The 222039-nt window shown below is 72.9% G+C and carries 206 protein-coding genes and 2 riboswitches (1 of these 208 only partly in view); of the genes, 102 read left to right on the forward strand and 104 right to left on the reverse strand.

The features are described from left to right. Window positions 1-185: 185 nt before the first annotated feature. Complete coding sequence (locus ACIOC1_RS12140; RefSeq protein WP_355340750.1) at window positions 186-542, reverse strand: PRC-barrel domain-containing protein; 357 nt, start codon at window positions 540-542, stop codon at window positions 186-188. 82 nt (window positions 543-624) lie between these two features. Next, the gene (gndA, locus tag ACIOC1_RS12145) at window positions 625-2067 is read right to left on the reverse strand and encodes an NADP-dependent phosphogluconate dehydrogenase (RefSeq protein ID WP_355340753.1); all 1443 of its coding nucleotides are present in this window, start codon (window positions 2065-2067) and stop codon (window positions 625-627) included. 319 nt (window positions 2068-2386) lie between these two features. Between gndA and ACIOC1_RS12150 the strand changes: the two genes are divergently transcribed. Next, entirely contained in the window at window positions 2387-3076 is a 690-nt protein-coding gene (locus ACIOC1_RS12150; protein WP_401854258.1) for a DNA polymerase ligase N-terminal domain-containing protein, read from the forward strand. A gap of 18 nt (window positions 3077-3094) precedes the next feature. Here ACIOC1_RS12150 and ACIOC1_RS12155 read toward each other — a convergent pair whose 3' ends face one another. Together ACIOC1_RS12155 and ACIOC1_RS12160 are read right to left on the reverse strand one after the other, a co-directional pair. Further along, the gene (locus tag ACIOC1_RS12155; protein WP_355340757.1) at window positions 3095-3544 is read right to left on the reverse strand and encodes a MarR family transcriptional regulator; all 450 of its coding nucleotides are present in this window, start codon (window positions 3542-3544) and stop codon (window positions 3095-3097) included. A gap of 69 nt (window positions 3545-3613) precedes the next feature. Continuing rightward, entirely contained in the window at window positions 3614-4408 is a 795-nt protein-coding gene (locus tag ACIOC1_RS12160; RefSeq protein ID WP_401853691.1) for a GNAT family N-acetyltransferase, read from the reverse strand. Window positions 4409-4501: 93 nt separating this feature from the next. On the opposite strand from ACIOC1_RS12160, the gene ACIOC1_RS12165 reads away from it, so the two are divergent. Next, window positions 4502-5008, forward strand: a complete 507-nt coding sequence (locus ACIOC1_RS12165) for a GyrI-like domain-containing protein (RefSeq protein ID WP_401312615.1) — start codon at window positions 4502-4504, stop codon at window positions 5006-5008. Window positions 5009-5019: 11 nt separating this feature from the next. Here the strand turns inward: ACIOC1_RS12165 and ACIOC1_RS12170 are convergent, their stop codons facing one another. From ACIOC1_RS12170 to ACIOC1_RS12180, 3 genes are all read right to left on the reverse strand, one after another. Continuing rightward, entirely contained in the window at window positions 5020-5484 is a 465-nt protein-coding gene (locus ACIOC1_RS12170; RefSeq protein ID WP_391044861.1) for a VOC family protein, read from the reverse strand. A 47-nt stretch (window positions 5485-5531) separates the two neighbouring features. Continuing rightward, the gene (locus ACIOC1_RS12175) at window positions 5532-6419 is read right to left on the reverse strand and encodes a helix-turn-helix domain-containing protein (RefSeq protein ID WP_401853694.1); all 888 of its coding nucleotides are present in this window, start codon (window positions 6417-6419) and stop codon (window positions 5532-5534) included. Between the two features lie 88 nt (window positions 6420-6507). Beyond that, on the reverse strand, window positions 6508-7872 hold the full coding sequence (locus ACIOC1_RS12180) for an NAD(P)/FAD-dependent oxidoreductase (RefSeq protein WP_355340772.1): 1365 nt from the start codon (window positions 7870-7872) through the stop codon (window positions 6508-6510). Between the two features lie 227 nt (window positions 7873-8099). Here ACIOC1_RS12180 and ACIOC1_RS12185 point away from each other — a divergent pair, with 227 nt between their 5' ends. Then, window positions 8100-9959, forward strand: coding sequence for a SpoIIE family protein phosphatase (locus ACIOC1_RS12185; protein WP_355340775.1), 1860 nt, complete (start codon window positions 8100-8102; stop codon window positions 9957-9959). Between the two features lie 8 nt (window positions 9960-9967). Here the strand turns inward: ACIOC1_RS12185 and ACIOC1_RS12190 are convergent, their stop codons facing one another. From ACIOC1_RS12190 to ACIOC1_RS12225, 8 genes are all read right to left on the reverse strand, one after another. Continuing rightward, window positions 9968-11290, reverse strand: a complete 1323-nt coding sequence (locus ACIOC1_RS12190) for an MAB_1171c family putative transporter (protein ID WP_401853697.1) — start codon at window positions 11288-11290, stop codon at window positions 9968-9970. Then, window positions 11283-11840, reverse strand: coding sequence for a ParH-like protein (locus tag ACIOC1_RS12195; protein ID WP_355340781.1), 558 nt, complete (start codon window positions 11838-11840; stop codon window positions 11283-11285). Before ACIOC1_RS12195 ends, ACIOC1_RS12190 begins: the two co-directional genes overlap by 8 nt. Window positions 11841-11927: 87 nt before the next feature. Beyond that, window positions 11928-12368, reverse strand: coding sequence for an XRE family transcriptional regulator (locus ACIOC1_RS12200; RefSeq protein WP_401853700.1), 441 nt, complete (start codon window positions 12366-12368; stop codon window positions 11928-11930). Between the two features lie 202 nt (window positions 12369-12570). After that, a complete protein-coding gene (locus ACIOC1_RS12205; protein ID WP_355340787.1) occupies window positions 12571-12753 on the reverse strand; it encodes a hypothetical protein in 183 nt (60 codons plus the stop codon). A 69-nt stretch (window positions 12754-12822) separates the two neighbouring features. Beyond that, on the reverse strand, window positions 12823-14145 hold the full coding sequence (locus tag ACIOC1_RS12210) for an MFS transporter (RefSeq protein ID WP_355340790.1): 1323 nt from the start codon (window positions 14143-14145) through the stop codon (window positions 12823-12825). Window positions 14146-14154: 9 nt separating this feature from the next. Then, a complete protein-coding gene (locus ACIOC1_RS12215) occupies window positions 14155-16884 on the reverse strand; it encodes a lanthionine synthetase LanC family protein (RefSeq protein WP_401853704.1) in 2730 nt (909 codons plus the stop codon). Between the two features lie 36 nt (window positions 16885-16920). Next, window positions 16921-17109 (reverse strand): hypothetical protein, encoded by a 189-nt coding sequence (locus ACIOC1_RS12220; RefSeq protein WP_355340796.1) that lies wholly within the window; start codon window positions 17107-17109, stop codon window positions 16921-16923. Between the two features lie 112 nt (window positions 17110-17221). Continuing rightward, a complete protein-coding gene (locus tag ACIOC1_RS12225; protein ID WP_188283862.1) occupies window positions 17222-17407 on the reverse strand; it encodes a hypothetical protein in 186 nt (61 codons plus the stop codon). Window positions 17408-17672: 265 nt separating this feature from the next. Here ACIOC1_RS12225 and ACIOC1_RS12230 point away from each other — a divergent pair, with 265 nt between their 5' ends. The 10 genes from ACIOC1_RS12230 (at window position 17673) to ACIOC1_RS12275 (ending at window position 31042) form a co-directional block, all read left to right on the forward strand. Beyond that, complete coding sequence (locus tag ACIOC1_RS12230) at window positions 17673-19541, forward strand: BTAD domain-containing putative transcriptional regulator (protein WP_401853707.1); 1869 nt, start codon at window positions 17673-17675, stop codon at window positions 19539-19541. A 144-nt stretch (window positions 19542-19685) separates the two neighbouring features. After that, window positions 19686-20873: a radical SAM protein gene (locus ACIOC1_RS12235; protein ID WP_401853710.1), complete on the forward strand. Its 1188-nt coding sequence runs from the start codon at window positions 19686-19688 to the stop codon at window positions 20871-20873. Continuing rightward, window positions 20870-21583 (forward strand): iron-containing redox enzyme family protein, encoded by a 714-nt coding sequence (locus ACIOC1_RS12240; RefSeq protein ID WP_391161885.1) that lies wholly within the window; start codon window positions 20870-20872, stop codon window positions 21581-21583. The genes ACIOC1_RS12235 and ACIOC1_RS12240 overlap by 4 nt, the downstream gene beginning before the upstream one ends. Next, window positions 21580-21825 carry an aroma-sacti cluster domain-containing protein gene (locus ACIOC1_RS12245; protein ID WP_355340808.1) on the forward strand — a complete coding sequence of 82 codons (246 nt, stop codon included), beginning with the start codon at window positions 21580-21582 and terminating at the stop codon, window positions 21823-21825. Before ACIOC1_RS12240 ends, ACIOC1_RS12245 begins: the two co-directional genes overlap by 4 nt. A gap of 88 nt (window positions 21826-21913) precedes the next feature. Continuing rightward, complete coding sequence (locus tag ACIOC1_RS12250) at window positions 21914-25288, forward strand: AAA family ATPase (RefSeq protein ID WP_401853712.1); 3375 nt, start codon at window positions 21914-21916, stop codon at window positions 25286-25288. Between the two features lie 121 nt (window positions 25289-25409). Continuing rightward, window positions 25410-26252: a S8 family serine peptidase gene (locus ACIOC1_RS12255; RefSeq protein ID WP_355340814.1), complete on the forward strand. Its 843-nt coding sequence runs from the start codon at window positions 25410-25412 to the stop codon at window positions 26250-26252. Between the two features lie 41 nt (window positions 26253-26293). Continuing rightward, entirely contained in the window at window positions 26294-26815 is a 522-nt protein-coding gene (locus ACIOC1_RS12260) for a GAF domain-containing protein (protein WP_188285584.1), read from the forward strand. 324 nt (window positions 26816-27139) lie between these two features. Then, a complete protein-coding gene (locus ACIOC1_RS12265; protein WP_401854261.1) occupies window positions 27140-28171 on the forward strand; it encodes a PP2C family protein-serine/threonine phosphatase in 1032 nt (343 codons plus the stop codon). A gap of 201 nt (window positions 28172-28372) precedes the next feature. After that, a complete protein-coding gene (locus ACIOC1_RS12270) occupies window positions 28373-29437 on the forward strand; it encodes a helix-turn-helix transcriptional regulator (protein WP_355340817.1) in 1065 nt (354 codons plus the stop codon). A gap of 747 nt (window positions 29438-30184) precedes the next feature. Further along, window positions 30185-31042, forward strand: a complete 858-nt coding sequence (locus ACIOC1_RS12275; protein WP_401853714.1) for a helix-turn-helix domain-containing protein — start codon at window positions 30185-30187, stop codon at window positions 31040-31042. A gap of 216 nt (window positions 31043-31258) precedes the next feature. Here the strand turns inward: ACIOC1_RS12275 and ACIOC1_RS12280 are convergent, their stop codons facing one another. The 4 genes from ACIOC1_RS12280 to ACIOC1_RS12295 form a co-directional block, all read right to left on the reverse strand. Next, window positions 31259-31645: a hypothetical protein gene (locus ACIOC1_RS12280; RefSeq protein ID WP_401853716.1), complete on the reverse strand. Its 387-nt coding sequence runs from the start codon at window positions 31643-31645 to the stop codon at window positions 31259-31261. Window positions 31646-31863: 218 nt separating this feature from the next. Beyond that, a complete protein-coding gene (gene ppk2, locus ACIOC1_RS12285) occupies window positions 31864-32760 on the reverse strand; it encodes a polyphosphate kinase 2 (protein WP_355340826.1) in 897 nt (298 codons plus the stop codon). A gap of 67 nt (window positions 32761-32827) precedes the next feature. Continuing rightward, a complete protein-coding gene (locus ACIOC1_RS12290) occupies window positions 32828-33058 on the reverse strand; it encodes a hypothetical protein (RefSeq protein ID WP_391161891.1) in 231 nt (76 codons plus the stop codon). A 53-nt stretch (window positions 33059-33111) separates the two neighbouring features. After that, on the reverse strand, window positions 33112-34260 hold the full coding sequence (locus tag ACIOC1_RS12295; protein WP_391044897.1) for an inorganic phosphate transporter: 1149 nt from the start codon (window positions 34258-34260) through the stop codon (window positions 33112-33114). Window positions 34261-34452: 192 nt separating this feature from the next. Between ACIOC1_RS12295 and ACIOC1_RS12300 the strand changes: the two genes are divergently transcribed. The 3 genes from ACIOC1_RS12300 (at window position 34453) to ACIOC1_RS12310 (ending at window position 38888) form a co-directional block, all read left to right on the forward strand. Continuing rightward, window positions 34453-36507 carry a protein kinase gene (locus tag ACIOC1_RS12300; protein ID WP_401853719.1) on the forward strand — a complete coding sequence of 685 codons (2055 nt, stop codon included), beginning with the start codon at window positions 34453-34455 and terminating at the stop codon, window positions 36505-36507. A gap of 231 nt (window positions 36508-36738) precedes the next feature. Continuing rightward, window positions 36739-37473 carry an ArsR/SmtB family transcription factor gene (locus ACIOC1_RS12305; protein WP_401853721.1) on the forward strand — a complete coding sequence of 245 codons (735 nt, stop codon included), beginning with the start codon at window positions 36739-36741 and terminating at the stop codon, window positions 37471-37473. 32 nt (window positions 37474-37505) lie between these two features. Beyond that, window positions 37506-38888, forward strand: coding sequence for an MFS transporter (locus tag ACIOC1_RS12310; protein WP_401853724.1), 1383 nt, complete (start codon window positions 37506-37508; stop codon window positions 38886-38888). Window positions 38889-38895: 7 nt separating this feature from the next. Here the strand turns inward: ACIOC1_RS12310 and ACIOC1_RS12315 are convergent, their stop codons facing one another. From ACIOC1_RS12315 to ACIOC1_RS12325, 3 genes are all read right to left on the reverse strand, one after another. Further along, on the reverse strand, window positions 38896-40278 hold the full coding sequence (locus ACIOC1_RS12315) for a discoidin domain-containing protein (protein ID WP_401853726.1): 1383 nt from the start codon (window positions 40276-40278) through the stop codon (window positions 38896-38898). Further along, window positions 40275-41537, reverse strand: coding sequence for a glycosyl hydrolase family 8 (locus tag ACIOC1_RS12320; protein ID WP_391044911.1), 1263 nt, complete (start codon window positions 41535-41537; stop codon window positions 40275-40277). Before ACIOC1_RS12320 ends, ACIOC1_RS12315 begins: the two co-directional genes overlap by 4 nt. Window positions 41538-41765: 228 nt before the next feature. Next, window positions 41766-43178 carry an aminotransferase class I/II-fold pyridoxal phosphate-dependent enzyme gene (locus ACIOC1_RS12325; protein ID WP_391044912.1) on the reverse strand — a complete coding sequence of 471 codons (1413 nt, stop codon included), beginning with the start codon at window positions 43176-43178 and terminating at the stop codon, window positions 41766-41768. Window positions 43179-43226: 48 nt separating this feature from the next. Between ACIOC1_RS12325 and ACIOC1_RS12330 the strand changes: the two genes are divergently transcribed. After that, window positions 43227-44825, forward strand: a complete 1599-nt coding sequence (locus ACIOC1_RS12330; protein WP_401853729.1) for an MFS transporter — start codon at window positions 43227-43229, stop codon at window positions 44823-44825. 36 nt (window positions 44826-44861) lie between these two features. On the opposite strand, the gene ACIOC1_RS12335 is transcribed toward ACIOC1_RS12330, so the two are convergent. Continuing rightward, window positions 44862-45221, reverse strand: a complete 360-nt coding sequence (locus tag ACIOC1_RS12335; RefSeq protein ID WP_355340856.1) for a DUF6204 family protein — start codon at window positions 45219-45221, stop codon at window positions 44862-44864. Window positions 45222-45602: 381 nt separating this feature from the next. Between ACIOC1_RS12335 and paaI the strand changes: the two genes are divergently transcribed. Together paaI and paaK are read left to right on the forward strand one after the other, a co-directional pair. Then, window positions 45603-45992, forward strand: a complete 390-nt coding sequence (gene paaI, locus ACIOC1_RS12340) for a hydroxyphenylacetyl-CoA thioesterase PaaI (protein WP_401312777.1) — start codon at window positions 45603-45605, stop codon at window positions 45990-45992. Window positions 45993-46042: 50 nt separating this feature from the next. Beyond that, window positions 46043-47305 (forward strand): phenylacetate--CoA ligase PaaK, encoded by a 1263-nt coding sequence (gene paaK / locus ACIOC1_RS12345; RefSeq protein WP_355341323.1) that lies wholly within the window; start codon window positions 46043-46045, stop codon window positions 47303-47305. A 234-nt stretch (window positions 47306-47539) separates the two neighbouring features. On the opposite strand, the gene ACIOC1_RS12350 is transcribed toward paaK, so the two are convergent. Both ACIOC1_RS12350 and ACIOC1_RS12355 read right to left on the reverse strand, forming a co-directional pair. Beyond that, window positions 47540-48760 carry a flotillin family protein gene (locus tag ACIOC1_RS12350; protein ID WP_401853732.1) on the reverse strand — a complete coding sequence of 407 codons (1221 nt, stop codon included), beginning with the start codon at window positions 48758-48760 and terminating at the stop codon, window positions 47540-47542. Between the two features lie 26 nt (window positions 48761-48786). Beyond that, a complete protein-coding gene (locus tag ACIOC1_RS12355; protein ID WP_188285579.1) occupies window positions 48787-49020 on the reverse strand; it encodes a hypothetical protein in 234 nt (77 codons plus the stop codon). A gap of 213 nt (window positions 49021-49233) precedes the next feature. On the opposite strand from ACIOC1_RS12355, the gene nhaA reads away from it, so the two are divergent. After that, window positions 49234-51135, forward strand: coding sequence for a Na+/H+ antiporter NhaA (gene nhaA, locus ACIOC1_RS12360; RefSeq protein WP_355340864.1), 1902 nt, complete (start codon window positions 49234-49236; stop codon window positions 51133-51135). A 59-nt stretch (window positions 51136-51194) separates the two neighbouring features. On the opposite strand, the gene ACIOC1_RS12365 is transcribed toward nhaA, so the two are convergent. Beyond that, window positions 51195-51425, reverse strand: coding sequence for a DUF6296 family protein (locus ACIOC1_RS12365; RefSeq protein WP_355340867.1), 231 nt, complete (start codon window positions 51423-51425; stop codon window positions 51195-51197). Between the two features lie 172 nt (window positions 51426-51597). Here ACIOC1_RS12365 and ACIOC1_RS12370 point away from each other — a divergent pair, with 172 nt between their 5' ends. From ACIOC1_RS12370 to ACIOC1_RS12380, 3 genes are all read left to right on the forward strand, one after another. Next, the gene (locus tag ACIOC1_RS12370; RefSeq protein WP_355340870.1) at window positions 51598-51753 is read left to right on the forward strand and encodes a hypothetical protein; all 156 of its coding nucleotides are present in this window, start codon (window positions 51598-51600) and stop codon (window positions 51751-51753) included. Between the two features lie 222 nt (window positions 51754-51975). Further along, window positions 51976-53334, forward strand: a complete 1359-nt coding sequence (locus ACIOC1_RS12375; protein WP_401722135.1) for a bifunctional o-acetylhomoserine/o-acetylserine sulfhydrylase — start codon at window positions 51976-51978, stop codon at window positions 53332-53334. Further along, window positions 53331-54479 (forward strand): homoserine O-acetyltransferase, encoded by a 1149-nt coding sequence (locus tag ACIOC1_RS12380; protein WP_401854263.1) that lies wholly within the window; start codon window positions 53331-53333, stop codon window positions 54477-54479. Before ACIOC1_RS12375 ends, ACIOC1_RS12380 begins: the two co-directional genes overlap by 4 nt. Here the strand turns inward: ACIOC1_RS12380 and ACIOC1_RS12385 are convergent. The 4 genes from ACIOC1_RS12385 to ACIOC1_RS12400 all read right to left on the reverse strand — a co-directional run bounded on the left by ACIOC1_RS12385 (window position 54460) and on the right by ACIOC1_RS12400 (window position 60442). After that, a complete protein-coding gene (locus ACIOC1_RS12385; RefSeq protein WP_401853735.1) occupies window positions 54460-56814 on the reverse strand; it encodes a glycosyl hydrolase in 2355 nt (784 codons plus the stop codon). The genes ACIOC1_RS12380 and ACIOC1_RS12385 overlap by 20 nt on opposite strands. Window positions 56815-57165: 351 nt before the next feature. Beyond that, a complete protein-coding gene (locus ACIOC1_RS12390; protein WP_391118126.1) occupies window positions 57166-58206 on the reverse strand; it encodes a substrate-binding domain-containing protein in 1041 nt (346 codons plus the stop codon). 238 nt (window positions 58207-58444) lie between these two features. Further along, complete coding sequence (locus ACIOC1_RS12395) at window positions 58445-59428, reverse strand: ROK family protein (RefSeq protein WP_391044925.1); 984 nt, start codon at window positions 59426-59428, stop codon at window positions 58445-58447. Window positions 59429-59701: 273 nt separating this feature from the next. Further along, window positions 59702-60442: a DUF2249 domain-containing protein gene (locus ACIOC1_RS12400; RefSeq protein WP_401853738.1), complete on the reverse strand. Its 741-nt coding sequence runs from the start codon at window positions 60440-60442 to the stop codon at window positions 59702-59704. A 52-nt stretch (window positions 60443-60494) separates the two neighbouring features. Between ACIOC1_RS12400 and ACIOC1_RS12405 the strand changes: the two genes are divergently transcribed. Both ACIOC1_RS12405 and ACIOC1_RS12410 read left to right on the forward strand, forming a co-directional pair. Beyond that, the gene (locus ACIOC1_RS12405) at window positions 60495-61226 is read left to right on the forward strand and encodes a helix-turn-helix transcriptional regulator (protein ID WP_401853740.1); all 732 of its coding nucleotides are present in this window, start codon (window positions 60495-60497) and stop codon (window positions 61224-61226) included. 47 nt (window positions 61227-61273) lie between these two features. Further along, window positions 61274-61648, forward strand: coding sequence for a hypothetical protein (locus ACIOC1_RS12410; RefSeq protein WP_401854265.1), 375 nt, complete (start codon window positions 61274-61276; stop codon window positions 61646-61648). A gap of 38 nt (window positions 61649-61686) precedes the next feature. On the opposite strand, the gene ACIOC1_RS12415 is transcribed toward ACIOC1_RS12410, so the two are convergent. Then, window positions 61687-62565 (reverse strand): cyclase family protein, encoded by an 879-nt coding sequence (locus tag ACIOC1_RS12415; protein ID WP_391044932.1) that lies wholly within the window; start codon window positions 62563-62565, stop codon window positions 61687-61689. 426 nt (window positions 62566-62991) lie between these two features. Between ACIOC1_RS12415 and ACIOC1_RS12420 the strand changes: the two genes are divergently transcribed. Further along, window positions 62992-64041: an FUSC family protein gene (locus ACIOC1_RS12420; protein WP_401853743.1), complete on the forward strand. Its 1050-nt coding sequence runs from the start codon at window positions 62992-62994 to the stop codon at window positions 64039-64041. Window positions 64042-64053: 12 nt separating this feature from the next. Here ACIOC1_RS12420 and ACIOC1_RS12425 read toward each other — a convergent pair whose 3' ends face one another. Both ACIOC1_RS12425 and ACIOC1_RS12430 read right to left on the reverse strand, forming a co-directional pair. Beyond that, window positions 64054-65457, reverse strand: a complete 1404-nt coding sequence (locus tag ACIOC1_RS12425) for an MFS transporter (RefSeq protein ID WP_401854268.1) — start codon at window positions 65455-65457, stop codon at window positions 64054-64056. 287 nt (window positions 65458-65744) lie between these two features. Continuing rightward, window positions 65745-66191 (reverse strand): MarR family transcriptional regulator, encoded by a 447-nt coding sequence (locus tag ACIOC1_RS12430; protein WP_355340900.1) that lies wholly within the window; start codon window positions 66189-66191, stop codon window positions 65745-65747. Window positions 66192-66266: 75 nt separating this feature from the next. Between ACIOC1_RS12430 and ACIOC1_RS12435 the strand changes: the two genes are divergently transcribed. From ACIOC1_RS12435 to mgtA, 3 genes are all read left to right on the forward strand, one after another. Continuing rightward, window positions 66267-66827 carry a cysteine hydrolase gene (locus tag ACIOC1_RS12435; protein WP_355340903.1) on the forward strand — a complete coding sequence of 187 codons (561 nt, stop codon included), beginning with the start codon at window positions 66267-66269 and terminating at the stop codon, window positions 66825-66827. 178 nt (window positions 66828-67005) lie between these two features. Continuing rightward, window positions 67006-67365, forward strand: a complete 360-nt coding sequence (locus tag ACIOC1_RS12440; RefSeq protein ID WP_391161906.1) for a metalloregulator ArsR/SmtB family transcription factor — start codon at window positions 67006-67008, stop codon at window positions 67363-67365. After that, window positions 67349-70138, forward strand: a complete 2790-nt coding sequence (gene mgtA, locus ACIOC1_RS12445) for a magnesium-translocating P-type ATPase (protein WP_401853746.1) — start codon at window positions 67349-67351, stop codon at window positions 70136-70138. The genes ACIOC1_RS12440 and mgtA overlap by 17 nt, the downstream gene beginning before the upstream one ends. On the opposite strand, the gene ACIOC1_RS12450 is transcribed toward mgtA, so the two are convergent. Beyond that, window positions 70111-70353: a hypothetical protein gene (locus ACIOC1_RS12450; RefSeq protein ID WP_355340909.1), complete on the reverse strand. Its 243-nt coding sequence runs from the start codon at window positions 70351-70353 to the stop codon at window positions 70111-70113. The genes mgtA and ACIOC1_RS12450 overlap by 28 nt on opposite strands. Before the next feature lie 125 nt (window positions 70354-70478). Beyond that, window positions 70479-71054 (reverse strand): TerD family protein, encoded by a 576-nt coding sequence (locus ACIOC1_RS12455; protein WP_401853749.1) that lies wholly within the window; start codon window positions 71052-71054, stop codon window positions 70479-70481. A gap of 217 nt (window positions 71055-71271) precedes the next feature. On the opposite strand from ACIOC1_RS12455, the gene ACIOC1_RS12460 reads away from it, so the two are divergent. After that, window positions 71272-71946 carry a lytic transglycosylase domain-containing protein gene (locus tag ACIOC1_RS12460; protein WP_401853751.1) on the forward strand — a complete coding sequence of 225 codons (675 nt, stop codon included), beginning with the start codon at window positions 71272-71274 and terminating at the stop codon, window positions 71944-71946. Window positions 71947-72058: 112 nt separating this feature from the next. Here the strand turns inward: ACIOC1_RS12460 and ACIOC1_RS12465 are convergent, their stop codons facing one another. Next, the gene (locus ACIOC1_RS12465) at window positions 72059-73939 is read right to left on the reverse strand and encodes an ABC transporter ATP-binding protein (protein ID WP_401853753.1); all 1881 of its coding nucleotides are present in this window, start codon (window positions 73937-73939) and stop codon (window positions 72059-72061) included. After that, window positions 73936-75645, reverse strand: a complete 1710-nt coding sequence (locus ACIOC1_RS12470) for an ABC transporter transmembrane domain-containing protein (RefSeq protein ID WP_401853755.1) — start codon at window positions 75643-75645, stop codon at window positions 73936-73938. The genes ACIOC1_RS12465 and ACIOC1_RS12470 overlap by 4 nt, the downstream gene beginning before the upstream one ends. Window positions 75646-75795: 150 nt before the next feature. Between ACIOC1_RS12470 and ACIOC1_RS12475 the strand changes: the two genes are divergently transcribed. Continuing rightward, complete coding sequence (locus ACIOC1_RS12475; protein ID WP_355340924.1) at window positions 75796-76578, forward strand: helix-turn-helix transcriptional regulator; 783 nt, start codon at window positions 75796-75798, stop codon at window positions 76576-76578. Window positions 76579-76600: 22 nt separating this feature from the next. Here the strand turns inward: ACIOC1_RS12475 and ACIOC1_RS12480 are convergent, their stop codons facing one another. Then, a complete protein-coding gene (locus ACIOC1_RS12480; RefSeq protein ID WP_401853756.1) occupies window positions 76601-77635 on the reverse strand; it encodes an ABC transporter substrate-binding protein in 1035 nt (344 codons plus the stop codon). Between the two features lie 394 nt (window positions 77636-78029). Between ACIOC1_RS12480 and ACIOC1_RS12485 the strand changes: the two genes are divergently transcribed. From ACIOC1_RS12485 to ACIOC1_RS12495, 3 genes are all read left to right on the forward strand, one after another. Continuing rightward, window positions 78030-79142, forward strand: a complete 1113-nt coding sequence (locus ACIOC1_RS12485; RefSeq protein ID WP_401853757.1) for a FecCD family ABC transporter permease — start codon at window positions 78030-78032, stop codon at window positions 79140-79142. Window positions 79143-79303: 161 nt separating this feature from the next. Then, a complete protein-coding gene (locus tag ACIOC1_RS12490; protein WP_391044957.1) occupies window positions 79304-80341 on the forward strand; it encodes an iron chelate uptake ABC transporter family permease subunit in 1038 nt (345 codons plus the stop codon). A gap of 187 nt (window positions 80342-80528) precedes the next feature. Next, a complete protein-coding gene (locus ACIOC1_RS12495; RefSeq protein WP_401854270.1) occupies window positions 80529-81347 on the forward strand; it encodes an ABC transporter ATP-binding protein in 819 nt (272 codons plus the stop codon). A gap of 48 nt (window positions 81348-81395) precedes the next feature. Here ACIOC1_RS12495 and ACIOC1_RS12500 read toward each other — a convergent pair whose 3' ends face one another. Beyond that, entirely contained in the window at window positions 81396-82067 is a 672-nt protein-coding gene (locus ACIOC1_RS12500) for a TetR/AcrR family transcriptional regulator (protein ID WP_401853760.1), read from the reverse strand. Between the two features lie 132 nt (window positions 82068-82199). On the opposite strand from ACIOC1_RS12500, the gene ACIOC1_RS12505 reads away from it, so the two are divergent. The 5 genes from ACIOC1_RS12505 to ACIOC1_RS12525 all read left to right on the forward strand — a co-directional run bounded on the left by ACIOC1_RS12505 (window position 82200) and on the right by ACIOC1_RS12525 (window position 88280). Beyond that, on the forward strand, window positions 82200-83192 hold the full coding sequence (locus ACIOC1_RS12505) for a zinc-binding dehydrogenase (protein ID WP_401853761.1): 993 nt from the start codon (window positions 82200-82202) through the stop codon (window positions 83190-83192). Between the two features lie 157 nt (window positions 83193-83349). Then, window positions 83350-84114: an MgtC/SapB family protein gene (locus ACIOC1_RS12510; RefSeq protein ID WP_355340942.1), complete on the forward strand. Its 765-nt coding sequence runs from the start codon at window positions 83350-83352 to the stop codon at window positions 84112-84114. A 210-nt stretch (window positions 84115-84324) separates the two neighbouring features. Further along, window positions 84325-85116, forward strand: a complete 792-nt coding sequence (locus tag ACIOC1_RS12515; protein WP_355341338.1) for a metalloregulator ArsR/SmtB family transcription factor — start codon at window positions 84325-84327, stop codon at window positions 85114-85116. A gap of 210 nt (window positions 85117-85326) precedes the next feature. After that, window positions 85327-85683 carry a VOC family protein gene (locus ACIOC1_RS12520; RefSeq protein ID WP_391045635.1) on the forward strand — a complete coding sequence of 119 codons (357 nt, stop codon included), beginning with the start codon at window positions 85327-85329 and terminating at the stop codon, window positions 85681-85683. A 74-nt stretch (window positions 85684-85757) separates the two neighbouring features. Beyond that, window positions 85758-88280, forward strand: a complete 2523-nt coding sequence (locus tag ACIOC1_RS12525; protein ID WP_401853764.1) for an ATP-binding cassette domain-containing protein — start codon at window positions 85758-85760, stop codon at window positions 88278-88280. Between the two features lie 182 nt (window positions 88281-88462). Here the strand turns inward: ACIOC1_RS12525 and mftR are convergent, their stop codons facing one another. Beyond that, complete coding sequence (gene mftR, locus ACIOC1_RS12530; protein WP_355340949.1) at window positions 88463-89041, reverse strand: mycofactocin system transcriptional regulator; 579 nt, start codon at window positions 89039-89041, stop codon at window positions 88463-88465. Window positions 89042-89201: 160 nt separating this feature from the next. Between mftR and mftA the strand changes: the two genes are divergently transcribed. The 10 genes from mftA to mftF all read left to right on the forward strand — a co-directional run bounded on the left by mftA (window position 89202) and on the right by mftF (window position 98496). Beyond that, the gene (gene mftA / locus ACIOC1_RS12535; RefSeq protein WP_188281158.1) at window positions 89202-89333 is read left to right on the forward strand and encodes a mycofactocin precursor MftA; all 132 of its coding nucleotides are present in this window, start codon (window positions 89202-89204) and stop codon (window positions 89331-89333) included. A gap of 11 nt (window positions 89334-89344) precedes the next feature. Then, the gene (gene mftB, locus ACIOC1_RS12540; RefSeq protein ID WP_391044977.1) at window positions 89345-89659 is read left to right on the forward strand and encodes a mycofactocin biosynthesis chaperone MftB; all 315 of its coding nucleotides are present in this window, start codon (window positions 89345-89347) and stop codon (window positions 89657-89659) included. A 5-nt stretch (window positions 89660-89664) separates the two neighbouring features. Continuing rightward, window positions 89665-90915 carry a mycofactocin radical SAM maturase gene (gene mftC, locus ACIOC1_RS12545; protein WP_401312729.1) on the forward strand — a complete coding sequence of 417 codons (1251 nt, stop codon included), beginning with the start codon at window positions 89665-89667 and terminating at the stop codon, window positions 90913-90915. Between the two features lie 125 nt (window positions 90916-91040). After that, window positions 91041-91874 (forward strand): mycofactocin-coupled SDR family oxidoreductase, encoded by an 834-nt coding sequence (locus tag ACIOC1_RS12550; RefSeq protein WP_355340958.1) that lies wholly within the window; start codon window positions 91041-91043, stop codon window positions 91872-91874. Between the two features lie 115 nt (window positions 91875-91989). Then, entirely contained in the window at window positions 91990-92826 is an 837-nt protein-coding gene (locus ACIOC1_RS12555; protein ID WP_391161922.1) for a mycofactocin-coupled SDR family oxidoreductase, read from the forward strand. A 39-nt stretch (window positions 92827-92865) separates the two neighbouring features. Then, a complete protein-coding gene (locus tag ACIOC1_RS12560) occupies window positions 92866-93807 on the forward strand; it encodes an AAA family ATPase (protein ID WP_391044983.1) in 942 nt (313 codons plus the stop codon). A gap of 6 nt (window positions 93808-93813) precedes the next feature. Continuing rightward, the gene (locus ACIOC1_RS12565) at window positions 93814-94794 is read left to right on the forward strand and encodes a VWA domain-containing protein (protein ID WP_401853769.1); all 981 of its coding nucleotides are present in this window, start codon (window positions 93814-93816) and stop codon (window positions 94792-94794) included. Between the two features lie 138 nt (window positions 94795-94932). Beyond that, a complete protein-coding gene (gene mftD / locus ACIOC1_RS12570; protein ID WP_391161924.1) occupies window positions 94933-96177 on the forward strand; it encodes a pre-mycofactocin synthase MftD in 1245 nt (414 codons plus the stop codon). Between the two features lies 1 nt (window position 96178). Then, window positions 96179-96970 (forward strand): mycofactocin biosynthesis peptidyl-dipeptidase MftE, encoded by a 792-nt coding sequence (gene mftE / locus ACIOC1_RS12575; RefSeq protein ID WP_391161925.1) that lies wholly within the window; start codon window positions 96179-96181, stop codon window positions 96968-96970. Further along, window positions 96967-98496 (forward strand): mycofactocin biosynthesis glycosyltransferase MftF, encoded by a 1530-nt coding sequence (gene mftF / locus ACIOC1_RS12580; RefSeq protein WP_401853774.1) that lies wholly within the window; start codon window positions 96967-96969, stop codon window positions 98494-98496. The genes mftE and mftF overlap by 4 nt, the downstream gene beginning before the upstream one ends. A 3-nt stretch (window positions 98497-98499) precedes the next feature. Here the strand turns inward: mftF and mftG are convergent, their stop codons facing one another. Together mftG and ACIOC1_RS12590 are read right to left on the reverse strand one after the other, a co-directional pair. Next, window positions 98500-100059, reverse strand: coding sequence for a mycofactocin system GMC family oxidoreductase MftG (gene mftG, locus ACIOC1_RS12585; RefSeq protein ID WP_401853776.1), 1560 nt, complete (start codon window positions 100057-100059; stop codon window positions 98500-98502). 82 nt (window positions 100060-100141) lie between these two features. After that, window positions 100142-101353, reverse strand: coding sequence for an MFS transporter (locus ACIOC1_RS12590; RefSeq protein ID WP_401722063.1), 1212 nt, complete (start codon window positions 101351-101353; stop codon window positions 100142-100144). A gap of 61 nt (window positions 101354-101414) precedes the next feature. Here ACIOC1_RS12590 and ACIOC1_RS12595 point away from each other — a divergent pair, with 61 nt between their 5' ends. Next, window positions 101415-102386 carry an ArsR/SmtB family transcription factor gene (locus ACIOC1_RS12595; RefSeq protein WP_401853779.1) on the forward strand — a complete coding sequence of 324 codons (972 nt, stop codon included), beginning with the start codon at window positions 101415-101417 and terminating at the stop codon, window positions 102384-102386. A 27-nt stretch (window positions 102387-102413) separates the two neighbouring features. Here ACIOC1_RS12595 and ACIOC1_RS12600 read toward each other — a convergent pair whose 3' ends face one another. Both ACIOC1_RS12600 and ACIOC1_RS12605 read right to left on the reverse strand, forming a co-directional pair. Next, on the reverse strand, window positions 102414-103661 hold the full coding sequence (locus tag ACIOC1_RS12600) for a cation:proton antiporter (RefSeq protein WP_401853782.1): 1248 nt from the start codon (window positions 103659-103661) through the stop codon (window positions 102414-102416). Between the two features lie 6 nt (window positions 103662-103667). Then, window positions 103668-104153 carry a cation:proton antiporter regulatory subunit gene (locus tag ACIOC1_RS12605; RefSeq protein ID WP_188281150.1) on the reverse strand — a complete coding sequence of 162 codons (486 nt, stop codon included), beginning with the start codon at window positions 104151-104153 and terminating at the stop codon, window positions 103668-103670. 286 nt (window positions 104154-104439) lie between these two features. Here ACIOC1_RS12605 and ACIOC1_RS12610 point away from each other — a divergent pair, with 286 nt between their 5' ends. Further along, window positions 104440-105339 (forward strand): phosphotransferase, encoded by a 900-nt coding sequence (locus ACIOC1_RS12610; protein ID WP_391045007.1) that lies wholly within the window; start codon window positions 104440-104442, stop codon window positions 105337-105339. 157 nt (window positions 105340-105496) lie between these two features. Here the strand turns inward: ACIOC1_RS12610 and katG are convergent, their stop codons facing one another. Continuing rightward, complete coding sequence (gene katG / locus ACIOC1_RS12615) at window positions 105497-107725, reverse strand: catalase/peroxidase HPI (protein WP_401853786.1); 2229 nt, start codon at window positions 107723-107725, stop codon at window positions 105497-105499. Between the two features lie 391 nt (window positions 107726-108116). On the opposite strand from katG, the gene ACIOC1_RS12620 reads away from it, so the two are divergent. After that, entirely contained in the window at window positions 108117-108527 is a 411-nt protein-coding gene (locus ACIOC1_RS12620) for a Fur family transcriptional regulator (RefSeq protein ID WP_188281148.1), read from the forward strand. A 32-nt stretch (window positions 108528-108559) separates the two neighbouring features. Here the strand turns inward: ACIOC1_RS12620 and ACIOC1_RS12625 are convergent, their stop codons facing one another. After that, entirely contained in the window at window positions 108560-109213 is a 654-nt protein-coding gene (locus ACIOC1_RS12625) for a TetR/AcrR family transcriptional regulator (RefSeq protein ID WP_401311264.1), read from the reverse strand. A gap of 81 nt (window positions 109214-109294) precedes the next feature. Here ACIOC1_RS12625 and ACIOC1_RS12630 point away from each other — a divergent pair, with 81 nt between their 5' ends. Beyond that, on the forward strand, window positions 109295-110188 hold the full coding sequence (locus ACIOC1_RS12630) for an NAD(P)H-binding protein (protein ID WP_401853789.1): 894 nt from the start codon (window positions 109295-109297) through the stop codon (window positions 110186-110188). A gap of 12 nt (window positions 110189-110200) precedes the next feature. Here ACIOC1_RS12630 and ACIOC1_RS12635 read toward each other — a convergent pair whose 3' ends face one another. Continuing rightward, window positions 110201-111274, reverse strand: coding sequence for an alkene reductase (locus ACIOC1_RS12635; protein ID WP_355341004.1), 1074 nt, complete (start codon window positions 111272-111274; stop codon window positions 110201-110203). 165 nt (window positions 111275-111439) lie between these two features. On the opposite strand from ACIOC1_RS12635, the gene ACIOC1_RS12640 reads away from it, so the two are divergent. After that, entirely contained in the window at window positions 111440-111859 is a 420-nt protein-coding gene (locus ACIOC1_RS12640; protein ID WP_401311258.1) for a MerR family transcriptional regulator, read from the forward strand. Here ACIOC1_RS12640 and ACIOC1_RS12645 read toward each other — a convergent pair. Both ACIOC1_RS12645 and cobF read right to left on the reverse strand, forming a co-directional pair. After that, window positions 111768-112595, reverse strand: a complete 828-nt coding sequence (locus ACIOC1_RS12645; protein ID WP_401853793.1) for a cobalt-precorrin-6A reductase — start codon at window positions 112593-112595, stop codon at window positions 111768-111770. The genes ACIOC1_RS12640 and ACIOC1_RS12645 overlap by 92 nt on opposite strands. Beyond that, entirely contained in the window at window positions 112592-113365 is a 774-nt protein-coding gene (gene cobF, locus ACIOC1_RS12650; protein WP_401311252.1) for a precorrin-6A synthase (deacetylating), read from the reverse strand. The genes ACIOC1_RS12645 and cobF overlap by 4 nt, the downstream gene beginning before the upstream one ends. A 55-nt stretch (window positions 113366-113420) precedes the next feature. After that, a riboswitch (cobalamin riboswitch) is annotated at window positions 113421-113569 on the forward strand. Between the two features lie 36 nt (window positions 113570-113605). Between cobF and ACIOC1_RS12655 the strand changes: the two genes are divergently transcribed. The 4 genes from ACIOC1_RS12655 to ACIOC1_RS12670 all read left to right on the forward strand — a co-directional run bounded on the left by ACIOC1_RS12655 (window position 113606) and on the right by ACIOC1_RS12670 (window position 116793). Next, window positions 113606-113821, forward strand: a complete 216-nt coding sequence (locus tag ACIOC1_RS12655) for a CbtB-domain containing protein (protein WP_391045033.1) — start codon at window positions 113606-113608, stop codon at window positions 113819-113821. A 42-nt stretch (window positions 113822-113863) separates the two neighbouring features. Continuing rightward, entirely contained in the window at window positions 113864-114727 is an 864-nt protein-coding gene (locus tag ACIOC1_RS12660; protein WP_391161940.1) for a CbtA family protein, read from the forward strand. A 4-nt stretch (window positions 114728-114731) separates the two neighbouring features. Next, window positions 114732-115547: a (2Fe-2S)-binding protein gene (locus tag ACIOC1_RS12665; RefSeq protein ID WP_401853797.1), complete on the forward strand. Its 816-nt coding sequence runs from the start codon at window positions 114732-114734 to the stop codon at window positions 115545-115547. Between the two features lie 103 nt (window positions 115548-115650). Further along, entirely contained in the window at window positions 115651-116793 is a 1143-nt protein-coding gene (locus ACIOC1_RS12670; protein WP_391161942.1) for a HoxN/HupN/NixA family nickel/cobalt transporter, read from the forward strand. Between the two features lie 34 nt (window positions 116794-116827). On the opposite strand, the gene ACIOC1_RS12675 is transcribed toward ACIOC1_RS12670, so the two are convergent. Continuing rightward, window positions 116828-117637 carry a putative protein N(5)-glutamine methyltransferase gene (locus tag ACIOC1_RS12675; RefSeq protein WP_401853799.1) on the reverse strand — a complete coding sequence of 270 codons (810 nt, stop codon included), beginning with the start codon at window positions 117635-117637 and terminating at the stop codon, window positions 116828-116830. 363 nt (window positions 117638-118000) lie between these two features. Between ACIOC1_RS12675 and ACIOC1_RS12680 the strand changes: the two genes are divergently transcribed. Genes ACIOC1_RS12680 through ACIOC1_RS12690 form a run of 3 tightly spaced genes read left to right on the forward strand, consistent with a single transcriptional unit; the run spans window position 118001 to window position 121097 of the window. Continuing rightward, window positions 118001-119332 (forward strand): ABC transporter substrate-binding protein, encoded by a 1332-nt coding sequence (locus ACIOC1_RS12680; protein WP_401853802.1) that lies wholly within the window; start codon window positions 118001-118003, stop codon window positions 119330-119332. Next, a complete protein-coding gene (locus ACIOC1_RS12685) occupies window positions 119299-120204 on the forward strand; it encodes a carbohydrate ABC transporter permease (protein ID WP_401853803.1) in 906 nt (301 codons plus the stop codon). The genes ACIOC1_RS12680 and ACIOC1_RS12685 overlap by 34 nt, the downstream gene beginning before the upstream one ends. Then, window positions 120201-121097 (forward strand): ABC transporter permease subunit, encoded by an 897-nt coding sequence (locus ACIOC1_RS12690; protein ID WP_391045051.1) that lies wholly within the window; start codon window positions 120201-120203, stop codon window positions 121095-121097. Before ACIOC1_RS12685 ends, ACIOC1_RS12690 begins: the two co-directional genes overlap by 4 nt. A gap of 37 nt (window positions 121098-121134) precedes the next feature. Here ACIOC1_RS12690 and ACIOC1_RS12695 read toward each other — a convergent pair whose 3' ends face one another. Next, a complete protein-coding gene (locus tag ACIOC1_RS12695) occupies window positions 121135-121464 on the reverse strand; it encodes a substrate-binding domain-containing protein (protein ID WP_401853806.1) in 330 nt (109 codons plus the stop codon). Beyond that, the gene (locus ACIOC1_RS12700; RefSeq protein WP_401853809.1) at window positions 121461-124001 is read right to left on the reverse strand and encodes a glycoside hydrolase family 2 protein; all 2541 of its coding nucleotides are present in this window, start codon (window positions 123999-124001) and stop codon (window positions 121461-121463) included. Before ACIOC1_RS12700 ends, ACIOC1_RS12695 begins: the two co-directional genes overlap by 4 nt. A 327-nt stretch (window positions 124002-124328) precedes the next feature. Here ACIOC1_RS12700 and ACIOC1_RS12705 point away from each other — a divergent pair, with 327 nt between their 5' ends. Continuing rightward, window positions 124329-124706: a DUF1801 domain-containing protein gene (locus ACIOC1_RS12705; RefSeq protein WP_355341037.1), complete on the forward strand. Its 378-nt coding sequence runs from the start codon at window positions 124329-124331 to the stop codon at window positions 124704-124706. Between the two features lie 52 nt (window positions 124707-124758). On the opposite strand, the gene ACIOC1_RS12710 is transcribed toward ACIOC1_RS12705, so the two are convergent. The 6 genes from ACIOC1_RS12710 to ACIOC1_RS12735 all read right to left on the reverse strand — a co-directional run bounded on the left by ACIOC1_RS12710 (window position 124759) and on the right by ACIOC1_RS12735 (window position 130245). Further along, the gene (locus tag ACIOC1_RS12710) at window positions 124759-125448 is read right to left on the reverse strand and encodes a hypothetical protein (RefSeq protein ID WP_401853812.1); all 690 of its coding nucleotides are present in this window, start codon (window positions 125446-125448) and stop codon (window positions 124759-124761) included. Next, entirely contained in the window at window positions 125445-126794 is a 1350-nt protein-coding gene (locus ACIOC1_RS12715) for a DUF58 domain-containing protein (RefSeq protein WP_355341042.1), read from the reverse strand. Before ACIOC1_RS12715 ends, ACIOC1_RS12710 begins: the two co-directional genes overlap by 4 nt. Then, a complete protein-coding gene (locus ACIOC1_RS12720) occupies window positions 126791-127813 on the reverse strand; it encodes a MoxR family ATPase (protein ID WP_355341045.1) in 1023 nt (340 codons plus the stop codon). Before ACIOC1_RS12720 ends, ACIOC1_RS12715 begins: the two co-directional genes overlap by 4 nt. Window positions 127814-127940: 127 nt before the next feature. Further along, window positions 127941-128459 carry a hypothetical protein gene (locus tag ACIOC1_RS12725; RefSeq protein WP_401853814.1) on the reverse strand — a complete coding sequence of 173 codons (519 nt, stop codon included), beginning with the start codon at window positions 128457-128459 and terminating at the stop codon, window positions 127941-127943. Continuing rightward, on the reverse strand, window positions 128456-129463 hold the full coding sequence (locus tag ACIOC1_RS12730; protein ID WP_401853817.1) for a DUF4129 domain-containing protein: 1008 nt from the start codon (window positions 129461-129463) through the stop codon (window positions 128456-128458). Before ACIOC1_RS12730 ends, ACIOC1_RS12725 begins: the two co-directional genes overlap by 4 nt. Window positions 129464-129579: 116 nt before the next feature. Continuing rightward, the gene (locus ACIOC1_RS12735) at window positions 129580-130245 is read right to left on the reverse strand and encodes a hypothetical protein (protein WP_401853818.1); all 666 of its coding nucleotides are present in this window, start codon (window positions 130243-130245) and stop codon (window positions 129580-129582) included. 218 nt (window positions 130246-130463) lie between these two features. Between ACIOC1_RS12735 and glsA the strand changes: the two genes are divergently transcribed. Continuing rightward, window positions 130464-131846 (forward strand): glutaminase A, encoded by a 1383-nt coding sequence (glsA, locus tag ACIOC1_RS12740; RefSeq protein ID WP_401853821.1) that lies wholly within the window; start codon window positions 130464-130466, stop codon window positions 131844-131846. Window positions 131847-131909: 63 nt separating this feature from the next. Further along, entirely contained in the window at window positions 131910-133004 is a 1095-nt protein-coding gene (locus ACIOC1_RS12745) for a chemotaxis protein (protein WP_391045072.1), read from the forward strand. 241 nt (window positions 133005-133245) lie between these two features. On the opposite strand, the gene tpg is transcribed toward ACIOC1_RS12745, so the two are convergent. The 13 genes from tpg to ACIOC1_RS12810 all read right to left on the reverse strand — a co-directional run bounded on the left by tpg (window position 133246) and on the right by ACIOC1_RS12810 (window position 148486). Next, window positions 133246-133803 (reverse strand): telomere-protecting terminal protein Tpg, encoded by a 558-nt coding sequence (gene tpg, locus ACIOC1_RS12750; RefSeq protein WP_355341067.1) that lies wholly within the window; start codon window positions 133801-133803, stop codon window positions 133246-133248. A gap of 9 nt (window positions 133804-133812) precedes the next feature. Further along, complete coding sequence (gene tap, locus ACIOC1_RS12755) at window positions 133813-135978, reverse strand: telomere-associated protein Tap (RefSeq protein ID WP_401853824.1); 2166 nt, start codon at window positions 135976-135978, stop codon at window positions 133813-133815. Window positions 135979-136071: 93 nt separating this feature from the next. Then, window positions 136072-136980, reverse strand: coding sequence for a preprotein translocase subunit SecD (gene secD / locus ACIOC1_RS12760; RefSeq protein ID WP_401853827.1), 909 nt, complete (start codon window positions 136978-136980; stop codon window positions 136072-136074). A 27-nt stretch (window positions 136981-137007) separates the two neighbouring features. Then, complete coding sequence (locus tag ACIOC1_RS12765; protein ID WP_401853829.1) at window positions 137008-137649, reverse strand: DUF6629 family protein; 642 nt, start codon at window positions 137647-137649, stop codon at window positions 137008-137010. Between the two features lie 263 nt (window positions 137650-137912). Next, window positions 137913-138287: an acyl-CoA carboxylase epsilon subunit gene (locus ACIOC1_RS12770; RefSeq protein WP_391045086.1), complete on the reverse strand. Its 375-nt coding sequence runs from the start codon at window positions 138285-138287 to the stop codon at window positions 137913-137915. Between the two features lie 99 nt (window positions 138288-138386). Further along, the gene (locus ACIOC1_RS12775) at window positions 138387-139958 is read right to left on the reverse strand and encodes an acyl-CoA carboxylase subunit beta (protein WP_355341348.1); all 1572 of its coding nucleotides are present in this window, start codon (window positions 139956-139958) and stop codon (window positions 138387-138389) included. A 35-nt stretch (window positions 139959-139993) separates the two neighbouring features. After that, window positions 139994-140839: a 4'-phosphopantetheinyl transferase superfamily protein gene (locus ACIOC1_RS12780; protein ID WP_391161958.1), complete on the reverse strand. Its 846-nt coding sequence runs from the start codon at window positions 140837-140839 to the stop codon at window positions 139994-139996. An 8-nt stretch (window positions 140840-140847) separates the two neighbouring features. Continuing rightward, window positions 140848-141273 (reverse strand): phosphopantetheine-binding protein, encoded by a 426-nt coding sequence (locus tag ACIOC1_RS12785; RefSeq protein ID WP_391161959.1) that lies wholly within the window; start codon window positions 141271-141273, stop codon window positions 140848-140850. A 259-nt stretch (window positions 141274-141532) separates the two neighbouring features. After that, window positions 141533-142858: an MFS transporter gene (locus tag ACIOC1_RS12790; RefSeq protein ID WP_401853834.1), complete on the reverse strand. Its 1326-nt coding sequence runs from the start codon at window positions 142856-142858 to the stop codon at window positions 141533-141535. 107 nt (window positions 142859-142965) lie between these two features. After that, window positions 142966-144468: an FAD-dependent monooxygenase gene (locus tag ACIOC1_RS12795; RefSeq protein WP_401854275.1), complete on the reverse strand. Its 1503-nt coding sequence runs from the start codon at window positions 144466-144468 to the stop codon at window positions 142966-142968. Window positions 144469-144714: 246 nt separating this feature from the next. Further along, window positions 144715-146346, reverse strand: coding sequence for a tryptophan 7-halogenase (locus ACIOC1_RS12800; protein WP_391045094.1), 1632 nt, complete (start codon window positions 146344-146346; stop codon window positions 144715-144717). Window positions 146347-146477: 131 nt separating this feature from the next. Further along, window positions 146478-147632 carry a beta-ketoacyl synthase N-terminal-like domain-containing protein gene (locus tag ACIOC1_RS12805; protein ID WP_401853837.1) on the reverse strand — a complete coding sequence of 385 codons (1155 nt, stop codon included), beginning with the start codon at window positions 147630-147632 and terminating at the stop codon, window positions 146478-146480. 221 nt (window positions 147633-147853) lie between these two features. Next, a complete protein-coding gene (locus ACIOC1_RS12810) occupies window positions 147854-148486 on the reverse strand; it encodes a hemerythrin domain-containing protein (protein ID WP_355341092.1) in 633 nt (210 codons plus the stop codon). A gap of 331 nt (window positions 148487-148817) precedes the next feature. Between ACIOC1_RS12810 and sigJ the strand changes: the two genes are divergently transcribed. After that, a complete protein-coding gene (gene sigJ / locus ACIOC1_RS12815) occupies window positions 148818-149897 on the forward strand; it encodes an RNA polymerase sigma factor SigJ (RefSeq protein WP_401853839.1) in 1080 nt (359 codons plus the stop codon). A gap of 122 nt (window positions 149898-150019) precedes the next feature. Here the strand turns inward: sigJ and ACIOC1_RS12820 are convergent, their stop codons facing one another. From ACIOC1_RS12820 to ACIOC1_RS12835, 4 genes are all read right to left on the reverse strand, one after another. Further along, window positions 150020-150520 carry a cupin domain-containing protein gene (locus ACIOC1_RS12820; protein ID WP_355341098.1) on the reverse strand — a complete coding sequence of 167 codons (501 nt, stop codon included), beginning with the start codon at window positions 150518-150520 and terminating at the stop codon, window positions 150020-150022. Between the two features lie 156 nt (window positions 150521-150676). Then, window positions 150677-151315: a flavin reductase family protein gene (locus ACIOC1_RS12825; RefSeq protein ID WP_355341101.1), complete on the reverse strand. Its 639-nt coding sequence runs from the start codon at window positions 151313-151315 to the stop codon at window positions 150677-150679. A gap of 392 nt (window positions 151316-151707) precedes the next feature. Beyond that, entirely contained in the window at window positions 151708-152856 is a 1149-nt protein-coding gene (locus ACIOC1_RS12830; RefSeq protein ID WP_401853842.1) for a hypothetical protein, read from the reverse strand. Between the two features lie 84 nt (window positions 152857-152940). Beyond that, window positions 152941-153663 (reverse strand): L,D-transpeptidase, encoded by a 723-nt coding sequence (locus ACIOC1_RS12835; protein WP_401311299.1) that lies wholly within the window; start codon window positions 153661-153663, stop codon window positions 152941-152943. Between the two features lie 100 nt (window positions 153664-153763). On the opposite strand from ACIOC1_RS12835, the gene ACIOC1_RS12840 reads away from it, so the two are divergent. Further along, window positions 153764-154066, forward strand: coding sequence for a hypothetical protein (locus ACIOC1_RS12840; RefSeq protein ID WP_355341107.1), 303 nt, complete (start codon window positions 153764-153766; stop codon window positions 154064-154066). Between the two features lie 44 nt (window positions 154067-154110). Here the strand turns inward: ACIOC1_RS12840 and ACIOC1_RS12845 are convergent, their stop codons facing one another. After that, a complete protein-coding gene (locus ACIOC1_RS12845) occupies window positions 154111-154671 on the reverse strand; it encodes a GNAT family N-acetyltransferase (RefSeq protein WP_401853844.1) in 561 nt (186 codons plus the stop codon). 198 nt (window positions 154672-154869) lie between these two features. After that, a complete protein-coding gene (locus ACIOC1_RS12850) occupies window positions 154870-155412 on the reverse strand; it encodes an SRPBCC family protein (protein ID WP_355341113.1) in 543 nt (180 codons plus the stop codon). A 229-nt stretch (window positions 155413-155641) separates the two neighbouring features. Between ACIOC1_RS12850 and ACIOC1_RS12855 the strand changes: the two genes are divergently transcribed. Then, entirely contained in the window at window positions 155642-156106 is a 465-nt protein-coding gene (locus tag ACIOC1_RS12855) for a universal stress protein (protein WP_355341116.1), read from the forward strand. Here ACIOC1_RS12855 and ACIOC1_RS12860 read toward each other — a convergent pair. Further along, window positions 156090-156740: a winged helix-turn-helix domain-containing protein gene (locus tag ACIOC1_RS12860; protein WP_401853848.1), complete on the reverse strand. Its 651-nt coding sequence runs from the start codon at window positions 156738-156740 to the stop codon at window positions 156090-156092. The two genes, ACIOC1_RS12855 and ACIOC1_RS12860, sit on opposite strands and share 17 nt — an antisense overlap. A gap of 94 nt (window positions 156741-156834) precedes the next feature. Next, window positions 156835-156963: a hypothetical protein gene (locus ACIOC1_RS12865; RefSeq protein ID WP_262928374.1), complete on the reverse strand. Its 129-nt coding sequence runs from the start codon at window positions 156961-156963 to the stop codon at window positions 156835-156837. 183 nt (window positions 156964-157146) lie between these two features. Here ACIOC1_RS12865 and ACIOC1_RS12870 point away from each other — a divergent pair, with 183 nt between their 5' ends. Further along, entirely contained in the window at window positions 157147-157314 is a 168-nt protein-coding gene (locus ACIOC1_RS12870; RefSeq protein ID WP_355341375.1) for a hypothetical protein, read from the forward strand. Window positions 157315-157343: 29 nt separating this feature from the next. Here the strand turns inward: ACIOC1_RS12870 and ACIOC1_RS12875 are convergent, their stop codons facing one another. Next, window positions 157344-158168, reverse strand: a complete 825-nt coding sequence (locus ACIOC1_RS12875; protein WP_401853851.1) for a hypothetical protein — start codon at window positions 158166-158168, stop codon at window positions 157344-157346. Window positions 158169-158310: 142 nt separating this feature from the next. Then, window positions 158311-159543, reverse strand: a complete 1233-nt coding sequence (locus ACIOC1_RS12880; RefSeq protein WP_355341126.1) for an acyl-CoA dehydrogenase family protein — start codon at window positions 159541-159543, stop codon at window positions 158311-158313. Window positions 159544-159692: 149 nt separating this feature from the next. Between ACIOC1_RS12880 and ACIOC1_RS12885 the strand changes: the two genes are divergently transcribed. The 7 genes from ACIOC1_RS12885 to ACIOC1_RS12915 all read left to right on the forward strand — a co-directional run bounded on the left by ACIOC1_RS12885 (window position 159693) and on the right by ACIOC1_RS12915 (window position 166386). Next, a complete protein-coding gene (locus tag ACIOC1_RS12885; RefSeq protein ID WP_188282467.1) occupies window positions 159693-160337 on the forward strand; it encodes a TetR family transcriptional regulator in 645 nt (214 codons plus the stop codon). A gap of 253 nt (window positions 160338-160590) precedes the next feature. After that, a complete protein-coding gene (locus ACIOC1_RS12890; RefSeq protein ID WP_401853854.1) occupies window positions 160591-161829 on the forward strand; it encodes a MurT ligase domain-containing protein in 1239 nt (412 codons plus the stop codon). A 60-nt stretch (window positions 161830-161889) separates the two neighbouring features. Beyond that, window positions 161890-162618 (forward strand): type 1 glutamine amidotransferase, encoded by a 729-nt coding sequence (locus ACIOC1_RS12895; protein WP_188282469.1) that lies wholly within the window; start codon window positions 161890-161892, stop codon window positions 162616-162618. 248 nt (window positions 162619-162866) lie between these two features. Further along, the gene (locus tag ACIOC1_RS12900; protein WP_188282470.1) at window positions 162867-163892 is read left to right on the forward strand and encodes a 6-phosphofructokinase; all 1026 of its coding nucleotides are present in this window, start codon (window positions 162867-162869) and stop codon (window positions 163890-163892) included. A gap of 170 nt (window positions 163893-164062) precedes the next feature. Then, on the forward strand, window positions 164063-165019 hold the full coding sequence (locus ACIOC1_RS12905; RefSeq protein WP_391045115.1) for a cytochrome c oxidase assembly protein: 957 nt from the start codon (window positions 164063-164065) through the stop codon (window positions 165017-165019). 16 nt (window positions 165020-165035) lie between these two features. Next, window positions 165036-166088, forward strand: a complete 1053-nt coding sequence (locus tag ACIOC1_RS12910; protein ID WP_401853858.1) for a hypothetical protein — start codon at window positions 165036-165038, stop codon at window positions 166086-166088. Between the two features lie 136 nt (window positions 166089-166224). Then, on the forward strand, window positions 166225-166386 hold the full coding sequence (locus ACIOC1_RS12915) for a hypothetical protein (protein ID WP_355341139.1): 162 nt from the start codon (window positions 166225-166227) through the stop codon (window positions 166384-166386). A gap of 127 nt (window positions 166387-166513) precedes the next feature. On the opposite strand, the gene ACIOC1_RS12920 is transcribed toward ACIOC1_RS12915, so the two are convergent. Further along, window positions 166514-167230 carry a TetR/AcrR family transcriptional regulator C-terminal domain-containing protein gene (locus ACIOC1_RS12920; protein ID WP_391045120.1) on the reverse strand — a complete coding sequence of 239 codons (717 nt, stop codon included), beginning with the start codon at window positions 167228-167230 and terminating at the stop codon, window positions 166514-166516. A 118-nt stretch (window positions 167231-167348) separates the two neighbouring features. Here ACIOC1_RS12920 and ACIOC1_RS12925 point away from each other — a divergent pair, with 118 nt between their 5' ends. The 3 genes from ACIOC1_RS12925 to ACIOC1_RS12935 all read left to right on the forward strand — a co-directional run bounded on the left by ACIOC1_RS12925 (window position 167349) and on the right by ACIOC1_RS12935 (window position 170930). Then, window positions 167349-168836 carry an MFS transporter gene (locus tag ACIOC1_RS12925; protein WP_401853862.1) on the forward strand — a complete coding sequence of 496 codons (1488 nt, stop codon included), beginning with the start codon at window positions 167349-167351 and terminating at the stop codon, window positions 168834-168836. A gap of 159 nt (window positions 168837-168995) precedes the next feature. Beyond that, window positions 168996-169721: a lysophospholipid acyltransferase family protein gene (locus ACIOC1_RS12930; protein WP_355341148.1), complete on the forward strand. Its 726-nt coding sequence runs from the start codon at window positions 168996-168998 to the stop codon at window positions 169719-169721. Window positions 169722-169886: 165 nt separating this feature from the next. Next, a complete protein-coding gene (locus ACIOC1_RS12935) occupies window positions 169887-170930 on the forward strand; it encodes an NAD-dependent epimerase/dehydratase family protein (protein WP_401853864.1) in 1044 nt (347 codons plus the stop codon). Between the two features lie 21 nt (window positions 170931-170951). On the opposite strand, the gene ACIOC1_RS12940 is transcribed toward ACIOC1_RS12935, so the two are convergent. Further along, entirely contained in the window at window positions 170952-171554 is a 603-nt protein-coding gene (locus tag ACIOC1_RS12940) for a DUF1707 domain-containing protein (RefSeq protein ID WP_355341153.1), read from the reverse strand. A 191-nt stretch (window positions 171555-171745) separates the two neighbouring features. Here ACIOC1_RS12940 and ACIOC1_RS12945 point away from each other — a divergent pair, with 191 nt between their 5' ends. Next, on the forward strand, window positions 171746-172600 hold the full coding sequence (locus ACIOC1_RS12945) for a TIGR02452 family protein (protein WP_401853867.1): 855 nt from the start codon (window positions 171746-171748) through the stop codon (window positions 172598-172600). Window positions 172601-172721: 121 nt separating this feature from the next. Here the strand turns inward: ACIOC1_RS12945 and ACIOC1_RS12950 are convergent, their stop codons facing one another. The 8 genes from ACIOC1_RS12950 to ACIOC1_RS12985 form a co-directional block, all read right to left on the reverse strand. Next, window positions 172722-174323: an alpha/beta hydrolase gene (locus ACIOC1_RS12950; RefSeq protein WP_401311165.1), complete on the reverse strand. Its 1602-nt coding sequence runs from the start codon at window positions 174321-174323 to the stop codon at window positions 172722-172724. Window positions 174324-174516: 193 nt separating this feature from the next. Beyond that, window positions 174517-175344: an urease accessory protein UreD gene (locus ACIOC1_RS12955; protein WP_401853869.1), complete on the reverse strand. Its 828-nt coding sequence runs from the start codon at window positions 175342-175344 to the stop codon at window positions 174517-174519. Next, window positions 175341-176042, reverse strand: a complete 702-nt coding sequence (gene ureG, locus ACIOC1_RS12960; protein WP_188282479.1) for an urease accessory protein UreG — start codon at window positions 176040-176042, stop codon at window positions 175341-175343. The genes ACIOC1_RS12955 and ureG overlap by 4 nt, the downstream gene beginning before the upstream one ends. 105 nt (window positions 176043-176147) lie before the next feature. Beyond that, a complete protein-coding gene (locus tag ACIOC1_RS12965) occupies window positions 176148-176861 on the reverse strand; it encodes an urease accessory UreF family protein (RefSeq protein ID WP_355341168.1) in 714 nt (237 codons plus the stop codon). Window positions 176862-176865: 4 nt separating this feature from the next. Further along, window positions 176866-178587 carry an urease subunit alpha gene (locus ACIOC1_RS12970; protein ID WP_391045136.1) on the reverse strand — a complete coding sequence of 574 codons (1722 nt, stop codon included), beginning with the start codon at window positions 178585-178587 and terminating at the stop codon, window positions 176866-176868. Continuing rightward, window positions 178580-178891, reverse strand: a complete 312-nt coding sequence (locus ACIOC1_RS12975; protein WP_355341174.1) for an urease subunit beta — start codon at window positions 178889-178891, stop codon at window positions 178580-178582. The genes ACIOC1_RS12970 and ACIOC1_RS12975 overlap by 8 nt, the downstream gene beginning before the upstream one ends. 14 nt (window positions 178892-178905) lie before the next feature. Further along, window positions 178906-179208, reverse strand: coding sequence for an urease subunit gamma (locus tag ACIOC1_RS12980; RefSeq protein ID WP_355341177.1), 303 nt, complete (start codon window positions 179206-179208; stop codon window positions 178906-178908). A gap of 87 nt (window positions 179209-179295) precedes the next feature. Continuing rightward, window positions 179296-179586 carry a type II toxin-antitoxin system Phd/YefM family antitoxin gene (locus ACIOC1_RS12985; protein ID WP_188285531.1) on the reverse strand — a complete coding sequence of 97 codons (291 nt, stop codon included), beginning with the start codon at window positions 179584-179586 and terminating at the stop codon, window positions 179296-179298. Window positions 179587-179671: 85 nt separating this feature from the next. On the opposite strand from ACIOC1_RS12985, the gene ACIOC1_RS12990 reads away from it, so the two are divergent. From ACIOC1_RS12990 to ACIOC1_RS13000, 3 genes are all read left to right on the forward strand, one after another. Continuing rightward, window positions 179672-180307: an ATP-dependent Clp protease proteolytic subunit gene (locus ACIOC1_RS12990; protein WP_401854277.1), complete on the forward strand. Its 636-nt coding sequence runs from the start codon at window positions 179672-179674 to the stop codon at window positions 180305-180307. A gap of 6 nt (window positions 180308-180313) precedes the next feature. Then, on the forward strand, window positions 180314-180634 hold the full coding sequence (locus ACIOC1_RS12995; RefSeq protein WP_188285530.1) for a hypothetical protein: 321 nt from the start codon (window positions 180314-180316) through the stop codon (window positions 180632-180634). A gap of 493 nt (window positions 180635-181127) precedes the next feature. Further along, window positions 181128-181256, forward strand: a riboswitch (cyclic di-AMP (ydaO/yuaA leader). A 3-nt stretch (window positions 181257-181259) separates the two neighbouring features. After that, entirely contained in the window at window positions 181260-181733 is a 474-nt protein-coding gene (locus ACIOC1_RS13000) for a C40 family peptidase (RefSeq protein WP_355341181.1), read from the forward strand. A gap of 241 nt (window positions 181734-181974) precedes the next feature. On the opposite strand, the gene ACIOC1_RS13005 is transcribed toward ACIOC1_RS13000, so the two are convergent. After that, on the reverse strand, window positions 181975-182700 hold the full coding sequence (locus ACIOC1_RS13005; protein WP_391045140.1) for an ADP-ribosyltransferase: 726 nt from the start codon (window positions 182698-182700) through the stop codon (window positions 181975-181977). Window positions 182701-182797: 97 nt separating this feature from the next. Between ACIOC1_RS13005 and ACIOC1_RS13010 the strand changes: the two genes are divergently transcribed. Then, window positions 182798-183538, forward strand: a complete 741-nt coding sequence (locus tag ACIOC1_RS13010) for a GNAT family N-acetyltransferase (protein ID WP_401853876.1) — start codon at window positions 182798-182800, stop codon at window positions 183536-183538. A 14-nt stretch (window positions 183539-183552) separates the two neighbouring features. Here ACIOC1_RS13010 and ACIOC1_RS13015 read toward each other — a convergent pair whose 3' ends face one another. After that, entirely contained in the window at window positions 183553-183981 is a 429-nt protein-coding gene (locus tag ACIOC1_RS13015) for an ATP-binding protein (protein ID WP_355341190.1), read from the reverse strand. Between the two features lie 253 nt (window positions 183982-184234). Between ACIOC1_RS13015 and ACIOC1_RS13020 the strand changes: the two genes are divergently transcribed. Next, window positions 184235-185104, forward strand: a complete 870-nt coding sequence (locus ACIOC1_RS13020) for a helix-turn-helix transcriptional regulator (protein ID WP_355341193.1) — start codon at window positions 184235-184237, stop codon at window positions 185102-185104. 11 nt (window positions 185105-185115) lie between these two features. Beyond that, the gene (locus ACIOC1_RS13025; RefSeq protein ID WP_355341196.1) at window positions 185116-185349 is read left to right on the forward strand and encodes a DUF397 domain-containing protein; all 234 of its coding nucleotides are present in this window, start codon (window positions 185116-185118) and stop codon (window positions 185347-185349) included. A 46-nt stretch (window positions 185350-185395) separates the two neighbouring features. On the opposite strand, the gene ACIOC1_RS13030 is transcribed toward ACIOC1_RS13025, so the two are convergent. Continuing rightward, complete coding sequence (locus ACIOC1_RS13030; RefSeq protein ID WP_401853880.1) at window positions 185396-186625, reverse strand: 8-amino-7-oxononanoate synthase; 1230 nt, start codon at window positions 186623-186625, stop codon at window positions 185396-185398. Between the two features lie 285 nt (window positions 186626-186910). Here ACIOC1_RS13030 and bioB point away from each other — a divergent pair, with 285 nt between their 5' ends. From bioB to bioD, 3 genes are all read left to right on the forward strand, one after another. Next, entirely contained in the window at window positions 186911-188152 is a 1242-nt protein-coding gene (gene bioB, locus ACIOC1_RS13035; RefSeq protein WP_401853882.1) for a biotin synthase BioB, read from the forward strand. Beyond that, window positions 188145-189470, forward strand: a complete 1326-nt coding sequence (locus ACIOC1_RS13040; protein ID WP_355341202.1) for an adenosylmethionine--8-amino-7-oxononanoate transaminase — start codon at window positions 188145-188147, stop codon at window positions 189468-189470. The genes bioB and ACIOC1_RS13040 overlap by 8 nt, the downstream gene beginning before the upstream one ends. A gap of 220 nt (window positions 189471-189690) precedes the next feature. Continuing rightward, window positions 189691-190422 carry a dethiobiotin synthase gene (gene bioD, locus ACIOC1_RS13045; protein ID WP_355341205.1) on the forward strand — a complete coding sequence of 244 codons (732 nt, stop codon included), beginning with the start codon at window positions 189691-189693 and terminating at the stop codon, window positions 190420-190422. 92 nt (window positions 190423-190514) lie between these two features. On the opposite strand, the gene ACIOC1_RS13050 is transcribed toward bioD, so the two are convergent. Further along, window positions 190515-190919 carry a fic family toxin-antitoxin system, toxin component gene (locus ACIOC1_RS13050; RefSeq protein ID WP_355341208.1) on the reverse strand — a complete coding sequence of 135 codons (405 nt, stop codon included), beginning with the start codon at window positions 190917-190919 and terminating at the stop codon, window positions 190515-190517. Beyond that, window positions 190916-191155: an antitoxin gene (locus ACIOC1_RS13055; protein ID WP_401853885.1), complete on the reverse strand. Its 240-nt coding sequence runs from the start codon at window positions 191153-191155 to the stop codon at window positions 190916-190918. The genes ACIOC1_RS13050 and ACIOC1_RS13055 overlap by 4 nt, the downstream gene beginning before the upstream one ends. Window positions 191156-191336: 181 nt before the next feature. Here ACIOC1_RS13055 and ACIOC1_RS13060 point away from each other — a divergent pair, with 181 nt between their 5' ends. The 4 genes from ACIOC1_RS13060 (at window position 191337) to ACIOC1_RS13075 (ending at window position 195282) form a co-directional block, all read left to right on the forward strand. Then, entirely contained in the window at window positions 191337-191762 is a 426-nt protein-coding gene (locus tag ACIOC1_RS13060; RefSeq protein ID WP_355341214.1) for a GNAT family N-acetyltransferase, read from the forward strand. 91 nt (window positions 191763-191853) lie between these two features. Next, window positions 191854-193287, forward strand: a complete 1434-nt coding sequence (locus tag ACIOC1_RS13065; RefSeq protein WP_401853888.1) for a hemolysin family protein — start codon at window positions 191854-191856, stop codon at window positions 193285-193287. After that, a complete protein-coding gene (locus ACIOC1_RS13070; protein ID WP_355341220.1) occupies window positions 193284-194300 on the forward strand; it encodes a hemolysin family protein in 1017 nt (338 codons plus the stop codon). Before ACIOC1_RS13065 ends, ACIOC1_RS13070 begins: the two co-directional genes overlap by 4 nt. Window positions 194301-194376: 76 nt before the next feature. Beyond that, the gene (locus ACIOC1_RS13075; RefSeq protein ID WP_401853891.1) at window positions 194377-195282 is read left to right on the forward strand and encodes an SGNH/GDSL hydrolase family protein; all 906 of its coding nucleotides are present in this window, start codon (window positions 194377-194379) and stop codon (window positions 195280-195282) included. Window positions 195283-195306: 24 nt separating this feature from the next. On the opposite strand, the gene ACIOC1_RS13080 is transcribed toward ACIOC1_RS13075, so the two are convergent. After that, window positions 195307-197160, reverse strand: coding sequence for a CocE/NonD family hydrolase C-terminal non-catalytic domain-containing protein (locus tag ACIOC1_RS13080; protein WP_401853893.1), 1854 nt, complete (start codon window positions 197158-197160; stop codon window positions 195307-195309). A 328-nt stretch (window positions 197161-197488) separates the two neighbouring features. Between ACIOC1_RS13080 and purB the strand changes: the two genes are divergently transcribed. The 3 genes from purB (at window position 197489) to ACIOC1_RS13095 (ending at window position 200879) form a co-directional block, all read left to right on the forward strand. Then, the gene (gene purB, locus ACIOC1_RS13085) at window positions 197489-198922 is read left to right on the forward strand and encodes an adenylosuccinate lyase (protein ID WP_401853895.1); all 1434 of its coding nucleotides are present in this window, start codon (window positions 197489-197491) and stop codon (window positions 198920-198922) included. 37 nt (window positions 198923-198959) lie between these two features. Then, window positions 198960-199508, forward strand: coding sequence for a G/U mismatch-specific DNA glycosylase (gene mug, locus ACIOC1_RS13090; RefSeq protein ID WP_401311128.1), 549 nt, complete (start codon window positions 198960-198962; stop codon window positions 199506-199508). Window positions 199509-199721: 213 nt separating this feature from the next. Beyond that, window positions 199722-200879, forward strand: a complete 1158-nt coding sequence (locus tag ACIOC1_RS13095) for an ROK family protein (protein WP_355341235.1) — start codon at window positions 199722-199724, stop codon at window positions 200877-200879. Window positions 200880-200987: 108 nt separating this feature from the next. On the opposite strand, the gene ACIOC1_RS13100 is transcribed toward ACIOC1_RS13095, so the two are convergent. Further along, window positions 200988-201749, reverse strand: coding sequence for a GntR family transcriptional regulator (locus ACIOC1_RS13100; RefSeq protein ID WP_401853898.1), 762 nt, complete (start codon window positions 201747-201749; stop codon window positions 200988-200990). 391 nt (window positions 201750-202140) lie between these two features. Between ACIOC1_RS13100 and ACIOC1_RS13105 the strand changes: the two genes are divergently transcribed. Beyond that, on the forward strand, window positions 202141-203601 hold the full coding sequence (locus ACIOC1_RS13105) for an NCS2 family permease (protein ID WP_401853900.1): 1461 nt from the start codon (window positions 202141-202143) through the stop codon (window positions 203599-203601). Between the two features lie 222 nt (window positions 203602-203823). Here ACIOC1_RS13105 and ACIOC1_RS13110 read toward each other — a convergent pair whose 3' ends face one another. Then, window positions 203824-204825 carry a DMT family transporter gene (locus ACIOC1_RS13110; protein ID WP_401853902.1) on the reverse strand — a complete coding sequence of 334 codons (1002 nt, stop codon included), beginning with the start codon at window positions 204823-204825 and terminating at the stop codon, window positions 203824-203826. 46 nt (window positions 204826-204871) lie between these two features. On the opposite strand from ACIOC1_RS13110, the gene ACIOC1_RS13115 reads away from it, so the two are divergent. Next, window positions 204872-206431: a PLP-dependent aminotransferase family protein gene (locus tag ACIOC1_RS13115; RefSeq protein ID WP_401853905.1), complete on the forward strand. Its 1560-nt coding sequence runs from the start codon at window positions 204872-204874 to the stop codon at window positions 206429-206431. A 23-nt stretch (window positions 206432-206454) separates the two neighbouring features. On the opposite strand, the gene ACIOC1_RS13120 is transcribed toward ACIOC1_RS13115, so the two are convergent. Together ACIOC1_RS13120 and ACIOC1_RS13125 are read right to left on the reverse strand one after the other, a co-directional pair. Continuing rightward, entirely contained in the window at window positions 206455-209445 is a 2991-nt protein-coding gene (locus tag ACIOC1_RS13120; RefSeq protein ID WP_401853907.1) for a tetratricopeptide repeat protein, read from the reverse strand. 49 nt (window positions 209446-209494) lie between these two features. Next, the gene (locus tag ACIOC1_RS13125; protein ID WP_401853908.1) at window positions 209495-211318 is read right to left on the reverse strand and encodes an HSP90 family protein; all 1824 of its coding nucleotides are present in this window, start codon (window positions 211316-211318) and stop codon (window positions 209495-209497) included. Window positions 211319-211573: 255 nt separating this feature from the next. Between ACIOC1_RS13125 and ACIOC1_RS13130 the strand changes: the two genes are divergently transcribed. Beyond that, window positions 211574-212980: a GNAT family N-acetyltransferase gene (locus ACIOC1_RS13130; protein ID WP_401853910.1), complete on the forward strand. Its 1407-nt coding sequence runs from the start codon at window positions 211574-211576 to the stop codon at window positions 212978-212980. A 282-nt stretch (window positions 212981-213262) separates the two neighbouring features. Here the strand turns inward: ACIOC1_RS13130 and ACIOC1_RS13135 are convergent, their stop codons facing one another. Continuing rightward, window positions 213263-214456 carry a trans-sulfuration enzyme family protein gene (locus tag ACIOC1_RS13135; RefSeq protein ID WP_401853912.1) on the reverse strand — a complete coding sequence of 398 codons (1194 nt, stop codon included), beginning with the start codon at window positions 214454-214456 and terminating at the stop codon, window positions 213263-213265. A 60-nt stretch (window positions 214457-214516) separates the two neighbouring features. On the opposite strand from ACIOC1_RS13135, the gene ACIOC1_RS13140 reads away from it, so the two are divergent. From ACIOC1_RS13140 to ACIOC1_RS13150, 3 genes are all read left to right on the forward strand, one after another. Then, window positions 214517-214993 (forward strand): Lrp/AsnC family transcriptional regulator, encoded by a 477-nt coding sequence (locus ACIOC1_RS13140; protein ID WP_355341262.1) that lies wholly within the window; start codon window positions 214517-214519, stop codon window positions 214991-214993. A gap of 155 nt (window positions 214994-215148) precedes the next feature. Next, the gene (locus ACIOC1_RS13145) at window positions 215149-216837 is read left to right on the forward strand and encodes a DUF885 domain-containing protein (RefSeq protein WP_401853914.1); all 1689 of its coding nucleotides are present in this window, start codon (window positions 215149-215151) and stop codon (window positions 216835-216837) included. A 306-nt stretch (window positions 216838-217143) separates the two neighbouring features. Further along, window positions 217144-217668, forward strand: coding sequence for a GNAT family protein (locus ACIOC1_RS13150; RefSeq protein WP_355341268.1), 525 nt, complete (start codon window positions 217144-217146; stop codon window positions 217666-217668). A gap of 25 nt (window positions 217669-217693) precedes the next feature. On the opposite strand, the gene ACIOC1_RS13155 is transcribed toward ACIOC1_RS13150, so the two are convergent. After that, the gene (locus tag ACIOC1_RS13155; RefSeq protein WP_401853916.1) at window positions 217694-218212 is read right to left on the reverse strand and encodes a rhodanese-like domain-containing protein; all 519 of its coding nucleotides are present in this window, start codon (window positions 218210-218212) and stop codon (window positions 217694-217696) included. Window positions 218213-218306: 94 nt separating this feature from the next. Here ACIOC1_RS13155 and ACIOC1_RS13160 point away from each other — a divergent pair, with 94 nt between their 5' ends. Continuing rightward, entirely contained in the window at window positions 218307-218753 is a 447-nt protein-coding gene (locus tag ACIOC1_RS13160) for an Lrp/AsnC family transcriptional regulator (protein WP_401853918.1), read from the forward strand. Here ACIOC1_RS13160 and ACIOC1_RS13165 read toward each other — a convergent pair. Then, window positions 218743-222039, reverse strand: the 3' portion of a protein-coding gene (locus ACIOC1_RS13165; RefSeq protein ID WP_401853919.1) for an AAA family ATPase. Its footprint extends 102 nt past the window's final position; only the last 3297 of its 3399 coding nucleotides appear in the window; the start codon falls outside the window, past its right edge; its stop codon occupies window positions 218743-218745. The two genes, ACIOC1_RS13160 and ACIOC1_RS13165, sit on opposite strands and share 11 nt — an antisense overlap.

A 222039-nucleotide genomic window follows, 5' to 3' on the forward strand; every position in this document is an offset into this window, starting at 1 on the left:
CCCGCCCCCCCCGGGGGGCGGCCCCCGCCCCCCCCCCCCCCGCGCCCGGGGGGGGGGGGGGGGGCCCCCGGGGGGGGGGCGGGGGGGGGGCCCGGCCCCCCCCCCCACTCGGTTGTTCTCTCACGGGCGGTGGTGCGGGAACGGGTGTGCCCGTCAGTGCTCGCGCGCTGTCAGCGAACGCGCCGTCAGCGTCGGGCGAGCAGGCGCACGCCGTCGCCGGTCGGCTTGTACGGCAGACCGTAGTGCTGGAAGATCGCCTCCTCGTCCTCGACGGGCAGGACGTCGTCCGTGCCGATCGAGGGGGCCGACTTCACCAATGCCTTGTCGTACGGGACCTTCACCCATCCGGGGCCCACGATCACGTCCGTGACGGGCGTGAAGGTGAGCCGGTGCCTGGTGGGCAGGCCGATCTGGACCGTGACCATCAGCGGCTCGTCCGTGCCGGTGTCCACATACACCGCTTCGAGGGAGCCGATCTTGTGTCCCTCTGCGTCGACCACGTCGTGGTCGCGCCATTCGCGGAGATCAGCGGGCTTGATCATGACGAGTCCTCCTGGTGACGTGCTGTACCCGTTCACTTTCCTTGTGCCCCGGTCCACGCGCCACACGCACGTGGCAGTCGGGTCAATCCGTGCTCACCTCCGAGCGGTCGCCGCCCCACAACGTGTGGAAAGAGCCCTCGCGGTCGGTGCGCCGGTAGGTGTGCGCGCCGAAGAAGTCGCGCTGACCCTGCGTGAGCGCCGCGGGCAGCCGCTCGGCGCGCAGCGCGTCGTAGTACGCCAGCGCCGCGGAGAAACCGGGCGTGGGCACGCCGTGGCCCACCGCGGTCGCCACGACCGACCGCCAGTCGTCCTGCGCCGCGCCGATCTCCTCGGCGAACTGCTTGTCGGACAGCAGGCTCGGCAGGTCGGGGCGGCTGTCGTACGCCTCCTTGATCCGGTCGAGGAAGGCGGCCCTGATGATGCAGCCGCCGCGCCAGATCGACGCGACCGCGCCCAGGTCGATGTCCCAGTCGTAGGTCTGGCTGCCCGCCTGGATCTGGTGGAATCCCTGCGTGTACGACACGATCTTGGACGCGTACAGCGCCTGCTCCACGCGGTCGGCGAAGGCGGCGGCCTCGGCCTCGCCGAGTACCGCACCCGAGGGGCCCGGCAGGTCGCGGGAGGCGGCCCGCAGTTCGCCGTGGCCCGACAGGGAGCGGGCGAAGACCGCCTCGGCGATGCCGGAGACGGGGACGCCCAGGTCGAGGGCGATCTGTACGGTCCAGCGGCCGGTGCCCTTCTGCTCCGCCTGGTCGGCGACGACGTCCACGAAGGGCTTGCCGGTGGCCGCGTCGGTGTGCGCGAGCACCTGCGCGGTGATCTCGATCAGGTACGAGTCCAGGCGCCCGGTGTTCCAGGTCTTGAAGGTCTCGGCGATCTGCTCGGGCGAGTAACCGGCGACCTCGCGCAGCAGGTGGTACGCCTCGGCGATGAGCTGCATGTCGGCGTACTCGATGCCGTTGTGCACCATCTTCACGAAGTGGCCGGCGCCGTCGGGGCCGATGTGCGTCGTGCAGGGCGTGCCGTCCTCGGCCTTGGCGGCGATCCGCTCCAGCAGCGGGCCGAGCGACTCGTAGGACTCGGCGGACCCGCCGGGCATGATCGACGGGCCGTTGAGCGCGCCCTCCTCGCCGCCGGAGATGCCGGTGCCGACGAAGTGGATGCCCTGCTCGCGCAGTTCCTTCTCGCGGCGGCGGGTGTCGGCGAAGTGCGCGTTGCCGCCGTCGATGATCACGTCGCCCGACTCCAGCAGCGGCGCGAATTCCTGGATCACCGCGTCGGTGGCCTCACCGGCCTTGACCATGATGACCAGCCGCCGCGGCCGTTCCAGGGCCGCGACGAACTCCTGCGCGGACTGCGCGGCGATGAAGGTGCCCTCGTCGCCGAACTGCTCCACCAGGGCGTTCGTCTTGGCGGTGGTGCGGTTGTGCAAGGCCACGGTGAAGCCGTGGCGGGCGAAGTTCCGGGCGAGATTGCTGCCCATCACTGCCAGCCCGGTGACGCCGATGTCCGCCGATCCGCTCATGCGATGTCTCCACACTTGTTGGTGTGCGTCTGCGTACGTCTTCCTGCCGTGCAACGGTGGCCGGGGCCGTGCGCTTCCCGTGGCCCCACTGTCGAGCCTGCCTCTTCCGGCGGCCGACAGCCACCCGTGCGGACCGCTCCGGCCGGGCCGGGTCGCTCCGGCTGCCCGATGATGGCAGAAGCGGGCCGTACGGAGAGGAGCCGTCGTGGCGGACGCCGACACCGACGCGAACAGCAACGCGAGGACGGGCACGGGCTCGGGCGACGACGAGGAAGCGGGCCAGGGCGCCGACCGGGGTACGGGCCAGGAGCGGGACCGGCTGGCGAAGTACCGCGGCATGCGGCGCTTCGACCGCACCGACGAGCCCGAGGGCGGTACGGCGGCCCCCGGCGACGACCCGTCCTTCGTCGTGCAGATCCATGACGCGACCCGGATGCACTTCGACTTCCGGCTGGAGGTCGACGGGGTGCTGAAGTCCTGGGCGGTCCCGAGGGGGCCGTCCACCGACCCGCGCGACAAACGGCTCGCGGTGCCCACCGAGGACCACCCGCTGGAGTACCGGGAGTACGAGGGCGTGATCCCCGGCGGCCAGTACGGCGCGGGGCCCGTCATCGTCTGGGACCACGGCACCTACCACCCGCTGACGGACGGCGGCCCCGAGGCGTTCGCGCGGGCCCTGGAGCGCGGCCACGCCTCCTTCGAGCTGCGCGGTACGACACTGCTCGGCGCGTACGCGCTGACCCGGATCCACCAGGCCGCCGACGGCGGTCAGGGGGACGCGGCGGACCCGGCGTGGCTGCTGGTCAAGAAGAAGGACGCGCACAGCACGCCGGGCCGCGGGACCACTCCGGATCCGCGCAGGGCCCGCTCGGTCCTGACCGGCCGCACCCTCGCGGCGGTCGAGCGCGAGGAGCCGCCGGAAGGGCCCGCCGGATCAGGGAATGCCGGATCGGGACCCGACGGAACAGGGCCCGCCGGAACAGGGCCCGCCGGATCAGGACCCGCGTGAGGACGGCCGCCGCGCGGACTACGGCTGGGTGAGGCGTTCCATCAGGGCCAGCGCCTCGATGACCGTCTCGCGCTCCTGCGGCGTGTAGCGGTCCTGGAAGGCGCGGGCCAGCCACTCCTCGCGGGCCACGCGGTTGCCCTGGACCCGCTCGCGGCCCGCGGCGGTGAGCACGATCAACTGCCTGCGGCCGTCGCGGGGATCGGGGTGGCGCTCGATGAACCCGTGCTGTTCGAGCGCCCCGAGCGCGACGGCCATCGACTGCGGGCGGACCCCCTCCGCGGCGGCCAGCGCGCTGGCGGTGGACTCCTCGCCCTTGCCCAGCCTGCTGAGCACCGAGGTCTGGGAGGGGGTCAGGTCCTGTGTGTCGGCGATCTCCCGCAGCCTGCGCAGCAGACGGCTGACCGTCACCCGCAGGTCGTGGGCCGCTTGGACCGCGGTCCGCGAGATGTCCTCGGTGCTCTCTTCCATACCCCTACCGTAAAGAGACCGGTGGCCGGGCGCGGCACGGGAGTCCGTACCGCGGGCGCGTCCCCGCTCTCAGGTCCGGACCGGGGGCGACCAGATGTACGGCGTCGTGGTCGTCACCGCGTGGAAGCCGAGGCGCCGTAGGATCGGCGCGCTGTCGTCCGAGGCGTCGACCTGGAGGTAGCGGATGCCCCGGGCGGCGGCGACACTGGCGCGGGCGGCGACCAGCGCGCGGTAGATGCCGCGGCCGCGCCACGCCTCCAGTGTCGAGCCGCCCCACAGCCCGGCGAAGTCGGTGCCGGTCCTGACCACCAGCCAGGCCGCCGAGACGACCTGGCCGTCGGCCTCCGCGACCAGGACGACGACCTCGGTGGGCGCGGCGGCGATCCGGCCGGCCAGGTCGTCGGCCAGCCACCCCCAGTCCTGGCCCCACACGGCCGACTCCATGGCGGCGATCCGCCGCAGGTCGGCGTCGGCGGTGACCTGGCGCAGGACGACGCCGTCCGGCAGTACGGGGTCGGCCGTCATCTCCTCGGCCCGCCCGATCACGACGGTCTCCCGCTCCTCGGGCACGAAGCCGGCCGCGAGCAGCCGCTCGGGCAGGTCGGCGGGCCGGTCGTGCGCGCGGGTCTTCCACTCCACGGCCTCGCCGCGCGCCGCGAAGAAGTCGCGCTGGCGGGCGATCAGCCGGTCGAGGTCCGCGCCCTCCACCCCGAGGTCGGGCGGTGTGCTCACGAAGCCGCGGTACTGCCCGCTGAGCCGCAGGACCGGTCCGTCCCACTCGCACCTGACCCCGGCGGGGAGGTTCGGCGGAGCGCCGCGCATCTGCTCGTCATAGGCCGCGAGCAGGCCGTCACTGTTCGTCATACGAGCCAACGCTACGAAGGCCCGCAAGTGGTTTTCGCGGACCCCGTACGGCGCCCGCGATGAGTTCGCGGTCCGCGGCCGGTCTACCGGGGCATGACCACTACCGGATACGTACCGCCCCGGATCGTCGACCGCGCCGCTCGCCCGTACGCGGCCGTCCGGGCCCTTGTCACCATGGAATCGGTCGACACCATCGCCCACCGCATCCCCGAAGTCATCGGGCGACTGTCCGCGCTCGGCGTGGAGCCCGCCGGGCCGCCCTTCCTCAAGTACAACGTCATCGACATGGCGAGGCAGCTCGAGGTCGAGGCGGGGGTGCCCGTCGCGGGGGCGGTGGTGCACGACGGCGACCTGTTCTCCGGCGTGCTGCCCGCGGGCCGCTTCGTGACGTACACGCACCTCGGCAGCCCCGCCGGGCTCGTCGGCGCCACGGCGCTGCTGCTCGACTGGGCGTTGGCGGCGGGGCTGCGCTGGGACATGAGGCCGACGGCCGAGGGCGACCGGTGGGGCTGCCGGATGGAGAGCTACCGCACCGATCCGCGCTCGCAGCCCGACACCGCGAAGTGGGAGACGGACCTGGAGTTCCGGCTGGCCGACTGAGCCGCGCGGGCCTATCGCGGCTCGCCCGGATAGGTGCCGAAGTACCAGTGGTTGCCCTCGATGTCGCGGGCCGCGAAGTCGCGGGAGCCGTAGTCCGTCTCGAACAGCTCGGCGGTGATCTCGGCGCCCGCGGCCTTGGCGCGCGCGTGCAGCGCGTCGGGGTCCGCGGTGACGACGTAGGCGCCGAAGGAGCCGGGGGGCCGCTTGGCCCAGGTGCCGTCCGGGTCCTCGCGGACCGAGCCGAGCATGATGCCGCCGCCTTCGGGCCAGGCCAGTTCGGCGTGCGCGACGGTGTCGCCCTCGCCGTAGACCGCGGTTTCCTCGAAGCCGAACGCGTCCACGAGGAAGCGGATCAGCCCGCGGGCGTCGCGGGCGCGCAGGGTGGGCCAGACCTGGGGCGGCGGTGCGGTCTTCGCTCGCGCGGAACCGCCGCCGCTCGCGCCCTGCGCCGGGTTGTCGCCAGTGCTCTCGGTCATGGGGATCGGACCTCCTCAGTGCTGCCGGTGTGCTGTCGCGTCCAGCCTCACTCGGACGGGTGGTGCCCGGATTGGATGTTTCGGCGCTCCTCGGCGAGCCACAGTGTCGGCGGGCAGCCCGCCAGGGCCCGGAATTCGCGGTCCATGTGCGCCTGGTCGAAATAGCCGCGGTCGACGGCGATCCTGGCCAGCCGCCCCTCGGCGGCGCCGTAGGAGGCCAGGCCGCGGCGGGTGCGGTCGAAGCGGATCACCCGTGCGGCGGCCTTCGGACTCAGCCCCACCTCGGCCGCGAAGCGGTCCCGCAGCCGCCGGTCGCTCCAGCCGACCTCGGCCGCCAGCCGCGCCACGCCGATCGTGCCGCCGGTGGCCGCGAGCAGCCGCCACGCGTGCCGTACCTCCGGATGCAGCCGTACGCCCGCGCGCGGGTCGGCGCGTGCCCGGTCCAGCAGCCAGGCGTCGACGACGGCGAAGCGGCCCGCCCAGCCCGGGGCGGCCCGCAGCCGGTCCAGGACGTCGGCGACCGACGGTCCGAGCACGTCCTGCGCGGCGAGATCCGCTCCGGCCAGCGCGCCCGCGGGCAGCCCGAGCAGGACGCGGGCGCCCAGCGGGTCGAGGGCGATCTGCACGCCGGACTGGCGGCCGGGCACGCTGATCAGCGCGGGTGCGGTGTGCAGGCCGCCGACGAGCGCCGAGAAGTCGCCTGGCGGTTCCGCCGGGTCGGGGTGGGCGGCGATGGTGAGCGGTTCGTCGAGCGTGAGGATCAGCGTCAGGTACGGGGACGGCAGCCCCCGGTGCCTGGTCGGTGGCACGCCGCGCTGCCGGTAGCCGGAGTACCAGCCGACCAGGCCGCGCAGGGCGGGCGCGGGCCTGCCGCGTACCGCCTCGTCCACGACACCCGTGCCGGTGACCGGCTCCGTACCCGTACCCGTGCTCACGCTCTCCGTCCTCCCGGCGGACGCGGCGGCCCGCCGTATGCGACGGCCCGATGTGTACGGCGACCGTAACGTCCGGCGACCGCCGCCGTCAGCCGCCCGCGACCATGCCCCTGGTGTGCTCCAGGATCTCCTCGCGCGTCAGATACGTGTCGGTGTACTCGAAGTCGCGCAGGGTGCCGGCGCTGCGGGACTGGAAGTTGGTGCGGACGAAGTCGTCGCCCGCCACCGCGTTGAGCAGCCAGTTGGTCATGACGCGGGTCTTGGCGACGTTGGTGCGCAGCGCCGACCAGTGGTAGCCGCGGGCGACCGCCTGGGCGGGCAGGCCGCGCAGTTCGATGCCGAGCGGCTTGGAGACCGCGTCCTTGCCGCCGAGGTCGACCACCAGGCCGAGGTCCTTGTGCGCGTACGGCGTGAGCGGCCGGTGGCGCAGGGTGGCCAGGATGTTGTCGGCCATCGTGCGGCCCTGCCGCATGGCGTGCTGCGCGGTGGGCGGGCAGATCGCGCCGTCCTCGCCCTTCGTGACGTCGGGCAGCGCGCCCGCGTCGCCCAGCGCGAAGACGCCGTCGAGCCCCGGCACGGTCATCTCGGGGGTGACCGCGAGCCTGCCGCGTACCGTCTCGGCGTCGAGCGTGGCGACCAGCGGGCTCGCGGCGACGCCCGCGGTCCAGATCAGGGTGCGGCAGGGCAGCACCCTGCCGTCGGTGAAGGTGACCTCCTCGGGGCCCGCCTTCGCGATCGACACCCCGAGCGAGACCTCGATGCCGCGCTTGCCGAGGATCTCCAGCGCGCTCCTGCCCAGCTTGTCGCCCAGTTCCGGCATCAGCTTCGGGGCGATGTCGATCAGGTGCCACTTGATCAGCTTCGGGTCGAGGCGCGGGTAGCGCTTGGCCGCGTTGCTGGTCAGCCGCTGGAGGCAGGCGGCGGTCTCGGTGCCCGCGTAGCCGCCGCCGACCACCACGAACTGGAGCCGGGAGGCCCGCTCGGCCTCGTCCTGGCTGGCGTCCGCGAGGTCGAGCTGCGCTATGACGTGGTCGCGGATGTACGCGGCCTCGGCGAGCGTCTTCATGCCGCGCGCGTTGTCCAGCAGTCCGGGGATGTCGAAGGTGCGGGTGACGCTGCCGGGCGCCAGCACGATGTAGTCGTACGGCTCGTTCAAAATCTCGCCCGTTATCTTGCGGATCACGCAGACCTTGGCCTTGGTGTCCACTCCCACGGCCCCGCCGGGGATGATCCGGGTGCGGTGCCTGCTGCTGCGGCGCAGCGACACCGCGATGGACTGCGGGGTCAGCACCCCGGAGGCCACTTGGGGGAGCAACGGCAGGTAGAGCTGGTACGAAAACGGTGTGACCAGTGAGACGTCCGCCTCGTCGGCGGCGAGCGACCGCTCCAGGCGGCGTACGCACGCCACTCCTGCGAAACCGGCGCCCACCACGAGAATCCTGGGTCGTGCCACGACATCCGTCCCTTCTCAGGTCTTCGCGTCCGTCTGCTCCCCTGCCCCGTGAACGCGGTCCGGCACACCTCCTGTCTTAGTACGGCGCGAGCGGGCCCGCCAGCCGGACGGCCGGTCACGGCGTACACCGCGCTGCACGGACGGCCGACTCGACGGAGCATGGTACGGACGACAAGCGGACAAAACGACGAAGCGACGGGACGGCGGATGAGTCGAAGGGGCCGTGGATGAACGATCGTGACGAGGGACCCCCGGCGGACGACCGGACGGCGGGGCGCGCCGCCGAGCAGGCCGCCGAACTGCGTCAGATCGATGCCCTGAACGAGACCGGCCCGCACGAGAGGACCCGCAGGCCCGCGCCGGGCGAGGACGGTGAGCGGGACGGCGCCGCCCGCGCCCCCACCGACGCGGGCAGGCACCGTGATGTGCGGATGCTGGAGGCGGGCCGCGCCCTGGCCGAGGCGACCTCCGTGGACGAGGTCTTCATGGCTCTGGCGTCGCTCACCTCGCCGGAGTTCCCGATGGACGGCACGGCCCTGTTCGGCGTCACCGAGCGGTCGCTGAACCTGATCGGGCGGTACGGGTACCGGACCAGCGGCAGCCGGACCGTCCGTATGACGATCACCACCGACTATCCGGCGGCGGAGGTGCTGCGCACCGGCCGCCCGGTGTATCTGCCCACGGTCGAGGAGTACCGCGACCGCTTTCCGACGACGTGGCGGCTCGCGGCCCGCAAGGGCAGCAGGTCGTGGGCGTTCCTGCCGCTGGTGAGCACGGGCCGGATCACCGGGGTGTGGCTGGTGGCGTTCCTGGACGATGTCGACTTCGACAGCGACACGCGCAGCACGCTGGTCACCCTCGCCCGGCTGATCTCCCGCGCCCTGGAGCGGACGCACACCGGCGAGGCGGAGCTGGCCCTGTCGCGCGGGCTGCGCAGCAGCATGGGGCGGGGCGCGTCGGTGTACCGCGGGATGACCGTGACCTCGCGGTACGTGCCGACCGGCGGCGGGCTGGTGGTGGGCGGCGACTGGTACGACATCATCGACCTGCCCTCGGGCCGTCTGGCACTGGTCATCGGCGACGTGCAGGGCCACGACCTGCACGCGGCGAGCCTGATGGCCCAGCTGCGGACCGCCGTGCACGCGTACGCCGCCGAGGGGCACGGCCCGGACGCGGTGCTGTCGCGGACGTCGCGCTTCCTGACCTCGCTGGACGGGGACAGATTCGCGACCTGCATCTACATCGAGGCGGACCCGGCGGCGGGCACGCTGCACGTGGCGCGGGCCGGGCATCCGCACCCCGTGCTGCGCATGCCGGACGGCACCTGCATGATCAAGCACATCAGGGGCGGGCTGCCGCTCGGCCTGATGCCGGACGAGGACGACTACCCGGTCAACGTACTGGAGCTCCAGGCCGGGGAGATCATGATGCTCTGCACGGACGGGCTCATCGAGACCGGCGGGCACGACATGTACACCGGCTGGAACCGGGTGCGGGACGCGCTGTCGCCCGGCCCGACCTCCGACCTGGAGGGGATGGCCGACCGGCTGATCCAGAGCGTGGTCGGCCCGGTGACCGAGAACGGCGAGGAGCGGCTGAGCCCGCGCAACGAGGACGACATCGCGCTGCTCATGCTGCGCCGCGACACCGGCGTCCAGCGCCCTGTGCGACCCGTTCGGCGCATCCTGACCACGATCGAGCAGGACGAGGCCGAGGGCCTGGCCGAGGCGCGCTCCGAGCTGCGGGCGCTGCTGCACGACTGGGCGCAGCCCGACCAGGTGGACACCGCCGTGCTCCTCGCGTCGGAGCTGCTGGGCAACGTGCTGGTGCACACCGACCAGACGGCGGCCCTGATGGCCTCGATCTCGGGCGAGCCCGGCAACCGCACGCTGCGCGTCGAGGTCTCCGACAGCGGTGACGAACTGCCCCACCAGCGCACCCCGGGCGAGATGGCGTCCTCGGGCCGCGGCCTCGTCCTGCTCGACATCCTGTCCGAGCAGTGGAGCGTACGGCCGGAGTCGGAGGGCAAGACGGTGTGGTTCGAGCTGTCGGAGGACGCCGACGGGGTCGCGGGACAGGACGTCTGAGGGTCGGCTCAGCCGTTGCGGGCTTCGGGCATGCGGGCCTCGGACGCGCGGACCCCGGCCGTATGGGCTGCGGCGGTCGTACGGGTGCGGTGGCGTACGGCGGCGACCGTGGGGGACGAGGTGAAGGCGGCCGTCACCTCCAGCAGCCAGGCCGCCTCGGCCTCCACCGTGCCGGGGACCGTGGGCGGGGTGTGGCCGGGGGGCGCGAACCGCTCAGCGGCGGTGCCCTCGCACAGCCGCCCGGCGCGTTTGTTCTCCAACGCCGCCGCGATCGTGGCCGCTTCGAGCACGGCCCGCCGGTCACGGCCGCGCTCGTCGGCCCAGTCGATCGCGTCGCCGCCGCCGGTCACCTCGCTGCCGTCGTCTCCCCCGCGTCCGTCGGTCCAGGCCGTGACGCCGGACTCGAAGTACGGGCGCAGCGCGAGATGGCCGTCGCGGATCTCGATCACCCTGCGGTAGAGGGCGAATTCGGCCTGCCGCAGGCCCGGTCGGCGGTCGGCGGCCGACGGGTCGAGGGCGATCTCGGGCAGTTCGCTGTGCAGCGCCGACCACAGCGGCTCCAGCGCCCGGTGGCTGCGGTAGGCGCGCAGCCACCGCATGGGGGCGCCGAGCGCGCCGACCCACAGCGTGGTGGTGGCCCCTCCGGTGGCGAGCGCCGCGGTGACCGCGCCGAGCACGGAGGACACCACGTCCTCGGCGACGCCTTGGCTGCCGGTGCGCAGGTCCGCGATGACGTCGTCCAGCGCCCACAGCGTCCACACCGCGCCGACCGCGGCGGCGAGCAGCATCAGCCGCAGTCCCGTACGCAGCAGCCCGGGGGCGGTCCGAGCGGCGTGGTCGGCGAGTTCCCTGGCCAGGACGGCCAGACACCACGAACCGTAGAGGGCGAAGAGCGCGTTGTACGACGCCAGGGCCCACCGGTGGCCGGAGGAGACGGTCAGCGTGTCGCCCGCGATGGCGGGGTCGGCCACCAGGTAGAGCGCGGTGGAGACGGCCAGTACCGCACCGGCCGCCCACATCTGGAGGCGCACCGCACGCGGGGCCGCCGCCGCAGGGGACTTGAGCGCGTAGGCCACCAGGACGAGGAAGGCGAAACCGACCATCTTCACGTCGTGGATGCCCAGGTTGACCAGGTTGTCGAAGGTCGTGTCGGAGGACAACGCCTTCGTGAGGGCGGGGGTGTTGAACAGCATGCCCGAGCCCAGGCACAGCGCGAAGCCGTAGACGTAGCGCTGCGCGGAATCGGACCACGGCCGGCGGGTGATCACCAGTCGGTGGACACCGAAGACCAGGAAGAACGCGGCGGAGACGAACGACAGGAGATCAGCCATCACGGCGGCCCGACGCGCGGTCCTCCGGTATGCCGAACAACCTGTCCAGACGCGTTCGTTGCGGATGCGGCGGCGGCACGGGGACGGTGTTCCCCAACGGGCGGGCGGTACGGGTCAGGATCAGCGAAGCGACCAACTCGGCTTCCTGCTCCTGCGGTTCGGTGTACACACTGCGGCCGAGTACCCGCTGGACCAGGGACGACGATAAGTGCGGTAACAGGACCTGGGCGGCGGCCGACGCCGCGGGCGCGGTCTCGTGGTGGCCGCAGACCAGGTGGGCCGCCTCGTGCAGCAGGATGTGCTGCTGGTGCAGCGCGCTGGTGTCGGCGGCGTAGAGGATGCAGTCACCGTGGTCGGTGGTCACCAGCAGGCCGCACGGTGTGTGGGGCCGGGAGGAGACGGGCACGAGTTCGATCGGACGGCCGCGGGCGACCGCGAGCATCCCGATGAAGACCGTCGCGTCGAACGGATTGGGCAGGTCGAGCCCGTCGACCGTCCGCTGACATCTGTGCCACAGAGCTCGGCTCCGGTCACGTCGCACACGTCTCACACGCTGTCCCCTTGTCCGCCGGGTGGAACCGCGAGATCTCACCGAAGAGTTCGCGCACTTCAAGCGCTGCGTGCACTTCAGGCGCTGTCAGGGTTCGCGGCTGGGAGAGCCACGCTCCCTGCGGGCGAGCACATCGATCATGTCGCTGATCGTGGCCGCGCCCTCAGGGGAGAGGTTGACCGCGCGCAGGGCCATGCTGCGGACGCCCGCGTCGCGCAGCGCGCCGAGCAGCTCAAGCTCCTTGGCGATGGCGGCGCCCTGCTCGTCGTCGAAGAAGTATCCGACCGGCACGTCGAAGAACTGTGCCAGGGCTTCGAGATGACGCTTGGTGGGATTGTCGCGACGGCCCGTGCGCAACTGCCACAGGTAGGTCGCGGAGAAGCTCTCGCCGGTGGCCTCGCGGCAGGCGCGGGCGACCTCTTCATGGCTGTACGGCTCACGGTTGGGCCGTCGCACGACCCGGAACAGGGCGTCGATCTTGTCGGCCAGCGTCGACGCGGAGGGGGCCCGCGAGTCGTTCTCGCCCATCGCCCGCCTCCCCTTCGTCGGTGCAGCCAGTATGGGTTCGTCCCGTGTCCGGCTTCATCCTAGCTGGTACACACAGCCGCCGGAATGGTCCGCTTGCGTGCGCCCATACGGCGGCGGCGGTGTCCGTCGTGCCGGACACCGCCGCCGATTGGCCTACGAGGCAAGGGAGTTGTCGCCCGACCGGTGCGGTCGGGCGGGTCGGTCAGGCCGGGTTCAGCAGGCCGGGGCCCTGCGGCTCCTGCGCGATGCGCAGGGAACTGCCCCAGACGCAGTCCCATCCGCACACCACGCTGAGCGTGCTGCCGGCCACGCTGATCGGCTGGAGATTCGCCTTGCCCTGGTCCTTCTCGCTCCCCAGCGCCTGGAGCCTGAGCACCTCGTTCATGGGTGTTTCCTCGTCTCTCGTCCATGGGACTTCCGGTGGTCCGCCGCCGGACGGCGACGGGGTCTTGGGTCAAACGGAGGCCGGTGACGGCTGCGCCGCGTCGTGGGACCGCCGTGCGGCGCGCAGCGCGGACGGCAGACTCAGGGCCACGCAGCCGAGGGCTGTCAGCCCCATGACCCACAGCGCGCCGCGTACCCCGACCAGGTCACCGAGCAGACCGCATCCCACCGCCCCGATCAGGCCCGCCCCCGCCAGGCACACCTGGAGCGCGGCCATCGCACGGCCGAGGGTGTCCTCCGACATGTCGGCGACGAGCACGGAACTGACGGCCACATTGGCGACGGCGCCGAAGAAGACCGGCAGCCCGATGCCCATCGCGGCGCAGAAGGCGGCGAGGGGCAGCGGTCCCGCCGCCAGCGGCAGCAGCAGGCTGCACACCACCGCGCCGGTGAAGGACATCAGCATCACCCGCCGGGGGTCGCGGCCCGGGGCGAGCAGCCGTGCGGCGACGGCGGAACCGCCCAGGCCCATCAGCCCCGAGAGCGCGAACAGGGAACCGTAGGCGGCGGTCGGCAGATGGATCACCCGCAGCAGGAACGGGCCGGTGAGGGCGGTCACGCCCGCCATCGTCGCGGCGGGCACCACGATGAACAGGCCCAGCGCGCGGTGGAAGGCGTCACCGGTGAAGACCCGCATGCCCGCCATGGCGCCGCGCATCATGGTGAGGACCGACGGTGCGGGCCCGCGGGGCACGATGTCGGGTGAGCGCATCGTCATCAGCGCGGTCGCGCTGAGCAGATAGCTCGCCACGTCGACCGACAGCGCGGCGGCGGCGCCCAGCACCGCGATGGCGGGACCGGCCAGCAGGCGTCCGACGAGCGCGGCGCCGTACTGTCCTGCCTGGAGTCTGGCGCGCGCACCGCCGATGCCTTCGGGGCCGACGAGTTGGCGCAGGTGCAGGAAGTAGACGGCCGCGGACAGGGTGGACGAGGCTCCCATGATCACGCAGAGCAGGCCGAGCCACAGCAGCGAGATGGCGCCGACGGCCAGGCCCAGCGCGACCACGCCGATGGCCGCCGCGCAGATCAGGTCCAGCAGGACGAGCGTGCGGCGAGGATGGGCGATGCGGTCGGCGAGCGCGCCCGCGGGGAAGCCGAGCAGCAGGATCGGCGCGGTCGTGGCGGCGCTGATCAGGCCGATGGCGCCGGGCGAGGCGTGGAGGTGCACGACGGCCACGACGGGCAGCGCGATGGCGGTGAAGGTCGAGCCGAAGGCGGAGGCCGTCTGCCCGCACCAGTAGAGACTGACGTCACGTCCGACGGCGTTGCCCGGGTCCCCCGGGCCGGCGCTCTCGGGCGCCTGCGCCGGCTCGGCGATTTCCTGGTGGCTCATCAGTTCACCTCAACGGGCCGCGACGGAACGGGAGTACGCGCCGGCGAGTGCGTCCACGGTGAACAGCGGGTCGGGCGCGGGGGCGAGGAGTTGCGACAGGAACAGCAGCACCCCGGCCGAACCGCTCCACAGATCGGCGCTGAACCGCATGAGCTGGTCGCCGAGGAAACGGATACCGGTCTCGTGCGGCACCGCGAATTTGAACAGCCCGCACGCCGCACGGATCGCGTCGTCCCGGCCCCGGTCGTCACCGGTCAGCCGCCCGTACTCCGCGAGACCGAGGCCGAGGCCGGACAGTCCCTGCCACAGCCCCGACATCACGGTGTAGGTGGTGCGCGTCGAGGTCAGCAGCCGGGGCAGCGCGTCGGCGAGCCGTTCGTCGTCCACCGACCGCGTGTAGCGGGTGACGGTGTGCGCCATCGAGGCGGAACCGCAGTAGAGGTAGGGCAGGCTGCGGTTGTCGGTGGCCGAGATGGGAAAGGCGAGACCCGGCGAGTCCGGCTCCGTGGCACGGTCCAGCTCGGCGTGCAACAGCCGGACGCCGCGCGCGAGTTCGTCGTCCGCGCCGGTCACGGCGGCGAGCTGCTGGAGCAGCAGCGCGATCCCGGTGCGGCCGTGCACGAGGCCGGTGGCGTCGTTGGCGCCGAGGTACGGGGTGAGGTCGGCGTCGGCCGGCAGCGCCGCCGTCAGCTCCAGGGCCCGGTCGATGTGGTGCTCGTCGCGGGTGTGGCCGTACATCGCCAGGTGGGTGAGCGCGACCCCCGAGGTGCCGCCGTAGAGGGTCGCCGACGCTCCGGAGGCGATGATGGGGTGGCGGTCGGCGGCGGTGAGCAGATCCCTCGCCTCGTCCAGCATCCCCTGGTCGGCGAGCACCCATGCGATGCCCGCGGTGCCCGCGAACAGCCCCGGGGGCAGTTTCCCGACGCCGCCGAGCGCGTCGTGCCGCAGCCGCTCCAGCACGCCGTCCGGCAGCGCGCGGCCCGCCCGGGTCAGGGCGTGCACGACGCCCGCGGTGCCGAAGGCCAGGCACTGGGTGTTGCTCTGGTAGCCCTCGGCGATGGTGGGGAACACCCGGTCGGGGTGGGCCGGGTCGGCCATGGCCACCATGGCGTCGGCGGTACGGTCGCGCAGGTCGGCCAGGTGCCGCAGCGGGTCCGCGGCGACTTCCTCGGGCGTCGGGATGGGGGTGACGCCCTCCGCCGCGGGCCGCGGCCGGTGATACGCGACGGCCCGCTGCCACAGCGGCTCCGGCAGCGGCGCCCGCTCCAGCAGTTCGCGGCGCAGGTGCGCGAGGGTGTCGGGATTGCGCTGCGCCACCTGGTGGAAGGGCCCGATGAGCAGCAGGGCGAGGCCGGCCAGGCCGTACTTGTCGTGGATCAGCGGATCGTCGCCGACGAGTTCGGCGGGCGGGGTGTAGCCGGGCGTGCCCATCACCGGAGTGTCGTCGCTGTCCAGGCGCTGGGCGGCCTCGAAGTCGACCAGTCGGATGCCGTCGTCCTCGGTGACCATCACATTGCCGGGGCTGACGTCGACGAAGAGGTAGCCGGCCGTGTGCAGCCGGTGCAGCGTGCTCTCGATCTCCGCGAACAGCTTCTCGCACCGGCCGTAGTAGTCCCCGGCCGCTTCGGGTCCGCGGTCGACGCCGAGCATGACCTGGTTGGCGACCATCCAGCGCTGGAGCGTCGTGCCCTCGATGAACTCGGTGACGAGGAAGTCGTGCTCCCACTCGCGGAAGTAGGCGAGCGGCTCCGGGGCGAGGCCGGGCGCCGCGTCGTGCAGCGCGGTCAACGTCTGCCATTCGGAGCGGAGTTGGTCGGGTGCGGTGGTGTCGCCCATCGCCACGCCGGTGTGCGCGCGCGCCTCCTTGATGAAGACCTTGCGGCCGGTGGCCGTCTCCCGTCCCAGGTAGGCGCCGCCGGAGTTGGTGAACTGGAGCGCGTCTTCGAAGGCGAATCCGTGGAAGACGATCGGCCCGCCTCCGCCGGCGGCGGGCTCGTCCACGGGATCGGGGGCGGGATCGGCGGCGGCATTGGCGCCCGCCTCCGCCCCGGCCTTCGCGACGGCTTTTTCGGCGGATACGGCAGCGGGCTCGGCCGAGGACTTCGGCGCCGGGCGCGTCTCGACGAAGGGGTCGGTCATGCCCGCCGGGAGGTAGAAGGAGAAGCCCCTGCGGTCCTCCTCCAACTCGCCGTCGGTGCCGCGGACGAGCAGGGTGTGGGTGCCGTCGGCGTTGACGCGCTCGCGCGGGGCGAAGGCCCCGTAGCGGTAGTGGACCGTGCGCGAGTCCCGGTACCGCCTGTCGGTGAGGATGAACGGGCCTTCCTCGTCGGCCAGTTCGGTGCGCAGCCGTTCCATGAGGTCACGGGCCGCGGCGACGCTGGTGGGATACGCGGCGATGAATTTGCCGCTCTGCTGCCTGGCGGCCTGCTTGTGGTGGGTCCACCAGTAGAAGAGCCTGCCGGCGAGGTGCTTGAAGGCGACGTCCTGCTCGAAGCAGACGGCCGCGACGGTGTCGAGGACGTACGGCAGGCGGTCGGGCCGCGCGGACACGTGCACCTTCCAGCCGTCCTCGACACCGCGGAGCTGCTTGCCCCGGTGCCACATGGTCCAGATCCCCGACGGGGTCTCGGTCCACCCGTCCGGTACCGGCCCGGGCCGGTAGATCTCACCGCGGTCACGGGTGGTCTCCAGCGGCGCGTAGAACTCTCTGTCCGCCACGACGAACGGGAAGGGGATCATGGGCCTCTCCGATGTGGGACGCGAGGGGGCGGCGGCTCAGCAGCAGACGACGACGCTGGTCGCGCTCATCGACGCGACGGGGCTGCTGATCACCGACGTCGTGGGGTCCATCTCCTGGAGGCTCAGGGGGGATTCGGCGTGCGCCTCCACCTCGAATTCGCCCTCGCCGGCGTCCGCGCCTTCGGGCGCGTTCTCCTCGGCGGCGGATTCGGCGGAATCACTCATGGTCGTCTCCTGTCGGTTCTCAGGTGTCGGAAGGGCCGCCCCGGAGGACAACGCGAGCGGGAAAGACGTGTGGGTGGCGCGTCCGCGAGGACGCGCCACCCACCCAGCTCGGTCAGGCGCAGGCGGCCAGGCTGACCGTGCTGCCCGGGGCCTGGAGGCCGCCCAGCACACCCTCGCCCTGGTCGGGCTTGCTCACGCCCATCTCCTGGAGGTCCAGGGGGGATTCGGCGTGCGCCTCGACCTCGTTCTCGGGGGTCTCCGCGATGTCCTCGTTGGTGGGCTCGACGGAATCAGCCATGATCGTCTCCTCTTCTGGGCGGGGTACGAGCAGGTGGTGGGAACACCTCAGAAGCTAGGACCGGCCGTTTCGGAACCGGTGAAGCCGCGGTATAAGCGCGGTATCGTCCCAGGTGATTCGGGGTTGGTCCGAACTCTCACCAGCAGTCCCCGCATTGCCGGTTCGCCACAGGCACATCATCTGATATAAGTCGTCTGCCTGATGTCATTCATCTCAGCTCACGATCCCATCTCCGGATCAACGGGCGGGAAAGGTGAAACCGGATATGGCCGAACCAGCGCACGTCAGTCTGCGGCTCTCCGTCCTCGGCCCGCTGTCCGTCGGCACGGCCGAAGGCCCCTTCCCGCTCGGCCCGCTCAAACAGCGGCTGCTCCTGGCCATGCTGCTGTGCCGCCCCAACACCCCGGTCTCGCTGGCCTTGTTGACGGACACCTTGTGGGACGGCAATCCGCCGCGCACCGCGCGCAAGAACATCCAGGTGTACGTCTCCGCACTGCGCAAACTCCTCGACCGCGCGGGAGCGGGCGACCGGCTCGAGCACCACCCGGGCGGCTACCTGCTGCGGGTGCGCGACGACGAGTTGGACTCGCTGCGCTTCCAGGGCCTGGCCAGATCCGCCCGCGAGGCCGCCGGGCAGGGCGCGTTCGGCCCGGCGTCCCGGATGCTGCGCGAGGCGATGGGGCTGCGGCAGGGGCCGCCGCTGCACGACCTGAGATTCTCCCCCACCGTCAGATCCGAGGCGGAGCGGCTCGACAGCCGCTACCTCCAGGTCTACGAGGACTGGGCCGAGGCCGAGTTGCGGCTGGGCCGGGCCACCGAAGTCGCCGACACCGTCGCCGATCTGGTGGAGCGTCACCCCGAGCGCGAACGGCTCAGGGCCGTCCAGATGAACGCGCTGTTCGACCAGGGGCGGCAGACGGAGGCCCTGGCCGCGTACGAGGGGCTGCGCCGGCTGCTCGCCGTCGAGTACGGGCTCCAGCCGAGCCCCGCACTGGAGACGCTGTACCGCTCGATGCTCGACGGCGGCCCGCAGGAGCCCGGCGGCCCCTTCGCTCCGTCCGGCGCGCGGGCCGCGGCGCGGCGCTCCTGCGGAGTCCTCGGCGCCCTGCTCCCCCAGGACCTGGCCGACTTCACCGGCCGCGAACGCCAACTGCGCTTTCTGCTCAAGCTGTTGGGCAGTGACCGGCATCTGGCGGTCGTCACCGGGCCGGTCGGCACCGGTAAGACCGCGCTCGCGGTGCACACCGCGCACCGGCTCGCCGCGGAGTTCCCCGACGGCCGCGTACTGATCCGGATGCGCGACGCGGCCGGGCGTCCGCGCTCGGCCGCCTCGGTGGTCGCCGAGCTGGCCCGGATGGCGGACCTCCCCGGGCAGCGGGCGGCGGCCGTCGACGACGGGTCGGAGGACGCCGAGGAGGCCGCCGCCGCGTGGCGCGACTGGCTCGGGCCGCGCCGGATCCTGCTGGTGCTGGACGACGCGGCCGACGAGGCGTCCGTACGGCCGCTGGTGCCGCACTCCGGCGGCAGCGCCGTCCTGGTGACCTCCCGCGCGCAGTTGGCCGGACTGGTCTCCGCCGACCGGCTGGAACTGGCGCCCTTCGACCTCGGCGAGAGCCTCGAACTGCTCGGCCGGATCGTGGGCCACGAGCGGCTGCGGGCCTGTCCGGAGGCGGCCCGGCGCATCGTCACCGCGACCGGCATGCTGCCGCTCGCGGTCCGGGTCAGCGGTCTGAAGCTCGCGGTACGACGCCATCTGCCGCTCGGCGAGTACGCGGCGCGGCTGGCCGACGGCAGGACCGTACTGGACGAACTGGTCGCGGGCGACACGGATGTACGGCCGCGGCTGGCGAGCGGGTGGCGGGACCTGTCGGCGGCGGACCGGACCACGCTGTGCCTGCTGGGGCACCTGCCGGAGGGGCCCTTCACGCTGCGGCAGGCCGCGGCGGCGCTCACCTGCGGCCAGGACGACGCGCTGCGCCGGCTGGAGTCCCTGCTCGACGCGGGCGCGCTGCTCGCCCCGGACAGCGAGGTCACCGCGCACGCCGCGCGGTACGAACTCCCGCGCCTGACAAGAGTCTACGCGCGTGAACAATCCCTCCTGGGGATGCGGCCACTCCCCCGGGCCACCGCCTGAGGGGCCTTCGGCGCAGGGCACACGTGACGGAACACGCCACCAGGCGCACCGGTGAGCTGCGGATTTACCGTTTCCCAACCGTCCATGACCCCGACCTCGAACCGGCCCCGCCGAGACTTCGGTGGACGAGGAAGGGAGCACGCGATGGAACTCGCCGAACTCATGACGCTGCGCCCCGAACCCGGCGCGGGGCTGCTCCTGACCGTCACCGGCCGCTGCCCCCTGCACTGCGCGCACTGCTCGACCGCCGCCACGATGGCCGCGGACGAGCCGGACGCAGACCGGCTGCGCGCCTTCGTCTCCACCTTCACCCCGGCCGAGCACCCTGCGGTGCTGATGATGACCGGCGGCGAGCCCTTGCTGCGGCCCGAGTTGGTGACCGACCTCGCCGCCACGGCGCGCGCAGCGGGCACCAGGACGGCGTTGCTGACCGGCGCCTTCTTCGTCGGCCGGGCGGACCACGGCGCGGGACACCTCGCCTCCGGCGCCGGCCCGCTGCCCGCTCCCGTGCCCGATTCCGCGCCTGTTCCCGTGCCCGTTCCCGAGCGGATCTGGCGGGCCGCCACCTCCGTCGACCACTTCTCGGTGAGCCTTGACGCCTTCCATGAGCGCGAGGTCGACCGCAGGTCCGTATTCGGCCTGATCCGGCGAGTGTTGGACGCCGGAGTGGCCACCAGTTTCCACCTGGTCGGCACCGGCCCCGACGACCCCTACCTCGCGGACGTCACCGCCGACATCCGCCGTACCTTCGGCGACCGCGTCCCGATGCTCGTCAACTCCCTGCGCCGGGTGGGCCGCGCCGCGTCCTGGGCCGCCGCGAACACGGCGCTGCCCGGTGCCGCGCTGCCCATCGCCGCGGCGCCCGACCCCGAGCGGGCGCTGCCGTGCTCGATGGCCGCGTGGCCGGTGGTGGCCGCCGACGGCACGGTGGTCGCCTGCTGCAATCAGCGGGTCGTCGACCGCAGGCCCGCCCCGCGTCACCTGACGCTCGGTCACATCGCCACCGACGACTGGCAGTCGGTCGCCGTAGGGGCCCGTACCTCTCCGGTCCTGCGGATGATCAGGACGGTCGGCCCGGCCCACCTCCTGCACCGGTACGGCGGCGCGGAGCAGGCGACCGCGCCCCCCGACTACTGCGCGGGCTGCCGGGCACTCGGTGACCACCCGGAGGCGCTGGCCGCGGCGAGTGCGGCGGCCAGCGGGCCCGTGGGGGCGCTGCTCGACCGGTACGCGGCCCGCGGCCAGGTCGAGGCGGGCGCGGCCACGCTGGTGCGGCGGCACGGCTGCGCGCCCTACGCGGACCTGGTCGACCTGCCCGGAGCGCGGCGATGACCACGGTCGGCACGGCGGGCGCGGGCGCCGCGCTGCGGGTCCGGCTGCTGCTGACGGCCCCCGCCGTGCGGGCGACGACCGCGGCCGTGTGGCGACCGCCCGGACTCGCCGCGCGCTACGCCACGTATCTGACGGTGATGCACGGAGTCGTCCGCGCCTCGGTGCCGCTGATGGAACGGGCGGTGGCGCGGCTGGCGGAATTCGGCCCGCGCGACCCGTTGTGCGAGCCGCTCACGGACTATCTGCGGGAGCACATCGAGGAGGAGCGCGGCCACGACGACTGGCTGCTCGGTGACATCACCGCGCTGGGCGGGGAACCAGCGGCGGTCCTCGCCGAGCAGCCCATATCCGCCGTCGCGCGCCTGGCGGGCGCGCAGTACTACTGGATCGAGCACCACCATCCGGTAGCGCTGCTCGGCTACATCGCGGTGCTGGAGAGCAACGCGCCCGCGCCCTGGCTGGCGGACCGGATCGCCGCCGCGGGCGTGCCGGAGGCGGCGCTGCGCACGGTACGCGGCCACGCCGAACTGGACACCGGGCACACCGCCGCGCTCTTCGCGCTGCTCGACGCGCTGCCGTTGGACCAGGCCCAGGTACGCGCGGTCGTGATGAGCGCGCTGCACACCGTGGACGGACTTGTGGAGCTTTTCGCGCGCATCGGCCGGACAGCGGAGCCGGAACACCTCAGGGAAGGGACGTACACCTCATGAGTGACACGGCGGCGCGGGGCGGGGAGAGCGCGGAGCGGGCAGGCGACGGAGCCGACGACGCGCTGGTGGTGCTGGAGTCGCACGGCTTCGGCGTCGGCGAACTCACCGACGAACAGCGCGAGGTGCTGCGCGGGCTGAGCAGCCAGGAGCTGTCGATGATGCTCGACATCAAGGCCCGGCTGGACGAGGTGGGTCCCGAGGTGCAGGCCCACAGCGAGATCGCCGGCGGGGCGCTCTTCTGACATCTCCCCGCGACCGGGGTCCACGCGATCGGGAAGAGACCGGGGTCCACACCATCGGGAAGACACGGGGAAGGGACGGGGAGACGAGATGACCACGCGCTGCGCCTCGTGCGACGGCGACCTGCCGCAGGACGCGCGCTTCTGCCCGTCCTGCGGCACACCGGCCGACTCCCCCGCACCCGTGACGGCGGTCGAGGAGCGCAAGGTCGTCTCCGTCGTCTTCTGCGACCTCGTCGGATCGACGGCGCTGTCCGGTGTGCTCGACCCTGAGACGCTGCGCACGGTGGTGCTGCGCTATTTCGACCTGATGCGCGAGTGCCTGGAGCAGTTCGGCGGCACGGTCGAGAAGTTCATCGGCGACGCGGTGATGGCCGTCTTCGGCGTGCCGGTGACGCACGAGGACGACGCGGCGCGGGCGCTGGCCGCGGGCCTGGCGATGCTCGACGCCATACAGCGGCTCAACGAAACGGAGTTGGAGCCGACGCTCGGCATTCGGATCGGTGTCCGGATCGGCATCAACACCGGCCCGGTGGTGACGGCCTCGGATGTGTCGTCCCGTCAGGCGCTGGTGTCGGGCGAGACGGTGAACGTCGCGGCCCGGCTGGAGCAGAACGCCGGTGAGGGCGAGGTCCTCATCGGTCCCGAGAGCCGCAGGGCCGCGGGGGCGACAGCGGTCACCGAGCGCGTCGGCCCTTTGCGGTTGAAGGGCAAGGAGGACGCGGTCACCGCCTATCGGCTGCTGGACGTGGTCGAGGAGGAGCCGGAGCTGACCCGCCGCTTCGATGTGCCCTTCGTCGGCCGGGACCGTGAACTGGACGCTCTGTGGGCGACGTTCCGCGCCGTCGCGGACCGCGCCGGTCGTGGCCCGAATCTGGTGACGGTCCTCGGTGAGGCCGGGATGGGCAAGACCCGGCTGATCCACGAGTGGCGCAAACGGTCGGGCCGCGCCTTCCGCTACGGCTCGGGCCGCTGCCGCACGTACGGTGAACGCGGCAGCCTGGCGCCGCTGGCCGACGCCGTGAGCCAACTCCTGGACGCCTTCCCGGAGATCGCCCAGGCCCCGGCGCGCGCGGGAGAGCCCTCGCCCGAGCGCCAGGAGATCGACGCGGCGCTGGCCGTACTGTCGGCCGGGCTGCTGGAGGACGGCACACCGAATCCGTCGACCGACGACACCTGCGCGGCGCTGACCGGTCTGCTGGCCGCGCTCGCGCGCAGGCGGCCGGTCGTGCTGGTGCTGGACGACCTCCAGTGGGCGAGCGACCCGCTGCTGACGATGGTCAGCGCGCTCAGCGCCGAACTCACCGCGTCCGCTGTGCTGTTCGTCTGCGCCGCCCGCCCCGATCTGCTCGACCGCGGCGCAGGCTGGGGCGAGGGCGGCCCGCGCTCGCTCTCCTTGACGCTGCCCGGTCTGACGGCGACGGAGGCCGAGGCGGTGGCCGAAGCGCTGACCGAGGTCGGGGCGCACTGGGACGGCGGGGCGCCGTCCCAAGAGGGGGGTACGGGCGTGCCGCCGCAGGTGCTGGAGTCCGCGGGCGGCAATCCGTTCTATCTGGAACAGCTCATCGCCGCTCTCGCGCAGCCCGAGTCCGGCTACCGCCCCGACGGCGGAGGCGATGTGCCGACCACCTTGCAGGCGCTGCTCGGCGCCCGGATCGGGGCGCTCGGCCGGGCGGAGCGCGCGGCGCTGGACATCGCGGCCGTGGTGGGACGGGAGTTCAGCGCCGACGAGGTGGCCGAGCTGGTGGGCGGGGACCGGGAAGGCGCGCCCGGCGGCGCGCTGCACGACGCGGACCCGCCCTCGGCGGAGACCGGCTCCGGCGTCCCGGCGCTGGACGGCGCGGTCGGCGCGGCGCTCGGCATGCTCAGCAGTCACCGCCTGCTGCGGCCCGCGGACCGGCAGGGGCCTTCCCCGTACCGGCTGCGCTTCAGCAGCGGTCTCGTGCACGAGGTCACGTATCAGTCGATGGCCAAGCGGACGAGGGCGGAGCGGCACGAGCGGGCCGCGGCGGCGCTGTCCGCGCGGCTGGCGGGCGGCGGCACGGCGGCGGGGAGCGCGGGGGAAGGCGCCGCCCCGTACGGCGGTGTCCTGTTCGGCGGTGGCGCTCCCGGTACGCGCGGCGCCGAGGATGCCGCCGCCGTGGCGGGCCACCTGGAGCGCGCCTACCGCTACCGCGCCGAGTTGGGCACGCTCGGCCCGCAGACGGACGAACTGCGCCTGCGGGCGGCCGCGTTGCTGATCGAGGGCGGTTCCAGGGCGCTCGCGCGCTCGGATCTCGCGTGGGCGGGCGGGCTGCTGGAGCGGGCGGTGGAGCTGACCGTCGAGGGCGAGCCGGAGTGGGCCGCGGCGGCCCGGCGGTTCGGTGACGTGCTGCTGGCGACCGGGCGGACGGACGAGGGCCGGGCGCTGCTGCTGCGCGTGCTCGCCGCCGCGGACGCCACGCCGGGGGACGCGGTGCGGCCGGTGGAGGCCGCGCACGCCGACCTCGCCCTGGCCGCGGTGTCGGCGGCCCCCGACGGGAGCAGCGCGGGGAGCGTCGCCCAGCGGACGCTGCCGGTCTTCGAGAGCGCGGGCGACGACCTCGGGCAGGCACGGGCGTGCATCCGGCTGGCGCAGGAGCGGCAGTTGCACGGCAGGCACGGCGAGGCCGATGTCCTGCTCTCCCGCGCCCTGGACCACGCGCGCCGCTCGGGCGCCGAGCCCGAACGGGCCCTGGCGCTGGGCGCGATCGGCGTCTCGCTGTGGCGCGGGCCCGAGCCGGTCCCCTCGGCGGTCTCGCGCAGTCGCCGCCTGCTGGCGGAGCACGGCGACCGTCGCCCCACCGTACGGCTGACCCTCAACTGCCCGCTGGCCGTGCTGTTCGCGCTCCAGGAGCGCTGGGACGACGCGCACGCCTGTCTCGCCGGGGCGGAGCGGCTGGCCGGTGAACTCGGTTACGCCGAGGGCCGGGTGGTGCTGCCGCTGTTCGCCGCGGCCGTGGCGACGCTGGCGGGCGACGGGAGCCGGGCGCTCGGTCTGCTGGACGAAGCGGGCGGCGCCGCACGGGAGTTGCAGGCCGAGGCCCTGCGGGACGCGGTGGCCAGGGACGCGGCGCGGCTGCTGGTGGACGCGGGCCGTCACGACGAGGCCGCGGCCAGGCTGGCCACCGCGCCGGACCCCGGACACACGGCACTCGCCGCCTCGGACGCCGCCGACCTCGACGGGCTGCTGGCCAGGATCGCCGCGGCGCGCGGCGCGGCCGAGGAGGCCGCACCGCTGGCGGAGCGGGCGGTGCGGACCGCGTCCGGCACCGACTCGCCCGTCGTCCTGGCGGTGGCCTGGCTCGACCGGGCCGACGTGCTGCGCCTGGCGGGCCGGACCGAGGAGTCCGCGAGCGCCGCCGCGCAGGCCGCCCGGCACTTCGGCGCCAAGGGCCATGTGCCGGGGGCGCGCCGCGCCGTGCGATGGCGGGAGGGTCCGCCGTGAGGCGCCAGGACCAGGGGCACCGGAGCCGCGGGCGCCGACCGGCGCCCGTCCGCTCCCGCCCCGGCCTCTCGGGCCACCACCGCATCGGAAGGCGACAACGCCAGAACGCGAAAGGCTGCTGATGAAAACCGCCGAACACGGCGCCGGCCCCGGACTCACCTGGACGCTGCGCGGCAAGCGCCCCGAGGACGTGCTGATCACCGCCGACGGCGAGCTGCCCGCGCTCGACCGGAGCTGGGACGACGCGCGCGGCGCCGGGGTGCGGGTGTGCGTGGTGGACTCGGGTGTCGAGGACGGCCATCCGCTGATCGGCCCGGTCGACGGCGCGTGGACGGTGCGCAAGGACGAGACGGGCACCAGCGTGGTCGAGACGACGGCGACCGACACCTGCGGGCACGGCACGGCCTGCGCGGGCATCATCCGCAGGACCGCGCCGGATTGCGAGCTGTACAGCGTGCAGGTGCTCGGCAAGGGGTTCGGCGGGACCGGCGACGTCCTGCTCGCGGGACTGCGCTGGGCGATCCGGCAGGGCTTCGACGTGATCAATCTCAGCCTGTCCACGACGAGGCCGCAGTTCGCCGAGGAGTTGCGGGTCCTCGCCGACGAGGCGTACTTCCGGGGGACGGCGATCGTCGCCTCCGCGCACAACACTCCGGTGGAGAGCTACCCGTGGCGCTTCGCCTCGGTGATCTCGGTGGGCAGCCACCAGGAGGACGATCCCGATCTGCACCTGTACAACCCGAGCCCGCCGGTCGAGTTCTTCGCGCCGGGCCAGAACGTCCAGGTGGCCTGGCTCGGCGGGGCGACGATCAGGACGACGGGCAACAGCTTCGCCACGCCGTACATCGCCGGGCTCTGCGCCCGCATTCTGTCCCGGCACCGCCGGATGACGACCTTCCAGCTCAAGAACGCGCTCTACCTTTCCGCGGCCAACGTCCAACTGGGCATCAGGGGTGCTTCGTGACACAGAGCAACACAGCGACGGATCCGCTGTCGCAGGAGTTGATGCAGTCGGTGGTCGACACGGCACGGGCCATCTTCGGCGCCCAGGCCAGTTCGGTGTTCCTGCTGGACGAGTCGAGCCACGAGCTGGTCTTCCAGGCCGTCTCGGGCCAGGGCGAGAGCTTCCTGGTGGGGCGGCGTTTCCCGGCCGAGAGTGGGATCGCGGGATGGGTGGTCTCCTCGGGTGAGCCGATGGTGGTGGACGACCTGTCGCACAGCGCGTCCTTCGACCGGGACTTCGCGGAGTCCACGGAGTACGTGCCCGATTCGCTGATGGCCGCGCCACTGACGCACGGTGACCGGGTGCTGGGGGTGCTGGAAGTCCTCGATCCCGTGCCGCAGTCCAGGTCGAGCCTGGACGAACTGGATCTGCTGGCGCTCTTCGCCCGGCACGCGGCGGCGGCGCTGCGGGTGGTCGTGGACCGCGCGCGGCCCGCCGACAGCGGCTCGCTCGGCGGTGACGGGCGCGCGGCGGCGCTGCGGATGGCCGAGGATTTGCGGCGGCTGCTGGAGACCTCCGCCTGAGCCGGGGAGCCCTCCGCTCAGCCCGTGGGCGCCGCCCCGGACCCGCACCGGACCCGCACCTACCTGCGACGCGCCGGAAGGGAGGGACGGGAGATCTCAGGGTGTTCACAGGTGCGAGTCGTCCCCTGAACAGGTGACAATGAGTAGGGTGTGTTCCTCCGGCCCCGGATCATCTGCCTAGCCTGAGCCGGGGAGAGGGAGGTGGCCGTGACACGACGAATATCCTTCGGCCGCCGCCTCCCGACGCCCCACTCCGACCTCTCGCCGCAGGTGTCGGTCGCCGGGCGGACACCGCCGGTGCTCACCGCGCTGCCGTACGTGTTCATGGCCGTGGTCGCCGTGGTGGACGTGAGCGTCGGTACCAGTATCGGCCTGCTGCCGCTGGTCTCGCTCGGCCCCGCCTTCTCCGGTCTGGTCGGCGGCTGGCGGCGGACCGCCCTGGTCGGGGCCCTGGCCGTCGCGCTCGTGTGCGCCCTGGGCGTCTACGACGGCCTGTTCGAGGAGCGGCGCGGTTTCAGCGCCCTCGCCTCGGTGATCGGCGTGACGGTCGCCGGAGTGATCGCCGCCGTGATGCGCCAGCGCCGCGAGACCGAATTCGCCAACGTACGGTCGATCGCGGAGGTCGCCCAGCGGGTCCTGCTGCGCCCCGTACCGCGCAGCGCGGGCCATCTGCGCACGGCCGTGTCGTACACCTCCGCCGTCGCCGAGGCGCGCATAGGCGGCGATCTGTACGAGGTCGTCGCGTCGCCGGTCGGCGTGCGGGTGATCATCGGCGATGTGCAGGGCAAGGGCCTCGAAGCGGTGGAGACCGCCGCCGTGGTGCTCGGCGCCTTCCGTGAGGCCGCGCACGACGAAAGGGACCTGACGGGCGTCGGCGAGCGGGTGCAGCGGGCCGCCGACCGGGCGCTGAGCGGCGAGAAATTCGTCACCGCGATCATCGCCGAGATCAGCGAGGAGCGCGGCGCGACCCTCCTCAACTTCGGCCATCCCGCGCCGATGGTGCTGCGCCAGGACGGCGGCGCGTGCTTCCCCGAGCCGCCGCAGTACGCGATGCCGCTGGGGCTCGGCGTGCACGGCGGTGACGCTCCCGAGCCGTTCGCCGTCCCCTTCGGACCCGGCGACCAGATGCTGCTCTACACCGACGGTGTCACCGAGGCCCGCGACCACACCGGCGCCTTCTATCCGCTGGGGCAGCGCGCGCACTTCCTCAAGGACCCGGATCCGGAAGCCGCGTTGGAGGCACTGCGGACCGATCTGGTGCAGCACACGGAGGGTCCGCTGCACGACGACGCGGCGATGCTGCTGCTGCGCTTCCGCGACCCCGGCCCGGCGTTCGCCGCCTTCGACGGCACCTGAAGGCCCGGACGGCACCGGCGCGGGTAAAGGGTTCGCAATGTGCGGATGCCTCGCCGTGCGGTCCGTGACGGGTTGTCCGCAATGAGCGACCGGCCCCACCCGAACACCCCTGCGAACACCGGTGTCGCGTCATAGAGTGTCGAGCCGTACACGCGGGCGGAGGCACGCACCGTTTGCCGATCGCGGTTGGAGGAGATCCCGGTGACGCTGCGCGCGTCCAGAGGCGGACCGGTCCCGCCGGACCACCCGGCCGTGTCCGCGGCGCACCTCCAGCGCGACGAGGCGGCGGCGCTCACGCTCTACCGGACCCTGCGCGACATGGGCGAGGGACGGATCGCGGAGGTCGCGGAGGCGGCCGGTCTGGACGCCGCGGAATCCGCGGGCGGCTGGCGGCGGCTGGACGAGCTGGGCCTGATCCGGATCGTGGGCGCGGTCGTCGAACCGGTCGATCCGGACGCGGCCATGGCGCACGCGATGGACACCTACAACGAGAACACCGCCAGGCAACTGCGGGACGCGCACTCGTTGCGCCGGGTCACCGAGTCCCTGATGACCGTCTTCCGCCCGGCCGTGGCCCGTGACTCGGCCGATGTCGCGGTGGAGCGGCTCGGCGACCGCAAGCGCAGGACGCGTACGGTGCGGGACCTCAACGCCGCCGTCCTGGACGCCTGCGACTCGATGCACCCCGGTCCGATGCCCCCGGCCGAGGCGCTGGAGGCGTCGCTCGACGAGGACGCGAAGCTGACCTCGCGCGGCATCCGGGTCCGGGTGATCTACCCCGAGTCGCTGCTGCGCTCCCCCAAGTACACCTGGTATCTGCACCGGTTGCTCGACATCGGCGTCGAGGTACGGCTCCTGGAGCACTCCCCCTTCGACATCCTGCTCTTCGACCGGCACACCGCGTGCGTGCCCGGCGACCCCGAACGGCCGGGCGAGTCCATGCTGTTGATCCGCGGCTCCGCCCTCCTGAAGGGCTACACCGCGCTGTACGAGGACTACTGGCTGCGCGCCTCCCCCGTCGTCCTCGCCGCGCCGCCCGCGCCCGCCGAGGGCCCGGAGGTCAACGACCAGGAGCGCACGGTCATCCGGCTGATGGCGAGCGGGCTGAGCGACGACCAGATCGCCCGGAAGATGGGCGTGCACCGCCGCACGGTCCAGCGCGCGGTCGCCAAACTGATGGACCGCCTCAATGCCTCAAGCCGCTTCGAGGCGGGTCTCAAACTCGCCCGCGACCCGGCCCTGATGAAGGTCTACCCGCTGAACTGACCGGCCGGGGTGACCCGCTGACGGCCGTGACGTACCAGCGGGGGCGCCACCAGGCCCAGGTGGTGCCCCCGCCGACTGCCTTCGGCGGCCTCCACACCAGGTGGAGTGCCGCCTCCGGCAGCCCCGGCCCGCGGACATTCGGGGGATCCACGGGCCGGAAGTCGTGTCGCCGCGGCGGTCCGGCCGTCGCCCGCGGCGGGTGGTGCGCACGCGGGATCTCCGCGTGATGGTGATCGGCCTGCCGACAACTCCCTCGCTACGCCTGCACGTTCACGAGCCCTCCCGGAGCCGACGGCATGCCGTTCCCCCCGAGGCCGCGCACCGGCCGAAGTCACCTTCGGCGCCGTACCCGACCACACCTCGATCTTTGCCCACCCGACAACCGCTGGCTACGAACCCCCGAGTACGTAATGCCCGGTGAACGGCTTCGCGCAGGCCACCTGAGGTGTCCAAAAGGAGACAGCGACCCAACTGGACAACGGTGGCGGCGGCGTAGCGAGCGCGCTTGCCGACTGCCACTGGTCGGTACGTCGTCGCAGGTCAACGGCGTTGCCACGGACGGCGACCGACCACTGACGCAGGGCGGGATTCGACCGCTGAGGACGGGTTTGCGCAGGTGGTGGGGGCCGGTCAAGTCGGTTGACACCCCATGCGTCCAGCGAACACGATCGACTGGTAAGCGCATTCTGCGGCTGGGCACGCCACTGGTCAGTCCGGGCGCGGGCCGAGCATCCGGGGGGAACGGTCATGACGCGCGGCTCGAACGGCACCACCCCGCTCATCCGCGGGTTTCTGCGGCAGGCCCGCAAGGATTACGCGGGGCCGCCGGAGCCGGGCAGCGGGCACACGGGACACCGCCCCGCCGGGCTGAGCCAGCAGGCGGTGGCGCACCGGATGGACATCTCGCCGCGGCTGTACCAGGACTGGGAGGGCGGCGGCCGGCCGGTGCCGGTCCACCGGCTGGACAGCCTCGCGAGCACCCTCGGCCTCGACCCGTACCAGCGCGACGAGTTGTGGTTCATCGTGACCGGCGGCTTCGCGCCGACCGGCCCGGCCCAGCCGGACCTGGAGGCGATGAGCGGCTGGCGGCTGTACCTGCGCGCGCTCCAGGTGCCCGCGCTCGTTCTCGACAGCACGTGGCGGATCCACGAGGACAACGCGGCCTGGCGCGGCCTGTTCGAGCCCGAGGGCCAGCGGCCGCCGGCGAATCTGCTGCGCTTCATCCTCTTCTCGCCCTACGCGCGCCGCCTGTGCGGGGATTGGCAGGCGAGTTGGGCGGTGCCGTACCTGCGGCAGCTCAGGCTGGAGGCGGGGATCAGCGAAGAGCCGGAGCTGCGGCGTATCGTCGCGGAGCTGCAACTCGATCCGGAGCTGGGCGTGTTGTGGCAGACGGTCGGCCGGGGCGGACGGATGGCGCTGCACAACGACGGTCAGGTCCGGCTGCTGATCCCGCCGGGCGGCCGTGCCCCGTACCGCGTACGCACCCTGGTCTCCTCCCCCGCCCACAACCCCCGTGTGCGGATGGTGACCTTGCTGCCGACACCCGTCGAGGCGACCGTGATCGCCCACGAACCGCTGGTGTCGCTGCCGCCGACCGCCGCGTGACATCGGTGACGAGAGCGGCGCGAGCGACGGGAACGGCGGGATCGGTGGCATCGGCGGGAGCACGGCCGCGGGCCCGGAGCGCATCTTCCGTACCCGCGGCCGAACGCCTCGCGACGCCTTACGGCTGTCGCGGTCCTCGCGGCTGACGCGGTGGTCGCGCTGTTGACGCCGTGAGCGCCGTGAGCGGCTTGCGCGCTGTTCGCGCTGTTCGCCGCGTCAGCGGATCGTGACCTTGACGACGTTGGAGATCCCGCCACCGCCGACGATGCGCAGGTTGTTGAGGCCCTTGATGCCCAGCTTGACCCGCAGGTTGTACGTGGCGTCGTGGTTGGTGTTCATCGAGGCGGGCAGCGAGACCCAGCGCTTGCCCTGCATCTGCTGGAGCGTCACCCGCGTGCCGACCTTGATGTTCTTGGTCGCGCCGTAGATCCGGAACTGCTGCCATGCGTTGATCGCGCTGACCGTCGCCTTGGCGGTGATGGCGGGTCGGGCGACGGCGGGCGCCACGGCGACGCTGTCCGCCGCGACGGCCTGGGCCACGGGGGCGGTCAACAGCGTGAGGGCGGTGAGACCGGTGGCACAGGCTCGCGAGAAGCGAAGCATGAAGGCTCCTACGGGGTGAACTCTGACATTTCGTCACATCGTAGGAGCCTGTCGCCACTTCACCGGAGAGTGACGCGCCGGGGCGGGCACGGGATTCCGGTCAGGAACCGCCGGGCTCCGGACCCTCGTCCGCAGCCGTGCCGGTGCCAGTGCCAGTACGTGCGTCCGTGCCCGCCCCCGGACCCGCGCCCGCATCCAGACGGTCTCCTCACCGCGCTTCAGAGCGTGTCCTCACCGCGTTCCAGCAGCGTGGCCGCGGAGCCGACGATGCGCGGGTCGGGCGTACCGACCACCTCGTCGTCCCTGTCCGCGTAGTCGAAGCGGGCGAGGACGCTGCGCATGGCCTCGACGCGCGCCCGCTTCTTGTCGTTGCTCTTGACCACCGTCCACGGCGCGTAGGCGGTGTCCGTCTCACGGAACATCGCCACCTTGGCGGCGGTGTAGTCGTCCCAGCGGTCGAGTGAGGCGAGGTCCATCGGGCTGAGCTTCCACTGCCGCACCGGGTCGACCTGCCGGATGGTGAACCGGGTGCGCTGCTCGTCGCGCGAGACCGAGAACCAGAACTTCACCAGGTGGATGCCGTCGTCCACCAGCATCCGTTCGAAGGCCGGGGCCTGCCGCATGAAGCGGTGGTACTCGTCGTCCGAGCAGAAACCCATGACCCGCTCGACGCCCGCCCGGTTGTACCAGGAGCGGTCGAACATCACGATCTCGCCCGCGGTCGGCAGGTGGGCGACGTACCGCTGGAAGTACCACTGCCCGCTCTCGCGCTCGGTCGGCTTCTCCAGGGCTATCACCCGTGCGCCGCGCGGGTTCAGGTGCTCGATGAACCGTTTGATGGTGCCGCCCTTGCCCGCGGCGTCCCGGCCCTCGAAGACGATGACCAGCCGCTGGCCGGTCTCCTTCACCCAGCTCTGGAGTTTCAGCAGTTCGATCTGCTGGAGCCGCTTGTGCAGTTCGTACTCGGGCCGCTCCATCCGCGTGTCGTACGGGTAGTTCTCCCGCCAGGTGTCGACGACGCTGCCGTCCGCCCTGACCAGGACCGGGTCGTCCTGGTCGGTGTAGTCGACATGCATGCCCGCAAGGAGTGCGGAGCCGTCGGTGCCTGCGCTCATCACTCGCCCGCCCTTCGCCGGTGGAACCGTCAGTGGACCCGGTGGTCCTCAGCCACCGCGGGTGGCCTCAGTGGAACTGCGGAATGATCAGATACAGCCCGTAGAGCACCGCGCACGCGCACGCCAGGAAACACGCCCCGGCGCCCGCGAGCTGTCCCGTGCCGCTGCCGCCCGACGCCCGTACGGTGTCGCGGGCGGAGAGCGCGAGCACCCCGACCGCGAAGACCACGACCACGCCGACGGTGACGCCGAAGCTCACCGCGGCCACCTCGCCCAGCGCGTTCCAGTCCACACTCATACTGCTGTTCCCCTTTTCCCCGATGATGCCGGTGATTCCGGTGGCGTCGCCGCTCAGACGCCCGCGCCGGCGGGCGCGGCGGGACGGACGGACGTGGTGTGGCCGTGGTTCACATTGTCGGCGTGGACCGGGTTGCGGCGCGAGAGGACGACGATGCCGCCCGCCACCGCGACGGCGATCAGCGCGATCACCACGACGCCCGGCGTACCGCCGTGCACGACGACACTCGCGGCCACCGCGCCGACCGCCGCGGCCGAGGGCAGCGTCACCAGCCAGGCGAGCGCCATCCGGCCCGCGGTGCCCCAGCGGACCTCGGCGAGCTTGCGTCCCATGCCCGCGCCGAGGATGCCGCCGGAGCAGACCTGCGTGGTGGACAGGGCGAAGCCCAGATTCGCGGAGGACAGGATGACCGCGGTGGACGCCGACTCCGCGGCGAAGCCCTGCGGCGACTCGATGTCGACCAGGCCCTTGCCCATGGTGCGGATGATCCGCCAGCCGCCCAGGTACGTGCCGAGCGCGATGGCCAGGCCGGCGGCGAGGATCACCCAGACCGGCGGACCGGCGTCGTGGCCGAGCGCTCCGCAGGAGATCAGCGCGAGGGTGATGACGCCCATCGTCTTCTGCGCGTCGTTGGTGCCGTGCGCCAGCGAGACCAGCGAGGCGGAGGCGATCTGGCCGATCCTGAAGCCCTTGGAGACGGTGTCCTTACGGGCCCGGCCGGTGAGCCGGTAGGCGAGGTACGTCGCGGCGAGCGCCGCGAGCCCGGCCACGACAGGCGAGGCCACGGCGGGGATGAGGATCTTCTCGACGACCTTGCCGAAGTGGACGCCGTGCCGGCCCGCACCGACCCACACGGCGCCGATCAGGCCGCCGAAGAGCGCGTGCGAGGAACTGGACGGCAGTCCGAGCAGCCAGGTCATGAGATTCCACAGGATGGCGCCCACCAGGCCCGCGAAGATCATGCCGGGGGTCACCAGCGCGTCGTCGACGATGCCGCCGGAGATCGTCTTCGCGACTTCCGTCGACAGGAAGGCGCCCGCCAGGTTCAGCGCGCCGCTGAGCAGGACGGCGACCTTCGGCCGCAGCGCTCCCGTGGCGATGGACGTGGCCATCGCGTTGGCGGTGTCGTGGAAACCGTTGGTGAAGTCGAAGGCCAGGGCCGTGACGATGACCAGTGCCACAAGGAATGTGATGTGGTCCATGTGCCCAGGGAAGCAGCCCCCGGCGTACGCACGGGGAAGGGCGGGTGAAGGACCGGAGTGAAGGAGTGGGCGGACCCGCGCCGGGCGGTGCTTGACTGGTCTCACGCGGGGAGGTAGGGAGATCCCGTCACCGCGCGGACGGTGCGAATGGGGGGAACCATGAAGCCGCTCGAAGCGGGTGATCCCACTTCCGTGGGCGAAGGCAGATACCGGCTGGCCGGCCGGCTCGGCCAAGGCGGTATGGGTGTGGTGTACTTCGGCCGGTCGCGGTCCGGCCGGGCGGTGGCGGTCAAGGTCGTACGCCCCGAGTTGAGCACCGAGCCGGGATTCCGGCGCCGCTTCGCCGACGAGGTGGCGGCGGCGCGCCGGGTCGGCGGCTTCCACACCGCGCCCGTGGTGGACGCCGATCCGCACGGCGAACCGGCCTGGCTGGTCACGGCGTTCGTGCCGGGTCCCACGCTGGCGGACGTGCTCGCCGATGTCGGCGCGCTGCCGACGGACACCCTCACGGTGCTGGCGGCCGGGCTGGCGGAGGCGCTGGAGGCGATCCACCGGGCGGGGGTGATCCACCGCGACTTCAAACCCGCGAACATCATCGTGGCCGAGGACGGCCCGCGCGTCATCGACTTCGGCATCGCCCGCGCCCTCGACGGCACGGCGCTGACCCAGACCGGGCTCCAGATCGGCACCCCCGGCTTTCTCGCGCCCGAGCAGCTGACCGGCGGTCAGGTCAGCGCGGCGGTCGACATGTTCGCGCTGGGCGTGGTGCTCAGCCAGGCGGCGGGAGGCGCGCCTTTCGGTGACGGTCCGTCAGCGGCCCGGCACTACCGGGTCGTTCACGAGTCGCCGGACCTCAGGGCGGTACCTGACGAACTTCGCGCGCTGGTGGCCGCGTGTCTGTCGAAGGAGGCCGCGGCGCGGCCCACCCCTTCGGAGTTCCTGAGCAGGCTGACGGTACGTCACCCGGATGACGGCGACTGGCTGCCCGCCGAGGCGACGGCGCTGCTGACGCGGGTGGTGCCGCAGGCCGTACCGCCCGCGGTCTCGACGCCCCCGCCCCACGCCGCCGGGCCCGCCGCCGCGTCCGCGCCGACCGCCTCCTACGCGGGGCCCCCGGCGGGGAGTTCGCCGTCGCCGCTCGCGTCCCCGTACGGTCCGGGGCAGGGGTACGGCGGCCCGCCGACGCCCGCGCCCACCCCGACGCCCGGTTTCGGTCCGCCGTCGGGGCCGCCGCGCGACCGGCGCAAGGGGACCGCGGCCGTGGGTCTTGTCGTGGTGGCCGCCGCCGTCGCGGGGGCGCTGGTCTGGCATCCGTGGACGTCCGGCTCCGCGAAGGACGACAACGCGGGCTCTCCTTCGGGCGGGCACACCACGACCGCCTCGTCGGCGCCGCCGACCCCGGCGCCGTTCCCCGATGTGCCGCTGCTGGTCCGGGTGGACACCGCCCCCGGCTGGCCCGCCACCTGCCACTCCTACATCGCGCTGCGCGACAGCACGACCGACCGCCTCAAGCGGCTCGCGTCGGGCAGCCCGTGCGACTTCCTCCCCAAGTGGTCGCCCGACCGCAAGACCGTCGCCTTCACCCGCAGGACCGCCCAGGACACCTCGGTGTGGACGGTCGGCGCCGACGGCACCGGCGCCAAGCGAATCGCCGAGACCTCGGGCGGCCGGGTCTCCTGGTCTCCCGACGGCGGCAAACTGGCCGTGCTGCGCAAGACCGGCGGCGTCCAGCAGCTCTACGTCGTGGACGTCGCGGACGGCTCCGCCCAGCAGATGACCACCGGCAACACGCGTATCGAGGACCCTTCCTGGTCACCGGACGGCACCCGTATCGCGATCTGCGTCGAGAAGGGGACGGGCAACTGGCAGATCAACATGGTCGATCCGACGACGCCGGGCGCCGCCCCGCAGCGGATCACCGACCTGCCCCGGCCCGCCCTCGACCCGGTCTGGTCCCCCGACGGCAAGGTCTTCGCCTACACCTCGGGCGACTACGGCAAGGGCACGCAGGGCGACATCCGCCTCGTCGGCACCGACGGCACCGGCGACCGGCCGCTGGCCGCCACCCCGGCCCACGAGATGGACCCCGACTGGTCTCCCGACGGCGCGTGGGTGGCCTTCGTCCGCGGCCCGCTCGCCACTCCCGAGATCTGGGCGGTCCGCGCCGACGGCACCGGCGAACGGCGGCTCAGCACCGACGCGGCCACGGAAGGGCACCCCGCCTGGGCGGTCAAGGGCGGCGGCTGAGCCCGGGGTCGGGCGACCGGTCCGACCGATACGGCGACGAGCACGGTCGCCACCGCCGTACGCGACGCCCCGGCGGCGCCCTGATTCGACGATTCGGCATCCCCCCTGCCCCGGCATGTCCACCGCGCGGCGGACCTCGCCGCGCGCCGCCACAAGCAGCGCGAAAAGCGTGAGAGTTGACTCTCATACATTGCGAGAGGACACTCTCACGCCATGGAACCGGGTAACCGTTTGGGAGACATCGAGATCACCGACCCCAAGGCGATGCGCGCGCTCGCGCATCCGGTGCGGTTGGCGATCCTGGAGCACCTGCAACGCAACGGGCCCGCGACGGCCACCGTGCTCGCACCCCGCGTCGGGGCGACGCCTTCGGTGACGAGCTGGCATCTGCGGCATCTCGCGGGCTTCGGGCTCGTCCGGGACGCGGACCCCGATCCGGACGCCGGGGGCGACGGGCGACGGGACCGGCGTGAGCGGCGGTGGCAGGCGGTCGCGCGCGGCTTCCGCTTCGAGGTGCCGGAGGACGACGGGGACGAGGAGGGCCGCTCGGCGGCGCGGCTGCTCTCGCGTGAGATGTTCCTGCGCTCCGCCGATCTGCCGGCCCGCTGGGCGGCCACCGTGGAGCCCGGCCTCGATCCCGCGTGGCGGCGGCTCTCGGGGCTCGCCAACACGCGCGTCGTGGTGACGCCCGAGGAGGCCGCCGCCATCGAGGACGGGATCGAGCGCGTGCTCGCGCCCTATGTGACGCGGGACGCGGCGGACCGCCCGGCCGCCGCCCGCTCCGTACGCCTGCTGCGCTACACGCTCCCTGAAGGTGAACCTCAAGGTGAGGGTGAAGTTCCGGCTGAGGTTGAGGCACAGGGCCGCGTACCGGGCACGGACTCGGGCGCGGACTCGTATACGGATACGGATACCGGTACGCGTACGGCCGCGCGTAAGGACGGCGACGGCGGCGGCACCCGGTGACCGCCGCAGCGACGCGACCGCCCCCGATATCCGTGGCACGCGACCGCCGCTTCGTCCGCTTCTGGGCCGGCCAGAGCGTCTCGCAGTTCGGCGACCGGATCAGCGAACTGGCCCTGCCGCTGATCGCGGTGAGCGCGCTGCACGCCTCCGCCAACCAGGTGGCGTGGCTGACCGCGCTGATCTGGACACCGAATCTGCTGGCGATCGTCCTGGGCGCGTGGGTCGACCACCAGGCCCGCAAGCGCGGCCTGATGGTGGCCGCGGATCTGATCCGCGCCGGGGTGCTGCTGTCGCTGCCCGTCGCGTACCTGGCGGGGGCGGTGACGCTCGGTCAGCTCTACGCGGTGGCGCTGCTGATCGGCGCCGCCGAGGTGCTGTTCAACACCTCCTATCCCCCGTTCTTCGCGCACCTCGTGCCGCGCTCGTCGTATGTGGACGCGAACAGCAAGCTCAGCGCGAGCCGGTCCGCGTCGTATGTCGCGGGTCCTGCCGTGGGCGGCGCGCTCGTGCAGGCGCTGACCGCGCCGGTGGCCGTCGTGGTCGACGCGCTGTCCTTCCTCGCCTCGGCCGTGCTGATCGGGCGGATCAGGATCGACGAGCCGCCGGTCGCCGCGGGCGGGCGGGACGCGCCGCTGCTGCGGCGGGCGAAGGAGGGGCTGGCGTTCGTCGTACGGCACCCGGTGCTGCGGGCCGGGCTCGGCACCTCGACCACTGTCAACTTCTTCACCTTCGTCTCCGGCAGCGGTCTGATGGTGCTCTTCGCCACCAGGAACCTCGGTCTGTCGGCGGGCTTCATCGGCCTGGCCTTCGGCATCGGTTCCACGGGCGCGCTGCTCGGCGCGGTCCTGGCGCCGCGGATCTCACGCTGGATCGGGATGGGGCGCAGCATCGCGATCGGCGCGGTGCTCTTCCCCGCGCCGATCGCGCTGGTGGCGGTCGCCGACGGGCCACCGTGGGTCGGCGCCGTGGCGCTGACCGGCACCGAGTTCCTTTCCGGCCTCGGTGTCATGCTCTTCGACGTCAACCTCAACTCCCTTCAGGCGTCCGTGATCCCCGACGGGATGCGCAGCCGGGTCTCCGGCGCGTACGCCACGGTCAACTACGGCATCCGTCCGCTCGGCGCGGTCGTCGGCGGCGTGCTCGCGACCTTCCTCGGGCTGCGTACGACCCTGCTGGTCGCGGCGGTCGGCGGGGCGCTGTCCGTGCTGTGGCTGCTGCCGTCGCCGGTGCCCGGCATCCATTCGATCGACCAGGACGAGCGCCCGGAGGACACCACGAACGCCGAGGACACGGCAGGGACGGCAGACACGGCGGTCGGCGAGGAGGTGGCGGACACGGCAGCGGCCGACGGCGCGGTGGCCGCCGGCCGCCGGCGGGGCCGTCGAGACGAGCAGGATCAGGAGGTGGCGCCGTGACCGGGGGTCAGGGCGTGGCGCCGTACACCTGGACCTCGTAGAGCGAGTAGCCGTACGCCGTACCGCGCGCCGTGCCGTTGACGCGGACGTAGCGGCCGGTGCCGGTGAGGCCGGTCAGGTCCTCGGTGCCGCCCTTGCCCGCGGTGGTGGAGTAGACCGTGGTCCAGGCGGCGCCGTCCGGGGAGGTCTGGACGGTGTAGCTCTTGGCGTAGGCGGCCTCCCAGCTCAGCTTCACCCGGCTGATGTGCGCGCTCGTGCCCAGGTCGACCCGGATCCACTGCGGGTCGGAGCCTTCCTTGCTGGCCCAGCGGGTGGAGGTGAGGTCGCCGTCGACCGCCTTGCTCGCGGGGTAGGCGGTGGATTCGGTGGAGGAGGCGGTGGCGGACCTGCCCTGCGAGAGCAGGGTGTCACCGCCGCCCGGTGGCGGTCCCGTGCCGCCGGAGGGGGTGAAGTTCCACTGGCTCGCGGCCCCGGAGCAGCTTCCGGCGGTGAGCGTCGAGCCGCTCGCCCGGAAGCACTTCTGCCCGGTCTGGATGTCGGAGACGGTGAGATTCGGGTTGACCGACCACTGCTGGTTCGGGCCGCCGTCGCAGGCCCTGAGTGTGATCGACGAGCCGGACAGGGTCGCGCAGAGATTGTTGCTGATCAGGAAGGCGCCGTGGAAGGTGAACGCCTGCGCTGCGGAGCCGGTGCAGGCCGCCGTGTCCAGCTTGGTGCCGCTGGCCGAGCTGTTCCCCGGATTGTCCAGGCACTGCCCGGTGGAGACGTTCTTGTACTGGCCGACGGTGGTGGTCGGCCGGGCTCCGCCGTAACAGGCGCCGGTCTTGGTGTTGAAGACGGGCGTGGCGTCGTACGGCTCGTTGGACGGCGGGTCCACGACGACGGGTTCGAGCACCGGAGTGCTGTCGTCGTTGTAGTGGGTCAGCGCGTCCTCGCAGTCGATGGCGTCGAAGGCGTTGCCGCCCTGGCCGCCGAGCCAGAGGTCGAAGTGGTACAGATTCGGGCCGCCGTTGGGGCCGTGGCCGCTCCAGTCGGCGCCGCACTCCTCGCAGGAGTCCTCCATGACGAAGTACTTGCCGACCCTTGGCACCCAGATCCGCGTGCCCGCCGGTATCTCCTTGGTGGACGAGGCGAAGGTGATCGGGTCGGCGTAGGTCCCGGTGCCGCCGGCCGTGTCGTGCAGGCCGGGGTAGGAGATGTCGCCGCCGGGCGGGGTGTTGTCGTACCAGCCGTAGAAGGTGAGGAACGCCTGCCGGTCGGTGGCGGCCGCCGCCGCGGGGGACTTCGGGGCGGCCGAGGCGTACGGGGTCGCGCCGACGAGCGCGGCCATGACGGCCAGGACGAGGGCGCACAGGACGGCCGCGCCGCGCGGGGTACGGAGGCGGCTCATGCGGCCGGGCTCCAGTAGTCGCCCGCCATCACGATGTACACGAGCATCTTGATGGTCTCGCCGTAGTAGGCGTCCTCGAAGGGGTTGGAGGCGAGCTGCTTCCAGATCGCGTCGGTCCACGCCTGGTCGCCGGAGGCCATGGCGGCGGGACCGGCCGAGTCCCCGGCCTCCTCCGCCTCGGTGTCGCCCGAGACGTTGCCGTTGGCGCAGTTGAGCTTGATGTGCGGCTGGACCTTGGCCGGGTTGCCGCCGGACAGCGACTTCAGGCAGGCGGACTCCTTCTTCGCCGCGCCGTAGGCCACGGCGGCGATCGAGGAGCCGTTGACCAGGGCGTCGGTGCCCAAGTGCCAGGGCACGCGCAGGGAGTTGTAGCCGACGATGTTGTCCGGCTGGTCCTCCTGGTAGTCGGCGGGGGCGGGCTTGGGGCTGGTGGTGTTGGCGTTGACGACGAAGTCGGAGAGCAGTCCGGCGGACGAGGAGTAGCCCGCGGTGAACTCGCTGATCACGGCCTCGGTGCGGGTGACGACCTTGTTCCAGTCGTGCGCGGTGTCGTAGGCGGCGAAGGCGCGCAGGTGGTCGAGCATCATGTCGGACGGCCGGGTGTCCGTGGTGGGGCCGTCGTCCTCGCACTTGAGGTGGCCGTCGGGCGCGACGTCGTGGGCGTAGAAGGAGGCGAGCCACGCCTTGGCGTCCGCTGTGTAGCCGCCCCACTGCTTGTCGGCGAGGATCAGGCCGTAGCCGATGTCGAGGTCGCCGTCGGTGGCCGAGTCCGGGGTGCCGCTGTCGGTGTACTTGCAGGTCTTGCCGTCGAGTTGCCACTGCATGAGGCCGTCGGCGTCCTTGTGGTCCTTGACGAGCTGCCACAGGCCGTCGAACTCGGCCTTGGCGTCGCTGTCGTAACCGGCCATCAGGGGCACGATGTTCATGCCGTAGCCCTGGGCCTCGGAGACCGTGCCGTTGTGCGGGGCGTCGTCGTCGCCCTTGGTCGAGACGTAGTACTCGTTGGAGGCGCAGCCCTTGACCAGGTAGGCGCTCTTCCAGGAGTCGTACGCCTTCTTCACCGCCGCGTCGCGGGTGGTCTGCGTCGCGGAGGGCAGCACGCCCACCTTGTACGTGGTGTGCGCGGGGAACGGGTGCGCCGGGGCGGTGGCGGCGTCGGCCGTTCCGCCGCCCGCGGTCGCCAGCAGGCCGAAGGACGCGCAGGCGGCGACCGTACAGGCCGCCAGCCTCCTCGTCCTCATCTTCACGGGTCGTGGCATCTTCCAACTCCTCGTCGGTTGTGGGGTACGGCGCCGGGCACGGGAGCGCGCACCGGGCAGGAGAGGGTCGTCGCGATAGTTAGGAAAGGTTCCTAACCTGCTTGAGGAGTAAGAGTGTTGCTCCGGACGCGGCGCGTCAAGGGGTCGCGCGCGGACCTTGACCTGACCGGGATTCAGGTACGTGACGCCGTCGCGGACTTCGGCCCGGCCGACCGGCCCGGCACCGGCTCATGCGAGCAGGTCGGCGACCGCGGCGATCCCTTCCGTGACGGCGCGCTCGTTCACATTGCCGAATCCCAGGACGAGTTGGGCCGGGGACTGCGCGCCCGTCGAACGGAACGCGCTCATGCCGTAGAGGCCGACCGCGCGGCCACGGGCGGCGGCGATGACGGAGTGTTCGGTGACGCCGGGCCGCGCGGCGGCGTCGAGGTGCGCCACGGCGTGGAAACCGGCGGCCAGGCCGCTGAGCCGGATGGCGGGCGCGTGCGCGGCGAGCGCCGCCTTGAGTGCTTCGCACCGGGCCCCGTAGACCCCGCGCATCCGCCGCAGATGGCGGTCGAAGCGGCCCGATTCGATCAGCCGGGCCAGGGCCAGTTGGTCGAGGGTGGGTGAACCGCGGTCGCTGAGATGCTTGTCGGCCACGATCGCGTCGATGAGCGCGGGCGGGCAGAGCAGCCAGCCGATCCGCAGCGCGGGCACCAGCGATTTGCTGACGGTGCCGATGGCGACGACCCGGTCGGCGGCCAGGCCCTGGAGCGCGCCGACCGGCTCGCGGTCGTAGCGGAACTCGGCGTCGTAGTCGTCCTCGACGACCACGGCGTCCCTGCGCACCGCCCACTCGATCAGTGCCAGGCGCCGCTCGGGCGCCAGCACCACGCCGGTCGGCCACTGGTGGGCGGGGGTCACGACGACCGCGCGGGCGCCGGTCGCTTCCAGCGCGGTCACGTCGACGCCGTGCTCGTCGACGGGTACGGGGACGGCGGTCAGGCCCGCCGCCGCGGCCGCCGGCCCGATCACGGCGTGGGAGCCGGGGTCCTCGTACGCCACGGTGCGGACGCCGGACCGGGCGAGCGCGCGCAGGGTCAGGGCGAGGCCCTGGGCGTACCCGGAGCAGATCACGGTCCGCTCCGGGTCGGCCGCGGCGGCCCGTACCCGGCGCAGGTATCCGGCCACCACCTCGCGCAGCAGCGCGTGGCCGCGCGGGTCGCCGTAGTCGAGGGCCGAGGCGGGCATGGCGCGGACCGCCTCGCGCATCGCCCACAGCCAGTCGGCGACGGGGAACGCGGCCAGGTCGGGGACGCCCGCCTGGAAGTCGGCGAGCAGGCGCGGTGCGGGCGGCCTCCTCGGCTGCGGCGCGGGCGGCGCGCAGGCCCCGGCGGCGACGCGGGTCGCGGAGCCGACCCGCGTGACCAGATAGCCCTCGGACTGGAGCTGGGCGTAGCAGTCCTGGACGAGGCCGCGCGAGACGCCGAGGGCCGAGGCCAGTTCCCGGGAGGAGGGCAGTCGCTCGCCGACCTGGAGCCGGCCGGATCTGATCGTGTCCCGCACCCCGCGTTCGAGCTGCGACCGCAGCGGTTCCGTACTGTCCCGGTCGATCACAAGCAACAGTTCCGGCGACAAACCGGACCACTCCAGCGGCATGAAAATGGAGCTTACCCGGGTACCGGCCGCACCCCTAGCGTCAATGCCATGACGACCACGACGCGCGCCTCCGACGCCGCCGACCCCGCCGCGCAACCAGATGCCGACGACCCCTCGGAGCCCGCCACCTGCCGTGAGCCGACCCCGGCCCCGGAACCCGCCTCGGCCTCGGACCGAGATCCGCGCCTGGACGCGGGTCCTGCCCAGGGGCCCGGCTCGGGCCGGGATCCGGGCCTGACCTCGGCTCCCGCCGAGAGGCCCGGCTCGGGCGAGGAGACGGCTCTCTCCACGGGCCACGCACCGGAGCCCGGCTCCGGCAAAGAGGCGAATCCGGCTTCGGGCTCCGCCCAGGAGCCCGGCTCGCGCCAGGAGTCGGGGCCGGACTCGGGTCCCGCCCAGGGGGGCGGCTCGGGGCAGGCTCGGGACTGCTCGTCGGCCGCTCGCGGTCCGGCGGCGACCGGCTCGGGGGCAGGGGCCGGGTCGAGCGGCGTGCGGCCGACGCTGGTGACGCGGGAGTTGCTGTTGCGCTGCGCCACGATCGTCGGCGCGTCGGCGAGCTTCTTTCTGCTGTTGTCGGTGGTGCCGCTGTACGCGGAGCGGTCCGGCGCGAGTGGCGGGGCGGGGCTGGCGTCGGGGACGCTGATGCTGGCCACTGTCTGCGGCGAGCTGGCCACGCCTCGGCTCGTCGCCCGGTACGGGTACCGGCGGGCGCTGGCGGCCGGTCTCGTGCTGCTCGGCGCGCCCGCCCTGGTACTGACCGCGTCGGACGGCATGGCGTGGATCGCGGCGGTCTGCTTCGTCCGGGGCGTGGGCTTCGCCCTGACCATCGTCGCGGGCGGCGCGCTGACCGCGACGCTCATCCCCGCCGAGCGGCGGGGCGAGGGCCTCGCGCTCGCGGGCGCCATGGAGGGGGTGCCCTCGTTCATCGCGCTGCCGCTCGGGGTGTGGTTCGCCGCGCACGTCGGATACACCGCCGTCTGCGTGGCCGGTGGGCTGCTGGCGCTCGCCGCCGTCGCGGTCGTTCCCGCGCTGCCGGGACACGCGCCGGCCGGGGACGGGCACAAGGCGGCGGTGGGTGTGCTGGCCGGATTCCGTACCGGCGCGCTGGCCAGGCCCACCGCGGTCTTCGCGACCACCGCGCTCGGCGTGGGGATCATCGTGACCTTCCTGCCGCTCGCCGTGCCCTCCGGCGCGACCGGCCTGGTCGCCGCGGCCCTCTTCGTACAGCCCGCCGCGTCCACCGCGGCCAACTGGTTCGCCGGACGTAGCGGCGACCGGCACGGCTCGCAGCGCCTCGTGCTGCCCGCCCTGCTGCTGTCGGCTTCCGGGCTGCTGCTCACCGCTCTCACCGGCAGCGCGGTCGCGGTCCTCACCGGCGTCGCCCTCTTCGGCGTCGGCTTCGGCATGGCCCAGAACGCGACGCTGGCCCTGATGTACGCGCGCGTCCCGGAGTCCGGCTACGGCACGGTCAGCGCGCTGTGGAACTCCGCGTACGACGCCGGGATGGGTTTCGGCGCCCTCGGATACGGCGCGCTGGCCGCCGCCACGGGCTATCCGCTCGCCTTCACGCTCACCGCGGGCCTGATGCTCGTCGCGCTCGTACCGGCCCTGGGCGACCGGCGCCGCCCGTCCGTCGCCGCGCGGTGAGCCCCCGCAGTCGCGGTGCCGACCCCGCCCGGGCGGTCAGCCCTCGCCGCGGGCCGCGGCCTGGCGGCGGCGCTTGCCGAGGGCGGCCTGCGACAGGTCCTCGGCGTTCGAGGTGAGGTTCTTCCAGCCGTAGCCGCGCTCGGTCAGCCAGCCGCGGGCGGCGGCCTCGGCGCGCTCCGTGGCCTCCAGGATGTCCTCCTCCGCCTCGCCCGAGTCCAGGTAGCGGAAGGTGAAGAAGGGGCGGGCCGCGAGGTCGTAGGTCAGGGTGCCCTCGGCGGTGAAGGCGGCGTGCAGGATGTCGTGCTCCGCCGCCCGCGCGAGGAGTGCGGTCCGCTGGTCCGCGGTGAGCGCGTCGAAGGCGCCGCGGACGGTGATCCGGAAGGTGCGTGTACTCATCCCCGGATCGTAGGCAGCCGGTCGGCGATCGGCGTACCGGTTTTCCCGGCGAACCGTGGCGGCCGTGGTGATCGCGACGACCGCGGCGGCCGGGCAGACCGGGCGCCCGGCCGTCCGGTGCCGCCTCTCCCCCGCGGCCGGCCGCTCGTCCCGCCTTGTGCTTGACAGGCACTCCCGATGCTGATTTTTTAGCTGTCATACGCCCGAACCGAATGGTCGGTCGGTGCATCCACAAGGTGGTGGGCAGCGGTGACTCAGGGCAGCGACGCCAGGCTCGACACGGGACCGGCACCGGGTCCGCCCCCGGACGCGGTGCGAGCGGCCGCGCGAGGGACCACGGACGGGGCCGAAAACGGGGCCGGGATCGCGGCGGCGCAGGCGATGTTCTCGGCCGACCGGGCGTCGAAGGGGCTCGGCATCGAGCTGCTGCACCTCGGTGAGGGCGTCGCCGTCGTGCGGATGGTCGTCACCGCCGCGATGGTCAACGGGCACGGCACCGCCCACGGCGGCTATCTCTTCCTGCTGGCCGACACCGCCTTCGCCTGTGCCTGCAACACCGACGGGGCGGCGACCGTCGCCGCGGCGGCGGACATCGACTTCGTCGCCCCGGCCCATGAGGGCGACGCGCTGCTGGCCACCGCCCGCGAGCGGGCACGATTCGGCCGCAGCGGGATCTACGACGTACAGGTGCGGCGCGGCGACGAGCTGATCGCCGAATTCCGCGGCCGGAGCCGTACGCTGCGCGGCGCCGACGCGAAGGAGACCTCGTGAGCCACCTGGGCGGGACGACCCCGCGGGAGACCCCGGACGCGGCGGAGCGGATGACCCGCGCGGAGCTGACGGACCTTCAGCTAACACGGCTCCAGGCGACGTTGCGCCACGCGTATGCCCATGTGGAGCTGTACCGGCGGAAGTTCGACGAGGCGGGTGTCGTACCCGCCGACTGCCGGACGCTGGAGGATCTGGCGCGCTTCCCCTTCACCACCAAGGCCGATCTGCGCGACACGTACCCCTTCGGGATGTTCGCCGTGCCGATGTCCGAGGTGCGCCGGGTGCACGCGTCGAGCGGCACCACCGGTCGTCCCACGGTGGTCGGTTACACCGAGGGCGATCTGTCGATGTGGGCCGACGTGGTGGCCCGTTCGATCCGCGCGGCGGGCGGCCGTCCCGGCGACAAGGTCCATGTCGCCTACGGATACGGCCTGTTCACCGGGGGCCTGGGCGCGCACTACGGCGCGGAGCGTGCGGGCTGTACGGTCATCCCCGCGTCGGGCGGCATGACGGCCCGTCAGGTGCAGATCATCCAGGACTTCGAGCCCGAGATCATCATGGTCACCCCGTCGTACATGCTCACGCTGCTCGACGAGTTCGAGCGGCAGGGCGTCGACCCGCGCGGCACCTCGCTGCGGGTGGGGATCTTCGGCGCGGAGCCGTGGACGGAGCAGATGCGCCGCGAGATCGAGGAGCGCTTCGCCATCGACGCCGTCGACATCTACGGCCTGTCGGAGGTGATCGGCCCCGGCGTGGCGCAGGAGTGCGTGGAGACCAAGGACGGTCTGCACATCTGGGAGGACCACTTCTATCCGGAGGTGGTCGACCCGCTGACCGACGACGTCATGCCGCAGGGCGAGAGCGGTGAGCTGGTCTTCACCTCGCTCACCAAGGAGGCGCTGCCGGTGATCCGGTACCGCACCCGCGACCTGACGCGGCTGCTGCCCGGTACCGCGCGGCCCGCCTTCCGCCGGATGGAGAAGGTCACCGGCCGCAGCGACGACATGATCATCCTGCGCGGGGTGAATGTCTTCCCGAGCCAGATCGAGGAGATCGTGCTGCGGACGCCCGGTGTCGCGCCGCACTTCAGGATCGAGCTGACCCGGCGCGGCCGGATGGACCACATGACCGTCTACGCCGAGGCCAGGGCGGAGGCCGGTACGGAGCTGCGGGACGCGGGCGCGGCGGCCATCGCGCAGGGCGTCAAGGACGGTGTGGGCGTGAGCGTCGAAGTGCGGGTCGTGGACCCGGAGACGCTGGAGCGCTCGGTCGGCAAGATCCAGCGGGTCAAGGACCTGCGGGCGAAAGAATGAGCGCGAAGGGCCGAGCGCGAAGGCTGCGGACGAAGGACTGTGTACGAAGGGCTGAGGACGAAGGGCTGAGGACGAACGGTTGAGGACGAACGGTTGAGGGTGCGGGCCCCAGCCCCAGCCCCGGCCCGCACCGCACCCGTCAAAGCGGCGGGCGGACCTCCGTACAGGAGGTCCGCCCGTCTGTGCTGTGCGCACACGCCGTACGGCCGCCCCCGCGGAGCGGCCGTACGCGTCCTACTCGATGTCGATCGGGCCGTCGGACGACGTGCCCTTGCCGCCCTTCCCCTTGCCGTTGCGGCCGTCGCCCGGGTGCGTCAGACCGCGCAGCGCGGGCAGGTTGTCCGAGCTGTGCGAGTCCGAACCGGAGCCACCCTCGCCGCCGTTGAGGTTGTTGCGGACCGAGTCGAGGATCGTCAGCCCCTGGCTGACCAGGCCCGCCGCGATCTCGCTGAGCCCGTCGGCGCCGTTGAGTACGTTGACATTGGCTCCGGCCAGACCGCCGGCCGCCTCCTTCACGATCAGCGGGAGCTGGTCGATCAGCATGCGGTCGAGCGCCACCCGGTCGTGCGAGGCCGCCGCGGCGGCCTGGATGCGCATCCGCTCGGCGTCGGCGACGGCGAGCACCCTGATCCGCTCGGCCTCCGCCTCAGCGGGTTTGACGATCTCCGCCACAAGCTGCTGCTGGCGCAACTCGGCAGCGCGCAGCGCCAGTTCGGTCTGCGCGGCGAGCACTTCCTGCTGCGCGTGCGCCTGGGCGAGCGGGCCCGCCTGCGCGGCCTCGGCCTGCGCGCGGTCGACCTGCGCCGAGTACTCGGCCTGAACGACGGCGGTCTGCCGGGCGTACTCCGCCTGGTTCCTGGCGGCGATCTGCTGCGCCTCCACCGACGCCTGCGTGGCCTGGGCCTGCGCGATCTGCGCCTGCCGCTGGATGGCGGCCTTGTGCGGCGCCGACATGGCGTCGATGTAGCCGGTCTCGCCGTCGTCGATGGACTGGATCTGCAACGAGTCGACGCTCAGGCCGATCTTCGCCATCTCCGTCTTGGAGGTCTCCAGCACCTCGGAGGCCAGTTTCTGCCGCTCGGTGACGATCTCCTCGACCGTCATCGAGCCGATGATCGACCGCAGGTGACCGGCGAAGATCCGGCCGGTCAGAATCGACATCTGGTCCTGGTCGGACAGGAAACGCTGTCCGGCGTTGACAATGCTCTCGTGGTCGTTGCCGACCTTGAACGCGATGACGGCCTTCACCGTCAGCGCGATGCCCTGCCGGGTCACACAGGTCTCGGCGACTTCCGCCTCGCACATCGCGAGCGTGATGAACCGGGTCTTGCGGAAGACCGGCAGAACGAACTTTCCGTGGCCGGTGACCACACGGAACGGCGCACCCCCCAGTCCACGCCGACCGCCCGAGATCAACATCGCCTCGTCCGGCGCGGGAACGCGGTAACCGAACATCCTTTGTCTCCTTCATGTGCGCCGGCTCAGTCGGCCAGCGCGTCCAACGGGTCGGCCCACTCGATGACGTCCACCTGGCGTGTGCCACGCGAGTCCACCACCAGCACGGTCGCCCCCTTAGGCAGGGGTTCCTCGGACCAGGCGAGGAAGGTCTCGCTGCCTCCTCTGACCCGCACGTAGACCTCACCGGGTCCGGCGAGGCCGCGCGTGCCGATGAGCAGCTCCCCCGTACAACCGATCACGGCTTCGTCCTGCGCCATTCCCGGCCGCCCCTCACTTCTCGTGTCCGTTCCGGTCCTGGAATCTCCGTCTCATTCATCCTCCCACCAGCGGCCTCTTCCGGTCCGTCACCGGTCCGTACCAAATACGGAACGCCGCACCGTACCGCTCATCCGTGGATGGCGATTGGACGCGCCACCGGGGTCCCGCTCGTGCCAGGGTGTGGGAAGACCGTTCCTCTGCTGGGAGGCTGGATGTTCCGGGGCTTCACCGCGCCCTTGTCAGGCAGGACCGAGCGCGACCGTACGACGGCCGCCTCCGCGTTGGCGTACATCCGTACCGAGACGGGCAGCGCGGCCGTGCTGCTCGCGGCCACCCTGGTGGCGCTGGTCTGGGCGAATGTCGCGCCCGGCGGCTACGAGTCGGCGTGGGCGACGCACCTGTCCTTCCGCTTCGGGGACCACGGGCTCGACCTGGACCTGCGGGAATGGGTGAACAGCGGGCTGATGACGCTGTTCTTCCTGGTCGTCGGCCTGGAGGCGCGGCGCGAGTTCGACATGGGCGAGCTGCGCGACCGGCGCCGTATCCCGCTGCCCATGCTGGCCGGGATCAGCGGCATGGCCGTACCGATCGCGATCTACCTCATGGTGAACGCGGGCCGGTCCTCGGTGCACGGCTGGGGCACCGCGATGTCCACCGACACGGCTTTCGCGCTGGGCATGCTGGCGCTGCTCGGCTCGCGGTTCCCCGAACGGCTGCACACCTTCATCCTGACCGTCGCCGTCGTGGACGACTTCCTGGCGCTCGGCGTGATCGCGGTGGCGTACAGCGACCACATCTCGTGGACGCCGCTGATCGTCGGGATCGGCGTCCTGCTGGTGGTGTACGCGGTCCGCAGCGCCGGTGTGCGGCGCGGCGCGGTCTACGGGGTGCTGGGGGTGATCGCCTGGGTGGCGTTCCTGCATTCCGGGGTGGACCCGCTGGTCGTCGGTCTGATCATGGGCCTGCTGTCCTTCGCCTACCCGGCGTCGCGGGACGCGCTGGAGCGGGCGACGGGGCTGTTCCGGTCCTTCCGCGAGCAGCCGACCGCGGAGCTGGAGCGCGAGGCGCGGCTGGGCCTGGCCTCCGCGGTCTCCCCCAACGACCGGCTCCAGCGGCTGTGGCACCCGTGGAGCAGCTACGTGATCGTGCCGCTGTTCGCGCTGGCCAACGCGGGGATCGAGATCAACGGCTCGCTGCTGGCCGACGCCTTCACCTCGCCGATCACGCTCGGCATCCTGCTGGCGTACGGGCTCGGCAAGCCGATCGGCATCGTGGGCGCGTCCGCGCTGGCCACCAGGCTGAGCCGGGGCCGCATGCGGCCGTCGGTCGGCTGGGCGGCGGTGCTGGGCGGCGGTTCCATCGCGGGTATCGGCTTCACGGTGTCGCTGCTGATCGCGACGCTGGCCTTCGACGGGGACCAGCTCGCGCAGGCGAAGATCGGCGTGCTCAGCGCCGTCGTCTTCGCCATGCTCAGCACGACGGTGGTCGCGCTGGTCGCCGGGCGGCTGCCGGAGACGCGCAGGGCGCGTGCCCTGCTGGGCACCGCGGAGTCCGTCGTGGACCTCGTCGAGCCCGTCGACCCGGCCCGCGACCATGTCCGCGGGCCGGTGGACGCGCCGGTGACGATCGTGGAGTACGGCGACTTCGAGTGCCCCTTCTGCGGCCAGGCGGAGACCGTCGTACGCGAGCTGCTCGCCGACTTCGGCGACAGCGTCCGCTACGTGTGGCGGCACCTGCCGCTCAACGACGTGCACCCGCACGCCCAGCTCGCCGCGGAGGCGTCGGAGGCCGCCGCCGAGCAGGGCCGCTTCTGGGAGATGCGGGACCTGCTCTTCGAGCGGCAGGACGCGCTCAAGGTGCGCGATCTGCTGGACCACGCGCGGGAGATCGGGCTCGACGTGGCGCTGTTCAAGGAGTCGCTGCACAAGCGGCACGGCGCGCGGCGGATCGCGAAGGACGTGGAGTCCGCCGACCTGAGCGGGGTGTCGGGCACCCCGACCTTCTTCATCAACGGCCGCCGCCACCATGGCGCGTACGACATCGACAGCCTGTCCGCGGCGGTGATCTCGGCGCGCGAGCGGGCGCTGGTGGAGCAGGGCGGGGCGGAGGCGTAGGGGACCCCCGGACGGGGCCTACGCCGCCGCCTCCGCGGGGGCTCGCGCGCTCCGGGGTCTCAGGGGTGGAGGGAGCGGACCGCGCGGGGGACGCCGGGGGCCTGGTGACCGCCGCTGGCGATCATCCGCACCTCGCCGTCCGCGCTGATCTCGGCGCGGACGATCCCCGTCTCGTCCTCGTAGACCGGGTAGCCGCCCGCGCCGGATTTCTCGGTCCTGCGTACGACGACGACGTCGTCCTCCACCGCGGGGGCCTGGAACACCAGCTCGTAGATCTCCGGGTAATCCATATAGGACCTCCTGACCCGCCCATCATCTCCCGCGACGCCCCGGCCCGCCTCTGGGGACCCGGCCGGTACGCCGTCGGTCGCGGCGGTGGCGCGGAAGCGGACGGACACGGTCCCGGAGGGGCTCGGGAGGACGGGTCGAAAGGCGGACAGACAGGTGAACGCGGACAGAAAGATGAACAACGTGTCACACCGGCCGGTCGAGGGCGCCGGTCCGCTGACACACCGGCCGCCGCTGTGGTTCCCTGGCGTCATGACCCCGCTGCTCGTGATGCGCCGCCACGTGGACTACGGGCGTGTCACGAACATGGCCTGTCCCGCCGTGCGCTGACGTCGCGCTCTCGACGTCCTGCCGCCCGCAACGGCCGCTGATCAGCCCCTTTCACCACGCAAGGCGCGTTCCCGTGCCGCGCCGTGCCACCGCCGGGTGCCGTCCTCGCCGCCCGCCGTACGGGTCGTCGCGGCGGCGGTCCGCGCGCCGGACACATCCGCACATCCGTACGGCGCGCTCCGCGCGAGCCGAGGGCCGTACGCCATTTCCCAGGGGAGAGCCATGACCCAGCCCATCGACTCCGTGACCGCGGGCACCACCGCGGAGGACACCGCGGCGCGGGACCTGCCGGGGTGGTCGTTCGAGACCCAGCAGGTGCACGCGGGCACCGCGCCCGACCCGACGACCGGCGCGCGGGCGGTGCCGATCTACCAGACGACGTCGTTCGTGTTCCGCGACACGCAGCACGCCGCCGACCTGTTCTCGCTGGCGGAGCCCGGCAACATCTACACGCGCATCCACAATCCGACGCAGGACGCCTTCGAGCAGCGGGTCGCCGCGCTGGAGGGCGGTGTCGCGGCGGTGGCGCTGGCGTCGGGGCAGGCCGCGGAGACGCTGGCGATCCTCACGCTGGCGCGCTCCGGTGACCACATCGTCTCCAGCGCGTCGCTGTACGGCGGCACGTACAACCTCTTCCGTCACACGCTGCCGAAGTTCGGCATCGAGGTGTCCTTCGTGGAGGACCCCGACGACGCGGACGCGTGGCGGGCGGCGATCCGGCCGGAGACGAAGGCGCTGTTCGCCGAGACGCTGGGCAATCCGCGCGGCAATGTGCTGGACGTGCGGGCGGTCGCCGACGTCGCGCACGCGGCGGGTCTGCCGCTGATCGTGGACAACACGGTGCCGACGCCGTTCCTGCTGCGGCCGATCGAGCACGGCGCGGACATCGTGGTGCACTCGGCGACCAAGTTCCTCGGCGGGCACGGCACGACGATCGCGGGCGTGGTCGTGGACGGCGGGACCTTCGACTTCGGGGCGCACGCCGAGCGGTTCCCCGACTTCACCGAGCCCGACCCCAGCTACCACGGTCTCCAGTACTGGCCCGCGCTCGGCCCCGGCGCCTTCGCGGCGAAGCTGCGCGTGCAGCTCCTGCGCGACCTCGGCCCGGCGCTGTCGCCGCACTCGTCCTTCCTGCTGCTCCAGGGCGTCGAGACGCTGTCGCTGCGGCTGGAGCGGCACTCGACCAACGCGCAGGCGCTCGCGGAGTGGCTGGAGGCGCGTGACGAGGTCGCGGTCGTCCACTATCCGGGACTGCCGTCCAGCCGCTGGCACGACGCGGCCCAGCGCTATCTGCCGCGCGGGGCGGGCGCGGTGCTCGCCTTCGAGCTGCGGGACGGCGCGGAGGCCGGAAAGCGGTTCGTGGACGCGGTGTCGCTCTTCAGCCACCTGGCCAACATCGGTGACGTGCGGAGCCTGATCATCCACCCGGCGTCCACCACGCACAGCCAGTTGGACGAGGCGCAGCTCGCCGCCACCGGCACCTCGCCGGGCCTGGTGCGGCTGTCGGTCGGCATCGAGCACATCGACGACCTCAAGGCCGACCTGGAGGCGGGCTTCCGCGCGGCGAAGGGCGCGTCCTGAACACCGCTGCCACCACTGGGGTCCCCCTGCTGCCCGCCACGGGCGCCTGGCAGCCGGGGGACCCGCCGGGGCGCCGGAACTGGCACGCCCTCGACCGGCCGCTGGCCCTGGAGGCGGGCGGCGAACTGCCGGGCGTGCGGCTGGCGTTCGAGACCTGGGGGCGGCTCGCGCCGGACGCGTCCAACGCGGTCCTGGTGTTGCACGCCCTGACCGGGGACAGCCATGCGGCGGGCCCGGCGGGTCCCGGGCATCCGACCGCCGGGTGGTGGGACGCCCTGATCGGACCGGGCCGCGCGTTGGACACCGACCGGTGGTTCGTGGTCGCGCCGAACGTCCTCGGCGGCTGTCAGGGCAGTACGGGTCCGTCCTCGTACGGTCCCGACGGTCGTCGCTGGGGCGGTTCCTTCCCGTTTCTGACGCAGCGTGACCAGGTTTCCGCCGAGGCGGAGTTGGCCGACGCGCTGGGCATCGGGAGCTGGGCGCTGGTGGTCGGCGGGTCGATGGGCGGGATGCGCGCCCTGGAGTGGGCGGTCGGTCGCCCCGAGCGCACCCGCGCCCTGCTGCTGCTCGCCTCCCCCGCCGCGGCGAGCGCCGAGCAGATCGCCTGGGCCGCCGTCCAGTCGCACGCCATCCGCTCGGACCCGCACTGGCGCGGCGGCGACTACCACGACGCGGGTACGGGCCGCGGACCGCACGCGGGGCTCGGCCTCGCGCGGCGGCTGGCCCACGTCACCTACCGCAGCGAGGGCGAGCTGCGGTCCCGCTTCGGCCGCTCCGCGCAGGACGGCGAGGAGCCCTGGCGCGGCGGGCGGTACGCCGTCGAGTCGTATCTCGACCACCACGCCGCCAAGCTGGTGCGGCGGTTCGACGCGGCCAGCTACGTCGTGCTCACCGAGGCGATGAACGCGCACGACATCGGCAGATCGCGCGGCGGCACGGCGGCGGCCCTGCGCCGCGTGACCGCTACGACCCTGGTCGCCGGAGTCGACTCCGACCGCCTCTACCCCCTCCCCCAGCAGGCCGAGTTGGCGGCGGGCATCCCGCACTCCGACCGGCTGCGGATCGTCGAATCGCCGTACGGACACGACGGATTCCTCATCGAGACGGATCAAGTGGCCGCGCTCGTCAGAGAACTGACGGCGTGAGGGGCATGGGGTGCTGACGGAAGAACTGCCACATCAGGGCGTCGGCGCTGATCTCCCGCGTCGTCGTACCGTTGCCCGCGGAGTCCTGTGGTGATCCCGGCCAGGTGTGACCGCCGTCCGACACCGAGTACAGCTCGACGTCCGCGCCGTCGCGGCAGCCTCCGTAGACGGTCCGCTGGACGTGTGCGGTGGTCTGGGTGGTGGCCGGTCCCGTCGTGCAGCCGTTGAGGAAAGCCCAGCGCTGCTGGGCGACGGGCACCGAGTAGTGCCAGGCGGCGCTGTCGCCGCCGCCGTAGTACGGGTTGGTGCTGTCCTGCTGCCCGTGGAAGGCGATCACCGGTACGGCTCTGCCGGGCGCGCAGGACGCGGCGTCGGGCCGGCTGCCGTCGGCGGGGTCGGGGCGCCCGGCGCGGATGCCCGCCACCGGGGCGACCGCGGCGACCTTGTCGGCCAGCGCGCACGCCAGCGCGGAGGTCATCCGGCCGCCGCCGGAGTAGCCGGTCGCGTACACCCGCGCCGGGTCGACGCAGGCGGAGGCCGTGACCGTGTCGATCACCTGGCGCAGGAATCCGACGTCGTCGCGGGTGCCCTGCGGGGTGACGGAGGGAACGTTCCAGATGAAGCCGCCGCCGCTGGGCACCACCCCGGTGGGCGCGGCGACGACGAAGCCGTTCGCGTCGGCGGTCGGCGCCATGTCGCTGTACGCGAGCTGCCCGGCGCCCGTGCCCTGGCTGCCGTGCAGATCCAGCACCAGGGGCAGCAGCGCGCCTTGGGCGCGAGCCGGGATATGGACGAGGACCTGGTAGGTCGCGCCGCCGAACGACACCGGCGTGTTGTACTGCCCGCTGCCGAGCGCGGGCACGCACTGATCCGGCGCCGTCCCTCCCCCGCCGGGGAGGTTCCACTTCTGCCAGGCGTTGGTGTTGGAGTCCCAGATCTGCAACTGCGTGCCGTTGGCCGTGCTGCCGCCCGGATCATCGAGGAAACGGCCCGACTGAGGATTCCTGAGCTGGCCCGACGCCTGGGCCTGCCACTGCTGCGCACCCGAACCGTTGCACGTCCAGAGCTGGACCTTCGTCCCGTTCGCCGTCCCCTGGCCCGTCACGTCCAGGCACTTGCCCAGCGCCCGGACCGTACCGTCCGAACCGACCGTCCACGACTGCGCGTTCGTGCCATTGCAGTCGTAAAGCTGCACAGGAGTGCCGTCCGCGCTGCTCGCCGACGCCACATCCACACACTTGCCGCCGACACCCGTGATGGGTCCCGTACGAGCGGACGGCGAGGTCGGAGGAGAGGTGGGCGGGGTGCCGGTGGGGACGGTGAACTGGCCCTGGCTGAGGACGCGGGAGATGTTGAAGGTGGTCTGGAGACCGGCGGTGGTGTTGGCCGAGGTGAGGTAGTCGGACCAGATCATGAACCAGGTCCACAGCGGCTGGGCCGCCAACTGCGCGGGCGTGGGGACCGTACCGACCTCGGCGAGCGAAACCGGCTTGCCGTGGGCCTGGTTGACGATCGCCTGGTACCACTCGGTGCTGGCCGAGCCGTGCACCCACGGGTCGAGGCTGGCGACGTCCACGTACGCGTCACCCGGGTAGTAGTCGGCCACATGGGCCGCTCCGCCGTCGATGTCCTTGACGTTCCAGACCCAGATGATGTTGTCCAGGCCCTTGGACTCCAGATAGTCGTGGGTGATCTGGAACAGCCGGGCGCTCCCGGCCGCGCCGGTCTTGCCGCCCCACCAGGCCCAGCCCTCGTTCATCTCGTGCAGCGGACGGAACAGCACGGGGATGCCCGCGTCCTTCAACTGCTGCAAGTACGGCACCACTTGGTCGAGCTTGCGCTTGTAGTCGGTGTTCAGCGTCGAGCCGTCCGTGCCGAGCTGGCTCCACTCCGGGTCCGACAGGTGGCTGCCCTTGATGGGGTTGGGGCCGGTGTCGAAGTCGCAGGTCGCCACGTCGGGGCGGCACATGTGCCAGGTCAGGTTGACCAGTGAGCCGTTGGCCCACTCGGTCTTCGCCTGGTCGATCATCGTCTGGCGGTTGGCGATGTCGTCCGGCCGGAAGCCGAACTCCCCGCCCCACAGCCCGGCCCACTTCCCGGTGATCGAGTGGGCCTGGGCCGTGTAGGCCGAGGGCTGACTGAGCGGTTCCTTGTTGTGGACGCCACTAATGACATGGTTCCCGCTGATCTGGTGCAGGTAGCCGATCACCGCGTCGGGCGTCGAGGCACCGGTCGCCGACGCCTGCGGCGGCGAGGTCGCCAGCCACGCCCCGGCCACCAGCGGCAGCGCGGCGACCAAGGCGGCCCGCCTGCGGGTGAAGATCTTCGCTCTCATCGGACCCTCTCATGTATCCCATGGGGGTGGAACGTTGCATGCCGCGCGTCCGTGGCAGCGAGATGTCGCGTCATCGCAGCCACGGGAAAACGGCGGAAAGACCAACGCCTGGAAGCTAGAACTCTGGTCTAGGCCATGTCAATGAGTCCGGCACAGGTTTCCTAAAACGTGCCAGTGACTCATCAGTAACCAAGGAGGGATCGCGGGGCGCGGCCGGGCACGCGAGAGAGCGCGAGTGGGCCACAGCGCGGGAAGACGTACTCGTATGGACGAGGGACGCGGCGCCGACAGCGGTGGGGCGGCGCGCCGTCACCGGCGATCCGACCTCAACAGCCCGACGACAGCGCGGTGTTACGGCCTGGGCGGCGGCGCTGTCGAACCCCTCGGGACGAGGCCGGGGATCTGGGCCGCGTGGGACGCGGGCTTCTGATGCGTCATCACATCGAAGAGCGTCTCGGTGACGTCGGCGCCGAAGGAGAAGATGTCGTGCCGCATCGCCGAGAGCATGGGCCGGGTGAGCTGGCACAACTGCGAGTCGTCCCAGGCGAGCAGGGACAGGTCCTGCGGTACGGACAGGCCGAATTCGGCGGCCACGCCCAGCGCGGTGACGGCCATGATGTCGTTGTCGAAGACGATCGCCGTGGGGCGCTCGGCGGAGAGCAGGAGCGTACGGCAGGCGCGGCTGCCCTGGTCGGCGGAGAAGTCGGCGACGACGGTCTGCGCCGACAGGCCCAACTCGGCCGCCGTCTCGGTGAACGCGCGGGTCCTGATGGCGCTGTGCCCCAGTTCGGCGGGTCCGCTCACCCGGGCCACCCTGCGGTGCCCGAGCGCCGCCAGGTAGCGGACCGCCTCGACGGTCGCGGCGGCGTCGTCGGTCCACACGGAGGTGAACGGACCGGCGAGCGAGGGGTGTCCGACGGCCACGGCGGGCAGGCCGATCGCGGACAGCGCCGGGATGCGCGGGTCGTCCACCCGCAGGTCGACCAGGATGCTGCCGTTGACCCGGTTGCCCTGCCACCACTCGCGGTGGACCTCGATCTCGTCGTCGGCCTCGACCAGCCGCAGCAGGAGCGAGCAGGAGTGGCGGCCGAGCACGCTCTCGATACCGGAGATGAACTCCATGTAGAACGGTTCGAGGCCGAGCATCCGCGCGGGTCTGGCGATGGCGAGTCCCACGGTGTGCAGCGCCCGGCCGGACAGCGACTGCGCCGCCTGGTTCGGGCTCCAGCCCAGGTCACGGGCGGCCTGGAGGATGCGTTCCTTCGTACTGGACGACACGCCCGGCTTGTTGTGCACGGCGATGGTCACAGCGGACGGCGAGACTCCCGCACGCCGGGCGACGTCCTTGATCGTGGCCTTGCGCCCGCCGCCCGCTGCTGCCGTCTGGCTCACCCGGATGTCCGCCTTCGTCTCGTGGTCGGGCCGTGCCGAGACGCGCCGCACCGGGGCCGGAAGTCGCGGGTCGCGGGGAGTCCCGGCCGAGGGGTGGACCGTGCGAGCCGCCTCGTCGGCTCAGCGTACACTCAAACGTTGCATACGCGCCGGTCGGCGACGGTCAGCGGCCCAAGCAGCACCGGAGCCGGTCGACGGGCCCACGCCCCGGCCGTACGCCGCGACGCGGGCCCGTGGCTCAGCGCGCTCCGGCCGTGGCCGCTCCCGCGATGGCCGCCGCACCGACCAGTCCGGCGTCCCCCCGCAGCGCGGCCCGCTCCACGAGCACTCCGGCCGCGAACGGCAGCGCGGCGTACGACTCCAAGTGGCGGCGCAGCGGCGGGAACAGCACGTCGGCGGCCTCGGCGACGCCCCCGCCGATGACGGCCGCCTCGATCTCCACCAGGGTGGCGACCGCCGCGATGCCCGCGGCCAGGGCCCGCGCGGCGGAGTCGAAGGCCGCCAGCGCGACCGGGTGGCCCCGCCGGGCGCCGACGGCCACCGCCGCCGCGTCGGCCGGACCCTCCTCGGGCCGCCAGCCCTGCTCCAGCGCGCGGCGCGTGATGGACGTGCCGCTCGCCAACTGCTCGACGCAGCCCCGCGATCCGCAGACGCACGGCTCGCCGAGCAGGTCGACGGTGATGTGCCCCAGATGCCCGGCGTTGCCGGTCGGCCCGCTGCGGACAGCGTTGTCAAGGATGAGTCCGGCGCCGACGCCGGTCGAGACCACCATGCACAGCGCGTTCCGGTATCCGCGCGCGGCGCCGATCCAGTGCTCCGCCGCCGTCATCGCCACGGCGTCGCCGCACAGCACCACCGGCTTTCCCGCCACGGCGGGGTGCGCCCGTACGCGCTCGACGATCGGGAAGCCGCGCCAGGCGGGGATGTTCACCGGGCTCACCGTGCCCGCCGCGATGTCGACGGGACCCGCGCTGCCGATGCCCAACGCCGTGACCGCGCGCCAGTCCTGATGCTCGGTCAGCTCGGCCAGCACCTCGAGGACGGCGCCGAGAACCGCCGAGTCGGCGCCCGCGGGCGTCGGACGCCGGGCCCGGTGCCGTACGCGGCCCTCGGCGTCCACCAGCGCTCCGGCGATCTTCGTCCCGCCGATGTCCAGGGCGGCCAGCAGTCGCCCTCCGACCTCGGGCAGGAGCAAGGACGGCTGCGCGGCATCAGTGGCCATGGGGTGGATCTCCGTTCACGGCAGAGAGACGGGAGACGGGCCGACCGTGGGAACTGGCCCCATTTAGGCGTGCGTCAGCGCAAAGGAGTCGATCTCGGACCAGCATGCTACTACAGCGTTTTATGGACGACGACACGCCATGCCGTGCCCGCTGCCTTCCTGTCGCGGTCCGGTCCGCGCCCGGTGTCCTCCGCACCGCCCGGTCCGGGCAGACCTCGTCGGCAGCGGGAATCACCGCCGTCGCGCGCCATGCGGCCGCTCACACGCGGTCCCTCAGACGCGGGGGCTCGGCGGCGCGAGGACGAGGGCCTGGCGGCGCTGATGGACGGTCAGGTAGCGCAGCCCGTGCGGACCCGCGGTGAACGCGCGCAGCGAGCGGCGCGGGAGCCACACCAAATCGCCGGGGACGAGGGGGACTTGGTCGAGTTCGGTGGTGAGGCGGCCGTCGCCGTCGAGAATGTGGACGAGCACGTCGAGGTCGGGGCCGAGGTGCGGCGCGATGGCCGCGTGCGGCGGGAGTTGGATGATGTTGGAGTCCAAGTCGCGGTCACGCATGCGCAGTTTCCACACCGCGCCGGAGGCGTCGGGCACGCCCGGCGATGCGACGGCCGGGGCGCCCGGCCCGTCTGCGGAATCCGGGACGGCCGGGGCCGCCGAAATCACCGCGGAGTCCGAGACCACCGGGGAGTCCGAGACCGCCGGGGAGTCCGAGACCGCCGGGGAGTCCGAGACCGCCGGGGAGTCCGGTGGCCGCGCGCCGGTCAGGACGCGGGGCAGCGAGGTCGACGCGAGTTTGCGGATACGGATCCGCCACTCCCCCGGCGACTTGCCCTCGTACTGCCAGTCGTGGCCGCCCGGGTGCTCCGTGTCGAACTCCTCGCGCAGGTGGCGGGGGTCGTGGTCGTTGACCAGGACCAGCGAATCCCCTACTGCGAGGGCGTCGTACGCGGCGAAGACGGCGGGGTGCCTGCCGGGCTTGGGCAGCGGACGTACGTCGAGCTCGGGTCCTGGCACGGGCCGCACCTCCCTCTATTTCTACAAGTGGTGATTGTGTAAACTCTAGCGCATGACGCCTCCCTCCGATCCCATGGACGCCGTGACCGACGCGCCCGCCGGCCGTCGGCGGGACGTCCTCGACCTGCTCCGGCGATCGGCGGCGCCGCTGAGCATCGCCGACATCGCCCGCCGCCTCGAAGTGCACCCGAACACGGCCCGGTTCCACCTCGACACACTGGTGGGGCACGGGCAGGCGGAGCAGGTCACGGCCGCGCGCACCGGGCCCGGAAGGCCGCCGCTGCTGTTCCGCGCCGCCCCTGGCATGGACCGGACGGGACCGCGCAATTACCGGCTGCTCGCGTCGATCCTCGTCGAGGAGCTGTCGCACAGGCCCCGTCCCACGCAGGCGGCGGTCGCGGCCGGGCGCGCCTGGGGCGGGGAGTTGACCGAGGCACCGGACGCAGCGGCCCTGTCGGGCACGGCCGCCGAGGCGCGCACGACGGTCACCGAGGCGCGCGCGGTCGAAGGTCTCATCCGCCTGCTCGACGACCTCGGCTTCGCCCCGGAGCGCCCGCCGCGCGGCGCCGTCGACCGGATCGGCTTGCGGCACTGCCCCTTCCTCGACCTGGCGCAGGAGCGGTCGAAGATCGTCTGCCCGATCCATCTGGGCCTGATCCAGGGCGCGTTGGCCGCGATGGAGGCGCCGCTGACCGCCGAGCGGCTGGAGCCGTTCGTGGAACCCGACCTCTGCGTGGTCCACCTCGGCCGGACGGCAAGCCCCGTGGAAGGGAAGGGGCGTTGAGCGCGTCGGCGGCGGCCTCGGTGGCCCTGGTGTTCACCTGGCTCGGGATGGTCCTCGCCATCTCCTTCCTGGAGGCGCCGCTGAAATTCCGCGCCCCGGACGTCACCGTCCGTATCGGTCTCGGCATCGGCCGCCTGGTGTTCCGCGCGCTCAACTCCGTCGAAGGGGTCTTCGCGGTGGCCCTGCTGACCGTCGCGGCCAGCGGGTCCCTTTCCGCCCGCGCGGCGGTCGCGCTGACCGCCGCCGTGGCTCTGCTCGTCCTCCAACTGGCCGTGGTACGGCCCCGCCTGACCCGCCGTTCGAACGCGGTCCTGGCCGGGCAGGACCCACCACGCTCCCACGCCCACCACGCCTACATCGGCCTGGAAGCCGCCAAGGTCGCGGCCCTGATCACGGCAGGCACCCTGCTGCTGGCCGGTTGACGCCCGCGAGCCGGTCCCCACGGTGCGGAACCGGCCGATCAGAAGAGGGCGATCGGGTTGACCGGGACGCCGGTCATGCCGTGGATACGCGGCGGCGCGACGGAGAGCAGGAAGCTGTAGCGCCCCAACTCCGCGCACAGCGCGGCGAGATCGTCGAGCTGTGAGGCGTCGATCAGGGGCATGGCCATCCGGCCGAGTGCCACGCCGTGCAGCGGCGACGGCCCGTTCGGATCGAGCGGTGGGAAGGCGTCGCCCCGGTCACCGGTGTAGACGGCGACCTGGCGGTGGTGCATCCAGCGCACCGCGTCGAGGCTGATGCCCGGTGTCGGTGTGCCGGGGACGGGCGTGGCGGGCCAGCCGAGCCGGATCGCGAGGGCGTCGCCCGAGCGCACCTCGACGTTCTGCCGCTTCTCGGCCTCCTCCAGGTCGTGGGAGGTCACCGCGTGACCGGGCGCGAGCGGGCCGTCCACGGCCAGGTCGAGCAGCACCCCGCGTGTGACGATGCCCGCGGCGAAGGCCCCCGTCGAAGCGAAGGTCACGCCCGCGGCGGTCACGACCTGGTCCCTCGGGCGTCCGGGGTAGACCTGACCGTCGGTCGACCAGTGCGCCAGCGCGTCGATGTGGGTCGAGCCCGCGTGGTGGTTCTGCGTCAGCGTCAGATCGGCCGCCACGGGAACGCCGGTGTAGGACATCATCTGCTGGACCGGGGAGACGTCCACCGTCGTCGGCGCGAACGGGCTGCTGACGATGGGGGTCGGCGTGATCGGCTGCGCCAACGACACCCACCGGCCGGTCCGCACCTCGGCGGCGGCCTGTGCGCGTACGGCGTCGGTGATCAGATTGAGCGTGCCGAGTTCGTCGTCGGAACCCCAGCGGCCCCAGTTGTCCGGAAGTTCCTGCTCGGTCGGATCGGTCACGTGAGCGCTTCCCCTCTTGCGATGTGCGGGAGCCCGCGATGCGCCGAACTGCCCTTGTTCGCCCCGGCCGACGCACCACCAGCGGCCAACAGCATACGGTCGACACCCTTTTCACACCTGCCACATCCGGGATCGGACGGACGGGGTGGCAGCGGCGGGGATCGTGCGCTCGACGCAGCCGTTCCAGCCGGGACGCCACCCGCCTCCGCACGGCCCGCGCACCCGCCCGACGGCGGGAACGGGCGGCGGGTCCCGTGACATACCGTCACCCCGATGCGTGCCGTGACGTGCGCGGCCCGGCGTTACGGCGAAGGGTGGGAAGTTCAGGGCGCCGCGCCGGGCGGGGGCTCCGTACCGGAGGTTTGCGCACATGCGGTCCCTGCACCCGTCGCCCGCCCGCTCCGTGCCAGCGGACGTACACCGGTCGTGACCGGGGAGGACACCGCGACACCGGCCGTGAGCGAGGAGGACACCGCGACACCGGCCGCCGGGTCGCCGCCGCGGGTCGCCTGGGCGTGGCCCGGCTTCGCGCGCGGTCTGCTGTACGCGCTGCCGGGCGCCGCGGTGGCGCTGCACGATCCGGGCGCGGGCATGGCGCTGGCGGTGGGCGTGCTCCCCGCCGCCGTCATGCGCATGCCCGCCCGGCGGCGGGCCCGGTTCATGACCGTCGTGGTCGGCCTGTGCACCGGCCTGCCGATGGTGCTGGGGTCGCTGCTGGTGCAGGTGCGGTGGGTCGCGGTGCCCGGCGTGTTCCTGCTGGCATACGCGTCCGCCGTCGTCGCCGCACGGCGCCCCGCAGGGATGGTGCTGCTCGCGCTCAGCCTGCCCATGGTGGGCGCAGGGCTGAGCTATGACGACGTGTCCCAGGCGCTCGGCATCACCGGGCTGATCGTCGCGGGCTCCGCGTACGCCTGGCTGGTGTCGCTGCTGTGGCCGTCGACAGCGCCGCCCCCCAGGCCGCCGGGCCCGGCGCACTCCGCCGAGCAGGCCAGGATGTACGGTCTGCGGCTCGGCGCGGCCGGGGCCGCCGCGGCGGGCTGCGGTCTGGCGCTGGCGCCGACGCATCCGGGCTGGCCGGTGGTGGCCGCGCTGATGGTCATGCGTCCGCGACCCCAGATGCAACGGCTGCGGTCCTTCGGCCGGGTGCTGTCGGTGCTGGCCGGTGGCGCGGTCGCGCTCCTGCTGCTCCGTAACGACGCGCCGGACTGGGCGTACGCGGTGACCGCCGCGGCCACGCTCGCGCTCGCCGCGGCGACCCAGGGCAGCCGCTGGTACCTGACCCCCGCGTACTCGACGGTCCTCGTGCTGCTCCTGCTGCTGCACGCGGAGCCCGACCAGGCCCGTGCCCGGGCCGACGAGCGCCTGTGGGCCACGATCGCGGGCGTGGCCCTCGCGTATCTCTTCGGCCTGCTCCTGCCGAGGATTCTGCGGCTGCCGGCGGTGTCGCGCCTGCTGGGGGCGACGGGACGCGGCTGACCACCGTGCCCCTCACCGCGCGGGCGCGGCCTGCTTCGTCTCCTGCGGCGCGGCGATCCGGCCGAGCGAGCGGTCGACGAGGGTGAGGACGAGGAAGACGGCCGCGGCGGCGAGCATGAACAGGGCGAGGCCGTGCAGTCCCGAGGTGGTCGCGCGGCGGCCGAAGAAGGCGCCGGTCGCGGAGGAGGCGACCATGGCGCCCAGATACATGAACGTCCGCAGCAGCCCGGACGACGCGCCCATGCGCGCGGGGTCGGCCTGGAAGTAGAGCGCGTTCTGGTTGGCGAGGCTGACCAGGCCCTGCGGCAGTCCGAGGACGACGGCGACCGCGACCAGCAGCCACACCGCGGCGTGGTCGCCCACGGCCAACAGCATGGCGCAGGCGACGAGTTGGGCCACGGCGCCGACGACCAGCTTGCCGCGCACGACGGCCTTGCGCCCGGTGAGGGTGGACACGACGATGCCGACCGCGAAGGTGGGCAGCAGGAGCAGCCCGGCCGCGGAGGCGCTCAGCCCCCTGCCGTCCTCCAGCCACTGCGTGAAACCGTAGATGAAGGAGTACGAGACGGTGTACGCGACGAAGGTGCGGGCGTAGGTCGCCAGCAGCGGGATGTTGCCCGCGAAGACGCCGACGTCGATGAACGGGTCGGCGGCGCGCCGCTCGCGCAGGGCGAATCCGGTGCCCGCGAGCAGGGTGAGCGCGATGAGCCAGGCCCGGTCGGTGCGGGCGTCCATGAGGAACAGCAGCAGCGACACGAGGGTGGCGGCGAAGAGCAGGACGCCCGCCCAGTCGAGGCGGTTGCGCGGGCGCGGCCCGCCGACGGGGAGCGGGGCGCCGTCGGGGAGCGGGGCGCCGTCGGCGGCGCCCGACGGCGCGATCGCGGTCCTGCCCGGCAGGTGGATCCAACCGAGGACGAGGCAGGCGATCGCGAGCGGGATGTTGATGGCGAAGGTGCTCCGCCAGCCGCCGAGTCCGATGAGCAGGCCGCCGAGGGTCGGGCCGATGACGGCGACGGTCTGGCCGGTCACGGCGAGCGTGGTGAGCACGCCCGCCGGGCTCTTCATCCCGGTGCGTTCGGCCTCGCTGCGGATCAGGTACATGGCGGCCGGATAACCGGCGCAGGTGCCGAAGCCGAGGACGACGCGGGCGGCGACGAGGACGGTGAGGTTCGGGGCGAGGGTGCCGATCACCCCGGCGACGCCGGTCAGCGCGGCCCCGGCGAGGAACAGCCGCTTGGGGCCGTACGTGTCGACCAGCCGTCCGACGAGCGGTTGCCCGATGGAGGTGGCCAGGTAGAGCGCGGAGATGAGCCAGGCCGTCCGGGCGGCGTCGGCGCCGAGGGCGGCGCCGATCGGCGCCAGGGCGACGGCGATGATGGAGGAGTTGATGGGGTTGAGGATCGAGCCGATCATCATCGGCGCGAGCAGCCGCCGGTCGAAGGCGCCCTCGGCCGGTGCGGAGGAGGGTTCCGACCGCTCAGGCCGCTGGGGCCGCTCGGGCCGGCCTGGAGCGGCCGGTCCGGCGTCCTGCGCGGCGGGTTGTACGGCAGGTTGTACGGCGGCTGGCGCACCCGACGCGGCGGTCCGTTCCGGCCGTACGGCGGCCTGCTCCGTTCGTACGGCGGCCACGGCGGACGCCTCGGGCTGCTCAGACGGCCCGGACGGCCCCGACTGCCCGGGCTGTCCCTGCGGTATCGCGGCCATCAGTTCGTCAGCCTGCCCAACAGGCGCATCGCCTCACTGATCGTGTGCCGCTCCGCGTCGTCGTACTGCTCCTCCAAGGCGCGCGCCAGCCACTCCACGCCCGCCTGCCGAGCGCCCTCCGCGCGCTCGCGGCCCGCCGGGGTCAGCTCGACGATCTGGCGGCGGCCGTCGGCGGGGTCGGGGGTGCGGTGGATCAGTCCCAGCCGCTCGAGTGAGGACAGCGTCGCGGCCATGGACTGCTGCCGTACGTGCTCGGCGTCGGCCAGCGCGGCGGCGGTGACGGCGTCGCCCCGGCTGACGCGCATCAGCACGGACGACTGCGACGGGGTCAGATCCTCCCCGTCCGTCACCTGGAGGATGCGGCGGCGCAGTCTGCCCACCACCACGCGGACGTCCAGGGACGCCTGGAGCATGCCGGGAGCGACCGGCTTCGCTTCACTTTGCATATCGTCAGCCTACACTGTTTAATTCTCACTGTTCAGTTAAGACTGTCTACTTTCCGCCGAGAGGACCCGCCCCTCATGTCCGCATCCCGTACCGCCCTGCTGGTCATGGACTTCCAGAACGGCATCGTGCAGCGCATCGCCGACGACTCCGTCGTGGCCGCGGCGGCCCGCGCGGTCGAGGCCGCCCGCGCCGCCGAGATTCCGGTGATCTTCGTACGGGTCGCCTTCCGGCCCGGCTATCCGGAGACCGCCGCCTCGAACCTCTCCTTCAGCGCCCTCAGCCAGGCAGGGGACGCCTTCACCCAGGACAACCCGGCCACCCAGGTGGTCGACGCGCTGGCCCCGCGCGCCGACGAGCCGGTGGCCGTCAAGCGCCGGGTCAGCGCCTTCACCGGCAGCGACCTGGAGGTCCTGCTGCGCGGCGCCGGCGCGGACTCGCTCGTCCTCACCGGCCTGTCCACCAGCGGCGTCGTCCTGTCCACCATCCGCCAGGCGGCCGACCTCGACTACCGCCTGACCGTCCTGTCCGACGCCTGCGCCGACAACGAGCCCGACGTCCACCGCATCCTCATCGAGAAGGTCTTCCCCAAGCAGGCCCAGGTCATGACCACCGACGAGTGGGTCACGTCCCTCTGAGCCGACGGCTGTTGCCCTACCCCGCGGCCCTCACGCGCCGGTGCCCGGCCGCGCCGGAGGGTCGGTGTCCGGCGCCCGTGAAGCGCAGGTCACGGGAGAGGTCCGGCGTTCACGGACACGCTCTAGACTGAGCGCTCGCGCGGTCGGCGCGCAGGCGCGGTCCGGAGGGAGAGCGGTGGTGGCGAGGGGCGGGGGCGACTTCGAGGAGTTGCCCGCTGAGGTGCTGACACAGGCCGCCGCGGCCTTCGGCCTGCTGGCCTCGCCCGCGCGGCTGCACCTGGTGTGGACGCTGATGCAGGGCGAGAGCGATGTGACCGCGCTCGCCGAGCGGGTCGGCGGCGCGCTGCCCGCGGTCAGCCAGCACCTGACGAAGCTCAAGCTCGCCGGCCTGGTGCGGTCGCGCCGTGAGGGACGGCACGTGGTGTACCTGGTGGACGACCCGGACGTGGAGACCATGGTGCGGTGGATGCTGCGGCAGCTCGCGGAACGCGGTGGGTACACGACAACGCCTGGGCGCGTCCGTGACCTGGGCGCCTGACAGCGGACCACGTCCCACCGCCTGGGCGGCGCCCGAGCCGGTCGACGGCCTGGAGCAGGGCGCGCCGCCCGGTCACCTCACCGCCCCCGACACGGCGGATCTGCCCACGCTGGAGTTCCTGCGCGTGGTCGGCAGCGGTCCGCGCGGGCTGCTGGAGTCGCAGGCCGACGACCGGCTCGCCCGGTACGGCGAGAACGTCCTTCCCGCGCTGCGCTCCGTCTCCTGGCCGCGCCGCTTCCTGCGCAGCCTGCGCGATCCCTTCACCACCGTGCTGTTCTGCCTCGCCCTGGTGTCGGCCGCCGTCGCCGCCTGGAACACCGCGTGCGTGATCATGGCGCTGGTCACGGTCAGCTGTGTGCTGCGCTCCAGCGGCGAGTACCGCGCCGACCAGTCGGCGTCGGCGCTGCGGGAACTGGTCGCCGCGACCGCGACCGTACGCCGTCGAGCGGACGCGAACAGCGCGCCGGAGACCCGCGAGATCCCGGTCGACCAACTGGTGCCCGGGGATGTCGTCCTGCTCGGCCCGGGGGATCTGGTCCCGGCCGATCTGCGGCTGCTGCGCGCCACCGGGCTCACCGTGCACCAGGCCGCGCTGACCGGGGAGTCCGCGCCCGTCGCCAAGTATCCGGTGGAGAGTCCCGCCCCGACCGGTGACGCGTCGCCCGCCTCCGACGAGGAGCCGGGGGACGGGGCGTCCGGCGACCGCCGGCACCGGCACGGTTCGTCGTCCGCGCAGGAGGCGCCGCACCTGTGCCTCCAGGGCAGCAGCGTCGCCTCGGGCAGCGCGACGGGGGTCGTGATGGCGACCGGCGAGCACACCCGGTTCGCGCGGGGCTTTCGCGGTATGTCGACGCGGCGGCGGGAGAGCGCCTTCGACCGTTCCGTGCACGGCATCTCCTGGTCGCTCATTCGGTTCATGCTGCTGACGCCGCCGCTGGTGCTCATGGCCGACGCGGGTCTGCGCGGGCGCGGTCTGGAGACGCTGCCGTTCGCGGTCGCGGTGGCGGTCGGCCTGACGCCGGAGATGCTGCCGGTCGTGGTGACCACGACGCTGGCCAGGGGGGCGTCCCTGCTCGCCCGTGGCAGCGACGTGATCGTCAAGCGGCTGCCCGCGCTGCACGACCTGGGCGCGATGGACGTCCTGTGCACGGACAAGACGGGCACCCTGACCCAGGACCGGCCCGTCGTCGCCTGCCATGTCGACGGCGAGGGGCACGACAGTCCCGACGTCCTGCACTGGGCGGCCGTCAACAGTCTGTGGACCCTCCAACTCGCCGAGCTGCCCTCGCCCGACGCGCTCGACGAGGCGCTGCTGGACGCGGCGGACGAGCGCGGCGACGACCTCGACCACGACGCGGTGGCGGCGCTCCCCTTCGATCCCGTACGCCGCCTGGCCACGGTGGTGCTGCGGACACCGGGCAGTCCCGGCACGCACGCGCTGGTCGTGAAGGGCGCGGCGGAGGCGGTGATCGCCCGGTGCGTGCGGCAGCGCGTGGACGGCCGGGACACCGACCTGGACGACGAGGCCCGCGCGCGACTGCTGTCCATGTGCGCGCAGCGGGCCGAGGGAGGTCTGCGGGTGCTCGCCGTGGCCGCGGCGGAGCGGCCCGCGAAGTCCGGCGCCTCGTCCGTCACTGCGTCGGACGAGTACGGGCTGACGTTCCTGGGCGTCGTCGGGCTGCGGGACGCGGCGGCGGACACGGCGGCCGACGCCCTGACGGCGCTCAGCGGGCGCGGTGTCACCGTGAAGGTGCTCACCGGCGACTATCCGGGCACCGCCGCGCGGGCCTGTGACGAGATCGGACTCGACCCCGGCCGGGTGGTCACCGGCGACACGATCGACGGCCTGGACGACGACGCTCTGGCCGAACTCGCCGAGACCACCACGGTCTTCGCCCGCTGCACCCCCGCGCACAAGGCCCGCGTGGTGCGGGCGCTGCGCGCGGGCGGCCACGTCACCGGTTTCCTCGGCGACGGTGTCAACGACCTGCCCGCGCTGCACGCCGCCGACGTGGGGATCAGCCCGCGTGACGCCACCGCCGTGGCGCGCGAGGCGGCCGACGTGGTGCTCGCGGCGAAGGACCTCACCGCGATCTGCCACGCGATCGTCGCCGGGCGCCGCAGCAGCGGCAACATCGCCACCTATCTGCGGATCGCGCTGTCCTCGAATCTGGGCAACGTCATCGCGATGCTCACCGCCGGGCTGCTGCTGCCCTTCCTGCCGATGCTGCCGATGCAGGTCCTCGTGCAGAATCTCTGCTTCGACGGCGCGCAGCTCGCCTTCGCCTACGACCGGCCGCCGGCCGCCGACATGGCGCGGCCCTCGGCCCTCGAACCCCGCGCCATCCTGCGCTTCGTCACAGGTTTCGGCATCCTCAACGCCATCGCCGACGTGGCGACCTTCGGCATCCTCGCCCTGTCCATCAGGGGATTCGGCACCAGCGCCAGCCAAGAGGCTTTCCAGTCGGGCTGGTTCACCGAGAATCTGCTCACGCAGGCCCTGGTGATGCTGCTGCTGCGCACCGGCCGCACCGCCGCGGAGGGCCGCGCGCCCGGCCCGATCCGGCTGACCACCAGCGCGCTGGCGGCCATCGGCATCCTCGTCCCCCTCTCCCCCCTCGCCCCCGCCCTCGGCTTCACCGCGCTCCCGCTCTTCTATTACGCGCTGCTCGCCGCGGTCCTCATGTCGTACGGGACGGCGCTGGTGATGGCGAAGACGCGGTACGAGGCGCGGACCGCCGCCCGTCAGGGACTGGCGGCGTCGAAGCCGTAGCGCAACGGGGTGTCCCCGGCGCGGGACGTGCGTCGATAGATGTGCAGCGCGTCCACCCGTACGCCCGTCGTGCCCGCTTCGTCGTCGAGGGGGCACGGACAGCTCACCTGCACCACTCGCGGCCGTCCGGCCACCCGTATCCGCACGCCGTCCGCCGGACCGCCGTCAAGGACCGCGGCTTCCCAGCCGTCGGCGCCGTTCCCTGCTCTCTCCATGCGCGACACTTTATCGATTACGCAATTGGGGAACTGTCGCGGGTGCGGACGTGGCGGGATTCAGGCGACGGGGGGTGGGACCGCCCCCAGGGGGGGTGGAAGGGGCGGCCCCGGCTCGGTGGACCTCAGACGTTGACGCCGAAGTCGGTGGCGATGCCCGCGAGACCGGAGGCGTACCCCTGGCCGATGGCGCGGAATTTCCACTCCGCGCCGTTGCGGTACAGCTCGCCGAAGACCATCGCCGTCTCGGTGGAGGCGTCCTCGGTCAGGTCGTAGCGGGCGAGCTCGCGCCCGTCGGCCTGATTGACGATACGGATGAACGCGTTGCGGACCTGGCCGAAGCTCTGGCCGCGCTTCTCGGCCTCGTAGATCGACACGGGAAAGACCACCTTGTCGACCTGGAGCGGGACCGTCGCGAGGCTCACCCTGATCTGCTCGTCGTCCCCGTCACCGCCGCCGGTCAGATTGTCGCCGCTGTGCGTGACGGAGCCGTCCGGGCTCTCCAGATTGTTGAAGAACACGAAGTGCCGGTCGCTCAGCACCTTCCCGGCCGCGTTGCACAGCAGCGCGGACGCGTCCAGGTCGTAGTCGGAACCCGTCGTGGTCCGTACGTCCCACCCCAGGCCGACCGTGACGGCCGTCAGTCCGGGGGCTTCCTTACTGAGAGAGACATTGCCGCCCTTGGACAGAGTCACACCCACGAGCCCTCTCCACCTTCCCGCTTGTTTTCGCGTCCTCTACTGAGAAGAACGAGGATCCGCGCGACGCGGTTCCTTGATTGCGCAATCTTTGAAGTGCTCACAGGTCCAGGCCCGGACCTGCGGCGGAGGTCGGTACCCCCTCGCGACGCGGCGGACGCGCGTGTCGCGGGGCGAGTCCGTACGGTGGCACCGTGCGGTGACGGAAGGCGGCGGGACAGTGGCGGTCGACAAGCCCCGGAAGCGGTGGCCCTGGGTCGTCCTGGCGACCCTGGTGGTCGCCGGATGGGCCGCGGGCGGCCGTGGGCACAGCCCCGACGCCGCCGACCGGTCGGCGGCCGGCGGCTCCGCCCGGCCGAGCAGCAGCGCGCCGAGCACGTCCGCCGAACCCTCGGTCTCCGCGAGCGACGGTCTCAGGCGGTACGCGCCGCAGGTCAAGCGGTACGCGGCCCGCGCCGGGGTCGACCCGCAGGTGCTGATGGCGATCCTCTACAACGAGGACTACAAGCCGCACGACCCGGCCTTCCAACGGGCCTGGCAGAAGCTCAAGCCGGACGCCGCCTTCGGCATCGCGAACATGCACAAGGCCACCTTCGACGAGACCAGGCGGGGCCGCGACTTCGCCGGCCGCGACTGGGACGAGCTGCCCGACGACACCGGCTTGGCCATCGAGTCGGCAGCCTGGTATCTGCACGACCTGGCAGCCCAGCTCCCCGCCCACCGCTCCACCTCACTGACGGTGAATCAGCTGATCGCGCTCGGCTACAACACCGGCGCGGGCAACATGCTGGCCTTCGCCCGAGGCGTCACCCCCGGGTCACAAGCCCAGTCCTATCTCGACCAGTTGAGCTCGAACTGGGCCGCCGCGGGACGGGACGTGCGCGGCTCCGGCTGACCGCGCGGCGGACGCCGAGTGCCCGATGCCTCATGCCTGATGGCTGGCGCCTCATGGCTGGTGGCTGGTGGCTGGTGCCTCATGGCTGGTGCCGGACTCCGGGTGTCGCGGCTCAGGACACCGGAGGCGTGGCGGGCGCGGTCGCCCGCGACGACCAGGCCGACCACAGCTCGGCGTACCGGCCGCCCGCGGCGACCAGTTCGTCGTGCGGGCCCTCCTCGACGATGCGGCCGTCGTCCATCACCACGACCCGGTCCGCGGTGGCGGCCTGCGTGAGCCGGTGCGCCACCACCAACGCCGTGCGTCCGGCGAGCACTTCGCGCGCGGCGGCCTCCAGCGTGCGGGCGCCCTCGCTGCCCGCCTCGGCCGCCGACTCGTCCAGCACGGCGATCGGCGGATCGGCCAACGCCAGCCGGGCCAGCGCCAGTTGCTGGGACTGCACGGCGGTGAGCGCCATGCCGCCCGACCCGACCCGCGTCGCCGTCCCCCGGGGCAGCGCGCGGACCCACACCAGGGCGCCCGCCACGTCGAGAGCCGCTGTCAGCGCCGCCTCGTCCGCGTCCGGTTGGGCCAGCAGCAGATTGTCGGCGACCGTACCGGCGAAGACGTGGGTGTCCTGGTCGAGCAACAGCACGGCGGGCCGCCCCGCCCGCCCGGTGGCCCCGACCGACACGTGACCCGACGTCGGCGGATGGACGCCCGCGACGATCCTCGCCAGGGTGCTCTTGCCCGCGCCGGTCGTGCCGACCAGCGTCACCTGCTCGCCGGGGGCCAGCCGCAGCGAGACGCCGTGCAGCACGGGCCGTCCCGGCAGGTAGGCGTGGTGGATGTCCCGCGCGTCGAGGAGATACGCCGGGCCCTGTGCGGCGTCGGCGGCGGGCTCCCGCGGCGCGGGTACGGGCGTCGCGCTGGGCTCGGCGGCGGACTCCCGCGGCGCGGGCACGGGCGTCCAGCCCGGCTCGGCGGCGGGCTCCGGTGCGAGGTCGGCCGCTCCGACCAGCCGGGCGAGTCCCGCCGCCGCCTCCTGCGCGGTCGCCGCGAGCCCCAGCAGCACGTTGACGGGGTCGAAGAGCCGGACGAACAGCAGCGCGGCGGCGGTGGCCTCGCCGACGCCCGCGTGGCCGGCGTGCACCAGCCAGTAGCCGGTGCACAGGATCAGCCCGAGGCCGGTGAACTCGGCCGCGTTGAGGCGGCCGTAGAAGCGCGAGCGCAGGGTGACCGCGCGCAGGGCATAGCCCATCGCGGCGGCCGAGCGGTCCGCGACGCGCTTGGTGTGCCGTTCGGTGAGCCGGAAGGCCCGTACGGTCTCGACGCCCGACACCGATTCGAGGATCTGCCGGGTCCGCTCGCCGCCCGCGACGCGCTGGGCCGCGTAGAGGGGACCCGAGTGGCGCAAGTACCAGCGCATGGTGGCTGTCTGGATCGGCATGGCGCACAGCCCCGCCAGGGCGAACCGCCAGTCGAGGGCGGTCAGTCCGATGACGGTGAAGCCGATGGTCAGCGCGGCGCCCGCGACACTGGGCAGCACGCCGCGCAGCGCGCCCGCCACCAGGGAGGCGTCGTCGCCGATCCGCGCGGCGAGGTCACCCGCGCCGACCTGTTCGACGCGCTGCGCGGGAAGGGCGAAGGCGCTCTCGATGACGCGTTCGCGCAGCCGGGCCAGGGCGGTCTCGCCGACCCGCGCGGTCAGCCGCAGGCCCATCGCGGTCAGTACGGCCTGGGCCAGCACCGCGGCCAGCAGCACACCCGCGGCCACGTAGACCGGTCCCTCGCCGCGCCGCTGCTGCACCACGTCCACGATCCGGCCGAGCGCCAGCGGCCCGACCAGGCCGACCAGTGCCTCGGCGACGAAGACCGCGGCGGTCAGGAGGGCGAACGCCCTTTGCGGGCGGACGAGTTCGAGCACCGCGCGGCCGGTTCTCGCCGGGGTCGCGACGGGCAGCAGGTCGGCGACGGTGGTCGCTTCCCCGGTCCGCTCGGTCTGCGCGCTCATGCGAACACCGCCGCCCGGTAAGCCGGTTCGGCCGCCGTGAGGTCGGCGTGCCGCGCGCTGGCCACCACCGCGCCTTCGGTGATCAGGACGGTACGCGCGCAGGCCGCGAGCAGCGCGGGGGACGTGGTCACGATCAGTGTCGTACGGCCCGCCCGCTCGTCGGTGACCGTGCGGGCGATCCTGGCCTCGGTGACCGAGTCGATCGCGGTGGTCGGGTCGTCGAGCACGAGGATCGGCGGGTCAGCCGCCAACGCCCTGGCGAGCGCGACGCGTTGACGCTGGCCGCCGGAGAGGAAGGCGCCGCGCTCGCCGACGCGGGTGTCCCCCGCGGCGGGCAGCAGGCCGTCGGGGGCAGGCCGGGAAGGGGTTCCCTCGGGCCCGGAGCCGAGATTGTCGAGGATCGTGCCGTCGAAGAGGAACGGGTGGTGCGGTGCGACGAGGACGCGTTCGCGTATCGCGGCCCCGGTGAGGTCGGTGGCCGCCGTGCCGTCCAGCAGGACGGCGCCGCTCTCGGGCTCCGCCTGTCCGCGCAGGCACGCCATCAGGTCGGCGACGGCGGCCGGGTCCGGCACGACCAGCCCCACGTGCTCCCCGGCCGCGACGCTCAGTTCGATTTTGCGCAGCCGCCCGTAGGTGAGGGCGCGCAGTTCGAGCGCGCCTCGCGGGTTCGCCGGGGAGTCGGCCACCGGGGCGTCCTTGGCCGCGGCGGGAGCGCCGGGCGCGCTCGCCGTGTCGAGCACCGCCGTGACGCGTCCGGCGGAGGCGCGGGCGCGGGCGAGGTCGGGGCCGACGGCGATGAGGCCCTGGGTCGGCCCGAGCAGGAACTGGCACAGGCCGGTGCAGGCGATGAGGTCGCCGAGGCTGATCCGGCCCTGGAGGGCGAGCCGCCCGCCGACCAAGGCGACCGCGGTGACCAGGACTCCGCCGAGCAGCACGGCGGCGGCGTCCATCAGCGCCTCGAAGCGGGCGGCGGAGATCGTGGCGCGCAGGCTGGTCCGGTTGGCCTCGACGTAGCGGGTGTACGCGGGGCCCTCCGCGCGCAGGCCCTTGAGGACCCGCAGTCCCGCGACGAAGTCGACCGCGGTGCCCGACGCGCGCGCGGCGGCTGCCTGTTCCGCCGCGCCGCGGCGCTCCAGGGGTCGGCCGAGCAGATGCACCGCGACGAGGACGGCGGGCGTGCCGAGCAGCACCAGCAGGCCGAGCGTGACGGACATGCGCAGCAGCAGGGCCGCGCCGAGGACGAGCGCGAACACGCACGCGATCGCCTGGACGACGGACGTGGTGAATCTGCCGACGTTCTGCGCGTCCGAGACGGCGACCGACATCAGGTCGCCGGGCATCCGGTCCCGTACGGCCGTCCCGTCCGGCGCGAGCATCCGGTCGGTGAGCCGTACGCGGACGGCGTGCGCGGAGCGTTCGGCGGCGGCGACGGTGGAGCGGGAGCCGAAGCGGAAGCACAGCGACAGCGCGAGGAAGTCGGCGGCGAGCACGGCGAGCCAGGCCGCCAGCTGCCGGCCGGAGCCGCCGTCCACCGCCCGGTCGATCACGACGCCGACCACCACCGGCACCAGCGCCTCACCGGCCAGATGTCCGCTGCGCAGCAGCACCGCGGCGGTGAGGCTGCCGCGTACGTGGAGCGCCGCGGCGCGCAGCGGGCCGGGGTCGGCGGTGGGGGTGACGGCGGCGGTGGGCGGTGTCTGGGGCATGGGGAGGTGTGCGCTCTTTCCAGGCCCGCGGGGACCTTGGCCGGTGGGTGGTGCGTCGTGTGTACGGCCGCCGGACGGTGGTACGTGCGGCGGCCACCGCGAGGTTACGGGTCGGTCCGGGCTGTCGTAAATGAGCTACGCTGCTGACTTATGTCGCTGAACAGCCATGCCGTCGCCGAGGGTTCGACGCCGCCCGCCCGCGCCGAGGCGCTGCGCGTCGTGAACTTCGACATGGCGCGCGGCCAGCGCTTCGGCGAGCACGAGCACGATGTGCACCAGCTCGTGTGGGCGCCGACCGGTGTCCTGGCCGTGGACATCGGCGCGCACTCGTGGGTGCTGCCGCCGACCTTGGCGCTGTGGATACCGGCGTGGGTGCCGCACACGACGAGCGCGAGCCGCACCGCCCGGATGCGCAGTGTGTACGTGCATCCCGAGAGCTGCCCGCTGGCGTGGTCGCAGCCGACGGTGGTGGCGGTGGGGCCGCTGCTGCGCGAGCTGATCACGCACCTGGCGGACCCGGATCTGGAGCCGGAGCCGAGGGCGCGGGCGGAGGCGGTGATGTTCGACCTGCTGCGGCCGGTGGGGGTGACGACGATCGACCTCCCGATGCCGGTGGACGGCCGGGCCCGCAAGGTGGCCGAGGCGCTGCTGGCGCTGCCCGCCGACCACCGGCCGCTGGAGGACTGGGGCCGCGAGGTCGGGGCCAGCGCCCGTACGCTCGCGCGGCTGTTCAGCTCCGAGACCGGGATGTCGTTCGGCCGCTGGCGCACCAGGGCGCGGCTGCGCGCCGGGCTGGAGCACATGGCGGGCAACCGGCCGCTGGCGGCGGTGGCGCTCCAGGTCGGGTACTCCACGCCCAGTTCGTTCATCGCGGCCTTCCGCCAGGAGACCGGCCGCACACCGGGCGCGTACTTCTCCGCTTCGCCCCGCTGAGACCGGTCCCGCGGCAGCGCCGTCACAGCGAGGTCAGCGCCTTCTCGAAGTCGTCGAGCACGCCGAGCGCGTCCTCGTAGCCGCCGGGCAGGAAGTAGTCGCTGCCGTAGAGGTGGTGGGCCTTGGCGGCGGCGAGCTGCTTGAAGGACTTCTGGGCGAAGAGCTTGGGACCGAGGTTGGCGGGCTTCCCGTCATTGGTCGTGTAGTAGAAGATCGCGTCCGCGTCGGAGAGCTTGGCGGTGATCAACTCGTAGGAGACGGGCTGCTGTTCGGCCAGCCGCTGGGTGGCGGTGGCGAACTGCGCGCCCGCCTCCTTGAGGATGCCGCCGATCGGCGACCCCACGCCGTACAGCCACCACTGGCCCTCGTCGAAGCCGCCCTGGAGCAGATCCCAGTGGACGCGGCCGAGGACGTCCGCGTGCTTCTGCTTGATCTCGGCGACGCGCTGGGCGTAGCGGCCCTTGAGCTTGTCGAGAGCGGTCGGTACGCCGAGGACCGCCGCCGTCTGGTCGGACATGTCACGCCAGGGTGCCTTGGACTTGGAGAAGGGCAGCAGGACGGTCGGCGCGAGCTCGCTGAGCTGGCTGTACGGCAGGTTGGCCTGGACGTCGATGCCGATGATGAGGTCGGGGCGCAGGGCTGCGACCTTCTCCACCTCGATGGCGCCGCCGACGCCGTTGGAGACCTTGGGGATCTTTCTCCAGCGCTCCAGGTCGCGCTGCGGAACGTACTCCTCCCCCGCGTTGAACAGGCCCGCGGGCGTCAGGCCGAGGTCGAAGATCGCGGACATCGGGAAGTCGTTGATCGCGACGACGCGCTGGGGCTTGTCCGGGATCTCCAGCGGGCCCTTGGCGGAGTCGACGGTACGGGTCGCCTTTCCGCCGCTCTTGCCGCCGCCCTTGGTTCCCGCCGAAGCGCTGTCCGAGGAGCCGGATCCGCCGGATCCGCAGGCGGCGAGGCCGAGGAGCGCGGCGCCCGCCGCGCCCGCGCCGAGCAGGGTGCGGCGGGTCGGACGCGCGAGGCGCGACGAGGAAGGGCCGGGCGGCAGGGACGACATGAGGACCTCCGAGCAGAACTTAGGTTTACCTAACTTTGGTTACCCTAAGCGCGGCTTTCCGGGGTGGATTCTGGCCTCGGCCAGTCGGTGTCGGCAGAAGGTCACCCGCAGCCTCCGGCCGCTCCCGCCGCCGTACGGACGCGGTCTCGCCAACTCCCCTGCGCGGCACGGAATTCCGCACTCCGGTGCGACGACGGAACGGCCGCACGGAGCATCGGCCCGATCGGACAGGGCCGCTCAGGAGTGTCCGTTCGGCGACACAAGATGTCTTCCTACGTCCCGTCCGCCGCCGCCGGGCGGCTCGATTCCCCCCAAGGGGCGGCAGAACGACCGCACGGCTTAAGTTAGCCTGCCCTTACTTTCCGCCCGGGTGAGTCCGCCGAGGAGTTGGCCCATGAACGTCTTGCGAGCCCGCAGCGGGCCCGCCCCGGTACCGGCCGACGGGACTCCTCCCGTCCCGGCCGCGACCGGCTCCCCCGCGAACGCGCACGGTTCACCCCGCCGTGATCGTACGGCCGCGCTCGGCGCCGGGCTGATCGTCGCCGCGGTCGTGCTCGCCCTCGCGGTCGGCGCGAGCCTGGCGATCGGCGCCAAGTCCGTCCCCCTGGGCACGGTCCTGGACACCGTCTTCCACCACGACTCCGGCAACGACGACCAGACCATCGTCACCTCGCTGCGGCTGCCGCGTACGGTCGTCGGTCTGATGGCCGGTGCGGCGCTGGGCCTGGCGGGGACGGTGATGCAGGGTCTGACCCGCAACCCGCTGGCCGATCCCGGCCTGCTGGGCGTCAACGCCGGGGCCTCGCTCGCCGTCGTCACCGCGATCAGCGTCTTCGGGATCACCTCCTTCACCGGCTACGTGTGGTTCGGCTTCGTGGGCGCCGCGGCGGCGGCCCTGCTGGTCTACTCTGTCGGCTCGCTCGGCCGGGAGGGCGCGACACCGGTCAAGCTGGCGCTGTCGGGCGCCGCCGTCAGCGCGGGGCTGACCTCCCTCACCACCGCCGTCCTGCTCACCGACACCGCGACGTTCGACCGGTTCCGGTTCTGGGAGGTCGGCTCGCTGGCCGGGCGCGATCTCCCGGTGGCCTACCAGGCGGGACCGTTCCTCCTGGTCGGCGCGGTGTGCGCGCTGGGATCGGGACGGCTGCTCAACACCCTGAGCCTCGGCGACGACACAGCCCGCGGGCTCGGCGCGAACGTCGCCGCCGCCCGGATCTTCTGCGCGGTGTCCGTGGTGCTGCTGTGCGGCGCCGCGACCGCGCTCGCCGGTCCCATCGGCTTCGTCGGGCTGACCGTTCCGCACGTCGTCCGCTCCTTCACCGGCCCCGACCACCGCTGGATCCTGCCGTACTCGCTGTTCATCGCCCCGGCTCTGCTGCTGGTCTCCGACGTGCTCGGCCGCATCGTGGCCAGGCCCGGCGAGATCCAGGTCGGCATCGTCACCGCGGTGCTCGGTGCGCCGGTGCTCATCGTGCTGGTCCGGCGCGGAAGGCAGGCGGGGCTCTAGTGAGACCGACCTCCGACCCGCAGACGTCCGTGCCGCCCGGACCGCGGACCCCCGAACCGCGGACCGGCCGCGCCGGATCGGACAGCGCAGCTTCGGGCAGCGCCGTTGCGGACGGCGGCGCTTGGGACACCGCCGCTTCGGACCGCACGATCTCGACGACGGTGCCTGCCGACACCCTGCGCGCGATACGGGCCGCGCGGCGCCGGCCGAGGGCGCGTACCAGCGCCGTCGCACTCGTCCTCGTGCTGTGCGCCGTCGCTCTGCTGTGCGCCTCGCTGTGCGTCGGCAGCTACTCCGTCCCGCTGTCCGACGTGCTGCGCTCGCTGGCCGGGCGGGGCGACGCGGCCACCGACTTCATCGTGCTGAAGGTGCGGCTGCCGCGGGCCGTCACCGCGGTCGCGGCGGGCGCCGCGTTCGGCCTGTCGGGCGCGGTGTTCCAGACGCTGATCCGCAATCCGCTGGCCAGCCCCGACGTCATCGGGATCACCTCGGGGGCGAGCGCGGCGGCCGTGGTGGCGATCGTCGTGTTCGGACTCGGCGGCGCGACGGTGTCGGGACTCGCCGTGGCGGGCGCGCTGGCCACCGCGCTGGCGATCTATCTGCTGGCCTGGCGGCGCGGGGTGACCGGCTACCGGCTCGTACTGGTCGGCATCGGTGTGGCCGCGGGGCTCTCCAGCATCGTGTCCTTCCTGCTGACCAGGGCCGACATCTACACCGCGCAGCAGGCACTGCTCTGGCTCACCGGCAGCCTCAACGGCGCGGACTGGCCGCTCGCCCGCGCCCTGTTGCTGTGCCTGCTGCCGCTGCTGCCCGCGGTCTGTCTGGCGGTGCGTTCGCTGCCGGTGCTCGGGCTCGGCGACGACAGCGCGACCGGCCTCGGGGTACGCGTCGAGCGCAGCCGCCTGGTGCTGATCGGCCTCGCGGTCTGTCTGGCCGCGGTCGCCACGGCGGCGACCGGGCCGGTCGCCTTCGTCGCCTTTCTCTCCGGTCCCGTCGCCCGCCGTCTGGTGCACGGCCGGGGTCCCGCGCTGACACTGTCCGCGCTGACCGGCGCGGTCATCATGCTCGGCTGCGACTTCGCCGGGCAGCACCTGCTGGGCCCGACCGAATTCCCGGTCGGTGTGATCACCGGGGTGCTCGGCGCCCCGGGTCTGCTGTGGCTGCTGGCCCGGGCCAACCGGGTCGGGCAGGGAGGATGAGGACACCGCGATGACGGACACGACAGAGCAGGGCGCGCCCGCGCGGCCGGCCGCCGCGACGGACGGCGTATCCGGCGCGGCGGAGGCGTCCGGGAGGAGCGGGGGCGACACGTACGGGAAGCGGGAGGCCGAGACGAACGGGAAGAGGGCGGTCGACACGCGGGCCGAGACGTACGGAAAGGGCTCGGTGGACGCGCCCAGCACGCTCGCCGCCCGTGACCTGCGGCTCGGCTACGACCAGCGGCCCGTGGTCACCGGCATCACCGCCGACATCCCCGCCGGACGGGTGACGATGATCGTCGGCCCCAACGCCTGCGGCAAGTCCACCCTGCTGCGCGGCCTCGCCCGGCTGCTCGCGCCGACCTCGGGCGAGGTCCTGCTCGACGGGCAGGACATCCACCGCCTGCCCACCCGTCAGGTCGCCGCCCGGCTCGGCATCCTTCCGCAGACCCCGGTCGCGCCGGACGGCATCCGCGTCATCGACCTGGTCGGGCGCGGACGCTATCCGCACCAGGGCTGGTTCCGGCGCTGGACGGCCACCGACGACGAGGCCGTCGCCGAGGCCCTGACCGCCACCGACACCCTCGACCTGGCCGAGCGCTCGGTGGACGAACTGTCCGGCGGCCAGCGGCAGCGCGTGTGGATCGCCGTCGCCCTCGCCCAGCGCACGGGCGTCCTGCTCCTCGACGAGCCGACCACGTATCTCGACCTCCCCCACCAGGTCGAGGTCCTCGACCTGGTCACCGACCTCAACCGGCAGCGCGGCGCCACCGTCGTCACGGTCCTCCACGACCTCAACCTCGCCTGCCGGTACGGCGATCACCTCATCGCGATGAAGGACGGCCGGATCGCCGCGGAGGGCCCGCCCTCGGAGGTCGTCACCGAGGACACCGTCCGCGACATCTTCGGCATGGAGTGCCGCATCGTCACCGACGAGGTCTCGCGGACCCCGCTGATCCTCCCGATCGGCCGCCATCGCGTACACCGGCCGACCGCGACCGGCTGACCGCTACCGGCTGACGTACGCGGGCCGGAGCTTCTGGCGGGACAGGCCCTAGCGGCGGGGCGCGGCGGTCGGCGTACGGGCGGGCGCCACGGGGATGACCGGCGGTACGGGTGACAGCCGCGCCGCGGGCGGGAGCGGCGCGTGCTGCGGGGACGCCCGGAACGCCTGGATCGCGAAGGCGGCGAAGCGCCGGGAGGCCGCGACGCGGGCCGCGGGTGACGGCGCGTGGATGCCGCTGTTGGCCATGAGGACGAGGATCAGGTCGTCCAGCACGAAGTCGGGGCGCAGGCGGCCGGTGGACTTGGCGCGGGCGGCCAGTTCCGCGACCGCCTTCAGCGCGTACTCGCGGCCCGCGTCGAAGTCGACGGCGTGCGGGAACGTCGACATGAAGGCCGCGGTGAAGCCGCGGTCGCGGGCGTGCAGCTCGCAGATCCTCTCGATCACCAGGCAGAGGCCGCGCCAGGGATCCGGGTCGGCGAGCCCTTCGTCCACGATGTCGTGGCAGGCCCGCAACTGACCGGTGAACGCCTCGGTGACCAGCGCCTCCTTGGTCGGGAAGCGGCGGTAGAGGGTGGCGGGGCCGACTCCGGCGCGCCGGGCGATCTCCCGCATCGGCACATTCAGCCCCTCGGTCGCGAACACCTCGCGAGCCGCTTCGAGGATGCGCTCGCGGTTGTCGAGGGCGTCGGAGCGCAGGGTGTGAGGCAATTCGTCGGTCACGCTCTCACTTTAGCCAAACGGACGGCGGCGTCCGTTACCGTCCGAAGCACCAGGTCCGCGGGCCGCCGGGTTCCGGACGGGCGCGGACCACGAGGGCCGGGAACGGCCGTGGACCAGCGCAGGGAGCAGACGGTGAAGGCAGTCGCGATCGAGACGTTCGGCGGCCCCGAGGGCATGGCGGTCGTCGACCTCCCCGCCCCGGCGCCCGCCGCCGGGCAGGTGCTCATCGGCGTCGAGGCGAGCGGTGTCGGCGGCGTGGACGCCGTGATCCGCAGGGGCACGCTGGCCTCGTACGGCTTCAAGGAGGGGCACATCCTCGGCAGCGAGGCGGCCGGTACGGTGACCGCGGTCGGCGACGGCGTCGACACGTCGTGGATCGGGCGGCGCGTGTGGGCGTTCACCGGGCTCAGCGGCGGTTACGCCGAGCAGGCGGCCGTCCCGGTAGAGGCGGTCCTCGCGCTGCCCGACGGGCTGTCGGCGGTGGACGCGGTGACGCTCGGCAACTCGGGCGCGGTGGCCCATTTCGCGCTGGCCCACGCCCGCTTCGCCCCCGGCGAGTCGGTGCTGGTGCGCGGCGCGGCGGGCAGCATCGGGATCATGACGGTCCATCTGGCGTCCCGCGCGGGCGCCGCCGCGGTGGCGGTCACGACATCGTCGGCCGAGCGGGGCGAGCGGCTGCGCGCACTCGGCGCGACGCGTGTGCTGGACCGCTCGGGCGACACCATGGGCAGCGGTTCCGGCGCCGACGACACTCCCGACGACGCTCCGGGGGGATACGACGTCATCATCGACATCGTCGCGGGCGCGGACCTGCCGTCCTTCTTCGGCCGGCTCCGGCCGAACGGCCGCATGGTGGCCGTGGGCGTGGTCGGCGGGCCGCCGCCCGCCGACTTCGGCATGACGATGATCGCGGCCTTCCAGAAGTCCCTGTCGTTCGCCACCTTCAGCACCGACACCGTGGCCGCGGCGGATCTGACCGCCGTGCGTACCACGCAGTTCGCCGCCGCGAGCCGCGGCGAGCTGCCTCTCGCGGTGCACGAGGTGCTGCCGCTGGAGCAGGCCGCGCTGGCGCACCGGAAGATGGACGCGGGCGAGGTGTTCGGCCGGATCGTCCTGACGCCGTAACCCGAACCGCCATCCAGAGCTGGGCAGTCGCTCGCGGCGCGGGCTCCCCAGGCCGCCCGTCCCGTTACGCGCTCATCGGTTGATGCGCTGATCCGCCCAACCGGGCGTGGGAGAGCCGGTTCCGCGCCGCCGCCGTGGCCAGTGGCAGGATCTCCTCATGCAGCATATTTCGTTCGCTCTGCCGCTTTTCGATCCCGGTGCGGGCCAAGGGGCCAGGCAGTTCGCCGAGTTGGGCCTCGCCCTGCTGCTGTCCACCCTGATCGGCGCCGAGCGCGCCACGCAGCAGAAGAGCGCGGGACTGCGCACCCACACCCTCGTCGGTGTCGGCAGCGCGCTGTTCATGGAGGTGTCCCAGCACGGGTTCAACGCCGTGCTGGGCATGCAGGCCGTCTCCTTCGACCCGTCGCGGGTGGCCGCCCAGATCGTCTCGGGCATCGGCTTCATCGGCGGCGGCCTGATCTTCGTACGGCGCGACGCCGTCCGCGGCCTCACCACCGCGGCGACGGTCTGGCTCACCTGCGCGGTCGGCATGGCCTGCGGCGGCGGTCTCCCGCTGCTGGCCATAGGAGTCACCCTCGCGCACTTCCTGGTCGTCCAGGGCTACCCGTGGCTCACCCGCCGGGTCCCGGTCCTCGCCACCCCCGAGCGCACCCGCATCCACCTCGCGTACCGGATCGGCACCGGCGTCCTCACCCGCGTCCTCGAATACACCGCCACCCAGGGCTTCCGCGTCGTCCAGGTCCGCGTCGACCGCGCCGCCCAGCACCCCGACGACGAGAACTGGCACCCCACCGAGGGCGGCACCGCCCTGGTCGCGGTCGACGTCGAGGGCACCGGCAGCCCCGAACACCTGGTCGCGGGCCTGTCCGAGTTCGAGGAATTGCTGAGCGTCTCGTCGGTCGCCGACGAATCCGACGACTGACCGGGGACGCGCCCTCGTCCCTGCCCCGACAGCGTGGCGCCCGGCGCCCGTGGACGGTGCCGCCGGGCCGAGTCCCCGAGCTGAGCCATGGGGCCCACCTCACTGGCCCGCGCCACTGACCTCGCCCCTGACCTCGCCCCTGACCTGCGTCGTTGACAATAGGCAGGCAGATACCTGCATAATGGAGAGGTGAGCCCAGAACCGAGCGAGATGGACCCGGTCTTCAAAGCACTGGCCGACCCGACCAGGCGACTCCTGCTGGACCGGCTGCGGGAACAGAACGGTCAGACGCTGCGTGAGCTGTGCGAGCGTCTCGGCATGGCCCGCCAATCGGTGACGCAGCATCTCGACCTGCTCGGGCAGGCCAATCTCGTGACCGTGGTGCGCCGTGGGCGGGAGCGGCTGCATTACCTGAATCCGGCGCCCATCCACGACATTGAGGAACGCTGGATCTCGGGGTTCGACAAGCCCCGGCTGCGGGCCCTGAGCGCCATCAAGAACCTGGCAGAGGAGTACGCCATGACCGACGAATCCGTATCCGTACCGACCTATGTCTACGTCACCTACATCCGGGCGACGCCCGAGCAGGTGTGGCGTGCCCTCACCGACGCCGATCTGACCGCGCGGTACTGGGGACACGCCAACGTCTCGGACTGGCGGCCGGGCTCGGCCTGGGAGCACCGCCGCGCCGACGGCTCGGGCGCCGTGGACGCCGTCGGCCAGGTGCGGGAGGCCGAGCCGCCCACGCGCCTGGTCCTCACCTTCGAGGACTCCGTCGGCAAGGAGCCGCCGCGCGAGCCGTCGGAGGTCACCTTCCTCGTCGAGCCGCACCAGGACATCGTGCGGCTGACCGTGACCCACGAGAAGCTGGCCAATACGGACATGTTCAACGGCATCTCGCGGGGCTGGCCCGCCGTGCTGGCCAACCTCAAGTCGCTGCTCGAAACCGGTGAGGTGCTGCCGCAGGCGCCCTGGGAGATGTCCCCCACCGCCCGCGCCTGAGCACACCGGGCGCGGGGCCCCGGCCACCGGGCCTCGGGCCCCGGCGGGAAAGGGCCGGTCACGAGGGCGGCGCGGGACCGGTCAGGAATGGAGAAGCGAATCCCGGCGCCCGCCCGTAGCGTGAATCGCATGGACGCCGAGCCCCAGAACGTCTGGGGACCTCGGCACGGAAACACCGGGTCCATGCGGCCCGCGACCACAGGAGCGATCATGACCGGCACCACCACCCAGGGCATCAAGACCGTGCTGCACCCCGTGTCCGACCTGCCGAAGGCGAAGGCGGTGTACTCGGCGCTGCTCGGCATCGAGCCGCAGACCGACGAGTCGTACTACGTGGGCTTCGAGACCGGGGACCAGCACATCGGGCTGGTGCCGGGCGGCGGCCCGCAGGGTCTGACGTCCCCGGTGGTGTACTGGGAGGTGTCGGACATCGAGGCGAAGCTGGCCGAGCTGACCGCCGCGGGCGCCACCGTGAAGGACGCGGCGTCGGACGTGGGCGGCGGCCGGCTGGTGGCCACCGTCACCGACCCCGACGGCAATGTCCTCGGTATCCTCCAGGACCGATGACCGCCGACCCGCGCGAGTCCGGCCACGCGCCGGGTGACGACGCCCGCCGGTCGACCTGACGTCATGGAGAGACGATGAGCACGGCGAAGAAGACGGCCAGGCCGACAGCCGCGGCAACCACCAAGACCGCCAGGACCGCCAAAACCGCCAAGCCGGCCAGGATCGCCGCACCCGTCGGCGCGGACGAGACCGCGGAAAGCGCCGGGACGACCCGGGCGTCCGCGGTGCGTCCGGCCGACAGCCACGACCTGATCCGTGTGCACGGCGCACGGGTGAACAATCTGAAAGACGTCAGCATCGAGATCCCCAAGCGCCGTCTGACGGTGTTCACGGGGGTCTCCGGTTCCGGCAAGAGCTCGCTGGTGTTCAGCACGATCGCCGCCGAGTCGCAGCGGCTGATCAATGAGACCTACAGCGCCTTCGTGCAGGGCTTCATGCCGACCACGGCACGCCCCGACGTCGACGTGCTGGACGGGCTGACCACCGTGATCACCGTCGACCAGCAGCGGATGGGCGCCGACCCGCGGTCGACGGTCGGCACCGCCACCGACGCGAACGCGATGCTGCGGATCCTCTTCAGCCGCCTCGGCAAGCCCCACATCGGCCCGCCCGGCGCGTACGCGTTCAACGTCCCCTCGGTCAGCGCGAGCGGCGCGATCACCGTCGAGCGCGGCTCGAAGACGGCGGTGAAGGCGACCTTCCACCGGACCGGCGGCATGTGCACGCGCTGCGAGGGCCGGGGCACGGTCTCCGACATCGACCTCGCACAGCTCTACGACGACACGAAGTCGCTCTCCGAAGGCGCCATCACCATCCCCGGCTACGGCTCGGACGGCTGGAACATGCGGCTGTACAAGGAGTCCGGCTTCGTCGACCCGGACAAGCCGATCCGCAAGTACACCAAGAGGGAGCTGCACGACTTCCTGCACCGCGAGCCGACGCGGATGAAGATCGCGGGCATCAACATGACGTACGAGGGGCTGATCCCCCGGATCCAGAAGTCGATGCTCTCCAAGGACAAGGAGGCGATGCAGCCGCACATCCGGGCGTTCGTGGAGCGGGCGGTCGCCTTCGCCACCTGCCCCGAGTGCGACGGCACCCGGCTCAGCGAGGGCGCCAGGTCCTCGAAGATCAAGCGGATCAGCATCGCCGACGCCTGCGCGATGCAGATCAGTGACCTGGCCGAGTGGGTCCGCGAGCTGAAGGAGCCCTCGGTCGCCCCGCTGCTGACCGCGCTGCTCCAGACCCTCGACTCGTTCGTGGAGATCGGCCTCGGCTATCTCGCGCTCGACCGGCCCGCGGGCACGCTGTCCGGCGGCGAGGCGCAGCGCGTGAAGATGATCCGGCACCTCGGGTCGGCGCTCACCGACATCACGTACGTCTTCGACGAGCCGACCGCCGGTCTGCACCCGCACGACATCCAGCGGATGAACGACCTGCTGCTGCGGCTGCGGGACAAGGGCAACACGGTGCTCGTCGTGGAGCACAAGCCGGAGACGATCGCCATCGCCGACCATGTGGTCGACCTGGGGCCCGGCGCCGGTACGGCGGGCGGCGCGGTCTGCTTCGAGGGCGGCCTCGACGGGCTGCGGACCAGTGGCACCCTCACCGGGCGGCACTTCGACGACCGGTCCTCACTCAAGAAGACGGTCCGCGAACCGGCCGGCGCGCTGGAGATCCGCGGCGCGACCACGAACAATCTGCGCGGTGTCGACGTCGATGTCCCCCTCGGCGTGCTGGTCGTCGTGACCGGTGTCGCGGGCTCCGGCAAGAGCTCGCTCATCCACGGCTCACTGGTCAAGGGCGCCCAGGTCAAGGGCGCCGACGGTACGGCGGTGGTGTCGATCGACCAGGGCGCGATCCGCGGCTCGCGGCGGTCCAACCCGGCCACGTACACCGGGCTGCTCGACCCGATCCGCAAGGCGTTCGCGAAGGCCAACGGGGTGAAGCCCGCGCTGTTCAGCGCCAACTCCGAGGGCGCGTGCCCGACGTGCAACGGCGCGGGCGTCGTCTACACCGACCTGGGGATGATGGCCGGGGTCGCGACCACGTGCGAGGAGTGCGAGGGGAAGCGGTTCGAGGCGTCGGTGCTCGACTACCGCTTCGGCGGGCGCGACATCAGCGAGGTGCTGGCGATGTCGGTGGCCGAGGCCGAGGAGTTCTTCGGCGGCGGCGAGGCGCACACCCCCGCGGCGCACGCCGTCCTGCGGCGCCTGGCCGATGTGGGCCTGGGCTATCTGGGCATCGGCCAGCCGCTCACCACGCTGTCCGGTGGCGAGCGGCAGCGGCTGAAGCTGGCCACGCACATGTCGGACAAGGGCGGTGTGTATGTGCTGGACGAGCCGACCACCGGCCTGCACCTCGCCGATGTGGAGCAACTGCTGGGCCTGCTGGACCGGTTGGTCGATTCCGGCAAGTCCGTCGTCGTCATCGAGCACCATCAGGCGGTGATGGCGCACGCCGACTGGATCATCGACCTGGGCCCCGGCGCGGGTCACCACGGCGGCCGGGTCGTCTTCGAGGGCACCCCCGCCGACCTGGTCGCGGACGCCTCGACCCTCACCGGGGAACACCTCGCGGCGTACGTCGGCGCCTGACGTACCCGTCGCGGACGCCCGACCTTGCGGTGCGCTCACGCCAACGACGGCCAGGCGCACCGCGGTTGGCCGAGGACATGCTCAACACCCGCGATCGAGGCCCGACTCAGCGCCCTTCGCCGGGAGCCGGGCTCGACACCCTGGACCCGAGCCCGGCACAACACCCTTGCCCGCAGCGCGGCTCAGCGCCCTTCGCCGGAGAAGGTCTCGCCGAGGATGTCGAAGGCCGAGCCCAGCAGGGCCGGCAGATCCGCGTCCTCGTCCTTGAGCCACTGCTCGTAGGCCGACAGCGAGGCGGCCAGCGCCGCCCAGGCGATCACCTGCGGCCGCATGTCGTCCTCGTCCACCCCGAGCCTGCGGGCGGCGTACTCGGCGATGGCCTGCCGCCAGGTGGCGTACCGCAGCGTGGAGTGCGCGACCAGCGTCGGCACGTTCAGCAGCAGGGACATCCGCAGCCGGTGGTCCTGGACGACGCTGGCCGGGAAGCGGTTGAACTCCACGATGGCGCCGCGCAGCGCCTCGGCCAGCGCCATGTCCGGCGGGGTGCGCTGGAGGTAGCGGCGCATCCGTTCCACCAGGGCGTCGAAGTCACCCCAGGGCACGTCGTTCTTGGACGGGAAGTAGCGGAAGAACGTCCGGCGGCCGATGCCGCAGGCGGCGGCGATGTCGTCCACCGTCGTCTCGGCGAAGCCGCGCTCGGCGAACAGCTCCAGCGCCACATGGCTCAGCTCGTCCACCGTCGTGGAGGGCTGACGCCCCATGCGAGTGCTGGTCGACGGCGGTTTCGGAGCGTCGGCTGGGGACCTCACGGATTTTCCTTCTTCCATTTGGCACCGGGTGCCATTAGTCTGAACATTATTGAAGGCACGGCGGACGACAACAACCCCGCCTGCGACCATCGCCCGACTGAGGAGCCATGGTATGGAAGAGCTTCAGCTCAAGGAGCCCGGCGAGCCGCGTGCCGCCGACGAGGATGTCACCGCGGATTCCGTGATCGAGGCCGACGACCTGGTCGAAGAGGTCTCGATCGACGGCATGTGCGGCGTCTACTGAGCCGCCCCGCCATGAGCGGCACGGACCGTCCGGTGAACGCCCCGGACCCGGCGCCCGGCATGGATCTCGACCGCCCCTGGGATCTGCACCCGCAGGTCTCGGTCCGGCCGGAACCGTTCGGCGCCCTGCTGTACCACTTCGGAACGCGCAAACTCTCGTTCCTCAAGGACCGGCGACTGCTGTCGGTCGTCCAGTCCCTCAAGGACTCCCCCACGGCACGGGCCGCCTGCTCGGCGGCCGGGGTCACCGAAGCCGACGTGCCGCGGTACGGCCGCGCCCTCGCGACCCTCGCCAGGTCGTCGATGGTGGTGGAAAGGACCCCGTGAGCCCCATGACCACGACGACCACGGACGCCCCCGCCCGCGCTCCCGGCGCCGAACGGCTGGTGGACCTGTTCGAGTACGGACTCGACGCGCCCATCTGTCTGACCTGGGAGCTGACCTACGCCTGCAATCTGTCCTGCACGCACTGCCTGTCCAGCTCCGGCCGCCGCGATCCGCGCGAACTCACCACGGCCGAGGCCGAGGCGGTGATCGACGAGCTGGAACGCATGCAGGTCTTCTACGTCAACATCGGCGGCGGCGAGCCCACGGTCCGCCCCGACTTCTGGGAGTTGGTCGACTACGCCACCGCCCACCACGTGGGCGTGAAGTTCTCCACCAACGGCGTCCGGATCACCCCGGAGGTCGCGGCCCGGCTGGCCGAGAACTCCTACGTCGACGTGCAGATCTCCCTCGACGGCGCGACCGCCGAGGTCAACGACGCGGTCCGCGGCCCCGGTTCGTACGACACCGCGCTGCGCGCCATGGCGAATCTGTCCGCCGCCGGGATGAGGAACTTCAAGCTGTCCGTGGTGTGCACCCGGCACAACATCCCCCAGATGGACGAGTTCAAGGCCATCGCCGACCGGTACGGGGCCCAGCTCCGGCTGACCCGGCTGCGCCCGTCCGGGCGCGGCGCCGACGTCTGGGACGAGCTGCACCCGACGCGTGACCAGCAGCGCGAGCTGTACGACTGGCTGGTGGCGCACGGCGACAGCGTGCTGACCGGTGACTCCTTCTTCCACCTGTCCGCCTACGGGCAGGCGCTGCCCGGCCTGAATCTGTGCGGCGCCGGACGCGTGGTGTGCCTGATCGACCCGGTCGGGGACGTCTACGCCTGCCCGTTCGCGATCCACGAGGAGTTCCTGGCCGGGAACATCCGGCAGCCCGGCGGCTTCACCGAGGTATGGCGCGAGTCCGAGCTGTTCCGCGGCCTGCGCGAGCCCCAGTCGGGCGGCGCCTGCGCCTCCTGCCAGTTCTTCGACACCTGCAAGGGCGGGTGCATGGCGGCCAAGTTCTTCACCGGCCTGCCGCTGGACGGGCCGGACCCGGAGTGCGTGCAGGGCTACGGCGAGGAACTGCTCGCGAACCGTACGCAGCACACACCCGTCCCGAAGTCGTCCGTCGACCACTCACACCGTACTTCCCCCGCACCGCGCCGGGGACCGGTCCCGCTGACCCTCACCCGTCGTGAGGATCTGGACCGGCCGCCCGTGAGCGACTGCGCGGAGGATCCGCTCGCCGGCTTCCGTCCGGTCTGAGCACTCCGGGACCGCCCCACCGGCCCGGCCGCCGGCTCCGGTCACGGAGCCCGGCCACCGTATCGATTCCGCACACCTCGGGGACATCACTCACAGTAATCAACCCGTAACGAAAGGTGCACGCAATGGGGCGTGTAGAAGGAAAGGTCGCATTCATCACCGGAGCCGCGCGCGGTCAGGGCCGCAGCCACGCGGTGCGGCTGGCGCAGGAGGGCGCGGACATCATCGCGGTGGACATCTGCGAGGACGTGCCGAGCGCCGGTTACCCGGGCGCCACCGACGAGGACCTGGCCGAGACCGTACGGCAGGTGGAGAAGCTGGACCGCCGGATCGTGGCCACGAAGGCGGACGTCCGTGACTTCGGGGCGCTGAAGGCCGCCGTGGACGACGGTGTGGCGCAGCTCGGACGGCTCGACATCGTCGCGGCGAACGCCGGGATCGGCGTCATACCCGACACCCTCGACGTACTGGACGCCCAGCGCTGGCGCGATGTCATCGACATCAATCTGACGGGCGTGTGGAAGACCGCGAAGGCGGCGATCCCGCACCTCAAGGCGGGCGGGCGCGGCGGCTCGATCATCCTGACCAGCTCGGAGGCGGGCCTGCGCGCGTATCCGCACGCGGGTCACTACGTGGCCGCCAAGCACGGCGTCGTCGGCCTGATGCGCACGCTCGCGCTGGAGTTGGCCCCGGACAGCATCCGGGTCAACAGCATCCATCCGACCCAGGTCGACACGGCCATGATCCAGAACGAGATGACCTACAAGCTGTTCCGTCCCGACCTGGAGCACCCGACCGCGGAGGACTTCGCCGAGGTCTCGCGGTCGGTCATCGCGCTGCCCATCCCGTGGGTGGAGCCGGTGGACATCTCCAACGCCCTGCTGTGGCTGGCCTCGGACGAGGGCCGGTACGTCACCGGGGTCACGCTGCCCGTCGACGGCGGCAACTTCCTCAAGTAGGGCCGCGAGCCAGGCGGTTCGCGGCAGAACGCGACACGGCTCACGGGGATCAGCGGGGGTTCACGGGGGTTCGCAGAACGACAGCGTCATCGAAAGAGAAAGAGGTGAGCACGCAATGGGGCGTGTAGAGGGAAAGGTCGCACTCGTCACCGGGGCCGCCCGTGGTCAGGGCCGCAGCCACGCGATACGCCTGGCGCAGGAGGGCGCGGACATCATCGCCGTCGACGTCGTGTCGCAGATCGACTCGGTGCCGTACCCGATGGCGACGCCCGACGACCTCGCGGAGACCGTACGCGAGGTGGAGAAGCTGGACCGGCGGATCGTCGCCGCACAGGCGGACGTCCGTGACTTCGAGGCGCTGAAGGCAGCCGTGGACGCCGGGGTCGCGCAGCTCGGACGGCTGGACATCGTCTCGGCGAACGCGGGCATCTTCAGCTTCGGCACCATGTCGGAGCTGGACGAGCAGGTGTTCCAGGACATGATCGACGTCAATCTCACCGGTGTGTGGCACACCGCGAAGGCGGCGATCCCGCACATCAAGGCGGGTGGCAACGGCGGTTCGATCGTGCTGACCAGCTCGACGGCCGGGCTGATGGCGATGGAGAACATCGGGCACTACGTCGCCGCCAAGCACGGTGTCGTCGGCCTGATGCGCACGCTGGCGCTGGAGTTGGCCCCGGACAGCATCCGGGTCAACAGCGTGCACCCCACGTCGGTCGACACCCCGATGATCCAGAATTCGGCGACGTACGAGCTGTTCGCGTCCGACCTGCCGGTGGCCGAGCGGACCAAGGAGAATCTCGGCCCGCGCTTCGGTTCGATGAACGCGCTGCCGATCCCGTGGGTCGAGCCGGTCGACATCTCCAACGCGGTGCTGTGGCTGGCCTCGGACGAGGCGCGGTACGTCACCGGCGTCACCCTGCCGATCGACGCGGGCCAGACGGCCAAGTAGCGGGTCTGTCAGCCACGTCGAGCGTAGGGAGCGCGAACGATGACCACACTGCGGACGGTACGGGACGCCGGGGCCGGCTCCGGCGTCGCGGCGGCCGGGGAGCGGATCGCCTCGCGCATCGTCGGCCGCGAGCGCGAGCTGGAACTCGCGCTCGCGACCGTCGGCGCCGGGCGGGATCTCGTCCTGGAGGGCCCGCCCGGCACCAGCAAGACCACCATGCTCAAGGCGATCACCGAGGAGTGGGGCATCCCGCTGGTGTTCGTGGAGGGCAACGCCGATCTGACCCCGGCCAAGCTGGTCGGGCACCACAATCCCGCGCGGGTGCTGCGGGAGGACTACAGCGCCGACAACTTCGTGGCGGGGCCGCTGGTCCAGGCGATGCGCACCGGCGGGTTCCTCTACATCGAGGAGTTCAACCGCGCCCCCGAGGACACCCTCAACACCCTGCTGTCGGCGATGGCCGACCGCGCGGTCGAGGTGCCCAGGGTCGGCCTGGTCACCGCCGAGCCGTCGTTCCGGGTCATCGCCTCGATGAACCCCAGTGACGACATCGGCACCACCCGGCTCTCGGCGGGCGTCAGCGACCGGCTCAACCGGATCGTGGTCGGGTACCAGGACGCCGCCGCGGAGGAGGACATCGTCAGGCTGCGCGCCGCGCTGTCAGGTCCGCTCGCGGACCGGATCGTGCCCGACGCCGTCGCGGTGACCCGGGCCACCCGCGCGCACCCGGATCTGCGTCAGGGCAGCAGCGTGCGGGGCGCGATCGACTGCGCGCTGGTCGCCGACGGCCTGATGACGATGCGCGGCCTGAGCGGACCGGACGACGACCGCTACCCGGAGAGCTTCTACGACGCGATGACGGTCTCGCTGTCCGGCCGGATCCGGCTGGACGACGCGGCGGAGACCACCGCGGAGCGCGTCCTGCGGGAGATCTGGGAGGACCGCTTCGTGCTGGATCCGGCGCGGGCGGAGCCCGGATGAAGAGCGGTGGAGGCCGACTCGCCCGTACGGCGGCGCGAACGGGCGTCCACGGACCGGTCGCGGCGACCGCTGCGCCGTATCCCCAAGACACTCGACGAGGAGCCGAAGGTGTTCGAAGCGGTGGCGGGCACGGGAGGCACGGTGCTGCGCGCCCGCTCGCGCGGCGCCGGTCCCGCGCGCCCGCGGCCGACCCGCTCGGCGGCCGACTTCACCGAGGAGCGGGGGGAGCTGCTCAGCGGCTCGGACGACACCGAGCCGGTGGACCCCGCGGTGCGGGCGCGGGCCCGCGAGATCGCCGCGCGGCTGTCCCTGCCGAAGCCGAAGCGGGCGCGCGGCGGACGGCCGGCCGCTTCGGGGCGGCTGGCCAGCCTCCCGTACCGGCAGCGGGGCAGCGACATCGACCTGGATCCGACGCTGGAGCGGCTGGCGGAGCGGCCGGTCCCCGACGACGAGGACGTCTTCGTCTTCGAGCGGGTCCGCGCGCCCCGCTCCGTCGTGCTCGCGGTGGACCTGTCGGGGTCGATGAAGGGCGAGCGGGTACGTACCGCGGCGGCGACCGTGGGCGCGCTCGCGGCCGAGCTGGAGTCCGAGGCGCTGGCCGTCGTCGCCTTCTGGTCGGACGCGGCGGTGCTGCTCGAACTGGGCGACCCGGTCAGGCCGATGGAGCTGCTGGACGCGATGCTGCGCATCCCGGCCAGGGGCCTGACCAATGTGGCCTTCCCGCTGGAACTCGCCGCCGCCCGGCTGGCGTCGGTGCCGCGGCGCGGCGCGCGGGTGCTGCTGCTGTCGGACTGCGTCCACAACGCGGGGCCGGACCCGCGCCCGGCGGCGGCCCGGCTGCCGCGGCTGGACGTGCTGCTCGACACGAGCGGTGAGAAGGACGTCGAATTGGGCGCGGAACTGGCCAGGGCCGGGCACGGCACCTTCCACCGCATCCGCACCCACCACGACATCGCACCGGCTCTCAGGGAGGTCTTCCGCACATGAACGGCGCGTGGAGGCACGTTCGCCCGGGGCACGTGAGGAGCGGCTGACCCGCGCCTCAGCGGCGCACGGGCGGCACCTGACGCTCACGGACATGGACCGGCCCCGAAGGACCGGCTCCGAGACGAAGAGGAACACGCAATGAGCAGGAATCCCTGGTTCGAGACCGTCGCCGAGGCGCAGCGCCGGGCAAAGAAGCAACTACCGAGTTCGGTCTACGGAGCCCTGGTCGCGGGCTCGGAGCGCGGCCGGACCATCGACGACAACATCGAGGCGTTCGCCGAACTGGGCTTCGCGCCGCGGGTGGTGGGCCATCACGCCGAGCGCGACCTGTCGACGACGGTGCTGGGGATCCCGACGTCGATGCCCGTGGTGATCTCACCGACCGGTGTGCAGGCCGTGCACCCGGACGGCGAGGTGGCCGTCGCGCGGGCCGCCGCGAACCGGGGCGTGATCATGGGGCTCAGCTCCTTCGCCAGCAAGCCGGTCGAGGAGGTCGCCGAGGCGAACGAGAACACCTTCTTCCAGATGTACTGGACCGGCACCCGCGAGTCGATGGTGCAGCGGATGGACCGGGCCAGGGCCGCCGGGGCCAAGGCGCTGATCTCCACGCTCGACTGGTCCTTCTCCAACGGGCGCGACTGGGGCAGTCCTTCGATCCCGGAGAAGCTGGACTTCAAGACGATGCTGAAGTTCGCGCCGAACGTGGCGCCGCACCCGGCCTGGCTGATGCGGTTCCTCAAATCCCGTCGGCTCCCCGACCTCACCGCGCCCAACCTCCGCCCGCCGGGCGGCGCGGCGCCCACCTTCTTCGGCGCCTACTACGAGTGGATGCAGACGGCGCCGCCCACCTGGGACGACGTGAAGTGGCTGCGCGAGGAGTGGGGCGGCCCGTTCCTGCTCAAGGGCGTGACGCGGGTGGACGACGCCAAGCGCGCGGTCGACGCCGGGGTCAGCGGGATCTCGGTGTCCAACCACGGCGGCAACAACCTGGACACGACACCGGGCACGATACGGATGCTGCCGTCGATCGCCGAGGCGGTGGGCGACCAGATCGAGGTCGTGCTCGACGGCGGCATCCGGCGCGGCGGCGACGTCGCCAAGGCGCTGGCGCTCGGCGCCCGCGCGGTGCTGATCGGCCGCGCCTACCTGTGGGGGCTCGCGGCCAACGGCCAGGCCGGGGTGGAGAACGTCCTGGACATCATGCGCGGCGGCCTGGACTCCGCGGTGCTGGGCCTGGGCCACTCCTCGGTGCACGAGCTGTCCCCCGACGACCTGGTGATCCCCGACGGCTTCACCAGGACACTCGGCGGCGGGCTCGTCGGCCGCGCGGACCGCGCGGGCGCCGCGGAGGCCGCGCCGCGCTCCAAGGACCCGATCCGCTGACATGCCGTCGACACCCGCGAACCGCGCGGGCCCCGGGAGCACGGCAGGACCCGCGGCCCCTTCCGACCTGGCGCACGCCGTCTGGCCGACGGTCCCGTTCGCGCCGCTGGTCCTGGTGCCGCTGGGCTCGACCGAGCAGCACGGGCCGCATCTGCCGCTGGGCACCGACGCCGCCATCGCGCGGGCGGTCGCCGAGCGGGTGGCGGCCGGGGCCCCGCCCGAGTGGCACACCCTGGTCGCGCCGACCATGGCCTACGGTTCGAGCGGCGAGCACGCGGGCTTCGCGGGCACCGTCTCGATCGGCCGCGAGGCCCTGAAGGCGGTCCTCGTGGAGTCCGTGCGGTCGCTGGCGATGTGGGCCGGGCGGATCGTCTTCGTCAACGGGCACGGCGGCAATGTCGCCACGCTCGCCGAGGCGGTCGTCCTGCTGCGCGCCGAGGGCCACCACGTCGCGTGGGTGCCGTGCGTGGCACCCGACGCGGATCCGCACGCCGGACGGTGGGAGACCTCGGTCATGCTCCACCTGGCGCCCGGGGACGTGCGGACCGCGCAGGCCGTCGCCGGGGACACCCGGCCGCTCGCGGACCTCATGCCCGACCTGGTCGCGGGCGGTGTGCTGGCGGTCTCGCCGTCCGGGGTCCTCGGCGACCCGGCGGGGGCGTCCGCCGAAGAAGGAGAGAAGGCGATGACGTACATGGTCACCACGGCCACCCGGCTGATCGCCGAAGGGTCCGCGGACACCCGCGGCCGACTGGTCGACGCCGAACCGGTGGACGGGACGGTGACCGAATGACCGCGGAACCGGCGGGGCGCGCGCCCGAGGGCGACGGCGGTACGGGTGCGCCGGACGGCAAGCGCGGCGCCGGCGCTCCGGACGGCAGGAGCGGTACGGGCGCGCCCGGCGGGACCGCGCGGCTGCCCGGCGGCTTCGTGGTCGCGCTCAACCGCCACACCCGCGTCATCGACGGCGGCCGTGCCCTGCTCGGCGGCTTCCCGACCCGGCTCGTCCGGCTGACCCCCCGCGCGCGCCCGCTGCTGGCCGACGACCGTACGGTGCGCGTCCGGGACGCGGCGAGCGGCGTCCTCGCCGACCGGCTGCTCGACAACGGCATGGCGTACCCGGTCGTCCGCGACCTGCCGCAGAATCCCGACCCGCGGCACACCTTCGTCGTGCCCGTCCACGAGCGGGCCGCGCAACTCGACCGGCTGCTCACCAGCATCGGCCCCGGCCAGCGCGTCGTCGTCGTGGACGACGGATCGCGGCACGCCGACGACATCGAGGACACCGCCGCCAAGCACGGCGCCCAACTGGTCGTGCTGGAGCGGAACATGGGCCCGGCCGCGGCCCGCAACGCGGGGCTGCGGCTGGTCCGCACCCCGTACGTGGTCTTCGTGGACTCCGACATCGTGCTGCCCCCGGAGACCGTCCCCGTCCTGCTCCGGCACTTCACCGACCCCAAGGTCGGCATGGCCGTGCCGCGCATCACCGGGCTGCCGACCGCCGCGGCCACCGGCTGGATCGGCCGGTACGAGGCCGCCAGGTCCTCGCTCGACCTCGGCCGGGACCCGGCGGCCGTCCGCCCGGGGACCCCCGTCTCCTGGGCCTCCACCGCGTGCAGCGTGGCGCGGGTGGACGCGATGGCGGACGGCTTCGACGCGGCCATGCGGGTCGGCGAGGACGTCGACCTGTGCTGGCGGCTGATCGAGGACGGCTGGCGCGTACGGTACGAGCCGTCGGTCCGCGCCGAGCACGAGCACCGCGTGCGGTTCACGGACTGGATGCTGCGCAAGGCCGCGTACGGCACGGGAGCGCATCCGCTGGCCGAGCGCCACCCCGAACTCATCGCCCCCGCCGTCCTCGCCCCTTGGGCGGGCGCGCTGTCCCTCGCGCTGCTGGCCCAGCGCCGCTGGTCGCTGCCGGTGGCGGGCGCCGTCTGCGGGATCACGACCGTACGGATCGCCCGCAAACTCAAGGGCGCCGACCACCCGGTACGGCTGGCCACCCGGCTCACCGCCAACGGCGCGGTCAGCGCCCTGTCCCAGACCGGCGCCCTGCTCACCCGCCACTGGTGGCCGCTGGCCGCCGTCGGCTGCGCGGTCTCCCCCCGGATCCGGCGCGCGGTCGCCGTCGCGTCGGTCGCCGACGTCGCCCTCGAATACCGTCCGGGCGAGGTCGGCCTCGACCCCCTGCGCTACGCCGTCGCCCGCCGCCTGGACGACCTCGCCTACGGCACGGGCGTCTGGCTCTCCGCGCTCAAGGGCCGCTCGACAGCGGCGCTGCGCCCGCGCCTGGGGTCCGGCAAGGGTGCCTCGGGCTGACGCTCACGCGCGGTCGTGGCGGATCGCGTCCGCGACGACCTCGCCGATCAGGACGGCGGTCGCCGCGGGACCGCGCAGGGGAGCGGCCGGAAGGATCGAGGTGTCCGCGACCCGCAGCCCCCGCACTCCGTGGACCCTGCCGTACTGGTCGACCACGGCGTGCCGGTCGTCCGCCGGACCCATGGGCGCGCTCGCGCAGGCGTGCACCGAGGTGCCGATACGGGCCCGGATCCACGCGTCGAGCAGGCCGTCGTCGGCCAGCGTCTCGTGGCGGGGCCCGGCCGTCGAGTCCGGCGCGACGACGGTACGGAAGGCGGGTGCGGCGATCAGTGCCGCTGTCGTCCTGACGGCCTCGCGCAGCCGCCGCCGGTCGTCGGGCGTCCGCAGATAGCCGTAGTCGACGGTCGGCGGCACCGCGGGGTCGGCGGAGACGATCCGCAGGCGTCCGCGCGGTCGCGGGGCCTGCGCGGAGACGAGGAAGGGCAGCGGCGCGCCGGGCAGCGACGTGCGGGCGCGGATCAGGGCCGCCATCGGCGTGAGCGACTGGAGGATCTCCAGGTCGCCCGCCGCGGGGCCGCCGCTCGACGCCAGGTGGAGGGCGCCGCCGAGCCAACCGCCGTCGGCGGCGGGCACGTCGGGTACCGGGGTCCACTCCACGACGATCTGCGGGTGGTCGCTGAACGACCCGCCGACGCCGGGGGCGTCCCGCAGCACGGGGATGCCGAGGCGTTCGAGGTCCGCGCGCGGGCCGATGCCGGACAGCGCCAGCAGGTGCGGTGACCCGAAAGCGCCCGCGCACAGCACGACTTCACCCGCCGTGACGGTCTCCCGTACGCCGTCGCGTTCGGTCTCCACGCCGACCGCGCGGCCGTGCTCCACCAGGACTCGGCGGACGGTGCGGTCGCCGAGGACGGTGAGGTTGGGGCGCGCGAGCGCGTCCTGGAGGTAGCCGACGGCGGTGTTGGCGCGTACGCCGTCGACCGCGTTCGACGGCACCGGGCCGAAGCCGGGCGCGCCCTGGTCGTTCTTGTCCGGCTCGGCCGGGAACCCCGACTCGCGGGCCGCCGCGCCGAACGCCGCGGCGGCGGGGTGGTCGAGCGCGGTCCGCCGCACCCGGACCGGGCCGTCCGCGCCGTGGACGGCGGACGCGCCGTAGTCCAGGTCGGCCTCCATCCGGCGCAGGAACGGCAGCATCCGGTCGAAGGACCAGGCGTCGTTGCCCGCCGCCGCCCACCGGTCGAAGTCGTCCCGCCGGGCCCATACGAAATACCCGCCGTTGACGGTGGTCGAGCCGCCCAGGATCCTGCCGCGGCCGATCGTGTGGGGACGCTCGGGTGTCAGACGCGCCGGATACAGCCACAGCGGCGCCCCCCGCGCCCACGCCCCCGGTACGAGCCGCGCGTCCAGCAACTCCGGCGCGAAGGTTCTCGGCGCGGGCCCCGCCTCGATCAGCGCCACCGTCCGCCCCGCGTCCTCGCTCAGCCGCGCGGCCAACGGCCCCCCGCTCCCGCCTCCCCCGACCACCACGACATCGGCCCGCGCCACCCCGCTCCTCGGACCCACGCCCCGCCCCTTTCCCACCGGTTCACGGCCACCCTAGGCGAGCCCCCCTCCCGTTCCCGGTCGGCGCTCCCGCCGGGCCCGGTCAGGCGGACGGGCTCCGCGCCGGGGTCTCGCCGAGGGCCGGACCTTCAGCGGTGGGGAGCGGGCGCAGGCCGGGGGCCAGGGCGAGGGTGACGGCTACGGAGGCGGTCGCCATCACGGTCATGGCGGTGGCGGGTGAGGTGCGCTGGGCGACAGCTCCCGCCAGGGTGGCGCCGACGCCCTGGAGGGTGAGCGTGCCGGAGGAGTGGAGGCCGAGGGCGTGGCCGCTGAGGGCGTCGGGGGTGAGGGACATGAGCCGTTCCTGGAGGAGGAGGCTCGCGGAGTAGCCGACGGAGGCGAGGACGACGGCGGTCACGGCGAGCGGCAGGGCGGGGTGGAGGGCGAAGGCGAGGTAGGGGGCGGCGAGCAGCAGCCGCAGCGGGGCGCCGAGGCGTTCGCGCCAACGGCGGGGCAGGAAGCGGCCGGTGAGGGTGTCGCCCGCGAGCATCCCGAGGGCCGCGCTGGCGAAGAGGAGCCCGGCGTGCCGGGGCGCGTAGGGGACGTAGAGGGATTCGCAGCCGACGATGAGCCCGTTGGGCACCCACAGGGCGAGGTAGACGTAGCGGCGGGGCACGGACGACCAGAGCAGGCCGTTGGTGCGCCAGGTGTCGGCGACCGACGGGCGTCCCGCGGTACGCGGCGGGCGACCGCTCAGGCCGAGCCGGGCGACGGCCGCGGCGGCCAGGTAGAGCGCGGCGCCGGCCAGCAGGGTGCCGCGCGGGGACAGCACGGTGACCAGGACCCCGCCGACGGCGAAGCCGCAGATCTGCGTGGCGCCGACCGACATGTTGAGCACGGACCTGCCGAGCAGATAGCCGTCGCGCTCAAGGATCTCGTTGAGCAGCCCGTAGCGCACTCCCCCGCCCAGTGAGGCGATCAGCCCCTCGCCGAGGAGTACGGCGAAGGCCGCCCACACGGGCAGTCCCGGCACGGCCTGGGCGGCGGTGCACAGGCCGAAGAGCAGGGCGAGCCCGGCCGTCGCGGCGCGCGGCGGCAGCCGGTCGGCGGCCGACAGCAGTGTGGTCGCGCCGACGACCTGGACCAGCGCCGGGCCGAACATCGCCAGGGCGGACAGCAGCGGCGAGCCGGTCGCCGTGTAGATCAGCGTGCCCAGCGCGAGACCGCTCACCGTGGAGGCGGCCGTCGACAGCGAGCCGGTCGCGAACAGCGGCGTGAACTCCGGGGCGCGGAAGAGTTCTCGGTAGGTGCGCATGGACGGGGAGTCTCCGCAGGCCGGCCGGCCCGGCGTTAGAGTTTCGCGGGGAGGCGAAACGATGGGCTGGTGGCTGGTCAACGCGGACACCCTCGCGGGAGGCCGTTTCGTCGTCTCCCCGCTGGCCGAGACCGTCGCGAGCCTGCTCGACCTGGCGGGCGGCACGGCCGCGCACCCCGGCGAGAGCGCGTGGCTGCGCGCCCACCGGTCCGCGTACCGGCGCCGCCTGGCCGAGGACCCGGTCGCCGCGCTCATCGTCGGGGCCGGATTCCGGCCGACCTGGATCGCGGACTTCCTCATCCCCCCGCCGCGGGCCGAGGGCGAGCCGTCGATCGAGGCGGAGCTGGACCGTATCCGTACGACCCCGGCCGACGTCGCCCGCGCCGACCTGGCGATATCGCTGGGCGGACCGCTGCCCGCCTGGCTGCCCGAGGCCGAAGTGCCCCAGCGGGCCGCGGATGTGATGCGGTGGGTGTGGACGGAGACGGTCCTGCCGTACTGGCCCCGGCGGCGCCGCGTTCTCGAGGCCGACATCGTGGCGCGCACCCGGCAGTTGAGCCAGGGCGGCTGGACGGCGGCGCTGGACGACATGCGGCCGGGGATGCGCTGGCTGGGCGAGGGACGGCTCCAGATCAACGCGTACGACAATCCGCCGCGCGAGATCTCCGGGGCGCGGCTGCTGTTCGTGCCGGTCACCCCGCGCCGCAGCTGGGTCTCCTGGGACCGGCCGCACCGCTACGCCGTGATCTACCCGTGCGCGGGCGTACTGGCCGAGCCGGACCGGCCCTCGGCGCCGGACGCCCTGCGCGCGCTGCTCGGGCCGGGGCGCGCGGCCGTCCTCGTCCTCCTGGACTCCCCCAAGAGCACCACCCAACTGGTCGCGCTCACCGGCCAGGGACTCGGCTCCGTCGGCCGCCATCTGAAGGTGCTCTTCGACGCCGGTCTGATCCGGCGCCGTCGCGCGGGGCGGTCGGTGCTCTACTACCGGACGGACGCCGGGGAGGTGCTGGTGCGCGCCCAGCGGCACGAGTGAGCCGTCGTCGCGGAGCGGGCGGGGCGCTCAGGAACGCGTGGCCGTCGTGTCGATCTGTTCCTCGGCCGGGCCGGGGGACGCGGCGGCGGCCGGGAGCGCGGCGCGGCGGCGCGCGTACGGGCCGATGGCCTCGGTGAGTTTGCGGGCGATCGGCTCGGTCCAGCGGGCGGTGAGCGGGCCGAGGACGACCAGGATCAGCACATACGCGGTGGCCAGCGGCCCGATCCGGGGCTCGACACCGACCGCGAGTCCCGCGATGACGATGGAGAACTCGCCGCGCGCGACCAGCGTGCCGCCCGCCCGCCACCGTCCGGCGGACCGGATTCCGGCCCTGCGCGCCGCGTACCAGCCGGTGGCGACCTTGGTGAGGGTCGTGACGACCGCCAGGATCAGCGCGGGGACCAGGACCGGCGGGATGTCGGACGGGACGGTGCTCAGGCCGAAGAAGACGAAGAAGACCGCCGCGAACAGGTCCCGCAGCGGGGTCAGGAGATTGCGGGCTCCTTCGGCGACCTCACCGGAGAGCGCGATGCCGACCAGGAACGCGCCGACGGCGGCGGAGACCTGGAGCTGCTGCGCGACACCGGCCACCAGCAGCGTCAGCCCGAGCACGACCAGCAGCAGCATCTCGGGATTGTCGGAGGAGACGGCGCGGCTGATCAGCCGCCCGTGGCGCAGCGCCACGTACAGGACGATCCCGACCGTGCCGAGCGAGATCAGCAGAGTGAGGGTGCCGCCCGCGAGACTCACACCCGCCAGCAGGGCGCTGAGAATCGGCAGATAGACCGCCATCGAGAGGTCTTCGAGGACCAGCACACCCAGAATGAGCGGGGTCTCACGGTTGCCGAGACGGCCGAGGTCCCCGAGGACCTTCGCGATCACACCCGACGAGGAGATCCACGTCACGCCCGCCAGCGCGACGGCCGCGACCGGACCCCAGCCCAGCAGCAGCGCGGCCACCGCGCCGGGTACGGCGTTGAGCGCGAAGTCCACCGCGCCCGAGGGGTACTGCGTTTTCAGATTCGTGACGAGTTCCGAAGCGCTGTACTCCAGGCCGAGCAGCAGAAGCAGCAGGACGACGCCGATCTCGGCGCCGGTGGCCACGAAGTCCTCACTGGCGTGCAGCGGGATGAGCCCGCCTTTGCCGAAGGCCAGCCCCGCGAGCAGATAGAGGGGGATCGGCGAGAAGCCGACACGTCCCGCGAGGCGGCCGAGGATGCCCAGGGCGAGAATGATCGCCCCGAGCTCGATGAGCATGTCGGTCGTGTCGTGCACAGGCTCTTATCCCCCTGTGATCAGTTCCGCGACGGCGTCCACACCTTCGCGGGTGCCGACGACGACAAGGATGTCGCCGACCGCGAAGCGGAAGTCGGGAGTGGGCGACGGCACGGCGGCCGTGCGGCGGAGCACGGCGACGATCGAGGCGCCGGTACGGGTACGGGCCTGCGTGTCGCCGAGCGTGCGGCCCGCGTACGGCGACCGTTTGCTCACCGTGATGTGCTCGGTGACCAGGTCGATCTCGAAGTGCTGGCGCAGGTGCGCGACCGGGTCGGGCGGGAGCAGTTCGGCGAGCGCGCTCACTTCGTGCGGCTCCAGGACCACGGCGTCCTTGCAGGCGTCGTCGTCCTCCGGGTCGTGGAACGCCAGGGTGCGCCGCCCGTCGTGGTGCACGACCACCGACAGGTGCCGACCGGCGTCGGTGGACACGTCGTAGCGGATGCCCACCCCCGGGAGCGGGGTCTTGCGCGCGTGGACGGTGTGCTGCATTGCGTGCTCCAAGGGGGACGGGACGTGTCGTGTGAACGGCGTCCGGGCCGACCGGTGTTGGTCGGGCGGTCGGGCGGCGCGGCGCGTTCGCCGGGTCGGCGGCGACCGCGGCTCCTACCAGGGTCGCGGGCGGACCGACCGAGCCATAGTAAAGGAATGGCAAATGGATTGCGGGGGCGGGATGGGGCACCCCTCGCCGGCCCCCGGCGGGGCGCCCGCGCGGCGGGCCGTCGAGGGGGGAAAAGCGGTTGACGGGAGCCGCCGCCGCGCGGTCGTATGACGCCCCATGACCACCCCGCCCATGCACCCTGACCTGCACCCCATCGACGCCGACCTCGTACGGCGGCTGGTGGCCGAACAGTTCCCCCGGTGGGCGGGGCTCGACGTGCGGCGGTTCCCGTCCGGCGGCACGGTCAACGCGATGTACCGGCTCGGCGACGACATGGTGGTCCGTCTGCCGCTCGTGGCGGGCGGGGCCGGGGACGTCGCGCTGGAGCAGGAGTGGCTGCCGCGGCTCGCGCCCCTGCTGCCCGCGGCCGTCCCCGAAGTCCTCGGCGCCGGGGAGCCCGCGCGGGGGTATCCGTGGCCGTGGTCGGTGTACCGGTGGCTGGACGGCGAACCGCCGGAGGCGGGGGCGCTGAGCGAACCCGTACGCCTGGCGGAGGACATCGCCGGATTCGTGCGGGCGATGCGGGACGTCACGCTGCCGGACCCGCCGCCCGCCTATCGCGGCGAACCGCTCGCCCACCATGACGCGTCGACTCGGTCGGCGATCGCGCGACTGCGCGGGATTCCGCAGGAGGGCGTCGATTGCGACGGCCTGACCGCCGTGTGGGAGGACGCCCTGCGCGCGCCCGTCTGGGACGGGCCGCCGGTGTGGGTGCACTCCGATCTGATGCCGGGCAATCTGCTGGTGTCGGGGGGCCGGCTGACCGCGGTGATCGACTTCGGGTGCGCGGGCGTGGGCGATCCGGCCTGTGACCTGTTCCCCGCGTGGAATCTGCTGCCGCCCGACGCGCGGGAGGTCCTGCGCGGCGCGCTCGGCGTCGACGACGCGACGTGGAGGCGCGGGCGGGGCCGGGCGCTCTCCCAGGCGGTGAACGCGCTGCCGTACTACCGCGAGACGAATCCGACGATGGCACGTAACGCCCGGCATGTGATCCGCGCGGTGCTCGCCCAGGACTGAGCCCCGGGCCGCTGGGCGCCTGGGCACCCGGCGGCCGAAAGGGCCCCGCACACAGCGACGTCCGGGGCGGCTTCTGCGAGCCGCCCCGGACGTCGTGGCCGGGATGTGCGTCAGACGCGGTCAGGCGTCCTCACGCGGTGCCCCGGAGGCACCGTTCTCAGACCAGGTCGAACCGGTCGAGGTCCATGACCTTGGCCCACGCCGCGACGAAGTCGTTGACGAACTTCTCCTTCGCGTCGTCGCTCGCGTAGACCTCCGCCAGGGCGCGCAGCTCGGAGTTCGAGCCGAAGACCAGGTCGGCGCGGGTGCCGGTCCACTTGACCGCGCCGGAGGCGTCGCGGCCCTCGAAGGTGTTCGCGTCCTCCGACGTCGCGCTCCACGTCGTGCCCAGGTCGAGCAGGTTGACGTAGAAGTCGTTGGTCAGCGTGCCGGGGGTCTCGGTGAGGGCGCCGAGGGCGGACTGCTGGTAGTTGGCACCCAGGACGCGCAGGCCGCCGACGAGGACGGTCAGCTCGGGGGCGCTCAGGTTCAGCAGGTTCGCCTTGTCGATCAGCAGGTACTCGGCGGGCAGCCGGTTGGCCTTGCCGAGGTAGTTGCGGAATCCGTCGGCGGTCGGCTCCAGGGCGCTGAACGACTCGACGTCGGTCTGCTCCTGGGTCGCGTCCACGCGGCCCTGCGTGAACGGCACCTGAATGTCGAACCCGGCCGCCTTGGCGGCCTGCTCGACGCCGACGCCACCGGCCAGCACGATCAGGTCGGCGAAGGAGATCCCCTTACCGCCGCTCTGGGCGGCGTTGAAGGACTCCTGGACACCTTCCAGGGTGCGCAGCACGGTCGCCAACCGGTCGGGCTCGTTGACCTCCCAGCCGATCTGCGGCTGGAGGCGGACGCGCGCGCCGTTGGCGCCGCCGCGCTTGTCGCTGCCGCGGAAGGACGAGGCCGAGGCCCACGCGGTGGAGACGAGCTGGGCCACCGACAGCCCGGAGCCGAGGATCTGGCTCTTGAGGGCGGCGAGGTCGGAGGCGTCGAGCGGCTCGTGGGTGGCGGCGGGCAGCGGGTCCTGCCACAGCAGCACCTCGGAGGGGACCTCGGGACCGAGGTAGCGCACGACCGGGCCCATGTCGCGGTGGGTCAGCTTGTACCAGGCGCGGGCGAAGGCGTCCGCGAACTCGGCGGGGTTCTCGAAGAAGCGCCGCGAGATCTGCTCGTACGCCGGGTCGACCCGCAGCGCGAGGTCGGTGGTGAGCATCGTCGGGGCGTGGCTCTTGGACGCGTCGTGCGCGTCCGGTACGGTGCCGGCGCCCGCGCCCTCCTTCGGCCGCCACTGGTTGGCGCCCGCGGGGCTCTGGAACAGCTCCCACTCGTAGCCGAAGAGGATCTCGAAGAAGCTGTTGTCCCAGGCGGTCGGGGTGTTGGTCCAGATGCCCTCGAGACCGCTGGTGATCGCGTCGCCGCCCTTGCCGGTGCCGTAGCTGTTCTTCCAGCCGAGGCCCTGCTGCTCGACGGAGGCGGCCTCGGGGTCGTCGCCGACGTTGTCGGCCGGGCCCGCGCCGTGGGTCTTGCCGAAGGTGTGGCCGCCCGCGATCAGCGCGACGGTCTCCTCGTCGTTCATCGCCATCCGGCGGAAGGTCTCACGGATGTCGCGGGCCGCGGCCAGCGGGTCGGGCGTTCCGTTGGGGCCCTCGGGGTTGACGTAGATGAGGCCCATCTGGACGGCGCCGAGCGGGTTCTCCAGCTCGCGGTCGCCCGTGTAGCGCTCGTCGCCGAGCCAGGTGGTCTCGGGGCCCCAGTAGACGTCCTCGTCGGGCTCCCAGACGTCCGCGCGACCGCCGCCGAAGCCGAAGGTCTCGAAGCCCATCTGCTCCAGGGCGACATTGCCGGTGAGGATCATCAGGTCGGCCCAGGACAGGCTCTGGCCGTACTTCTTCTTGACCGGCCACAGCAGACGGCGGGCCTTGTCCAGGTTGGCGTTGTCCGGCCAACTGTTGAGCGGGGCGAAGCGCTGCTGGCCCGCGCCGCCGCCGCCGCGGCCGTCGCTGATGCGGTACGTGCCCGCGCTGTGCCACGCCATACGGATCATGAAGGGGCCGTAGTTGCCGAAGTCGGCGGGCCACCAGTCCTGGGAGCTGGTCAGCACCTGCGCGATGTCCTGCTTGACCGCCGCGAGGTCGAGGGTCTTGAACGCCGCGGCGTAGTCGAAGTCCTCGCCGAGCGGGTTGGCCACGGCGGGGTTCTTGGCAAGGATCTTCAAATTGAGCCGCTCGGGCCACCACTGGCGGTTTCCGCCGCCCTGAGTCGGGTGCGGCGCGCGTCCGTGCGCGACCGGGCAGCCACCCCCGCCCTCCGCCTTCGCGTCAGTGACGATTGCATCATGGTTCTCAGACATGGGAATCCTTCCGGACCAGGCGGATCACGGTGCTCAGGAACTGCGGGGAAATGGAACAGTCGGGGCGCTCGGCCCCGGGAGACGACCGCGGTTCGTCGGGCGACAAGTCGAACGACGAGCCAGGGTCATCGGACACGGTCGGGCGGGCGGTGGCCGTGACGCGGGCGGTCCCCACCCTCAGGCCGACGCCGCGCGACTTCACGGCAGTGGTCCCGTCACGTCTCCGTCTCCTGCCCTGCTGGGGGCTTCCTGTCCCTTGGCTATCGCCGGAACCGATCCTACGATGGACTGTGTCCAAGTCAAGAAGCGGGCCAAGCTCATATCCCATCAGACTCCGGACGCCCATGAGTAAACTTCGGGCATCCCGCCGAACCTGAATAGGTGAACCGACATGAGTGACCTGCTGGAGCGGCTGCGCGGACGCGGCTGGCGGATGACCTCCCAGCGCCGCGTCGTCGCCGAGGTTCTCGACGGCGACCACGTCCACCTGACGGCCGACGAGGTGCACGCCCGCGCGGCCGGGCGGCTGCCGGAGATCTCGCGGGCCACCGTCTACAACACCCTGGGCGAGATGGTCGCGCTCGGCGAGGTCATCGAGGTCTCCACCGACGGCCGCGCCAAGCGGTACGACCCGAACGCGCACCACGCCCACCAGCACCTGGTGTGCTCGCGCTGCGGCACGATCCGGGACGTCCACCCGACCGGCGACCCGCTGGCCGACCTGCCGCCCGAGGAGCGCTTCGGTTTCACCGTCTCGGCGTTCGAGGTCACCTACCGGGGTGTGTGCCCGTCCTGCGCGTGAGGACCGCGCCTCAGCGCGGACGCCGGTAGCCGTCAGTCCTCGGCGGCGGGCAGCGCCGTCGCGACCACCCGGCGGATGGCGGGCAGGTCGACGCTCGCGGCGAGCGCGTCGTCCTCCGGCATGCCCGTGGTCGCGTCCTCGACGTTGAGCAGGGTGCGGAAGACGCGCGGCAGCACGGTGCGGCCGAGCAGGTCCTCGGCGAGGGCGGCGCCGTCCTCGGGTCCCATGCCGTAGCGCTCGACGAGATACGCGGCCAGCCGTTCGTGGGTGGTGGCGAACATGGCGTCGAAGTACGCGCGCGAACTGGCGGGCAGCCACGCGGCGGCGGCGATGCTCAGCCGGCAGGTGCGCACCTGCGACTCCCACGTCATGAGCTGGAGGAACCGCCCGCAGAACAGGGTGACGGCTTCCGCGGGGTCCGCGGAGTACGCGTCGGGCGTCCGCAGCCTGCCGAGGTAGAGCTCGCGGACGAGTCCGAGGACGGCGAGGAACAGCTTCTCCTTGTTCTCGAAGTGCGCGTACAGCGACCGCTTGGACGTCCCGGCGCGGGCGGCGACGGCGTCCATCGAGGCGCGCTCGTACCCGGCCTCGAGAAACACGTCCTTGGCCATGAACAGGATGTGGCGCCGCAACTCCTCGCCCCGTCGCTGCTCCCCGCGCTGTCGCGGCCCGCCTTCTTCGGTCATCGGCTTGTATCCTCAAAAGTAAACGGTACGGTAGAGTTTACTTGTTCGAGCGACCTTTTCCCATGCCGCTGGAGTGAACTCATGATCGTCATCACCGCACCTACCGGAAATATCGGACACCAGGTGGTCGACCGCGTTCTCGCCGCCGACGAGCCGGTCCGCGTCGTCGTCCGCGACCCCGCCCGGCTGAGCGCCGACGTCCGCGAGCGCGCGGAGGTGGTCCAGGGCTCGCACGGCGACCCCGAGGCCGTGGCCCGCGCCCTCGACGGCGCCGACGCGCTGTTCTGGCTGCCGCCGCCCAACCCCCACGCGGCCACCCTAGACGAGGTGTACTCCGACTTCGCCCGGCCCGCCGTCGAGGCGATCCGCGCCTACGGCGTCAAGCACGTCGTCAGCGTCAGCTCCCTGGGCCGCGGCACCGCCTACGCGGACCGGGCCGGGCATGTGACGGCCACGCTGGCCCTGGACGACCGGCTCGCGGAGACCGGCGCGGCCTTCCGGTCCCTGAATCTGCCCAGCTTCATGGACAATCTGCTCCGCCAGGCCCAAGTGATCAAGGCGCAGGGCGTGTTCTTCAACGCGCTCTCCCCCGACCGCGCGATGCCCACGGTGGCCACCCGCGACATCGCCGCCGTCGCCGCCCGCCTGCTGCTCGACCCCTCGTGGAGCGGCCGGGAGGACGTACCGGTGCTCGGCCCCGAGGACCTGTCGCAGAATGACACGGCCGCCGTGATGGCCGACGTCCTCGGCTTCCCGGTCCGCTACCAGCAGGTCCCGGCGGGGCCGTTCAAGGAGCGGTTCCTCGGCGCGGGCATGTCCGAGGCCATCGCCCAGGGCATGCTGGACATGGCGATCGCCAAGGACGGCGGCCTCGACAACGGGATCACCCGCACCCCGCAGCACGCCGTCGACACCCCCACCACGCTCCGGCGGTGGTGCGAGGACGTCCTCAGGCCCGCGGTCGAGGCCGCCTGACCGACCAGGATCTCAGGCCGCGTACTGGTGGGAGGAGTACGTGAGATAGCCCGCGTCGCCGCCCTGGTAGTACGTGGCCTCGTCGACGGGGGCCAGCGGCAGGCCGACGCGCAGCCGCTCGACCAGGTCGGGGTTGGCGATGAAGCCGCGGCCGAAGCTGATCAGGTCGGCGCCCAGCGCGAGCCAGTGGTCGGCGTCATCCCGGCCCGTCTGCTTGGGGCCCATCGGCAGCACGGGGTTCATGATGAGGGTGCCGGGCCATGCCCGGCGCAGAGCGGTCAGCACCTCCTCGTCGGCGGTCGCCTCCAGGTGGACGTACGCCGGTGAGAGCGCCGCCAGTTCGGTGAGCAGCGCCGCGTACAGCTCCGGTACGTCGTCCTCCCGGACGCCCCAGAAGGTGGCGCCCGGCGAGAGCCGGATGCCGGTGCGGTCCGCGCCGACGGCCTCGACGGTGGCGGCGACCGCCTCGACGGCGAAGCGGATCCGGTTCACGACCGAGCCGCCGTACCCGTCGGTGCGCAGGTTGGCGTTGGACGAGAGGAACTGCGAGATCAGATAGCCGTTGGCGCCGTGCAGTTCCACCCCGTCGAACCCGGCGTCGACCGCGCGGCGGGCGGCGTCGCCGTACGACCGCGCGTGCTCGGGGATCTCGGCGGTCTCCAGGGCGCGGGGCGTCGGGGCGGGCTGCGGGCCGGTCGGGGTGAACACCTCTCCCACGGCGGCGACGGCCGAGGGCCCGACCGGCAGCGTCCCGATGGTGTCGGGGTGCGAGACCCGGCCGCCGTGCATGAGCTGGGCGAAGATCCGGCCGCCGCTGGCGTGCACGGCGTCGGTCACCGGGCGCCACGCGGCGGTCTGCTCGTCGGTGTGCAGCCCCGGCGTGCCCGGGTTGGACTGCCCGATCGCGCTCGGCTGCACACCCTCGCTGACGATCAGCCCGGCGGTCGCCCGCTGGGCGTAATAGGCCGCCATCGACGGTGTCGCCAGCCCGCCCGCCGCGGCCCTGACCCGGGTCATCGGGGCCATGACCAGCCGGTTGGGCAGGGTCAGACCGCCGAGCCGGTAGCTGGTGAAGAGGTTCGTCACGTCGGGCTCCTTCATGCGTAGCGCGTCACTTCCGTACCGCCCGGTCTCCCGGACACGACTGCTACGCTAAAACCTGACATTGACGTCAGAGGCAAGCTCTGTGACGCAGACCATAGCCCACCCGGGAGCCACCGCCCGGGCGGTGGGAACAGCCGGGAGGACATCGTGCGGATCGGGGAACTCGCGGCGCGGGCCGGGGTCAGCGTGCGGTCCGTGCGCTACTACGAGGAGCAGGGGCTGCTCACCAGCGTGCGCAGCGGCAGCGGGCAGCGGCACTACACGGACGAGGAGGTCGAGCGCGTCGCCTTCATCCAGCGCCTCTACGCGGCGGGCCTGTCCAGCCGCACCATCGCCGAACTGCTCCCCTGCGTCGACTCCCCCAGCGAGGAGAACTCCGACGCCGCCCTCGACCGGATGGCCCTGGAGCGCGACCGCCTCTCTGCCCATATCGACGACCTCGTCCGCACCCGCGACACCCTCGACGCCCTGATGGTCACGGCGCGGACCCACCGTGACCAGGTCCTCGCGGGGACGGCCACCCCCACGGAGGCGGCCAGGTCCTGCGTGGGGCACGCAGCAGGCTGACGGCCTCCGCGGGGGTCGCGACGACGGGGACGGACTCCGGCGGGGGCGGGCGGCGGACGATCAGGACGGGGATGCCCGCCTCACGGGCCGCCGTGAGTTTGGGGGCCGTCGCGGAGCCGCCGCTGTCCTTGGTGACCAGGACGTCGATCCGGTGCTCGCGCAGCAGCGCCCGTTCGGACTCCACCGTGAACGGGCCGCGGGCCAGCAGGACATGGACGTACGGGGGAAGCGGCGAGTCCGGTGGGTCGACCGAGCGTGCCAGCAGGAATGAGACGGACGCCGCGGCGAAGGCCGCGAGGTCGCCGCGCCCCGTGGTCAGGAAGGGACGGCTCCCGAGGCCCGGCAGCAGGGCAGCCGCGTCCGCGACGGAGTCCGCCCAGTGCCAGCGGTCGCCGGGACCGGCCGCCCAGCCCGGCCGGCGCAGCACGAGCAGCGGCAGGCGTACGGCGCGGGCCGCCTCGGCCGCGTGGGCGCTGATGACGGCGGCGAAGGGATGCGTGGCGTCGACCACCGCGTCCACCCGTTCCTCGCGCAGCCAGCGGGCCAGCCCGTCCGCTCCCCCGAAACCGCCGATCCTGACCCGGCCGTCCGGCAGCCGGGGCTCCGCGACCCGCCCGGCCAGCGAACTCGTCGTCACCAACCCCGGAACGGCCGCGAGCAGCTCCGCGAGCCGCCGGGCCTCCCCCGTACCGCCGAGGATCAGCACATGCCTCGACTCCGCGCCGGGCGAGGTCACTTGGGGACGCCGCGCCGCAGCAGATAGGTGTCCATGATCCAGCCCTTGCGCGCCCTGGCCCGCGCCCGTACGTCGCTGATCCGTTGCGCGAGGGCGTCGTCCAGCGGTCCGGACAGCAGGATCTCGTCGGGCGTGCCGAGATACGCGCCCCAGTAGATCTCCAGCCCCTGGCCGGTGAAGCGTCCGAAGGTCTGGTGGGCGTCCAGCATCACCACCACGTCGTCCACCCCGTCCGGCAGCCCGCCGTCGGCGAGCCTGCGCCCGGTGGTGATCTGCACCGGCCGCCCGACCTGGTTGAGGCCCGTGCGGTGCTTGGCGGCCAGCGACGAGACGCTGCTGACGCCGGGCACGACCGTCCACTCGAACGCGGCGCTCCCCCGGCCGTGCACCTCTTCGAGGATGCCCAACGTGCTGTCGTACAGGGCCGGATCGCCCCAGACGAGGAACGCCCCGCAGCCGTCGTCCGGCAGTTCCCCGGCGATCAGCCGCTCGTAGATGTCGGCGCGGCGCCGTCGCCAGTCGTCAACCGCGTTCGCGTAGCCGGGAGTTGTCCGTTCCCGGTCGCGCTCCGGGTCGCGCGCGACGACCACGCGGTGCGGCCGTACGGCGTGCCGCCGCAGAATCTCCTCGCGCAGCGCGACCAGATCGGCCTTCTCCTCGCCCTTGTCGAGCAGGAAGAACACCTCGGTGCGGCCGATCGCCCGCACGGCCTGGAGGGTGAGCTGGTCCGGGTCGCCCGCCCCGATACCGATGACGAAGATCTGTTTCACGGTCCGGAGTCTCGCACAGCGGTCAGGGGCGTATGTCACAACGTCGCAGGCCCGATTGACGTGCCTGTTCGACAGCCCCTACGCTCAATTACGTGATGGCGTGAGGAAGCTGGTGAAAATCCAGCACGGTCGCGCCACTGTGTAGCCGGTCATCGAGGAGGTGGCCGGTGAGTCAGATACTCCGCCGTCACAACGCCCCATTCGATCGAGGGACGCCGAATCCCTGAAGGAGGCCCATCCGTGAGCTCTGTGTCCGCTCCCACCACCACCGCCACACCGGTTGTCCTGCCGGTCTCGAAGGCCGTGATGTGGCTGGTAGGCACCGCGATCCTGGCTTTCGCCGTCTACTACTTCATCGGTGTCGACCAGGGCGCGGTCAGCGTCTTCGGCAAGGACACCCACATCCACGAGTTCGTCCACGACGCCCGGCACTTCCTCGGTTTCCCCTGCCACTGAGTTCGCGCCGACGGAGCCGACAGAACAGACGGACAATTCGACATGGAAAAGAAACTCATCCTGCGCGGCATAGTCGTCGGCGCAGTCGCAGGGCTGCTCGCATTCCTCTTCGCGCGGATCTTCGCGGAGCCGGACATCAGTAAAGCGATCGACTACGAGAGCGGCAGGGACGACGCGCAGGCCGCGCTCGACAAAGCCGCCGGGCTGCCGATGGAGCACGCGGGACACGAGCTGTTCAGCCGCACCGTCCAGGCGGACGTGGGCATCGGCGTCGGCATGATCTTCTTCGGCATGGCCATGGGCGCGCTCTTCGCGGTCGCCTACGCGGTCTGCCTGGGACGCGTCGGCAATCTGCGGGCGCGCAATCTCGCGCTGCTGGTCGCTGGCGGCGGATTCCTCGGCATCTACCTGGTGCCGTTCCTCAAGTACCCGGCGAATCCGCCCGCCATCGGGCACGAGGACACCATCAAGGACCGCACCGGGCTCTATCTGGTGATGGTCGTGTGTTCGCTGGCCTTTCTGGTCGGCGCGGCACTGCTCGGCAGAAGGCTCCAGGCCCGGTTCGGGAACTGGAACGCGACCCTGCTCGCCGGTGCCGCCTTCGTCGTCGCGATCGGCGTGGTGATGGCGCTGCTGCCGCAACTGGGCCACCTGGCGTACAACAAGGAGAATTTCGGCAACCACGCGACGGAGACGCCGCTGCCGCTCACCGACGACAAGGGCCGGATCGTCTATCCGGGATTCCCCGCCGATGTGCTGTTCTCCTTCCGCTTCTACTCGGTGGCCGCGCAGCTCCTGCTGTGGACGGTGATCGGGCTGGCCTTCGGCCCGTTGGCCGAGCGGGTGCTCGCCTCGCGCACCGCCCCCGCCGCGCAGACCGGCAGGACGGACCCGGTCAGCGCGTGAACCGATGAACGACGACGCGCCGCCGCCGTCCGAGCCGCCCGCCGAGGCGTCCCGGACGGCGGATCTCGCGGCCCTCGGCCCGTTCTTCGCCGCCGAGGGGCACCGCGCCGGTTCCGATACCGGCGCTCCCTGGCGTTCGATGGCCGAGCTGGCCGACGGCGGACCCGCGCTCGGCGACCGGGTGGCGGGCGTCAGGCGGTATCTCGCGGCGGCGGGCGGCCGGGAGGCGGAGGCCGTGGAACCGCGGGTCGCCGCGTCCGTGGCCCACCTCGGGCTGGTCGCCCGGATGCTGTCGCCGACGCTGGCCCTCGCGGTCCTGCGCGGCGAGGTCGCGCCGGGCCTGCGGCTCGCCGATCTGCGCTGGCAGCCGGTCCTGGGCGGCCCCTTCCCGCTGTCGCTGCCGCACACGCCTCAGGACACCGGCCACACGGCTCCCGTCGCGCCCGCGGGAGGGGACGCCCTGGCCGCCGCCCTCGCCCGCCATCTGCTCGACGGGCCGGTGCGCGAACTGGCCGACGCCTTCGCGCCCTTCAAGGTGTCCCCGCACATCCTGTGGGGCAACAGCGCCTCCGCGCTGAACGGCGCCGCCGGGATGCTCGCCGCGGCGCGCCCCGCCGACGCCGGGCGCGTACGGTCGCTGGCCGCCCTGCTGCTGGACCGGCCGCCGCTGCGCGGTACGAGCACGGGGGCGCGTACGGGCGCACCGGGCGCGCCTTTCCGCCGGCGCAGTTGCTGCCTGATCTACCGGGCCGCGCCGGGGGGCGCGGGCGGGCTCTGCGGCGACTGCGTCCTCGCGCCGGTGGTACCGGCACCCCGCTGAGCTTGGGGCAGGCCAGGGTGGGCATCCTTATTGCCAGTACCTTGCAACAAGGACAGAGGTGCGTCTAGCTTGGCTTCGCCCGCTTCGACAAAGGACTGATGAAATGACCACCGCCACGTCTCCGGACGCACCGGCACCACCAGGGTCCCGCTGGCGCCGCATCGCCGGCTCGATGACCCGCGCCGAGTGGACGAGGGTCGGCGGCATGTTCGCCTTCATCCTCGCCCTGCACGTCATCGGCTGGTTCACGCTGGTGGCGATCGTGGCCCCCGAGCACTACAGCCTCGGCACCAAGTCCTTCGGCATCGGCATCGGCGTCACCGCGTACACCCTCGGCATGCGGCACGCGTTCGACGCCGACCACATCGCGGCGATCGACAACACCACCCGCAAGCTGATGGGCGAGGGCAAGCGGCCCCTGTCGGTGGGCTTCTGGTTCTCGCTGGGCCACTCCAGCATCGTCTTCGGCCTGGCCTTCCTGCTCTCGCTCGGCATCAAGGCGCTCGCCAATCCCGTCGAGGACGACAACTCCCAGCTCCACAACGTCACCGGCTGGATCGGCACCACCGTCTCCGGCACCTTCCTGTACGTCATCGCCTTCATCAACCTGGTGATCCTGGCCGGGATCTGGAAGGTCTTCCGGCAGATGCGCGAGGGCCACTTCGACGAGGCGGCGCTGGAGGAGCAGCTCAACAACCGCGGTTTCATGAACCGGTTGCTGGGCCGGGTCATGAAGTCGATCACCAAGCCGTGGCAGATGTACCCGCTGGGCCTGCTCTTCGGCCTCGGCTTCGACACCGCCACCGAGATCGCGCTGCTGGTGCTCGCGGGCTCCGGCGCGGCGTCCGGGCTGCCCTGGTACGCGATCCTCTGCCTGCCGGTGCTCTTCGCCGCGGGCATGTCGCTGCTGGACACCATCGACGGCTCGTTCATGAACTTCGCCTACGAGTGGGCGTTCTCCAAGCCGGTCCGCAAGGTCTACTACAACCTCACCATCACCGGCCTGTCCGTCGCCGTCGCCCTCATCATCGGCACCGTCGAACTCCTCGGCCTGGTCGCGGACAAGGCGGGATTCCACGGCGCCTTCTGGGACTGGGTCGGCGGGATCGACCTCAACATCGTCGGCTACGTCATCGTGGGCCTGTTCTTCGCCACCTGGGCCGTCGCCTTCGCCGTCTGGCGGTTCGGCAACATCGAGGAGAAGTGGTCGGCGGGCCTGCGCACCGCCGACCAGCAGGCCGACTGACCGACGGCCCGCCACGACGCGTCCGGGGCGGGCCCTAGCCGCCCGCCACGAGCGGCGGGCGGGTGCCGACGACGACGGTCGCATACAGCTCGTCCGAGTCGGTGACGTGCGCGCGGAGCCCGGCGGCGGTGAAGAGGCCGACCGCCCGCCGGGCCTGCCGCTCGCTCGACTCGACCAGCAGGGAACCGCCGGGGGCGAGCCAGTCGGTGGCCCGCGCGGCGACACGCCGCATGACGTCGAGGCCGTCGGCGCCTCCGTCGAGCGCCATCAGGGCCTCGTGGTCGCGGGCCTCGGGCGGCAGCAGGCCGACCTCTTCGCTCGGTACGTAGGGGACGTTGGCGGCCAGCAGCCCGACCCGTCCGCGCAGGTCGGCCGGGAGCGGCGCGAAGAGGTCACCCTCGTACACCCGCCCGCAGACGCGGGCCACATTGCGGCGGGCGCAGCGCACCGCGGCCGGGTCGAGGTCGGCGGCGTGCAGTTCGACGCCGCCGCCGAGCGCGGTGGCCAGGGCGACGCCGACGGCCCCCGAGCCGCAGCACAGATCCAGGACGACGGCGCCGGGCGCGGCGAGCCCGGCCGCGACCTGGACGAGGAATTCGGTACGGCGGCGCGGTACGAAGACGCCGGGGTCCACGGCGAACCGCTGTCCGGCGAACTCGGCCCAGCCGAGGACGTGTTCGAGCGGCAGACCGTCCGCGCGGCGCGCGACCATCTCGGTGAGTTCTTCGGGGGTCCCGGCCGCCGCGATGAGCAGCCGCGCCTCGTCCTCGGCGAAGACACAGCCCGCCGCCCTGAGCGCGGCGACGACGGTGGATTCGGGCGACGGTGCGGTGAAGTCCGACATGTAGAGCCTTTCGGGAAGCCCACGGGCACTCCCCCGGCCTCACCTACGCCGGAGAGACCGCTCGGCCGTACGGCGGGAGCACCCGGCCTGCGATACCGGTAATCGGTCCCACCTCCTCGGCTGATCTCGGCTGATCTCCACTGCTGTGGCGGGTCCTGGCCCGCCGCTGACGGCATCGACCCTACCCCACGGCGCGCCGCGCCCGTCGCCCCGGACCCGCGCCCTCGGACGGCGGCGCGCCGAACCGCAATGTAACGGTTAAGCATCAGCGCTGAATCAGTCCCTTTACCGGCCCACAACCCAATGCAATAGTGCGGTCGTTCCGCCACTGAATCGCTTAAGTACCGCGCTGTGGAGACGGAGATGGTGCACATGAAGGGCAAGGCACTCGCCGGGTCGCTGCTGGCGACCATGGCGCTGCTCGCCGCGGGTTGCGGTGGCGGGGGCTCGACGTCCAAGGGCGGTACCGCCACCGTGCCCGCCGACCCGTCGGCGGTGTCGGGTGACATCAAGGTCCTCACCCAGCGGACCGACCTCGTGCAGGACGGCACGATGAAGAAGTACGCCGCCGAGTTCAGCAAGCTCTACCCGAAGGTGCGGGTGACCTTCGAGGGGATCACGGACTACGAGGGCGAGGTGAAGATCCGGATGAACACCTCGAACTACGGCGATGTGCTGATGATCCCGGCGGCCATCAAGACCGACGACTACCCGAAGTTCTTCGCCTCGCTGGGCAGCGCCGAGGAGTTGGGAAAGAAGTACACCTTCACCGGCAAGGCCACGGTCGGCGGCAAGGTCTACGGAATCGCGAACTTCGCGAACGCGGCGGGCTTCGTCTACAACAAGGCCGTCTGGCGGCAGGCCGGGGTCACCGCCTGGCCGACCACTCCCGACGCCTTCCTCGCCGACCTCAAGGCCGTCAAGGCCAAGACCTCCGCGACGCCGTACTACACCAACTACAAGGACGGCTGGCCGCTGACCGCCTGGACCTCGGTGCAGGGCGCGGCCACCTGCGACGCCAAGGCGGCCGACGAGCCCGCCACCGACCCGGACCCCTGGCGCGCGGGCACCGACCTGAACGTCGGCGACACGCTGCTCTACACCATTGTGCACGACAAGCTCTCCGAGCAGGACCCGACCACCACCAACTGGGAGAACAGCAAGAATCTGCTGGCCACCGGCAAGATCGCCACCATGTGGCTGGGCTCGTGGTCCATCGTGCAGATGCAGGACGCGGCGAAGAAGGCCGGGCGCGACCCGTCCGAGATCGGCTACATGCCCTTCCCCTCCCAGAAGAACGGCACCTTCTGCACCCCGGTGGCGCCCGACTACCAGGAGGCGGTGAACGTCCACTCCAAGAACAAGGCGGCGGCCCGCGCCTGGATCGACTGGTTCACCGACAAGTCCGGCTACGTGCAGACCAATCAGGCCGTCCCCACGCTCAAGGGCGGACCGCTGCCGTCGGCCCTCAAGCCGTTCCAGGACGCCGGTGTGCGGTTCGTGGAGATGTCGCAGGCGCAGAGCGCCAAGGTCACCAGGATCGACAACCAGTCCGAGATCGGCATGACCGACAAGCCCGAGTACCGCCAGCACCTGATCGACGTGGCGCGCGGCGCCGCGGGGGGTGATCTCCCCGGCATCTTCGCCGGCCTCGCCAAGAAGTGGGCGAACGCGCAGAAGACCGCCGCCCTGTGACGCGCGCCCGGGTCTGGCGGACCGTGACGCCGTGGCTGTACCTGGCGGTGCCGCTCGCTCTGCTGATCACGTTCACCTACCTGCCGGTCGGCACCATGATCAGGGACAGCTTCACCGACTGGGACGGGGTCAGCCCCGACCGGAACTACGTCGGGACCAAGAACTACGTGGAGCTGTTCACCAGACCCGAGCTGTTCCAGGTCTTCTTCGTCAGCGTCTACTACCTGGTGGCGTCGGTGGCGCAGATCGCGCTGGCGCTGTACTTCGCGACCGTGCTCAGCTTCGACCTGCGGTTCCGGAATCTCTTCAAGGGCCTGCTGTTCTTCCCCTACCTGCTCAACGGGGTCGCGATCGGCTTCGTCTTCCTGTACTTCTTCCAGCCGCACGGCACCCTCGACACCGTGCTGAGCGCCTTCGGGGTGCACGGGCACCACTTCTGGCTGGGCAGCGGGCGGACGGCGAACACCTCGCTGTCCGCGGTGTCGGTGTGGCGCTTCATGGGCCTGAACTTCGTGCTGTTCCTCGGCGCGATCCAGTCGATCCCCGGTGAGCTGTACGAGGCGTCGGAACTGGACGGCGCCAACCGCTGGCAGCAGTTCCGGCACATCATCGCGCCGGGCATCAAACCGGTGCTGAGTCTGAGCGCGATCCTGGCGATCTCCGGCTCGCTGTCGGCGTTCGAGATCCCGTACATCATGACCGGCGGCGCGGCGGGCACTCAGACCTTCGTGATCCAGACGGTGAAGCTGGCCTTCGAGTTCAACAAGATGGGGCTGGCCTCGGCGGCGGCCGTCGCCCTGCTGGTGATCATCTTGCTGGTGACCTGGTTGCAGCGCGTCGTGGTGCCCGACGAGAGGAACGATCTCGTATGACCTCGCTGCTCGTCCGCGACACGGCGCAGGCCCCGCCGCCGGAGACCGTCGACCGGCCCGCGCGCACCCGCAGGGTGCTGGTCAGAGCGCTGGTGTACCTCTCGCTCGTGCTGGCCTCCGCGGTGGTGCTGCTGCCGCTGGTCGCGGTGTTCCTGACCTCGCTCAAGACGTCGCGGGAGATGACGGCGGACGGCGGGGCGCTGTCGCTGCCGCACAACTGGCTGAACTACCACAATTATGTGACGGCCTTCCGGGCCGGGAAGATGCTGCGCGCGTTCGGGAACACCGCCTTCATCCTGGTCTTCTCGATCGCGGGCACGGTGCTGATCGGCTCGATGGCGGCGTACGCGATCGACCGGTTCCACTTCCGGCTGCGGCGGCTGGTGATCGCGCTGTTCCTGATCGGCTCGCTGGTGCCGAGCGTGACGACACAGGTGGCGACCTTCAAGATCGTGAACAACTTCGGCATGTACGACAGCCGTTGGGCACCGATCGTGCTCTACATGGGCACGGACATCGTGTCGATCTACATCTTCCTCCAGTTCATCCGGAGCATTCCGGTCTCGCTGGACGAGGCGGCCAGGATCGACGGCGCGAACACCTTCACGATCTACTGGCGGATCATCCTGCCGCTGCTCAAACCGGCCATCGCCACGGTGGTGATCATCAAGGGGATCACGGTCTACAACGACTTCTACATCCCCTTCCTGTACATGCCGTCGGAGAGTCTGGGGACCATCTCGACATCGCTGTTCCGCTTCAAGGGGCCCTACGGCGCGCATTGGGAGGACATCTCGGCGGGCGCGATCCTGGTGATCGTGCCGACGCTGGTGATCTTCCTGTTCCTCCAGCGGTTCATCTACAACGGATTCACCAGAGGCGCGACGAAGTAGGGACGCAGCGGGAGCGAAGCGGACCGGCGCTCGCCGGTCAGGTCGTACGGGCGGGCGGGGCGGTGCTCTCGCGCGGGGTCAGCACCGGGGTGGCCACCGGTCCCGTCGCGGGTGTGCCGCCCTTCAGCACGGTCAGCAGCCGCCGGGCCACCTCGGCGCCGAAGCCGAAGACGTCATGGCTCATCGCCGACAGCTTCAGCGGGGTGAGCTGGCACAGCTGCGAGTCGTCCCAGGCGAGCAGGGAGACGTCACGGGGGACGGCAAGGCCCATCTCGGCGGCCACCGACAGACCGGCGACGGCCATCAGGTCGTGGTCGTAGAGGATCGCGGTGGGGCGGCGTCCCGGCTCCCCGGCCGGAGGGCTCACCGCTCGTCGCCCGGATCCGTGCGCTGGACCGCGGAGTTGACGCAATACAGCGCCGCGGCGGCGGCTCCGGGCTCCGGCCGGTCCCAGCCGCGTACGGTGATCGTGACGCGCTCGCCGGGCAGCAGGGTGACCAGGCCCCGGTCGGCGTGGGCCGCGGGGTCGAGCCGGTCGGCCTGGAGCAGCAGGTCGCGCAGGAGCGTCCGGGCGGTGACGGTCACTTCGGTGGCGCCGCCGTCGGAGGTGGCCAGCTCCAGGTCCCAGCGGGGCGCGGGGTAGGCGAAGTCCTTGTCCCTGGCCGGGAACCACAGGGCGCGGACGTCCTCGCCGCCGCCGGGTCCTTCGGCCTCGACGGTCAGCAGTTCCTTGGTGCTGTCGCCCGGCGGTACGAGGTCGCGCGGTACGGCGATCTCGGCGACCGTGCGGGCCGTCGCGGTGAACGGCAGCCGGGCTTCGGCGAGTACGGCGCCGTCCACCGCGACCCTGCGCAGGACCGCTGTGCCCGACCAGTCCCGCGCGCTCTGGTTGACCAGGGCCGCGACCAGGCCGTCGGCGCGCTCCTGGACGGTGAGCAGCCGGTCCGCGTAGAGCCGCTTCAGCTCGTGGTAGAGCGGCTTCTCGCGCTCGTCGCCGTCGATCGCGGCCCACGAGGTCACCGGCCAGCAGTCGTTGAGCTGCCAGACGACGGTGCCCGCGCAGGCCGGCCAGTGCGAGCGCCAGTGCTCGATGCCGCACGCGATGGCGCGGACCTGGTTGACCTGCGTCAGGTAGTGCCAGGTGTCGAAGTCGGCGGGGGCCGGGAAGTGGTGGGCCAGGCCGCGGTCCAGCTTGCCGTTGCCGTCGGCGGCCTTCTGGTGGTGCAGCATGCCGGGCGAGTCCGGGGTGAGCGGGTCGTCGGTCAGCGCCCGGCGCAGCGTGGCGTACGCGGGCGGCGCCTGCCAGCCGAATTCGGCGACGAAGCGCGGCACGTCCTCCAGGTAGCCGGTCCAGTCCTGGCGGTTCCACACCTCCCAGGAGTGGGCGGTGCCGTGCGCCGGGTCGTTGGGGTGGTGGTTCCAGGAGCCGGACCAGGGGCTGCCCGCCCAGTAGGGCCGGGTGGGGTCGGTCTCGGCGACCACGCGGGGCAGCAGGCCCAGGTAGTAGCCCTCGCCCCAGGACGCGCCCGCCAGATCCTGCTCCCAGTCCCAGTCGCGGAAGCCCCACAGATTCTCGTTGTTGCCGTTCCACAGCACGAGGCTGGCGTGCGGGGCGAGCCGGGCCACGTTCTCCCGCGCCTCGGCCTCCACCTCCGAACGCAGCGGCTGCTCCTCGGAGTAGGCGGCGCAGGCGAACAGGAAGTCCTGCCAGACCAGCAGCCCGGCCTCGTCGCAGGCGTCGTAGAAGTCGTCGCTCTCGTAGATCCCGCCGCCCCAGACGCGGATCAGGTCGACGCCCGCGTCCTTGGCCTGCTGGAGCCTGCGGCGGTAGCGGTCGGGGGTGATCCGGGTCGGGAAGACGTCGTCCGGGATCCAGTTGACCCCGCGGGCGAATATCGGCTCGCCGTTGACCAGCAGGGTGAAGGGGGTGCCCTTCTCGTCGGGGGCGGTGTCGAGGGTGACGGTGCGGAAGCCGATGCGACGCTGCCAGTGGTCGAGCGCGACGCCGCCTTCGCCGTCGGTGCCCTCGGTCCCGGCGTCGACGAGGGTGACCTCGCAGTCGTACAGCGGCTGGGCGCCGTAGCCGTGCGGCCACCACAGCTCGGGGCCGGGCACCTCGGCGGTGACGGTGCACCGGTCGGCGCCCGCGGGCACGTCGGCCTCGACCCGCGTCTCCCCCACCCGCAGGCGGACGGTCAGCGGACGGTTCAGGCCGGACGCGGTGCGCTCGATCTCCAGCCGGGCCTCGACCCGTCCGGTGCCGTCGGCCACCGTGACCAGCGGGGTGACACCCGACAGCCGCGCGGTCGACCAGTGTTCGAGCCGCGCGGGCTTCCAGATCCCGGCGGTGACCAGCGTCGGACCCCAGTCCCAGCCGAAGGAGCAGGCCATCTTGCGGATGTACTGGAAGGGCTCGGGGTACGAGTTGGGCCGGTCGCCGACCAGCGCGCGGACCCGTTCCGCCTCGGTGTAGGCGGAGGTGAAGGCGACGGTCAGCGCGGTCTCGCCCGCCGGTCCGTACAGGTCGGTGACGTCGTAGCGGTAACCGCGGTGCATGTTGCGCGTGGCGCCGAGGACGGTGTCACCGAGGCGGATCTCGGCCACCGTGTCCAGGCCGTCGAAGACCAGGTCGGTGCGCTCGTGCCCGGTGGCACGCGGCGGCAGCGCCGTCTCGTACGTCCAGTCCGCGCGTCCCACCCACGCCGCCGCGGTCTCGTTCCGGTCCAGGAACGGGTCCTTCAGCAGCCCGGCGGCCATCAGGTCGGTGTGCACGCAGCCGGGTACCTGGGCGGGTACGGTGCCGGACCCGAGCGCGGGCACGGCGTCCGCTCCGGCTCCGGCTGCCGACCCGGACTCGGGAAGGCGCAGCCTCCAGCCGTCGGCGATCGGCGTGACGTCCTTCATCCCTGCTCCTTGCCTGCTGTTGCCTTGCCGCCGGGCGGTTTCCGGCCGGTTGTCGGCCCCGTGGCCCGCGGCGCCCAACCTAGCGACCCCGCCGACCGGCTGTCCATTAAACGGTAAAGCACCACAAGTGCTGATGGGAAGCGGGGTGTTCCCTTGATGTCAGGGGTTTTGCTGAACCGATACAGGGCCGCCCCGGAGCCTGTCCGGGGCCGGTGCGGGACCCGGCGGGCCGTGGCGGTGAAAAAACCTCCGCCGGAGGCGATGAGTTTCGGACGCCGCGCCGGTCAACCCCGCACAAGCCGTATCCGACGCTCGGGAGTGATCCGCATGGCCACGTCCACCACCACCGTCACCGACTACCTCGCCGCCCTTGAAGAGCCGCTGCGCGAAGTCGGCACGAAGGCGCGGGAGATCATCGAGGCCGCGCTGCCGGACGCGCCCGGCGCCATGTGGCACGGCCACCCGGTGTGGAGCCTGGGCGGAGCGCCGGGCGTCGCACCGGTCTGCCTGCTCAAGGCGTACGGCTCCTATGTGACCTTCGGGCTCTGGCAGGGCCAGCAGGTCGAGGACGCCAGCGGGCGGCTGGAGCCGGGCGCGCGGGCCATGGCCTCGGTCAAGCTGCGCGCTCTGGACGACGTGGACGCCGAACTGTTCACGCGGTGGCTCGCCCAGGCCCGCGCGCTGGCCGCGGCGGAGTCGGCCTGAACGCGGGAGGCCGCGGCACGCGGCGAGGCCGCACCGCGCGAGGAGGCGGCGGTCAGCGCGGGCCGCGCCGGCCGCGCACGGCCAGGGCGACGCAGCCGACCGTCGCCGCCAGGGCCAGCGCGGCGGGCAGCCGTGCCCAGTCGGTACCGGCCACCGGCACCGTCGCGCAGACGAAGGTCAGGACGACGGCCGCCGCCGCGGTCAGGGCAGGGGCCGGGCCGCGGGCGGCGCGCGGCGCGGTCGCGCCCCGCGTCCAGTCGTCGGTGATCAGCAGATACGCCAGGAAGAGGCCCACGACGCAGGCGGCCAGCCAGGTCGGCGGATCGGTGACCGCCGCGGCCACCACCGACCCCACGGCGAGGACGGTGGAGCGGCGGCGGGCGGCGATCTTCGCCCAGCGCATCGAATTGCGCACCGGCCGCTCGTCCACCATCGGCGCCGCCCACCAGGCGGCCCCGGCCACCACGAGCAGCGCCACCTGTGCGCCGAGCGAGTGGCGTACGGCCTCCGGCGCGTCGCACGCCGCGAGGGCGAGCGCCACGGCCAGGCAGCGGGCGGGCAGTTGGGCGGGGAGCCGGATGCGGCGGGCCGCCCGGGCGGGGGCCGAAGGTGCAGAAGGTGCCGAAGGCGCGTCGGCCGAGGGGGCCGGGTCCGCGGGCGTCAGGGCGGGAGCCGAAGGCGCCGCGGGCGTCAGTGTCGAGGGTGCCGGGGCCGCGCCCGGCCGCTCCGCCGTACCGCTCATCGCCTGCCTCCGTGGATACGTGTGCGCACCAGCGGCGCCAGGGCCAGATCGAGGGTCTCGCCGCGCTCGTGGGTGACCACCGCGATGCCGCGCTCCTTCAGCGCGAAGCGCGTCGCGTCCCGCTCGGACCGCCACAGCCGCAGGCCCAGCTCCGCGTTGACGTCGCCGGGTTCGATGTACGGGTCCGCGGTGGCGATCTCGATCACCACCAGGGCGAGGGCCCGCGCCGCCACGCGATGCAGCACGTCGAGGATCCGCTGGTCGGCGAGCGGCGTGAAGACGTACACGATCGCGCCTTCGGGCAGCGCAGGCGGCGGGAGGTTGCTCACGCCCTCGGTGCGGTAGGAGATGTCCTTGCGGACTTCGAGGACGCTCTCGACGATCCGGTAGAAGTAGCCGTCCCCGCTGCCCGGCTGGAGCCAGCGGGTCGTGCCGCCCACCGAGACGACGCCGACCCGGTCGTGGGTGCGCAGATAGGCGCGGACCAGTCCGGCCGCCGCGCGGAAGGTCTCGTCCAGCGAGGACGTGCCGGTGACCGGGTCGAGGACGTCGCCGAGTCCGTCGAGCATGACGACGGTGTCGGCGGCGCGCTCCGCGGCGAACTGCTGGAGTTGCAGGGAGCCGCGGCGGGTCGTGGCGGGCCAGTTGATCCGCCGCTGCCGCTCGCCGCGGATGTACGGGTGCACGCCGGTGACCTCGACGCCCTCACCGCGCTGCGCCGCGGTGTGCTCACCGAGCCGCTGCGGGAGGCGGACCGGGATGGGCGTCATCCCGGCGCGGGACGGCACGGGGAACACCCGCACCTCGCCGAGGTCCGCGCGGACCGTGCGGCGGGCGGTGCCGCCCGCGTCGTAGAGGTCGAGGTCGACGGTACCGAGCGTCCAGCGGCCCCAGCGCTCGGCGGTCAGCCGCAGTTCCACGCGCGAGCTGCCCACGGTGAGATGGTCGAGCCGTACACCGGGCCCCAGCGTGACGCCGGGGTCGAGCCGCCCGCGGTCGCCGTCGTACGCGACGGTGATCCTGGCGGTGACGGTCTCGTCCTCGAACAGCCGCCGCGGTTCGACGTCGACCGTGACGTCCATCCGCGCCGTGCGCGTGCCGTACGGGAGTGAGAGCGCGAGCAGCACCAGCGGGCCGGCGGCCAGCGCGAGCAGCCACGGCCGTCCGGTGAGCAGGGCGGCGGCGACGGCGACCGCGGTCACCGTGCCGTACCGCAGGGCGCGCTCGCCCGCGCGCCAGCCGGTCGGTGGCGGCGGCGGTGGCTCCGCGGGCACGGCCCGCCGCTCGCCGGGCGGAGGCTGGGCGCCGCCGAGCGCGCGGGCGACGGCCGCGTGGGGGTCGGTCATGACGCGACGGCGTCACGGGCCGCCAGCGGCAGGGTCTGCGGGGCGGGTACGGACTGCACGATCTCCCGGATCACGTCGTCGGCGTTGATCTGCCGGACCCACAGCTCGGGGCGGAGCGTGACGCGGTGGGCGAGCGCCGGGACCGCCACCCACTTCACGTCCTCGGGGGTGACGTAGTCCCGGCCGTCGAGCACGGCGCGGGCGCGGGCGAGTTGGACCAGCGCGAGGCCGCCGCGCGGTGACGCGCCGACCTGTATGTGCGCGTGGTCGCGGGTCGCACCGACCAGCGCCACGATGTACTCCAGCAAGTCGTCCTCGACCTCGACCCGCTCCACGGCCGCGCGCATCGCCAGCACTTCCGACGGCCCGCTGAGGGTGCGCAGCTTCGCCTCGGGCGCGGCCCTGTCGATCCTGGACCGCAGCATGTCGGTCTCCTGCGGCGCCGACAGATAGCCCATCCGCACCCGCAGCAGGAACCGGTCGAGCTGCGCCTCGGGGAGCGTGTACGTGCCCTCGTACTCGATGGGGTTGGCGGTCGCGATCACCACGAACGGGTCGGGCAGTTCGCGGGTGCTGCCGTCGATCGACACCTGGGACTCGGCCATCGCCTCCAGCAGGGCGGCCTGGGTCTTGGGCGGGGTGCGGTTGATCTCGTCGGCGAGCAGCAGGTGCGTGAAGACGGGGCCGGGCCTGAAGACCATCTCGCCGCTGTGCTGGTCGTAGAAGGGCGCGCCGGTGACGTCGGAGGGCAGCAGGTCGGGGGTGAACTGGATGCGGCGGAACTCCAGTCCGAGGGTGGTGGCGAAGGATCTGGCCAGCAGCGTCTTGCCGAGTCCCGGCAGGTCCTCGATGAGGACGTGGCCGCCCGCGAGCACGCCGAGCATGACCAGCTCCAGCGGTTCCGGCTTGCCGACCACGGCGGTGCGGATCTCGGCGAGCACCTCGGCGGCCCTCTCACCCGCCCGCCGCGGGCTCAGGGCGTCGGCGTCGTGGTCGGATATGCGCTCGGAGCTGGTCACTGCGGTCCTCACCTTGCCTGGTCGTGGAGCGTCGTGAAACGGGGTACGGGGGCGGGGCGGCGCACGGCGGACGCGCGAAATACGGGCACGGGGCGGCGCACGGCGGACGCGCGGAATGCGGGCGCGGTCACAGCGTCTCCAGCCGGTCGAGCAGCGCCCGCAGTACGGCTTCGGGAATCGCCGGCTGCGGCGGGCCGGTCGTCGGATCGATCCACGGCCACAGGTCGGGACCGACGATCGCGCGGGCCCGGTCGGGGCTCTTGCGCAGCAGCACCCCGTGCCGCTCGGCGAGCCGGGCCGCGAAGAGCCGCTGCAGCTGCGGGCGGAGCGTGGAGTGGAAGTGCAGGGCGCCTTCGGGGCCGAGCGCCTTGCGGACGACCCGCGGCCATTCGCCGAGCGCCGGGGCGCGACCGCCGAGCAGCCGTACGGACTTGCGGTATCCGCTGTCCTGCGCGCCCGCGCCGCCGACGTACCGGGCGACGCCCAGCGCGACGACGGTGATCAGGGCGAGGCCGGTGGCCGCGGCGACGAGGCCGTCGGTGAGCGCGAGCAGCACTTCGGCGGCGACGACGAGGCAGCCGAGCAGGGTCAGCGAGTGGCGTACGGAGCCGGGCGGGCCCGCCGCCCGCCGGAGGTGTTCTTTCACTGTGCGGCCTCCGCGGCTGCTTCGGTGGTCCGCTCCCCGGGACCGCCGCCGTCGCCCGACGCGGCCTCGTCCGGGGCGAGTTGGGCGGCGATCTCGGTGAGTGCCCGCGCGGCGCGGTCCCGGTGGCCGTCGTCCATGGGGTGGGTGGAGTAGCGCGCCTCACGGAAGAGCGCGGTGAGCGCCGCCGCGCTCGGGCCCGCCAACCGGCCTGCCGTGACGGCCCGTTCGAGCAGGTCCTGCGGGCTGTCGGAGGCGCGGCGGGCGATGCCGGAGGCGGCGAGGGACCGTTCCATGGCGGCGTAGCAGGCGATGACGGCGGCGCGCGCGTCGGCGTCGTCCCGCAGCGCCCGTCGCCCGGACTCCACGGCCTCGGCGAGCACTTCGTCCTCGTCGTCGGCCTGGTCGTACCCGGGGCCGTCCTGCCGCTCCGCCTCACCCGACCGCAGATAGCGCCAGAGCAGCACGGCGGCGAGGACGACGGCCAGCACCAGCAGTCCGATGCCGATGCCGATCAGGACGTGTGTCAGCCAGGAGGGGAAGCCGTGGTTGTCCTGGTGCCTCTTGAGCGGACGCGGCGGGGTGGGGGCGCTGGGGGTCGGCGCGGTGGCGTCTCGCCATTTGCGGTCCTTGCCGCCGCCCGAGGTACGGCCGGACGCGTGGAACCGGTGCATGACGAAGATCAGCAGCGGGACGACGAAGGCGGCGCCCAGCAGTGCGGCGCGGACCACGTCCGCGAGCCGCTGCCGCAGCGGGTCGGACTCGGCGTCGTCACCGACCTGGAGCACATAGCGGTTGTGGAGCATCAGCGCGCCGATGAACCACGCGAGGCCGAGCGCCACCACGAACACATTGCCGCCGAGCGGTCCGCCGCCCTTGCCGAACGCCTTGCCCTCGGGCCGCAGCACCAGGGCGCTGAGCGCCAGACCCGCGATCACCAGGACGCCGAGCGCCGCCCGTGCCCCGGCGCTCGTCCGCGGCCCTCCCCCGTTCCCCGCCCGTCCCACCGCCACCTCCCCTTGTCGCGGAAGGCAGCTTCGCACACGAGTCCAGGGCTGTCAGCAGGCCCCCCGCCTGGGCGGAGGCGCTGACGGGGGGGGGCGGGAGCGGGCCGGGGCGTCCTTCAGTAGCGCTGGGCCTGGGCCACGCGCGGGAAGAGCGTCTTGTCGGCGTCCTTCGTGCTGAAGGCGACCGGCTGGGCGTGTTTGCCGGGCTCGACGTCGCGGGCGCCGACGACCGTGGAGTCCACGACGGCGCCGTCGGAGTCGGCGAATTCGACCTTGACGGCGAAGGACGCCTTCGTGTCGGTGGTGTTGGTGATGCTGACCAGGACGGCGTTGAGGCCGCCGGTCCTGGCCTTGGGGAAGCCGGTGAGCTGGACGTCCTTGACGGCGTTGCCCTGCCCGTCGACCTTGGCCAGCTCCGACTTCGCCTCGGCCGCGGCGCTGCCCGCGCCCGCTTCCACCGACGCCTCGAAGCTGGAGGCGGCGGCCTTCGCGGAGGACTGCGCGGCGGAGGCGGTCTGCTGGGCGGCGGAGGCGAGGGAGTCCAGCGGGGAGGGCAGGGTGCCGGAGAAGTTCCCGGTGCTGGGCGGGGCGCCGGGCGTCGTCGCTCCGGTCGAGCTGTTGCCGGAGGAGTTGTCGCAGGCCGACACCAGCGCCAGGCCGCCGGCCGCCATGGCCACCAGCGCCGCCGCGGTCAGTGAGCGCAGGCGGCGCGAGCGGGCCGTACGGGCCCGTCCGTCACCGGTTTCTCCTGCGCGGGTCCCCTCGGTACGACGTCGGCTCACGGGCTTCCCCTCCGGTTTCTGCGCTGGTCACCGGCCGGGCACACGCTCCGGCCGCCCCTCCACCGTGCGGGGTGCCCCGGCGGCGCGCAGCGTGCGCGGTGCCGTACGGGTGACGCGCCGGGCCCGGCGGTGGGGTGTCCGCACCGGCCCTGCGAGGGGGTGCCCGCCGCGGGCCTTGCGCGTTTGCGGGGTCGGCGGGGCGGGCCGAGCATGAGGCCATGACCGATCCGGTGGCGTTCGACGTGGTCAGCGAGGGCTTGGCCGAGGTGCACCGGCGACTGCTGCCGCTGCGGGACGGCGAGGTGGCGTCGTACATCCCGCAGCTCGCGCTGGCCGACCCGGACGACTTCGGCATCGCGCTGGTAAGCATGGGCGGCCACCGTTACGAGGCGGGCAGGTCACGTACCGAGTTCACCGTGCAGTCGGTGTCCAAGCCGTTCGTGCACGCGCTGGCCCTGTCCGAGCTGGGCCTCGACGAGATGACCCGCTGGGTGGGCAACGAGCCGAGCGGCGACGCCTTCAACGCGATCAGCCTGGAGCACGGCACCGGCCGCCCCGCCAACCCCATGATCAACGCGGGGGCCATCGCGACGACCAATCTCGTACCGGCCGCCTCGCCGGGCGAACGGTCCGCGCGCATCCTCGACGCGCTGAGCGCCTTCGCCGGGCGGCGGCTCACCGTGGACGAGGACGTCTACCGCTCGGAGGCGGCCACCGGCGACCGCAACCGGGCGCTGGCGTATCTCATGCACGCGGCCGGTTCGCTGCGCACCGACCCGGTGGAGGCGGCCGAGGTGTACTTCCGGCAGTGCTCGGTGCTGGTGAACACCGTCGATCTGGCCGTGATGGCGGGGACGCTCGCCAACGGCGGGGTCAATCCGGTGACGCGCGAGCGGGTGGTGGCCGAGCAGGTGGCCGTCGAGGTGCTGTCGGTGATGGCGACCTGCGGGATGTACGACGCGGCCGGTGACTGGCTGGTGCGGGTGGGGCTGCCCGCCAAGAGCGGGGTGTCCGGCGGCCTCGCGGCGGCCAGCCCGGCCCGGTTCGGCATCGCCTGCTACAGCCCGCCGCTGGACCGTACCGGCAGTACGATCCGCGGGGTGGTCGCGCTGAGGGAGCTGTCGCGGCGGTTCGGCATGCATCTGATGCACCACCCGGTGCCGGGCGCGGACACCGTGACGCGGGTCGGCACGGGCGGCAGCGGGGGTACGGGGACCCGGGTCTCCTCCGGGCGGGAGCGGGTGACGGCCGACCGCGACCTGCTGGACCGGGACGGCGACCGGGTGGTGCTGGTGGCCGCGCGCGGCGAGGTGGACTTCCCCGCGGCGGAGCGGCTGCTGCACGCGCTGGCGAGCGCCGTGCCGCTGGTGCCCGGCTGGGTGGTGGTCGACATGGAGCGCGTGACGCACGTCAATCAGGTGGCCGGGCTGATGCTCGGCAACGCCTTCGAGCGGATCTCGGCGGCGGGGCACCAGGTCGCCCTGGTCGGCGCGCCGGACCAGCACTGGGGCGGTGTCGCGGTACGGCACGACAGCGTGGAGGATGCGCTGGCGTGGGCGGAGGACGCACTGCTGTACGAGCTGCGGCCACTGCCCCAGTGAGATATCCATAAAGAGACAAAGGGATTTCATGTCCGGGGGGGGACTTCGCCGGAAGGGCCTGCCATGCACTCGCCTCTCAGCCCCGCCACCCTCGCCGACCTGCGCCGTCCGCGGCACTACCCCGCCGTCTCCGTGCTGATGCCGACGCACCGCCGGGAGCCGGACAACGCGCAGGACGCCGTACGCCTGCGCAATCTCATCGCACGGGCCAAGGACGAGGTGGAGTCCGACCCCGAGGTGTCCAGGGCCGACCGGATCGATGTGGTCGAGCAGCTGGACAAGGCGCTGTCCGAGGTGGACCTGGTGCACGCCGAGGACGGTCTGGCGATCTTCGCGGCGCCCGGTGAGCACCAGGTGTGGTCGCTGGACCGCTCGGTGCCGGAGCGGGTGCTGCTCGCGCAGACGTTCCTGACCCGTAATCTCATCGCCGCGCAGGCGGCCGACCAGCCGTACTGGGTGCTGGCGGTCTCCGCCGACCACGCCACTTTGTGGGGCGGCGGCCGGGAGCGGCTGACCGAGCACACCGCGAGCGGTTTCCCGAAGACCCGGTCGCTGCCCGACACCGACATCGAGCGCGAGGAGCGCATCGGGGACCGACCCAGCACCTTCAACGACGAGGAGACCCGCCGCTATCTGCGCGAGGTCGCCGACGCCGTCGGTACGGTGCTCACGGCCGAGCCGCGGCCCCTCTACGTCGTCGCGGAGGCCGAGGCCCTCGCCGTCCTGGACGAGGTCAGCCCCGATGCCAAGGAGGCCGTCCGGGTCCTCCAGGGCGGTCTGTCCAAGGGCCCCGCCGAAGCCGTCCGGCAGGCCGTGCTGCCCGCCGTCCGCGAGCGCGCCGACCAGGACGTCTCGGATGTCCTCGCGGAACTCGACGCCGCCCGTGGCCGCCGTACCTTCGCCGCGGGTGTGGACGAGGTCTGGCAGTCCGTCGTCGAGGGCCGCGCCGCCGTCGTCGTCATCGAGGACGACTACCGCACCACCGTCCGCGACGACGCCGACCACCTCGTCCCCGCCACGCCCGAAACCCCGGGTGCCCGTGAGGACATCGTCGACGAGATCGCCGAACAGGCCCTCGACACCGGCGCCCGCGTGCACTTCGTCCCCGACGCGATGCTCAACGGCTCCCACCACATCGCGGCCGTGCTGCGCTACTGACGGCCCGCACGGCCTTTCTCCGCCTCGGGCCTCGCCTCATACACGGTCTCGTGCCCGGTCTCTTGCGCGTCGGGCCTCGCCTCTTGCCCGCTCCCCCAGCTCCGGCAGCCGCCGCGCGTCGTGGTGCGGGAACCGCACGGCGGCGCCGCGCTCGCGCGCCTTGGCCTCCGCGGCGCGCAGCGCGGTGTCCGCCAGGTCGGCGTCACCGTGTGCGTGCGGCCCGCCCGCACGAGCGCCTCCGTCAGAAGTCGATTTCCACGTAGTCGATGTCGGTGAACTCGACCAGCAGCCCGTCCGCGCGGCGGCCGCTGTCCTTGAAGTAGACCTCCTGGAGGCCCTCGGCGGCGATGGCCTGGAGCTGCTGTTCGGTGGCGCCGGAGGACTGGGCTTCGAAGAGCCGGGCGGCGTAGGCGGGCGGGAGGTGCTGGGTGATCCGGCGCATGCGGCCGTCGTCGGTGGAGCCGGGGGCGGCGGTGAAGCCGAAGCGGGCGCGGGTCTCGATGACGAGGCCGTCGGAGGTGGCGGCGCGGCGCTGGGCGCGCTGTTTGACACGGGGCTGCCAGTCCTGCCGGACGGCGGCGGCGAGGCGGTCGGCGAGTTCGCGCCGCGGCCGCTTGAGCGTGCCCTTCAGGTAGCGCTCGACGGTGCGCTGGGTGACGCCGAGGCGCTGGGCGACGGCGCGGGTGGAGCCCTTGGCGTATTTGACCAGGAAGCGCATCTGGGCCTGCGCGGACTTGGGGATGGGCCGGGTCTGGGTGTTGGCCGTCGCCTTGTCGAGGCTGTCGCCGATGATGCCCACGCTGTGGTCCTACTCTCCGTCGACGGCGGCGTCGGTGCCCTTGATGTGGCGGGCCGGGTTGTGGCCCTGGTCGAGGAGTTCGACCGCCCACATCAGGTCTTGGGTGCCTTCGTGCTTGACCATGCCGGGACTGACGCCGAGCCGGAATCCGCCGGGCAGCGGCTTGCCCTCCGGCGCGCGCGGCAGGAAGTCCAGCGGCGAGGGGCCGTCCGAGGCGTAGACGGCGCAGTCGGACAGCACGGCGAGCGGGTAGAGCCCGACGGCGGCGAACTTCCGCATTTTGCGGTGCATATTGACCCGCGCGGAGGAGATCACGGCCGCGCGGATGTCGGGCCGCCAGGTGGGGCGGTCCAGCGCGGACCACCGCTCCCCCGGCCGGTAGCCCGCGCCCTGCGGGCGCTCGCGGAGCTTGCCGATGCCGCCCTTGACGGTCGCCTTGACGGCGGACAGCACGGCGGCCAGGCCCGGATCGGTGTCCTTGTGGACGGCCATCGCGGCCAGGAAGTCCGCCTCGTCCATCCCCGCGGTGACGCCGAGCTGCCCCATCGTGGCGAGGTAGGCGTCCCGCAGCCGGGTGTACCAGGCGTCCAGATACGCGCCGGTCTCCGGCCGTACGTACGCCTCGACGGGCTTGACGTCGTGGCCGAGTTCGACGGCGTAGGCGACGGTCGGGGTGGCGTACCAGGCGGGTCCCTCGGGGCGGGTGCCCTGGGGGGTGAAGGGGCTCGGCAGCCGGGGGTCGAGTTCGATGCCGGAGAGGTCGACGAGCCAGCAGCCGGGCAGCGCCTTGTCGAAGCCGGGGGCGGTGCGGTGGACGGGGGCGCCGAGGCCGACGGTGAGGCGGTTCGCGGCGGCGGCGAAGGCCATGTTGACGTCGATGCCGACCGCGTACGGCCGGGCGCACTCGTCGTCACCGAGGAGCTGCGGGTCGCGGATCCAGTCGTACGCCTCCTCGTCCAGCACCTGGTCCGGTGTGCGCCGGTGGCCGCGCGGATGGAGCCGGGCCGCCACGGGGTGCTCGTCGGGGGCCTCGGGCGGCGCGGGGTCGACGGCGGCGCCGAGCGCGCCGGCCACCTGCCCCGACACCCACGCGCCGCTCGCCTCGTCCCGTACGGCCCTGGTCGGCGGGCGCAGGCTCGTCATCAGTTCGAGGCCGCAGACGGCGGTCGAGCCGCGCGGGGTGATCACGCGGGTGGCGTACGTGCCGAGGACGCGGGCCACTTCGGCGGGCGGCGCCTGGTCCACGTTCCCCCACGACCGGCTGTCCAGCGCGCCCCAGGGCAGGATCGCGAGCTGTACGCACTGGCGCTGTCCGGCCTGCGCGGGCCGGTAGACGCGTGCCCAGGGGCCGAAGCCGCGCCGGGTGAGCTGCCAGCCCGCGCGGGCGACGCGGCGTACGGCCTCGTGGTCCTCGGGCAGCCGCAGCCCGCGCCGGTCGGCCAGTTCCGCGGGGAGGCCGAAGCGGGTGGTGGCGGACTCGGTGAGGACGACCAGCGGGTCGGCGTCCTTGCCCGAGCGGTGCAGCCGGGCCGCGCCGAGGCGTGCCTCGGTGAGGGCCCACTGCACGAGCGACGGAATGTCGTCCGCCGGGCATTCCAGGACGAGGCCGCCGACGCAGTACGCGCTGCCGTCGCCGTCCACGACGGCCAGCGGTCCGTTGGCGAACCGCGGATCGGCACCGGGCTCGGGGGCACGGACGGAGGCGGGGGCCTGGGGGCGGCGGGCGGGGGCGGGGCGGCGCGGCGGCGGGGCGGGCTGGCGCGCGGGGGCGGCTGCTGGTTCGGGTGCGGGGTCAACGGGGGCCGGGAGCCGGGGAGTTGGCGGCGCCACCACGGCGACCGGCGGGGGCTCCGGTACGGGCACAGGTACGGGCACAGGTTGCGGGGCCGGCTCAGGAGCCGTGGCGACCGGCGGCGCCGGATGCAGCGCCGCGAGACCGTCCAGCAGCCGTACGTACGCCGCCCGCTTCGGCGACCTCGGCTCGGCGCGGCCGGACTCCCACGCGGTGACTGTCTCGCGCCGCACCTTGAGCGTCTTCGCGATCTGGTCCTGGCTGATCCCGGCCGCCTCACGCAGCCGCTTGCGCTCGGCGGGTTCCGGCAGCGAGTCCTGCGCGGCCACCTGTTCGAGCAGCGCGTCGACCGAAGCGAACAGCTCGCCCTGCTCATTCGACAACCGGACCACCTCCGGCCGTCACCCTAGCCAAACACACACCCGAACACACGCCGGACACACACTGTCCGGCGATCATGCCGGCGCGGCAACGGGCTACGGCTGCCGCGTCACCCCGCTCACCGTGAGCCGTACCGGCAGCGCGCCGCTGCCGATCAGGGCGGCCAGGTCCTCCGCGCGCTGCCGGTCGAAGTCGCCGAAGATCTGCGCCGCGCCGTCGGTGATGGCCTGCTGGACGGCCGGTGCGGACAGCAGGTCGTCGTCGAGCAGGATCGCGAACTGATTGGCGGGCGGCGTCTCCTGGGCCAGCGCCGCGGTGACCGTGCCGAATGTCTTCGCGCCCCGCTCGGTGAAGTTCAGATTCACCATCCACTGGCCGGAGTTCGGCTCGTACGCGGACTTGGCGCTCTTGACGTCCTCGCCGTCGAGCGCGACCGGGCCGAGCAGGTACTTCTGGCCGGTCTTGGCGTCGCAGGCCGGGGTCGGCTCCTCGGGCCTGGACAGCGGGGGCGTGCCGGTGACCGGGCAGGTGAGGGCGTCGAAGCGCTGCCGAATCTCGGCGGACCCCTCCGCGTGATCGCCCTTGACCGCCCGGAAGGCCAGCTCGGCGGTCGCCGCCAACTGCCGCAGCCGGTCGCCGCTGTCGCCGGGCGCGTCGGCGGTGATGACGTTGCCGCGCTGTTCGATACGGGTGCCGGTCAGTCCGAAGGCGGCGGCGCGTTCCTTGAGCCGACGCACCGTCTCCTGGAGTTGGTCCGCGCTCATCGCCGAGGCGGCGGTGTACGTGGCGACGGTGCGGCCCGAGGCGGTCGACTCCGACGGCTTCACACCGCTGTCGGGGTCGACCGCGTCGGGATCGACGGCGCCGGGGCCGGAAGGGCCGGAACGGGCGGCGCCGGGCGAGCCGGGGGACGGCGAGCCCGACGAGCAGGCGGCGAGAGCCGGGCCGAGCGTGATCAGGACGACGGTGAGGGCGACCGTGGAAACCGTACGGTGAGGACGCATCCGCCCAGTCTGACGTGTGATCAGCCGCTACGACAGTACGGGCGCGCTCGGTGCCGGCCCCGTCGACGGCCGCCGTACCCACAGCAGGAGGACGACGGAGACGACGGCGGCGAAGGCGCACCAGGTGGAGACGAATTCGGTCCGCCACACCGCCGCGCAGACCGCGGCCCCCACCCCGGTGAGGACGCCGAGCAGCCGCAGCATCCGGTCCGCGCTGAGCAGCAGGGAGCCGACGGTGGCCACCAGATATCCGGCGATGACCAGCGGTACGGCGGGCACGTCCACCGCGTAGCCGACGGTGTGGCCGCGGATGTCGGCGACGGGCGCCCGGTCGATCAGGCAGGCGACGAGCACGACGGCGGTGGCGAGTCCGGCCAGCACCGGTACGGCCAGCCGCAGCCGCCCGCCCGGCGGCGCGGCGGTCAGCACGGCGAGCGGCACATAGGCGGCCAGCAGCGGCAGCGCGATGATCGCCCACGCGAGGGTGGCGGGCCCGGTGCCGCCGCCGCGGTGCCAGACCGCGGCCTCGATGAGCTGATGGGCGCCGAGCACCAGCGGCAGCGCCGCCAGCGGCAGGTCCCGGGCCCGGCGTACGCGCGCGACGCAGGTCACGCCCAGGGCGCAGATCACCGAGCCCGCCGCCAGATCGGCCGTGGCGCTCCAGCACATGAGGTCCCCTCGCGTCGTGCGGTCCGATGATCCGTTGTACGTCCCCGTCACGCTACGACGCCTGCCCTCTTCCGGCCGCGGGACCCCGCCGCGCGGCCGGGGAAAATCACCTCCGGCGGGAATCGCGGGTGAGACGACGAAAAACGGCCCCACGCGCCGAAGCGCGTGGGGCCGTTGACGGTGCTCGGTGCTCAGTGCTCGGTGCTCAGTGCTCAGTGCTCAAAGCGTCGGGCGCTCAGGTACTCCTACGGGACCGCCCGCGCTCAACTCGCGAGCAGATCCCGGGTCCCGGCGGTCCAGGCGCGCGGGCCGGTGAAGCCGTGCGCGCGCCAGCGGGCGGCGCCCCGGCGGCGGGCGGCCGTCGCGTGGTCGGCGTCGGCCGCCGCGCGAACGGTGGCGGCGCGGGCGAGCAGCACGGCGGTGACCGCGGCGATCTCCTCGGGTGTCGCGGTGCCGCGCTCGACACGTACCAGCGTCGTCGGCGCCGGAGCCGCCTCGGGTGCGGCGAGCGGCACCACGGCGGGCGCGGCGTTGATCGTCTCCAGCGCGGGCGGTCCCGGCTGCGCCGGGATGGTCAGCGTGCCGACCCGCACCAGGTGCGGTGCGGCGGGGGTGGGAGCGGTGATGGCGGCGGGCATGGGCGGTGTCCCCTTCGGTCTCGGAACTGCCGGACGGAATGCACGAGTTGCGGGCGGCTGCGCTGACGCACCGTCAAGGGCTGTGCGGAGTACGGCGGGCTACTGCGGCGGGTTGCCGTGCTTGCGGCGCGGCAGGTCCGCGTCCTTCGTCCGCAGCATGGACAGCGACCGGATCAGCACCGACCGCGTGTCGCGCGGGTCGATGACGTCGTCCACCAGGCCGCGTTCGGCCGCGTAGTAGGGGTGCACGAGTTCCCTGCGGTACTCCTCGATCTTCTGGATCCGCATCGCCTCGGGGTCCTCGGCGGCGGCGATCTCGCGGCGGAAGACGACGTTGGCCGCGCCCTCCGCGCCCATGACGGCGATCTCGTTGCTGGGCCAGGCCAGCGCGATGTCGGCGCCGATCGACTGCGAGTCCATGACGATGTACGCGCCGCCGTACGCCTTGCGCAGCACCACCGAGATCCGCGGCACCGACGCGTTGCAGTAGGCGTACAGCAGTTTGGCGCCGCGCCGGATGATGCCGTCGTGTTCCTGGTCGACGCCGGGCAGGAAGCCGGGGACGTCGACCAGGGTGACGATCGGGATGTTGAAGGCGTCGCAGAACTGCACGAAGCGCGCGGCCTTCTCCGACGCCTTGATGTCCAGCACCCCGGCCATCGCCGACGGCTGGTTGGCGACGATGCCGACGGTCTGCCCGTCGAGCCGGGCCAGCGCGCAGACGATGTTGGGCGCCCAGGCGGCGTGCACCTCCATCGAGTCGCCGTCGTCGACCAGTTCCTCGATGACGTCCCTGATGTCGTAGCTGCGGTTGCCGTCGGTCGGCACGATCTCCAGCAGCGCGTCGCCCGGCCGGTCCACCGGGTCCTGTCCGGGGCTGGCCGGGGGCAGTTCGCGGTTGTTGGACGGCAGCAGCGACAGCAGGTAGCGGACCTCGGCGAGGCAGGTGTGCACGTCGTCGTAGGCGAAGTGGGCGACGCCGGAGACGCTGGCGTGCACGTCGGCGCCGCCGAGCGCGTCCTGGGTCACCTCCTCGCCGGTGACGGCCTGCACGACGTCGGGCCCGGTGATGAACATCTGCGAGATGCCGCGGACGGCGAAGATGAAGTCGGTCAGGGCCGGGGAGTACGCGGCGCCCCCGGCGCACGGGCCGAGCATCACGCTGATCTGCGGGATCACGCCCGACGCCTTGGTGTTGCGCTGGAAGATGCCGCCGTAACCGGCGAGCGCGGAGACGCCTTCCTGGATACGGGCGCCCGCGCCGTCGTTGAGCGAGACCAGCGGGGCGCCGGCTGCGATGGCCATGTCCATGATCTTGTGGATCTTCTCGGCGTGCGCTTCGCCGAGCGCGCCGCCGAACATCCGGAAGTCGTGGGCGTAGACGAAGACCGTCCGGCCCTCGACGGTGCCCCAGCCGGTGACCACGCCGTCGGTGTGCGGGCGCTTGCCCTCCAGGCCGAAGCCGCTGGCCCGGTGCCGCCGCAGCGCCTCGACCTCGGTGAAGCTGCCCTTGTCCAGGAGCAGGTCGATCCGCTCCCTCGCGGTCAGCTTGCCCTTGGCGTGCTGGCGTTCTGTGGCCGTGGGGTCGGGGCCCTGCCGGGCCAGCTCCTTGAGGTCGCTCAGTTCCTGCAACCGGTCGGGGACCTCGGCGGGAGACTCCGCGTTGGGCATGGCGCTCCACCCTCCCTTGCTCGGGTTCATGTCGATCACTCCTGTGGCCGCCGGACGGCGGCCTGCGGCACGCGGTGCACCCGCGTGCGGGAATCGGCGATCAGCTCCGTGGCGTCCTCGGCGTGGAGGCAGTCGGCGGTCAGTGTGCGGACGACGGTGCGGTAGTGGTGCGGGGTGCGGACGGCCGCCGCGGTGGCGTGGCCCGGCGGTCCCGGCACGTCGGTGACGGACCATCCGGACGGGCGGTGCGGGCCGCCGCGCCGGCCCGCCGCCGTCCCGAGGTAGTCGGCGGCCAGGTCGCGGCGCAGACCGGTGCCGAGGCCCTTGAGATACGCCTCCTTACGGGTCCACAGCCGGGCGAAGGCCGCGGGCCTCCTGCGGCCGGGCACAGCGGCCAACTCCGCCTGTTCCGCGGGGTGGAGGTCGGGCAGGCACAGCCGTACGGCGTTGGCCGGCGGCACCCGCTGCACGTCCACGCCGACGGTGGCGCCCGCGAGGGCGACGACCGCGACCTGGTGGCTGTGGGACAGCGAGAAGTGCGGCCAGTCGGGTACGGGACCGCGCGGGCGGTCGAGCAGCACCGGGCGGCCGTGCGGGCCGCCGCAGCAGGGGCAGCGGTCCCGGCCGAGCCGCAGCGCCCGCGGCGGGAGGCCGGTGTAGGCCGACAGCAGGCGGCGCAGGGCGACGTGGGCGGAGAGGTAGCGCACCCGGTCGCCCGTACGCAGCAGGCCCGCGGCGCGCTCGCGTTCGTCGTCGTCCAGTTCCCCGACCGGCAGCGGCGCCGGGTCGGTGTGCGTCCAGGGCCGGGGCAGCACCCAGATGTGCAGGTCGCCCGGCGCGACGGTCAGAGCCGGTGCGGTGGCGGCCCCCGTACGGTCCACCGCGCCGCTCACCGCGCGGTGCGCGCCGCTGCGGTGAGCCGCGGCCTCTCCGCCGGGGTGTCGAAGACGGCCGCGGCGACGGCGCCGACCGGGGCCGTCTGCGGGACGCTCTGCGGTACGGGGGTCACCAGCCCGGCCAGCAGCGCCGCCACCTCGGTGACCGAGTCGTCCCGCAGCAGGTCCGCGGCGGGGACGTCGACGCCCAGCGCCGAGACGAGCCTGCGGCGCAGCGCCAGCGCGGTGATCGAGTCGACGCCCTGGCTGCGCAGCGACCGGTCGGTGCTGATCCGGTGGGCCGGGGGCACATGAAGATACGGCTCCAACTGACGGCAGATGTAACGCTCGATGATCCTGGTCCGCACGTCGATGCCCGCGGCACGCAGGACGTGCGGGTCGGGAAGCCCCCTCAGGTGCAGGGGGACCGTCTGTTCCATCACGGCATACCGCCTTCCATCGGTAGTGCACGGACCGGCGCCGCCGTTGCGCTGTGGCGCGGCGGTTCACCGGCAGGTTCGAGAACGTGCCGCGCGGACGGCTCCGCGGGGCACGGGTCGCTCCGCGCGGTGGCGGAGCGTCGGCCCGCGGCGGTCGTCCGGGACCGGGCCCGCGGCCCTCGTGGGGACGGGCGCGGTACGGACGGGGCGCGTACGGGCGGGGGTGCGGGGGCCTCGGGGCACCGTCCGCGCGCCGACGTCACGCGCCGGTCGTCGGGACGGCCGGGGTCTCGGGCGACCGGCTGCCGGTCTCCCGCGCGCGCCGGGCCTCCCGATCACCGTCGCCCTCGCGCTCCGCCCGGTCGCCGTCGTCCGCCCGGTCGCCGCCGTCCCCTCGGCCCCCGCCGTCCCCTCGGCCCGGACGGGGCCGGTCAAGCAGCATGGCGACTGCCGCCGCGGCCAGCGAGACGATGCCACCCGCGTAGAGTCCTGATCTGGCGCCCCAGTGCTCGGTGAGCCAGCCGACCGCCAGCGCGCCCAGCGGGGTGGTCCCCTGGAGGATGAGCGCGTAGATGGCCAGCACCCGCCCGCTGAACGCGGGGTCGGCGCCGAGCTGGATGCGGTGGTTGGCCGCCTGGGCGAAGTAGAGCGTGGTGAAGCCGGTGACCGCGAGCAGCAGCAGCTCGCTCAGGTAGTTCGGCGCCCAGCCCGCCGCGGTCTCGGCCGCGCCGAAGGCCAGCGCGGAGCCGGTCACCAGCCGTCCGCTCGGCCGGGTCGTACGCGAGGTGGTGACCAGCGCCGCCAGCAGCGATCCGGCCGCCAGCGCCGTGGTGAGCAGTCCGAAGGAGGCCGCGGAGGTGTGGAAGACCGTCTTGGCCACCAGCGGCAGCGTGAGCTGGAAGTTGAACCCGGCCAGGCCGATGACGGCAACCAGGGCGAGCGGCAGCAGCAGGTCGGGGCGGCTCGCGGTGTAGCGCAGGCCGTCGATCACGCGGGCGCGGGCTGCGCCCGGCGGCCCGCGGTGCAGTTCGGCGGGCCGCATCATCCGCAGCGCGACGACCGTGGCCAGATAGCTGACGGCGTTGAGTAGGACGACGGGTCCGGTGCCGAGCCAGCCGACGAGCAGGCCGCCGAAGGCGGGCCCCGCCACCCGTGCGATGTTGAAGTACGCCGCGCTCAACGCCGAGGCGTTGGGCAGCAGTTCGGGGCCGACCATCTCGCGCACGAACGACATGCGGGTGGGGATCTCCACGGCGCTCGCGGTGCCGAGGCCGAGGGCGAACAGATACAGATGCCACAGCCGCAGCGTGCCGGTGAGCATCAGGGGCGCGAGCAGGGCGGCGAGCACACCGCAGACCAGGTTGGCGGCGACGAGCAGCGCGCGCTTGTCGTGGCGGTCGGCGAGCCGCCCGCCGTACAGCGCGAGGAGCAGGACCGGGGTGAACTGAAGGGCCGTCACCAGGCCGAGCGCGGTGGGTGAGTTGTCGGTGAGCGAGAGGACCGCCCAGTCCTGCGCGACCACCATCATCCAGGTGCCGGCCGCCGAGACGACCTGGCCGAGCGCGAAGAGCCGGAAGTTGCGCACGGCCAGCGACCGGAAGGGCCCGCCCGCGGACCGCCGTGCCCCGCCCTTCGGTTGGCGGAGGGCGCCGGCCCTCGAACGGTCGGCGCCCTCCGGTCGGAGGCTGGAACTCACGCGCCCGTCTCGGGCGCGCCGAACCACCGCTGGAGCGCCTCGGCCAGGCCGTCCTCACCGCCCGTCGAGACCCAGGCGACATGTCCGTCGGGCCGGAGCAGGACCGCGGTGGCCCCCGCCAACTCCCGTGCGGACAGCCCCTCGGGCTCGGCGACCGTGCCGCTGACGGTCAGGACGCGGCTCTTCCAGGGCGCGGCGACCGCGCGCACGGCCGCCGCGTCGGCGAGGTCGACGAGCACGCCCTGCGCGGTGTGCAGCAGTTCCGTGGTGTCGGTGCCGCCGCCGTCGGTGTCGACCTTCAGCGGGGTCAGCCGGCGTCCGGTCAGCGGGTGGTCGTCGTCCTTCGCGCCGAAGTCGTAGCGGATGTCGAGACCGCTGACGGTGCCCGCGAGGTGCCGCTTGACCTCGTCGTACTCGATCAGCTCGGCGAACATCTCGCGGATCGGGTCCATTTCGGGACCGCCGACGTAGACCATGCCCTGGGTGGCGGTGTTCATCATCAGCCGCTCACCGACCCGGTGCCGCTCGGCGTGGTAGGTGTCGAGCAGACCCTCGGGCGCCCAGCCGGTGACGACCGCGGCCAGCTTCCAGCCGAGGTTGGCCGCGTCCTGCACGCCGGTGCTCAGGCCCTGGCCGCCCGCGGGCAGGTGGATGTGGGCGGCGTCGCCCGCCAACAGCACGCGCCCGCGCCGGTATTCGGTGACCAGCCGGTTGGCGTCGGTGAACGAGCCGACCCAGTCGGCGGTACCGGCGCTGATGTCCTCGCCCGTGATCCGCTGCCAGGCCCCTGCCACTTCGGCGAAGCTCGGCTCCTCGGTGCGGTCCGGCGGCGGGGTGCCGTTCTCGACCACGATGACCCGGTCGACGTTCTCGCCCAGCGGCGCGGCCATGATCATGCCGCCGGGCAGCCGCTCGCCGAGGAATCGCGGGCGCAGCCCGCAGCCGACCACGTCGGCGAGGTACATGCCGCGGGTCGGGTCGGTGCCGGGGAAGTCGAAGCCGACGGCCTTGCGGACCGCGCTCTTTCCGCCGTCGCAGCCGACCAGGTACGAGGCGCGCAGGTGGCGTACGCCGTCCGCGGTCCCCGCGGTGAGGGTCACCGCCCCTTCCCCGTCGGCGACTTCGAGGAATTCCCAGCCGCGGCGGATGTCGGCGCCCAGGCCCACGGCCCACGCCTCCAGCACGGACTCGGTGAGCGACTGCGGGATGCCGCGGGCGCCGAAGTGCGCGCCCTCCAGCACCGTGTAGTCGAAGACCAGGCCGCCGAAGTGGCCGACCGGGGAGATCTCCAGGGTGCCGTCGGGGCCGCCGAAGGCGGGCAGCAGCCCGCGCTGGTCGAACACCTCCATGGCGCGGGCGGTGAAGCCCAGGCCGCGCGACTGCCCGGTGGGTTCGTCCAGGCGTTCCACGACGATCACCCGGGCGCCGCCCAGCAGCAGTTCACCGGCGAGCATCAGCCCGGTGGGCCCCGCCCCCACGATGATCACATCGGTGTCCAGGGCAGCGGCTCCGCCCGCGTCCGTGCTGTCCCTCTCGTGCACCTTCTCGTCCACCTTCTCGTCCACGTCTGACTCCTGTCTGAAAGGAAGTTGCCTCCGGCGAACGGGGCCACGGGCAGGGACGCGCCGCCGGACGGCCCGTCAGGAGGCGTCCGGCGGCGCTGTCGCGGGTGCGGTGCGTCTGCGATGCGTACGGCGGGGGGCCCTGCGTACGGCGGCGCTCGACGACCTGGGTACGGCGGGGGCTCAGCGCGCGAAGAGCTGCGCGATGTGCGCGGGCGCGTCCGTACCGGCCCATTCGACGGCGCTCTGGATCACCGCCGGCGTGGCCTCGAAGCACCTGTTGTCGGGCGAGCCCAACTCGAAGGGGGCGGGGAGGAATTCGGACGTCCGCAGCCGCTCGAAGAGCTGGGCCGCGCCGGCCTTGGCCTCCAGCGTGCCCGCCTCGACCTGCTGGCAGATGGAGCGGGTGAAGCCGAGCAGCTCCGATATGTCCTGGCCGACCGGGGCCGGGAGTCCGGGCACATCGCGCTTCTCCAGGTCGCGGAAGACCTGCTCGTCGCGCTCGGGGTCGGCCATGAAGGTGCGGTACGCCCGGTCGATGGTGACCGTCGGCAGGATGCTGGTCGACTCCCACACCCGGATGACCGCGTTCCACAGGTCGTAGTCGCGGAAGCCGACGAAGGAGCAGTAGACGAGGTCGTCGTGGATGTCGAACAGGCCCTGCTGGAGGCTGTCGACATACGCGAAGCGCTCGACGGACCAGTCGCCGTCCTTGGACGCCTCGATCAGCCGCCAGGCGAGGGCGTTGACGACCTCGAGGGTGTTGGTCAGGCCGCGCGAGTACAGCGCGTCGATGAATCCGGCGGCGTGCGCGGTCAGACAGTAGCGCTCGCCGACGGTCTGCGTCGCGGAGTACTGGAGCCGGCCGGTGGCCACCCACGGGCGTACGGCGGTGGCGCCGGTGAACTGCTCGGCGATCTCGGGGTACCGCTCCAGGAACTGGTCGAACTGCTCCTGCGCGGAGACGCCGGGCTCGGCGGGGAATTTGCGCTCGTCCAGTTGCAGGCCCACGCTGCACAGCGGGTTGAGGGCGCCGTCGTGGTTGTCGAACGGGATCACCCAGAGCCAGCCGCCGTCGAAGACGTGGTGCAGGGTGCCGTTGTGCCAGGGGCTGGGCTGCTTGTGCGAGCGGGCCGCCTTCGCGTCGTCGAAGGGTGTGACGCCGACCATGTGCGTGAACAGCGAGCGCGAGTGCGCCCTGGCGCGGGTCGGGGTCTCGCGCAACCCGAACTTCTCCGCGACCGGCGACCGGAAGCCGCTGCCGTCGATGAGGTAACTGGCGTGGAATTCCTCGCCCTTGTCGGACCTGAGCAGCACCCCGTGCTCGGGGAACACCTCGATGTCGGCGATCTTCGTGGCGACCTTGGGCACCGCGCCGTACTTCACGGCGAGGTTGAACAGATAGGCGTCCACGTCCTGCCGGAACAGGTGCGTCTCGGTGCGCTGCCACTCGGGCACCACGAGCTGGTTGATCTGCTCGGGGTCCTGCGGCTGCCCTTCGACGTGGTAGACGAAGCCGAAGTTCTGCTTGCGCCCGCACGACGGGGCGATCTTCTCCTGGATGCCCTTGAAGCTGGCCAGCGGCTCGATCTCGGGCACCTGGTAGCGCTCGGCGATGATCCGGGTCATCGACGAGGTGTACGGGATGGTGGACTCCCCCACCGCGAAGCGCGGGTGCACGCCCGCGTCGATGAGCAGGACCTTCACCCCGTTGCGGGCCAGCACCGAGCCCAGCAGACCGCCGGCCATTCCCGCGCCGAGGATCGCCACATCGAACTTCTCATTGGACTGGGCCTGTTGGGCGGTTGTGTTCATGCTGCTTCGTCCCTCCCGGGTAGGAATGTGTCGGGGCACGCGAAAACGTCCCCGGCTCCCGGTGCGGGAGAGGGGACGTCACGGGGTCGGTGCGGTGCTGCTGCTCGCCGCGCTGTCGCGGGGCGGTGCGGTCAGTCCAGGGTGCGCAGCACGACGGCGGAGTTGAAGCCGCCGTGGCCGCGGGCCACCACCAGCGTGGTGCGCAGTTCCGCGGTGCGCGGCGACAGGACCAGATTGAGGTCGTAGCCGGGGGACGGCAGATCGTCCGCGGTCGGCGGGATCAGGCCCTCCTCCATGGCGAGCAGGGCTGCCGCCAGGTCCAGCGGCGCGGCCGTGCCCGGGTAGCGGCGCCCGGTCATGGTGCGGGGCGCGGTGACGGGTACGGCGTGCACGCCGAACACCGCGGTGACGGCGGCCGATTCGGCCGCGTCGAGGCCGGGGACGAACACCGCGTCCACCTCTCCGGGGACGGCTCCCGCGTCGCACAGGGCCAGTTCCACCGCGCGCCGCAGGCCCGGTTCGCGTCCGCCGCTCGGGTCGGGGTCGAAGGTCGCGCCATATCCGGCGACCTCGCCGTAGATCTTGGCGCCGCGGGCCAGGGCCGCGTGCGCGGTCTCCAGTACCAGCAGCGCTCCGCCGCCGGGCCGGGCGGCGGGCGGCGGGGTGTGCGCGCTCCAGGTGGCGGGGCAGACCGGCGCGTCCACACCGCCGGAGACGATGAGCCGTCCGCCCTGCCGGATCTGCCGCCGGGCGTGCGCCACGGCGTCCAGGCCCTTCATGCCGTCCCTGATCGAGATCTGGCCGCTGCTGACGGCGTAGAACCAGGCGAAGGAGCGGTACGCGCCGCTCTGCCGCCCGGCCTGGCCGCGCGGTCCGCCGGTGCCGGCCCGGAAGCGGGCGCCGAAGCCGGGCCCGCGGCCCTCGCCGTACCGCCCGCCGGGAGCCGCGGCGGCGGCAGCCGCGGCGGTGACGGCCGTCACCGCGTCGGGGCCGAAGTCGGGCAGGTCCTGCGGGCGGATGCCCGCGTCGGCCAGCGCCCAGTCCGCTGCGGCCAGCGCGAGCCGGGCCATCCGGTCGGCCTGCGGCGCGGGCCTGCCCCACAGTTGGTCGCCCGGAGCGGGGTCGAGGAGGGCGGCGGTCTGCCATGCGGGTTCGCCCGCCGTACGGGCCTCGCCGTGCCGTCCGGCGCCGCGCCCGCTCCCGCACGCCTGCGCCCAGTAGTCGCGGGCGCCCAGTCCCGCGGGCGAGACGATGCCCAGACCTGTCACCACCACAGCGCCGGTCACGGCACCCTCCGCAGCAGCTCGGCCGCGCCGGGCACCCGCCCGGTGCGGCGGGCGGGCGGGGCCGGTCGGGCCCGCTCCACGATCGCCGTGCTGTCCATGGCCACGCCTTTCCGCAGTGCCCGAGCATGGACACCGCGCCCGAGCATGGACACCGCGCCCGGTGGCGCGGTGCCCGCCGATTCCGGCCGTTCAGGCGCCCGGTCGTCGGTGCCCGGGTCCGGTCAGACCTTGAACAGCTCCTTCTTCGCGTAACCGCGCTGCCAGATCAGCTTGTTGACGACGCGCAGCGGCGGCGGGAAGGACCCGAGGAACCGCTTCTGGTCGTCCGGCGTCGCGTCGTCGATGACCCAGGGGATGTAGACGCTGACGCCGCTGATGCCGAGGTTCTTGGCGTTGGCGAGCCCGAAGGTCCGCCATTCGGCGGGCGACAGCACGTCCTGGATCAGCGGCAGCGCGGCCTCCTCCTCGTGCGTGAAGTGGCCGTCCATCACCTGGTAAAGGTCCTCGATCAGCGCGGCCAGGTCGCCCCCGCCGCCCTTGATCGCGGTGTCCACCGCCTCGATGCGGGGGCCCAGCTCGGCGTGCTCCTCTTCCATTTCCTTCATCAGCCGCTGATCGTCGGGACGGTCGGCGATCTTGGCCTCCACCTGCGGCCACAGCGCCCGGTCCTCGACCGAGTGGTGGTTGTGGAGCTGGTGATTGAAGTTGTCCCACCCCGCGCGCACCTGCGGCGCCGTCGCCTGACCGGCGGCCACCGCGGTCGCCAGCCGGCGCAGGTCGCGTCGGAACGCCTTGTGCGTCGCATACATGACGGTGAAATCGATGTCCACGTTCGGGTCTTTCGACTCGGCCACGACGGCCCACCACTTTCTTCGTACGAATGTCGTTATCGGCCCCCCGGGGATCGGAGTGACCGCTCGGAGCCTCGACGGTCCGGAGGCTCCCCTCCGGGCCCGGCGTCCGGGCCACCGCCAGACCGTGTCCGGCCCCGCGGATAAAGAGCTTCGGGCCACGGTCGATGTGACATCGTGGCACCGTGTGATCATTCCAGCACTCATGGAGATCGGTGGGGCGCGCCGGAATATCGCAGGTGAAAGAGACGCGCGTCACATTTCACGGCGCGAGTGTCACGCTTTCGGGTCCGCGGTACCTCATAGGTGAAACGCATCACGGGAGGCTCACATCGTGTCCGACACTCCGGCTCAGCTCCCCTCGGCTGCTGGTGACCGCGCGACCGAGGTGTTCGTCGGCCATCGGGAACTCCTGTTCTCGGTGGTCTACAACCTGCTCGGCAGTGTCTCCGACACCGAGGACGTCCTCCAGGAGACCTGGCTGGCCTGGGCCCGCCGGGTCCGCCAGCCGGACGCCGAGGAGATCGACAACCCGCGCGCTTACCTGGTGCGGATCGCGGTCAACCAGGCGCTCGCCCGGCAGGCCACGATCAGCCGCCGCCGCGAGACGTACATCGGCCCCTGGCTGCCCGAGCCGCTGCTGACCCGTACGCCCGACGCCCTCGACAGCCCGCAGGGCGCGCAGGCCGTGGACGCCGCGGAGTCCGCGCTGCGCACCGAGTCGGTGTCCATGGCGCTGCTCGTGGTGCTGGAGACGCTGACGCCGCTGGAGCGGGCGGTCTTCGTCCTGCACGAGGTGTTCGGCTACGCGCACACGGAGATCGCCGAGATCCTGGGACGCAGCCCGTCCGCGATCCGGCAGCTCGCGCACCGGGCCCGCGAGCACGTCCAGGCCAGGCGGCCCCGCTACCAGGCCGATCCGCACCTCCAGCAGCAGGTCACCGAGCGGTTCGTGGCCGCCGCGCTCGGCGGTGACATCGCCGAGCTGATGAGCCTGCTCGCGCCGGACGTGACGATGTGGACCGACGGCGGCGGCAAGGTCCGCTCCGCGCTCCGGCCGGTCAACGGCCGGGACAAGGTCGCCCGCTTCCTCAACGGCTACGCCACCAGCCGGCTGCCCGAGTCGCTGGACATCCGCTACCAGCAGGTCAACGGCGACCCGTCGGCCGTCGTCTTCTCCGGCGACTCGCCGTACGCGGTCATGGTCATGGACCTCAACCCGAGCAACGACCAGATCACCGACATCTACCTGGTCACCAACCCCGACAAGCTCTCCCGGGTCCGGCTCGACGAGAGCGGTGAGCCGACGGGCGCGCCGCGGCTCGCGCCGGACACGGTGCCCGAGCCGGAGCTGGACCCCGAGCAGGAGGACGCGCACCCCCGGGAGGCCGGACGGCGCGCGGACACCCCCTAGGCCCGGGAGCCGCCGGGTGAATCCCCCGGACCGGCCGCCCCCCGTCACCCGACGGCGCGCAGGGCGCCGGTCACCCGGCGGCTCCCGACCCCCGTCGCGAGGACGGTGCGCGACGGTACGGACTACTGCGGCGCGCTGACCGGCGGGCCGCCGTGCGGTCCGCCCTGCGGCCGGGCGGCGGTGATGCCGTGCCGCTCGCCGACCGCCTTGATCGTGTCCCAGTCGGGCCGCTCGGGGCGGGTCAGCACCTCGCTCAGCTCCTCGAAGAACAGCTCGATGCCGCCGGGCGTCATCGTGCAGAGCATGAGTCCCGTGGTCTCGCCCACGTTGAAGAAGGAGTGCCACACGCCGCGCGGGCCGTGCACCATCGTCCCGGCGGGCGCCTTGTGGATCTCCTCGCCGACCTTGACCTCGAATTCGCCCTCGAGGACGTAGAAGGACTCGTCGGTGTCATGGTGCACATGCCACACCGAGCCCTCCCCCGCGGGCATCCGGACCTCGTAGAACGAGGAACGGCCGCTGGTGTCCGAGCCGCGCAGCAGGAAGCGGGTCTCCTCGCCTCCGCCGTATGTGATCGGTACGACGTCCTCCAGTCGGACGACCTTGCCGGAATCCACGCCCATCACACCCTCCACCGGTCGAATTCGGGAACTCGCAGAAACGTCAGGAACACGAACAGCGCGGATCACCTCGGATCCACGCGGAAGACCGCGGGGCGCCGCGAAATACCGCCGTGCGACGCGCCGCCGTGCCAAGCAGACAGGGAACGGGCGGGGCGGTCAGCCGTCGATGATGGGGTGCACGCCGCGCAGTTCCTCCTCCAGCGCGCCGAGCCAGCCGCGGAAGAAGACCAGCGGCTCCTGGTGCTGCCGGGGCACGCCCAACTCGACCACGCGGCCGAGGAAGATCGTGTGGTCGCCGCCGTCGAACTCCTCGACCAGGTGGCAGGACAGGAACGCCAGCGCCTCGCTGAGCACCGGAACGCCCGTCACCGACGGGTGGTTGGCCACGTCGTGGATCTCCGCGGTGCCCTTGCCCGCGAAGGCGCGGGCCACGCCCTCCTGCTGCCCCTGGAGGAAGTTGACGACGAATTTCCCCGACTCCCGCACGACGGACCGCAGTCGGGACTCGTTGTGCAGGCAGAAAAGCACCAGCGGCGGGTCGAGGGAGACCGAGGTGAACGAGTTCACCGTGGTGCCCTCGGCGTTGCCGTCCTCGCCGCTGGTGATCACCGTCACGCCGGTCACGAACATCCCGCACACCGTCCGCAGTGACCGGCCGTCCACCGGGTGCGCCTGGTGCAGTGACATCAATCTGCTCAACGGGGCCGGTTCGCCCACCCGTTCCTCCGGCGGCGCCACCGTATTTCCGGCGACGGTCCCGGCCGCCACCGCGTTCGACGACATCGCACCTGCCATCGTCCACACCTCCCACACCACAGAGCCCGACAACACGATTCAGGGGCCGCACCCGGACGTCAGGGGACGGTCGTCATGGTCGTTCGGAGAGAACCAAAGAGAATCAGGGAGAATCCGCGAGAATCGTGAAGATTCGTAGAGATTCCGAGAGAAAGGACCGCGCCGGGGGCTTTCGCCGACACCGCACCGGATCCTGACTACCAGGTTCTTCGGTCCGCCGGTCCGTCACAAGATCCCCGGCTTCAGGTCTCGGTCAGGAACCACAGATGCACCGCCCGACCTTCCGGAAAGGGCCAGGCGCGTGTCAGAGGAGTGTCAGATCCGGCGGTCGGCGGGCGAGAGCCGGCCGAGGGCGGCCCGCCGACCGACGTCCGGCCGGAGGCGGTTGGCCGTCAGACCGCGCGGCCGAGCGCGGTGAGCATCTGCCGTCCGCCGGGGCCGAGCGGGAAGCAGTTGGTCCTGGCGAGCCCGGCGCGCAGCGCGAGGCTCCCGCCGAAGGACGCGAGGTCGGCGTCGGGCGCGGTCACGACCAGCGCCACCCCGAACCGGCCGCCGACGGCGACGACACGCTCGGCGAGCCGGGTGGCCTCCAGGTCGTCGGCGAAGACGAGTCGGCAGTCCTCGACGGCGAGCACGATGCCCTGCCAGGTGTCGGTGGGATCGGGGACCGGGCCGTGGTGGCGGGCGCGGTCGGCGATCACCGCCACCGCGTCGCGCAACAGGTCCACGGTCTGCTCGCGGGTGGCGGCGGTACGGGCGGCGGCCTCGGCGATCGGCGCCGGGGTGTCGTGCCGCCCGCCGGGGTCGGCCAGCCACAGCGTGAACTCCTCGCGGCGCGCGGCCTCGTAGAGCACCATCAGCAGGAAGCTGCTCTTGCCGCTGCCGGGCGCGCCGCAGATCAGGCCGCTCTCCATGCCGGAGCCGGGGGTGTTGAGCTGCCAGTAGGCGGGCTCGCCGGTCGCGCCGACGCCGACGCGGTGCCGTCCGGTGGTCTCGTCGTAGGTCGGGCCGGGATAGCGCGGGCCGCGCTGCTGGGGCGCGGTGTCGCGGGCGCCCCTGTTCTCGGCCTCGCTGAGCGCGGACTCCAGGACGCGGCGGGCGCGGTCGGCGACCTCGGGGTCCACGGCTCCGGTCGCCACGGCGGTGTCGTGCTCGGCGACGGCGAGCAGGCGGCGCCTGGCCCGGTCGTCGCCCGCGGCTCCCGCGTCGACCACCAGCCGGGCGGCGCGCTCGCACAGATCGGCGGCCCTGGCATAGGCGCGGGCGTCCTCCGGCCGTTCGAGCCGCGCGTCGACCGCGGTGCGGTAGCAGGTCCTCGCGGTCGTCTGGAGGCGGCCGAGGTCGGCTCCGAGGGCGATCAGGACGAGCTGGGCGTGGACGATCTGCACGGCTTCCGCGTGCGAGAGCATCCTGGGCCCGGTCTCCGTCCCGACCGTCTCCCCCGAGCCGCCGTCGGCCTCGCGTAACAGGCAGTCGGTGCCGTGCGTCCACGCGTGGACGACGTCTTCCACGGCCTGCGACCGGTCCTCTGCGAACGACACGGCAATTCCCCTTCGCGTCACTGGTGTTGCGCCTGTGCCCTACGGTACGGGGCGGTAGCGTCACCCAACAGCGCGCCAGGGGGTTCAGTAACCGGTCAATGCCGTGCCGCCGTCCACGGTGCCGATGGCGATGTGCGGCTGCGCCGCGGGCCGCAGCCACGCGAGGATCCGGCTCATCGCGTCGGCGGGTACCGAGACGCAACCGGCCGTCGCGCCACTGCCGTTGACGTGCAGGAAGATGCCGGCGCCGCGGCCCTTGACCGGCTTGGCGTAGTTGAAGTCGATCAGGACGGCGTGCGCGTACTGCCCGGGATAGTCGGCCAGGCGCTCGGACTCGGTGCCCCGGCAGTCCTTCGGCAGCGGGTCGACCCAGCGGTTGTAGGAGGTCGACTGGGTGTCCTCGCACCACCAGGCGGTCGGGGTGACCGCGCGGTACGGCAGGGCGGTGCCCGCGGGCGCGGCGGCGTTGCCGAAGGCGAGCGGCAGGCCGTAGAGGCCGGTGGGCGTGGTGCTGGTGTTCTGGGTGCGGGTCGCGCCGTCGGCCAGGCCGTGGGCGCCGAAGCGGGCGGGCGCGGTCCCGACAACCTTCCAGCCGCCGCTCTGTTTCTCCCACCAGGTGAGGGTGCCGCTGGTGGAGCCGAGGGTGGGGGCGCTCGCGGTGATGAGCTGGGTGCCGCCGCCGGTGTCCTTCATGATCTGCGGGAGGTTCGCCACGGGCCGGGGCTGCGCCGTACCCGAGCCGGGAGCGGGACCGGCGCCGGTGCCGCCGACCGCGAGCGTGGTGGCGAGGGCTGCGGCGGTGACCAGGGTGGTCGGGGTCAGTGGGCGCACGGGGTCTCCTCGGTGCGGTGGTGGCGGATGAGCGCCAGCCGGGTGTGTGCGGGGTGTGGATGGGCAGCAGCTAAGCATGACCGTTGTGGTAATCGGCCGTATGGAGAGCATTGTCAGCTCCGCGACCACGGTCCTTCGCGAGGAGGGTTTCGACGCGCGTGGCGTCACCGGCGCGCGCGACGCCGTCTCTCTGATCGGTGCGGGCGGTGTGACGGCGCTGGTGATCGGCGGCGGTGTGGGCCCGCTGGCCGCGCGTCGGCTGCGGAAGGCCGCCGCCGCGCACTCGGTGACGGTGATTCGTGGTGGCCTGCGCGGCCAGGACGTGCGCGGTTACGTACGGCAGCAGATCGTGCCCCAACTGCGGGCCGCCGGTTCCTGACGGCCCGCGGCGTCCCGCGGCGCCCCGCGAACGCCCCGCGACCGTCAGCCGGTCGCCGTGGGAGCTCCGGCCGGGTCAGCCTCAGGGGCGTCCGGCGTCAGGTCGATCACCCAGTCGTGGCACGTGATCGGGTTGCCCTTGGGGTACTCGAAGTCGGCCTCGCCCAGCAACGTGAATCCGGCCTTGCGGCAGACGGCGTTCGACGCCGGGTGGCTGACCTTGGGGAAGGCGTGCAGGTGGCGGTGGGCACCGGCGGCTCTGGCCGCCTCGGTCACCGCGCGGGCGGCGTCCGCCGCCAGGCCCCGGCCCTGGAACTCCGGGAGGATCGCCCAGCCGGTCTCGTAGACCTTCCCGCCCCGCCACGTCTGTTCCCAGAAGCCGATGGAACCGGCGACCTCGCCGTCCGGGACGAGCACCACGCGGTACATCCTGCCGCCGGTCTTCTCGATGTCCTGGTAGCGCTGGTGCCGGGAGAGCAGTTGCTCCTCGGTCTCCGGTCCGCCGAGGTGCTCGGTCATCTCGGGTGTGTTCGTCCTGCGGAGCAGCCACAGGTCGTCCGCCGACCAGGGCTCGATGCGAATTCGCGGCTCATGTGCGTCGTCCATGTCCGCACCGTACGACGAGGGTCTGACAGTCGACCCCCGAGGCAGGCCGGTGCGGGCCGGACACAGGCGGGAACGAGCCCGGAGCGGGTCCGGAGCGGGTCCGGACATGGAGGAGCCCCGGCCGGGACGGGGGGACCAGGCCGGGGCAGTAAAGGGTGAAGAACGTGTGCGAACGTCTTCACATTATTAGTTTAACACTCAATGAGCGAAGTCAAAGCCACTCGGCGCGGACGTGGACCGCGCCGGGTCCTCGGGGGCCGAGGCGACCGCGGGGGCGGACACGGGAGCGTGCAGCGGGGCGGCCGGGGCGCGGGAGCCGCCGAGCAGATCGCAGAATTTCCTGGCGTCCGCGGGCAGGTCACGGCGCCAGGCCATGGCCACGACCGGGGCGAGCAGGACGAGGGCCGCGCGCAGCGAGCTGGTGACCGACAGCCGCACCAGCGTGCCGTCGGCGTGCGGGGCGAGCTCGAAGCCGTACACGGGCACCTGGGTGCCCAGCGGGCACCACATACGCTGGCCGCGGAAGACTATCCGGCGGCCCGGTTCGAAGGCGGCGCAGACCAGCCGGTGCGGTCTGCGCCGTCCGGGGTAGCGGTAGCGGTACTCCGCGTCCACGCCCGGCGGGACGGGCGCCGAGTCGACGAAGGCCACCCCCGAGCTCCACAGGGCGAGATTGCGGGCGTCGGCGAGGAAGTCGAAGACCTCCGTGGTCGGCCTCGACACGAACACGTTCGTGGACACGCTCGGCATCACAAACCTCCCCGGTAGCGGCGTGGGCGGCGAGCCGTCGCGGGTACGCCGACCGCACCCGTGGGGTGCGCGGCTCCGGCGCGGTACCGCCGCCTGTTTCACTCCTCTCGCACAGCGTGCCCCGCAAAGGTGCACATGTCGTGGCAATGCGCCCATTGGAGTGAGAACGCTGCGTGCCGGGGGATGAAACCGCAGGCCGGAGGCCGATAGCCTGGCGCGCGTGGAAGAGCAGAAGCTGCCGGCGCACTTCGAGCGCGGCACGGACGGACCGAAGGTCATCCTCGCCGGACTGGACGGCTCCGACACGTCGTGGCGGGCCGCCGCGTACGCGGCGGGGCTCGCGCGGCGGCAGCACGCGCTGCTCGCCCTGGTCTACGTGCAGCCGTACATGCCGACCGGCGCCGCCCTCGGGGTCCCGGTGTCGGAGGTCGACACCGGGATCGCCGAGCAGCTCATGGCGGAGATCCGCGACTCCGTCGAGCGGTTGCAGGGGACGTTCACGGTGCGATGGGAGTTCCACACCTTCCGCGGCGACCCCTACAACGGCCTGACCACGGCCGCGGAACAGCTCACCGCGGACGCGGTCGTGGTGGGCGCCTCGGAGCGCGCCGGGCACCGGTTCGTCGGCTCGGTCGCCGTCCGGCTCGTGAAAGCCGGACGGTGGCCGGTCACGGTCGTGCCGTAGCCGCGGTCGCGCCCGCGGTCGATACCGGCGCGGCGGGGGCGTACTTGTAGCCGACCCGGCGCACCGTCACGATGCTGGCGCGGTGCTCCGCGCCGAGCTTGCGGCGCAGCCGGGCGACGTGGACGTCGACCGTGCGGCCGTCGCCGACATGCCCGTATCCCCAGACCGTGGTCACGAGCTGGTCGCGCGAGTGCACCCGGTGCGGGTGCGCGACGAGGTGCGCGAGCAGTTCGAACTCCAGGTAGGTCAGGTCGAGTTGGCGACCGTCGACCGCGGCGGTGCGGCGCTCGTCGTCGATGCTGATCGGCACCTGGGAAAGCGGGTCGGAGGTCTCCGTCCGGCCGGTGCGGAACTCGGGGGCCGGGGCGGGGACGGCGGTCGGGACCTGCTCGGCCGGGACGAGCACCAGGTAACCGACCATCGGGGCGCCGCCGGGGATGGTGGGCAGCACATGTCCCGGCGCGGGCAGCCAGGTGGCGCCGGGCGGCAGGAAGTCCGGTGCGGGCGGCACCTCGTCGGGGCGTACGGCGCGCAGTCGCTGCCGGTTGACGGCCGGAGCGCCGCCGGAGGAGGGCGCTCCGCCCGGGCGGGCGGGCAGCGTGGAAAGGGAGTGGACGTTCGGCAGGTTCGACATGATTCGGCTCTTTCGCGCGATGGGGTCGTCAGGACGCCGTATTGCGCGGGGACCGGTGGCTGCGGGCAGCGGCTCGGAGGCCGGTGCGGCGGGGTCAGCTCAGGACGCGGGTCCGCGCGGGGGTCGCGCGGCAACACCAGCGGTCGAAGTGGTGCTCCTGCCGGGACGGCCAGAAGGGTTCGAGGTCGTCGCGACCTGTCCCGGAGTCAGTAGTGCTGGCCATGTGTCCTATTGAACCAGACGACGTGCGCGTGCGGTGACCGCCCGGACACACTGGTGCCGCTTTGCCCGCATTCCGGCCACTGACCTGGGCGCGCGCTCCGGGTCGGCGCGCGGGCCGACCCGGAGCGCGGACGGCTCGGGGCGCGGGTCTACCCTGGGCAGCCGGACCATAAGGAGTACCCCCATGCATACCCACATGGATCTCGGCGCGTTCCACGACGTCACGACGTTCGCGATGTCGAATTCGCCCGGCCCCGGTCCGGTGATGCGCAGCATCATCGTCGTCTCGGTGGTCGGTGTGGTGTTCCTCGCCTGGTTCCTGCTGCGCGGTTACCGCAACGACGGGGACTAGTCACGCGGGGCCGCGCCGGGCGGCGGCGGTCATCTCGCGCGCAGGCCGTACGCGACCTCGTAGGCGTACAGCCAGGTCAGCGGCCCGACGGCGCCGTCCGCCGGGCCGAGCGCGGCGACGTAGTGCCGCTGGAGGGCCTTGACCTTGGTCAGGTCGAGCGCGGTCATGGTGCGGGACGGGCCGACCTTGTACGGCGGGCCCCAGTTGCCGCGTTGCAGCCAGGTCTGGAGCAGCAGGGTGTGGTCGCTGACCGCGCCGAGGACGAAGTACTCACGGCCGGGGAACGCGGGCGCCGGGTGCGTGGTGGCGGTCGGGCGCACTCGGTAGGAGGCGACCGCCGTGCCGCCGCGCGGGTCGGCGGGGTCCGCGGTCGGCGGGCAGATCCCGTCGGGGAAGTGCGGCGCGAAGTAGCCGGTGACGCGCTGGGCGTGACGCAGTTCACGGTGCGACCACACGCCGTTGCCCTGGCCCCGGTCGGTGGCCCCGGCCTTCACGCTGTTGCCGCCCTTGGTGTGGACGTAGCGCTCGTCGAAGCCGGTGACGATCTCGGTGTGCCCGCCGCCGTCCAGATTCACCCAGGCGCCGATGCTCGGGTACGCGGACCAGGCGCCCTTGCGTCGGGCCCATGTGCTGAACGCGGTCACGTTGTCGGTCTTCGGGACGGCCTGGTCGAGACCGACGTCGTGGTACATGTCCCAGTCGAAGATCACGCACCAGGAGACGCGGTTCTCTCCGTACTCCTTGCCGAATTCGGTGTCGTTGTCCCAGCCGTCGGCGCCGCTCCAGTGCTCGTAGACGCGTTCCGGGACCGCCATGACGTGTTCGATGAGTCGTTTCCACTGCGGGTCGGCCATCGGCCCTCCCCGGGGCTTGCGCCGGAAATCGGCGCGTATCGGATGATGTACACCCTGCCCAACGAGGGGGTGGCCGCCGGGACATGCGTCAGGGGCGGACACCCCCGGCGTCCGCCCCTGAGCCCTGTGCCGTCGCGCCGCCTCAGCGCAGGGGCATCCCGGACAGCGTGCGGGCGATGACCAGACGCTGGATCTCGCTGGTGCCCTCGAAGATCGTGTAGATCGCGCTGTCGCGGTGCATGCGCTCCACCGGGTACTCGCGGGTGTAGCCGTTGCCGCCGAGGATCTGGATGGCCTGGGCGGTGACCTTCTTGGCGGTCTCGCTGGCGAAGAGCTTGGACATCGAGCCCTCGGCGGAGGTGAAGGGCTTGCCCGCCGTCGCCATCCAGGAGGCGCGCCAGACCAGGAGGCGGGCGGCGTCGATCTGGGTGCGCATGTCGGCGAGCTGGAAGGCGACGCCTTGGTTGTCGATGATCGGGCGGCCGAACTGCTCGCGGCCGGTGGCGTATTCGAGGGCGTATTCGTACGCGGCGCGCGCCGTGCCCACGGCCATGGCGCCGACCGCCGGGCGGGAGGCCTCGAAGGTGGCCATCGCCGCGTTCTTCACCCGCTCGCCGCCATGGGCCGACTTGGCCCGCTCGCGGGCCCGTGCCAGCCGCTCGTCGAGCTTGTCCTTGCCGCCGAGCAGGCAGTCGCCGGGAATCCGTACGTCCTCCAGGACGACCTCGGCGGTGTGCGAGGCGCGGATGCCGTGCTTCTTGAACTTCTGCCCCTGGGACAGGCCGGGGGTGCCGGGGGGCACGATGAAGGAGGCGTGGCCCTTGGTGCCCAGCTCCGGGTCGACCACGGCGACGACGACGTGGACGTTGGCTATACCGCCGTTGGTGGCCCAGGTCTTGGTGCCGTTGAGCACCCACTCGCCGGTGGCCTCGTCGTAGACGGCGCGGGTGCGCATCGCGGAGACGTCGGAGCCCGCGTCGGGCTCGGAGGAGCAGAAGGCGGCGAGCTTGACGTCGTCGGCGTCGCCGTACATCTGCGGGACCCAGGTGCCGATCTGCTCCTCGGTGCCGTTGGCGAGGACGCCGACGGCGGCGAGTCCGGTGCCGACGATGGACAGGGCGATGCCCGCGTCACCCCAGAACAGCTCTTCCATGGTGAGCGGGATGCCCAGGCCCGTGGGGTCGAAGAACTGCTGGGCGTAGAAGTCCAGCGAGTACAGTCCGATCTTGGCGGCCTCCTGGATGATGGGCCACGGGGTCTCCTCGCGCTCGTCCCATTCGGCGGCGGCCGGGCGCATCACGTCGGCGGCGAAGCCGTGGATCCAGTCGCGCACGGACTGCTGGTCGTCATTGAGTTCGAGCGTGAAGTCGCCCATCTTCCCCTCCACGTGCCAGTTACTAGCGGTAACAGCAGTCTGTTACCGACCGGTAGGCCATGTCAACTCATTCCGCCGCGCGCGGGGGGCGGCTGGCGGGGTGTTACGTTGCGCTGACCACCAGCAATCGAACAATTGGGGAGGCGCGGGTGGACACCGGCCAGCGGCAGGACCAGCGGACGGCCACGGAGCGGCGCCGGGCGGAGCTGCTCGAAGCGGCCGACCGCGTCGTCCTGCGGGACGGGCCCGAGGCGTCCATGAACGCCATCGCCGCCGAGGCGGGCATCACCAAGCCGATCCTCTACCGGCACTTCGGCGACAAGAGCGGCCTGTACCGGGCGCTGGCCAAGCGGCACACCGACGCGCTGCTGGCCACCCTGCGGGCCGCGCTGGACTCCCCCGGCGACCGCAGGGACCGCGTCGAGGCCACCTTGCACGCGTATCTGTCCGCCATCGAGGCCCACCCGCAGGTCTACCGCTTCCTGATGCACCCGGCCGAGGCGCCCGCCGACGGCGACAAGGGACTGGACGCCGGACGGCACTCCGTACCGCTGCTGCGCCGCATGGGCGAGGACCTGGCCGAGGTGATCGCCGAACGCCTCGACCTCGGCCCCGACTCGGAGCAGCTCGCCCGCGCCTGGGGACACGGCATCGTCGGCATGATGTACGCGGCGGGCGACTGGTGGCTCGGCGAGCGGCCGTTCTCCCGCGACCTGCTGGTCAGGCACCTGGCCGACCTGCTGTGGGGCCGCCTCGCGGCGGCCGGCGACCGTGCGGGCAGCCCGGGGCTGTGACGCGGTCGGCGGATCAGGAACCGCGAGCGGGCCGCACCCGTCCCCACAGACAGCGCCGGTGGCGCGGATGCCCCCGGTGCGCGTGGAGTTCGGCGCACGGTCCGACCGGGGCGGCGCGGTGCGGTCCGGGGGCCCGGAGTCGATAGGCTGAGCCGGGACCGAACCTTGTCGGCCGCCCAAGTGGCGCTCGGAGGCGTACAACCAGCCGCCACGGGGCAGCGGGGCCGGTCGCAGTCGAGGAGGAAGAGAGACGATGGCAGGCAACTCGGAGCCGCTGTCGCCGCGGGCGAAACTGGCCGTGACGGCGGGCAAGGTGGCGGCGGGCGTGTCGCGTGCGGCAGGCCGTGGCAGCGGCTCGGTGATCGGCGGCAAGGTGGCGCTGAGATTCGACCCCGACCTGCTGGCCAGGCTCGCCCGGCACCTCGACGTGATCCTGGTGTCGGCGACCAACGGCAAGACCACCACCACCCGGCTGCTGGCCGAGGCGCTGCGCGCGGGCGGCCCCGTCGTCTCCAACGCGCTCGGCGCGAACATGCCCGCGGGGATCACCTCCGCGCTGGCGGGCGGCTCCGAGGCGCGCTTCGGCGTGATCGAGGTCGACGAGAAGTACCTCGCGGGCGTCGCCCGCGACGTCGCCCCCAAGGCCATCGCGCTGCTCAACCTCTCCCGCGACCAGCTCGACCGCGCGGCCGAGACCCGCATGCTGGCCGAGAAGTGGCGCGAGGGCCTGGCAGGCGTCGAGGCGATCATCATCGCCAACGCCGACGACCCGCTGATCACCTGGGCCGCCTCCTCCAGCCCGACCGTGGTGTGGGTCGCGGCGGGCCAGGAGTGGAAGGACGACGCCTGGTCGTGCCCGTCCTGCGGCGGCGTCCTGCAACGCCCGTCGGAGGACTGGTTCTGCGCCGAGTGCGGCTTCCGCCGCCCCACCCCGACCTGGGCGCTGTCCGGCGACCACGTGATCGACCCGCACGGCTCCGCCTGGCCGATCCACCTCCAGCTCCCGGGCCGCGCCAACAAGTCGAACGCGGCGGTCTCGGCCGCCGCCGCCGCGGCCTTCGGCATCGACCCCAAGGTCGCGCTGGAGCGGATGTACGCGGTGCAGGCGGTCGCGGGCCGGTACGACGTGGTGAGCTTCCAGCAGCGCGAGCTGCGGCTGCTGCTGGCGAAGAACCCGGCCGGCTGGCTGGAGACCTTCTCGCTGATCGACGGCCCGCCCACCCCGGTGATCCTGTCGGTCAACGCGCGCGGCGCCGACGGCACCGACACCTCCTGGCTGTGGGACGTGGACTACACCCGGCTGGCCGGACACCCGATCATGGTGATCGGCGACCGCAAGCTGGACCTCGCGGTCCGCCTGGAGGTCGCCGGGCTCCATTTCCGGGTCTGCGCCAACCTCGACGAGGCGGTGCGCTCCGCGCCGCCCGGCCGGATCGAGGCCATCGCCAACTACACCGCCTTCCAGGACCTGCGCCGCCGGGTCGGCAACTGACCGCGACCACGTCGCGTCACATCGCGTCACGTTGCTGACGACGGACAAGGAGAAGCACGCATGAGTGAGTCCAGCCTCCGCCTGGTGTGGGTCTACCCCGACCTGCTGAGCACCTACGGCGACCAGGGCAACGCGCTGGTCGTGGAGCGCCGCGCCCAGCAGCGCCGGGTGCCGGTCACCCGGGTCGACGTCCGCTCCGACCAGCCGGTGCCGACGTCCGGTGACATCTATCTGATCGGCGGCGGCGAGGACCGCCCGCAGCGGCTGGCCGCGGAGCGGCTGCGCCGCGACGGCGGCCTGAACCGGGCGGTCGCCAACGGCGCGATCGTCTTCTCGGTCTGCGCGGGCTACCAGATCCTCGGCCACGAGTTCGTCAACGACCTGGGCCGCCCCGAGCCGGGCCTCGGCCTGCTCGACGTGGTGAGCGTGCGCGGCGAGGGCGAGCGGTGCGTCGGCGACGTCCTGGCCGACATCGACCCCCACCTCAATCTGCCGCCGCTGACCGGCTTCGAGAACCACCAGGGCGTCACCCATGTCGGCCCGCAGGCCAGGCCGCTGGCCCGGCTGCGGATGGGCAAGGGCAACGGCACGGGGGACGGCACCGAGGGCGCCTTCAACGACACGGTCTTCGGCACGTACATGCACGGTCCGGTGATGGCCCGCAATCCGCAGATCGCCGACCTGCTGATCAAGCTCGCGCTGGACGTCAACGCGCTGCCGCCGGTCGACGACCAGTGGTTCGAGGCGCTGCGCGCCGAGCGGATCGCGGCGGCCGTACAGCCCGCGTGACACCGTTCCGGCCCGCCTGACCCGTACCGCGCCCGTGTCCTCGCAGGAGGGCGCGGGCGTCGTGCGTCGGCGGGGGTCCGGGGTGGGTCCGTCACGCTGCGCAGGCGTTCCCCGGAGTTTGAGTAATCGTCAGGTGTCCGCAGTTCGGTCGCCGTGGAGGCGTGACAGCCGCTCTCGGTAAGCTGGCTGCGATCCATCCGGACGACGGGGTCCGGCCGTCCGGTCGAGTTGCGGGAGTAACGAGAGCAATGCGTATTGGTGTGCTGACCAGCGGCGGCGACTGCCCCGGGCTGAACGCCGTCATCCGGTCCGTGGTGCACCGCGCCGTGGTGGACCACAGTGACGAGGTCATCGGCTTCCACGACGGGTGGAAGGGCCTGCTCGAGTGCGACTACCGCAAGCTGGACCTCGATGCCGTGAGCGGCATCCTCGCGCGCGGCGGCACGATCCTCGGCTCCTCGCGGGTCCAGCCCGCCCACCTGCGCGGCGGGGTCGAACAGGCCAGGGGCCACGTGGCCGACCTGGGCCTGGACGCGATCATCCCGATCGGCGGTGAGGGCACCCTCAAGGCGGCCCGGCTGCTGTCGGACGCGGGCCTGCCCATCGTCGGTGTGCCCAAGACCATCGACAACGACATCGCGTCCACGGACGTGACCTTCGGCTTCGACACCGCCGTGATGGTGGCCACCGAGGCCCTGGACCGGCTCAAGACCACCGCCGAGTCGCACCAGCGGGTGCTGATCGTGGAGGTCATGGGGCGGCACACCGGGTGGATCGCGCTGCACTCCGGGATGGCGGCGGGCGCGCACGCGATCCTGGTGCCGGAGCGGCCGTTCGACGTGTCGGAGCTGGCGCGGGTCGTCGGCCAGCGCTTCGAGGCGGGCAAGAAGTTCGCGATCGTGGTGGTCTCCGAGGGCGCCAAGCCGCGCGAGGGCACCATGGACTTCACGTCGGGCGCGACCGACATCTACGGCCACGAGCGGTTCAGCGGCGTCGCCAACCAGCTCTCGGTCGAGCTGGAGGAGCGGCTGGGCAAGGAGGCCAGGCCGGTCATCCTCGGGCACGTCCAGCGCGGCGGCACGCCCACCGCGTACGACCGCGTTCTCGCCACCCGCTTCGGCTGGCACGCCGTGGAGGCCGTCCACAAGGGCCGGTTCGGCATGATGACGGCGCTGCGCGGCACCGACATCACGCTGGTCCCGCTCGGGGAGGCCGTCGAGCACCTGAAGACGGTGCCCGCCGAGCGGTACGTCGAGGCCGAGTGCGTGCTGTGAGTGGCGTGTCCTGACGCTTCATGACGTGCTCCGACCACGTGCGTCGGCGCTCCCCGCCCCCGGCCGAATCGGCGTCCGGGGGCGGTTCTACTCTGGAGCGGGCACAAGGGTCGAATCGGAGCACGGGCCGGACCGGCAGCACGCGGCCCGGCGCGACAGGAGAGTGACGGATGGACCACGGCGGACACGGCATGCACATGGACTTGCCGCCGTTCACCCTCGGCCGGGGGCTGTCGTTCAGCGGCGGCGATCCGTTCTTCCTCATCGGCTGCCTGGTGGCGCTGGTCCTCTACGGCTGGGGTGTGCTGCGGCTGCGGCGGCGCGGCGACTCGTGGTCGCCCGGCCGTACCGTGGCGTTCGTCACAGGGGTGCTGACGGTCGCTCTGGTGATGTGCACCAAGCTCAACGACTACGGCATGGTCATGTTCAGCGTGCACATGGTGCAGCACATGGTGCTGAGCATGCTCTCGCCGATCCTGATCCTGCTGGGCGCCCCGGTGACGCTGACGCTGCGGGCGCTGCCCGCCGCCGAGCGCGGGCGCACCGGACCGCGCGAGCTGCTGGTGAAGCTGCTGCACAGCCGGTATCTGCGGATCATCACGCACCCGGCCTTCACGCTCCCGCTGTTCATCGCGAGCCTGTACGGGCTGTACTTCTCGCCGATCTTCGACACGCTGATGCACACCAGGACCGGGCACATCGCGATGATGGTGCACTTCCTGCTGGTGGGCCTGCTGTTCTTCTGGCCGATCATGGGCGTCGACCCGGGGCCGCACCGGCCCGGTTATGTGATGCGGATGCTGGAGCTGTTCGCGGGGATGCCCTTCCACGCGTTCTTCGGCATCGCGGTCATGATGGCCAGCGAGCCGATGCTGACCACCTTCGAGCACCCGCCCGCCTCGCTGGGCATCGACGCGCTCGGCGACCAGACGGCGGCGGGCGGCATCGCCTGGGCGTTCAGCGAGATCCCGTCGGTCGTCGTGCTGGTGGCGCTGCTCTTCCAGTGGTACACCTCCGAGCAGCGGCAGGCACGGCGCGGCGACCGGGCCGCGGACCGCGACGGTGACGCGGAACTCGTCGCGTACAACGCGTATTTGGCATCGTTGGAGGCGCGCGGTCGCGGCTGACGGAGGGGGGCCCGGGATGGGCGAACAGGTACGGATCTCGGGGGCGGCGCTGGAGCTGCCCGGCGGGGTGACGGTCCGCTTCATGCGGACGCTGCGGCTGCCCGAGAAGGGCACGCACCCGCTGCCGCCCGGCTTGGGCTCCTTCCCGCTGCGCCGCGTGGGCGACTTCGCCGGGCGGACTCCGGAGCGGTGGCGCGCGCACGGCGGGGTGCTGCTGCCGGTGTACCAGCGCGAGGCGATGTGGCTCAGCTTCTCCTCGGCCGCGCCCGCCGCCCTCCAGGTCGGTGTCGGGAAGGTGTGCGCGGTGTCGGGCCGGCCGTGGAGCGACCGGCTGTCGCGCGATCCGCAGAATTACGTGGTGCTGCCCCGGCAGCCGTGGCTGGACGGCATCAACTCGGGCCCCGGCACGATCCGGCAGTTCGTGGCCGTGCCCCTGGGGCTCGGGGCGACCGTGGAGGGGCAGGTCTCCGGCGAGGAGGTCTGGGGCGGGGTGCAGCTCCAGGTGTTCGAGCTGCGCGAGGAGCCGCTGGCGCGCTGGCGCGCCGAGCAGAGCCGCAGGACGGTGACGACGAACGGGCCGTGGGGTGTGTCGGCGCAGGCGGGCGGGGGGTACGGCGGACCCGCGCTCCCGTCGATGGCCCCTGGCGCGGGTCACGTGCCGCCGCCCGCACCGATGGCGGCCAGGTCGGCGCCCGCGATGGGGCTCGGCGCGGGCGGCCGGATGCGCCAGGAGGTGTACCGCGACGAGCGGCCCGCGCAGGACTGGCGGAAGAAGCCGTCCGGCCGGGTCTTCGTCCATCTGGCGACGGCCCCGCAGTGGCGGGAGATCACCGGAGAACCGGCGCCCGCGTCCCCGGTGGACCGGGCGGCGTACAACGCGGCGGGGCTGCCGTGGTTCGACTACTACGACGCGGACGGCGAGGATCTGGCCGCCACCGAGCCGTTGACCGGGGTCAGGCCGGTCGGTGACTGGCTGGGCGACGACGAGCAGCCGTGGGCGCCGCCGAAGCCGGAGCAGGTCGAGCACCTGGGCGACGATCCGGGCCGGGTGACCGACGGGGAGTGGTGAACGGCCTGGCGCGCGGCGGGCCGAGAGGCGTGGTGGCGCGCGGGGTGCCCGTGGGGTCACCATGAAGGAAGGGCCGCGATACGGCTTCCGCCTCGTCGGCGGGTGCGCGCACGCGCCTGCGGAAGGGAGGCGTGCGATGCCGGGTTCCGTGAAAGCGATGGCGTTGACCACGGTGGCGTTTCTGGTCGCGGTGGTCGCCTACACCGTGGCACTGGGGTCGAACGGCTGGCTGTGGTTCGGCTGGGTGGTACTGGGGCTGTGCACGGCGGGGGCGGCGGCGATCCGGGAGCCGCACTGAGTGTGCGGGCGCGCCGAACGAGCGGGCCGGCTGAGCGATCCCCGGGCCGGGCGGGCGGCCGACCGGCCTGATACGGATCTGGGCGGGCGGCCGGATACGGGCGGGCGGCCGGATCTGGGCGAGTGGCCTACTCCCCCGCCGCCGGGACCGCGTGCCGGGCGAGGCCGGAGACCAGCAGGTCGAGGCCGAATTCGAAGCGTTCGTCGCCGACGTCCCGCATCAGCTCGTCGACCATGCCGGTGATGACGGGGAACTGCCCGCTGGGCAGGCTCTTGTAGTAGTCGCGGACCTGGGCGAGGAAGTCGTCCTTGCCCGCCGTCGTGACGCCGGTGCGGAAGGCGAGGGCGGCCTCCTCGGCCGCGGCGGCGGTGACGTACAGCGCGAGCGCGTCGACCCCGTAGGCGCAGACCTGCACGGGCAGTCGCCCCGCGGCGAGGATGGCGAGCACGCCCTCGGCCGTGCGCATCGCGTTCTCGCCGGTGGGGACGCCGATCTCGATCGAGAGCCGGGCCAGGTCGCCGTGCGCGGCCAGCGCCGCGCGGGCCTGCCGCATCACGTCCTTCACCTGCTCCTGCCACCGCTCGGGGTCGGGGACCGGGCAGTGGATCTCGGCCCTGACCCGGTCGAGGACCAGGGCGATCAGCTCGTCCCGCCCGGCGACGTGCGCGTAGAGGGAGGCCGCTCCCGTGCCCAGCTCCTGGGCGACCCGGCGCATGCTCATCGCGTCGATGCCCTCGGTGTCGACGATCCGCAGGGCCGCCGCGATGATCCCGTCCTGGCTGAGGACGCGGCGCGGCGCGCGCTTGCGGGTCGGCCCCCAGGGCGGGGCGGGGATCTCGGTCACGGCGGTGGAACCTCCAGGGACAGCTGCTGCGAACATCGTACTTGACGCGAACAGTGTTCGTAAGTAGAACAGTGTTCGTTCACAGCACGCCGTCCCGCCACCGCCCGGAGGAATCACCGTGACCGCATCGACCCTCACCGAGGACCCGGATCGCGCGTCGGAGCCGGACGCGGCCCCGGCCGGCGGTGCGCGGCTGCGCTGGCTCGCCCTCGCCGTGGTCCTGGCCGTGGAGGTGATGGACCTGCTGGACGCCACGATCGTCGGCGTGGCCTCGCCCTCGATCCAGGCGGACTTCGGCGGCAGCTCCACCCGTATCCAGTGGATCGCCGCCGCGTACACCCTCGCCTTCGCCGTCCTGATGATCACCGGAGCGCGGCTCGGTGACATCGTCGGCCGCCGCCGGATGTTCCTGATCGGGGTGGCGGGCTTCGCGGTCTGCTCGCTGCTGTGCGCCTGCTCGGGCTCCGCGGACATGCTGATCGGCATGCGGGCGGCGCAGGGCGCGTTCGCCGCGATGATGGTGCCGCAGGGCCTCGGCCTGATCAGGGAGGTCTTTCCGCCGGCCGAAATGGGTGCCGCCTTCGGCGTGTTCGGGCCGGTGATGGGTCTGGCGGCGGTCGCCGGTCCGGTGCTCGGGGGTTTCCTGACCGACGCCGATCTGTTCGGCACCGGCTGGCGGGCGATCTTCCTGATCAATGTGCCGATCGCGCTCGTCGCCTTCGCCGCCGCCCTGCGCGTACTGCCGGAGAGCCGCGCCCCACGGCCGCCCCGGCTCGACGTGCCGGGTGTCGGCATCCTCAGCGTCGCCGTTCTGCTGCTGGTCTATCCGCTGGTGCAGGGCCGCGACCTGGGCTGGCCGCTGTGGAGTCACCTCTGCATGGCGGCGTCCGTACCGGTCCTCGTCCTCTTCGCGCGCTACCAGAAGTCGGTACGGGCCCGCGGCGGCTCGCCGCTGATCGAGCCGGGGCTGTTCCGGCACCGCGGCTACACCGGCTCCCTCGCCGTCGGCCTGGTCTTCTTCGCCGCGCTGACCGGCCTGATGCTGGTGGTCACCCTCTACCTCCAGTACGGGCTCGGCTTCAGCGCCCTGCACGCGGGCGCGACGATGATCCCCTGGGCGTTCGGCTCCGCCGTCGGCGCGACGCTGTCCGGCATGTGGCTCGGCCCGCGCTACGGCCGCCGTGCCGTACAGGGCGGACTGCTGCTCACCGCGCTGTCCGTGGGCGCGGTGGCGCTGACCGTGCGCCTGGCGGGCGACTCCGTGACGAGCTGGCAGCTCGTACCGTCCCTGCTGGTCAGCGGCGCGGGACTCGGTGTGGTGATGGCGCCGTTCTTCGACATCGCGCTGGCGGGTGTGTCCGACCAGGAGACCGGCTCCGCCTCCGGGGTGCTCAACGCGGTGCAGCAGCTCGGCGGTTCGATCGGCGTCGCCGTCCTGGGCACGGCCTTCTTCGCCCGGACCGGACACGGCATGGGCGCGGCGGCCGTGGCCACCTTGCTGATGGCGGCGGGCGGGCTCGCCGCCGCCTTCTTGGTGGCCTTCCTGATGCCGCGCGCGGCCCAACACGCCGGGCAGGGCGAGGAGTCGGGGCCGGCCGGACACTGACCGGAGAACCGTGCGTACGCCCCGGGCCGGTCAAAGGCGCGGGTCGTGGGCGTGCTCCGGGCTCGCGCGGCGGGGGCGCGGGCACTACTCTGCCGGGGCACCGAGGATCGGGGCACCGCTCTCCGGGCGCACCGGGACGGGTCAGGGGAGGCAGCCACCGTGTTCTACCGACTGCTCAAGTACGTGGTCCTCGGGCCGCTGTTGCGGCTGATGTTCCGGCCCCGGATCGAGGGGATGGAGAACATCCCCGAGAGCGGCCGGGCGATCATCGCGGGCAATCACCTGTCGTTCACCGACCATTTCGTGATGCCCGCGATCCTGCCGCGCCGCATCACCTTCCTGGCCAAGGCCGAGTACTTCACCGGTCCCGGTCTGAAGGGGCGGCTGACGGCGGCGTTCTTCCGCAGCGTCGGACAGATCCCGGTCGACCGGTCGGGCGGCAAGGCGTCGCAGGCGGCCGTCACCGCGGCGATCGAGGTCCTGGAGCGCGACGAGCTGCTGGGCATCTACCCGGAGGGCACCCGCTCGCACGACGGGCGGCTGTACCGCGGCAGGACCGGCGTCGCGCTGATGGCGCTGCGCGCCCAGGCCCCCGTGATCCCCTGCGCGGTGCTCGGCACCTTCGAACTCCAGCCGCCGGGACGGAAGTTCCCGCGGATCGGCCGGGTCACCATCCGCTTCGGCGAGCCGCTGGACTTCAGCCGCTTCTTCGGCATGGAGGAAGAGCGGTACGTGGTGCGGTCGGTGACCGACGAGATCATGTACGCGATCATGGCGATGTCCGGGCAGGAGTACGTGGACCGGTACGCGGGCGAGGTGAAGGCCGAGCAGGCGGCGCTCGCGCAGGGCGGCACCGGGGGGCGGCTGCGCCGCAAGTCGTCCTGATCCGGGGCCTGTTCCCGCCCCGCCGGGATCGCGCCGCGCCCCGCCGGGACCCCGCCACGCGCTGCCGGGGCTCCGCCTCGCGCTGCCGGGGTTGCGCCGAGGGCGAATCCGCGCAGGGCGAACCCCTCTGGTCCGCGCGGTGCCCGCCCGCATAGCGTCCTCACCATGACGGGAACCGCGTTCGTGATCGGCGCTTCTGGACAGATCGGGCGGCAGGCCGTACGCGCCCTGGCCGCGGACGGCTGGCAGGTGACGGCCGCCTCGCGCGGCGGCGGATCGGACGAGGGGTGGCCGCCGGGCGTGCGTACGGTCCGGGTCGACCGCTCGGACAGCGCCGCGCTGGCCGCGGCGCTCGGCGACGGCTGCGACGTCCTGCTGGACTGTGTGGCCTACGACGGCGCCGACGCACGGCAGTTGCTGTCGCTGTCCGACCGGATCGGTTCCGCGGTGGTGATCTCCAGCGCGGCGGTGTACGAGGACGAGGCGGGACGCAATTTCGACACGCAGGCCGAGCCGGACGGCTCCCCGCGCTTCCCGGTGCCGCTCCCGGAGACCTGCGCGACGGTCGCGCCGGGCCCCGCGACGTACGGCACCCGCAAGGTCGAGTTGGAGCGGACGCTGCTGGAGGCGGGCGAGCGGCTGCCGTCGACGCTGCTGCGCGCCGGGGCGATCCACGGCCCGCACAGTCCGCTGCCGCGTGAGATGTACTTCGTCAAGCGCGCGCTGGACGGCCGTCCGGTGCGGGTGCTGGCGTACGGGGGCAGGAGCCGGTTCCATCCGGTGCACGCGTCGAACATCGCCGAGCTGGTCCGGCTGGCGGCGGCGAAGCCGGGCTCCCGTGCGCTCAACGCGGGTGATCCGCGGGTGCCGACCGTCGCGGAGATCTCCGCCGCGGTGGACCGGGCGCTCGGTGTGACCAGCGAGACCGTGCTGGTGGACGGGCCGCCGCCGGAGCCGACCGTGGGCGACACTCCGTGGGGCATGCCGTACCCGATGGTGCTGGACATGTCGGCGGCCGAGCGCGAACTGGGCTACCGCGCGGTCACCTCGTACGAGGAGTCGCTGCCGGGGACGGTGGCCTGGCTGGCGGCGGAGCTGGACAAGGCGGACTGGCGCGAGGTGTTCCCGCTGCCGGCGCGGCTGTCGGAGCACGGCGACTGGTTCGACTACGCGGCCGAGGACCGCTGGCTGGCCGGGCGCGGGGCGTGACGCCCGGTCGGCGCCGCGGCGTCAGCGGCCGTCCCGCCAGGGCCACTTGAAGCGGCGCATCACCCGGACGTGGCCGAAGACGGAGCGTCCGGTGATCCGCACGACCGGTCCGTCCACGCCGCTCTTGTCGCTGCGGCGGCCGTGCTGGGAGCGCTTGCCGAACAGCGCCGTGCCGACGTCGTAGACCTGCGCGTGGTCGGGGACGATGACCTCGACCTTGCCGAAGAAGGAGTCGGCCTGGATGACCACCTCGCGGCGGGTGAACACCGCCTGCCGCAGGTCGATCACGACGGCGCCGAAGCTGGCCCGTACGACGGTGTGCGGCGGCACCGGCCACTGGCCCGAGCGGCGGACCTTGCTGAACAGCGCCCGCACCGCCTCGTTGTCGGCGGGCGAGGCGAGCGGGGCGCCGGGCGCGGGGGCGGGCAGGTCGGCGGTGAGCGGCGCCAAGTCGCCGCGGGTCCTGGCGGCGTAGGCCGCCTCCATCCGCTCGGCGTGCTCCTCGGCGGTCAGCCGGCCCGCGGCGAATGCCTCCGCCAGCAGCGCCGCCGTACGGTCGCGCTCGTCGTCGGACGCCCGCATCCTCGGCTCGCCGGAACGCGCCTTCGGGGACAGCTCGGACACGGCACTACCTCCCAGGGAAACGGAACGCGACTCACGATATATCGCGTCTACCGCCGCCCGCAAGAAGCCGGCCGGAAGGCCGGACGAAGCCGTACGAAGTCCGGGATCAGCCCGTACGGATCGGCCGACGGCCGCCGCGACCGCCCGAATTCACTCGCGCCGGAGCCCGTACACGCCCTACCGTCCTGGGCATGAGTGCTCGTCTGCGGAACATCGCCACGGAGAATCAGCGGATCGCGGCGGAGGGCGGGTACGACTCCCCGGCCGGACGGTACGTCCCGCTCGGCGAGGCCGTCGCGGCGGCGGCCGACGGGACCCGGATGTACGGCCCCGCGCCGGTCGCGGTCCCCGGCGAGGGAGCGTGGGGCGACGGGCCCGTGCGCTGCGAGGTGACGCCGGAGAGCAGCATGGAGGCGGCGGCCAGGCTGGTCGCGGCAGACGCCGCGGGCGGCGCGGTGGCCGTGCTCAACTTCGCCTCCGCACGCAACCCCGGCGGCGGTTACGTCAAGGGAGCGCAGGCGCAGGAGGAGGCGCTGTGCCGTTCCTCCGCGCTCTACACCTGTCTGCTGCGCGCACCCGAGTTCTACGCCCACCACCGGGCGGACACCGATGTCTTCTACAGCGACCGCGTCATCCACTCCCCCGCCGTGCCGGTCTTCCGCGACGACAGCGGCACGCTGCTCGACGTGCCGTACACCGTCGGCTTCCTCACCTCGCCCGCGCCGAACGCCGGGGTCATCGCGCGCACGACGCCCGAGCGCGTGCCCCTCGTCGGAGCGGCCCTCGACGCGCGCGCCGAGCGGGTCCTGGAGGTGGCCGCCGTACACGGCTACCGGCGCCTGGTGCTGGGCGCCTGGGGCGGCGGGGTCTTCATGAACGACCCGGCGCGGGTCGCCGCCGCCTTCGCCCGGCTGCTGACCGGCGACGGCCGCTTCGTGGGCGCCTTCGACCAGGCCGTCTTCGCGGTCCTGGACCGGCGCGCGGACTCCCCCACCCGTGCGGCCTTCGCCGCCGCCTTCACCGACACCGCCGCGAAGCGGCCGTAGCCGTACCGCGGTCGTCGTCGCCCCGCGGCGGCGCGGCCGTCACGCCGGACGCGCGGTGGGCGGCCCACCGCACCGTGAAGGTGGGTGGACCGCCCGTACGCGGTCTCGCCGGTTCCGCGCCCTAGGGCGCGGCGGGGACGGGTGCGGCGTGGGGTCCGCACACCACGTCGTGGGCGTCGACCGTGCCCGTCAACAGATAGCTCTCGACACGGGAGTTGATGCACGGGTTCACCAGGTTGGTGACGCCGTGCGAGCCCGCGTCCTTCTCGGTGATCAAGCGGGAGCCCGCCAGGCGGCGGTGGAGTTCGAGCGCCCCGGTGTAGGGGGTCGCCGCGTCCCTGGTGCTCTGCACGATCAGCACGGCGGGCAGCCCATGGTGCGAGCGGACGTCCACCGGGCGCTGCTGCTTGACGCCCCAGGTGGCGCACGGCAGGTTCAGCCAGGCGTTCTCCCACGTCAGGAAGGGGTACTTGGCGTGCAGCGCGGTGTTGTCCCGGTCCCATGTGCGCCAATTCGTGGGCCACTTGGCGTCGGTGCACTCCACCGCGGTGTACACGGCGTTGCTGTTCTCGGCCGAGATGTTGCCCGCGGTGTCGGACAGGTCGGGCGCCGCCGCGTCGAGCAGCGCCTGGGTGTCACCCGCCTCGTAGCGGCTCCAGACGCCCGCGACCGTGGCCCACGTCGAGTCGTAGTAGGGCGCGTTCTGGAAGAAGCCGAGGAGTTCGTTCGGCCCGACGACGCCGCCGATCGGGTGGCTCTTGGCGGCGGCGCGCAGCGCGAGCCACTTCTGCTCGACCTTCGCGGGCGTGTCGCCGAGGTGGTAGACGGAGTCGTACGTCGCGACCCACGCCTCCCAGTCGTCCCAGCGGCCCTGGAAGGCCACGTCCTGGTCCAGGTTGTTCCGGTACCAGATCTGGTCCTGCGCCGGGTTGACGACGCTGTCCACGATCAACCGGCGCACGTGTGTCGGGAAGAGCGTCGCGTAGACCGCGCCGAGGTACGTGCCGTAGGAGACGCCCAGGTAGTTGAGCTTCTTCTCGTGCAGCGCGGCGCGGATGACGTCCAGGTCGCGGGCGGTGTTCTGCGTGGTCATCTGGGAGAGCGTCCGCGCGCCGGTGCGCTCCAGGCAGCCGTCGGCGTACTCGGCGGCGAGCTTGCGCTGTGCGAGCTTGTCGGCCTCGCTGTCCGGCACCGGGTCGGCCTTGGGGGCTTTCACGTACTCCTGCGGGTCCTCACAGGAGATCGGGGCGGAGTGGCCGACGCCGCGCGGGTCGAAGCCCACGAAGTCGTACGCCTTCGCCGTCTTGACCCACAGTGCGGAGGAGGTGGTGACCCGGACCGGGAAGCGCAGTCCCGAGCCGCCGGGACCGCCCGGGTTGTAGATCAGCGCGCCCTGCCGTTCGGCCGGGGTACCGGTGTTGCCCGCCCGGTCCACGGCCAGCTTGACGGTCGCGCCGAACGGCTTGCCGTAGTCGACGGGCACGGTCACATAGCCGCAGGTGATCGGCGACGGAATGTTCCAACTCGCCGGGCAGGCAGCCCAGTCGATGCCCTTGCGGGCGGCGTTCGCGGCGGCGATCACCACGCCGACGGACTCGGGTACGGTGACGGACCGCGCCGATCTCGACGGCTGGTCGTGCGACTGTGCGGTGGCCGCCGGGGCGGCTGCGATGGCGCCCGCGATCAGGGCGCCGGTGGAGACGAGCACGATCGTGCGTCTCAAGGCGGAAACTCCCCTCCTGGTCCGTGGCTTGTGGCCACGGTGGTCACAGTTGCTGCGGAGCGAATCCTTTCCCCTGTGAGTCGCCTGTGAACAGGCCAGGCGGGTGATTCTTCATCAAAGTGTGATTCTGCGGACGAGTTGGGCGTGAGGTGGCTGCCGCCGCACGGGTGACGGCCGTTTCCCCGGACACGCCTTAGTCGGCGGGCGCGCTCGCGGCCCGGACGGCCGCCAGACCGGCGTCCAGCAGACGGCGCAGGCGCAGGCCGTCCGCGGCCACCGCGGTGATCAACGCGGCGGGGCCCGCGAGCGGGGTGACGGCCGCCCGGCCTTCGGCGGGGTCGGCGGGCAGCGTGCGGGCGACGGCCGGGAGGTCGGCGAAGCCGGGTTCGATCAGCAGGAGTTGGCCGACGGCCCGGTAGCGGCCGAGGACGGCCGGTCCGTCCCAGCCGGTGGGGGCGCCGGGGCCGAAGCGGAGTTCCTGGTCCAGGAGCGGGCGGCCGTCGAGGTGGGCGGTCAGCCGGGTGCTGAGGCGGCCGGGGGGTTCCGCGTGGCGGCCGAGGATCTGTTCGTCCCGCAGCAGGAGGCGCGCGCCGGGGGCGAGGTCCACGCGGGTGGTCATCCGCAGGTCGCTGCGGTGGGCGGCGATCACCGGCTCGGGCAGCCAGCGCAGCGCGCCACCGGCCCGTACGGTCAGCCGCACGTCGTACGTCGCCCGGCCGCCGTCCCGCCCCGGCAGGGACACCGTGGCCGCGGCGGACCCCACCGCGAGCCGCGCGCCCTGTCCCACCTCCGCCTCGATCCGCAGGCGGTCGCCGCCGAGCGGCGCGCTCATCGCGCCGACCACCATCACTCCGGCCCCTTCGCCGTCGGCGCCGCCGACGACCCGGCTGCGCCGCAGCGCCAGCGGTCCGTCACCGGCCAGCACGGGCAGCGCCGTACCGCCGTGCCCGTCGGGGGCGGCGACGATCCGCGCCGTGGCGACGACGCCGCGCGCGGTGTCGCGGACCGCCACGTCGTTCACGCCGTCGTCGCGGGGACGGCGGCCCAGGCGGCCAGACGGTCGCCCACCCAGGCGGCGACCGGGGCGACGCCGTCGGGGGCGGCGACGGAGGTGAGGACGACCGGCAGGTCGCCGCGCTGGGCGGCGGCGTCGCGGGACATGCGGGTGAGGTCGGCTCCGACGTAGGGGGCGAGGTCGGTCTTGTTGATCACGAGGAGGTCGGCGGTGGTGACGCCGGGGCCGCCCTTGCGGGGGATGTCGTCGCCGCCCGCCACGTCGATGACGAAGATCTGCGCGTCCACCAGTCCCTTGGAGAAGGTGGCGGTCAGATTGTCGCCGCCGGACTCGACGAGGATGAGGTCGAGCGGGCCGACCGCGTCCTCCAGGTCCTCGACGGCTTCGAGATTCGCGGAGATGTCGTCCCGGATCGCGGTGTGCGGGCACGCGCCGGTCTCCACGGCGGCGATCCGTTCGGCGGGCAGCACCGCGTTGCGCAGCAGGAATTCGGCGTCCTCGCGCGTGTAGATGTCATTGGTGACCACGGCGATCGACAGGTCGTCGCGCAGTCTGCGGCACAGCGCCGCGACGGTCGCGGTCTTGCCGGACCCGACCGGGCCGCCGAGCCCGATCCGCAGCGCGCGCCGCCTGCCGTCGGCGCGGACGGCGGGCGAGGAGTGCGCGTACCGCTCGGGGAAGGTCTCGGGGTGGTCGAGATGCATGGTCAACTCCGTTGGTGCGGACGGCGTTCGGAACCGGGCGGCGGATGAAGCTGCGGATCGGGAGGCGGATCGGAAGGCGGATCGGGAGGCGGATCGGGAGGCGGGTCAGGAGGCGAAGAGGCGTACGGGCCAGGCGGCGTGGTCCTGCGCGGCAAGGTCGAGCAGCGGCGCAGACGCGGCGGGCAGCACGTCCGGGCCTTCGGCGAGGGCGCGTTCGGCGGCGAGCGCCGCCGCGGCGGCCGCCTCGTCGACGCACGGTGCCAGCCGGGCGAGTACGGCCGCGGCGTGGAAGGGGTCGAGGCTCAGCAGCCGTACGGCGGCGGTCGCGGGCCCGCTGACGGACTCGTAGGCGGCGACGTGTGCCGCGTCCTGCGGGAGCAGGCCGGCGGCGCGGGCGGTGACGCCGAGGACGACGGGCTGGTGGGCGCCGCGCGGGCGGGCGGCGGCGAGCTGGTCGAGCGCGGGTGCGGGCCAGGCGGCGCGGGCGGCGCGCAGGAGCTGGCGGCCGAGCTTGCGGGAGGTGGTGCGCAGGGCGGGCGAGGGGGTGCGGGCGTCGGCCGCCGCGTCGAGGACGAGCGGGTCGAGGCCGAAGGTCGCCGCCGCGGCCAGTGCGGCGGCGACCAGTCCAGTGGTGTGCAGACGGCCCCGGCAGAAATCCGCCAGGGTCGCCGCGTCCCGCACCCGGCCGTCCGCGACCGCGGCCTCCGCGCCGCCGGAGTGCGCGTGGCCGCCGGCCGGGAAGCGGCCGTCGGCGAGCAGCAGCAGGGCGGCGCGCGCGGCCGGCGTCGTGGTCGTAGGGGGCGGTGTCGTCGGGGTCATGGTCTCAGAAGAGGAAGTACCGCTGGGCCATGGGGAGTTCCGGCGCGGGCGCGGGCTCCACGACCTCGCCGTCGATCCGTACGGTGAACGTGTCGGGTTCGACCTCGACTCTCGGCAGCGCGTCGTTCTCCCGCATGTCGGCCTTGGTCAGGGCGCGTGTACTACGGATCGGCACGAACTCCTTGCCGAGGCCGAGGCGTTCGGGCAGGCCGTCCTCCAGCGCCGCCTCGTTGACGAAGTTGACGGAGTTGGCGGCGGGCGCGGCGCCGACCGCGCCGAACATCGGCCGGGGAAGCACGGGTTGGGGGGTGGGGATGGACGCATTGGCGTCGCCCATCTGGGCGTAGGCGATCTGCCCGCCCTTGATGACGAGTTGCGGCTTGACTCCGAAGAACGCCGGTTCCCACAGCACCAGGTCGGCGAGCTTCCCGGCCTCGACGGAGCCGATCTCGTGGTCGAGGCCCTGCGCGACCGCGGGGTTGATGGTGTATTTGGCGACATAGCGGCGGGCGCGGTGGTTGTCGGCCGCGCCGTCGCCGGGGAGCGCGCCGCGGCGTCGCTTCATCACGTGCGCGGTCTGCCAGGTGCGCAGGGCGACTTCGCCGATCCGGCCCATGGCCTGTGAGTCGGAGCTGATGATGCTGATCGCGCCGAGGTCGTGCAGGACGTCCTCGGCGGCGATGGTCGACGGGCGGATCCGGGACTCGGCGAAGGCGAGATCCTCGGGGACCGACGGGTTGAGGTGGTGGCAGACCATCAGCATGTCGAGGTGCTCCTCGACGGTGTTGACGGTGTGCGGCCGGGTCGGGTTGGTCGAGGACGGCAGCACGTGCGGCTGCGAGACCACGGTGATGATGTCGGGCGCGTGCCCGCCGCCCGCGCCTTCGGTGTGGTAGGCGTGGATGCCCCGGCCCGCGATGGCGGCCAGGGTGTCCTCGACGAATCCGGCCTCGTTCAACGTGTCGGTGTGGATGGCCAGTTGGGCGCCGGTCCGCTCACAGACCGTCAGGCAGGCGTCGATGGCGGCGGGGGTGGCGCCCCAGTCCTCGTGGATCTTGAACCCGACGGCTCCGGCGCGCAGTTGGTCGTGCATGGACCGCTGGTTGACGGTGTTGCCCTTGCCGAGCAGCCCGACGTTGACCGGGTACGCCTCCAGGCCCGCGAACATCCGCGCCAGGTGCCAGCCGCCGGGCGTGACGGTGGTCGCCTTGGTGCCCTCGGCCGGTCCCGTGCCGCCGCCGATGACGGTGGTGACGCCCGCCGACAGGGCCTGCGGCAGCAGCGTCGGCGAGATGAAGTGGACGTGCGCGTCGATGGTGCCCGCGGTGAGGATCTTGCCGTTGCCCGCGATGATCTCGGTCTCGGGGCCGATGACGAGGTCGGGGTGGACGCCGTCCATCGTCTCGGGGTTGCCCGCCTTGCCCAGCGCGGTGATCCGGCCGTCGCGGATGCCGATGTCCGCCTTGACCACGCCCCAGTGGTCGAGGACGACGGCGCCGGTGATGACGGTGTCGGGCGCGCCCTCCGCGCGGCTGGTGCGCGCCTGGCCCATCGACTCGCGGATCACCTTGCCGCCGCCGAAGACGGCTTCGTCGCCCGCGAGTCCCGGCCCGCCCGCCAGGTCGCGTTCGACCTCGATCAGCAGGTCGGTGTCGGCCAGCCGGACCCGGTCCCCGGTGGTGGGGCCGTAGAGGTCGGCGTATACGGCCCGCGAGAGGTCAGCCATCGAGCGCCCCCGCGGTCTCGCCGCGCAGCCCGGCCACGACGCGCTGTCCGGCGATCGGCACGAGTTCGACCTCGGCGGGGATGCCGGGCTCGAAGCGTACGGCGGTGCCCGCGGCGATGTTCAGCCGCAGGCCGCGGGCGGCGGCGCGGTCGAACTCCAGACCGGGGTTGGCCTCGGCGAAGTGGTAGTGCGAGCCGACCTGGACGGGCCGGTCGGCCGCGTTGAGAACGGTGAGGCGGGTCACCGGACGGCCCGCGTTGAGCGGCACGGGCGCGTCCGCGCTGAGGATCTCTCCGGGGATCATGGCGCTCCTGCCCGTCAGACGATCGGCTGGTGGACGGTGACGAGCTTGGTGCCGTCGGGGAACGTGGCCTCGACCTGCACGTCGTGGATCATCTCGGGGATGCCGTCCATGACGTCGGCGCGGGTCAGCACGGTGCGCCCGGACTCCATCAGTTCCGAGACGCCGCGGCCGTCGCGGGCCCCTTCGAGCAGATGCGCGGTGATGAGCGCGACCGCCTCGGGGTGGTTGAGCCGCAGCCCGCGGGCGCGCCGCTTGGCCGCCACGTCCGCGGCGACATGGATGAGCAGGCGTTCCTGCTCGTGGGGGGTCAACTGCACAGCCACACCTCACAGTCGTCAGAACCCGCGAGATTAGTTCGACGCGGTTTCGACTGCGTTAACCCCTGTTACGGGCGGCGGTCGCTGTTACGGACGACGGTCGCCGGTCTGGTGACCCCGGTGCTCGGCCGCGATGCCGAACCGTCGGCGTTCGCCCGTGGCGGACGTACGGGAGCCGACGGCGGAGACCGTACTGATCACCTGCTCCTCGGCCTGCTCGTCGAGATCACGCAGTCGTTGCAGGTCAGCGGCGGACACCAGGGCGACGAGCGGCTTGCCGTGGCGGGTCAGCACCACCTGTTCGCCGCCGTAGACCACGCGGTTGATCAGTTCCGCGAGCTCGGCACGCGCTTGTGTCACCGGGACGTCATGGGTCATGCTCCCCATCATAACGAGATGTACGTCCTGTACATTTTGACCTGTGGCCAGTTCCTGCGCCCAGATCCGCCCGGAGGTGCACGCCGTGTTCCGTCCCACCGCCCGCTACGTCCTGCCCGAGTTCACCGAACGCAGCAGCAACGGCGTCCGCACGATGGACCCGTACTCCAAGCTGCTCCAGGAGCGGATCATCTTCCTGGGCACCCAGGTCGACGACAGCTCGGCGAACGACGTGATGGCCCAGCTCATCCACCTGGAGAACGCCGCCCCCGAGCAGGACATCAGCCTCTACATCAACTCGCCCGGCGGCTCGTTCTCGGCGATGACCGCCATCTACGACACGATGCAGTTCGTCACCTGCGACGTGGCGACGGTCTGCATCGGGCAGGCCGCCTCGGCCGCGGCCGTGCTGCTGGCGGCGGGCGCGCCGGGCAAGCGCATGATCACTCCGGGCGCGCGGGTGCTGATCCACCAGCCGTCGCTCGGCGAGGTGGTCCAGGGGCCCATCTCGGACCTAGAGATCCAGGCCAACGAACTGCTGCGCACCCGCGAGCAGTTGGAGACGCTGCTGGCCCGGCACACTGGCCAGGACATCGAGCGGATCCGTACCGACATCGAGCGGGACAAGGTCCTCGACGGCGAAGAGGCCGTCGCCTACGGGCTGGTGGACAAGCTGACCACCAGCCGCAAGACCAACGGCCCCGCGTACGGCCTGCGGTGACCCGCGGTGGTCCCGGAACTGCCGCCGCTTCCGGCGCTCACCCGCTCCGAGGGTGAGCTGATCGACTCCTACCTGGAGGTCGTCGATCTGCTCGGCCGGATCAATCCGTCCCGCACCGCCGACACCTACAGCGCCCTGCGGGCCGCCCAGGCGCTGGTGGGCCGGGCGACCGCGCTGCGCGACGCGCTGACCGTGATGCACATGCGGGGCGAGACCGAACTGCACCACGCCACGCTGGCCCGCGCCCTGCGGGTGCTGGACGGCGAGCGGCGGTCGGGGCTGGTGGCGCTGGCGCCCGATCCGGCCGCGGGGCCGCCGCCCGCGTGAGGCTGGTGCGGTCAGCGCGGCCCGTGCGGTCCGTGCGGCCCGTTGGTGTGAGCCTCGTGCGGTCCGCCGACGGAGAGCTCGCGCGGCACGCCGACACAGACCAGGTGTGAGCGCGGTCACTCTGCGCGCTCGAAACCGTCGGCACTGCACCAAAGGGGCTCATCCCATCGGCGTATTCACCGCCGATTCATGCTCTCCGGCCGAATTGCGCGCACCGGCCAAAACCGCCCATCGTCCGTCACATATCCGCAGGTCAGATGATGCGACCGGAGGCGCGGACCGGGTGATTCGCCCCGGTGTCCACCCGAATAGGTGAGTCGTGACCTGACTCACACCGCGCGTTTCCCGCCCGGCTGTGGCCGGTTCTGTGCGTCACCATCCGTAGTGACGACAAGCCCCCGCCGCCGTGGCGGGGCGGTCCACGCGGACGCCCAGTCCCGCCGCCGCGTGGACGTCAGGTCGACATGAGTGCACCGGCGGGAGCGGAGGACCCAGGTACGACGGGTCGGTCACGGCACAGCGCCGGAGCCGTCCCTTGGGGTGAAGCCGCACCACGCGGCCGGGCATCTTCGCCAGCCCGAACCCGACAGGTCATCCTTCGGAGGCTGATGACGAAGGGTTGCGCATGTTCGCGCTCAAGTGCATCTCCGGACGGCTGTCCCGGCTCGGGACGGCCTCCGTGCTCACCGCCACAGCGGTCGCACTGCCCGCGCTGCTGCCGGGCACCGCCCAGCAGGCCGAGGCCGCGACGATGGGCGTGAAGGCCCTGAACGTGGCGGCGTCGAAGAAGGGCTCGCCCTACCAGTGGGGCGCCACCGGCCCGAACCGCTTCGACTGCTCGGGGCTGACGCTGTACTCGTTCAAGCGCGCGGGCAAGAAGCTGCCGCGTACCGCCGCCGCCCAGTACAACAGCACCCGGCACATCTCGTCGGGCGCCCGCCGCGTCGGTGACCTGGTGTTCTTCCACACCGGCCGGTCCATTTACCACGTCGGGATCTACGCCGGGAGCGGCCGGATCTGGCACGCCCCCAAGACCGGCGCCAGGGTCCGGCTGGAAAGGATCTGGACCAGCGCCGTCTGGTACGGGCGGGTGGCGTGACCCGGACGGCCGATTCCGGCCGCGCCGCGTATCGCGCCCGTACGGCGTATACGGTCCGTGGAGCGGTTGGCACTCGCCGCCGCGCGGCCCGGCCGTCTTCCGGCCCGAACAGCGGCCCGGAGCCGTAGGACCGTGCGGGCCGGCGGCTCGGGTGCGACGGGGCGACCCGCCGCACCCCCTTCAGCGGCGTGGACGGCCGGTCCGGCCGGGGGTACGGCTCCCCCGGCCGGATCGGGGACGGTCAGCCCGCCGGGAGCAGCACCGGCGCGAGCGGACGCGGCGCCGGAATCCCGCGCCACGGCACGTAGTACGGGTTGCGTACGCAGCCGGCCAGGTCCTCGTCCTTGGTCGCCTTGTCGACGGGACAGGCGCCGACGATGAACCGCCGGGCGAGGCCGCCGGGGAAGGCGACCTCGTGCTGGTCGGCCCACTTGTGGGTGTCACCGATCGTGGCGTTGACGTCGATGCCGCCGGGCGCGTCCACGTAGTAGTTGAAGCCGGGCTTCCACTGCTTGTAGAGGTCGTGGTCGTAGCTGGTGCTCACGAACGGCGACGGCTGGTTCTTCAGCACGTACGCCGCGAGGTCGTACTGCCCGTCCTGCGCGGCCTTGGGCTGGAAGCCCTCCTGGAAGACCACGGCGGGGGCGCGGCCGTCCGAGCGGAACAGCTCCCCGCACGTGCGGCGGTAGGACGGCTCGGGGGTGATGCGCTCGACGTCCACGCTGCGGTCGGCGGCGGCGAACAGCGGGTCGTGGACCACCGGGCACCAGCCGTCGTCGCCCGCGGGGGCGGGACGGGGCACGAGGGACGTGGAGGGCGCGGACAGGGCGGTGGGCGCCGCGGGGGACAGGGGTCCGGAGGCGACGGCCGACGCGGTCTCCGACGTGGCCGCGGTCTGCGCGGCGAGTACGGCGGTCAGGGTCAGCGCGCCGGTCGTGAGAAGCGACCGGACTCGGTTCTTGATCATGACGCACAGACTCGCGGGACCGGCCCCGCGATCGGCCGCATGTCACCCGATCGTAGGCGCGTCCGGCCGCGTACGGGACGGCTGAGAGGATGGTCGGATGAGCTCGCCGACCACCGCGGCGCACCGCGCCGGGCCCTCCCTGCGGTCCCTGCTGGACGCCGCCGCGCGAGGCGACTTCCCGCCCGCCGACGGGACCGTCACCTTCGTCGCCCAGCCGTCGGCCCGCGACGCCGGAGTCATCGCCTTCACCGCCCACACCGTGGTCTTCGCCGACATCGCCGACGCGTCGGGGACGGCGGGCACGTCGGGGACGGCGGGTACGGCCGAATGCCCGGCGCCCGAAGGCACCGGTGCCGGTCTCCGTGCCCTGCTCCCGCCCGACGACCTGTCCGCTCCGCTCAACCCGCCTTTCCTGAGCGCTCTTTGCGCCCGCACCGGCCGTGTGGTCAACAACCTCGACCTGCTGGCCCTGGCCGCCCCGCTGCCGGGGCCGCCCCCGCTCCCCCTCACCGAGACCACCGACCGCTCCCATCCGCGGATCGTGCGGGCGCTCCAGCACCGCGACGACGTGCGGGCCTGGACCGCGCCCGGCGGCACCGTCCTCATCGGCCGCGGTGTGGCGGGCCGTTGGGAGACCGCCGTCGAGGTGGACCCGGACGCCCGCGGCAAGGGCCTCGGCCGCCTCCTCGCTCTCGCGGCCCGTCATCTCGTCCCTGACGGCGCGCCGTTGTGGGCCCAGATCGCCCCGGGCAACGCGGCGAGCGTGCGGGCCTTCCTCGCCGCCGGTTTCGCACCGGTCGGAGCCGAGGCGCTGCTGGTGCCGCCGACGCGCCCGTGAACAGCGCCCGTCCCTCAGGCCACCGGGACCGCCCAGGGGATCGTGATCCAGACCGTCTTGCCGCCCTCGTCGGTCGGCGTGATCCGCAGCCTGCCGCCGGACTCCGCCGCCAGATGCCGAATGATCACCATCCCGCGCCCGTTGTCCTGCTGGACCGCCGCGGGCAGCCGCTGGGGCCAGCGCGGATGGCTGTCGGTCACGCCGATCAGCAACTGCTCCTGCCGTTCGAGACGCACGTCCACGGTGAAGGTCGGCGACATTCCCGAGGTGTGCAGCACCGCGTTGGTGGCCAGCTCGGAGACGATCAGGCGCACGGCGTCGACCGAGGGGGCGTCCGACGGCAGTCCCCATTCGGCGAGTCGGGCGCAGACGTAGCGCCGGGCCGCCGGTACCGAGGCAGGGTCGCTCGGCAGAGTGACGGAAGCTTCCTGCAGATCTGCCATGGCGACATCGTTCCTTTCCCATCCCACCGCGGACCGGGGTATCGGCGCGGGCTCTCCGGGCCACGCCCGGAAGTGGCTGGTTCGCGCCAGACTGCCACTAATCGTGCCGCCGTTTCGGACGGTCCACCGCGCAATGCATATATCTGTCGCTCAAATCGGTGAACTCTGCTACGTGGATACGCATTTGGTCGGCACACTGTCGTAATGACCGCCCGACTACCGGCATCCCTCACTTCAGGAGGTGCGAGAGGCCATGGAACGGGTCCCCGCCGTACGACGACGCAAGCTCGGCGGCGAACTGCGCCGACTCCGCGACCTGTCCGGAATGACCAGCGAGCAGGTCGCCGAGGCGGCCGGCTGGCACCAGTCGAAAGTCAGCCGTATCGAGACCGGCCGCAGCAGCGTCAGCGCCGAGGACGTCGACGTGCTGCTCGACGTCTACGAGGTGCGCGACCGCGATCTGCGCGACCTGCTGGGCACGCTGGCAGGTCAGGGCAGACAGCGCGGCTGGTGGCAGGACTTCCGCGACGTACTGCCCGTGGAGTACCGCGACTTCATCAGCCTGGAGGCGGGTGCCAGCCGGGCCCGCTCGATGGAGAACAGCGTGGTGCCCGGCCTGCTCCAGACCCCCGCCTACGCCCGGGCGCTCACCCGCGACGTCATGCCGCATCTGACCCGGAGCGAGGCCGGCGCACTGGTCGACGTGCGGATCGCCCGGCAGGCGGTGCTGCGCCAGGACGAGCCGCTGGAACTGTGGGCCGTGCTGGACGAGGCCGTGCTGCGCCGCGTGGTCGGCGGCCCCGCGGTCATGTCCGATCAGTTGCGGTCACTGGAACGCGCCGCCGCGCTGCCGCAGATCCGGCTCCAGGTGCTGCCCTTCGGTGCCGGAGGCCACATAGGAGTTACGGGTTCGTTCGTTATCTTCTCATTTCCGCGCATCGCTGATCTCGACGTGGTTGTTATCGATCATTTGACGAGTAGTCTCTACGTCGATCGAAAAGAAGACATCACCGCTTACGGCGCCGCTTTCACCCGATTGAGCAACATTGCCCTTCCTCGCGACGAGTCCGTCGCGTTGATCAGTAAGATCGCCGGGGAGATGTCGCGATTCGCAGGCGCATAAAGGAGGCCACCATGGCGGCACAGTCCGGGTACGTTTCCTCGAGCGCGTCGATTTCCGGCGTGACATGGCGGAGGAGCAGTCACAGCACCGCCGCGAACAACTGCGTGGAGACCGCGAGACTGGCCTCGGGGCTGCTCGCCGTCCGCGATTCCAAGGACCAGGAGGGGCCCGCGCTGCTCTTCCCACCGGGTGCCTGGTCGCACTTCGTCGGGGCGCTGCGCCGGGACGACCTCGGCCCCGCGTAGGACCGGGTCGGTTCCTGCGGCGGACGGACGGCGGCGGGCCGCGCCCTCAACCGCGCGGCGCCGTACGGACGATGACGTCCACCGCGCCCGCGACCTGCGCGTCCGTCAGGTCGCAGCGCGCGGTCAGCCGCAGCCGGGACACTCCGTCGGGGACGGACGGCGGCCGGAAGCAGCCGACGGCCAGACCCGCGGCCCGGCACCGGGCCGCCCACTCGACGGCCGCCTCGGGCGAGGGCGCGCGCACCGACACCACACAGGCGTCGGGCGCCGTCGCGTCCAACTCCGCGGCGGTCAGCATCCGGTGGAAGGCGCGGGCCACGTGCAACGCGCGGTCGGCGCGCTCCGGCTCGCGCCGCAGCAGCCGCAGCGCGCCGAGGGCGGCGCCCGCCGCGGCCGGGGCGAGACCGGTGTCGAAGATGAAGGTGCGGGCGGCGTTGACCAGGTGCTCGATGACGGCCGCGGGGCCGAGCACCACACCGCCCTGCGCGCCGAACGCCTTCGACAGCGTCGCCGTGCTCACCACGTCGGGGGCCCCGGCGAGTCCGGCCGCCGCGAGCGCGCCGCGCCCGCCCTCGCCCAGCACGCCGAAGCCGTGCGCGTCGTCGACGAGCAGCGCGGCGCCGTACTCGCGGCAGGCCGCGGCGAGCGCGGGCAGCGGCGCCGCGTCGCCGTCCACCGAGAACACCGAGTCGCTGACGACGACGGAGGACGCTCCCCCGGACCGGGACGCGTCGGCGTCCCGCCGGGCCCGCGCGCCGAGCGCCTTGCGTACGGCCTCGGGGTCGGCGTGCGGCACCACTTCGGTGGTGGCGCGCGACAGGCGGCAGCCGTCGATCAGTGAGGCGTGGTTGGCGGCATCGGAGACCAGCAGGGTGTCGGGGCCGGTCAGCGCGGTGACGGCGGCGAGGTTGGCGGCGTAGCCGGAGGCGAGGACCAGGGCCGCCTCGAAGCCGGTGAAGTCGGCGATCTCCGCTTCGAGTTCCGCGTGCAGCGCGGTGCTGCCGGTGACCAGCCGGGAACCGGTGGCGCCCGCGCCCCAGCGCAGGCAGGCGTCGGCGCCCGCCTGCGTGACCTCGGGGTGCCGGGTCAGGCCGAGGTAGTCGTTGCCCGCGAGGTCGAGCAGTTCCCAGTCCGCCGGGCGGGGGCGCAACTCCCGCCGGAGCCCGGCCTCGCGCCTGATCCTGGCCTGTTCCGCGATCCAGCCGAAGGGACCTGACGGGTCGGCGGTGTCGCTCCTGGCGGAGGCGTGCGGGTCGGCGGGGTCGGTGCTCTTCACGGGTGTCCCTGGGGTCGGCGGGTCGATGGATCGGGCGGATCGGTGCGCGAGCCGGTCGGGCGGATCGGCGGCTTTTCGGCTCAGCGGTTCTTCGGCTCAGCGTTTCAGTGGCACTTCGGTTCAGCGGCACTTCTGGTTGGGCCGCGCGCCCCCTCACACGGACGTCATCAGCAACGTACTGGCCCGCACACATGCACAGGGTGTGGTGATGCACACACCAGTAGCCACCCGAGTTGTGCGGTCCGCCATTGGCCGCGGGTGCCGTCGTGCGCGAGGATCGCCCCTATGGATCTGCTGACCACTCTCGTGGACAAGGGGCTGCGGCGCGAGCTGCCCACCAGGGACGAGGCGCTTGCCGTCCTCGCGACCTCCGACGACGAACTGCTCGACGTGGTGGCCGCCGCGGGCAACGTGCGCCGCCAGTGGTTCGGACGCCGGGTCAAGCTGAACTACCTGGTCAACCTCAAGTCCGGGCTGTGCCCCGAGGACTGCTCGTACTGTTCGCAGCGGCTCGGCTCGAAGGCCGAGATCCTCAAGTACACCTGGCTCAAGCCCGACGAGGCCGCCGCGGCGGCGCGCGCCGGGGTGGCGGGCGGCGCCAAGCGGGTGTGCCTGGTGGCGAGCGGGCGCGGTCCCACCGACCGCGACGTGGACCGGGTCTCGGCGACCATCGCGGCCATCAAGGACCAGAACGAGGACGTCGAGGTGTGCGCCTGCCTCGGCCTGCTCTCCGGCGGCCAGGCCGAGCGGCTGCGGACGGCGGGCGCGGACGCGTACAACCACAACCTCAACACCTCCGAGAACACCTACGGCGACATCACCACGACGCACACCTACGCCGACCGCGTGGACACCGTGCGGCAGGCGCAGGCCGCCGGGCTGTCCGCGTGCTCGGGGCTGATCGCGGGTATGGGCGAGAGCGACGCGGACCTGGTGGACGTGGTGTTCTCGCTGCGCGCGCTCGACCCGGACTCGGTGCCGGTGAACTTCTTGATCCCGTTCGAGGGCACGCCGCTGGCCAAGGAGTGGAATCTCACCCCGCAGCGCTGCCTGCGCATCCTGGCGATGACGCGGTTCGTCTGCCCGGACGTCGAGGTACGGCTCGCGGGCGGCCGTGAGGTGCACCTGCGCACGATGCAGCCGCTCGCCCTGCACCTGGTCAACTCGATCTTCCTGGGCGACTATCTGACCAGCGAGGGCCAGGCGGGCCAGGCCGACCTCGACATGATCGCCGACGCGGGCTTCGAGGTGGAGGGCGCGGGGACGTCCACGCTGCCCGCGCACCGCGCCGACGTCGCGGAGGCGGCGACCGGCTGCGGTTCCCACGCTTCCGGCTCCGTGTGCGGCTCGCACGAAGGCGGCTGCGGCCCCTGCGGCCACGACGAGGACGCGGCACCCGCCGCGAGCGCGGCGCCCGTGCGGACCGAGACGGTGCGGACGGAACCGGTACGCGCCGAGGGCCCGCGCCCCGATCTGGTGGCGGTACGGCGACGCGGCGCGGGGACGGACCTGCCGCCCAATGCCTGAGCCCTGCCCCTCGCCCGACGCGCCGCTCGACCCGGACACGCTGCTGGCGCTGGACCGGGAGCACGTCTGGCATCCGTACGGCCCGATGCCCGGCCGTCAGGAGCCGCTTGTCGTCGCGTCCGCCTCGGGCGTACGGCTGCGGCTCGCGGCGCCCGCCGAGGGCCGTACCGAACTGGTCGACGGCATGTCGTCGTGGTGGTCGGCGATCCACGGCTACCGGCACCCCGTGCTGGACGACGCGGCGCACGCCCAGCTCGACCGGATGAGTCATGTGATGTTCGGCGGGCTCACGCACGAGCCCGCTGTACGTCTCGCGGCCAAGCTGGTGGAGATCACGCCGGAGCCGCTGCGGCATGTCTTCCTCGCCGACTCGGGTTCCGTGTCGGTCGAGGTCGCGATCAAGATGTGCCTCCAGTACTGGCGTTCGCTGGGCAGGCCGGGCAAGCAGCGGCTGCTGACCTGGCGCGGCGGGTACCACGGGGACACCTGGCAGCCGATGTCGGTGTGCGATCCGGACGGCGGCATGCACGAGCTGTGGTCGGGCGTGCTGCCCCGGCAGATCTTCGCCGACGCCCCGCCGCCCGGCTTCGACGCGGCGCCCGACGCCGTGTACACCGCGCATCTGCGGGAGTTGATCGGACGGCACGCCGACGAGCTGGCCGCCGTCATCGTCGAGCCGGTGGTGCAGGGCGCGGGCGGCATGTCCTTCCACTCCCCCGAGTACCTGCGGGTGCTGCGGGAGGCGTGCGACGAACACGACGTCCTGCTGGTCTTCGACGAGATCGCCACCGGTTTCGGCCGCACCGGCACGCTCTTCGCGGCCGAGCACGCCGGGGTCTGCCCCGATGTGATGTGCGTCGGAAAGGCGTTGACCGGCGGCTATCTCACGATGGCGGCGGCGCTGTGCACCGGCGAGGTCGCCGAGGGCATCTCGCGCGGCGAGGTGCCGGTGCTGGCGCACGGCCCGACCTTCATGGGCAATCCGCTGGCCGCCGCCGTCGCCTGCGCCTCCGTCGACCTGCTGCTCGACCACGACTGGGCGTTGGAGGTCAAGCGCATCGAGTCCGGGCTGCGCGAGGGCCTGGACGGGGTCGCCGCGCTGCCCGGTGTCCGCGATGTGCGGGTGCTCGGCGCGATCGGCGTCGTCCAGCTCGACCACCCGGTCGACATGGCGGCGGCCACCGCCGCCGCGGTGCGCGCCGGGGTGTGGCTGCGGCCCTTCCGCGACCTCGTCTACACGATGCCGCCCTATGTGACGGGCGACGACGACGTGGCGCGGATCTGCGCGGCGGTACGGGACGCGGCCGTCGCGGGCTGACCGGGCCGCGTCCTTGGCGGCAGGCGCACGGCATCCGACATACCGCGCGCCGTACGGCATACGTCGTACGAGCTGACCGCGCTCGTCACCAATTGGGCGGAATGAGCGGTCCCGGCACGGGTACGAGGCGCGCCGGGACCGTACGCTCCGGGCACACGCGCGGCGCCCGGAGCGGCACGGCGACATGACATGGCACGGCAACGAGGAACGGAGCGACACCATGGCCATCGTGGTCATCACCGGAACGGGTACCGAGGTCGGCAAGACGGTGGCCACCGCCGCCGTGGCCGCCGCGTCGCTCGCGCAGGGGCTGAGCGTGGCCGTGCTCAAGCCCGCCCAGACGGGCGTGGCGGACGGCGAGCAGGGGGACGCCGCGGAGGTGGCCAGGCTCGCGGGTCCGGTGACGGCGGCCGAACTGGCCCGCTACCCCGAGCCGTTGGCGCCCGCGACGGCGGCCCGCCGCGCCGGGCTGCGGCCGGTGGGCCCCGAGGACATCGCCGAGGCGGCGGCCAAACTGTCCGCGGTGCACGACGTCGTGCTGGTCGAGGGCGCGGGCGGGCTGCTGGTCCGCTACGACGAGCAGGGCTCGACCCTCGCCGACGCGGCGGCGCTGCTGCGGGCCCGTGTGCTGCTGGTCGCCCCGGCCGGCCTCGGCACCCTCAACAGCACGGCGCTGACCGTCGAAGCGCTCAGCGCCCGCAAGGTCGACTGCATCGGTGTGATCATCGGAAGCTGGCGCGCCGAGCCGGAGCTGGCCGAGCGCTGCAACATCGCGGACCTGCCCGAGGTCGCGCAGGCGCCGCTGCTCGGCGCGCTGCCGGAAGCCGCCGGCGCCCTGTCCCCCGCCGCCTTCCGCACCGCCGCCCCCGACTGGCTGGCCCCGCAGCTCGGCGGCACCTGGGACGCGGCCGCCTTCGCGGAGGTCTTCGCCCCGGCGCCGTACAAGGCGTAGCCGCGCGGGGCGTCGCCGTACAGGGCGCAGCCGTACGTACGGGCAACCGCGAGCGGGCGCAGCCGTACGTACGGGCGACCGCGAGCGCGCCGCTATCCGACCTGTCCGGCCGGGCCCAGCTCCGCCTCCGTCGTCCAGGTGCGCAGCTCGTCGGCTATCCGGTCCAGTGGCGCCGAGCCGTCCTTCACCAGCCGGGCCAGGTCACGTACCTGTTCCGGCGTCATGGAGGGCTTGAGGCGGCTGGCGACGAGGTAGGCGTAGGCCACGGCGGAGGCGAACAGCGCGTTCGTCTCCTCCAGCGCCGGGACGTGCACGAGCAACTGGAGCATGGCGGCGGCGCGGGTGTGGGTGTCGGTGTAGACGGGCGTGCCGAAGATCTCCGCGTCGTGCCTGCTGACGGCCGCGACGAGCGCGCCCCAGTCGGTCACCTGCGGGTCGCCCGGCGTGTAGTGCTCGGCGACCATCAGCAGCCATGCGAGGTCGATACGGAGGGTCAACGCGGGCCTTCACCCCGGGCGGCCGCCCGGGTGCCGAACTCCTCGGCGAAGACCTCTTCGTAACGCTTCATGAAGTCGGCGGCGGCCTCGACGAATGCCTTGCCGTTCTCGCCCTCGTCCTGCTGGACGAGTTCCTCGATATAGCGGTTCACACTGATACCGCGCTGCGACGCGCGCTGCCGGGCCGTCTCGGCCGTGGCTTCGTCCACCCGAACGTTCAACTGGGTCTTCGACATGCGTCCACGCTAGCGCCGTGGCGCTAGTAGCGGCAAGGGCGCCTTCCGCGGCAACGCCGGGAACCTCCCGCGCCCCCCGGGGACGGATCGGGGCCTTCGACCGTTGGCAGGGCATGAACGACATTCATCTCGCATGCCGGAATTCCCCACCCGGAAATCGGTGCGGTGATTGGCTGCGGTGATGAGCGATCTTCACCTTCGGACCGCCACCCCCTCCGACGCCCTGCCCGTCCTCGCCTTCTGGCGGGTCGCGGCCGAGGGCACCAGCATCAGCGACGACCGGGCGGGAGTGGAACGACTGATCGCCCGCGACCCCGGCGCCCTGCTCCTCGCCGAGCGGGACGGCGACCTCGTCGGTACGGTCATCGCCGGTTTCGACGGCTGGCGCTGCCACCTCTACCGCCTCGCCGTCCACCCGGACGCCCGGCGTCAGGGCGTAGCGACCGCGCTCCTAGACGCCGCCGAACGCCGCTTCACCGCGCTCGGCGGCAGGCGCGGCGACGCGATGGTGCTCGAACGCAACGAGCGGGCGCAGCACGCCTGGAGAGCGGCCGGGTACACCCGCGAGTCCCGCTGGCGCCGGTGGACCAAACCGCTCACCTCATGACGGTTCACCGAGCGACGACCGGGCCGGCCCCGGACCGCCAATACCGAGCGGTCGGCCCGGTCGTGGCCGATCATGGGACCGAGGTGACCGGATGACTGAAACACTTCTGCTGTTGGTGGCCGTACTGCTCACCCTCGCCTGCGGCGTCTTCGTCGCGGCCGAATTCTCCCTGACCACGATCGAGCGCGGTGAGCTGGAGCGCGCGACGCGGGACGGCGAGCGCGGCGCCGCGGCCGCGCTGGCGGCCGTCCGCACACTGACCGTGCAGCTCTCCGGCGCGCAGCTCGGCATCACCGTGACGGGGCTGGTCATCGGCATGCTCGCCAAGAGCTCGATCGCGGAGCTGCTGCGCGGGCCGCTGCGGGCCGCGGGGCTGCCGGACTCGGCGTCGTCCTCCGTCGCCCTGGTGCTGGGCACCGCCCTGTCCACGGTGGCGCTGATGGTGGTCGGCGAGCTGGTGCCGAAGAACTGGGCGATCTCCACTCCGCTGCCGGTCGCCAAGGCCGTGGCGGCGCCGCAGCGCGCCTTCACCGCCGCCTTCCACCCGCTGATCCACCACCTCAACAACACCGCGAACCGGGTGCTGCGCGCGATGGGCCTCGAACCCGCGGAGGAGCTGGCGTCGGCGCGCGGCCCGCAGGAGCTGGCCGCGCTGGCCCGGCACTCGGCCAAGGAGGGTGTGCTGGAGGCGGACACCGCGGAGCTGTTCGTCCGTACCCTCAACCTCGCCGAGCTCACCGCGGAGAACGTGATGACGCCGCGCGTCCAGGTCACCGCGCTCGAAGCACAGGCCACCGCCGAGGACGTGGCGAACGCGACCCGCGCGACCGGCCTGTCCCGCTTCCCCGTCTACCGCGGCAGCCTGGACTCGGTGATCGGCACCGCCCACATCAAGGACGTCCTCGCGGTCCCCGCCGACCGGCGCCCGCGCGTGCCGGTCACCGAGCTGCTGCGCGAACCGCTGCTGGTCCCGGAGACGCTGACGGTCGACCGGCTGCTCGACCGGCTGGGCGGACGGCGCTCGATGGCCGTGGTGATCGACGAGTACGGGGGCACGGCGGGCGTGGTGACCATGGAGGACATCGTGGAGGAGGTCGTGGGCGAGGTCCGCGACGAGCACGACCCGCACGAGCTTCCCGACCTGCTCTTCCTGCGGGAGGCGCCGGACGGGCGGCGGATCTACGACGCGGACGGCGCGACCCGTACCGAGGACCAGTTGGAGCGGATCGGGCTGCACGCCCCCGACGGGCCGTACGAGACGCTGGCCGGTCTGGTGGCCCAGCGCCTCGGCCGTATCCCGGCGCGCGGCGACGCCTTCGAGCTGGACGGCTGGCGGATCGAGGTCACCGACGCGAGCGGGCACCGGGCGTCGCGGGCCCGGCTGATCTCCCCCGCGCGGGCGGCCCGGGCCCCCGCCGCCGCGGACAGGGCGGCGGGCGGCACGCCCGGCGCCACGGCGGGCAACCCGCCCGGCAACGCGCCCGGCGACACCGCGGGCACGGCCGAGCGGAGACGTGACCGATGACCGTCGTCCAGTTGCTCATCGGCGCGCTCACCCTCGTGGTGAACGCGTTCTTCGTCGGCGCCGAATTCGCCATGATCTCGGTACGCCGCGGCCAGGTGGAAACCCTCGCCGAGAGCGGCGACCGCCGCGCCCGCAGCGTGGTGTGGGGTCTGGAACACCTCTCGCCGCTGCTGGCCGCGGCGCAGCTCGGCATCACCGTGTGCACGCTGGTGCTCGGTATCGTCGCCGAGCCCGCCATCGCGCACCTGCTGGAGCCGGTGTTCCACGCCGTGCACGTGCCGGAGGGCGCGATCCACGTCATCGCGTTCGTGATCGCGCTGGCCGTGGCCACGTATCTGCACATGCTGTTCGGCGAGATGGTGCCGAAGAACATCGCGCTGGCCGATCCGGTGCGGTCCGCGCTGGTCCTCGGCCCCCCGCTGGTGGGGCTGACCAGGGCGCTGCGGCCGGTGATCTTCGCGATCAACGCGTTCGCCAACACGCTGCTGCGGCTGCTGCGGGTGGAGCCGCGCTCCGAGGTGGCGGCCGTCTTCTCCGACGACGAGCTGTCCCGGATGGTGGTGGACGCCGGGGCGGCGGGGCTGCTCGACGAGCGGGCCGCCGAGCGGCTGCGGGACGCCCTGGAGCTGGGCAGGCGGCCGATCGGCGAGATCGTGGTGCCGCCCGAGCGGGTGGTACGCGCGCCGCTGGGCATCACGCCCGAGGGCCTGGAAGCGCTCGCCGCCGACTCCGGTTACTCCCGCTTCCCGGTCGCCGACCCCGACGGCCGGGTCCTGGGCTACCTGCACGTCAAGGACGCCCTGGACGCCGATCCGCGGGACGCGCCCTTCCGGCGCACCGCCCTGCGGCACATCACCCGCGTCGGCGCCGCCACCCCGCTGGACGACGTCCTCACCGCGATGCGGGCGGGCAGCGCCCACCTGGCGGCGGTCGTGGACGACGCGGGGCGCGGCATCGGGCTGGTGACGATGGAGGACGTGCTCAAGGAGCTGGTCGGTCCCGGACGCCCCTGAACGGCCGGGGCGACCGGGTACGGGTCCCGACCTCGTTGCCGGTGCTCCTGAGCGGTCGCATAGGATCTCCGGCGCCATGCAGAATGACGCACAGACAGACACACAGGCGGGCGCGGAGGCGGGCGCGCGGACGCCGGCCGCGTACAGCAGCTTCGTCGCGGTCGGCGACTCCTTCACCGAGGGCATGTCCGACCTGCTGCCCGACGGGTCCTACCGGGGCTGGGCGGACCTGCTCGCCGCCCGCCTCGCCGCCGCTTCCCGCACCGCCACCGGGGGCGGGGACGGAACCGCGACCGGGACCGCTCAGCAGACGGAGCCGGGGGACGGTCCGGGCTTCCGGTACGCGAATCTCGCCGTGCGCGGCAAGCTGATCCGGCAGATCTCCGAGGACCAGGTCGACGTGGCCGCCGCGATGGGCGCCGACCTGATCACCCTGGTCGGCGGCCTCAACGACGTGCTGCGGCCCAAGTGCGACGTGGAGGAGGTCTGCGCGGTCCTGGAGAGCTGTGTCGAACGGCTCGCGCCGGCCTGCGGCCAGCTCGTCCTGATGCGCAGCCCCGCCCGGCGCGGGCCGGTCGCCGCCCGCTTCCTGCCCCGGATGGAACAGCTCTTCGCCTTCCTCGACGACCTCGCGGCCCGCCACGGCGCCCTGGTCGTCGACCTCTACGGCGCCGAGGTCCTGGGCGACCAGCGCATGTGGGCCGACGACCGGCTCCACCTCACGGCGGACGGCCACCGGCGCGTCGCCGAGGCCGTCTGGCAGACCCTCGGCCATCCCGCCGAGTCCGACTGGACGGTCGGTCTCCCCCCGGCGGTCCGCCCCGGCTGGACCGCCCGCCGCACGGCCGACCTGCGCTTCACCCGCCGACACCTCGTCCCGTGGATCGGCCGCCGCCTCACCGGCCGCTCCTCCGGCGACGGCCGCCCCGCCAAGCGCCCCGACCTGCTGCCGTGGGCGGCCGGTCCGTCGTACGACGACTGATCCGCTGTACGACGGGGTCGCCCGTCAGCCCAGCGGCAGGTCCAGGTGGGACTCCTCTCCCGGCGGGGAGCTGACGGTGGTCGTGCTGCCCTCGACGTCGGCGTCGGAGTAGAGCTTGTCCTTGCTGTTGACGACCAGGGCCAGCCGGTGGCCGACGGGCACGTCGTAGGCGGCGGCCTGGAGCTGCCAGGTGACGGTGGTGTCCTGGCCGGGCACGAGGTCGGACAGGGTGTACGGCTCGTGCGTGACGATCCGCGCCGTCCGGTCCTCGGCGATGTCGAAGAGATACGCGACCAGGGTCGTGGACGCGGCGGAGCTGCGCACGGTCAGCCGGACCTCGGGGATGCCGCGAATCCGGCGTGCCACGTGCGGGTCCGCGCCCGCGGGGAGCGGATCGGTGGCCCACAGCGCCAGGTGCTGCCGGTCGAACTTCTCCGTCTCGTAGGTCTTCGGATTGCCGTTCCACTCGGCCTTGCCGGTCGCCACGATCCCGTCCACCGCCGTGGCCTCGGTCAGGTGCCCGGCGATGAACCCGCGCGACCAGCCGGGCGCGGGCTCCTCGGTCAGTGAACCGTCCCGGCGCCCGGCCCCGGTGTTGGCCAGATACCAGCGTTCGGTGGAGACGGTGACGTCGCCCCAGGTCTGCCGGGGTTCGCGCCGCGCCGGGGTGACGACGGTGTCGTCTCCGGTGCCGGAGCCCGGCCGGGTCTCGTAGGTGAACATGATCTGGTTGTTGACCTGAGGCCAGTCGGGCACGTCGTTCGCCTCGCCCCGCAGGTGGTGGTCGAGCCAGGCGTACGCCTCGGCCATCGCGAGGTTGGGGCCGGTCGGCCCGGCCAGCGGTCCGGTCAGTCCGGGACCCTCCGGCACCGCGTGGTCACCGATCCACATGTTCAGCCGCTTGGGGACGGTGAGGCGGTTGAAGGTGGCAAGCACCTGGTTGACCGGGAACAGGCCCTCGTGCCAGGTGTTGGAGATGAAGGTCGGGACACCGCGGTCGTTGGTGGCGTCGGTGTACGCCTCCGGCGCGCGCTCCGTGCCCCACGCCACGACCGTGTCCATGTTCTGATTCGCGTGGAAGTCCGCCAGGATCTGCTGGGTGGCCTCGTCGAATTTGCGCTCCACGGGTCCGCCGGTCAGGGCGAGCAGGACGGCCACGGCCTGGAGGTGCCGGGTGTCGTGGTGGTAGAGGCTGGTGGCCAGATTGCCCCAGGTGCTCAGCGCCACGACCGCGTCCACCCGGTCGTCGTTCGCCGCGACGAGCTGGCTGATCCCGGACCCGTAGGACTCGCCCAGGAATCCGATCCTGCTCGGCGCGAAGTGCTCCTGCGCGTAGTCGATCACCGAGGACCCGTCGGCCCAGTCGTTGGGTCCGCCGACGTCGATGAAGCCGCCCGAGGTGAACGGGCCGTCCACGTACCCGTGGCCGGGGATGTTCACGGTCAGGCCGATCCCGCGCGGGGTGTACGCCAGCACGTGGTAGCCCTTGAGGGCCAGGGTCAGGTGCGCGTACTCGAACAGCGGCCAGCCGACCGGGGTCCAGCCGGCGGGGAGGATGACCAGCGGGCGCGGTTCCGCGGAGTTGTGCCTGATGGTGTGCGCCGCCAGCCGGGTCCCGTCCTGGGCCCGGATCCATGGGAAGCCGACGGTGGCGACCCGCAGCACGTCGTCGGTGAGCCGGCGCAGGTCGCGCGGCAGCAGGTTCTGGGTGGTGTTGCCCTGCAACGCGGCGACCAGCGCCTCGCCCAGGTTGGCCGCGTCGGGATTGACGCTCGCGCCCGTGCCCCAGATGCCGTTGTCGGCGACCTGGGTCAGTTGGGCGGTGGTGACCGCGCGGACCTCGTCCTGCGGAGGTCCGTCCCCTGATGACGTGCTCATGAGCGTGTTCCTTCCGTCTCGGTCCCGGACAGCCGGGTGACCGGGTAGCAGAACATGTGGCAGAAATCGTGCGAATCGCCACACCTCGATCGTGGGACCTCGCCGATCACCGGGGACAGGGCGCGAACCGACGCGCGGAAGCGTCCGGGCGGCCGCGTACGCCCGGCGCAGACCTACGACAGACCCGGGTCGACTCGGCAGTGGTACGGCGCCGGGGGCACCTGCGGCGCGCGGCGGTCACGGCCCCGTTCCCGGACCGCTGACCAGGGCTCCGGCGCGTGTGACCGGCGGAATCCGGCCGCCCGGATACCCGGTAAACTCTCCGCACGTGACTGCTAAGCCGCGCATCCCCAATGTCCTCGCCGGCCGCTACGCCTCGGCGGAGCTGGCCACCTTGTGGTCTCCCGAGCAGAAGGTGGTGCTGGAGCGCAGGCTGTGGCTGGCCGTGCTGCGGGCGCAGAAGGACCTGGGGATCGAGGTGCCGGAGCAGGCCATCGCGGATTACGAGCGGGTGGTCGAGCAGGTCGACCTCGGCTCGATCGCGGAGCGCGAGAAGGTCACCCGGCACGATGTGAAGGCGCGCATCGAGGAGTTCAACGCGCTGGCCGGGCACGAGCAGGTCCACAAGGGCATGACGTCACGGGACCTGACGGAGAATGTGGAACAGCTTCAGATCCGGCTGTCGCTGGAGCACGTCAGGGACCGTACGGTCGCGGTGCTCGCGCGGCTGGGGCAGCTCGCGGGTGAGTACGCGGAGCTGGTGATGGCGGGCCGCTCGCACAATGTGGCGGCGCAGGCGACGACGTTGGGCAAGCGCTTCGCGACGACCGCGGACGAACTGCTGGTGGCCTTCGAGCGGGTCGAGGACCTGATCGGCCGCTATCCGCTGCGCGGCATCAAGGGTCCGGTCGGCACCGCGCAGGACATGCTGGACCTGCTGGGCGGCGACAGCGCGAAGCTGGCGGATCTGGAGCAGCGGATCGCCGACCACCTCGGCTTCTCGCGGGCCTTCACCTCGGTCGGCCAGGTGTACCCGCGGTCGCTGGACTACGACGCGGTGACGGCGCTGGTGCAGCTCGCCGCCGGTCCCTCGTCGCTGGCCAAGACGATCCGGCTGATGGCCGGGCACGAGCTGGTCACCGAGGGCTTCAAGCCGGGCCAGGTCGGCTCGTCGGCGATGCCGCACAAGATGAACACCCGTTCCTGCGAACGCGTCAACGGCCTGATGGTGATCCTGCGCGGTTACGCGTCGATGACCGGCGAGCTGGCGGGCGACCAGTGGAACGAGGGCGATGTGTCGTGCTCGGTGGTGCGCCGGGTCGCGCTGCCCGACGCCTTCTTCGCCTTCGACGGGCTGCTGGAGACGTTCCTGACGGTGCTGGACGAATTCGGTGCCTTCCCGGCCGTCGTCGCCCGCGAACTGGACCGCTACCTGCCGTTCCTGGCCACCACGAAGGTGCTGATGGGCGCGGTGCGCGCGGGCGTCGGCCGCGAGGTCGCGCACGAGGCGATCAAGGAGAACGCGGTGGCGTCCGCGCTGGCCATGCGCGAGCAGGGCACCGAGCGCAACGAACTGCTCGACCGGCTCGCCGCCGACGCGCGGATCCCGCTGGACCGGGCGGGTCTCGACGCGCTGATGGCCGACCGGCTGTCGTTCACGGGCGCGGCGGCCGGACAGGTCGCCGAGGCCGTCCGGCGGATCGAGGACGTCACCAAGGCGCATCCGCGGGCCGCCGCGTACCGCCCCGGCGCGATCCTCTGACCACCGGGACGAGCAGGACGAGCAGGCGGCAGCCCGTATGACTCCGGAACAGCTCACGGCGGCCCGCGACCGCACCCTGGACGATGTCATCGGGGGCGGTCTGCGGGTGCTGTTCTGCGGGATCAATCCGGGGCTGATGTCCGCGCATCTCGGGCAGCACTTCGCCCGGCCGGGCAACCGCTTCTGGCCCGCGCTGCACGCCTCCGGTTTCACCCCGCGCCGGTTCGCCCCGGCCGAGCAGGAGGACATGCTCGCGCTCGGCCTCGGGATCACCAACGTGGCCGGGCGGGCGACCGCGCGGGCCGACGAGCTGACGGCGCGGGAGCTGGTCGAGGGCGGGAAGCAGCTGACCGCGAAGGTCGAGGAGTACCGGCCCGGCTGGCTCGCCGTGCTGGGCGTCACCGCCTACCGGGTGGCCTTCGCGGACAAGCACGCCCAGGTCGGCCCGCAGGAGCGGACGATCGGCGCGACCCGGATCTGGGCGCTGCCGAGCCCCAGCGGCCTCAACGCGCACTGGTCGCCGGCCGCTCTCGCGGAGGAGTTCGCCCGACTGCGCGTCGCCGCGGGTCACGAGCCGAAGCCGTAGCCCCCCGCCCTGCCGTTCCGCCTGGGCCGGCGGGACGGCCGCGCGCGGCACCGGCACTCCACCGCTCCCGCGCACCGTCCCCGTAGGACGTTTGGCGTCCCGTCAGCGCTTACGGGACGCCACGCGTCTTGGCGGGTACGGGCGACCACTCGCCGCGACGGCCCGCGCCCGGTACGATCCGCCACACACAGGTACAGGCTGGGAGGACATACGTTGGGGCGGCTCACCGGCGGGGACCCATCCCTGCTCCGGCGGATCAATTCCGCGGTCGTCCTCCATGCGCTGCGCGGGGCGCAGGCCCCGACGCTGACCGAGCTGGTGCACAGCACGGGACTGTCGCGGCCCACCGTCGAGGGCGTCATCGAGGGCCTGGCCGAGTCGGACCTGGTGGTCGAGGTGGCCCCCGAGGGCGCCGACGCGCGCAAGCAGGGCCGTCCCGCCCGCAGGTTCCGTTTCCACGCCGAGGCCGGGCATCTGCTGGGCATCGAGATCGGCGCGCACCAGGTACGGGTGGTGCTGTCGGACCTCAGCGGCCAGGTGCTGGGCTCGCACGGCCGCGAGGTCGACGAGGCCGCGTCCGCCGACGACCGGCTGGAGCGGGTCCGCGGCACGGTCGCCGAGCTGCTGCGCAAGGCCGGGGTGGCCCGCAGCACCCTGTGGGCGGTCGGCGTGGGCAGCCCCGGCATCGTGGAGGCGCACGGCGAGGTCCGGCTGAGCACGGCGCTGCCCGGCTGGACGGGGCTGCCGCTGGGCGAGCGGTTGCAGCGCTCCTTCCGCTGTCCGGTGCTGGTGGAGAACGACGCGAATGTCGCGGCGGTCGCCGAGCACTGGAAGGGTGTCGCGGTCGACACCGACGACGTGGTCTTCGTCCTGGCCGGGCTGAGCCCCGGCGCGGGTTCGCTGATCGGCGGGCGGCTGCACCGCGGCTTCGGCGGCGCGGCGGGCGAGATCGGCGCCCTGCACCTGCTGGGCCGCGAGGTCACGCCCGAGCACCTGCTGTCGACCACCGGCACCCCGCTGCACCCGCTCGACGAACCGGCGGTCGCGCGGGTCTTCGCGCTGGCGAAGAAGGGCGACGTACAGGCCAAGGACGCCGTCGAGCGCTTCCTTCGCCGCCTGGTGCACGACGTCGCCGCGCTGGTGCTGGCGATCGACCCGGAGCTGGTGGTCGTCGGCGGCTGGGCGGCGGGCCTCGACGGGGTCCTGGAGCCGCTCCGTTCCGAGCTGGCGCGCTACTGTCTGCGGCCCCCGAAGGTGACGCTGTCCGCGCTCGGGCAGGAGGCCATCGCGACCGGCGCCCTGCGGCTGGCCCTGGACCATGTCGAGGAGCAGCTCTTCGCGGTGGAGCAGACGTCACTGGCGCGGCACTGACGTATCAGTACCGCGCCATGGTGACATCGGGTCGGCGTACGGCCGCCGGGCTCGGCGCCTCCGGTGGTCTCGACCGGTGGGCGCTCGCCGCCGGGGCAGCCGCCCGGTTCAGGAAGCCTGGCGGCTGTCGTCCTGGTGGTGGGTGACCTCAAGAGCACCCGAGTCGCCGAAGGTCAGCCGGCAGGTGTCGGCACGGTACGTGGCCACCGACGCGGCGGCGACCCGGCCCTCGGAGAAGTAGCGGGTGGTGACGACCAGGACGGGCGCGCCGGGCAGCCGGTCGAGCTGCTTGGCGTCCTGGGCGCTGGCCGAGCCCAGCTCGACGGAGCGGTCCTCGCCCTCCAGCTCCAGCGTGTGCAGCTCGCGCAGGACGGCGGGGCCGTGGTTGGCGGGCGTGAGCATCGTCGACAGCTCGGGCACCGAGGCCGGGGGCACGTACAGCAGCTCGGTCGCGACGTGCTGGCCGCGCATCACGCGCTCGCGGCGGATGGTGTGCACCGCCTCGTCGCCGCCGGTGCCGAGGAGCGCGGCGATCGGGCCGGGCGCGGCGGCCTCGACGCAGCCCACCGTGTTCCAGGAGTCACGGCCGGAGCCGGGCCACGCCTCGGCGGCCGGTCCCACGGACACGCCCATCCGCGGCGGTGCCACGGTGGTGCCGACCCCCCTGCGCCGCTGGAGGCGCCCTTCGAGTTCCAACTGTTCGAGCGCCTGCCGGAGCGTCGCGCGCGCGACACCGAAGCGGGCGGCCAGGTCCCGCTCGTTCGGCAGGATCTCACCGACCTCGAACTCCGAGTCGAGGGCGTCGTTCAGCACGGTCTTCAGGTGCCAGTACTTCGGCTCCTGCACCGATTCGAGCTGCGTGGTCCCCACCCTGTCCTCGCAATCACCGGGTCCGCGACGGGCTCTGGCTTGTCGGCCACGCCCTCGGCTTGTTCAGCCTTGTTTCCGAACCACTATTTATTAAAGGTCCTTGCACTACTACGTCTCGAAGATAGAGCCGCCTCGTGAACTTGGTCAAGACCAATCCTCGAACGCGACGGCCTGCTATGGGGCGGGCGCGCGAGACGTTCATGAGTTGTTGACGGTGTGCTGAGACGCCGTTCGTGATGTCCGTGGGAAACGACGCGGGTGTTGACCTGGGCATGACTGAAACCCGACGGTGATACGGGGTAACGCCACGGAAACCCGCCGCGGCCGACCGGGGAGCACAATCCGTGTGCCCCGCCCTCGTTCCACCGTTTGTTGAATCCAGAGGAGCACCATGTCAGGACCCGTCGTGGACGCGGAGAAGCCGTCGTCCGCACCACCACCCGCGGCCAGTCCGCTGGACCGCTACTTCCGGATATCGGAGCGCGGATCCACGCCCGGCCGGGAGATACGCGGCGGTCTCGCCACCTTCTTCACGATGGCGTACATCCTCGTGCTCAACCCGATCATCCTGGGCAGCGCCACGGACAAGTTCGGGCACCACCTCTCGGTCGCCCAACTCACCACCGCCACCGCGCTGGTGGCGGCCGTGATGACCGCGATCATGGGCGTCGGCGGCAACCTCCCGCTGGCGATCGCGGCCGGTCTCGGCCTGAACGCCGTGGTCGCCTTCCAGCTCGCGCCCAAGATGAGCTGGCCCGACGCGATGGGCCTGGTCGTCCTGGAGGGCCTGCTGATCTGCGTGCTCGTCGCGACCGGCCTGCGCGAGGCGATCATGAACGCGATCCCGCAGCCGATCAAACAGGCGATCAGCGTGGGCATCGGCCTGTTCATCGCCTTCATCGGCTTCGTGGACGCCGGATTCGCCAGCCGTATCCCCGACGCGGCGAAGACGACGGTCCCGGTGCAGCTCGGCGCGACCGGGACGCTCACCGGCTGGCCGGTGCTGGTCTTCTGCCTCGGTGTGCTGCTGACGGTCGCGCTGGTCGCGCGGCGGATCAAGGGCGCGATCCTGATCAGCATCGTGGTCATGACGATCGTGGCGATCGTCGTCAACAAGATCGCCGACCTGCCCGACTCGGCGTGGGGCCTGACCGTGCCCAAGGTGCCGCACCATGTGACGTCCACGCCCGACTTCGGGCTGATCGGTCACTTCAGCCTCTTCGGCGGCTTCCGCGAGGCGGGCATCGTCACGGCCGCGCTCTTCGTCTTCACCCTCGTGCTGTCGGACTTCTTCGACGCGATGGGCACGATCGTCGGCATCTCCAACGAGGCCGGTCTGCTGGACGAGCAGGGCCGGGTGCCGAACATCGGCCGCGTGCTGTTCATCGACGGCGCCGCCGCCGTCGCGGGCGGCGCGGCCTCCGCCTCCTCCAACACCGCCTACGTGGAATCCGCCGCGGGTGTCGGCGAGGGCGCCCGTACGGGTCTGGCCAGCGTCGTCACCGGCGCGCTCTTCGTGGTGGCGCTCTTCCTGACCCCGCTCGCCGGCGTCGTCCCGTCCCAGGCCGCCGCCCCCGCCCTGGTCGCGGTCGGCTTCCTGCTCATGGCGCAGGTCCGCACCATCGACTGGACGCAGTACGACATCGGCATCCCGGCCTTCCTCACCATCGCCGTGATGCCCTTCACCTACAGCATCACCAACGGGATCGGCGCGGGCTTCCTGTCCTTCGTCGTGATCAAGATCGTGCTGGGCAAGGCGCGCGAGGTGCATCCGCTGGTGTGGGGTGTGTCGGTGTGCTTCCTCGCGTACTTCGCGATCGATCCGCTCCAGCAGGTGCTCGGCGCCAAGTAAGCACTCACGGAGGTCTGGTGACGCGCCGCACGGTCCCTCGGCGCCGCCGAGGGACCGTGCGGGAGGCGCCGCGCGCGGCGGCACCGGGCGGACGACGCCCCGACCGGGACGGGGGCGCCCGGTCGGGGCTGCTGGCCGGACCGGTGTCGCGCACCGGCCCGTACTGTCACAACTCGCCCACCCCAGCGGGAGTTCCCGGCCGCGCGGAATTTTGCCATCCGGCTATGGGGCGTCCGCCGCCGCCGGAACGGTCCGCCGATCGCGGTCGGGTACGTGCTCGGGAAGCGGCTTCGCGAGAGGCCGGTTCGCGAGAGGCCGGTTCGCGGAAGGTTCCTTCGCGAGCGGCCGTCGGCGGGACCGCAGCGCTCCCGAGCCGACGGCGACACCGACCGCGACCAGGACGCTGCCCGCGAGTTGACCCGCCCCGAAGGTGCCGACCGCCACCAAGGGCGCGGTCACCGCGGCGGACACCGGGATCAGCCCGGAGAAGAGGGTGGCGCGCTCGGTGCCGATCCGCTGCACGCCCGCGTACCAGCACAGGAATCCGATCACGGTGGCCACCAGCGACTGCCAGCCGAGCGCCAGCGCCTCGGATCCGGTGGGCACGCGGACCGCCGCCCGGCCCTCGGTCACCAGCCCCAGCGTCCCCGCCTCCACGGCGGCCAGCGCGCACACGCACGCCGACAGCAGCGGCGGCCCCAGCGGCTTCACCAACGGCGCCGCGAGCAGAGCGAATCCGCACTCCCCCACCAGCGCCATCACCGACCAGAACAGCCCCACGCCGTCCGTGCCGCCCCAGCCCTGCACCACGAAGGCGCCGGACGCCACGAGCACGGCCCCCGCGGCGACCGTCCGCGTCGGCCGCCGCCCCGCCCCGAGCGGTACGAGCACCGCGACCACGACCGGGGCGCACCCGACCAGCACGCCCGGCACCGCCGGTTCCGCGGTGCGCTCCGCCGCGAGGATCGCGAGGTTGAAGCCGACCATGCCGATCGCCGCCACGCCCGCCGCCAGCGCCCACTGGCGTACGGTCAGCGCCCGCAGTCTCCGCACGGCGCCTTTGCGCGCGGGCCACAGGAGCAGCAGACAGGCCGAGCCGTAACGCAGCGCCTGGCCGCCCGCGTGCGGATAGTCCACGAGCGCGCCGCCCGCGGTGAAGGACGCGCCGACCAGGACACAGGCGACAGTGGCGAAGAGGAAGCCGACGCGTGGGGATGAGTTCATACGACGACGGTATGGAGACAAGCGGTCCGGTTTAAGGTCCATTCCCATGGGAGTTAAGAGGACCAATTCGGATGGTGCCGGTGCGGTCCCGGAGGGGGCGGGCGGCGCGCCGACCGCGGCGGCCGGGCCGGACGTACCCCGGACGGCGGGCCCGGCGGGCCCGCCGGCCGACGGGCGGCGCGGCGCCCAGCCCGAGGGATGGACCGCCGCGTGGGAGCTGTTGCTGCCCTCCGCGGGGGCGTCGCCGCGGGGTCGGGGGCGGGCGCTCCAGGCGGCGCTGCGGGACGCCGTGCGCTCGGGACGGCTCGCGCCCGGCACGCAACTGCCCGCCAGCCGCGAACTGGCCGCCGACCTCGGCGTGTCGAGGGGCCTGGTCACCGACGCGTACGCGCAGCTCACGGCCGAGGGGTATCTCAGCGGGCGGCAGGGCTCCGGCACGTGGGTGACGGGCGCGGGCGCCGTACCCGTACCGGCCGCGACGGCCATGCCCGCCGTGGACGACCGGGGCGGTCCCGCGGACCTCAGGCCGGGTCTGCCGGACCTCTCCCTGTTCCCGAGGGCCGCGTGGTCGGCCGCCCACCGGCGGGTGATCGCCCGGCTCCCGCACCGCGCCTTCGGCTACCCGGATCCGCGCGGCCTGCCCGAACTGCGCGAGGCGCTCGCGGAGTTGCTGGCCAGGCGGCGCGGGGTGGCCGCGGACCCCGACCAGGTGATGGTCTGCTCCGGCGTGGCCCAGGCGCACACCCTGCTCGGCTTCGTCCTGCGCGGGCGCGGCGAGCGCGCGACGGCCGTCGAGGACCCGGGCAGCCCCGAGCAGAGCGGACTGCTCGGCGCGACGGGGCTGACGGCGGTGCCGGTGCCCGTCGACGAGGAGGGCCTGTCGGTGACGGCGCTGGCCGCCGCCGGAGTACGGTCCGCCATCGTCACGCCCTGCCACCAGTTCCCGACCGGGGTCGCGTACTCGGCGCGGCGGCGCGCCCAACTCACCGACTGGGCCCGTACGGTCGACGGTCTCGTCATCGAGGACGACTACGACGGCGACTTCCGCTACGACCGCGCGCCGGTCGGCGCCCTCCAGGGCCTGGCGCCCGGCCATGTCGCCTACACCGGCTCGGTGAGCAAGACCCTCGCCCCTGGGCTGCGGCTCGGCTGGCTCGTCGCGCCGCCGGACATCATCGCCGACGCCGCCGCGCGCAAGCGCACGATGGACCTCGGCAACCCGGTCACCGAGCAGGCCGTCCTGGCCGACTTCCTCACCTCCGGGCAGTACGACCGCCACCTCCGCCGCTGCCAGCGCCTCTACCGCCGCCGCCGCGACACGCTCACCACCGCGCTCGCCGCGTACTTCCCCGGCGCCACGACCAGCGGCATCGCCGCCGGTCTGCACGCCATCGTCACCCTCCCACCGCGCTGCGGACCCCCGTCCCGTCTGCTGTCCGCCGCGACCGCCGCCGGAATCACCCTCCGCCCCCTGTCCGACTACGAGCACGCGCCGACGCGGGTGCCCGGCGTCCGGTTGGTCATCGGGTACGCGCACCTGTCCCCGGAGTCGATCACTCGCGCGGTCGAGCTGCTGGCCAGGGCGGAGTCGGCCGCACCGCGCTGAGACGAGCGGTCCTGAGCCCGGCCTCAGCTCTCGTCGTCCGCCCGGTCGGCGCTGGTGTAGTCGAGGATCGAGGCGGCCTCGGCGCGGCGGGCGTCGGCCGTGGGGTCCTGGGCGCCGGCGTATTCGGCGGTGACGGTACGGGCGCGGGTGGCGGCGGCGGCGGGGCGGGCGAGGTCGGCTTCCAGCCAGGCGGCCATGAGGGTGGCGGCGGTGCGGTCGTCGCGGGCGGTGGCGCCCAGCGGGGTGAGGGTGGCGATGGCGAGGTCGGCCAGTGCCAGGGCCTCCTCGTGGACGGCGTCCGTGTCGCCCGGACCGTCGTCGGAGCCGTCGGTCCCGCCCGCCGCGCGTAGGACGATCTCGGCGGTCTGGCGGTAGGTGTCGGCGAGGTCCACGCGCAGGTGGGCGGTGGCCGTCCCGTCATCGGGGGCGGCGGTTTCGAGTGCCTGTCGCACGGTGTCGGCGGCGGCGGTCATGAGGGAGCGGGCCACTGTGATGCCGCCGCGGCCTTCACCGACTTCGATCCAGGCGCGGGCGCGCAGGGTGCGGATCAGGGCGTGCGGGTCGCCCACGGCGCGCCAGAGGTCCTCGGCGCGGGCGTAGGCGCGTACAGCCTCGTCGTGCAGACCGGCGCGGTTGAGCGCGTCGGCGGCGAGATTGGCGAGCATGGCGTGGTCGCAGGGGTCGTCCCAGCCCTCGGCGACCCGGGCGGCGCGCAGGAACTGCTCGGCGGCCTCGCGGGCCTCGCCGAGGTCGAGTTGGCACTCGGCGAGCCACCAGCGGGCCTGGACGATCTGGGCCTCGTTGGCGGCGCGTTCCAGGTCGGGAAGCACGGACTCCAGGACGCAGGCGCCCTCCTCGGCCCGGCCGAGCCGCCGCAGCGCGCCGCCGAACAGCAGCCGGGCGGTGGCGCCCATGTCGTCGCCGTGGCCGGCCTCGTCGGCCCAGGTCGCGGCCTCCAGCGCCTCGGCCGCGGCCTGTTCGTCGTCGCCGAGCGCGGCGCGCGCCTGGGCGATGAGCAGGTGCAGATGGGCGCGGTGCGGCGGTTCGAGTACGTCGGCGCCGTGGTCGAGCGCGGCGCGCGCGCAGTCGGCCGCGGTCTCGGGGTCGCCGCCGCGCAGTGTCAGGTCGGCGAGGGCCGCCTCGGGCTCGGCCGCGTACCAGGGCTGTTCCGCCGCGTGGTGCAACTCGGCTCCTCGGGTGAGGAGTCGGACGGCCCGCTCGCCGTCGCCGCGGCCCGCGGCGAGCCGTCCGAGCATGACGGTGGCGTCCGCGAGGCGTCCGGTCATCCCCGGCTCGGCCTGGTGCTCTTCGCTGAACTCGGCTACGTCGGCGGCCTGTTGGGCGGCCTCCGCGAGCGCGGCCCGCCGGGCCTCGTCATCGCCGCCCGCCGCGGCGGCCAGCAGGACACGGCAGCGCAGCAGCCCCGCGCCGCTGACCTGGCGGGCGGTGGCCCGCTCCCCGCCGTGCAGGTCGCGCAGCACCGCGCACTGCTCCTCGACCGCCCGCAGCGCCTCGTCCGCCTCGCCGGTGAGCGCGAGCGCGTAGGCGGCGCGGGCCCGGCTCGCCGCGGCCTCCCCCGGCTCCCGCGCGTCCTCGAACTGCCGAGCGGCGCGCAGGAACAGCTCGCGGGACCGTACGGGTTCGCCGATCGCGGCCATCGCGGCGTTGTCGGTGATCTCCGCGCGCGCCGCGGCGTCCACTTCGGCGCCGGTCCGTTCCACGGCGGCGGCCACGTCCGCCCACGCCTGGTGGGCCCGCGGGTCGCCGCCGCCGCTGAGCCGCCGCGCCTCGGCGACCATGTCCGGCAGGTCGTCGGCGCCGGGTTCTGCCGGTACGGAGTCGGCCCGCGGCGGGGGAAGGGCCGGTCCCGCCTCCGTGGCCGCCGCCTCGCCGAGCCGCGCCGCCCGAATTCCCAACGGCAGCCGCTCCAGCAGGGGTTGGCGCGCCATCCGCTCCCGTACGGCCTCGGAGACGGCCCGTGTGCCGTTGCGGGCGTCGAAGCTGTGCGCCAACTCCAGGGCGCGGGTGCGGGCATGGGTGTGCAGGTCGGCGGCGGTCCAGTCGCGTCCCGCCGGTCCCGGCACCGGGCGGTCGGCGTGGCCGAGCGCGGTGAGCCGGGCGGTGAGCAGCGCGGTGACGGCGTGGTGGTCCATGAGGCTGTCGGGGTCGCCCGCGGCGGTGAAGTGCGCGGGGTGTGCGGCCAGGATCTCCAGGCCGCGCGCCTCGTTGCCGGTGAGCGCGCAGAATTCGATGTGCTGGGCGACGGCGGACCGCATGCTCTCCATCGACCGGACCATCCGGTAGCCGCGCAGGTGGTTGGCGCGGGCCAGGTCGGCGCTGCCGGTCCTGAGCAGCGGCAGCAACGAGGAGGCCAGCACCCCGTGCGGCTCGTGCGCACACGTCAACTCGCCCGCCAGTACCGGCTGCCAGCTCTCCAGCGCCCGCCGGTCGTCGCCGAGGCGCACCCGCCAGCCGCCCTGGGCGTGCAGTTCGCAGGCGTGGCAGTCGCTCATCACGTCGCGGTCGGCGGCCAGCCACGCGGCGAAGGCGGCCTCGGCGCGCGGCAGGTCGCCGATGTGCCGGGCGATCCTGAACTGGCCCTGCCGTACGGCGCGTTCGGAGTATCCGGCGAGCCGGTAGCGGTGTTCCATCTCGGCCTGCCACTTCTCGATGGCGGCCAGCGGGATGTGCGGCTGGTCGAGCATGCCGCTGGAGACCCACTTGAAGTACCAGTGCAGGCTCTTGGCGCTGAACTCGTCGAAGTCGCCCGGCTGTTCGTCCCACATCCGCAGCGCCTTCGCGAAGGGCACGAATCTCTTGTCGGACTCGGAGCTGTAGTTGTACGCGGTGAGCAGATTGAACAGCGCCTCGATGATCAGCGGCCGGTCACCGGTGCGGTCGGCCTCCTCGGCGATGCGCTCGGCGCGGGCGTTGCGGGCCGCGCCCTCCGGCTCCGCCGCGTTCTCCTGGATGGCCCGGCGCAGATCCGCCGCGGTCGTGGGCTCGCCGGTCATCGTGGGCTCCCCGGGACGCCGCGCCGTGGCCCGGTCGGACACGTCGTCCTCATCGGCCCTCCTCCTGCCCGGCCGGGTGGTCGGTGGCCCACTGGAGCAGGTCGAGGAAGGCCCGGTTGAGCAGCGCGGTGTCGGCGGGCCGCAACGGCCGCTGCGCCATCAACAGCGCCTGCCCGTACAGCGCTTCGACGGAGCTGGCCACCAGGTCGCGGGCGCCGAGCGCGCCGATCCTGCGCACCAGCGGGTTGAGGTGGTTCAGGACCAGCCGGGCCCTGGGCGCGGTGCCGCGCAGCGATCCGAGGATGCCCGCCCACAGGTCGTCGGCCTGTTCCTCTTCCTCCTCACGGGCGCGCTCGTGCCGGGCCGACCGGTCGTCGAGGTGCAGCGCGGGAACGGTCAGCGGGTGGAACGTGCGCAGGACGACGTCGCACCCCAGCGGGTCGAGTGCGGCGCGGGCGACGGCCAGGAAGCCGGACAGGGCCAGTTCCTCGGCCGGGTCGACCGTGTCGAGGTGGGCGGTGACGGTGTCGGCGTCCAGTTCCGCGACCGGGGTGCCCGGCCGTACCCGCGGGAGCATCCCGACCAGGTCGGCGTCGTACGTGTAACCGCCGTTGACCACGCCCATGCCCTGGGCGGCGGCGATGGCGGCGACCTGGCGGAATTCCTCGACGGTGCGGGTGAAGTGCACGGTCGGGTGGCGGCGGGCGAATTCGTCGAGCGACTGCTGCCCGTCGGTGGTCTCGAACGGCAGCCAGGGCAGCATCACCCGCAGCAGGTCGGGGTCGTGCCGGGCGAGCGTCTTCACGCCGAGGTGGTGCACGGACAGGAAGTGTCCGAGGCGTTCCGGCTCGCCCGCGGCCAGCGTCGTCAGCCACTCCTTGATCCGCTCGCCCAGCGCGTCGCGGACGGCGGCGAGCGTCTCGTCGGCGTAGAGGTGTTCGCGGGACGCGGTCGGCCGCAGGCTGTCGGTGTCGATGACGCAGCGGACGAAGAAGGCCCAGTCCGGGAGGAGTTCGTCGGCGCGGTCGGTGAGCAGCATGCCCTTGAGGTGCACGCGGTGGCCCGCGCGCTGGGCCGGGCTGACGGCGGAGGGCAGGACGTACGCGATGCCGCGCACTCCGGCGACCGGCACGTCGAGGTCGATGGCGTCCAGCGGCAGGAAGCCGAACTGCTCCTGGCAGTGCCTGGCCAACTCCACCCGGCGGGCCCCGGCACTGGCGTGGCGGCGCTCCCAGACCGGCGGCCGGTCGGTGACGGGCGTGTCGTCCACCCGGATGTCGTACGGCAGCAGCGAGCCGAAGTCGCGGGTGACGGCGGTGACCCGCTCGGGCGTGAACCAGTCGGCGGCGCCGGGCCGCGCCGTGAGGTGCACGGTGGTGCCGGGTTCGGTCCTGGCGTCGTCCGGCAGCGTGCGTACGGTGTACGAGCCGTCGTCGCGCGCGGACCATTCGACCGGCGGCGCGTCCGGGGTGCGGGCGGAGCGGCTGACCACGCGGATGGTGTCGGCGACGACGAAGCAGGCCAGCAGGCCGATGCCGAACTGGCCGAGGAATTCGGTGCGGGCGGAGGCGATGCCGCTCTCCAGCGCGTCGCGCTTGGAGCTGCGTCCGATGGTGGCCAGCAGATTGTGCACGTCGGCCTCGGTGAGGCCGATTCCGGTGTCCTCGACGCGCAGCGCGCCGGGTTCGGTGTGCAGCAGGACGCGGGCGGGCGCGTCCTGGTCCTGCGCGCGGCGGGCGGTGATCGCGTCGACGCCGTTCTGCAGAAGTTCCCGCAGGTAGACCTTCGGGCTGGAGTAAAGGTGGTGGGAGAGGAGATCCACCAGGCCACGCAGATCGACCTGGAAGGTGTGCGGTGTCTGTTCTGCAGTCATCGTCGCTGCGCCGGTGGGGGTAGCTGCTTCGGCGCGGGTAGGGCGGCTCGGGTGGTCCGCGGCGGGGTGAAGTCGGGCCATCGTAGGCGGCGCGGGGGCTCGTTGACCATGGGGCCACGGATGCCGCACTCCGGCGCGAGAGGGGCGCATTCGGCAAAAACGTTGAAAACGTAAGTTAACCGAAAAGATCCGTCCTTTACCGGCCGGTCACGGAACGTTCGTGATCACGCAACACATCTTAGGCATGGTAGACGTATGTCTCAGTCGACTCCTGCCCATCCCGGATCCCGTCAGCATCACTGGCGCCGCGAATTCGTCGAAGTGGCCGCGCTGTTCACGGCGATGGCCACCGCCGACCTGATCGCCGAGACGGTGGGGCACGGACCCGACGGCCGGGTGCTGCTGGTCATGTCGGCGGCGGCGCTGCTCGCGGTCGCGGGCTTCCACACCTGGTGGGCACGCGGGCGCGGCCACGCGCCACCGGCCGCCCCGCCGCGGCCGGGCGAGGACGGACGCGCCGACGCATCCGCCGACGAGGCAGGCGCCGAGCGCGCGGGCGACCGTACCGACGGCGAGACGACGCTGTGGCGGCTGCGGACGACCGTGCGCGACGCCCCCGGCAGCCTGGGCGCGGTGTGCACGGCGCTCGCGGGCAGCCGCGTCGACATCGTGACCCTTCAGACGCACCCGCTGGCCGACGGCACGGTGGACGAGTTCCTGCTGCGGGCCCCTGCGGCGCTGCCCGCCACGGCGCTCGCCCGGACCGTCACCGCCGCGGGCGGCACCGACACATGGACGGAGCGGGCGGACGCCCACGACCTGGTGGACACCCCGACCCGCATGCTCACCCTGGCCACCCGTACGGCGCTCGACGCGGCGGAACTGCCGCTCGCGCTGCGGCAGTTGTTCGGCCGCTGCACCATCCGCTCGACGCCCGCGCCCGCCGACGCCCCCGCTCACGCCGAGGACGCGCTCGACGGCACCGTGATGCGGCTGCGCGACCCGTCGGGCGGCACGATCACCGTCCAGCGCGACCATCTCCCCTTCACGCCCACCGAGTTCGCCAGGGCGCGGGCCCTGCTGGAACTCGACGCGCGGCTCGGCGCGCGCCTCGGGGCCAGGACGCCCGACGCCAGGGACGTCCTGACGCTCCCCGAGGGCAACGAGATCACGATCCGCCGCGCCGGGCCCGAGGACCGCGAAGCCGCCCTGGCCATGCACGAGCGCTGCTCCCCCGGCACTCTCGCCCTGCGCTACCACGGCCCCGTGGGCGACGCCGACCGCTACCTCGCCCACCTGCTCAGCCCCCGCTTCGGCCAGTCCCTCGCCGTCGAGACCGCCTCCGGCCGCCTGGTCGCCCTCGGCCACCTTCTCTGGGACGGCGACGAGAACGAGGTCGCCCTCCTCGTCGAGGACGGCTGGCAGCGGCGCGGCATCGGTGCGGCCATGCTGCGCAAGCTGGTCGCCATGGCCGCCGAGGCCGGGCGTGACAGCGTTTACGCTGTCACGCAGTCGACCAACACCGGCATGGTCGCCACCATGCGCGAGCTTGCGCTGCCGCTCGACTACCAGGTCGAGGACGGCACCCTCGTCATCACCGCCACCCTGGCGTCTGCCGACGCCCCTTCCCCCCTCCCCCGCACCGCCCAGGACCGCACCTGACGCCTCGGGTCACGCTCCGAAGGGGCGCGGGAAGGGTGCACTGCCGTCGCGCGGGGCCTGCTCTCCAGGGGCGCGGGAAGGGCGCGCTGCCGTCGCGCAGGGCCTGCTCTTCAGGGGCGCGGGGAACTGCGCGGCCCGCCCCCACCGGGCTGTCAGCCCGAGAACGACAGCAACTGCCACACTGGGGCCGGTCTTTCGAGGCCCGCCACCATCGTGGCTGAGCGCGCAGGTTCCCCGCGCCTAAAAACACGGCCTACCCTCCTGCGTCAGCGGAGAACGCGGTCAGACGTCGATGCGACGTACGCCAGGTGCGGCCGAGGTGGTGGAGGACGCGAGCGCGAGCGTCAAGTCGGACCAGAGGTCGTCGACGTCTTCGAGGCCGACCGAAAGGCGGAGGAGCCGTTCGCTGACGCCGGAGCGGGAGCGATCGGCCTCGGGGACGATGCGGTGGCTGATGGAGGCGGGGTGCTGGATGAGGGTGTCGACGCTGCCGAGGCTGACGGCCGGGGTGATGAGGCGGACGCCGCCGATGACGGCGTGGGGGTCGCCGAGGACTTCGAAGGCGATCATGGCGCCGCCGATCCGCGGGTAGTGGACGGCGCCCACGCGGGAATCGGCGGTGAGGCGCCGGGCCAGTTCCGCGGCGGTCGCGGAGGCCGCCCGCATGCGTACCGGAAGGGTGGAGAGCCCGCGCAGCAGGAGGTAGCCGGCGAGCGGGTGCAGGACGCCTCCGGTGGCGAACCGCACCTTGCGCAGGCGCCGCGCGAAGTCCTCGTCGCAGGCCACGGCGCCGCCGAGCACGTCGCCGTGGCCGCCCAGGTACTTGGTCGCGCTGTGCAGCACGATCCGGGCGCCGGATTCGGCGGGCCGCTGGAGTACGGGCGTGGCGAAGGTGTTGTCGACCAGCAGCGGCACGGTGCCGCAGGAGTGGGCGACGGCCCGCAGATCGACCTCCGCGAGCGTCGGGTTGGCGGGCGTCTCGACGATGACGAGACCGGTGTCGGGCCGCATCGCGTCCGCGATGCCCGCCGGGTCGGTCCAGGTCACCTCGGTACCGAGCAGTCCGCCGGTCAGCAGGTGGTCGCTGCATCCGTACAGCGGCCGGACGGCGACGACATGGCGCAGCCCGTCGGCGGCGCGCGCCAGCAGGCAGGCGGTCAGCGCGGCCATCCCGCTGGCGAAGGCCACCGCGGCCTCGGTGCCCTCCAGCCGGGCCAGCGCGGTCTCGAAGCGGGCGGTGGTGGGATTGTCCAGCCGGGCGTAGACGGGCGGGCCTTCGAGCTGTTCACCGGTGGCGGCGAAGGCGTCGATCCGCCGGGCCTCGGCGCGGCTGTCGTACGACGGGTAGGTGGTGGACAGGTCGAGCGGCACGGCGTGCACGCCGAGGGCCGCGAGGTCTTCGCGCCCGGCGTGCACGGCCTCGGTGGCCAGGGTCAGGCGGGGCCGGGACGGTGTCGTTGCTGCTGTCGTCTCCATGTGCTCCAGGCTGAACGCTCGCCGGGCGTCGTGGGAGAACGCCCGTGCTACGTTCGCCCGATGTCTGATTCCGTCGCGCTGGATCCGGTGGATCTGGAGATTCTCCGGCTGCTGCAGAACGATGCCCGGACCACGTACCGCGACCTCGCGGCGGCCGTCGGTGTGGCGCCGTCGACCTGCCTCGACCGGGTGGCCCGGCTGCGGCGCGGCGGCGTGATCCTCGGGCACGAGCTGCGGCTGGACCCGGCGAAGCTGGGCCGCGGTCTGGAGGCGCTTCTTCTGGTGCAGGTACGGCCGCACCGCAGGGAGTTGATCACACCGTTCGTGGACCGCGTCCGCGCGCTGCCGGAGTCCCGCGCCCTGTTCCACCTCACCGGGCCCGACGACTATCTGGTGCATGTCGCGGTGACCGGTGCCACCGATCTCCAGCGGCTGGTGATCGACGAGTTCACCTCACGGCGGGAGGTCGCGCGGGTCGAGACGCGGCTGATCTTCCAGCAGTGGGCGTGCGGCCCGCTGCTGCCGCCCACGCCGTGACCCGGACGGTCCGATCCGTACGGGCCCGGCGGGGCTGTTCCGCGGGGCGCGAGGGCCGGGGAACACGCCCCCAGCTGCGGCGTACGCGCCAGGCGTAAGGCACCACGCACACAATGGTGGTGACGCGAGGGCCGGTCTCGTACCAGGATGGCGCCATGTCCAATATCACCAGCAGCCCTCTGCCCCGCCAGGTCGCCGACACCTACGTCGACGATCTCCTCGCTCTCGACCCGGTCCTCGGCACCTACCTCGGCGCCCCCGGCAGCGCCCGCCGCCTGCCGGACTTCTCACCGGCCGGCGCCGACGCCCTGGCCGCGCTGGCCCGTGCCACGCTGGACCGGTTGACCGAGGCGGAGGCGCGGCCCGGTGGCGAGAGCGACGCCGAGCGGCGGTGCGCGCGGCTGCTGCGCGAGCGGCTGAGCGCGGAACTCGCCGTGCACGCGGCCGACGAGCACCTGCGCGCGGTGAGCAACCTCAGCTCCCCCGCGCACAGCGTCCGGGACGCGTTCACCCTCATGCCGACCGACTCCGCGGCGGACTACGCCGATCTCGCCGCCCGGCTGCGCGCCGTCCCGGCCGCGCTCGACAGTTACCGCGCCGCGCTCGCCGAGGGCCTGTCCCGCAAGCTGTACGCGGGCCCGCGCCAGGTGTCGACGGTCATCGGCCAGATCGGTGAGTGGATCGGCGACGACGGCGGGGAGAGCTGGTTCAGCGCGCTCGTCGCCGAGGGGCCGCAGGAGCTGCGCGCCGAGCTGGACGCCGCCGCCGCCGAGACCACCGCCGCCTACGCGGCCCTGCGCGACTGGCTGCGCGACACGTACGCCCCCGCCGCCGAGGGCACGTCCGACACCGTGGGCCGCGAGCGCTACGCCCGCTGGTGCCGACTGTGGAACGGTACGGACCTCGACCTGGACGAGGCGTACGCGTACGGCTGGTCCGAATACCACCGCATCCACGCCGAGATGGTCGCCGAGGCCGCGAAGATCCTGCCCGACAAGTCCCCCTGGGAGGTGCTGGCCCACCTGGACCAGCACGGCACCGCCATCGAGGGCGTGGACGAGGTACGCGACTGGCTCCAGGGCCTGATGGACGAGGCGATCCAGGCGCTGGACGGTACGCACTTCGAGCTGGCCGACCGGGTCAAGCGCGTCGAGTCCCGGATCGCGCCCCCCGGCGGCGCGGCGGCCCCGTACTACACCGGTCCTTCGGAGGACTTCAGCCGTCCCGGCCGTACGTGGCTGCCGACGATGGGCAAGACCCGTTTCCCGATCTTCGACCTGGTCTCCACCTGGTACCACGAGGGTGTGCCGGGCCATCACCTCCAGATCGCGCAGTGGGTGCACGTCGCCGAGAGCCTGTCCCGCTACCAGGCCACCGTCGGCATGGTCAGCGCCAACGCGGAGGGCTGGGCGCTGTACGCCGAGCGCCTCATGGACGAGCTGGGCTTCCTCACCGACCCCGAGCGGCGCCTGGGGTACCTGGACGCCCAGATGATGCGGGCCAACCGCGTCATCGTCGACATCGGCATGCACCTCGAACTGGACATCCCCGCCGACTCGCCCTTCCACCCGGGCGAGCGCTGGACGCCCGAGCTGGCCCGCGAGTTCTTCGGCCTCCACAGCGGCCGGCCCGCCGACTTCGTCGACAGCGAGCTCATCCGCTACCTCGGCATGCCCGGCCAGGCCATCGGCTACAAGCTCGGCGAGCGTGCCTGGCTCACCGGCCGCGAGACCGCTCGCGCGGCGCACGGCGACGCCTTCGACGCCAAGGCGTGGCACATGGCGGCCCTGTCGCTCGGGTCGCTGGGACTCGACGACCTGGTGGCGGAGATCTCGGCGCTCTGACCTCCGGTCGGGGCATTTCCCGGTGACGCGAGCCCCGCCTCGCCGCCCGGGGAGACCTGTGCCCCGAAGGCGCGCCGGGGGAGGAACCGCGCGCTCGGCCCCCACCGGTCCGGTGGTCGCGAAACAGCGTCTGCCCCACTGGGGCGACCCTGTGCCCGCGGCCCCGTGGGGGCCGGTCGCGCGGTTCCCCCCGCCCGCGGAAAAGCCGGGCGCGGCCCTCGGCACGGGGTCGCCGCGCGAGGCGGTTACGCTGCTGCCTTCCGGTTCGACGCCGGGACGACAGCTCGCAGAAGGCGGTACGGCTCGATGACGTTGCACGCTTCCCATGACGGTGGACGGCTGGTGCTGACGCAGGGCCGGTTGACCCTGCGTGAGCAGCTTCCGGAGGACGCGGCGCTGTTGGCGGACGGCAAGCCCGCCGGGTTGGTGTGGGTCGACGGCGTGCCGGGGGACGGCACGGTGGGCGCGGCCTCGATGACGGTGGCCGCCGCCGCGGCGGGCGTCTACCGGCCGGGCTGGGGCGTCTTCGCGATACAGCGCAGTGACGACCTGGTGGCGCTGGGCGGCGCCGGGTTCCACGGGCCACCGGACGGCGGCGCGGTGGAGATCGGGTACGACCTGTCGGAGTCGGGGCGGGGCGCGGGCTGGGCCACGGACGCGGCGCGGGTGCTGTGCCAGTGGGCGCTCGCGCAGCCGGGTGTGCTGGTGGTGCTCGCCACCACGGAACCGGCGAACCGCCCGTCGCAGGCCGTTCTGGAGCGCGTCGGCTTCGTGCGGGTCGCGGACCGCGGCGAGCTGTGGGCGTACGAGCTGACGTCGCTGCCGGACTGAACGGCCGAACAGGCGGACGTCGGGGTCAGCAGCCGCAGTCGTCGGCGCCGACCGGCGCGGTCAGGGGGTCGGCCGCGCGCCGGGCGGGGCCGTCGGCCGTCTCGTACGCGAGGCCCTCGCGGATCCAGTACTCCATGCCGCCGAGCATTTCCTTGACCCGGTAGCCGAGGCCGGCCAGGGCGAGGGCGGCGCGGGTGGCGCCGTTGCAGGCGGGGCCCCAGCAGTGGACGACGACCGGGACGTCGCGGTCGAGGAATTCGGCGGCGAGTTCGGGGACGCGCGCGGTCGGCAGGTGGACGGCGCCGGGGATGTGGCCCTGGTCCCAGGACTCGGTGGAGCGGGAGTCGAGCACGACGAAGCCGGGGTCGCCGCCCGTGGCGCGGGCCGCCTCCAGTGACGCGGCGACATCGGAGACGTCGGTGTGGAAGGCCAGGGAGGCCGCGAAGTACGCGGCGGCGTCGGCGGGGGCTGCCGGCGGCACCCGCAGGACCGGGCCGACGGCGGTGGCAGGGGTGGCGCTGAGCTGGGATGTCCGCTGGGTCATGGCGCAGAATCTACGGTCGCGCCCGGCTTGCCGGAAGTGTGCATCCCCCGCAAATGCCTTGATCGGCCGGGCTTTCCCCTGCTATCCCTCGTGCATGACCGCTTATTCCCTCGACCCGACCGACTGGCGGCTGCTGGAGGCCCTGCAACGCGACGGCCGGGCCAGTTACGCCGAGCTGGCCCGTAGCGTCTCGATGTCGCCGAGCGCCGTCACGGAGCGGGTCCGGCGCCTGGAGGAGGCCGGGGTGATCACCGGATATTCGGCGGTGATCGACCACGACCGGATCGGGCTGCCGATCCTCGCGATGGTCCGGCTGCGCTATCCGACCGGCAATTACCGGCCGTTCCACGACATGCTGGCGACCACCCCCGAGGTGCTCGAGGCGCATCACGTGACGGGGGACGACTGCTTCGTGATGAAGGTCGCGGCGCGGTCCATGCGGCATCTGGAGGAGACCACCGGGCGGATCGCCGGGCTCGGCGCGGTCACGACCAGCATCGTCTACTCCTCACCGCTGGAGCGGCGCCCCCTCACGCTCTGACCGGCCCGCCTCCGGCGGCGGCCGGTGCCCCGGTCCGCATCCGCACGCTCGATCCGTCCCTGCCCTTGACGACCCGCAGTTGGGCCGGGATGCGGTGCCGCAGGTCGGCGACGTGGCTGACGATGCCCACCGCGCGGTCGCGTTCCCGCAGGCCGTCGAGGACGTCGAGCACTTCGTCGAGGGTCTGGTCGTCGAGGCTGCCGAAGCCCTCGTCGATGAAGAGGGTGTCGAGGCGGGCGCCGCCCGCCTCGTCGGTCACGACATCGGCGAGGCCGAGCGCGAGGGCCAGTGACGCGAAGAAGGTCTCGCCGCCGGAGAGCGTCGCGGTGTCGCGTTCGGTGCCGGTCCAGGCGTCGACCACCATCAGGCCGAGCCCCGACTTGGCCCGGCCGCCGCCGCGCGCGTCGGTGTGTACGAGGGTGTAGCGGCCCGAGGACATGCGCTGGAGGCGTACGGCCGCCGCGGCGGCGACCTGTTCCAGCCGCGCCGCCAGCACGTACGTCTCCAGCTCCATCCGGTAGCGGTTCTCCGCGGTGGTGGCGGAGGCGAGGTCGGAGAGCCGGGCGATGGCGTCGAACTCCGCGCGGGCCGGGGCGAGTTCCCTGGTACGGGTGGCGGCCTGCGCGGACAGCCCGTCGAGTTCGGCGCGGCGGGTCGCGGCGGCGGACTCGGCGGCCGATGCGGCACGCAGCCGGTCGGTCGCGGCGGCGAGTGCGGCCTGCGCGGCTGCCGGGTCCGCGGGCGGCAGTTGGGCCGCCGCGGCGGGTTCGGGCGCGGCGAGGTCCGCTTCGACGGCGGCCTCCTCCTTGGCCCACGCCTCGGCCTCGCGCTCGGCGCGCCACAGCCGTTCCGGGTCGAGCAGCGCGGCCTCGGCGTCGGCGGGCGCCGCGAAACCGGCGCGCGTCGCGGCCTCCGCGAGCGCCGTGTCGGCCTCCGCGAGCCGCTGCCGGCTGTCGCTCCGGTCGCGTACGGCGTGCGCCGCCCGGTCGAGCAGCGCGATCCGCGCCGACAGCCGGGCCCGCCGGTCCGCGACGCTCGCGTACCCGGCCCGCGCCTGGTCCAACTCGGCGCTCAACCGCCGCTGCTGCGCGTCCAGTTCCTCCCGCCGCGAGGTGCGTACGTCGGTCCTGCTCTGTGCCTCGTGCCGCTGCGCCGTGCGGCGGTCGCGCTCCTGTTCCGCGCGCTCCAGCGCCCGGCGCGCCTCGGACACGTCGGCCGCCGCGCGTGCGGCGGAGGAGTGTTCGGCCTCCAGTACGGCGCAGGCGGCGGTCAGCCGGGCCAGCGGCTCGTCCCCCGCCGTGGCGGCTGCGGCCTCCCACGCGGCCCCGATCCGGTCGGCTTCGGCACGCGCCGACTCGTGCCCGGCCGCGGCGCGTTCGTAGGCCGCGCCCGCCGCGTCCTCGTCGGCGCGGGTGACCTGCTGCGCGGCGGGCCGCGCGGGGGCGGGGTGTTCCTGCGAGCCGCACACCCGGCAGGGCTCGCCGTCCGCCAACTGCTCGGCCAATTCGGCGGCGATGCCGTCGATCCTGGCCTCCCGCAGGTCCTGCCACGTCTCCCTGGCCCGTGCCGCCGTGTCCCGCGCGTCCCGCGCCCGGTCCTGAGCCCGCGTCAACTCCTGCGCCAGCCGGTCGCGTTGGTCCGCCGCCTCCCTGCGGCGGCGCGCGGTCTCCAGCTCAGCCGCCAGGCCCGCAGCCCTGGTCGCGGCCTCGGCCGCGCCGTCCGCCCTGGTCTGCAAGGCGGTGCGCAGCGTCGGCCACTCCTCCAGCCATCCGTCGGCCTCGCGTACGGCTCCCTCGTCCGCGCGCTCCTCCCGGTCGAGCGCCGCGCGCCGCTCGGCGATCTCCCGCACGCGCTGCTCGGCCTCTCCGGCCCGGGCGAGGCCGCCCAGCTCCTCCCGCAGCTCTCCCGCGCGTCCCGCCAGCGCCTCGGCGCGCCAAGACCCGTGCTCCGCCGGGCTGTTGGGCGACACGGAGCCGGATTCGGGTGCCACCTCACCCCGGCCGGCCTTCCGTTGCTCGCCGAGCCTGACGTCGTGACGGTCCACGGACCTGACCTCAGTTTGGCTGACGGTCCGCTCTTCGCCGTACCCGATAGACGCCCGATCGGCAGGCCCACCGGCCGACCGCTGCTCGCCGGGTCCGCCGAGCGGCAACTGGCCACCGGACCCGGTGTCTTGGCCGTCCGAGGACCGGCCGGGCTCGGCCGGGCCGGAAGCCGGTCGGGGGCCCGGCGCGTCGGCCGCCAGTGGACCGGCCGCCTGCCGGGCGGGCGTCTCCACCGGGGATCGGTGGTGCGGTACGGCGGGCGTCGGGGGCTGTTCGCCCGCGGTCGTCAGGTCCGTGAGGACGCGGTGTTCGAGGGCGACGGCTTCGCGGTGTTGGAGGGCGGCCTTGTCGCGCAGGGCGAGGGCGGGTTCGACGGTCGCGGCGCGGTGGGCGCGGGCCAGGCGGTCGCGGGCGGCGGCGCGGTGGGCGCGCTCACCGTCGAGGGCGGCGGCGCGGCGGCGGGCCTCGGCGTGCCGGGACTGGAGGGCGGAGAGGTCGCGGGCGGCGTCGAAGCCGGTGGCGGCGGCGCGGTGGGCGGCCTCGGCGTGCCGCAGGGCCTGCGCGGCGATCGTGGCGGTCTCGCGGGCGTCGCAGCGCAGGACCGCGGCCCACTCCAACAGCCCTTCGGGCGAGGGGCCTTCGTCCGGCGCTCCGTCAGCCACGGCCCCGGCCGCCAGGCCGCCCGCGGCCTGGCGCATCCGCTCGGCGAGGTGGACCAGCCCCTTGTCACCGGCGGCGAGCCGCCCGGCCGCGTCCTGCTTGCGGTCGCGCAGCCAGTGCTCGACGGCCTTGAAGCGGCGCGTGTCGAAGAGCCGTCCGAGCAGTGCGGTCCTTTCGGTGGCGCTCGCGCGCAGGAAGGTGGCGAATTCGCCCTGCGGCAGCAGCACGACCTGGCAGAACTGCTCGCAGCTCATGCCGACGAGCTGCTTGATCTCCTCGCCGATCTCCTGGTGCGACTTGGACAGCGCCTGCCATCCGCCGTCCTTGTGCTCGCGCAGCAGCGTGACGGCCTTGTCCATGGTGGTGCCGGTGCCGCGCTTCTTCGCCCGCGGCTGCTCGGGCCGCCGGGTGATCTCCAACCGCCGTGTCCCCACGGTCAGTTCGAGGACGACCTCGGTGGCGGTGCCCGCCGCCGCGTGGTCGCTGCGCAGCCGCGTCACCGGCCGGGCGCCGGGCACCTGGCCGTAGAGGGCGTAACAGACGCCGTCCAGGACGGAGGTCTTGCCGGAGCCGGTGGGGCC

It is taken from the genome of Streptomyces sp. NPDC088197 (genome assembly GCF_044741185.1).
Taxonomy (GTDB): Bacteria; Actinomycetota; Actinomycetes; order Streptomycetales; family Streptomycetaceae; genus Actinacidiphila.

Excerpts from the sequence above, each read along its gene's own strand:
- ACIOC1_RS12140 (WP_355340750.1), bottom strand. The coding sequence starts at position 542 with ATGATCAAGCCCGCTGATCTCCGCGAATGGCGCGACCACGACGTGGTC.
- gndA (WP_355340753.1), bottom strand. The coding sequence starts at position 2,067 with ATGAGCGGATCGGCGGACATCGGCGTCACCGGGCTGGCAGTGATGGGC.
- ACIOC1_RS12155 (WP_355340757.1), bottom strand. The coding sequence starts at position 3,544 with ATGGAAGAGAGCACCGAGGACATCTCGCGGACCGCGGTCCAAGCGGCC.
- ACIOC1_RS12160 (WP_401853691.1), bottom strand. The coding sequence starts at position 4,408 with ATGACGAACAGTGACGGCCTGCTCGCGGCCTATGACGAGCAGATGCGC.
- ACIOC1_RS12165 (WP_401312615.1), top strand. The coding sequence starts at position 4,502 with ATGACCACTACCGGATACGTACCGCCCCGGATCGTCGACCGCGCCGCT.
- ACIOC1_RS12170 (WP_391044861.1), bottom strand. The coding sequence starts at position 5,484 with ATGACCGAGAGCACTGGCGACAACCCGGCGCAGGGCGCGAGCGGCGGC.
- ACIOC1_RS12185 (WP_355340775.1), top strand. The coding sequence starts at position 8,100 with ATGAACGATCGTGACGAGGGACCCCCGGCGGACGACCGGACGGCGGGG.
- ACIOC1_RS12190 (WP_401853697.1), bottom strand. The coding sequence starts at position 11,290 with ATGGCTGATCTCCTGTCGTTCGTCTCCGCCGCGTTCTTCCTGGTCTTC.
- ACIOC1_RS12200 (WP_401853700.1), bottom strand. The coding sequence starts at position 12,368 with ATGGGCGAGAACGACTCGCGGGCCCCCTCCGCGTCGACGCTGGCCGAC.
- ACIOC1_RS12205 (WP_355340787.1), bottom strand. The coding sequence starts at position 12,753 with ATGAACGAGGTGCTCAGGCTCCAGGCGCTGGGGAGCGAGAAGGACCAG.
- ACIOC1_RS12210 (WP_355340790.1), bottom strand. The coding sequence starts at position 14,145 with ATGAGCCACCAGGAAATCGCCGAGCCGGCGCAGGCGCCCGAGAGCGCC.
- ACIOC1_RS12215 (WP_401853704.1), bottom strand. The coding sequence starts at position 16,884 with ATGATCCCCTTCCCGTTCGTCGTGGCGGACAGAGAGTTCTACGCGCCG.
- ACIOC1_RS12220 (WP_355340796.1), bottom strand. The coding sequence starts at position 17,109 with ATGAGTGATTCCGCCGAATCCGCCGCCGAGGAGAACGCGCCCGAAGGC.
- ACIOC1_RS12225 (WP_188283862.1), bottom strand. The coding sequence starts at position 17,407 with ATGGCTGATTCCGTCGAGCCCACCAACGAGGACATCGCGGAGACCCCC.
- ACIOC1_RS12230 (WP_401853707.1), top strand. The coding sequence starts at position 17,673 with ATGGCCGAACCAGCGCACGTCAGTCTGCGGCTCTCCGTCCTCGGCCCG.
- ACIOC1_RS12235 (WP_401853710.1), top strand. The coding sequence starts at position 19,686 with ATGGAACTCGCCGAACTCATGACGCTGCGCCCCGAACCCGGCGCGGGG.
- ACIOC1_RS12240 (WP_391161885.1), top strand. The coding sequence starts at position 20,870 with ATGACCACGGTCGGCACGGCGGGCGCGGGCGCCGCGCTGCGGGTCCGG.
- ACIOC1_RS12245 (WP_355340808.1), top strand. The coding sequence starts at position 21,580 with ATGAGTGACACGGCGGCGCGGGGCGGGGAGAGCGCGGAGCGGGCAGGC.
- ACIOC1_RS12250 (WP_401853712.1), top strand. The coding sequence starts at position 21,914 with ATGACCACGCGCTGCGCCTCGTGCGACGGCGACCTGCCGCAGGACGCG.
- ACIOC1_RS12255 (WP_355340814.1), top strand. The coding sequence starts at position 25,410 with ATGAAAACCGCCGAACACGGCGCCGGCCCCGGACTCACCTGGACGCTG.
- ACIOC1_RS12260 (WP_188285584.1), top strand. The coding sequence starts at position 26,294 with ATGCAGTCGGTGGTCGACACGGCACGGGCCATCTTCGGCGCCCAGGCC.
- ACIOC1_RS12265 (WP_401854261.1), top strand. The coding sequence starts at position 27,140 with ATGGCCGTGGTCGCCGTGGTGGACGTGAGCGTCGGTACCAGTATCGGC.
- ACIOC1_RS12275 (WP_401853714.1), top strand. The coding sequence starts at position 30,185 with ATGACGCGCGGCTCGAACGGCACCACCCCGCTCATCCGCGGGTTTCTG.
- ACIOC1_RS12280 (WP_401853716.1), bottom strand. The coding sequence starts at position 31,645 with ATGCTTCGCTTCTCGCGAGCCTGTGCCACCGGTCTCACCGCCCTCACG.
- ppk2 (WP_355340826.1), bottom strand. The coding sequence starts at position 32,760 with ATGAGCGCAGGCACCGACGGCTCCGCACTCCTTGCGGGCATGCATGTC.
- ACIOC1_RS12290 (WP_391161891.1), bottom strand. The coding sequence starts at position 33,058 with ATGAGTGTGGACTGGAACGCGCTGGGCGAGGTGGCCGCGGTGAGCTTC.
- ACIOC1_RS12295 (WP_391044897.1), bottom strand. The coding sequence starts at position 34,260 with ATGGACCACATCACATTCCTTGTGGCACTGGTCATCGTCACGGCCCTG.
- ACIOC1_RS12315 (WP_401853726.1), bottom strand. The coding sequence starts at position 40,278 with ATGAGCCGCCTCCGTACCCCGCGCGGCGCGGCCGTCCTGTGCGCCCTC.
- ACIOC1_RS12320 (WP_391044911.1), bottom strand. The coding sequence starts at position 41,537 with ATGCCACGACCCGTGAAGATGAGGACGAGGAGGCTGGCGGCCTGTACG.
- ACIOC1_RS12325 (WP_391044912.1), bottom strand. The coding sequence starts at position 43,178 with ATGCCGCTGGAGTGGTCCGGTTTGTCGCCGGAACTGTTGCTTGTGATC.
- ACIOC1_RS12330 (WP_401853729.1), top strand. The coding sequence starts at position 43,227 with ATGACGACCACGACGCGCGCCTCCGACGCCGCCGACCCCGCCGCGCAA.
- ACIOC1_RS12335 (WP_355340856.1), bottom strand. The coding sequence starts at position 45,221 with ATGAGTACACGCACCTTCCGGATCACCGTCCGCGGCGCCTTCGACGCG.
- paaI (WP_401312777.1), top strand. The coding sequence starts at position 45,603 with ATGTTCTCGGCCGACCGGGCGTCGAAGGGGCTCGGCATCGAGCTGCTG.
- paaK (WP_355341323.1), top strand. The coding sequence starts at position 46,043 with ATGACCCGCGCGGAGCTGACGGACCTTCAGCTAACACGGCTCCAGGCG.
- ACIOC1_RS12350 (WP_401853732.1), bottom strand. The coding sequence starts at position 48,760 with ATGTTCGGTTACCGCGTTCCCGCGCCGGACGAGGCGATGTTGATCTCG.
- ACIOC1_RS12355 (WP_188285579.1), bottom strand. The coding sequence starts at position 49,020 with ATGGCGCAGGACGAAGCCGTGATCGGTTGTACGGGGGAGCTGCTCATC.
- nhaA (WP_355340864.1), top strand. The coding sequence starts at position 49,234 with ATGTTCCGGGGCTTCACCGCGCCCTTGTCAGGCAGGACCGAGCGCGAC.
- ACIOC1_RS12365 (WP_355340867.1), bottom strand. The coding sequence starts at position 51,425 with ATGGATTACCCGGAGATCTACGAGCTGGTGTTCCAGGCCCCCGCGGTG.
- ACIOC1_RS12370 (WP_355340870.1), top strand. The coding sequence starts at position 51,598 with ATGAACAACGTGTCACACCGGCCGGTCGAGGGCGCCGGTCCGCTGACA.
- ACIOC1_RS12375 (WP_401722135.1), top strand. The coding sequence starts at position 51,976 with ATGACCCAGCCCATCGACTCCGTGACCGCGGGCACCACCGCGGAGGAC.
- ACIOC1_RS12385 (WP_401853735.1), bottom strand. The coding sequence starts at position 56,814 with ATGAGAGCGAAGATCTTCACCCGCAGGCGGGCCGCCTTGGTCGCCGCG.
- ACIOC1_RS12395 (WP_391044925.1), bottom strand. The coding sequence starts at position 59,428 with ATGGCCACTGATGCCGCGCAGCCGTCCTTGCTCCTGCCCGAGGTCGGA.
- ACIOC1_RS12405 (WP_401853740.1), top strand. The coding sequence starts at position 60,495 with ATGACGCCTCCCTCCGATCCCATGGACGCCGTGACCGACGCGCCCGCC.
- ACIOC1_RS12410 (WP_401854265.1), top strand. The coding sequence starts at position 61,274 with ATGGTCCTCGCCATCTCCTTCCTGGAGGCGCCGCTGAAATTCCGCGCC.
- ACIOC1_RS12425 (WP_401854268.1), bottom strand. The coding sequence starts at position 65,457 with ATGATGATCGGCTCGATCCTCAACCCCATCAACTCCTCCATCATCGCC.
- ACIOC1_RS12430 (WP_355340900.1), bottom strand. The coding sequence starts at position 66,191 with ATGCAAAGTGAAGCGAAGCCGGTCGCTCCCGGCATGCTCCAGGCGTCC.
- ACIOC1_RS12435 (WP_355340903.1), top strand. The coding sequence starts at position 66,267 with ATGTCCGCATCCCGTACCGCCCTGCTGGTCATGGACTTCCAGAACGGC.
- ACIOC1_RS12450 (WP_355340909.1), bottom strand. The coding sequence starts at position 70,353 with ATGGAGAGAGCAGGGAACGGCGCCGACGGCTGGGAAGCCGCGGTCCTT.
- ACIOC1_RS12465 (WP_401853753.1), bottom strand. The coding sequence starts at position 73,939 with ATGAGCGCGCAGACCGAGCGGACCGGGGAAGCGACCACCGTCGCCGAC.
- ACIOC1_RS12470 (WP_401853755.1), bottom strand. The coding sequence starts at position 75,645 with ATGCCCCAGACACCGCCCACCGCCGCCGTCACCCCCACCGCCGACCCC.
- ACIOC1_RS12475 (WP_355340924.1), top strand. The coding sequence starts at position 75,796 with ATGTCGCTGAACAGCCATGCCGTCGCCGAGGGTTCGACGCCGCCCGCC.
- ACIOC1_RS12480 (WP_401853756.1), bottom strand. The coding sequence starts at position 77,635 with ATGTCGTCCCTGCCGCCCGGCCCTTCCTCGTCGCGCCTCGCGCGTCCG.
- ACIOC1_RS12485 (WP_401853757.1), top strand. The coding sequence starts at position 78,030 with ATGAACGTCTTGCGAGCCCGCAGCGGGCCCGCCCCGGTACCGGCCGAC.
- ACIOC1_RS12510 (WP_355340942.1), top strand. The coding sequence starts at position 83,350 with ATGCAGCATATTTCGTTCGCTCTGCCGCTTTTCGATCCCGGTGCGGGC.
- ACIOC1_RS12515 (WP_355341338.1), top strand. The coding sequence starts at position 84,325 with ATGGACCCGGTCTTCAAAGCACTGGCCGACCCGACCAGGCGACTCCTG.
- ACIOC1_RS12520 (WP_391045635.1), top strand. The coding sequence starts at position 85,327 with ATGACCGGCACCACCACCCAGGGCATCAAGACCGTGCTGCACCCCGTG.
- ACIOC1_RS12525 (WP_401853764.1), top strand. The coding sequence starts at position 85,758 with ATGAGCACGGCGAAGAAGACGGCCAGGCCGACAGCCGCGGCAACCACC.
- mftR (WP_355340949.1), bottom strand. The coding sequence starts at position 89,041 with ATGGGGCGTCAGCCCTCCACGACGGTGGACGAGCTGAGCCATGTGGCG.
- mftA (WP_188281158.1), top strand. The coding sequence starts at position 89,202 with ATGGAAGAGCTTCAGCTCAAGGAGCCCGGCGAGCCGCGTGCCGCCGAC.
- mftB (WP_391044977.1), top strand. The coding sequence starts at position 89,345 with ATGAGCGGCACGGACCGTCCGGTGAACGCCCCGGACCCGGCGCCCGGC.
- mftC (WP_401312729.1), top strand. The coding sequence starts at position 89,665 with ATGACCACGACGACCACGGACGCCCCCGCCCGCGCTCCCGGCGCCGAA.
- ACIOC1_RS12550 (WP_355340958.1), top strand. The coding sequence starts at position 91,041 with ATGGGGCGTGTAGAAGGAAAGGTCGCATTCATCACCGGAGCCGCGCGC.
- ACIOC1_RS12555 (WP_391161922.1), top strand. The coding sequence starts at position 91,990 with ATGGGGCGTGTAGAGGGAAAGGTCGCACTCGTCACCGGGGCCGCCCGT.
- ACIOC1_RS12560 (WP_391044983.1), top strand. The coding sequence starts at position 92,866 with ATGACCACACTGCGGACGGTACGGGACGCCGGGGCCGGCTCCGGCGTC.
- mftD (WP_391161924.1), top strand. The coding sequence starts at position 94,933 with ATGAGCAGGAATCCCTGGTTCGAGACCGTCGCCGAGGCGCAGCGCCGG.
- mftE (WP_391161925.1), top strand. The coding sequence starts at position 96,179 with ATGCCGTCGACACCCGCGAACCGCGCGGGCCCCGGGAGCACGGCAGGA.
- mftF (WP_401853774.1), top strand. The coding sequence starts at position 96,967 with ATGACCGCGGAACCGGCGGGGCGCGCGCCCGAGGGCGACGGCGGTACG.
- ACIOC1_RS12590 (WP_401722063.1), bottom strand. The coding sequence starts at position 101,353 with ATGCGCACCTACCGAGAACTCTTCCGCGCCCCGGAGTTCACGCCGCTG.
- ACIOC1_RS12595 (WP_401853779.1), top strand. The coding sequence starts at position 101,415 with ATGGGCTGGTGGCTGGTCAACGCGGACACCCTCGCGGGAGGCCGTTTC.
- ACIOC1_RS12605 (WP_188281150.1), bottom strand. The coding sequence starts at position 104,153 with ATGCAGCACACCGTCCACGCGCGCAAGACCCCGCTCCCGGGGGTGGGC.
- ACIOC1_RS12610 (WP_391045007.1), top strand. The coding sequence starts at position 104,440 with ATGACCACCCCGCCCATGCACCCTGACCTGCACCCCATCGACGCCGAC.
- katG (WP_401853786.1), bottom strand. The coding sequence starts at position 107,725 with ATGTCTGAGAACCATGATGCAATCGTCACTGACGCGAAGGCGGAGGGC.
- ACIOC1_RS12620 (WP_188281148.1), top strand. The coding sequence starts at position 108,117 with ATGAGTGACCTGCTGGAGCGGCTGCGCGGACGCGGCTGGCGGATGACC.
- ACIOC1_RS12625 (WP_401311264.1), bottom strand. The coding sequence starts at position 109,213 with ATGACCGAAGAAGGCGGGCCGCGACAGCGCGGGGAGCAGCGACGGGGC.
- ACIOC1_RS12630 (WP_401853789.1), top strand. The coding sequence starts at position 109,295 with ATGATCGTCATCACCGCACCTACCGGAAATATCGGACACCAGGTGGTC.
- ACIOC1_RS12660 (WP_391161940.1), top strand. The coding sequence starts at position 113,864 with ATGGAAAAGAAACTCATCCTGCGCGGCATAGTCGTCGGCGCAGTCGCA.
- ACIOC1_RS12665 (WP_401853797.1), top strand. The coding sequence starts at position 114,732 with ATGAACGACGACGCGCCGCCGCCGTCCGAGCCGCCCGCCGAGGCGTCC.
- ACIOC1_RS12670 (WP_391161942.1), top strand. The coding sequence starts at position 115,651 with ATGACCACCGCCACGTCTCCGGACGCACCGGCACCACCAGGGTCCCGC.
- ACIOC1_RS12675 (WP_401853799.1), bottom strand. The coding sequence starts at position 117,637 with ATGTCGGACTTCACCGCACCGTCGCCCGAATCCACCGTCGTCGCCGCG.
- ACIOC1_RS12680 (WP_401853802.1), top strand. The coding sequence starts at position 118,001 with ATGGTGCACATGAAGGGCAAGGCACTCGCCGGGTCGCTGCTGGCGACC.
- ACIOC1_RS12690 (WP_391045051.1), top strand. The coding sequence starts at position 120,201 with ATGACCTCGCTGCTCGTCCGCGACACGGCGCAGGCCCCGCCGCCGGAG.
- ACIOC1_RS12700 (WP_401853809.1), bottom strand. The coding sequence starts at position 124,001 with ATGAAGGACGTCACGCCGATCGCCGACGGCTGGAGGCTGCGCCTTCCC.
- ACIOC1_RS12705 (WP_355341037.1), top strand. The coding sequence starts at position 124,329 with ATGGCCACGTCCACCACCACCGTCACCGACTACCTCGCCGCCCTTGAA.
- ACIOC1_RS12710 (WP_401853812.1), bottom strand. The coding sequence starts at position 125,448 with ATGAGCGGTACGGCGGAGCGGCCGGGCGCGGCCCCGGCACCCTCGACA.
- ACIOC1_RS12715 (WP_355341042.1), bottom strand. The coding sequence starts at position 126,794 with ATGACCGACCCCCACGCGGCCGTCGCCCGCGCGCTCGGCGGCGCCCAG.
- glsA (WP_401853821.1), top strand. The coding sequence starts at position 130,464 with ATGACCGATCCGGTGGCGTTCGACGTGGTCAGCGAGGGCTTGGCCGAG.
- ACIOC1_RS12745 (WP_391045072.1), top strand. The coding sequence starts at position 131,910 with ATGCACTCGCCTCTCAGCCCCGCCACCCTCGCCGACCTGCGCCGTCCG.
- secD (WP_401853827.1), bottom strand. The coding sequence starts at position 136,980 with ATGCGTCCTCACCGTACGGTTTCCACGGTCGCCCTCACCGTCGTCCTG.
- ACIOC1_RS12765 (WP_401853829.1), bottom strand. The coding sequence starts at position 137,649 with ATGTGCTGGAGCGCCACGGCCGATCTGGCGGCGGGCTCGGTGATCTGC.
- ACIOC1_RS12770 (WP_391045086.1), bottom strand. The coding sequence starts at position 138,287 with ATGCCCGCCGCCATCACCGCTCCCACCCCCGCCGCACCGCACCTGGTG.
- ACIOC1_RS12775 (WP_355341348.1), bottom strand. The coding sequence starts at position 139,958 with ATGCCCAACGCGGAGTCTCCCGCCGAGGTCCCCGACCGGTTGCAGGAA.
- ACIOC1_RS12785 (WP_391161959.1), bottom strand. The coding sequence starts at position 141,273 with ATGGAACAGACGGTCCCCCTGCACCTGAGGGGGCTTCCCGACCCGCAC.
- ACIOC1_RS12800 (WP_391045094.1), bottom strand. The coding sequence starts at position 146,346 with ATGAACACAACCGCCCAACAGGCCCAGTCCAATGAGAAGTTCGATGTG.
- ACIOC1_RS12820 (WP_355341098.1), bottom strand. The coding sequence starts at position 150,520 with ATGGGCGTGGATTCCGGCAAGGTCGTCCGACTGGAGGACGTCGTACCG.
- ACIOC1_RS12825 (WP_355341101.1), bottom strand. The coding sequence starts at position 151,315 with ATGGCAGGTGCGATGTCGTCGAACGCGGTGGCGGCCGGGACCGTCGCC.
- ACIOC1_RS12840 (WP_355341107.1), top strand. The coding sequence starts at position 153,764 with ATGACCGTTGTGGTAATCGGCCGTATGGAGAGCATTGTCAGCTCCGCG.
- ACIOC1_RS12845 (WP_401853844.1), bottom strand. The coding sequence starts at position 154,671 with ATGGACGACGCACATGAGCCGCGAATTCGCATCGAGCCCTGGTCGGCG.
- ACIOC1_RS12860 (WP_401853848.1), bottom strand. The coding sequence starts at position 156,740 with ATGTCGAACCTGCCGAACGTCCACTCCCTTTCCACGCTGCCCGCCCGC.
- ACIOC1_RS12865 (WP_262928374.1), bottom strand. The coding sequence starts at position 156,963 with ATGGCCAGCACTACTGACTCCGGGACAGGTCGCGACGACCTCGAACCC.
- ACIOC1_RS12870 (WP_355341375.1), top strand. The coding sequence starts at position 157,147 with ATGCATACCCACATGGATCTCGGCGCGTTCCACGACGTCACGACGTTC.
- ACIOC1_RS12875 (WP_401853851.1), bottom strand. The coding sequence starts at position 158,168 with ATGGCCGACCCGCAGTGGAAACGACTCATCGAACACGTCATGGCGGTC.
- ACIOC1_RS12880 (WP_355341126.1), bottom strand. The coding sequence starts at position 159,543 with ATGGGCGACTTCACGCTCGAACTCAATGACGACCAGCAGTCCGTGCGC.
- ACIOC1_RS12890 (WP_401853854.1), top strand. The coding sequence starts at position 160,591 with ATGGCAGGCAACTCGGAGCCGCTGTCGCCGCGGGCGAAACTGGCCGTG.
- ACIOC1_RS12895 (WP_188282469.1), top strand. The coding sequence starts at position 161,890 with ATGAGTGAGTCCAGCCTCCGCCTGGTGTGGGTCTACCCCGACCTGCTG.
- ACIOC1_RS12900 (WP_188282470.1), top strand. The coding sequence starts at position 162,867 with ATGCGTATTGGTGTGCTGACCAGCGGCGGCGACTGCCCCGGGCTGAAC.
- ACIOC1_RS12905 (WP_391045115.1), top strand. The coding sequence starts at position 164,063 with ATGGACCACGGCGGACACGGCATGCACATGGACTTGCCGCCGTTCACC.
- ACIOC1_RS12910 (WP_401853858.1), top strand. The coding sequence starts at position 165,036 with ATGGGCGAACAGGTACGGATCTCGGGGGCGGCGCTGGAGCTGCCCGGC.
- ACIOC1_RS12915 (WP_355341139.1), top strand. The coding sequence starts at position 166,225 with ATGCCGGGTTCCGTGAAAGCGATGGCGTTGACCACGGTGGCGTTTCTG.
- ACIOC1_RS12935 (WP_401853864.1), top strand. The coding sequence starts at position 169,887 with ATGACGGGAACCGCGTTCGTGATCGGCGCTTCTGGACAGATCGGGCGG.
- ACIOC1_RS12945 (WP_401853867.1), top strand. The coding sequence starts at position 171,746 with ATGAGTGCTCGTCTGCGGAACATCGCCACGGAGAATCAGCGGATCGCG.
- ureG (WP_188282479.1), bottom strand. The coding sequence starts at position 176,042 with ATGCATCTCGACCACCCCGAGACCTTCCCCGAGCGGTACGCGCACTCC.
- ACIOC1_RS12965 (WP_355341168.1), bottom strand. The coding sequence starts at position 176,861 with ATGACCCCGACGACACCGCCCCCTACGACCACGACGCCGGCCGCGCGC.
- ACIOC1_RS12970 (WP_391045136.1), bottom strand. The coding sequence starts at position 178,587 with ATGGCTGACCTCTCGCGGGCCGTATACGCCGACCTCTACGGCCCCACC.
- ACIOC1_RS12975 (WP_355341174.1), bottom strand. The coding sequence starts at position 178,891 with ATGATCCCCGGAGAGATCCTCAGCGCGGACGCGCCCGTGCCGCTCAAC.
- ACIOC1_RS12985 (WP_188285531.1), bottom strand. The coding sequence starts at position 179,586 with ATGACCCATGACGTCCCGGTGACACAAGCGCGTGCCGAGCTCGCGGAA.
- ACIOC1_RS13000 (WP_355341181.1), top strand. The coding sequence starts at position 181,260 with ATGTTCGCGCTCAAGTGCATCTCCGGACGGCTGTCCCGGCTCGGGACG.
- ACIOC1_RS13005 (WP_391045140.1), bottom strand. The coding sequence starts at position 182,700 with ATGATCAAGAACCGAGTCCGGTCGCTTCTCACGACCGGCGCGCTGACC.
- ACIOC1_RS13010 (WP_401853876.1), top strand. The coding sequence starts at position 182,798 with ATGAGCTCGCCGACCACCGCGGCGCACCGCGCCGGGCCCTCCCTGCGG.
- ACIOC1_RS13015 (WP_355341190.1), bottom strand. The coding sequence starts at position 183,981 with ATGGCAGATCTGCAGGAAGCTTCCGTCACTCTGCCGAGCGACCCTGCC.
- ACIOC1_RS13020 (WP_355341193.1), top strand. The coding sequence starts at position 184,235 with ATGGAACGGGTCCCCGCCGTACGACGACGCAAGCTCGGCGGCGAACTG.
- ACIOC1_RS13025 (WP_355341196.1), top strand. The coding sequence starts at position 185,116 with ATGGCGGCACAGTCCGGGTACGTTTCCTCGAGCGCGTCGATTTCCGGC.
- bioB (WP_401853882.1), top strand. The coding sequence starts at position 186,911 with ATGGATCTGCTGACCACTCTCGTGGACAAGGGGCTGCGGCGCGAGCTG.
- ACIOC1_RS13040 (WP_355341202.1), top strand. The coding sequence starts at position 188,145 with ATGCCTGAGCCCTGCCCCTCGCCCGACGCGCCGCTCGACCCGGACACG.
- bioD (WP_355341205.1), top strand. The coding sequence starts at position 189,691 with ATGGCCATCGTGGTCATCACCGGAACGGGTACCGAGGTCGGCAAGACG.
- ACIOC1_RS13055 (WP_401853885.1), bottom strand. The coding sequence starts at position 191,155 with ATGTCGAAGACCCAGTTGAACGTTCGGGTGGACGAAGCCACGGCCGAG.
- ACIOC1_RS13060 (WP_355341214.1), top strand. The coding sequence starts at position 191,337 with ATGAGCGATCTTCACCTTCGGACCGCCACCCCCTCCGACGCCCTGCCC.
- ACIOC1_RS13065 (WP_401853888.1), top strand. The coding sequence starts at position 191,854 with ATGACTGAAACACTTCTGCTGTTGGTGGCCGTACTGCTCACCCTCGCC.
- ACIOC1_RS13070 (WP_355341220.1), top strand. The coding sequence starts at position 193,284 with ATGACCGTCGTCCAGTTGCTCATCGGCGCGCTCACCCTCGTGGTGAAC.
- ACIOC1_RS13075 (WP_401853891.1), top strand. The coding sequence starts at position 194,377 with ATGCAGAATGACGCACAGACAGACACACAGGCGGGCGCGGAGGCGGGC.
- ACIOC1_RS13080 (WP_401853893.1), bottom strand. The coding sequence starts at position 197,160 with ATGAGCACGTCATCAGGGGACGGACCTCCGCAGGACGAGGTCCGCGCG.
- mug (WP_401311128.1), top strand. The coding sequence starts at position 198,960 with ATGACTCCGGAACAGCTCACGGCGGCCCGCGACCGCACCCTGGACGAT.
- ACIOC1_RS13105 (WP_401853900.1), top strand. The coding sequence starts at position 202,141 with ATGTCAGGACCCGTCGTGGACGCGGAGAAGCCGTCGTCCGCACCACCA.
- ACIOC1_RS13110 (WP_401853902.1), bottom strand. The coding sequence starts at position 204,825 with ATGAACTCATCCCCACGCGTCGGCTTCCTCTTCGCCACTGTCGCCTGT.
- ACIOC1_RS13115 (WP_401853905.1), top strand. The coding sequence starts at position 204,872 with ATGGGAGTTAAGAGGACCAATTCGGATGGTGCCGGTGCGGTCCCGGAG.
- ACIOC1_RS13120 (WP_401853907.1), bottom strand. The coding sequence starts at position 209,445 with ATGACCGGCGAGCCCACGACCGCGGCGGATCTGCGCCGGGCCATCCAG.
- ACIOC1_RS13125 (WP_401853908.1), bottom strand. The coding sequence starts at position 211,318 with ATGACTGCAGAACAGACACCGCACACCTTCCAGGTCGATCTGCGTGGC.
- ACIOC1_RS13130 (WP_401853910.1), top strand. The coding sequence starts at position 211,574 with ATGTCTCAGTCGACTCCTGCCCATCCCGGATCCCGTCAGCATCACTGG.
- ACIOC1_RS13135 (WP_401853912.1), bottom strand. The coding sequence starts at position 214,456 with ATGGAGACGACAGCAGCAACGACACCGTCCCGGCCCCGCCTGACCCTG.
- ACIOC1_RS13140 (WP_355341262.1), top strand. The coding sequence starts at position 214,517 with ATGTCTGATTCCGTCGCGCTGGATCCGGTGGATCTGGAGATTCTCCGG.
- ACIOC1_RS13145 (WP_401853914.1), top strand. The coding sequence starts at position 215,149 with ATGTCCAATATCACCAGCAGCCCTCTGCCCCGCCAGGTCGCCGACACC.
- ACIOC1_RS13150 (WP_355341268.1), top strand. The coding sequence starts at position 217,144 with ATGACGTTGCACGCTTCCCATGACGGTGGACGGCTGGTGCTGACGCAG.
- ACIOC1_RS13155 (WP_401853916.1), bottom strand. The coding sequence starts at position 218,212 with ATGACCCAGCGGACATCCCAGCTCAGCGCCACCCCTGCCACCGCCGTC.
- ACIOC1_RS13160 (WP_401853918.1), top strand. The coding sequence starts at position 218,307 with ATGACCGCTTATTCCCTCGACCCGACCGACTGGCGGCTGCTGGAGGCC.